217 protein-coding genes, 2 tRNA genes, 1 pseudogene and 1 riboswitch (1 of these 221 running past the window's edge) are annotated in these 221,048 nt (G+C 69.1%); of the genes and pseudogenes, 90 read left to right on the top strand and 130 right to left on the bottom strand.

The features are described 5' to 3' along the window. Positions 1–452 (top strand): annotated as a pseudogene (locus tag QTI33_RS18865) (hypothetical protein); the annotation flags it as partial. A 64-nt stretch (positions 453–516) separates the two neighbouring features. Here QTI33_RS18865 and QTI33_RS18860 read toward each other — a convergent pair. Further along, a complete protein-coding gene (locus QTI33_RS18860) occupies positions 517–717 on the bottom strand; it encodes a hypothetical protein (RefSeq protein ID WP_286507737.1) in 201 nt (66 codons plus the stop codon). A gap of 103 nt (positions 718–820) precedes the next feature. On the opposite strand from QTI33_RS18860, the gene QTI33_RS18855 reads away from it, so the two are divergent. Continuing rightward, positions 821–1,492 carry a nitroreductase gene (locus tag QTI33_RS18855; RefSeq protein WP_286507736.1) on the top strand — a complete coding sequence of 224 codons (672 nt, stop codon included), beginning with the start codon at positions 821–823 and terminating at the stop codon, positions 1,490–1,492. 4 nt (positions 1,493–1,496) lie between these two features. Here QTI33_RS18855 and QTI33_RS18850 read toward each other — a convergent pair whose 3' ends face one another. Next, a complete protein-coding gene (locus QTI33_RS18850) occupies positions 1,497–2,333 on the bottom strand; it encodes a crotonase/enoyl-CoA hydratase family protein (RefSeq protein ID WP_286507735.1) in 837 nt (278 codons plus the stop codon). An 81-nt stretch (positions 2,334–2,414) separates the two neighbouring features. On the opposite strand from QTI33_RS18850, the gene QTI33_RS18845 reads away from it, so the two are divergent. From QTI33_RS18845 to QTI33_RS18835, 3 genes are read left to right on the top strand one after another with little or no spacing between them, the layout of a single operon-like run. Next, on the top strand, positions 2,415–4,256 hold the full coding sequence (locus tag QTI33_RS18845) for a PhoX family protein (protein ID WP_286507734.1): 1,842 nt from the start codon (positions 2,415–2,417) through the stop codon (positions 4,254–4,256). 27 nt (positions 4,257–4,283) lie between these two features. Next, positions 4,284–4,682 carry a DUF488 domain-containing protein gene (locus QTI33_RS18840; protein WP_286507733.1) on the top strand — a complete coding sequence of 133 codons (399 nt, stop codon included), beginning with the start codon at positions 4,284–4,286 and terminating at the stop codon, positions 4,680–4,682. Between the two features lie 4 nt (positions 4,683–4,686). Continuing rightward, positions 4,687–5,283: a hypothetical protein gene (locus QTI33_RS18835; RefSeq protein WP_286507732.1), complete on the top strand. Its 597-nt coding sequence runs from the start codon at positions 4,687–4,689 to the stop codon at positions 5,281–5,283. Here the strand turns inward: QTI33_RS18835 and QTI33_RS18830 are convergent. The 3 genes from QTI33_RS18830 to QTI33_RS18820 form a co-directional block, all read right to left on the bottom strand. Then, on the bottom strand, positions 5,280–6,557 hold the full coding sequence (locus QTI33_RS18830; protein WP_286507731.1) for an EAL domain-containing response regulator: 1,278 nt from the start codon (positions 6,555–6,557) through the stop codon (positions 5,280–5,282). The genes QTI33_RS18835 and QTI33_RS18830 overlap by 4 nt on opposite strands. A 294-nt stretch (positions 6,558–6,851) precedes the next feature. Beyond that, on the bottom strand, positions 6,852–8,087 hold the full coding sequence (locus QTI33_RS18825) for an aromatic ring-hydroxylating dioxygenase subunit alpha (protein ID WP_286507730.1): 1,236 nt from the start codon (positions 8,085–8,087) through the stop codon (positions 6,852–6,854). Further along, complete coding sequence (locus QTI33_RS18820) at positions 8,084–9,109, bottom strand: Bug family tripartite tricarboxylate transporter substrate binding protein (protein WP_286507729.1); 1,026 nt, start codon at positions 9,107–9,109, stop codon at positions 8,084–8,086. The genes QTI33_RS18825 and QTI33_RS18820 overlap by 4 nt, the downstream gene beginning before the upstream one ends. An 83-nt stretch (positions 9,110–9,192) precedes the next feature. Between QTI33_RS18820 and QTI33_RS18815 the strand changes: the two genes are divergently transcribed. Beyond that, positions 9,193–10,125, top strand: coding sequence for a LysR family transcriptional regulator (locus QTI33_RS18815; protein WP_286507728.1), 933 nt, complete (start codon positions 9,193–9,195; stop codon positions 10,123–10,125). Between the two features lie 3 nt (positions 10,126–10,128). Beyond that, positions 10,129–11,157, top strand: a complete 1,029-nt coding sequence (locus tag QTI33_RS18810; RefSeq protein WP_286507727.1) for a DUF1835 domain-containing protein — start codon at positions 10,129–10,131, stop codon at positions 11,155–11,157. Positions 11,158–11,163: 6 nt separating this feature from the next. Here the strand turns inward: QTI33_RS18810 and QTI33_RS18805 are convergent, their stop codons facing one another. Next, positions 11,164–11,955 (bottom strand): IclR family transcriptional regulator, encoded by a 792-nt coding sequence (locus QTI33_RS18805; protein WP_286507726.1) that lies wholly within the window; start codon positions 11,953–11,955, stop codon positions 11,164–11,166. A 92-nt stretch (positions 11,956–12,047) separates the two neighbouring features. On the opposite strand from QTI33_RS18805, the gene QTI33_RS18800 reads away from it, so the two are divergent. Genes QTI33_RS18800 through QTI33_RS18780 form a run of 5 tightly spaced genes read left to right on the top strand, consistent with a single transcriptional unit; the run spans position 12,048 to position 17,127 of the window. Then, positions 12,048–12,902: an SDR family oxidoreductase gene (locus QTI33_RS18800; RefSeq protein WP_286507725.1), complete on the top strand. Its 855-nt coding sequence runs from the start codon at positions 12,048–12,050 to the stop codon at positions 12,900–12,902. Between the two features lie 34 nt (positions 12,903–12,936). Next, positions 12,937–14,268 carry a flavin-containing monooxygenase gene (locus QTI33_RS18795; RefSeq protein WP_286507724.1) on the top strand — a complete coding sequence of 444 codons (1,332 nt, stop codon included), beginning with the start codon at positions 12,937–12,939 and terminating at the stop codon, positions 14,266–14,268. Positions 14,269–14,279: 11 nt separating this feature from the next. Beyond that, positions 14,280–15,200, top strand: a complete 921-nt coding sequence (locus tag QTI33_RS18790) for a bile acid:sodium symporter family protein (RefSeq protein WP_286507723.1) — start codon at positions 14,280–14,282, stop codon at positions 15,198–15,200. Positions 15,201–15,205: 5 nt separating this feature from the next. Further along, on the top strand, positions 15,206–16,198 hold the full coding sequence (locus QTI33_RS18785) for an SDR family oxidoreductase (RefSeq protein WP_286507722.1): 993 nt from the start codon (positions 15,206–15,208) through the stop codon (positions 16,196–16,198). Continuing rightward, on the top strand, positions 16,195–17,127 hold the full coding sequence (locus QTI33_RS18780) for an EamA family transporter (protein ID WP_286507721.1): 933 nt from the start codon (positions 16,195–16,197) through the stop codon (positions 17,125–17,127). The genes QTI33_RS18785 and QTI33_RS18780 overlap by 4 nt, the downstream gene beginning before the upstream one ends. Here QTI33_RS18780 and QTI33_RS18775 read toward each other — a convergent pair. Beyond that, complete coding sequence (locus QTI33_RS18775) at positions 17,124–18,026, bottom strand: SDR family oxidoreductase (protein ID WP_286507720.1); 903 nt, start codon at positions 18,024–18,026, stop codon at positions 17,124–17,126. The genes QTI33_RS18780 and QTI33_RS18775 overlap by 4 nt on opposite strands. Positions 18,027–18,144: 118 nt before the next feature. Between QTI33_RS18775 and QTI33_RS18770 the strand changes: the two genes are divergently transcribed. Beyond that, positions 18,145–19,026 (top strand): CoA transferase, encoded by an 882-nt coding sequence (locus QTI33_RS18770; protein ID WP_286507719.1) that lies wholly within the window; start codon positions 18,145–18,147, stop codon positions 19,024–19,026. Here QTI33_RS18770 and QTI33_RS18765 read toward each other — a convergent pair. From QTI33_RS18765 to QTI33_RS18750, 4 genes are all read right to left on the bottom strand, one after another. After that, a complete protein-coding gene (locus QTI33_RS18765; RefSeq protein WP_286507718.1) occupies positions 19,010–19,273 on the bottom strand; it encodes a hypothetical protein in 264 nt (87 codons plus the stop codon). The genes QTI33_RS18770 and QTI33_RS18765 overlap by 17 nt on opposite strands. Then, positions 19,270–20,613 carry an NTP/NDP exchange transporter gene (locus QTI33_RS18760; protein ID WP_286507716.1) on the bottom strand — a complete coding sequence of 448 codons (1,344 nt, stop codon included), beginning with the start codon at positions 20,611–20,613 and terminating at the stop codon, positions 19,270–19,272. The genes QTI33_RS18765 and QTI33_RS18760 overlap by 4 nt, the downstream gene beginning before the upstream one ends. Continuing rightward, on the bottom strand, positions 20,610–21,353 hold the full coding sequence (locus QTI33_RS18755; protein WP_286507715.1) for an NADPH-dependent F420 reductase: 744 nt from the start codon (positions 21,351–21,353) through the stop codon (positions 20,610–20,612). Before QTI33_RS18755 ends, QTI33_RS18760 begins: the two co-directional genes overlap by 4 nt. An 80-nt stretch (positions 21,354–21,433) precedes the next feature. After that, positions 21,434–22,414 carry a Bug family tripartite tricarboxylate transporter substrate binding protein gene (locus QTI33_RS18750; protein WP_286507713.1) on the bottom strand — a complete coding sequence of 327 codons (981 nt, stop codon included), beginning with the start codon at positions 22,412–22,414 and terminating at the stop codon, positions 21,434–21,436. Between the two features lie 157 nt (positions 22,415–22,571). On the opposite strand from QTI33_RS18750, the gene QTI33_RS18745 reads away from it, so the two are divergent. From QTI33_RS18745 to QTI33_RS18735, 3 genes are all read left to right on the top strand, one after another. Next, complete coding sequence (locus QTI33_RS18745; protein WP_286507712.1) at positions 22,572–23,543, top strand: LysR family transcriptional regulator; 972 nt, start codon at positions 22,572–22,574, stop codon at positions 23,541–23,543. A gap of 89 nt (positions 23,544–23,632) precedes the next feature. After that, positions 23,633–24,127 (top strand): hypothetical protein, encoded by a 495-nt coding sequence (locus tag QTI33_RS18740; protein WP_286507711.1) that lies wholly within the window; start codon positions 23,633–23,635, stop codon positions 24,125–24,127. Positions 24,128–24,133: 6 nt separating this feature from the next. After that, the gene (locus QTI33_RS18735) at positions 24,134–25,486 is read left to right on the top strand and encodes a GAF domain-containing protein (RefSeq protein WP_286507710.1); all 1,353 of its coding nucleotides are present in this window, start codon (positions 24,134–24,136) and stop codon (positions 25,484–25,486) included. On the opposite strand, the gene QTI33_RS18730 is transcribed toward QTI33_RS18735, so the two are convergent. Together QTI33_RS18730 and QTI33_RS18725 are read right to left on the bottom strand one after the other, a co-directional pair. Further along, positions 25,483–26,196, bottom strand: coding sequence for a hemerythrin domain-containing protein (locus QTI33_RS18730; RefSeq protein WP_286507709.1), 714 nt, complete (start codon positions 26,194–26,196; stop codon positions 25,483–25,485). The two genes, QTI33_RS18735 and QTI33_RS18730, sit on opposite strands and share 4 nt — an antisense overlap. Positions 26,197–26,342: 146 nt before the next feature. After that, positions 26,343–28,454, bottom strand: a complete 2,112-nt coding sequence (locus QTI33_RS18725) for an esterase-like activity of phytase family protein (RefSeq protein ID WP_286507708.1) — start codon at positions 28,452–28,454, stop codon at positions 26,343–26,345. Between the two features lie 235 nt (positions 28,455–28,689). On the opposite strand from QTI33_RS18725, the gene QTI33_RS18720 reads away from it, so the two are divergent. Beyond that, positions 28,690–29,136 carry a universal stress protein gene (locus tag QTI33_RS18720; RefSeq protein WP_286507707.1) on the top strand — a complete coding sequence of 149 codons (447 nt, stop codon included), beginning with the start codon at positions 28,690–28,692 and terminating at the stop codon, positions 29,134–29,136. 6 nt (positions 29,137–29,142) lie between these two features. On the opposite strand, the gene QTI33_RS18715 is transcribed toward QTI33_RS18720, so the two are convergent. Further along, entirely contained in the window at positions 29,143–30,054 is a 912-nt protein-coding gene (locus tag QTI33_RS18715) for a hypothetical protein (RefSeq protein WP_286507706.1), read from the bottom strand. 34 nt (positions 30,055–30,088) lie between these two features. Then, entirely contained in the window at positions 30,089–32,437 is a 2,349-nt protein-coding gene (locus QTI33_RS18710; protein WP_286507705.1) for a YgiQ family radical SAM protein, read from the bottom strand. A 167-nt stretch (positions 32,438–32,604) separates the two neighbouring features. On the opposite strand from QTI33_RS18710, the gene QTI33_RS18705 reads away from it, so the two are divergent. Next, positions 32,605–33,576: a bifunctional helix-turn-helix transcriptional regulator/GNAT family N-acetyltransferase gene (locus QTI33_RS18705; protein ID WP_286507704.1), complete on the top strand. Its 972-nt coding sequence runs from the start codon at positions 32,605–32,607 to the stop codon at positions 33,574–33,576. Here the strand turns inward: QTI33_RS18705 and QTI33_RS18700 are convergent. From QTI33_RS18700 to QTI33_RS18645, 12 genes are all read right to left on the bottom strand, one after another. Further along, a complete protein-coding gene (locus QTI33_RS18700; protein ID WP_286507703.1) occupies positions 33,563–34,540 on the bottom strand; it encodes a Bug family tripartite tricarboxylate transporter substrate binding protein in 978 nt (325 codons plus the stop codon). The genes QTI33_RS18705 and QTI33_RS18700 overlap by 14 nt on opposite strands. A gap of 59 nt (positions 34,541–34,599) precedes the next feature. Continuing rightward, on the bottom strand, positions 34,600–35,595 hold the full coding sequence (locus QTI33_RS18695; RefSeq protein WP_286507702.1) for a D-2-hydroxyacid dehydrogenase: 996 nt from the start codon (positions 35,593–35,595) through the stop codon (positions 34,600–34,602). After that, complete coding sequence (locus tag QTI33_RS18690) at positions 35,592–36,536, bottom strand: Bug family tripartite tricarboxylate transporter substrate binding protein (RefSeq protein ID WP_286507756.1); 945 nt, start codon at positions 36,534–36,536, stop codon at positions 35,592–35,594. The genes QTI33_RS18695 and QTI33_RS18690 overlap by 4 nt, the downstream gene beginning before the upstream one ends. A 115-nt stretch (positions 36,537–36,651) precedes the next feature. Next, positions 36,652–37,440 carry a class II aldolase/adducin family protein gene (locus tag QTI33_RS18685; protein ID WP_286507701.1) on the bottom strand — a complete coding sequence of 263 codons (789 nt, stop codon included), beginning with the start codon at positions 37,438–37,440 and terminating at the stop codon, positions 36,652–36,654. Positions 37,441–37,472: 32 nt separating this feature from the next. Continuing rightward, the gene (gene tcuB, locus QTI33_RS18680; RefSeq protein ID WP_286507700.1) at positions 37,473–38,657 is read right to left on the bottom strand and encodes a tricarballylate utilization 4Fe-4S protein TcuB; all 1,185 of its coding nucleotides are present in this window, start codon (positions 38,655–38,657) and stop codon (positions 37,473–37,475) included. Beyond that, on the bottom strand, positions 38,644–40,050 hold the full coding sequence (gene tcuA / locus QTI33_RS18675) for an FAD-dependent tricarballylate dehydrogenase TcuA (RefSeq protein WP_286507699.1): 1,407 nt from the start codon (positions 40,048–40,050) through the stop codon (positions 38,644–38,646). Before tcuA ends, tcuB begins: the two co-directional genes overlap by 14 nt. A 78-nt stretch (positions 40,051–40,128) precedes the next feature. After that, complete coding sequence (locus QTI33_RS18670) at positions 40,129–41,055, bottom strand: LysR family transcriptional regulator (RefSeq protein ID WP_286507698.1); 927 nt, start codon at positions 41,053–41,055, stop codon at positions 40,129–40,131. Between the two features lie 7 nt (positions 41,056–41,062). Then, a complete protein-coding gene (locus QTI33_RS18665) occupies positions 41,063–41,869 on the bottom strand; it encodes a substrate-binding domain-containing protein (protein WP_286507697.1) in 807 nt (268 codons plus the stop codon). 112 nt (positions 41,870–41,981) lie between these two features. Then, positions 41,982–42,764 (bottom strand): 3-hydroxybutyrate dehydrogenase, encoded by a 783-nt coding sequence (locus QTI33_RS18660; protein ID WP_286507696.1) that lies wholly within the window; start codon positions 42,762–42,764, stop codon positions 41,982–41,984. Between the two features lie 99 nt (positions 42,765–42,863). Next, the gene (locus QTI33_RS18655; protein WP_286507695.1) at positions 42,864–44,072 is read right to left on the bottom strand and encodes a patatin-like phospholipase family protein; all 1,209 of its coding nucleotides are present in this window, start codon (positions 44,070–44,072) and stop codon (positions 42,864–42,866) included. 52 nt (positions 44,073–44,124) lie between these two features. Beyond that, positions 44,125–44,718: an ATP-dependent Clp protease proteolytic subunit gene (locus QTI33_RS18650; RefSeq protein ID WP_286507694.1), complete on the bottom strand. Its 594-nt coding sequence runs from the start codon at positions 44,716–44,718 to the stop codon at positions 44,125–44,127. A gap of 12 nt (positions 44,719–44,730) precedes the next feature. After that, on the bottom strand, positions 44,731–45,180 hold the full coding sequence (locus QTI33_RS18645; RefSeq protein ID WP_286507692.1) for a CHRD domain-containing protein: 450 nt from the start codon (positions 45,178–45,180) through the stop codon (positions 44,731–44,733). Between the two features lie 108 nt (positions 45,181–45,288). Between QTI33_RS18645 and QTI33_RS18640 the strand changes: the two genes are divergently transcribed. Beyond that, a complete protein-coding gene (locus QTI33_RS18640) occupies positions 45,289–45,834 on the top strand; it encodes a DUF924 family protein (RefSeq protein WP_286507691.1) in 546 nt (181 codons plus the stop codon). Positions 45,835–45,849: 15 nt separating this feature from the next. Here the strand turns inward: QTI33_RS18640 and QTI33_RS18635 are convergent, their stop codons facing one another. After that, a complete protein-coding gene (locus QTI33_RS18635; protein WP_286507690.1) occupies positions 45,850–46,782 on the bottom strand; it encodes a YihY/virulence factor BrkB family protein in 933 nt (310 codons plus the stop codon). Between the two features lie 84 nt (positions 46,783–46,866). Between QTI33_RS18635 and QTI33_RS18630 the strand changes: the two genes are divergently transcribed. The 5 genes from QTI33_RS18630 (at position 46,867) to QTI33_RS18610 (ending at position 49,823) form a co-directional block, all read left to right on the top strand. After that, a complete protein-coding gene (locus QTI33_RS18630; RefSeq protein ID WP_286507688.1) occupies positions 46,867–47,457 on the top strand; it encodes a chromate transporter in 591 nt (196 codons plus the stop codon). Next, the gene (locus tag QTI33_RS18625) at positions 47,454–48,053 is read left to right on the top strand and encodes a chromate transporter (protein ID WP_286507687.1); all 600 of its coding nucleotides are present in this window, start codon (positions 47,454–47,456) and stop codon (positions 48,051–48,053) included. Before QTI33_RS18630 ends, QTI33_RS18625 begins: the two co-directional genes overlap by 4 nt. A 24-nt stretch (positions 48,054–48,077) precedes the next feature. Next, positions 48,078–49,052, top strand: a complete 975-nt coding sequence (locus tag QTI33_RS18620) for an aldo/keto reductase (protein ID WP_286507686.1) — start codon at positions 48,078–48,080, stop codon at positions 49,050–49,052. Between the two features lie 92 nt (positions 49,053–49,144). After that, positions 49,145–49,315, top strand: a complete 171-nt coding sequence (locus QTI33_RS18615) for a hypothetical protein (protein ID WP_286507685.1) — start codon at positions 49,145–49,147, stop codon at positions 49,313–49,315. Positions 49,316–49,349: 34 nt separating this feature from the next. After that, complete coding sequence (locus QTI33_RS18610) at positions 49,350–49,823, top strand: DUF3237 domain-containing protein (RefSeq protein ID WP_286507683.1); 474 nt, start codon at positions 49,350–49,352, stop codon at positions 49,821–49,823. Here QTI33_RS18610 and rlmB read toward each other — a convergent pair. Genes rlmB through QTI33_RS18595 form a run of 3 tightly spaced genes read right to left on the bottom strand, consistent with a single transcriptional unit; the run spans position 49,820 to position 51,481 of the window. Next, complete coding sequence (gene rlmB, locus QTI33_RS18605; protein WP_286507682.1) at positions 49,820–50,566, bottom strand: 23S rRNA (guanosine(2251)-2'-O)-methyltransferase RlmB; 747 nt, start codon at positions 50,564–50,566, stop codon at positions 49,820–49,822. The two genes, QTI33_RS18610 and rlmB, sit on opposite strands and share 4 nt — an antisense overlap. Positions 50,567–50,573: 7 nt before the next feature. After that, a complete protein-coding gene (locus tag QTI33_RS18600; protein WP_286507681.1) occupies positions 50,574–50,756 on the bottom strand; it encodes a hypothetical protein in 183 nt (60 codons plus the stop codon). 14 nt (positions 50,757–50,770) lie between these two features. Next, positions 50,771–51,481 (bottom strand): ABC transporter ATP-binding protein, encoded by a 711-nt coding sequence (locus QTI33_RS18595; protein ID WP_286507680.1) that lies wholly within the window; start codon positions 51,479–51,481, stop codon positions 50,771–50,773. Between QTI33_RS18595 and QTI33_RS18590 the strand changes: the two genes are divergently transcribed. Continuing rightward, positions 51,480–52,148, top strand: coding sequence for an arylesterase (locus tag QTI33_RS18590; RefSeq protein ID WP_286507679.1), 669 nt, complete (start codon positions 51,480–51,482; stop codon positions 52,146–52,148). The two genes, QTI33_RS18595 and QTI33_RS18590, sit on opposite strands and share 2 nt — an antisense overlap. 95 nt (positions 52,149–52,243) lie before the next feature. On the opposite strand, the gene QTI33_RS18585 is transcribed toward QTI33_RS18590, so the two are convergent. Together QTI33_RS18585 and QTI33_RS18580 are read right to left on the bottom strand one after the other, a co-directional pair. Next, positions 52,244–52,447: a hypothetical protein gene (locus QTI33_RS18585; protein WP_286507677.1), complete on the bottom strand. Its 204-nt coding sequence runs from the start codon at positions 52,445–52,447 to the stop codon at positions 52,244–52,246. Between the two features lie 68 nt (positions 52,448–52,515). Next, positions 52,516–53,709: a PLP-dependent transferase gene (locus QTI33_RS18580; protein WP_286507676.1), complete on the bottom strand. Its 1,194-nt coding sequence runs from the start codon at positions 53,707–53,709 to the stop codon at positions 52,516–52,518. 6 nt (positions 53,710–53,715) lie between these two features. On the opposite strand from QTI33_RS18580, the gene QTI33_RS18575 reads away from it, so the two are divergent. Both QTI33_RS18575 and QTI33_RS18570 read left to right on the top strand, forming a co-directional pair. Next, complete coding sequence (locus QTI33_RS18575) at positions 53,716–54,660, top strand: helix-turn-helix domain-containing protein (protein WP_286507674.1); 945 nt, start codon at positions 53,716–53,718, stop codon at positions 54,658–54,660. Beyond that, the gene (locus tag QTI33_RS18570) at positions 54,647–55,084 is read left to right on the top strand and encodes a VOC family protein (protein WP_286507673.1); all 438 of its coding nucleotides are present in this window, start codon (positions 54,647–54,649) and stop codon (positions 55,082–55,084) included. The genes QTI33_RS18575 and QTI33_RS18570 overlap by 14 nt, the downstream gene beginning before the upstream one ends. A 10-nt stretch (positions 55,085–55,094) precedes the next feature. Here QTI33_RS18570 and QTI33_RS18565 read toward each other — a convergent pair whose 3' ends face one another. The 20 genes from QTI33_RS18565 to QTI33_RS18470 form a co-directional block, all read right to left on the bottom strand. Next, positions 55,095–55,619 (bottom strand): phosphoribosyltransferase, encoded by a 525-nt coding sequence (locus tag QTI33_RS18565; RefSeq protein WP_286507755.1) that lies wholly within the window; start codon positions 55,617–55,619, stop codon positions 55,095–55,097. A gap of 29 nt (positions 55,620–55,648) precedes the next feature. Then, positions 55,649–56,980 carry an adenylosuccinate synthase gene (locus QTI33_RS18560; RefSeq protein ID WP_286507672.1) on the bottom strand — a complete coding sequence of 444 codons (1,332 nt, stop codon included), beginning with the start codon at positions 56,978–56,980 and terminating at the stop codon, positions 55,649–55,651. A gap of 21 nt (positions 56,981–57,001) precedes the next feature. After that, entirely contained in the window at positions 57,002–58,165 is a 1,164-nt protein-coding gene (locus QTI33_RS18555) for an ATP phosphoribosyltransferase regulatory subunit (RefSeq protein WP_286507669.1), read from the bottom strand. A 131-nt stretch (positions 58,166–58,296) separates the two neighbouring features. Further along, positions 58,297–58,485 carry a DUF2065 domain-containing protein gene (locus QTI33_RS18550; RefSeq protein ID WP_286507667.1) on the bottom strand — a complete coding sequence of 63 codons (189 nt, stop codon included), beginning with the start codon at positions 58,483–58,485 and terminating at the stop codon, positions 58,297–58,299. Between the two features lie 15 nt (positions 58,486–58,500). Beyond that, positions 58,501–59,403, bottom strand: coding sequence for a protease modulator HflC (hflC, locus tag QTI33_RS18545; RefSeq protein ID WP_286507666.1), 903 nt, complete (start codon positions 59,401–59,403; stop codon positions 58,501–58,503). A 13-nt stretch (positions 59,404–59,416) separates the two neighbouring features. Then, positions 59,417–60,754: an FtsH protease activity modulator HflK gene (gene hflK / locus QTI33_RS18540; protein ID WP_286507665.1), complete on the bottom strand. Its 1,338-nt coding sequence runs from the start codon at positions 60,752–60,754 to the stop codon at positions 59,417–59,419. A gap of 79 nt (positions 60,755–60,833) precedes the next feature. Beyond that, positions 60,834–62,003, bottom strand: coding sequence for a GTPase HflX (gene hflX, locus QTI33_RS18535; RefSeq protein ID WP_286507663.1), 1,170 nt, complete (start codon positions 62,001–62,003; stop codon positions 60,834–60,836). A 53-nt stretch (positions 62,004–62,056) separates the two neighbouring features. Then, positions 62,057–62,302, bottom strand: a complete 246-nt coding sequence (gene hfq, locus QTI33_RS18530; protein WP_093123058.1) for an RNA chaperone Hfq — start codon at positions 62,300–62,302, stop codon at positions 62,057–62,059. A gap of 188 nt (positions 62,303–62,490) precedes the next feature. Continuing rightward, the gene (gene der, locus QTI33_RS18525) at positions 62,491–63,831 is read right to left on the bottom strand and encodes a ribosome biogenesis GTPase Der (RefSeq protein ID WP_286507662.1); all 1,341 of its coding nucleotides are present in this window, start codon (positions 63,829–63,831) and stop codon (positions 62,491–62,493) included. Between the two features lie 21 nt (positions 63,832–63,852). After that, entirely contained in the window at positions 63,853–65,001 is a 1,149-nt protein-coding gene (gene bamB, locus QTI33_RS18520; protein ID WP_286507661.1) for an outer membrane protein assembly factor BamB, read from the bottom strand. Continuing rightward, positions 64,998–65,693, bottom strand: coding sequence for a YfgM family protein (locus tag QTI33_RS18515; RefSeq protein ID WP_286507659.1), 696 nt, complete (start codon positions 65,691–65,693; stop codon positions 64,998–65,000). Before QTI33_RS18515 ends, bamB begins: the two co-directional genes overlap by 4 nt. Positions 65,694–65,699: 6 nt before the next feature. Continuing rightward, a complete protein-coding gene (gene hisS / locus QTI33_RS18510; protein ID WP_286507658.1) occupies positions 65,700–66,998 on the bottom strand; it encodes a histidine--tRNA ligase in 1,299 nt (432 codons plus the stop codon). 9 nt (positions 66,999–67,007) lie between these two features. Next, positions 67,008–68,300: a flavodoxin-dependent (E)-4-hydroxy-3-methylbut-2-enyl-diphosphate synthase gene (ispG, locus tag QTI33_RS18505; protein ID WP_286507656.1), complete on the bottom strand. Its 1,293-nt coding sequence runs from the start codon at positions 68,298–68,300 to the stop codon at positions 67,008–67,010. Positions 68,301–68,311: 11 nt separating this feature from the next. Beyond that, complete coding sequence (locus tag QTI33_RS18500; RefSeq protein WP_286507654.1) at positions 68,312–69,202, bottom strand: helix-turn-helix domain-containing protein; 891 nt, start codon at positions 69,200–69,202, stop codon at positions 68,312–68,314. After that, on the bottom strand, positions 69,195–70,025 hold the full coding sequence (pilW, locus tag QTI33_RS18495; protein ID WP_286507652.1) for a type IV pilus biogenesis/stability protein PilW: 831 nt from the start codon (positions 70,023–70,025) through the stop codon (positions 69,195–69,197). Before pilW ends, QTI33_RS18500 begins: the two co-directional genes overlap by 8 nt. Positions 70,026–70,029: 4 nt before the next feature. After that, complete coding sequence (gene rlmN, locus QTI33_RS18490) at positions 70,030–71,178, bottom strand: dual-specificity RNA methyltransferase RlmN (RefSeq protein ID WP_286507651.1); 1,149 nt, start codon at positions 71,176–71,178, stop codon at positions 70,030–70,032. A gap of 20 nt (positions 71,179–71,198) precedes the next feature. Beyond that, positions 71,199–71,624 carry a nucleoside-diphosphate kinase gene (gene ndk / locus QTI33_RS18485; RefSeq protein WP_286507649.1) on the bottom strand — a complete coding sequence of 142 codons (426 nt, stop codon included), beginning with the start codon at positions 71,622–71,624 and terminating at the stop codon, positions 71,199–71,201. 150 nt (positions 71,625–71,774) lie between these two features. Then, on the bottom strand, positions 71,775–73,475 hold the full coding sequence (locus QTI33_RS18480) for a pseudouridine synthase (RefSeq protein WP_286507648.1): 1,701 nt from the start codon (positions 73,473–73,475) through the stop codon (positions 71,775–71,777). Then, the gene (scpB, locus tag QTI33_RS18475; RefSeq protein ID WP_286507647.1) at positions 73,472–74,224 is read right to left on the bottom strand and encodes an SMC-Scp complex subunit ScpB; all 753 of its coding nucleotides are present in this window, start codon (positions 74,222–74,224) and stop codon (positions 73,472–73,474) included. Before scpB ends, QTI33_RS18480 begins: the two co-directional genes overlap by 4 nt. Before the next feature lie 129 nt (positions 74,225–74,353). Continuing rightward, entirely contained in the window at positions 74,354–75,379 is a 1,026-nt protein-coding gene (locus QTI33_RS18470; protein ID WP_444814857.1) for an RluA family pseudouridine synthase, read from the bottom strand. Between the two features lie 14 nt (positions 75,380–75,393). On the opposite strand from QTI33_RS18470, the gene QTI33_RS18465 reads away from it, so the two are divergent. Continuing rightward, complete coding sequence (locus tag QTI33_RS18465; RefSeq protein WP_286507646.1) at positions 75,394–76,203, top strand: outer membrane protein assembly factor BamD; 810 nt, start codon at positions 75,394–75,396, stop codon at positions 76,201–76,203. A 16-nt stretch (positions 76,204–76,219) separates the two neighbouring features. Here the strand turns inward: QTI33_RS18465 and yoaA are convergent, their stop codons facing one another. Both yoaA and QTI33_RS18455 read right to left on the bottom strand, forming a co-directional pair. Then, on the bottom strand, positions 76,220–78,241 hold the full coding sequence (gene yoaA, locus QTI33_RS18460; RefSeq protein ID WP_286507645.1) for a DNA repair helicase YoaA: 2,022 nt from the start codon (positions 78,239–78,241) through the stop codon (positions 76,220–76,222). After that, complete coding sequence (locus tag QTI33_RS18455; RefSeq protein WP_286368180.1) at positions 78,241–78,444, bottom strand: DUF465 domain-containing protein; 204 nt, start codon at positions 78,442–78,444, stop codon at positions 78,241–78,243. The genes yoaA and QTI33_RS18455 overlap by 1 nt, the downstream gene beginning before the upstream one ends. Before the next feature lie 124 nt (positions 78,445–78,568). On the opposite strand from QTI33_RS18455, the gene QTI33_RS18450 reads away from it, so the two are divergent. Then, positions 78,569–79,339, top strand: coding sequence for a PP2C family protein-serine/threonine phosphatase (locus QTI33_RS18450; protein WP_286507644.1), 771 nt, complete (start codon positions 78,569–78,571; stop codon positions 79,337–79,339). Here the strand turns inward: QTI33_RS18450 and QTI33_RS18445 are convergent. From QTI33_RS18445 to QTI33_RS18420, 6 genes are all read right to left on the bottom strand, one after another. Further along, positions 79,326–80,006: a hypothetical protein gene (locus tag QTI33_RS18445; RefSeq protein WP_286507642.1), complete on the bottom strand. Its 681-nt coding sequence runs from the start codon at positions 80,004–80,006 to the stop codon at positions 79,326–79,328. The two genes, QTI33_RS18450 and QTI33_RS18445, sit on opposite strands and share 14 nt — an antisense overlap. Continuing rightward, positions 80,003–81,103, bottom strand: a complete 1,101-nt coding sequence (gene zapE / locus QTI33_RS18440) for a cell division protein ZapE (RefSeq protein WP_286507640.1) — start codon at positions 81,101–81,103, stop codon at positions 80,003–80,005. The genes QTI33_RS18445 and zapE overlap by 4 nt, the downstream gene beginning before the upstream one ends. A 4-nt stretch (positions 81,104–81,107) precedes the next feature. Then, positions 81,108–82,538: a dihydrolipoyl dehydrogenase gene (gene lpdA / locus QTI33_RS18435; RefSeq protein ID WP_286507638.1), complete on the bottom strand. Its 1,431-nt coding sequence runs from the start codon at positions 82,536–82,538 to the stop codon at positions 81,108–81,110. 11 nt (positions 82,539–82,549) lie between these two features. Next, positions 82,550–83,830, bottom strand: a complete 1,281-nt coding sequence (odhB, locus tag QTI33_RS18430; RefSeq protein ID WP_286507636.1) for a 2-oxoglutarate dehydrogenase complex dihydrolipoyllysine-residue succinyltransferase — start codon at positions 83,828–83,830, stop codon at positions 82,550–82,552. Positions 83,831–83,893: 63 nt separating this feature from the next. Then, a complete protein-coding gene (locus QTI33_RS18425) occupies positions 83,894–86,776 on the bottom strand; it encodes a 2-oxoglutarate dehydrogenase E1 component (protein WP_286507635.1) in 2,883 nt (960 codons plus the stop codon). A 204-nt stretch (positions 86,777–86,980) separates the two neighbouring features. After that, positions 86,981–87,154, bottom strand: coding sequence for a hypothetical protein (locus QTI33_RS18420; protein WP_286507634.1), 174 nt, complete (start codon positions 87,152–87,154; stop codon positions 86,981–86,983). A 235-nt stretch (positions 87,155–87,389) separates the two neighbouring features. On the opposite strand from QTI33_RS18420, the gene QTI33_RS18415 reads away from it, so the two are divergent. The 5 genes from QTI33_RS18415 to QTI33_RS18395 all read left to right on the top strand — a co-directional run bounded on the left by QTI33_RS18415 (position 87,390) and on the right by QTI33_RS18395 (position 90,474). Next, entirely contained in the window at positions 87,390–87,548 is a 159-nt protein-coding gene (locus tag QTI33_RS18415) for a DUF3606 domain-containing protein (protein WP_286507633.1), read from the top strand. Between the two features lie 70 nt (positions 87,549–87,618). Beyond that, a complete protein-coding gene (gene ku / locus QTI33_RS18410) occupies positions 87,619–88,542 on the top strand; it encodes a non-homologous end joining protein Ku (RefSeq protein WP_286507630.1) in 924 nt (307 codons plus the stop codon). After that, positions 88,539–89,381: a tetratricopeptide repeat protein gene (locus tag QTI33_RS18405; protein ID WP_286507628.1), complete on the top strand. Its 843-nt coding sequence runs from the start codon at positions 88,539–88,541 to the stop codon at positions 89,379–89,381. Before ku ends, QTI33_RS18405 begins: the two co-directional genes overlap by 4 nt. Positions 89,382–89,424: 43 nt before the next feature. Beyond that, positions 89,425–89,985 carry a GAF domain-containing protein gene (locus tag QTI33_RS18400; RefSeq protein ID WP_286507627.1) on the top strand — a complete coding sequence of 187 codons (561 nt, stop codon included), beginning with the start codon at positions 89,425–89,427 and terminating at the stop codon, positions 89,983–89,985. Positions 89,986–90,054: 69 nt separating this feature from the next. Beyond that, the gene (locus tag QTI33_RS18395; RefSeq protein ID WP_286507626.1) at positions 90,055–90,474 is read left to right on the top strand and encodes a hypothetical protein; all 420 of its coding nucleotides are present in this window, start codon (positions 90,055–90,057) and stop codon (positions 90,472–90,474) included. 25 nt (positions 90,475–90,499) lie between these two features. Here QTI33_RS18395 and QTI33_RS18390 read toward each other — a convergent pair whose 3' ends face one another. Beyond that, positions 90,500–91,099, bottom strand: coding sequence for an isochorismatase family protein (locus QTI33_RS18390; protein ID WP_286507624.1), 600 nt, complete (start codon positions 91,097–91,099; stop codon positions 90,500–90,502). An 82-nt stretch (positions 91,100–91,181) separates the two neighbouring features. Further along, entirely contained in the window at positions 91,182–92,312 is a 1,131-nt protein-coding gene (locus tag QTI33_RS18385; protein WP_286507623.1) for a PQQ-dependent sugar dehydrogenase, read from the bottom strand. Positions 92,313–92,535: 223 nt separating this feature from the next. Between QTI33_RS18385 and QTI33_RS18380 the strand changes: the two genes are divergently transcribed. Further along, positions 92,536–93,096 carry a C40 family peptidase gene (locus tag QTI33_RS18380; protein ID WP_286507622.1) on the top strand — a complete coding sequence of 187 codons (561 nt, stop codon included), beginning with the start codon at positions 92,536–92,538 and terminating at the stop codon, positions 93,094–93,096. Between the two features lie 68 nt (positions 93,097–93,164). Here the strand turns inward: QTI33_RS18380 and lpdA (QTI33_RS18375) are convergent, their stop codons facing one another. From lpdA (QTI33_RS18375) to aceE, 4 genes are read right to left on the bottom strand one after another with little or no spacing between them, the layout of a single operon-like run. Next, the gene (gene lpdA / locus QTI33_RS18375) at positions 93,165–94,979 is read right to left on the bottom strand and encodes a dihydrolipoyl dehydrogenase (protein ID WP_286507620.1); all 1,815 of its coding nucleotides are present in this window, start codon (positions 94,977–94,979) and stop codon (positions 93,165–93,167) included. After that, positions 94,976–95,566, bottom strand: coding sequence for an Ntn hydrolase family protein (locus QTI33_RS18370; RefSeq protein WP_286507619.1), 591 nt, complete (start codon positions 95,564–95,566; stop codon positions 94,976–94,978). The genes lpdA (QTI33_RS18375) and QTI33_RS18370 overlap by 4 nt, the downstream gene beginning before the upstream one ends. After that, positions 95,563–97,224: a dihydrolipoyllysine-residue acetyltransferase gene (gene aceF / locus QTI33_RS18365; protein ID WP_286507618.1), complete on the bottom strand. Its 1,662-nt coding sequence runs from the start codon at positions 97,222–97,224 to the stop codon at positions 95,563–95,565. The genes QTI33_RS18370 and aceF overlap by 4 nt, the downstream gene beginning before the upstream one ends. Positions 97,225–97,261: 37 nt before the next feature. Beyond that, complete coding sequence (aceE, locus tag QTI33_RS18360) at positions 97,262–99,976, bottom strand: pyruvate dehydrogenase (acetyl-transferring), homodimeric type (RefSeq protein WP_286507616.1); 2,715 nt, start codon at positions 99,974–99,976, stop codon at positions 97,262–97,264. A gap of 203 nt (positions 99,977–100,179) precedes the next feature. Between aceE and QTI33_RS18355 the strand changes: the two genes are divergently transcribed. The 5 genes from QTI33_RS18355 to QTI33_RS18335 all read left to right on the top strand — a co-directional run bounded on the left by QTI33_RS18355 (position 100,180) and on the right by QTI33_RS18335 (position 107,032). Then, complete coding sequence (locus QTI33_RS18355) at positions 100,180–102,717, top strand: PAS domain-containing sensor histidine kinase (RefSeq protein ID WP_286507614.1); 2,538 nt, start codon at positions 100,180–100,182, stop codon at positions 102,715–102,717. Beyond that, entirely contained in the window at positions 102,714–103,346 is a 633-nt protein-coding gene (locus QTI33_RS18350; RefSeq protein ID WP_286507613.1) for a response regulator transcription factor, read from the top strand. The genes QTI33_RS18355 and QTI33_RS18350 overlap by 4 nt, the downstream gene beginning before the upstream one ends. A gap of 72 nt (positions 103,347–103,418) precedes the next feature. After that, a complete protein-coding gene (gene folD, locus QTI33_RS18345) occupies positions 103,419–104,282 on the top strand; it encodes a bifunctional methylenetetrahydrofolate dehydrogenase/methenyltetrahydrofolate cyclohydrolase FolD (RefSeq protein ID WP_286507612.1) in 864 nt (287 codons plus the stop codon). 34 nt (positions 104,283–104,316) lie between these two features. Further along, positions 104,317–106,365 (top strand): M3 family metallopeptidase, encoded by a 2,049-nt coding sequence (locus tag QTI33_RS18340; RefSeq protein WP_286507611.1) that lies wholly within the window; start codon positions 104,317–104,319, stop codon positions 106,363–106,365. A 34-nt stretch (positions 106,366–106,399) separates the two neighbouring features. Beyond that, a complete protein-coding gene (locus tag QTI33_RS18335) occupies positions 106,400–107,032 on the top strand; it encodes a glutaredoxin family protein (RefSeq protein WP_286507609.1) in 633 nt (210 codons plus the stop codon). A gap of 16 nt (positions 107,033–107,048) precedes the next feature. On the opposite strand, the gene rpiA is transcribed toward QTI33_RS18335, so the two are convergent. Further along, the gene (rpiA, locus tag QTI33_RS18330) at positions 107,049–107,750 is read right to left on the bottom strand and encodes a ribose-5-phosphate isomerase RpiA (RefSeq protein ID WP_286507607.1); all 702 of its coding nucleotides are present in this window, start codon (positions 107,748–107,750) and stop codon (positions 107,049–107,051) included. A 47-nt stretch (positions 107,751–107,797) separates the two neighbouring features. Here rpiA and QTI33_RS18325 point away from each other — a divergent pair, with 47 nt between their 5' ends. After that, a complete protein-coding gene (locus tag QTI33_RS18325; RefSeq protein ID WP_286507605.1) occupies positions 107,798–108,862 on the top strand; it encodes a quinone-dependent dihydroorotate dehydrogenase in 1,065 nt (354 codons plus the stop codon). A 4-nt stretch (positions 108,863–108,866) separates the two neighbouring features. Here the strand turns inward: QTI33_RS18325 and QTI33_RS18320 are convergent, their stop codons facing one another. From QTI33_RS18320 to uvrB, 13 genes are all read right to left on the bottom strand, one after another. After that, the gene (locus tag QTI33_RS18320; protein WP_286507603.1) at positions 108,867–109,550 is read right to left on the bottom strand and encodes a phage holin family protein; all 684 of its coding nucleotides are present in this window, start codon (positions 109,548–109,550) and stop codon (positions 108,867–108,869) included. A gap of 33 nt (positions 109,551–109,583) precedes the next feature. Continuing rightward, positions 109,584–109,892, bottom strand: coding sequence for a glycine zipper domain-containing protein (locus QTI33_RS18315; protein ID WP_286507601.1), 309 nt, complete (start codon positions 109,890–109,892; stop codon positions 109,584–109,586). A gap of 92 nt (positions 109,893–109,984) precedes the next feature. Then, complete coding sequence (locus QTI33_RS18310; RefSeq protein WP_286507599.1) at positions 109,985–111,082, bottom strand: NAD(P)/FAD-dependent oxidoreductase; 1,098 nt, start codon at positions 111,080–111,082, stop codon at positions 109,985–109,987. Between the two features lie 44 nt (positions 111,083–111,126). Beyond that, positions 111,127–111,201: transfer RNA gene (locus QTI33_RS18305), tRNA-Val, on the bottom strand. 77 nt (positions 111,202–111,278) lie between these two features. Beyond that, positions 111,279–111,998: a DNA polymerase III subunit epsilon gene (dnaQ, locus tag QTI33_RS18300; protein WP_286507597.1), complete on the bottom strand. Its 720-nt coding sequence runs from the start codon at positions 111,996–111,998 to the stop codon at positions 111,279–111,281. After that, positions 111,998–112,336 (bottom strand): ISC system 2Fe-2S type ferredoxin, encoded by a 339-nt coding sequence (gene fdx, locus QTI33_RS18295; protein ID WP_286507596.1) that lies wholly within the window; start codon positions 112,334–112,336, stop codon positions 111,998–112,000. Before fdx ends, dnaQ begins: the two co-directional genes overlap by 1 nt. 3 nt (positions 112,337–112,339) lie before the next feature. Next, a complete protein-coding gene (hscA, locus tag QTI33_RS18290; RefSeq protein WP_286507595.1) occupies positions 112,340–114,196 on the bottom strand; it encodes a Fe-S protein assembly chaperone HscA in 1,857 nt (618 codons plus the stop codon). Positions 114,197–114,209: 13 nt separating this feature from the next. After that, positions 114,210–114,719 (bottom strand): Fe-S protein assembly co-chaperone HscB, encoded by a 510-nt coding sequence (gene hscB, locus QTI33_RS18285; RefSeq protein ID WP_286507594.1) that lies wholly within the window; start codon positions 114,717–114,719, stop codon positions 114,210–114,212. A gap of 60 nt (positions 114,720–114,779) precedes the next feature. Next, the gene (gene iscA, locus QTI33_RS18280) at positions 114,780–115,103 is read right to left on the bottom strand and encodes an iron-sulfur cluster assembly protein IscA (protein WP_286507593.1); all 324 of its coding nucleotides are present in this window, start codon (positions 115,101–115,103) and stop codon (positions 114,780–114,782) included. Between the two features lies 1 nt (position 115,104). Further along, positions 115,105–115,518 (bottom strand): Fe-S cluster assembly scaffold IscU, encoded by a 414-nt coding sequence (gene iscU / locus QTI33_RS18275; RefSeq protein ID WP_286507592.1) that lies wholly within the window; start codon positions 115,516–115,518, stop codon positions 115,105–115,107. A 22-nt stretch (positions 115,519–115,540) separates the two neighbouring features. Next, complete coding sequence (locus QTI33_RS18270) at positions 115,541–116,761, bottom strand: IscS subfamily cysteine desulfurase (protein ID WP_286507591.1); 1,221 nt, start codon at positions 116,759–116,761, stop codon at positions 115,541–115,543. A 73-nt stretch (positions 116,762–116,834) separates the two neighbouring features. Then, the gene (gene iscR, locus QTI33_RS18265) at positions 116,835–117,371 is read right to left on the bottom strand and encodes a Fe-S cluster assembly transcriptional regulator IscR (RefSeq protein ID WP_158720462.1); all 537 of its coding nucleotides are present in this window, start codon (positions 117,369–117,371) and stop codon (positions 116,835–116,837) included. A 220-nt stretch (positions 117,372–117,591) separates the two neighbouring features. Further along, positions 117,592–119,700, bottom strand: a complete 2,109-nt coding sequence (uvrB, locus tag QTI33_RS18260) for an excinuclease ABC subunit UvrB (protein ID WP_286507590.1) — start codon at positions 119,698–119,700, stop codon at positions 117,592–117,594. Positions 119,701–119,806: 106 nt separating this feature from the next. Between uvrB and QTI33_RS18255 the strand changes: the two genes are divergently transcribed. The 4 genes from QTI33_RS18255 to QTI33_RS18240 all read left to right on the top strand — a co-directional run bounded on the left by QTI33_RS18255 (position 119,807) and on the right by QTI33_RS18240 (position 123,828). Beyond that, the gene (locus QTI33_RS18255) at positions 119,807–121,003 is read left to right on the top strand and encodes an amino acid aminotransferase (RefSeq protein WP_286507589.1); all 1,197 of its coding nucleotides are present in this window, start codon (positions 119,807–119,809) and stop codon (positions 121,001–121,003) included. Positions 121,004–121,143: 140 nt separating this feature from the next. Next, positions 121,144–122,568 (top strand): polyhydroxyalkanoate depolymerase, encoded by a 1,425-nt coding sequence (locus QTI33_RS18250; RefSeq protein WP_286507588.1) that lies wholly within the window; start codon positions 121,144–121,146, stop codon positions 122,566–122,568. A gap of 4 nt (positions 122,569–122,572) precedes the next feature. Further along, positions 122,573–123,199, top strand: coding sequence for an RnfABCDGE type electron transport complex subunit B (locus QTI33_RS18245; protein WP_286507587.1), 627 nt, complete (start codon positions 122,573–122,575; stop codon positions 123,197–123,199). After that, entirely contained in the window at positions 123,196–123,828 is a 633-nt protein-coding gene (locus tag QTI33_RS18240) for a LysE family translocator (protein WP_286507585.1), read from the top strand. Before QTI33_RS18245 ends, QTI33_RS18240 begins: the two co-directional genes overlap by 4 nt. A gap of 3 nt (positions 123,829–123,831) precedes the next feature. Here the strand turns inward: QTI33_RS18240 and QTI33_RS18235 are convergent, their stop codons facing one another. The 6 genes from QTI33_RS18235 to scpA are packed head-to-tail and all read right to left on the bottom strand — an operon-like array spanning position 123,832 to position 132,208. After that, a complete protein-coding gene (locus QTI33_RS18235) occupies positions 123,832–124,311 on the bottom strand; it encodes a VOC family protein (protein WP_286507583.1) in 480 nt (159 codons plus the stop codon). Further along, positions 124,308–125,339: a biotin synthase BioB gene (gene bioB / locus QTI33_RS18230; RefSeq protein WP_286507582.1), complete on the bottom strand. Its 1,032-nt coding sequence runs from the start codon at positions 125,337–125,339 to the stop codon at positions 124,308–124,310. The genes QTI33_RS18235 and bioB overlap by 4 nt, the downstream gene beginning before the upstream one ends. Next, positions 125,340–127,388 (bottom strand): acetyl-CoA carboxylase biotin carboxylase subunit, encoded by a 2,049-nt coding sequence (locus QTI33_RS18225; protein WP_286507581.1) that lies wholly within the window; start codon positions 127,386–127,388, stop codon positions 125,340–125,342. 17 nt (positions 127,389–127,405) lie between these two features. After that, entirely contained in the window at positions 127,406–128,938 is a 1,533-nt protein-coding gene (locus QTI33_RS18220; protein ID WP_286507580.1) for an acyl-CoA carboxylase subunit beta, read from the bottom strand. A gap of 46 nt (positions 128,939–128,984) precedes the next feature. Then, positions 128,985–130,046, bottom strand: a complete 1,062-nt coding sequence (gene meaB, locus QTI33_RS18215) for a methylmalonyl Co-A mutase-associated GTPase MeaB (protein WP_286507578.1) — start codon at positions 130,044–130,046, stop codon at positions 128,985–128,987. A 2-nt stretch (positions 130,047–130,048) separates the two neighbouring features. After that, the gene (scpA, locus tag QTI33_RS18210) at positions 130,049–132,208 is read right to left on the bottom strand and encodes a methylmalonyl-CoA mutase (RefSeq protein ID WP_286507576.1); all 2,160 of its coding nucleotides are present in this window, start codon (positions 132,206–132,208) and stop codon (positions 130,049–130,051) included. Between the two features lie 128 nt (positions 132,209–132,336). Here scpA and QTI33_RS18205 point away from each other — a divergent pair, with 128 nt between their 5' ends. Further along, positions 132,337–132,984: a GntR family transcriptional regulator gene (locus QTI33_RS18205; RefSeq protein ID WP_286507575.1), complete on the top strand. Its 648-nt coding sequence runs from the start codon at positions 132,337–132,339 to the stop codon at positions 132,982–132,984. A gap of 37 nt (positions 132,985–133,021) precedes the next feature. Here the strand turns inward: QTI33_RS18205 and dusA are convergent, their stop codons facing one another. Both dusA and QTI33_RS18195 read right to left on the bottom strand, forming a co-directional pair. Then, complete coding sequence (gene dusA, locus QTI33_RS18200; RefSeq protein WP_286507574.1) at positions 133,022–133,999, bottom strand: tRNA dihydrouridine(20/20a) synthase DusA; 978 nt, start codon at positions 133,997–133,999, stop codon at positions 133,022–133,024. A gap of 95 nt (positions 134,000–134,094) precedes the next feature. Beyond that, entirely contained in the window at positions 134,095–135,246 is a 1,152-nt protein-coding gene (locus QTI33_RS18195) for a T6SS phospholipase effector Tle1-like catalytic domain-containing protein (RefSeq protein WP_286507572.1), read from the bottom strand. Between the two features lie 165 nt (positions 135,247–135,411). Between QTI33_RS18195 and QTI33_RS18190 the strand changes: the two genes are divergently transcribed. The 10 genes from QTI33_RS18190 (at position 135,412) to xylB (ending at position 146,967) form a co-directional block, all read left to right on the top strand. Further along, on the top strand, positions 135,412–136,671 hold the full coding sequence (locus tag QTI33_RS18190; protein ID WP_286507570.1) for an MFS transporter: 1,260 nt from the start codon (positions 135,412–135,414) through the stop codon (positions 136,669–136,671). Between the two features lie 51 nt (positions 136,672–136,722). Continuing rightward, complete coding sequence (locus tag QTI33_RS18185; protein ID WP_286507753.1) at positions 136,723–137,886, top strand: MFS transporter; 1,164 nt, start codon at positions 136,723–136,725, stop codon at positions 137,884–137,886. Positions 137,887–138,051: 165 nt separating this feature from the next. Next, positions 138,052–139,359, top strand: a complete 1,308-nt coding sequence (locus tag QTI33_RS18180; protein WP_286507569.1) for an ABC transporter substrate-binding protein — start codon at positions 138,052–138,054, stop codon at positions 139,357–139,359. A gap of 21 nt (positions 139,360–139,380) precedes the next feature. After that, positions 139,381–140,334 carry a carbohydrate ABC transporter permease gene (locus QTI33_RS18175; RefSeq protein WP_444814856.1) on the top strand — a complete coding sequence of 318 codons (954 nt, stop codon included), beginning with the start codon at positions 139,381–139,383 and terminating at the stop codon, positions 140,332–140,334. Positions 140,335–140,347: 13 nt separating this feature from the next. Beyond that, the gene (locus QTI33_RS18170) at positions 140,348–141,169 is read left to right on the top strand and encodes a carbohydrate ABC transporter permease (protein WP_286507567.1); all 822 of its coding nucleotides are present in this window, start codon (positions 140,348–140,350) and stop codon (positions 141,167–141,169) included. A 23-nt stretch (positions 141,170–141,192) separates the two neighbouring features. After that, positions 141,193–142,224 carry an ABC transporter ATP-binding protein gene (locus QTI33_RS18165; RefSeq protein ID WP_286507566.1) on the top strand — a complete coding sequence of 344 codons (1,032 nt, stop codon included), beginning with the start codon at positions 141,193–141,195 and terminating at the stop codon, positions 142,222–142,224. Between the two features lie 13 nt (positions 142,225–142,237). Continuing rightward, positions 142,238–143,656: a D-arabinitol 4-dehydrogenase gene (dalD, locus tag QTI33_RS18160; protein WP_286507565.1), complete on the top strand. Its 1,419-nt coding sequence runs from the start codon at positions 142,238–142,240 to the stop codon at positions 143,654–143,656. Further along, the gene (locus QTI33_RS18155; RefSeq protein WP_286507564.1) at positions 143,653–144,441 is read left to right on the top strand and encodes an L-iditol 2-dehydrogenase; all 789 of its coding nucleotides are present in this window, start codon (positions 143,653–143,655) and stop codon (positions 144,439–144,441) included. The genes dalD and QTI33_RS18155 overlap by 4 nt, the downstream gene beginning before the upstream one ends. A 24-nt stretch (positions 144,442–144,465) precedes the next feature. Then, positions 144,466–145,407 carry an AraC family transcriptional regulator gene (locus QTI33_RS18150; RefSeq protein ID WP_286507563.1) on the top strand — a complete coding sequence of 314 codons (942 nt, stop codon included), beginning with the start codon at positions 144,466–144,468 and terminating at the stop codon, positions 145,405–145,407. A 93-nt stretch (positions 145,408–145,500) separates the two neighbouring features. Further along, a complete protein-coding gene (xylB, locus tag QTI33_RS18145; protein WP_286507561.1) occupies positions 145,501–146,967 on the top strand; it encodes a xylulokinase in 1,467 nt (488 codons plus the stop codon). 1 nt (position 146,968) lies between these two features. On the opposite strand, the gene QTI33_RS18140 is transcribed toward xylB, so the two are convergent. Continuing rightward, positions 146,969–147,541 carry a hypothetical protein gene (locus tag QTI33_RS18140; protein ID WP_286507560.1) on the bottom strand — a complete coding sequence of 191 codons (573 nt, stop codon included), beginning with the start codon at positions 147,539–147,541 and terminating at the stop codon, positions 146,969–146,971. A gap of 29 nt (positions 147,542–147,570) precedes the next feature. Further along, positions 147,571–147,789, bottom strand: coding sequence for a hypothetical protein (locus QTI33_RS18135; RefSeq protein WP_286507559.1), 219 nt, complete (start codon positions 147,787–147,789; stop codon positions 147,571–147,573). 234 nt (positions 147,790–148,023) lie between these two features. On the opposite strand from QTI33_RS18135, the gene QTI33_RS18130 reads away from it, so the two are divergent. Then, positions 148,024–148,428, top strand: coding sequence for a hypothetical protein (locus tag QTI33_RS18130; protein WP_286507558.1), 405 nt, complete (start codon positions 148,024–148,026; stop codon positions 148,426–148,428). Positions 148,429–148,444: 16 nt separating this feature from the next. Here the strand turns inward: QTI33_RS18130 and QTI33_RS18125 are convergent, their stop codons facing one another. From QTI33_RS18125 to phbB, 3 genes are all read right to left on the bottom strand, one after another. Beyond that, positions 148,445–150,130 carry a cation:proton antiporter domain-containing protein gene (locus QTI33_RS18125; protein WP_286507556.1) on the bottom strand — a complete coding sequence of 562 codons (1,686 nt, stop codon included), beginning with the start codon at positions 150,128–150,130 and terminating at the stop codon, positions 148,445–148,447. A 37-nt stretch (positions 150,131–150,167) separates the two neighbouring features. Further along, positions 150,168–151,517, bottom strand: coding sequence for a dicarboxylate/amino acid:cation symporter (locus QTI33_RS18120; protein ID WP_286507555.1), 1,350 nt, complete (start codon positions 151,515–151,517; stop codon positions 150,168–150,170). A gap of 94 nt (positions 151,518–151,611) precedes the next feature. Continuing rightward, complete coding sequence (gene phbB / locus QTI33_RS18115) at positions 151,612–152,349, bottom strand: acetoacetyl-CoA reductase (RefSeq protein ID WP_286367376.1); 738 nt, start codon at positions 152,347–152,349, stop codon at positions 151,612–151,614. Between the two features lie 132 nt (positions 152,350–152,481). Between phbB and QTI33_RS18110 the strand changes: the two genes are divergently transcribed. The 5 genes from QTI33_RS18110 to QTI33_RS18090 are packed head-to-tail and all read left to right on the top strand — an operon-like array spanning position 152,482 to position 157,418. Next, positions 152,482–153,498 carry an ABC transporter ATP-binding protein gene (locus tag QTI33_RS18110; RefSeq protein WP_286507554.1) on the top strand — a complete coding sequence of 339 codons (1,017 nt, stop codon included), beginning with the start codon at positions 152,482–152,484 and terminating at the stop codon, positions 153,496–153,498. Between the two features lie 26 nt (positions 153,499–153,524). Then, on the top strand, positions 153,525–154,820 hold the full coding sequence (locus QTI33_RS18105; protein ID WP_286507553.1) for an ABC transporter substrate-binding protein: 1,296 nt from the start codon (positions 153,525–153,527) through the stop codon (positions 154,818–154,820). Beyond that, on the top strand, positions 154,817–155,716 hold the full coding sequence (locus QTI33_RS18100; RefSeq protein WP_286507552.1) for a carbohydrate ABC transporter permease: 900 nt from the start codon (positions 154,817–154,819) through the stop codon (positions 155,714–155,716). Before QTI33_RS18105 ends, QTI33_RS18100 begins: the two co-directional genes overlap by 4 nt. Further along, positions 155,713–156,546, top strand: a complete 834-nt coding sequence (locus QTI33_RS18095; RefSeq protein WP_444814855.1) for a carbohydrate ABC transporter permease — start codon at positions 155,713–155,715, stop codon at positions 156,544–156,546. The genes QTI33_RS18100 and QTI33_RS18095 overlap by 4 nt, the downstream gene beginning before the upstream one ends. Further along, the gene (locus QTI33_RS18090) at positions 156,543–157,418 is read left to right on the top strand and encodes an endonuclease/exonuclease/phosphatase family protein (protein WP_286507551.1); all 876 of its coding nucleotides are present in this window, start codon (positions 156,543–156,545) and stop codon (positions 157,416–157,418) included. The genes QTI33_RS18095 and QTI33_RS18090 overlap by 4 nt, the downstream gene beginning before the upstream one ends. On the opposite strand, the gene QTI33_RS18085 is transcribed toward QTI33_RS18090, so the two are convergent. From QTI33_RS18085 to phaC, 4 genes are all read right to left on the bottom strand, one after another. Continuing rightward, positions 157,419–158,411: a tripartite tricarboxylate transporter substrate-binding protein gene (locus QTI33_RS18085; protein ID WP_286507549.1), complete on the bottom strand. Its 993-nt coding sequence runs from the start codon at positions 158,409–158,411 to the stop codon at positions 157,419–157,421. Positions 158,412–158,544: 133 nt separating this feature from the next. Beyond that, on the bottom strand, positions 158,545–159,222 hold the full coding sequence (locus tag QTI33_RS18080; RefSeq protein ID WP_286507548.1) for an RraA family protein: 678 nt from the start codon (positions 159,220–159,222) through the stop codon (positions 158,545–158,547). Positions 159,223–159,226: 4 nt separating this feature from the next. Further along, positions 159,227–160,405 (bottom strand): acetyl-CoA C-acetyltransferase, encoded by a 1,179-nt coding sequence (locus QTI33_RS18075; RefSeq protein ID WP_286507547.1) that lies wholly within the window; start codon positions 160,403–160,405, stop codon positions 159,227–159,229. A gap of 49 nt (positions 160,406–160,454) precedes the next feature. Beyond that, positions 160,455–162,185: a class I poly(R)-hydroxyalkanoic acid synthase gene (phaC, locus tag QTI33_RS18070; protein ID WP_286507546.1), complete on the bottom strand. Its 1,731-nt coding sequence runs from the start codon at positions 162,183–162,185 to the stop codon at positions 160,455–160,457. A 103-nt stretch (positions 162,186–162,288) separates the two neighbouring features. On the opposite strand from phaC, the gene QTI33_RS18065 reads away from it, so the two are divergent. Beyond that, a complete protein-coding gene (locus tag QTI33_RS18065) occupies positions 162,289–162,597 on the top strand; it encodes a hypothetical protein (protein WP_286507545.1) in 309 nt (102 codons plus the stop codon). Here QTI33_RS18065 and pgeF read toward each other — a convergent pair. Both pgeF and maiA read right to left on the bottom strand, forming a co-directional pair. Beyond that, a complete protein-coding gene (gene pgeF, locus QTI33_RS18060) occupies positions 162,529–163,278 on the bottom strand; it encodes a peptidoglycan editing factor PgeF (RefSeq protein WP_286507749.1) in 750 nt (249 codons plus the stop codon). The two genes, QTI33_RS18065 and pgeF, sit on opposite strands and share 69 nt — an antisense overlap. 2 nt (positions 163,279–163,280) lie before the next feature. Then, a complete protein-coding gene (gene maiA / locus QTI33_RS18055; protein ID WP_286507748.1) occupies positions 163,281–163,919 on the bottom strand; it encodes a maleylacetoacetate isomerase in 639 nt (212 codons plus the stop codon). A gap of 104 nt (positions 163,920–164,023) precedes the next feature. On the opposite strand from maiA, the gene QTI33_RS18050 reads away from it, so the two are divergent. From QTI33_RS18050 to QTI33_RS18025, 6 genes are all read left to right on the top strand, one after another. After that, positions 164,024–164,725: a fumarylacetoacetate hydrolase family protein gene (locus QTI33_RS18050; RefSeq protein ID WP_286507544.1), complete on the top strand. Its 702-nt coding sequence runs from the start codon at positions 164,024–164,026 to the stop codon at positions 164,723–164,725. 8 nt (positions 164,726–164,733) lie between these two features. Further along, positions 164,734–165,285 carry an NUDIX hydrolase gene (locus tag QTI33_RS18045; RefSeq protein ID WP_286507543.1) on the top strand — a complete coding sequence of 184 codons (552 nt, stop codon included), beginning with the start codon at positions 164,734–164,736 and terminating at the stop codon, positions 165,283–165,285. Further along, positions 165,282–165,767 (top strand): CreA family protein, encoded by a 486-nt coding sequence (locus QTI33_RS18040; protein WP_444814854.1) that lies wholly within the window; start codon positions 165,282–165,284, stop codon positions 165,765–165,767. Before QTI33_RS18045 ends, QTI33_RS18040 begins: the two co-directional genes overlap by 4 nt. 16 nt (positions 165,768–165,783) lie before the next feature. Beyond that, positions 165,784–167,568 carry an ABC transporter ATP-binding protein gene (locus tag QTI33_RS18035; RefSeq protein ID WP_286507541.1) on the top strand — a complete coding sequence of 595 codons (1,785 nt, stop codon included), beginning with the start codon at positions 165,784–165,786 and terminating at the stop codon, positions 167,566–167,568. Between the two features lie 59 nt (positions 167,569–167,627). Next, positions 167,628–168,176, top strand: a complete 549-nt coding sequence (locus QTI33_RS18030; protein ID WP_353506346.1) for a murein hydrolase activator EnvC family protein — start codon at positions 167,628–167,630, stop codon at positions 168,174–168,176. Positions 168,177–168,281: 105 nt separating this feature from the next. Continuing rightward, on the top strand, positions 168,282–168,563 hold the full coding sequence (locus QTI33_RS18025; protein WP_286507540.1) for a hypothetical protein: 282 nt from the start codon (positions 168,282–168,284) through the stop codon (positions 168,561–168,563). A gap of 9 nt (positions 168,564–168,572) precedes the next feature. Here the strand turns inward: QTI33_RS18025 and QTI33_RS18020 are convergent, their stop codons facing one another. The 7 genes from QTI33_RS18020 to QTI33_RS17990 form a co-directional block, all read right to left on the bottom strand. Then, complete coding sequence (locus tag QTI33_RS18020) at positions 168,573–168,911, bottom strand: hypothetical protein (RefSeq protein WP_286507539.1); 339 nt, start codon at positions 168,909–168,911, stop codon at positions 168,573–168,575. A gap of 109 nt (positions 168,912–169,020) precedes the next feature. Then, positions 169,021–171,984, bottom strand: a complete 2,964-nt coding sequence (locus QTI33_RS18015) for an FAD-dependent oxidoreductase (protein ID WP_286507538.1) — start codon at positions 171,982–171,984, stop codon at positions 169,021–169,023. A gap of 5 nt (positions 171,985–171,989) precedes the next feature. Continuing rightward, positions 171,990–172,910 (bottom strand): encapsulin, encoded by a 921-nt coding sequence (locus QTI33_RS18010; protein ID WP_286507537.1) that lies wholly within the window; start codon positions 172,908–172,910, stop codon positions 171,990–171,992. 40 nt (positions 172,911–172,950) lie between these two features. Further along, entirely contained in the window at positions 172,951–173,853 is a 903-nt protein-coding gene (locus tag QTI33_RS18005; RefSeq protein WP_286507536.1) for a DUF3237 domain-containing protein, read from the bottom strand. A 1-nt stretch (position 173,854) separates the two neighbouring features. Next, positions 173,855–177,007, bottom strand: coding sequence for an AAA family ATPase (locus QTI33_RS18000; RefSeq protein ID WP_286507535.1), 3,153 nt, complete (start codon positions 177,005–177,007; stop codon positions 173,855–173,857). A 431-nt stretch (positions 177,008–177,438) separates the two neighbouring features. Next, positions 177,439–178,728 (bottom strand): cupin-like domain-containing protein, encoded by a 1,290-nt coding sequence (locus tag QTI33_RS17995; protein ID WP_286507534.1) that lies wholly within the window; start codon positions 178,726–178,728, stop codon positions 177,439–177,441. Between the two features lie 126 nt (positions 178,729–178,854). Next, positions 178,855–179,277, bottom strand: a complete 423-nt coding sequence (locus QTI33_RS17990) for a universal stress protein (RefSeq protein WP_286507744.1) — start codon at positions 179,275–179,277, stop codon at positions 178,855–178,857. Between the two features lie 133 nt (positions 179,278–179,410). On the opposite strand from QTI33_RS17990, the gene QTI33_RS17985 reads away from it, so the two are divergent. Both QTI33_RS17985 and QTI33_RS17980 read left to right on the top strand, forming a co-directional pair. Further along, positions 179,411–179,917, top strand: coding sequence for a universal stress protein (locus QTI33_RS17985; protein WP_286507532.1), 507 nt, complete (start codon positions 179,411–179,413; stop codon positions 179,915–179,917). Between the two features lie 239 nt (positions 179,918–180,156). Continuing rightward, positions 180,157–180,729 carry a hemerythrin domain-containing protein gene (locus QTI33_RS17980; RefSeq protein WP_286507530.1) on the top strand — a complete coding sequence of 191 codons (573 nt, stop codon included), beginning with the start codon at positions 180,157–180,159 and terminating at the stop codon, positions 180,727–180,729. Positions 180,730–180,743: 14 nt separating this feature from the next. Here QTI33_RS17980 and QTI33_RS17975 read toward each other — a convergent pair. The 11 genes from QTI33_RS17975 to QTI33_RS17925 form a co-directional block, all read right to left on the bottom strand. Next, positions 180,744–180,820: transfer RNA gene (locus tag QTI33_RS17975), tRNA-Pro, on the bottom strand. Positions 180,821–180,846: 26 nt separating this feature from the next. Continuing rightward, the gene (locus QTI33_RS17970) at positions 180,847–181,320 is read right to left on the bottom strand and encodes a MerR family transcriptional regulator (protein ID WP_286507529.1); all 474 of its coding nucleotides are present in this window, start codon (positions 181,318–181,320) and stop codon (positions 180,847–180,849) included. A gap of 63 nt (positions 181,321–181,383) precedes the next feature. Beyond that, a complete protein-coding gene (locus tag QTI33_RS17965; RefSeq protein WP_286507527.1) occupies positions 181,384–181,755 on the bottom strand; it encodes an integration host factor subunit alpha in 372 nt (123 codons plus the stop codon). Next, positions 181,752–184,184 (bottom strand): phenylalanine--tRNA ligase subunit beta, encoded by a 2,433-nt coding sequence (gene pheT / locus QTI33_RS17960; RefSeq protein WP_286507526.1) that lies wholly within the window; start codon positions 184,182–184,184, stop codon positions 181,752–181,754. The genes QTI33_RS17965 and pheT overlap by 4 nt, the downstream gene beginning before the upstream one ends. A 20-nt stretch (positions 184,185–184,204) precedes the next feature. Continuing rightward, the gene (gene pheS / locus QTI33_RS17955) at positions 184,205–185,281 is read right to left on the bottom strand and encodes a phenylalanine--tRNA ligase subunit alpha (protein ID WP_286507525.1); all 1,077 of its coding nucleotides are present in this window, start codon (positions 185,279–185,281) and stop codon (positions 184,205–184,207) included. Between the two features lie 134 nt (positions 185,282–185,415). After that, positions 185,416–185,775 carry a 50S ribosomal protein L20 gene (gene rplT, locus QTI33_RS17950; RefSeq protein ID WP_012747009.1) on the bottom strand — a complete coding sequence of 120 codons (360 nt, stop codon included), beginning with the start codon at positions 185,773–185,775 and terminating at the stop codon, positions 185,416–185,418. A 24-nt stretch (positions 185,776–185,799) separates the two neighbouring features. Continuing rightward, positions 185,800–186,003, bottom strand: coding sequence for a 50S ribosomal protein L35 (gene rpmI, locus QTI33_RS17945; RefSeq protein WP_028253491.1), 204 nt, complete (start codon positions 186,001–186,003; stop codon positions 185,800–185,802). A 151-nt stretch (positions 186,004–186,154) separates the two neighbouring features. Continuing rightward, positions 186,155–186,778 (bottom strand): translation initiation factor IF-3, encoded by a 624-nt coding sequence (gene infC, locus QTI33_RS17940; protein WP_286507742.1) that lies wholly within the window; start codon positions 186,776–186,778, stop codon positions 186,155–186,157. Positions 186,779–186,876: 98 nt separating this feature from the next. Beyond that, positions 186,877–188,784, bottom strand: coding sequence for a threonine--tRNA ligase (thrS, locus tag QTI33_RS17935; RefSeq protein WP_286507524.1), 1,908 nt, complete (start codon positions 188,782–188,784; stop codon positions 186,877–186,879). 388 nt (positions 188,785–189,172) lie between these two features. Continuing rightward, on the bottom strand, positions 189,173–190,504 hold the full coding sequence (gene aceA / locus QTI33_RS17930; protein ID WP_286507522.1) for an isocitrate lyase: 1,332 nt from the start codon (positions 190,502–190,504) through the stop codon (positions 189,173–189,175). 249 nt (positions 190,505–190,753) lie between these two features. Next, positions 190,754–191,149 (bottom strand): gamma-glutamylcyclotransferase family protein, encoded by a 396-nt coding sequence (locus QTI33_RS17925; RefSeq protein WP_286507520.1) that lies wholly within the window; start codon positions 191,147–191,149, stop codon positions 190,754–190,756. 30 nt (positions 191,150–191,179) lie between these two features. On the opposite strand from QTI33_RS17925, the gene QTI33_RS17920 reads away from it, so the two are divergent. Beyond that, entirely contained in the window at positions 191,180–192,100 is a 921-nt protein-coding gene (locus QTI33_RS17920; protein WP_286507519.1) for a DMT family transporter, read from the top strand. 171 nt (positions 192,101–192,271) lie between these two features. Continuing rightward, entirely contained in the window at positions 192,272–192,679 is a 408-nt protein-coding gene (locus QTI33_RS17915) for an SWIB/MDM2 domain-containing protein (RefSeq protein WP_286507741.1), read from the top strand. Positions 192,680–193,011: 332 nt separating this feature from the next. On the opposite strand, the gene QTI33_RS17910 is transcribed toward QTI33_RS17915, so the two are convergent. After that, complete coding sequence (locus tag QTI33_RS17910; protein WP_286507518.1) at positions 193,012–194,736, bottom strand: thiamine pyrophosphate-binding protein; 1,725 nt, start codon at positions 194,734–194,736, stop codon at positions 193,012–193,014. A 106-nt stretch (positions 194,737–194,842) separates the two neighbouring features. Here QTI33_RS17910 and QTI33_RS17905 point away from each other — a divergent pair, with 106 nt between their 5' ends. From QTI33_RS17905 to QTI33_RS17865, 9 genes are all read left to right on the top strand, one after another. Beyond that, positions 194,843–195,490 carry a TetR/AcrR family transcriptional regulator gene (locus tag QTI33_RS17905; RefSeq protein WP_444814853.1) on the top strand — a complete coding sequence of 216 codons (648 nt, stop codon included), beginning with the start codon at positions 194,843–194,845 and terminating at the stop codon, positions 195,488–195,490. A 132-nt stretch (positions 195,491–195,622) separates the two neighbouring features. Beyond that, positions 195,623–196,396 (top strand): ABC transporter permease, encoded by a 774-nt coding sequence (locus tag QTI33_RS17900; protein ID WP_286507517.1) that lies wholly within the window; start codon positions 195,623–195,625, stop codon positions 196,394–196,396. Positions 196,397–196,431: 35 nt separating this feature from the next. Continuing rightward, positions 196,432–197,436 carry an ABC transporter substrate-binding protein gene (locus QTI33_RS17895; protein ID WP_286507516.1) on the top strand — a complete coding sequence of 335 codons (1,005 nt, stop codon included), beginning with the start codon at positions 196,432–196,434 and terminating at the stop codon, positions 197,434–197,436. A 10-nt stretch (positions 197,437–197,446) separates the two neighbouring features. Further along, a complete protein-coding gene (locus tag QTI33_RS17890) occupies positions 197,447–198,229 on the top strand; it encodes an ABC transporter ATP-binding protein (RefSeq protein ID WP_286507515.1) in 783 nt (260 codons plus the stop codon). 8 nt (positions 198,230–198,237) lie between these two features. Further along, positions 198,238–199,683 (top strand): enolase-like domain-containing protein, encoded by a 1,446-nt coding sequence (locus QTI33_RS17885; protein WP_286507514.1) that lies wholly within the window; start codon positions 198,238–198,240, stop codon positions 199,681–199,683. 35 nt (positions 199,684–199,718) lie between these two features. After that, positions 199,719–200,696 (top strand): tripartite tricarboxylate transporter substrate binding protein, encoded by a 978-nt coding sequence (locus QTI33_RS17880; RefSeq protein WP_286507513.1) that lies wholly within the window; start codon positions 199,719–199,721, stop codon positions 200,694–200,696. 22 nt (positions 200,697–200,718) lie between these two features. Then, complete coding sequence (locus tag QTI33_RS17875; RefSeq protein ID WP_286507512.1) at positions 200,719–201,882, top strand: Gfo/Idh/MocA family protein; 1,164 nt, start codon at positions 200,719–200,721, stop codon at positions 201,880–201,882. A gap of 13 nt (positions 201,883–201,895) precedes the next feature. After that, on the top strand, positions 201,896–203,083 hold the full coding sequence (locus tag QTI33_RS17870) for a dihydrodipicolinate synthase family protein (RefSeq protein ID WP_286507511.1): 1,188 nt from the start codon (positions 201,896–201,898) through the stop codon (positions 203,081–203,083). An 8-nt stretch (positions 203,084–203,091) separates the two neighbouring features. Further along, a complete protein-coding gene (locus tag QTI33_RS17865; RefSeq protein WP_286507510.1) occupies positions 203,092–203,970 on the top strand; it encodes a sugar phosphate isomerase/epimerase family protein in 879 nt (292 codons plus the stop codon). 6 nt (positions 203,971–203,976) lie between these two features. Here QTI33_RS17865 and QTI33_RS17860 read toward each other — a convergent pair whose 3' ends face one another. From QTI33_RS17860 to QTI33_RS17850, 3 genes are read right to left on the bottom strand one after another with little or no spacing between them, the layout of a single operon-like run. Continuing rightward, positions 203,977–204,537, bottom strand: coding sequence for a hypothetical protein (locus QTI33_RS17860; RefSeq protein WP_286507509.1), 561 nt, complete (start codon positions 204,535–204,537; stop codon positions 203,977–203,979). Beyond that, entirely contained in the window at positions 204,528–204,929 is a 402-nt protein-coding gene (locus QTI33_RS17855; protein WP_286507508.1) for a hypothetical protein, read from the bottom strand. Before QTI33_RS17855 ends, QTI33_RS17860 begins: the two co-directional genes overlap by 10 nt. 2 nt (positions 204,930–204,931) lie before the next feature. Then, entirely contained in the window at positions 204,932–205,582 is a 651-nt protein-coding gene (locus QTI33_RS17850) for an FMN-binding negative transcriptional regulator (protein ID WP_286507507.1), read from the bottom strand. Between the two features lie 235 nt (positions 205,583–205,817). Here QTI33_RS17850 and QTI33_RS17845 point away from each other — a divergent pair, with 235 nt between their 5' ends. From QTI33_RS17845 to QTI33_RS17835, 3 genes are all read left to right on the top strand, one after another. Next, positions 205,818–206,393, top strand: coding sequence for an NnrU family protein (locus QTI33_RS17845; RefSeq protein WP_286507506.1), 576 nt, complete (start codon positions 205,818–205,820; stop codon positions 206,391–206,393). Between the two features lies 1 nt (position 206,394). Next, positions 206,395–207,489 (top strand): DNA glycosylase AlkZ-like family protein, encoded by a 1,095-nt coding sequence (locus QTI33_RS17840; RefSeq protein ID WP_286507505.1) that lies wholly within the window; start codon positions 206,395–206,397, stop codon positions 207,487–207,489. Between the two features lie 106 nt (positions 207,490–207,595). Continuing rightward, positions 207,596–207,754, top strand: a riboswitch (FMN riboswitch). 86 nt (positions 207,755–207,840) lie between these two features. Continuing rightward, positions 207,841–208,353, top strand: coding sequence for a 6,7-dimethyl-8-ribityllumazine synthase (locus tag QTI33_RS17835; protein ID WP_286507504.1), 513 nt, complete (start codon positions 207,841–207,843; stop codon positions 208,351–208,353). Between the two features lies 1 nt (position 208,354). On the opposite strand, the gene QTI33_RS17830 is transcribed toward QTI33_RS17835, so the two are convergent. Continuing rightward, positions 208,355–209,602 carry an MFS transporter gene (locus QTI33_RS17830; RefSeq protein WP_286507503.1) on the bottom strand — a complete coding sequence of 416 codons (1,248 nt, stop codon included), beginning with the start codon at positions 209,600–209,602 and terminating at the stop codon, positions 208,355–208,357. An 89-nt stretch (positions 209,603–209,691) separates the two neighbouring features. Between QTI33_RS17830 and QTI33_RS17825 the strand changes: the two genes are divergently transcribed. Beyond that, positions 209,692–210,546, top strand: coding sequence for an AraC family transcriptional regulator (locus QTI33_RS17825; protein ID WP_286507502.1), 855 nt, complete (start codon positions 209,692–209,694; stop codon positions 210,544–210,546). A 9-nt stretch (positions 210,547–210,555) separates the two neighbouring features. Here the strand turns inward: QTI33_RS17825 and QTI33_RS17820 are convergent, their stop codons facing one another. Further along, positions 210,556–211,953, bottom strand: a complete 1,398-nt coding sequence (locus QTI33_RS17820) for a coniferyl aldehyde dehydrogenase (RefSeq protein WP_286507501.1) — start codon at positions 211,951–211,953, stop codon at positions 210,556–210,558. 70 nt (positions 211,954–212,023) lie between these two features. Between QTI33_RS17820 and QTI33_RS17815 the strand changes: the two genes are divergently transcribed. After that, on the top strand, positions 212,024–213,724 hold the full coding sequence (locus QTI33_RS17815) for a SulP family inorganic anion transporter (RefSeq protein WP_286507500.1): 1,701 nt from the start codon (positions 212,024–212,026) through the stop codon (positions 213,722–213,724). A 12-nt stretch (positions 213,725–213,736) separates the two neighbouring features. Here QTI33_RS17815 and QTI33_RS17810 read toward each other — a convergent pair whose 3' ends face one another. The 6 genes from QTI33_RS17810 to QTI33_RS17785 are packed head-to-tail and all read right to left on the bottom strand — an operon-like array spanning position 213,737 to position 219,266. Next, on the bottom strand, positions 213,737–213,958 hold the full coding sequence (locus QTI33_RS17810; RefSeq protein ID WP_286507499.1) for a zinc ribbon domain-containing protein: 222 nt from the start codon (positions 213,956–213,958) through the stop codon (positions 213,737–213,739). A 10-nt stretch (positions 213,959–213,968) separates the two neighbouring features. Next, positions 213,969–215,381 (bottom strand): dihydropyrimidinase, encoded by a 1,413-nt coding sequence (gene hydA, locus QTI33_RS17805; protein WP_286507498.1) that lies wholly within the window; start codon positions 215,379–215,381, stop codon positions 213,969–213,971. Between the two features lie 25 nt (positions 215,382–215,406). Then, positions 215,407–216,342 carry a dihydrodipicolinate synthase family protein gene (locus tag QTI33_RS17800; RefSeq protein WP_286507497.1) on the bottom strand — a complete coding sequence of 312 codons (936 nt, stop codon included), beginning with the start codon at positions 216,340–216,342 and terminating at the stop codon, positions 215,407–215,409. A gap of 11 nt (positions 216,343–216,353) precedes the next feature. Next, complete coding sequence (locus QTI33_RS17795) at positions 216,354–217,502, bottom strand: NAD(P)/FAD-dependent oxidoreductase (protein ID WP_286507496.1); 1,149 nt, start codon at positions 217,500–217,502, stop codon at positions 216,354–216,356. Continuing rightward, positions 217,499–218,947 carry an FAD/NAD(P)-dependent oxidoreductase gene (locus QTI33_RS17790; protein ID WP_286507495.1) on the bottom strand — a complete coding sequence of 483 codons (1,449 nt, stop codon included), beginning with the start codon at positions 218,945–218,947 and terminating at the stop codon, positions 217,499–217,501. Before QTI33_RS17790 ends, QTI33_RS17795 begins: the two co-directional genes overlap by 4 nt. Next, positions 218,940–219,266: a (2Fe-2S)-binding protein gene (locus QTI33_RS17785; RefSeq protein WP_286507494.1), complete on the bottom strand. Its 327-nt coding sequence runs from the start codon at positions 219,264–219,266 to the stop codon at positions 218,940–218,942. The genes QTI33_RS17790 and QTI33_RS17785 overlap by 8 nt, the downstream gene beginning before the upstream one ends. 204 nt (positions 219,267–219,470) lie before the next feature. Between QTI33_RS17785 and QTI33_RS17780 the strand changes: the two genes are divergently transcribed. Further along, the gene (locus QTI33_RS17780) at positions 219,471–220,304 is read left to right on the top strand and encodes a transporter substrate-binding domain-containing protein (RefSeq protein ID WP_286507493.1); all 834 of its coding nucleotides are present in this window, start codon (positions 219,471–219,473) and stop codon (positions 220,302–220,304) included. A gap of 75 nt (positions 220,305–220,379) precedes the next feature. Continuing rightward, positions 220,380–221,048 carry an amino acid ABC transporter permease gene (locus QTI33_RS17775; protein ID WP_286507492.1) on the top strand — a complete coding sequence of 223 codons (669 nt, stop codon included), beginning with the start codon at positions 220,380–220,382 and terminating at the stop codon, positions 221,046–221,048. Next, on the top strand, position 221,048 holds a 1-nt sliver of the coding sequence (locus QTI33_RS17770) for an amino acid ABC transporter permease (protein WP_286507491.1). Its footprint extends 689 nt past the window's final position; a 1-nt sliver of its 690-nt coding sequence is all that appears in the window; the start codon is cut by the window's right edge — 1 of its three bases falls inside, at position 221,048; its stop codon lies beyond the right edge, outside the window. Before QTI33_RS17775 ends, QTI33_RS17770 begins: the two co-directional genes overlap by 1 nt.

Genomic DNA, 221,048 nt, shown 5'->3' with positions numbered 1-221,048 from the left:
CGAACGCCCTGACGGAGGTGGGCACGGTCACGGGCATCGGCCGCAATCCGACCTCGATCGCCAACTCCAAGGGCGAGCCGAGCGGCAACACGCAGACCCAGGTGCTGGTGAGCTCGCGCACCGATCGCAAGGTCTCGTGGGTGCGCTTCGCGGCCAACGGCAACAGCGGCAGCATCGTGCGCACCTTGCAGGACACACGCCTGGCCGACCCGATCGCGATCGAGGACGCGGACAACTTCGCCACCATGGGCTACGTGGTGAGCGTGGCCGACCATGCCGGCAAGGCGCTGCGCAACTACCGCTACGGTCCGGTCATCTTCACGGACGGCAAGGCCTGCCCGACCGCCAGCAGCTGCCCGGTGACGCCCACCGGCAGCGTGGCGATCGAGTACGGCGGCGCCATGGCCTTCGAGGGCAAGCCCTTCCAGGTGAAGACCAGCAACGTGCCCTGATCGGCAGACTCTGGCCCTCGGCCAATGCCACGAACGGCCCGCTTCCAGCGGGCCGTTTTTTTTGCTAGCGCATCGGAAAGCGCCTGAGCATGGTGCGGCCGAGCGAGGTGATCTCGTTGACCAGCGCCGGCGGCTGCGCATAGCCGTCCAGCGTGCGCATCGGCTTGGGAATCGTCGCCTTGACATGCCCGGCCAAGCTGAGCACGCGCAAGGCGTCGATCTCGGCGCCTCCAGCAACGGCGACGGGCAGATCTTCGGCTGCCAAACGATGAAGTAGGTACATGGCCACGGCCACAGTATGCCGCCTGCGTCCTGACCGGCGGCTCGAGGCTGCTTAAACTCGCCCGACCCACTTCAAGCACAGCCCCATGCAGATCCAGGAAGCCGTCAGCAGCCGCCAGTCGATCCGGGCCTTCCTGCCGACCCCGGTCGACGGCGACGCCATCCGCCGGGTGCTGACCCTGGCCGCGCGCGCGGCCTCGGGCGGCAACCTCCAGCCCTGGCACATCGACGTGCTGGCGGGCGACGCGCTGGCGGCGCTGCGGGCCACCATGCGCGAGCGGCTGGCCGGGGGCGGCGAGCCCGAGCCGACCGACTACGACATCTACCCCGCGGCGCTGCGTGCGCCCTGGCGCGACCGGCGCTTCCAGGTCGGCGAGGCGATGTACGCGCGCCTGGGCATTTCGCGCGAGGACAAGGCGGCGCGCCGCCGCTGGTTCTCCCGCAACTTCGATTTCTTCGGCGCCCCGATGGCGCTGTTCTGCTCGGTCGATCGCAGCATGGGCCCGCCGCAATGGTCGGACCTGGGCATGTACCTGCAGACCGTGATGCTGCTGCTGCGCGGCGAGGGCCTCGACAGCTGCGCCCAGGAGTGCTGGGCGATCTACCCGGCCACCGTGGCCGCCGCGATCGAACTGCCGCCTGAGCGCATGCTGTTCTGCGGCATGGCGATCGGCCACCGCGATCCGGCCCATGCCGTCAACGCCCTGGTGAGCGACCGAGCGCCTACGGACGAATGGCTTCGCTTCCGGGGCGCCTGAGCCTTCAGCGCGCCACCTGAACGTCCGTGAAACGCGGCGCGCGCCGCTCGACATTGGCGCGCACGGCCTCGGTCTGGTTGGCGCTGCCGATCAAGGCCTTCTGCTCGAGCGACTCGGCCAGCAGCAGTTCGGCCGCGCCGGCTGCCATCGCGGCATTGAGCAGCCGCTTGCCGGCCCGGATCGCGTCGGGGCTTTTTTGCGCGATGCCGTGCGCCATCGCCAGCGCCTCGGCCAGCGGATCGGCCGCCAGACGGGTCGCGAAGCCGAGCGCCAGCGCCTCCTCGCCGGAGAAGATGCGCCCGGTGAAGGTCAGCTCGCGCACCACGTCGTCGCGCGCCAGTTCGCGCATCAGGACGATGCCGCCCATGTCGGGCACCAGCCCCCACTTGATCTCCATCACCGACATCTTCGTGTCCGGCGTCACCAGCCGCACGTCGGCACCGAGCGCCACCTGGAGGCCGCCGCCGAAGGCCACGCCATGCACCGCGGCGATGACCGGCACCGGCACCTGGCGCCAGACCATCGCCACCTGCTGGGCCGCATTGGCGATGCCGTGGGTGCGCGCCATGATGTCGGCGCTGGCAGCGCCTTCGCCGATCACCGACGACGCGGCGCCCTCCCCCATGCGCTCGAACGACTTCATGTCGAGGCCGGCGCAGAAGGCCTTGCCGCGGCCGGCCAGCACCACCGCCCGCACGCCCGGCGCGTCGCGCAGTTGCTCGCCGGCCTCGATCAGGGCGTCGAACATGGCCGGGTCGAGCGCATTCATCTTGTCGGCGCGCGCCATGTGCAGCTCGACCACGCCGTCGGCGTGGCGGATGGATTCGATGCGATCGTTCACGGTGTCTCCTGGTGGTCGTTGGCTGCGAGTATCGATGCTCGGCGATGATGGCACTGTCGCCCAGCCAACAGAAATCCTGCCTTGCCATTCGCCCGCCGCCAGTTCCTTCGATCCGCCGCCGCCGCCGCGGTCGTCACCCTGATCGGCGAGGCGCGCGCCCGGCCCGCCGGCGCCGACCGGCTCGGCTTCGGCGCGGTGCCCGCCACGCTGCGCGACGCCGTCACGGTGCCGGCCGGCTACGAGGCGCAGGTGCTCTATCCCTGGGGCAGTCCGACCGGCATCGCCGGCGCGATGCCGGCCTTCGCGCCGGACGCCTCGAACAGTGCCGCCGAGCAGGCGCAGCAGGCCGGCATGCATCACGACGGCATGCATTTCCTGCCGCTCGACGGCAGCCCCGATCGCGGCCTGCTGGTGATGAATCACGAGTACACCGACGAGCAATTGCTCCATCCGGACGGCGCCAGCCCCATGACCGCCGAGAAGGCGCGCAAGTCCTTGCATGCGATGGGCGTGTCGGTGATCGAGATCGCGCTGACACCGGCCGGCTGGCGCCAGGTGCTGCCCTCGCGTTTCGCCCGGCGCATCCATGGCCGCACGCCGATGCGCATCTCGGGCCCGGCGAGCGGCAGCCCCCTGATGCGCACCGCCGGCGACCCGACGGGCGAGCGGGTCGCCGGGACCTTCGCCAATTGCGCGATGGGTGTCACGCCCTGGGGCACCTACCTGACGTGCGAAGAGAATTTCCAGGTCTACTTCGGCGCCCCGAAGCTGTCGCCGACGCCCGCGCAGCGCCGCTACGGACTGGGCGCCGGCGCCTGGGTCGACTACTGGCGCGTCGAAGAGCGCTTCGACCTCGCCAAGCACCCGAACGAATCGAACCGCTTCGGCTGGGTGGTCGAGATCGACCCCTTCGATCCAGCCTCCACGCCGGTCAAGCGCACGGCGCTCGGCCGCAAGCACCAGGAAAGCGCGACCTGCACGCTGACCCGCGATGGCCGGCTCGCGGTCTACATGGGGGACGACTCGAACTTCGAGTACCTCTACAAGTTCGTCAGCCGGGACAAGGTCCGGCCCGGCCAGGACGCGGCGGCACGCGCCGCCAACCGCGACCTGCTCGACGAGGGCACGCTGCACGTGGCGCGTTTCGGGGCCGACGGCCGCGGGCAATGGCTGGCACTGCGGCACGGCCACGGCGGCGTCGACGCCGCCAGCGGTTTCGCCAGCCAGGCCGAGGTGCTGGTCCATGCGCGGCAGGCGGCCGATATCGTGGGCGCGACCCGGATGGACCGGCCCGAATGGATCGCGGTCGATCCGGCGAGCGGCGCCGTCCATGTCGCGCTGACCCACAACGGCCTGCGCGGGCAGCCGGGCATGCCACCGGTCGACGCCGCCAACCCGCGAGCCGGCAACCTCTTCGGCGGCATCCTGCGCTGGCGCGAGGACGGCGGCGACGCTGCCGCCAGCGGCTTCGCCTGGGACCACTTCGTGCTGGCCGGCGACCCCGCGCAGCCGGAGGCCGGCGCCCGCTATCCCGACGCCGAGGCCGATGCCTTCGGCTGCCCCGACGGCCTGCATTTCGACAGCGGCGGCCTGCTCTGGATCCAGACCGACATGAGCGGCAGCGCCATCGGCAAGGGACCGATGGCCGCCCTGGGCAACAACCAGATGCTCTGCGCCGATCCGGCCAGCGGCCGCATCAAGCGCTTCCTGGTCGGCCCGGCCGGCTGCGAGATCACCGGCTGCGTGCTGACCCCGGACTGCCGCAGCCTGTTCGTCAACATCCAGCACCCGGGCGAAACCCGCGCCGACGGCAGCGGCACGCCGAACAGCGCCTGGCCCGACGGCATCCTGCCCGGCAGCGCGCGGCCGCGCTCGGCCACCGTGGTCGTGCGACGGCGCGATGGCGGTATCGTCGGCACCTGACACAACGACAAGGAGAGGAACAGCACCATGGCCATTCGCATCGTTCGCCTCGGCAGCGACCGCGCACCCGGTGAGGGCCTGCGCGTCGGCACCGTGCGCCGGCCGCCGCGCGGTGTCCCCAAGGCCGAATTCGCGTCGCAGAACTGGTACGACGTCTGGTACCCGAACCTGGCGCCTTCGGTCGAGACGATGAAGCAGGCCCAGGCCGCCCAGGCCTCGGGCGTGCCCGCGCAGTGGGCCGCCTTCGGGCGCAAGTACAAGAGCGAGATGGCCGCGCCGGACGCCAGCCGCAGCCTGGACCTGCTGGCGGCGCTGTCGCACCGCACGGCGCTGTCGATCGGCTGCTACTGCGAGGACGAAGCGCGCTGCCATCGGTCCTTCCTGCGGGCGTTGCTGGTGGAACGCGGGGCGGATGTGGCGGATTGAGGGCGTGAAGAAGTCGAAAGAAGCCGACAAGGCAAGCCTCCACGCGACCCCGGCCTGGCGCACCGACCTCGCGATCACCGCGGCGCTGGCCGCCATTTTCCTGGCCTGCGTCGTCGTGTTTCGAATGCCCGACGACGACCGGATGCGGGTCTCGAACCCCCAGTCCATCCGCGACCTGAGCACCCACATCGGGCGGGTGGAGGGGCTGGCCGAGGACACGCTGGAGATCGTGCTGGACCAGCCCACGCCGACCTACGATGCCAGCGCCCTCACCGACCTGGCCAAGAGCGCGCTGGTGATTTCCCGCGGCTTGCAGATGTATTTTTCCGAAGAGCGAGGCACGACCATCCGCTTCGTGGCCAGGATGCCGGCGACGGGCATCGAGCGCTTCGTGACCAGCGAGCGCGTGCTGGCCGTGGAATTCTGGCGCAGCGACCTCATGGGCCTCGACTACGACGGCGAGTTCCAGTTCCAGGACCTGCTCAACATCTCGAAAGGCGTGGTCTACGACCAGGCCACGGACAGGCGCTACGTGGAAGCCTTCTGCGCCGACCCGATCGCCACGGCCGCGGCGGCGTTCTGCCAGCGCGAACGCCGCTAACCCGAGTTCGCGACCAGCGCCGGCCGCCGGGCCATCCACGCCGACAGCCATTCGACGACCTGTTCCGCAGGCATCGGACGGGCGATGAAATACCCCTGAGCCAGGTCGCAGCCCACCTCCTGGAGCAGCCGCCAGTCGTCCTGCGTCTCGACGCCTTCGGCCACCGACTGCATCCCGAGCCGCCTGGCCATCTCGATGCTTCCTTCCAGGATGGGGCGGATGACCGCGTTGGTGCGGGCGCCGCGCACGAAGCCGCGGTCGACCTTCAGCTCGGTGAACGGGATGTCGCGCAGCTGCGCCAGCGACGAGTGGCCGGTGCCGAAGTCGTCGATCGACAGCCCGAAGCGCTGCACGCGCAGCCGCACCAGATTTTCGAGCGGGGTGGTCGACGACTCGCCCAGCCGGCTCTCGGTGACCTCCAGGATCAGGTCCCTGGGCTGCATGCCCATCTCCTTGACGATCGCGCTCGTCCGGTTGGCGAAGTCGGGCGCGTCCAGGCTGGCCATCGACACGTTCACCGCCACCCGCGTGTCGAGGCCGGCGCCGCGCCAGCGGGCGATCTGCGCCAGGCCCTCGCGCAGGGCCCACTCGGTCATCGGGTCGATCAGCCCGCAGGCCTCGGCCAGAGCGATGAAGCGGTCCGGCATCACCAGGCCCTGCTCGGGGTGCTGCCAGCGGATCAGCGCCTCCAGGCTCGCCAGCGATCCGTTGCCGAGGTCCACCTTGGGCTGGTAGTGCAGCACCCATTCGCCCAGCCGGTGCGCCGTTCGCAGTTCCTCCTCGGTGAAGGGCGGCCGCACCTTCGGCGCGGGGCGCGAAGCGGCGCGGGAGGTCCAGTCATCGAGCAGCCCGCGCAGCCCCTCGCGGCTGGCCGGCTTCTCGAGCGCCCCGAGCAGGACCAGCTGCCCCCGGCCCAGCAGGCGCTGCACGGTCTGCAGCACGCGGGCCCCTTCGCCGCTCAGCAGGATCACGCCGCCGCCGAAGCCTTGCCGGTCGAGGATGCGGAGCAACTCGATGCCATCCATGCCGGGCATGTTCAAGTCGCAGATGAGCACATCCACCGCGGCCGGGTCGGGGCGCATCAGGGCCAGGGCGGCCTCGGCGCTGCGCGCGGTGCCGACCCGCCGGTACCCCATGCCGGACAGCAGGCGGGCCTGGGTGGCGAGCATCAGCGGATGGTCGTCGACCAGCAGGATGCCCGGCTGCCCGGCATCGAACTCGCCGGTGCCGAGTCGGCAAGGCAGGGCATCGCCGGGGGCGCAAGAATCAGTCATGACCGCCGAGGCTACTGCAAGCGCCCCCAAGCAAAAAGGCCTCGTACGAGGAAGTACGAGGCCTGAAGCCGCTGCCAGGACGGCAGCGGAGGAGACATGCGGCGGGGGTCAGTTCGATTCGTCGACCGCCTTCGACGTCCGGACGCCGTGAACAACCAGGGCACCGGCTGCGGCGAGAACGAACAGGAGAGTCAACATACAGGCATTCCAGGGGTCATGAGGCCTTGATTTTCGGGTAAACCCTAGGCCTTTGCCGCAGACCTCCTTCATAACCCCATTGCCATCAGGCGCTGCTCATTCGCGCAGCAGGAAGTTGCCGGCGTCGAAATGCACCGGCGCCGCGGCCGGGTCGAAGCTGACGCCGGCCGGGTCCAGGCCTTGCGCCAGGCCGTCGATCTGGCGCCGCAGCAGCCGCCGCAGCATGACGATGCCGCGGTCGGACGACGCCAGGTGCTCCTCGGAATGGGCGGTGATCGCGCCCTGGCTCACCTGCGCTTCGTAGTCGCCCGGGAAAGCGCGGTGCTCGGCCTCGTCGAGTTCCTCCCACAACCGGCCGTTGAGCCGCGAACGCACGCTCGCCAGCTCGCCAGGCCGCCTGACCCGGCCCGCCGTGTAGATGCGAAAGCTGTGGTCGTCGATCGGCAGCACCCAGCCGATCGATTCGACCCGGCCGTAGGCCGCGACGCGCGGGTTGGGCACCACGCGCAAGGTCGGCAGCATCGCGCCGGTGACGCGCCTGAAGGTGTTGCCGTCCTCCAGCTTGCGGATCGAGGTGATCAGCACGCCGGTGTCGGTGGACTCGAAGCTCACCTGGGGCATCAGGCCCATCTGCGCCACGAACTGCATGCCGCTGAAGCTGCCGTGCAGCACCGGCACGTGGAAGGGATCGGCCACGTTCTCGTAGTGCTGCAGCCAGTTGCACGGCACGATCTGCGGACCGCCGCCGCCGATGCTCTGGTCGTTGGCCTCGATGAACTCGCCCGCGTCGAGCTGCTCGAGGCACTCGTAGCGCGGCAGCACGGGCTTCTTCTCGGCCGGACCCAGGTAGGCCCAGACCATGCCGTAGAGCTCCTCGACCGGATACCAGGGCTGGCGGACCCGGCCCCGGCTGCGCGCGCCGTTGTCCGGCTCGCAGGGCTGGTCCACGCAATGGCCCTGCACATCGAACAGCCAGCCGTGGTAGCAGCAGCGGATCCCGCCCTCCTCGACCCGCCCGTAGTACAGCGAGGCGCCGCGGTGCGCGCAGCGCGGATGCACCAGGCCCGGACGGCCGGTCTGGTCGCGGAACAGGATCAGATCCTCGCCGAGCACGCGCACGCGCCGCGGCGTGTCGCCGGCATCGGCCGCCAGGCCGATCGGGTGCCAGTAGCGGCGCAGCAGCTCGCCCATCGGCGTGCCGGCGCCGACCTCGGTCAGCTCGCGCTTGTGGCTTGGCGGCTTGCGGCCGTAGGCGGTGCCGGTGTCGAAGGCGACGGGCTGCCATTCGCCGTCGGCCTGGGCGCCGGCGGCGGGGGATGCGTGGGTGTTCATTCGGGGGTCACTCCTGCGGCCTTGATCAGTGCCGCGACGCGTGGAAAGTCGGCCTTGTAGTTGGCAAGGAACTCGGCCGGCGTGTTGCCGAGCGCCTCGAAGCCGAAGGCCGCCAGGCGTTCCTGGACCTCGGGCATGCGGGTGATCTCCTGCAGCGCCGCGGCCCACTCGTCGACGATCGGCTGCGGCGTGCGCCCCGGGGCGTAGACGCCGATCCAGCTGTCGAGATCGAAGCCCTTGAAGCCCTGCTCGGTGAAAGTCGGCACCTCGGGCATCGAGCGGATCCGCCGCGATCCCGTGATGCCCAGCACCTTGATCTTGCCGGCCTGCGCCAGGCCGCGCGCGGTCGACGGATTGGCCCAGGCGATGTCCAGCGACTCGCCGAACATGTCGTTGTGCGCCGCGGCCTCGGCCTTGTACGGCACATGGACCAGGCCCAGGTTGTTCTCGCTGTTGAGCAGCTCGCCGAACAGGTGCGCCGTCGAGCCAGTGCCCCAGGTGCCGTAGGTGATGCCCTTGTGCGTCTTCGCATGGGCCACGAACTCCTTGAGGTTGGCGTAGGGCGCCGAGGCGCGAACGATCAGCATCGGGCCGCCGGTGGCGAGCTGGGACAGCGGCTGGAAGTCCTTCAGCGGGTCGTAGGGCAGCCTGGTCTGGAGGATGACGTTGTTGATGTGCGTGAGCGACAAGGTCATCAGCACCGTGTAGCCGTCGGGCGGCGCCTTGGCCACCGCATCGGCCGCGATGGTGCCGCTGGCCCCGGGCCTGGCGTCGACGATCACGGGCTGTCCCCAGCGCTGCTTGAGCTTCTCGGCGTAGACGCGGGCGATGACGTCGATCGGCCCGCCGCCGGAGCCGAAGGGAATGATCTTCATGGCGCGGCTCGGAAAGCCCTGGGCCTGCTGCGCCAGCGCCCGCGGCGCGACGCCCGCCAGGACCAGCGCTGCTAGAGTGGCTGTCGCCGCGCCGAGCACCCGGCGGCGGGACTCGGGCGCGCAAGCCCGCGGATCGGACGGATTCATCGTGTCTCCTTGTCGTTGTGTGTCGAGGGGCGACCCTACGTGCCGCCGGGGCGCCGCGCAATTCAAAGCTTTTGATATGAGATATGGCCACCCGTGATATCCGCAGCCTCGACGTCGGCATGCTCAGGACCTTCGATGCGCTGATGCGCGAGGGCAGCGTCTCGCGGGCCGCCAGGCGGCTGTTCCTGACCCAGCCGGCGGTGAGCGCGTCGCTCGGCCGGCTGCGCGACACCTTCGGCGACCCGCTGTTCACGCGGACCGCGCACGGCGTGCTGCCGACCTTGCGCGCCCGGCAGCTCGCGCCCCAGGTCGAGCGGCTGCTGGGCGACCTGTCCCAGCTGCTCGAACCGGAGGGCGCCTTCGATCCCGCGAGCTCGCAGCGCATCTTCCGCATCTTCGGCGGCGAGAACGCGAGCCACGTCATGCTGCCCCCGCTGGTCGACGAACTCGTGCGCATCGGGTCGGGCATTCGCGTGTTCTGGGAGACCAGTTCGTTCCTGACGGTGGCGGAGCGCCTGCACAAGGGCGAGTTCGACATCGCGCTGATTCCACGGCAGCAGCCGCCCGACGACTGCGAATCGGAGCCGGTCTACGACGACCATCATGTGTTCGTGGCGCGGATCGGCCATCCGGCGTTCGCGCACGGCGTGACGCTCGACAGCTTCTGTGCCGCGCCGCACGTCTTCCTGGGCTACGGAAGCTCGGCGCTCGACGATCAGATCGATGCGATCCTGCGCGGGCTGGCGCGCGAGCGCAGCACGCGCGTTGCCATGACGAGCCTGGCCCAGATCGCCGACCTGCTGGCCCAGAGCGACCACGTGGCCGTGATGCCGTACCGGGTGGCGCACCGCTTCGGCCATGTGCTGAAGATCATGCCGCTGCCGTTCGCCCTGCCCCCCTACCGGCTGCTGGCCTGCTGGAACAAGCGGGCCGACGCGGATGCGGGCGTCCAGTGGATCAAGGAACGGCTGCTGCGCTTCGGCCAGGCGGCGACGGCGCCGCCGCCCCTGCCCTGACACATGCAAAACGACCATCGCGCCTCGGCCTCCAGCGGCCGGATCGACCTCGAGAACGACGAGGCCGCCACGCAGCACTGGCGCTGCGGCAATGACATTGCCCACGCCCTGCAGCGGGCCGGCTTCCGGGGCGCGTTCCACATGTTCGCCGACCCTTTGTGCATGGGGCCGGTGCCGGACTTGCCGGCCCCTGCCTTCGTCGAGCTCCGCAGCGCGTTCGTGAGCGATGCCTTCGGCCTGCCGATCGACGAGGCCCGGCGCCGCATGCGGGCCGAATATGGCGCTCTGGCGCGCCTGCCGGCGGCGAAGCACGCCGTGCTCTGGTGCGATGCGGACGCCTACGACCAGCTGTTCCTGATCGCCGTGCTGGCCGGGCTGGAGACGCCGCCCGAGACGCTGGAGCTGATCGAGGTCGACCGGATGCCCGGTGTCGAACGCTTCATCGGGATCGGCCAGCTGGCGCCGGATCTGCTCGCCTCGCTCTGGCCGCGGCGCCGCCCGCTGGGGGCCGATGCGCTGGCACTGGCGCGCGCCGCCTGGAAGGCCTACCGCGCGCCCTCGCCGCAAACCTGGGCCGATATCGCGCACGCCGAAACGCCCCCGCTCCCGTTGCTCGCGCCCGCCTTGCGCCGGCAGTTGCAGGAGCTGCCGGCGCTGCGCGACGGGCTGTCGCTGAGCGAACGGCTGGTGCTGCAGATCGTCGGCGAGTTCGACCGGCCTGCGTTCGGCCAGGTGTTCGCCGATTCGCACGGCCGCCGCGAACCGCTGCCCTTCCTCGGCGACATGATGTTCCATGCGCTGGTGCGCCCCCTGATCGACGCGCCCGAGCCCTTGTTGCGCGAGTTCGATGTCGAACTGGACTGGCCCGAGCGGCCGCTCGAACTGACCGCCCTCGGCCGGCGGGTCCTGGCCGGGGAAGCCTACTGGCTCGACCACGCCCGCAGCGGCCGCTGGATCGGCGGCGTGCACGTCGAGCCGGGCCGTCCCCACTGGGCGCTCGACGAGCGGCTGCGGCCGGCCTGGCGCCAATAGCCGGCCTCAGCGCATCGCCCGCGCGATCCCCTGCGCCGCCGTGCGCAGCGTCTCCAGCTGCTGCAGCGCCGCCGACAGCGGCATGCGCACCGCCGGTGCCTGCAGCGCCACGGCGCAACGCACCGGGCCGTGCGGGTCGTCGCGCACCGGCACCGCGACGCACACCAGCCCGTCGATGAACTCTTCCGCGTCGACCGAATGGCCTTCGCGCCGGATCCGGTCGAGCTCGCCTTCGAGCGCCTCGCGCGAGCGCAGGGTATGGGCGGTGTAGCGCTGGTACTGGAGCCCGTCGAGCAGGCGCTCGCGCTGGGCCTTCGGCAGATGGGCCAGGAACAGCTTGCCGCTGGCCGAGCAGTGCAGCGGCACGCGCGAACCGGGCCCGAGCTCGAGCCGCAGCGGGAACGCGGTCTCGACGCGGTCGAGGTAGATCACCTCGGCGCCCGACAGCGCCGTCAGGTTGCAGGTCTCGCCCACGTCGGCCACCAGCTGGCGCAGCACCGCGTGCCGCACGCCGGTCGAACTGCTGCTGCGAAGCACGGTCTCGGCGAAGCGCATCAGGCGCGGCGTGATCGCATAGCGGCGGCCGTCGCCGCCGCGCGCCAGCAGGCCGCCGGCCTCCAACTGCTGCAGCATCCGGTGCACCGAGGGCTTGGGCTGGCCGCTCAGACGCACGACGTCGACCAGGGTCTGCGGCTCGGGCGCGGAGCACACCAGCTCCAGCAGCTGGAGCAGGCGAAGCCCGGGCGTGGCCGCCTGCTCGGCCTCGTCGGGCACGGGCGAAGAATCGGGAGAACTCATCTGAAATCTCGAAAACCGAGACTAATTAAAGAATAATTCCGAGATTTTGCAGCAAATTCGCTAAAGTACCCAGCAGTGACATTCTAAATCCAATGCATTTTCCCCTGGACAACCTGGTCATCACCGGCGCCTGCGGCGGCCTGGGCCGCGCCTTGGCGGCCGAGGCCCTGGGCCGTGGCGCCCGGGTCGCACTGGTCGGGCTCGACCGCGCGACGCTCGAGGCGCTGGCCGCCACGGCCCCGGGTCGCTGCGCGGTCTACACCCCCGACGTCAGCGACAGCGTCGCGATGCAGGCGGTGGCCGAGGACTGGACCCGCCGCTTCGGCGTCCCCGACGCCGTGATCGCCAACGCCGGCGTGGCCGGCGGCTTCGACACCGCGCAGGCCTCGGACCTGGCGGTGTTCCGCCGCATCCTCGAGATCAACCTGCTGGGCGTCGCCACCACCTTCCAGCCCTTCGTGGCGCCGATGCGCGCGCGCGGCCACGGCACGCTGGCCGGCATCGCCAGCCTGGCGGGCCGCCGCGGCCTGCCCGGCAACGGCGCCTATTGCGCCAGCAAGGGCGGGCTGATCCGCTACCTGGAGAGCCTGCGTGCCGAGCTGCGCGCGAGCGGCCTGCGGGTCTGCACCGTGAGCCCGGGCTACCTGCGCACCGCGCTGACGGCCGGCAACCGTTTCGCGATGCCGGGGCTGATGGCGCCCGAGGCCGCGGCCCGCGCGATCCTGCGCGCGCTCGGCCAAGGGCAGGCGCAGCTGGTGCTGCCGCGCCGCCTGGGCTGGCTCTCGAATGCGCTCGGCCTGCTGCCCGATGCATGGCACGATGCGCTGCTGCTGCGCCAGCCGCGCAAGCCGCGCGCCGGCGAGCCGGGCGCCACGCCGATTCCGGGCTTGCCCGCCAACGCAGCGCCGCGCGCGCCCGCATCCCCCACCGAACCCGGCGCGCGCTGAGCGCCTGTTTGCCATTTCGCCGGAGTCTTCTTTCGTGAGCCAACCTGTGTCCGCACCCGTGCCCTCGCACCAGCAAATCGCCCTGATCGGCGCCGGCCCCTCGGGGCTGGCGGGCGCCCGCAACCTGCAGAAGCTGGGCATTCCCTTCCAGGGCTTCGAGGCCTACGACGACGTCGGCGGGCTCTGGAACATCGGCAATCCGCGCAGCACGGTCTACCAGTCGGCCCACCTGATCTCGTCCAAGCGCACCACCGAGTTCGCCGAGTTCCCAATGGCCGACAGCGTGGCCGACTACCCGAGCCATACCGAACTGAGCCGCTACTTCAGCGACTTCGCGGACCATTTCGACCTGCGCCGCCACTTTCGCTTCGGCACCCGCGTGATCCGCGTCGAGCCGGTGACCGAGAGCGCCTCGACGCGCTGGCGCGTGAGCGTGGACGCCGGCGGCGGCCGCATCGAGAGCGCCGAGTACAAGGGCGTGATCATCGCCAACGGCACGCTGTCCGAACCGAGCATGCCGCGCTTCGAGGGCCGCTTCGACGGCGAGCTGCTGCACACCTCGGCCTACAAGCATGCGCGGCTGTTCGAGGGCAAGCGCGTGCTGGTGGTGGGCGCCGGCAACAGCGGCTGCGACATCGCGGTCGATGCGGTGCACTACGCGAAGAGCGTCGACCTCTCGGTGCGGCGCGGCTACTACTTCGTGCCCAAGTACATCTTCGGCAAGCCGGCCGACACGCTCGGCGGCAAGCGGCCGCTGCCGGCCTGGATCAAGCAGCGGCTCGACGCCAAGGTGCTCCAGTGGTTCACCGGCGACCCGGTGCGCTTCGGTTTCCCGAAGCCCGACTACCGCATGTACGAGTCGCACCCGGTGGTGAACTCGCTGGTGCTGCACCACATCGGCCACGGCGACATCGGCGTGCGCGCCGACATCGCCCGGCTCGACGGCCACACGGTGCACTTCAAGGACGGCAGCGCGCGCGACTACGACCTGATCCTGTGCGCCACCGGCTACAAGCTGCACTACCCCTTCATCGACCGCACCTGGCTCAACTGGCAGGGCATGGCGCCCAAGCTCTACCTCAACATCTTCGCGCCGGGCTTCGACAACCTGGCGGTGCTCGGCATGATCGAGGCCAGCGGCATCGGCTGGCAGGGCCGCTACGAGCAGGCCGAACTGGTGGCGCGCTACTTCAAGGCCCAGTCCGAAGGCCGGCCGCAGGCGGCCGCGATGAAGCAGGCCAAGGCCGGCCCGACGCCCGATCTCTCGGGCGGCTACAGCTACCTGAAGCTCGAGCGCATGGCCTACTACGTCAACAAGGATGCCTATCGCCGCGCCGTGCGTGAAGCCGCCGCGACCCTGGCCTGAGAAAGCCGAACATGCTGCCTGTCGACGAAGTCCGCCTCAACTTCAATCCGGCCTCGCTGATCGCGCTCAACGCGGTGCTCGGCTTCCTGATGTTCGGCATCGCGCTGGACACCCGCATCGCCGACTTCAAGCGCGTGGCACGGATGCCGGTGGCGATGGCGGTCGGCATCGCGGCCCAGTTCATCGTGCTGCCGGCGGTCACTTTCTGCCTCACGCTGCTGCTCAATCCGGCGCCCAGCATCGCGCTGGGCATGATCCTGGTGGCCTGCTGCCCGCCGGGCAACGTGTCGAACATCCTGACCCATCGCGCCGGCGGCAACGTGGCACTGTCGGTGTCGATGACCGCGATCTCGAACCTGATCTCGATCGTCGTGATGCCGCTCAACTTCGCCTTCTGGGGCGGGCTGCACCCGAGCGCGTCGGCGCTGCTCAAGACCATCGCGCTCGATCCGGCCGAGATGGTGCTGCACATCGTCGCCATCATCGGCGCGCCCTTCGTCATCGGCCTGGCCTGTTCGCACTGGCTGCCGCGGCTGACCGAGCGCATCAAGAAGCCGGCGCGCATCCTCAGCTTCGTCTGCCTGATCGGCTTCATCCTGGCAGCGATCGCCGGCAACTGGCGCTACTTCCTCGACTACGTGAGCCTGGTGCTGCTGGCGGTGGTGCTGCACGACGCGCTGGCCTTCGCCACCGGCTATGCCTGCGCCACGGCCACCGGGCTGGCGGAGTACGACCGCCGCGCGGTCAGCTTCGAAGTGGGCATCCGCAACGCGGGGCTCGGGCTGGTGCTGATCTTCAGTTTCTTCGGCGGCCTCGGCGGCATGGCGGTGGTCGCCGGCGTCTGGGGTTTCTGGGACATCGTCGCGGGCCTCGGGCTTGCCGCCTGGTGGGCGCGCCGCCCCCTGACTTCACCGGCCGCCCGTTCGGCCTGATTCCCATGGATGCAGTTCTGCCCATCGCGGCGCGGCGGGTGCTCGTCACCGGCGCCGACGGTTTTCTCGGCCGCACGGTGGTGGCCGCCCTCGCCGCCCTGCCCGACATCGACGGCGTGGTCGCCCTCGACGTGCGCGAGGTGCCGCCGATGCGGCGCGTGCCCGGCGTCACCTATGCCGTGCAGGACGTGCGCGGCGCCGAGCTCGGCGCCATGCTGAAGCAGCACGCGATCGACGCCGTGGTGCACCTGGCCTCGATCGTCACGCCCGGCCCGGGCAGCACGCGCGAGTTCGAGTATTCGGTCGACGTGCTCGGCACCCGCAACGTGCTCGAGCATTGCGTCGCCCAAGGCGTGCGCCACATCGTGGTGTCGTCCAGCGGCGCCGCCTACGGCTACCACGCCGACAACCCGGCCTGGATCGACGAGGACGACGCCCTGCGCGGCAACGCCGCCTTTGCCTACTCGGACCACAAGCGGCTGGTCGAGGAGATGCTGGCCGCCTGGCGCATCGACCATCCGGCGCTGCAGCAGACGGTGCTGCGCATCGGCACCATCCTGGGCACGCAAGTGCACAACCAGATCACGGCCCTGTTCGACAAGCCGCGCATCCTCGCGATCCGCGGCAGCGACAGCCCCTTCGTCTTCATCTGGGACGAGGACGTGACCGGCTGCGTGGTGCACGCGATCACCTCCGGGCGCACCGGCTGCTTCAACGTGGCGGGCGACGGCGCACTGACCCTGCCGCAGATCGCCGCGCTGCTGCGCAAGCCGCTGCTGTCTTTGCCGGCTTCCCTGCTCAAGCTCGCGCTGACCGTAGGCTCGCGGCTCGGCATCAGCCGCTACGGGCCCGAGCAGCTCGATTTCCTGCGCTACCGCCCGGTACTGTGCAACAAGCGGCTCAAGACCGAGTTCGGCTACGTGCCGAAGAAGACCAGCCTGGAGGCCTTCATGGCGTTCAAGGCCGCGCGCGCTGCGCGCAGCGCCACCGCACCATGAACGGCTCCCCGGCCCTCAGCCGCGGCGACCTCGCGCGCGCCCTGTGCGTGGTGCTGATCTGGGGCCTGAACTTCGTCGTCATGAAGCTCGGGCTGCAGGGCCTCGGCCCGATGCTGCTGGGGGCGCTGCGCTTCGCCGCCGCATCGCTGCCGCTGCTGCTGTTCGTGGCCCGGCCGGCGCTGCCCTGGCGCTATCTCGCGGCCTACGGGCTGGCGCAGGGCGTGGGCCAGTTCGGCCTGCTGTTCCTCGGCCTCCAGCTCGGCATGACCGCGGGCATGGCCTCGGTCGTGATGCAGACCCAGGCCTTCTTCACGCTGCTGCTGGCCGGCCCGCTGCTCGGCGAACGCGCCCGGCGCGACCAGTGGCTCGGCCTCGCGGTGGCGCTCGCGGGCCTGCTGGTGATCGCCACCGCGCATGGTGACGGCCCCGGTCAGATGACCCTGATCGGCTTCATCCTCACGCTGTCGGCCGCGTTCATGTGGGCCGCCTCCAACGTCGTGGTGCGCTTCGCGGTGCGGACGGTGCCGGGCTACGACCCCTTCGGCTTCATCGTCTGGAGCAGCCTGGTGCCGGTGCTGCCCTTCCTGCTGCTCGCGCTGACGATGGACGGCGCCGCGCAGGTGCTGCGCCAAGTCGGCGGGCTGGACCTGCGGGCGCTGCTGGCGGTGCTGTTCCTGGCCTGGTTCGCCACCTTGCTCGCCTACACGCTCTGGACCCGGCTGCTGCAGCGCCACCCAGCCGGCCGGGTGGTGCCGTTCTCGCTGCTGGTGCCGGTGGTCGGCCTGGCGGCCGCGGCGCTGGCTTTCGGCGAACGCCCGAGCCCGGCGCAATGGTTCGGTACCGCCGCGGTGCTGGCGGGGCTGGTGATCAACCAGGACATGGCGGGACGGCTGCGGGGCTGGTGGAAGCGCCGACTGACCAGCGTCTAGCGTTGCGCCTTGTCCTTCTGGTTCTGGGCCTCGATGCGTTCGCGCGCGGCCAGCCAGTCGGCATCGCTCCACTGCCGCAGTTCGTAGAAGTTGCCGCCGGTGGCCAGCGCGCTGCCGCCGTCCATCATGATGCTCTGCCCCGTGAGCCAGTCGCACTGGCCGCGTGCCATCAGGAAGGCCGCGAGGTTCTGCAGCTCGCTCATCATCCCGGTGCGCGCCATCGGGTTGAGGGCCTTGCTGCGGGCGCCGGGCTCCTCGCCGGGGTTGAGCCGCTTGCTCATGCCCTCGGTCGGGATCTCGCCCGGGCCGACCGCGTTGAGGCGGATGCCGTAGCGCGCCCACTCGACCGCCAGCGACTTGGTCATCACCTCGATGCCGGCCTTGCTCATCGCCGACGGCACCACGTAGGGGCTGCCGTTGTCGACCCAGGTCACGATGATGCTCATGACGCTGCGGTACGGATCGCCGGCCTTCCACTTGCCCTGCTTGGCCTCGGCCACCCAGCGCTTGCCCACGGCCTGCGTGACATAGAAGCTGCCGTGGAAGACGATGTTGGCGACCGCGTCGAAGGCGCGCGGCGACAGCGCTTCGGTCGGCGAGACGAAGTTGCCGGCCGCGTTGTTGACCAGCCCCGTCAGCCCGCCCGAATGCCAGAGGCTTTCGACCATCTCGTCGACCGCCTGTGCATTGCGGATGTCGACGCCGAAGGTGTCGATGCGGCGTTCCGGAAACCGGCCGCGCCACTGGGCCGCCGTCTCTTCGCAGACGCTTTGCCGACGGCCGCAGATCGCCACGTCGGCGCCCAGGGCAAGGAATCGCTCGGCCATCGAACGGCCGAGGCCGGTGCCGCCGCCGGTCACGAGGATGCGCTGGCCGGCCATGAGATCGTTCTGGAACATGTGGGTCTCCTTTGTCTTGCGGTGGATCGGGCGGGTACAAGGCGCATCGTAGAGCGCCTGCGCCGAGCCGGTAAGCTCTGTGGCGCTGCCACTTTTCTTTTCCCAAGGACGCCTGCCGATGCCGACCCCTGCCCCCGCCGAAGCCCCCTTCATGCCGCTGGCCGGCGTGCGCATCCTGAGCCTGGCGCTCAACCTGCCGGGGCCCGCCGCCCTGATGCGCTGCCGCGCCATGGGCGCCGCCTGCCTCAAGTTCGAGCCGCCGGCGGGCGACCCGATGGGCCACTACAACCGCCCCGCCTATGCCGCGCTGCACGAAGGCGTGACGGTGGAAGTGGTCGACCTGAAGGCCGACACGGGGCGCGACAGGCTGCACGAGGCGCTGGACGCCACCGACGTGCTGCTGACCTCGTTCCGGCCCTCGGCGCTGGCCAAGCTGGGGCTCGACTGGGCGGCGCTGCAGGCCCGCCACCCGCGGCTGTCGCAGGTCGCGATCGTCGGCGCGCCCGGCGAGCGCGCCGAGGAGCCCGGCCACGACCTCACCTACCTGGCGGAAAGCGGTCTGGTCACCGGCACCGCGCTGCCGCCGACGCTGTTCGCCGACATGGGCGGTGCCTTGCTGGCCAGCGAGGCGGTGCTGCAGGCGGCCTTGCGCACCGGCGCCTCGCACACCGCCGGGATCTACCGCGAAGTGGCGCTGAACGCCGCCGCCGACTGGCTGGCGCTGCCACGCACCTGGGGGCTGACGCAGCCGCAGGGCGCGGTCGGCGGCGCCCACGCGGGGTACCGGGTCTATCCGTGCGCCGACGGCCGGGCGGCGGTCGCGGCGCTGGAACCGCACTTCGCCTTCAGGCTGTGCGAAGCTGCGGGGCTGCCGACGGGCGACATGCTGTCGCCGGCGATCCACGAGGCGCTGGCCCGGTGGTTCGCCGGCCGCAGCCGCGCCGAACTCGACGCCATCGCCCGCGCGCGCGACCTGCCGCTGCTCACGCTGGCCGGCTGATCCGCGTCACCTGGATCCAGCCCGCCGGGCAGGCCTGGATGGTCGGGAAGTAGCCGATCGGGTTCTGGCAGTACCAGAGCACCGGCACGGCGACGCGCCCGAGCCCGAGCCCGGGCACCGTGCGCAACGCACGATTCAAGCCGCCGGGGCTGCCGCCCTGGACGCCGTTGCCGTTGAAGGCCAGGCTCGTCGTCGAGCCGCCCGCCAGCGCGGCCGTCATCGCGAGGGCCGATGCGAATCTCTTCATGGAGCACCTCCGCCGGAAGTCGGTGTTGGACTTCGGCCGGCGACAGGGAGTTCAGGCGCCCGGGCCACGGACAAGGATGCGCGGCGCTCCTGCGTGCGTCCCAGCGTCGCTGACAGGACCACCCAGGCGAGCGCCACCGGGAGCGCGCACAGCGCGATGGCGCCGATCTTGAGTCCGATCACGTGCAGCATGTCGTAGACCCAGCCGTAGAGCGCATCGGAGCCGCGGTAGATCACGACGTCGATGAGGTTCTTCGCCTTGTATTTCTCCTCGCGCCCGACCACCGTGAAGAACACCTGGCGCGCCGGGTTGGCAATGGCGAAGTTCATCCACCGCTGCACCACCTGGAACACCAGCACCACCGCCAGGGTCGGCGCCATCGCCAGGCCGATGAAGCCGACCACGTAGACCGCCGGCAGCGCCGCCGCCGCCATGCCGGTGCCGAAACGCTGGAGCAGGCGGCCGGTGGCGAACAGCTGCGTCGCCAGCGTCAGCAGCCCCACGGCCAGGTCGATGCTGGCGAAGATCCGGGTCTGCGCGCCCGCTCCCTGCACCGCCGCGGCCACCACGTTGGCCTGCATGAAGTAGAGCATCGTGGCGCCGAAGGACAGCAGGCTGACCCAGGCGCCGACCCCCAGCAGGTAGGGCGAGCGCAGCAGGCCCGACAGTCCGGCGAAGGCGCCGCCGCCCACCCGGCCCTCGAGGCCGCGCCGGTGGCCGGCGGCGTTCGCGCCCGCGCTGCGCTCGAGCCGATGGGCGCAGAACACCGCCGCTTCGAGGAAGACGATGGCGGCGATCAGCAGGTTGTGCGGCCCGAGCGGCACCGACAGCGCGATCGTGATCACCGGCCCCAGCAGCGCGCCCGCCGTGCCGCCGGCACCGATGAAGCCGAACAGCCGCTTGCCCTGCTCGCTGGTGAAGAGATCGGCCATGAACGACCAGAACACCGCGACCGCGAACAGGTTGAAGACGCTGACCCAGACGAAGAACACCCGCGCCACGACCACCGGCGCGATGCCGAGCGCCAGCAGCACCCAGAACAGCGCGAGATTGACGACGAAGAAGTGGTAGACGACCGGGATGAACCGGGCCCGCGGCAGCCGCGCCACCAGCGCGCCGAAGAGCGGCTGCGCGGCCAGCAGCGTCACGAAGGTCGCGGTGAACAACCACGGCAGCGCCCGCGTCCCGCCGGCGATGCCCATCTGGTCGCGCAGGGGCCGCAGCACGTAGTAGCCCGCCAGCAGCGCGAAGAAATAGCCGAAGGACCACCACGCCGCCGCCAGTTCCTGCGGCGTCGCCGGCACGGCCCGCCGCAGCCAGCGCCGCAACGCCGCCGTCATGGCGCCAGCGACAGCTTCTGCCTGAGTTCCGTTGCGCTCACCGCCTGCCCGTAGCCCGGACCGCCGCGCTGGAAGCGCCGGGCGTCGGCCAGCTTGCCGACCACCACCGGGTCGAAGCCGGCATCGCCGACCAGCTTCGCGGCGACCCGGACGGCCTCGGGATCGTCGCCGGCGATCGGGATCGCCAGCCGCGGCGCGGCCCGGTTGGCTTCCCGCGCGAAGATCGTGTAGGACATCGTGTTGAACGCCCGCACCAGCCGGGCGCCGGAAAGGTATTTCTGCGAGACCACGCCGATGCCCTCCTGCTCGACCTCGTCGGCCACGCTGCCGTCGCGCGAGGCCACCGCGTTGCAGGCATCGAGCAGGACCTTGCCCTTGAGGGCGGCTCCGTGGTCCTGGCCGATCTGGGGCAGTGCGCCATAGGGCACCGCGATGAAGAGCGCATCGCCGAAGGCGATCGCCTGGGCGACGGTGCCGGCGCTGGCGAGTGGCCCGAGGCTGGCCACCAGGTCCTTGAGCTCTTCCGGATGGCGCGACGACAGCATCACCGGATGGCCGGCCTTGACCCACAGTCCGCCGATGGTGCCGCCGATGCGGCCGGCGCCGATGATGCCGATGCGCATGCGGGCCGCCGGCTGCGCGCGCGCGTCCTGCGGGCGCAGCGCCGCGAGCACCAGCCAGCTGCCGCCCGCGGCGAGCAGGCCGCGCCGGGCACGATCGAAGGGATGATGTTGCGGCATCGAAACCTCCAGCAGTTCCGGGCCATCATCCGCCGCCCGGCACGGCCGCGCAAGCCGCCCGGGCGCCCGCCCAGGCCGGCTCAGAGCTTGATGCCGGCCGCCTTGACCGTCGGGCCGAGCACCCCCACCTGCTCCTTCACGAGGGCTTCGAAGCGCGCCGTGCTCTCGGGCTTGGCGACGATGCCCAGCTCGATCAGCTTCTTCTGGACCTCGGGCATCACCAGCACCTCGTTGCAGGCGTCGTGCAGGCGCACCACCATCTCGGGCGGCAGCTTCGCCGGGCCGCTGAGGCCGAAGAAGTTCTCCAGCACCAGCTTCGGCTGGCCGACCTCGACGATGGTCGGCACTTCGGGCATCAGCGGCGAGCGCGCGCCGCCGGTCACGGCCAGCGGCACCAGCTGGCCGCTCTTGAAGAAGGGCACGTAGGCGGTGATGACGTCGATGCCGACCGGGATCACATTGGCCAGCAGGTCGGTGGTCATCGGCGCGCCGCCGCGGTAGGGCACGTGCACGAGGTTGGCGCCGGTGATCTTGCGGATCAGCTCGCCGTGGATGTGGCCGATCGATCCCGGGCCGCCGGAGCCGAAGTCCAGCCGGCCGTCCTTGCGGGCCCGCGCCTCCAATTCGGCGAAGCTGCCGATGCCCGAGGGCTTGCTGGCCATGATTACCAGCGGGGCGGAGCCCAGCGAGGCGATGTGGGTGAACGCGCCAACCGGGTCGTAGGGCTGCTTCTCGAGCGTGAACGGGCCGAGCGCGAGCGGGGTCGAGTTCGACAGCATCAGGGTGTAGCCGTCGGGCGCCGCGGCGGCCACCTGGGCGCCGCCGATGGTGCCGCCGGCGCCGGGCTTGTTGTCGACCACCACTGCCTGGCCGAGCTTCTTGGCCAGCTGCTCGGCCAGCACGCGCGCCAGGATGTCGCTCGACCCGCCGGGCGGGAAGGTGACGATGATCTTGACCGGCTTGTCGGGCCACTGGGCCCAGGCCGGCAGCGTCAGCGAGGCGGCGCCGGCGGCCAGCAGTTGGAGGGCGCCGCGGCGCGTGGTGGAGGTCGGGAGGGTCATGCGATGGTGCAGCAAAAGTGATGCCCGACTGTAGGAACGCCGGCATGGCACGCCAATCGCTAGGCAGCAATCAGCGGCATAGCAAAGTGCCGCCCCGGAGCCCGCCGGCGACTGACGCTGGTGCCCCGGGGCACCAAAGCTGTGCAGGAGACACGCCATGTCACGCGCCAACGACCCTTTCGACACCTACCTGCTGCGCGTCTTCAGCATCCTGATGAACGAGCGCAGCGTCTCGCGCGCGGCGACGCGCCTGAACCAGTCGCAGCCCGCGGTCAGCACCGCGCTGAAACGGCTGCGCGAGATCTTCGACGACCCGCTCCTGATCAAGGACAAGCAGCGCATGGTGCCGACCGAGCGCGCCCTGCAGCTCGAGGCCTCGGTCCGCGTGGTGCTCGGCGAGATCGACGCCCTGCTCTCGCCCGGCGACGTGTTCGACCCGGCCACCACCCGCCAGACCTTCCGCATCGGCACGCCCGACTACCTGGCGCCGCCGCTGATGGCGGCCGTGGTGCAGTACCTGCGCACCACCGCGCCCGGGGCGCGGATGCTGCTGCAGCCGCTCGGGCCCGACTACGACTACGACAGCGCCCTGGCCGACGGCGAGATCGACGTCGTGATCGGCAACTGGCCGCAGCCGCCCGAGCACCTGCGCACCACCTTGCTGCTGGAGGACGAGATCGTCTGCCTGGTCGACCGCGACCACCCCGGCGCCAGCGGCATGCGCGCCACCGACTACCTGCAGGGCTCGCACGTGGTGCCGCTGCTCTACAGCGGGCTGCAGCGCGGCGTGGTCGAAACCCACCTGGCGGCCCAGCGGCTGACGCGCACGCCGACCGTCACGGTGCCCTTCTTCTCGATGGCGCCGCACCTGCTGCCCGGCACCGACCTGATCTTCACCACCAGCCGGCATTTCGCGTTGCACTTCGCCGCCATGCTGCCGCTGGCCGTGGTGCCGGCACCGATCGACTTCCCGCCGATGCGCTTCTACCAGCTCTGGCACGGGCGCAACCAGCATGCGCCGGGCCACATCTGGTTCCGCTCGCTGCTGTCGGCCGTGATGCGCACAGCCGGCGCCACCCGCCACCTGCGCGTGAGCCCGCCGCCTTCGGAAGTCCGCCTCGCCGCCTGAGTCGGCCGCTTGGCGTAGGCCGTCCGGAAAACGGACGGCGGCGGGACATTGAATCAAAATGCCCGCTTTAGACCCAAGGCCCGGTCCCCATGTCAGCCCTGCCCCCCCCGCTGCTGAGCCCCGAGCACATCGCGATGATCGACAAGGGCGTCTCGACCATCGTCGCCTCGCGCAACGCCGCCCATCGGCCGAGCCTGATGCGAGCGGTCGGTGCCGCCATCGCGCCCGACGGCAGCGAGCTCACGGTCTATCTCGCGCGCAGCCGGTCGCGCCAGTTGCTGCAGGACGTCGCGGCGACCGGCCAGGTGGCGGTGGTCTTCAGCGAACCGATGAGCCATCGCACCGTCCAGGTCAAGGCGCGCGAAGTCGAGCTGCGCAGCGCCGTCGACGCCGATGCGCCCGTGCTGCAGCGCTACCTGCGCTCGATGGAGCACGAGATCGGCAACGTCGGCCTGAGTGCCGCCTTCGTGCAGGCGATGCTGGCCTGCCGGCTGGACGACGTGGTGGCGATCCACTTGCGGCCGAGCGAAGCCTTCGACCAGACGCCCGGCCCCAAGGCCGGCAGCGCGCTGCCGGCGGCCTGAACCCTCATGAACGCACGCCAGCCGTCGCCGTCGCTGCACGCGATCCGGGCCTGCTTCGAGGGCGCCATCCCGGCGGTGATGGCGACCTGCTCGGAAGACGGCACGCCCAACGTCGCCTACATCTCGCAGGTCTATTACGTCGACGAGCGGCACGTGGCGCTGTCCTTCCAGTTCTTCAACAAGACGCGCAAGAACATCCTGGCCAATCCCTACGCGACGGTGCTGGTGCTGGAGCCGGCGGTCGCCGCCATGTACCGCATCGAGCTGCGCTACCTGCGCACCGAGACCGAAGGGCCGCGCTTCGAAGGCATGAAGGCGCAGTTGGCCGGCATCGCCTCGCACAGCGGCATGGCGGCTGTGTTCCGGCTGCTCGGCGCCGACATCTACGAGGTCGAAGCGGTCGAGGCCGTTGAAGGCGAAAGGCTCGCGCCGCCGCCGCCGCACCATGGCCTGCTGGCCGGCGTGCGCCGCTCGGCCGAACGGCTGGCCGCCTGCTGCGCCACCGACGAACTGCTGCAGGGCGTGCTGGCCGTGCTCAACGACCAGCTCGACATCCGCCACGCGATGGTGCTGCTGCGCGACGGCGCGACCGAGCGCCTCTACACCGTGGCCAGCTGCGGCTACGCCATCTCGGGCGTCGGCTCCGAGATCGAGATCGGCCATGGCGTGATCGGCGTCGCCGCGCGCGAGCGCACGCCGGTGCGCATCAGCCACATGACGAACGCGGCGAGCTACAGCCACGCGGTGCGCAGCAGCATGCGCGAGATCGAGCCCGGCCTGGTGCTCGACACCGAGATCCCGTTTCCGGGCCTGGCCGAGCCGCGCAGCCAGCTGGCCGTGCCGATCGTCTCCAGCGGCCGCCTGCTGGGCGCGCTGTTCGTCGAGAGTCCGATCGACATGCGCTTCGGCTTCGAGGACGAGGACGCGCTGGTCGCCATCGCCGGCCACCTCGGCGCCGCGCTGGAGCTGCTGCGCATCGGCGACGAGGCCGCGGCGGCGGCCGAGGCTCCCGCCAGCGCGCCACCGCCCTCCGGGGCGCCGATCGCGGTGCGCCACTACCTCGCCAACAGCAGCATCTTCATCGGCGACAGCTACCTCATCAAGGGCGTCGCCGGCGCCATCCTCGGCAAGCTGCTGCGCGAGCACACGCAGCAGGGCCGCAGCGAATTCAGCAACCGCGAACTGCGGCTCGACCCTGCGCTGCGCCTGCCCGACCTGTCGGACAACCTGGAGGCGCGGCTGGTGCTGCTGCAGCGCCGGCTGCAGGAGAACAGCCCGCACATCCGGATCGAGAAGACCGGCCGCGGGCGCTTCCTGCTGCGGGTCGCGCGGCCGGTTGCGCTGCAGGAGATCGCCTAGGCCGCCAGGCCCAGGCTCAGGCCGAGCTTGGCCCATTCGCGCTCGCCCAGGTGCGGGCGCACCACCTCCAGCGCGGCCGCGAAGGCCGGCGCCGGCGCATGGGCGCGCATGTCGCCCAGCATCGCGGCGCGCTCGATGGGGTTCATGAAGGGCACCATCCAGCGCAGCACGTACATCATCTCGTCGGGCGGGATCGACGCCACCAGCGCGTCGTGGATCTCGATCAGCTCGGCATCGGTGTAGCGCGCCCACAGCACCGCGTTGTGCGCCGTCTCCTCGACGTGCATGTGCTCGAAGTTGTGGGCGATGAACAGCGACAGCGCGCGGTACAGCGCCAGCGCGGCGGCCGGACAGCCCCCCGCCTCGCATTGCAGCAGCGCCGTGGTCTGCTGCGCCAGCGCGACGATGGCCCGCAGGTGCTCCTCGTGCTCGTGCGCGATCTGGCCGCTGGCCCCGGGTGCCCTCGCCTCCAGGGCCGGGTGGATGAAGTCGTTCTCGTGCTTCAGGTGCGAGCGGCAGAAGTCGAGCAGCTCGAGCACGCGCTGCGTCACCTGCGCGCGCTCGAGCGCATCCTCGCTGTCCATCCGGCCGACGGCCAGCAGGGTGTCGGCCATCAGCGCGCGCAGCGCCTTGTGGATGCCGGCATACATGTCGACGCGGGGCGCGGTGGCCTCCGCGACATGGCGCAGTTCGCGCGGATCGATGTTCATGGGGTCCTTCTTTCCGGGTTCAGCGGCCGGCGCACCGTGCGCCCGCCTGCTGGAAAGAAGTCTAGAAATCGAAGCCCGCACGCGCCGCTAAGAATTGCTTAAGCAATCCCTCACGGAACCTTAAATTTCGCGTGCAGGCACCCGCCTCAGGAAGCGGGCAGCGTCAGCGCGGTCAGTGGCCGGTCGAAGCGCAGCAGCCACAGGCGCGTCGGCCGCTCGGTGTCGCTGCCGCGCGTGAGACGCGCGCCCACCACACCCGCCGGGCAGCCGCTCACGATCGCACCGGCGGCGTCGACGGTGCAGTCCTCGATGCTGCCGGCCACCCGCTGCCCATTGGCATCGAGCAGCGTGGTGGCGAGGCCGAAGTCGTTGTCGTTGACCAGCGCCAGCGTTCGATCGTCCACCAGCGTCAGGCCTTCGGCCTTCTCGGCCATCCAGCCGAGCGCGTTGAGGTCGAGCAGTTCGGTCTTCTTCAGCGTCACCACCCCCGACCAGTCGGCGCCGTTCGACACCGCCTGCGTGATGCTGCTGATCTCGAGGTTGTGGTCCAGCGCCGCGATGTCGGTGGCATCGGCGGGGATCTCCACCAGCATCAGCTTGTTGAACACCTTGGCGTCGCTCTTGCGCGCGCCTTGCTCGATCACGATGAAGCGGCCGTTGCCCAGGCTCACGACGTCGCCGAGCTTGGCGTTGCCGGTGCGGTCCTTGTCGTACTGGCTGCCGTCGATCGGGTAGGCATAGAGCTTCGAACGCTCGGTGCCCGGATCGAACTCGAGCCAGCGCGTGAACTTGGCGATGTGCCGCACGTCGGTGTTGCTGCCGCCGGGCGGCTTGGCCTTGATCGACTTGCCGGCGCCGTCGCGCGGATCGATCGGACTCTGCAGGAAGCCATGCAGCCGGCCGCTGGCGACGTCGAGCGTCAGCCCTTCCATGCCGCGGTTCGGGCGCCGCTGCGCCAGCACCGCCGGCAGGTCGGTCGCACCGGCACCCGGCGCGTACTTCTTCTCGATCAGGCCGGTGTCGATGTTGATGCGGACGATGAAAGGGCCGTACTCGTCGCTGCTCCACAGCACCTGGCGGGCCCTGTCGAGCACCAGGGTCTCGGGGTCGAGGCCGTTGGCGTCGAAGTTGGCCTTGGCCGCATCGAAGACATAGGCGTCGGTCAGCGGCGTCTCGCCGGTCGCGCCGACGCCCGATTGCGGCGGCAGGCCGCTGGCCTTGCGGGTCGCGTCCAGCTTGAGGGCGACGCTGTTCTGCAGCCGGGCACCCGTCTTGCCGATCGTGACCAGGCCGAAGCTCGGCGCGAACGAGGGTGCCGGGAACACCTTGCTGATGTTGGTGCCGGCGCCGCCGGGCACCGGCGCGGTCGGGCCGTCGCCGTTGGGGCCGCGATCGGTGATCGCATAGAACTCCAGCGCGCCGTCGGCGGCCGTGCCCTTGAAGGCCAGGCCGGAGCCGTAGGCCGGCAGGAAGCCGTTCGGGAAGTCGGCACGGATCTTGTCGTTGGACCCCTCGTAGGGCACGTTGAACTTGGCGTCGGCCTGCAGCTGATGGCGGGTGACGCTGACCGCGATGCTGCCCAGCGCGTTGCTCTGGGTCGCGGTCTCCACCACCGGCGCGCCGAGCTGCGAGGCCAGCGTGTTTTCGAAGTGCTCGCGGGCCAGGGCGCGCCGTCCGGCGTCGGACACCCGCGTCACATAGGGCGCGGGCAGTGCGGCCAGCAGCTGGCTGAGGGCGGCGTCGAAGCTTGCGGCCGGTGCCGAGAAATCGGCCGCGCCGGACTTCAACGCGGCCTTCAGGGCGTCCGTGATGCGGATGCCATTGCTCGGGTCGCCGTCCTCGTCGAAGCTCTGCAGCGCCACCAGGCGATTGACCACCGCGTCGGCCCTCAGGCCGTCGGCCGTGGCCTGCTGGCCGGCGAGCGTCAGCGGCGTGATCGCGGTGCCGCAGGGGGCGCTGCCGATGGCCAGCGCGCCGAGGCTGAAGCTCACGGTCTCGCCCGCCTTGCAGGCGAACTCGCCCTTGGCGGAGGTCACGGCCTTGGCGGCCGTGCCCGCCACGTAGTCCAGGCCTTCGACCGCGGCGTCGAGGAAGACGCCGGCCACGCTCTGGCCCGCCGCCACGGTGCCGCCGCTGCCCGTGCTGCCGCCCGTGCCGCCGGTGCTCGCGCCCCCCGCCGGCAGCGCGAAGCCGCCGCCGCTCCCACCGCCGCATGCGGCCACCACCAGGCCGGCGCCCACCGCCGCCAGCCACGTCATCCTCGATCGCTCGTTCATTGTTGGTTGTTCCTGCAGAGTGAAGCCCGCGCGACGCGCGCGAGCCCCCGGCATTAGCGCGGATGTTTGTGACGGCGGCGTGAATGCCCGGACGGCACCAATGGCGAGCGACGAGTGCTAGGCGGGCCCGCCTAGAACATGGGCCGCGCCTTGTAACCACGCCATGGCCGAACTAATCTGAAACCGGGGGCGGCCCCCGCCCGCCCGGGAGCGAGCCATGTACGAACGCATCCTCGTCGCCACCGACGGCTCGGAGTTGTCGGAGCAGGCCGTGACCGCCGCCATCGAACTCGCCTTGCTCACGCAGTCCGAACTGTTTGCCGTCAAGGTTTCCCACCACCATGCCTCCAGCTACTTCGAGGGCTCGCTGCTGCTCAGCCAGATGGAGGTCTCGCGCCTGCGCGACGAGGCCGACGTCGAGTCCCAGCGGGTGGTCGATGCGGTCAAGGGCAAGGCCGACTCCCGGGGCGTGAAGCGCACCACCGGCATCGTCATGCGCGCCGAAGGGGTGTCGGAGGCGATCATCGAAGCGGCCCGGGTCCACCACTGCGACCTGATCGTGATGGCCTCGCACGGCCGGCGCGGCATCAAGCGCCTGCTGATGGGCAGCGAGACGCTGCACGTGCTGACGCACTCGCACACGCCGGTGCTGGTGCTGCGCTGAGGCTCCTCAGCGCGCCGGGGGACCGTCGCGCTGGCGGTCTTCGCGCTTGGCGGCCAGGTAGGTCGCCAGGTCGATCTCGTGCAACTGCGCCGGGTAGCGCTCGACCGCCTCGAACCAGCGGACCTGCCGCTTCTCGGCGCGCTCGGCCGCCGGCATCGACAGGCCATCGAGGTAGGCCTCCAGCGCCAGGAAGTAGCGCATCGCGTTGCGCTCCACCAGGCCGCGCAGGCCGCGGATGTAGTCGGGATCGCCATTCGGCTTCTTGCCGGCCACGGTGAAGCCGACCTTCTCGCTGCCGAAGGTCGCGAGGTAGGCCATGGTGGCGAGCCGGGCCACCATGTTGTGGTCATAGGAATAGGCGAAGTGCAGGAAGGACTGGTGCTCGCCGAGCGGGATGCCCTCGACCATCACCCGATAGCCGCTGGTGCCCATCGGCCCCGAATCGGCCGTCAGGTCGATGAGCAGGTAGTCGCGCGCGGCCTGTGCGGTGCGGCGCACGAAGCTCAACTCGAAGGCCTGGTCGATCGGCTTGTCGTAGCGCGGCACCACGCTCAACGTGAGCGTCTCGCCACCGGCCCCCGGCGCCACCCGGCAGCGACGGTTGTTGACATGCAGCAGCAGCATCTCGCACCACTGCGCCGATTGATCGAGCGCACGCCGCACGTCTTCGAGCGAATGGTTGACCACCGCGTAGACATCCCCCTGGAGCCCGCCGTCGGTCTCTTGCGAATCCAGCACGATGGGCCGCTTCAGGGGGCTGTGGGCCAGGGCTTCGCCCAGCTTGTGGTGCCGTTCGCGCAGGGCGCTCGCCGAGCCGGCCTCGAGCGGCGCCGCCTGGGCACCGAAGGCCATGAGCCAGAGCATCAGCCCGAAGCCGACGCGAAACCACGAAGACGAAGCAGCCGGCGGTGTGTTCATGCCGACACGATACCGCGACCGCGGCCGCGGCGGTTCAGCGGCCCTTGCGGATCGGCTTGGCCGCGGCGGGCCGGGTGCGCGCGGCCCCGGTGTCGCGCGGCGGCAGGCCGGTGTGCTGGGTCAGGATGCGGCCCTTGACCGGGGCCGCGGGCTTGGCCGCGACCGCCGTCGAGTTCTTGCGCCGGGCGCTCTGGTAGCTGCCGTCGGTCAGCGGCTGCCAGGTCGGGATCAGGTGATGCTTGCCGTTGCCGATCAGGTCGGCGCGGCCCATCGATTTCAATGCTTCGCGCAGCAGCGGCCAGTTGTTGGCGTCGTGGTAGCGCAGGAAGGCCTTGTGCAGGCGGCGGCGCTTGTCGCCGCGCACGATGTCCACTGTCTCGCTCTCGCGCGTGATCTTGCGCAGCGGGTTCCTGTTGGTGTGGTACATCGTGGTCGCGGTGGCCATCGGCGACGGATAGAAGGTCTGCACCTGGTCGGCGCGAAAGCCGTTCTTCTTGAGCCAGATCGCGAGGTTCATCATGTCCTCGTCGCTGGTGCCCGGATGGGCGGCAATGAAGTACGGGATCAGGTACTGCTTCTTGCCCGCCTCGGCCGAGTACTTCTCGAACATCTGCTTGAACTTGTCGTAGCTGCCGATGCCGGGCTTCATCATCTTGGTGAGCGGGCCCTGCTCGGTGTGCTCGGGCGCGATCTTGAGATAGCCGCCGACGTGGTGCTGCACCAGTTCCTTGACGTACTCGGGCGACTGCACCGCCAGGTCGTAGCGCAGGCCGGAGCCGATCAGGATCTTCTTGATGCCCTTGAGCGCGCGCGCCCGGCGGTAGATCTTGATCAGCGGATCGTGGTTGGTGTTGAGGTTCGGGCAGATGCCCGGGTAGACGCAGCTGGGCTTGCGGCAGGCCGACTCGATCTCGGGCGACTTGCAGCCGATGCGGTACATGTTGGCGGTCGGCCCGCCGAGGTCGGAGATGGTGCCGGTGAAGCCCTTCACGCTGTCGCGGATGGCCTCGACCTCCTTGATGATCGAATCTTCGGAGCGGCTCTGGATGATGCGGCCCTCGTGCTCGGTGATCGAGCAGAAGGTGCAGCCGCCGAAGCAGCCGCGCATGATGTTGACGCTGAAGCGGATCATCTCCCAGGCCGGGATCTTGGTCGCGCCGTCGTGGCTGCCCTGTTCGTCGGCGTAGCGCGGATGCGGGCTGCGCGCATACGGCAGGTCGAACACGTGGTCCATCTCGGCCGTGGTGAGCGGGATCGGCGGCGGGTTGATCCAGACGTCGCGCGCGGTCGTGCCTTCGCCGTGCGCCTGCACCAGCGCCCGCGCGTTGCCGGGATTGGTCTCGAGGTGCAGCACCCGGTTGGCGTGGGCATAGAGCACCGGGTCGGCGCGCACCTGCTCGTAGGCGGGCAGCCGGATCACCGAGCGGTCGCGCGGCGGCACCTTGATGCGCTCGCGGCTTTGCAGGGCCGGATTGGGAACGAACTTGAGCGGCTTGATCGCCAGGTTGACCGATCCGGCGGATTCGGCGGCGGCGGCGACCGCCTGCGCCTCGTCTTCCTTGGCGCAGGTCGCGCCGTTGGCCTTGGCCTGCTCGGACACCATCAGGTACGGGTTGACGTGCGCCTCGACGCGGCCGGGCTCGTCGACGCTGGTCGAGTTGATCTCGAACCAGCTCTCGGGCGTCTCCCTGCGCACGAAGGCGGTGCCCCGCACGTCGGTGATCTGGTGCACCGGCTCGCGCGCCGCGAGCCGATGCGCGATCTCGACGATCGCGCGCTCGGCATTGCCGTACAGCAGCAGGTCGCACTTGGCATCGACCACGATCGAGCGGCGCACCTTGTCCTGCCAGTAGTCGTAGTGCGCGATGCGCCGCAGCGAGCCTTCGATGCCGCCGAGCACGATCGGCACGTCGCTCCAGGCTTCCTTGCAGCGCTGCGAATAGACGATGGCGGCCCGGTCGGGCCGCCGGCCGCCGATGTCGCCGGGCGTGTAGGCGTCGTCGCTGCGCACCTTGCGGTCGGCCGTGTAGCGGTTGATCATCGAATCCATGTTGCCGGCCGTGACGCCGAAGAACAGGTTCGGGCGGCCCAGCACCTTGAACGGGTCGGCGCTCTGCCAGTCGGGCTGCGCGATGATGCCGACCCGGAAGCCCTGCGCCTCCAGCATGCGGCCGATCACGGCCATGCCGAAGCTGGGATGGTCGACGTAGGCGTCGCCCGTGACCACGATGACGTCGCAGCTGTCCCAGCCGAGGGCGTCCATCTCGGCGCGTGTGGTCGGCAGGAACTTCGCCGTGCCGAAACGGGCCGCCCAGTACTTGCGGTAGCTGGTCAGCGGCTTGGCGGCACGCGCGAAAAAGGAGACGTCGACTGGGGCGTTCATCGGGAAATGCGGCGAAGGGATTGCCGCGCAGGCCTGCGGGCCGGGTGGGCCCGTGGTGGGCAACCCGAGATTTTAGGGTTTTCCTTTGGTTCTGTCGCCCTAAAGGGCAAAGGCGGCCCTGGGCAAGGCCTTGCAATTGATTGCTTTTGTCAATCAATTGACTGACAATGGCAACCATGTCAGTCACCCTCCCCGCGCCGGAGGACGCCCAGGTCAAGGCGATCCGCGGCTTCAACCGCTTCTACACCCGCCAGATCGGCGTCCTCGACCCCTACCTCGACAGCGAGATGTCCCTGACCGACGTCCGCGTGCTCTACGAACTGGCGCACCGGGCGGAGCCGGTCGCCAGCGAGATCGGCCGCGACCTGCACCTCGACGGCGGCTACCTGAGCCGGATCCTGCGCCGCTTCGAATCGCAGGGCTGGCTGCAGCGCCAGCCCCACCCGCGCGACGCGCGGCAAAGCCTGCTGGCCCTGACCGAAGCCGGCCACGCGGCTTTCGCGCCGCTGCAGCAGAAGTCGCGCGACGAGGCCCGCGCCCTGCTCGCCCCGCTGCCCCTCGCCGAACGGCGCCAGTTGATCGATGCGATGGGCACGCTGCAGGCGCTGCTCGATCCGGCTGCGCGGCCACGGGCCCGGCACCAGGCCGCCGTGCTGCGCGATCCGGCGCCAGGCGACATCGGCTGGGTGGTGCAGCAGCACGGCGAGATCTACGCCCGCGAGTACGGCTGGAACAGCGAGTTCGAGGCGCTGGTGGCCGACATCGCGGCCCAGTTCCTGCGCAAGTTCCAGCCCGCCTGGGAGCGCTGCTGGATCGCCGAGCTCGATGGCGAGCGCGTCGGCGCCGTCTTCGTGGTGCGCAAGTCGGCGACCACGGCGCAGCTGCGCATGCTGATCCTGAGCCCGAAGGCGCGCGGACTCGGGCTGGGCGCCCGCCTGACCGACGAATGCATCGCCTTCGCCCGCGCCAAAGGCTACAAGAAGATGGTGCTGTGGACCAACAGCTGCCTCGCGGCGGCGCGCGGCATCTACGCCGCCCGCGGGTTCAGGCTGGTCAAGTCGGAACCCTACGAAGGATTCGGGCAGCCACTGGTCGGAGAGAACTGGGAGCTCAAGCTTTCGGCCCTCAATCTGCCGTGATCTTGCGCTCGCGCACGATCCCGCCCCACTTGGCGTCTTCCTTCTTCATGAAGGCCGTCAGTTCGGCCCGCGTGGTCGGCTGCGGCGTCAGGCCGTGCTTGTCCAGCGACTCCTTGACGCCCGGATCGTTCAGCACCTTCACGATCTCCAGGTTCCAGCGGTCGAGCACGGGCGCCGGCGTCTTGCCCGGAGCCACGAAGGCGTACCAGTTCAAGGCCTCGAAGCCCGGGTAGCCCGACTCGGCCACGGTGGGGATGTTCGGCATGGAGGCCGGCCGGGTCGACCCGGTGGTGGCGAGCGGGATCAGGTTGCCGGCCTCGATCTGCGGCAGTGCGGTCGGCGGCGCCGAGAAGTACGAGGCGACGCGCTCGCCCAGCAAGTCCTGCAGCGCCGGCGCGCCGCCCTTGTACGGCACGTGGACCATGTCGATGCCCGCGCGCTGGTTGAACAGCTCGCCCACCAGATGCGAGGCCGAGCCGGCGCCGGTGGAGGCGAAATCGATGCTGCCGGGCTTCTTCCTCGCCAGCGCCACGAACTCGGCCAGCGTCTTCACGCCCACGCCCTTGTTCACCACCAGCACGTTCGGAAAATTGACGCCCCCCGAGATGGCGGCCAGGTCCTTGAACGGGTCGTAGCGGACTTTCATCACATGCGGCGCGATGGTCAGCGGGCCGATCGAGCCGAACAGCAGCATCGAACCGTCGGCCGGCCCGGCCGCCACCAGTTGGTGGGCGATGTTGCCGCCGGCACCCGCCTTGTTGTCGACCACGACTTTCTGGCCAATGTTGTCGCCCAGCTTCTTGGCGATCAGGCGCGCGGCCGCGTCGGCCGCGCCGCCCGGGGCGAACCCCACCACCAGGGTCACGGGCTTGTTCGGCGGAAAGTCCTGCGCCTGGCCCGCCACGGCCGATAGCAAGGTGGAAGCGGCCAGCGCGGCAGCGCGCAGCCAATGGCGATCGTTCATGGGGGAACCCTCTTTCTCGTTCTTTGGTTTGGAATGGGAGGTCGTCGGCCGGCGCGCGGTCACGCGACCAGGTTGCGCAGCGCTTCCCCGGCCAGCCAGCGCCGCAGGTTGTCGATGAAGAGTTCGGTCACGCGCGCCTCGTTGCCGTCCGAGAAGCCCGCGCTGTGGGGCGTGGCGATCACGTTGTCCAGCTGCCACAGCGGCGAGTCCGGCGGCAGCGGTTCGCGGGCGAAGACATCGAGGAACGCGCCGCCGAGCCGGCCTTCGTCGAGCGCCTCGACCAGCGCGGGCTCGTCGACGAGTTCGCCCCGCGCCACATTGACCAGGTGCGCGCCATGCGGCAGCGACGCGAGCGCGCGGGCATCGATCAGGCCGCGCGTCCGATCCGTGAGCGGACAGGCAAGCACCAGCCAGTCGGCGCGCGCAAGCGCACGGTGGATCTCCTCGAAAGCCCGTGTCTCGATGTCCGCAGCCGCGGCATCGGAACGGCTGCGGACCACGATGAGGCGCAGGCCCAGCAAGCGCAGCACGGCGGCGATGTGACGCCCGATCGGCCCCCAACCGACGATCACCGCGGTCTGCCCGGCCAGATCGCGCGGCAGGCCGGTGCCGATCAGCGGCGCCCAGCTGCGGTCGCGCTGGGCCCGCATGAGTTGGGGAAAGCGCCGGGCCAGCGCCAGCAATCCGGCCAGCGCGGTCTGCGCCACGACGGCCGCATTGGCACCCGACGAGGTGCTGATGGCCACGCCACGGGCACGCAGTTCGAGGTAGACGGATCGATCGGCGCCTGCCGAGTGCACGTGCACCCAGCGCAGGCTGTGCGCCCCGCGCATCGCGTCGTAGAACGCCTGGGTCTCGGGCAGGACGGCATGCTTGGTAGAGAGGCCCGTGACGTCGCGCGACACGAAGGCGATGTCGGCATCGACCCCGGCCTGCGGTGCGACGAAAGCGTGCCCGCGCGACACCGCCGCCGCGGCGATGGCGGAGCCCGCCCCTTGCCGCGCGGCATCCGACAACAGGATGCGCAGCGGCGCCGCTGCGTGGGCGTGGCTCATTCCGGGGTGGCGCCGGACTCGCGCACGATGAGCTTCCACTTCTCGTATTCACGCTGGGTGAACTGTCCGAATTGGGCTGGCGTGCCGCCCACGGGATCGGCCCCTTCGCGAATCATCTGGTCCTCCAGCGAGGGCAGGATGTCGTTGACCGATTTGTTGACCAGTGCAATGACCGATTCCGGCGTGCCCTTGGGCGCGAAGAATCCGAACCACGATCCTGCCGCGAAACCGGTGAAGCCCTTCTCGGCCACCGTCGGAACGCCCGGCAGCGAACGCGAGGGCTTCTCGCTCGAGACGGCCAGCGCCCGCAACTTGCCGGCGCGGATGTGCGGGATCACCGACGGGATGGTGGCGAACATGAACTGAAGGCGCCCCGAGAGCAGGTCGTTCAGCGCGTTCGCGCCCTTGTACGGAACGTGCGTCGTTTCGGTGCCGATGCGTTTGCTCAGCATGTAGCTCGACAGGTGCGAGGACGTGCCGGTGCCCGTGGAGCCGTAGTTGAGCTGGCCGGGATGGGCCTTGGCGTAGGCGACGAACTCCTCGAAGGTGCTGGCCGGAACCGACGGATGGACCACCAGGACGTTCGGCACGTCGGCAATCTGGACGATCGGCACCAGGTCTTTCAGCGGGTCGTAGGGCAGGTTCTTGTAGAGGGTCTGGTTGACCGCGATCGGGCCCACCGAGTTGACGATCAGGGTGTAGCCGTCCGGCGCCGATCGCACCACCGCCTCGGTGCCGATGTTGCCGCCGGCGCCGGGCTTGTTGTCGATCACGAAGGGCTGCTTGAGCTGCTCGCCCAGCTTCTGCGCCATCGAGCGGGCCAGCAGGTCGGTGGTGCCACCCGCGGAGAAGGCAATGACGACCCGCACCGGCTTGACGGGATACGCCTGTGCGCGCGCGGGCGCGACGATCGCCGACGAAGCCACTGCGATCAGGGCCATGACCGCGGCGCGCCGCCCAGGGCGCCACGCGGCGCGGATCGACGGAGGTGCAATGGCGGTGGGAAAGAGGCTGCTCATGTGTTTGTCTCTCAACTTTCTGGGTGTGAAGGGCGAATCAGTCGCGGTAGCTCGGGTCCATCCGGTCCAGCTTGCGCAACAGGGCCGGCCACTCCATGACGCCGTAAGGTCGGCGTGTGCCGGGTTGGTAGTTCTTCCATGTCGCTTCGAGCACCGCCGGCGACACCGGACGCAGCGGGCTGTTGCAGGCCATCGCGGCCAGCTGCGAACGACAGGCCAGTTCCAGCCGATGCATCCAATTGAAGGCTTCGCCCACCGTGTTGCCGACCGTGAGCGCACCATGGTTGCGCAGGATCAGCGCTTCCGCCTGGCCGAGGTCGGCGACCAGCGACGCCTGTTCGGCGGTGTCGAGCACCACACCCTCGTATTCGTGATAGCCGATCTTGAGAAAGCGCATGGCGGTCTGCGTGAGGGGCAGCAGCCCGCAGTCGAGCGAAGACACGGCCATCGACGCCCAGCTGTGGGTGTGGATCACGCAGGCGACTTCCGGCCGTGCCGCATGCACCGCGCTGTGAATCACATAGCCGGCCTTGTTGACGCCGTAGCCCAGATCACCGAATGCCGGCGTCGAAAGCACGTTGCCGTCGTGGTCGACCTTGACCAGGCTGGAGGCAGTGATCTCCTCGTACATCATCCCGTAGGCATTGATGAGGAAGGCGCCGTCCTCTCCCGGCACGCGCGCCGAGATGTGGTTGGCGATCATGTCGGCCATGCCGTAGAACTCGATCAGCCGGTAGCAGGCCGCCAGGTCGACACGGGCTTGCCATTCGGCGGGCGAGCACTGGTCTTTCAGCGAGGGGATGGCGAGGGCGCCGGACGTCGTCATGCGGTTCTCCTGGGATGGTTGGGGGTCGGGGGTCAATCGGCACCGAGGCCGATCGGATTCGGCCGCCGCTTCTCGACCGCATGGCGCAGCAGCGCCGCGGTGCGGAAGATGCCGTGCGCGAACTTGCCGTAGGGCAGCGTGGCGAACAGCGCCATCACCGCGCCCAGATGCAGGCACAGCAGCAGCGCCAGGGCCGGCGTACCGCGCCCGAGCCACAGCGCCAGTCCGCTCGCGCTGGTGAGGAACAGCAAGGCGATGAAGCCCAGGTCCATCGGCTTCTGCGCCGCATCGCCCTGCAGCGGATGGCGCCGGCGGTTGAGCCGCCAGAGCCCCGCCGTGCCGACCATCAGGCTGACGCCACCGACCAAGCCGAGCAGCTTGGGCAGGCTCGGCAGGTCGTAGGGCGCATGCCAGCCGAACAGGTAGTGGTAGAGCGTCGCGACGCTGGTGGCGGCGAAGCACAGCAGGAAGCCGTAGAAGGTGAAGTGATGGAAGCGCCGGCGCGACAGCGTGTAGGCATCGTCCGCGTCGTGGCAGCCTTCGCCGTGGCCGCCGTCGAGGTACTTCAGGCGCAGCACGGCGTGGGTGGCTTCGGCCGCGGCCGGCGCGTTCAACGGCGCGCCGCTGGTGGCCGGCGTCAGCTCGCGCCAGAAGCGCGTGACGCCCTTGCCCAGTGCGAACACCACGAACAGGAACACCGGCGCGAACAGGCCGACCAGCAGGTTGTGCGGGAAGAGGCGGTAGAAGTTGCCCTCCAGCCGGCCGCCCCACAGCGTGCCGTTGAGCGCCACCGCCAGCATCAGGAACAGCGCCAGCCCCGCCGCGAGCGCCGCCGACAGCGTCAAGCCGTTGCGCTGGTACAGCCGCCCCAAAGCCGGCGGCCACGCATAGTCGACATAGGTTTGCCCGCGCACCTCGGCCATCGCGCGCGGCACGTTGACCGCGAACGCGTGCGGCGGCGCGTACTGGCAGGCATGCAGGCAGGCGCCGCAGTTGTGGCACAGGTTGGCGAGGTAGTGGATGTCGGCCTGGCCGAACTCGAGCCGGCGCGTCATCGCCGGAAACACGGCACAGAAGCCCTCGCAATAGCGGCAGGCATTGCAGATCTGCATCTGGCGGCCGACCTCGGCCTCGGGCGCGCTCAGGATCGGTATCACCCGCGGTCCGCCGCCGGCGAGGGCCACGGCCTCCCGGGCCAGCGCATCAAGCGGCTGCATGGATCGTTTCCTTCATGGCGGCCAGGGCCGCCTGGGTGCCGGCGATGCGGCCGAACGCGGTGCCGATCGCCATCCCCACGCCGGCGGTGTAGCCCTGGCCGAGGACATTGCCGGCCATCATCTCGCCGGCGACGAACAGGTTCGGGCTCGGCCGGCCGCCGAAGTGCACGGCGGCCTGGTCGTTCACCCTCAGCCCCAGGTAGGTGAAGGTGACGCCGGGCCGCAGCGCATAGCCGTAAAAGGGCGGCGCGTCGATCGGACGCGCCCAGTGGGTCTTGGCCGGCGCCAGGCCTTCGGTGCGGCAGTCGTCGAGCGTGGTGTGGTCGAAGCTGCCGACCCGGCAGGCCGCGTTGTAGGCGGCGATGGTGTCGACGAAGGGTGCTTCCGGCAGGCCCAGCTGGCGCGCCAGCTCGGGCAGGCTGTCGGCCACCGTGCCCGGGAACACCGGCGGCATGAAGCGGCCGATCGCCTTGCGGTCGATGATCGACCAGCCGATCTGGCCCGGCTGCTGCGCCACCAGCCGGCCCCAGATCGCATAGCGCTTGGGCCAGAAGTCCTCGCCCTCGTCGTAGAAGCGCTGCGCATCGCGGTTGACGACGACGCCGAGCGACACGCAGTCGATGCGGGTGCAGATGCCGCCGTCGTAGAGCGGTGCCCGGGCATCGATCGCCACCATGTGGGCCTGCGTCGGATCGCCGGTGGCGTCGGCACCGGCGTCGATCATGGCCTTGAGCAGCACGCCCTCGTTGAAGCGGGTGCCGCGGATCAGGAAGTTCTCGGCCGGCCGCTCGCCGCGCGCGTTCACGCCCCAGGCCTCGATGAGCCACTCGCGGTTGGACTCGAAGCCGCCCGCCGCCAGCACGCAGCTGCGCGCCGCGATGCGCTCGCCGCCGGCCGTGCGGGCGGCCACGAAGCGATCGCCGTCGAGTTCGACCGAGACGATCGGCGTGTCGTAGCGAACCTGCACCCCCAGCCGCTCGACGCTGCGGAAGTAGGCATTGACGAGCGCCTTGCCGCCGCCCATGAAGAAGGCGTTGGTGCGTGCCACGTGGAGCGCGCCGGACAGCGGCGGCTGGAAGTGCACGCCATGCCGCCGCATCCAGTCGCGGCAGGACGCGGAAGCGCGGATCGCGATGCGGGCCAGATGCTCGTCGGTCTGGCCGCCGGTCACCTTGAGCAGGTCCTGCCAGTACTCTTCCTCGGGATAGGCCTCGACCAGCACGTCCTGCGGCGCGTCGTGCATGCAGCGCAGGTTGCGCGTGTGCTGGGAGTTGCCGCCGCGCCATTCGCGCGGCGAGGCCTCGACCAGCAGCACGCTGGCGCCGGCCTCGCGCGCCATCAGCGCGGCGCACAGCGCGGCATTGCCGCCGCCGACGACCAGGACATCGATCATTTCAGTTGTCTCCTCGTGAGGAGCTCGACTCTAGGCAGCCATGGCGCCGCGCGACAGTGCGCGCGGCGCAAGGGGTCTTCAGTTTTCGTGAAGGGTGGCGCCGGCCCAGCGCCCTTCGCGCACCAGCCCGCGCGCGACGTCGGCCAGCACCACGCGAGCGGCCAGCGCGGCGGGCGAGAGTTCGTCGTCCGACAGGCTCGCCAGCAGGTTGCGGCGGCCGACCTGCGCATCGGCGATGCGCACCTGCGCGAGGCGCTCGTCGGCCAGCCGCGCGGTCGCCGCACCCGGCTGGATGGTGGCGCCCTCCCCGGCCCGCACCGCGTCCATCAGCATCGCCAGGCCGTCGATCTCGGCCACCACCCGCGGCGCCACCCGCGCCCGCGCGAAGGCCGCCTCCAGCGTGGCGCGCAGCCCGTGCGAGGCGCTCGGCATGATCAGCGGCAGTTCGCCCAGGCGCGCCAGGCGCACCTGGCGTCCGGTCGGCAGGCCGGGCAGGTCGACGCGGCCGATGACGAACAGCTTTTCGTCGAGCAGCGGCAGCACGCTCCAGCGCCGCGCCACGTCGGTCTGGAACAGCACGGCCAGGTCGAGCTGGCGCGCATTGAGCATCGCCCCGAGGTGCCCCGACAGCGACTCCACCAGGTGCAGCCGGACCTCCGGATAGCGCTCCCGCATGGCCTGCATCAAGGGCACGCCGAGCACCGAGGCGGTGGTCGGCGGCAGCCCGATGCTGACGTGGCCCGACAGCCGCGCCTGCTGCGCGGCCCGCACCGCTTCATCGGCATGCCGCAGCGTGAGCTGCGCCTGCTGCAGGAAGGCCAGCCCGGCGTCGGTCGGCGTCACGCCGGTCGAGCTGCGCTGCAGCAGGCGGGTCGACAGCTCGCTCTCGAGCCGGCTGATCTGCTGGCTCAGGGCCGAAGTCGCGAGGTCGAGTTCGAGCGCGGCGCGCCCCATGCTGCGCAACTCGCAGATCTTGACGAAATAACGCAGCTGCCTCAGCTCCATGACGGCATCAGCGGGCGGTCAGCGGCTCGAGGCCGGTCTTGGCGATGGTCGGCGCGGCGGCCGGCGAATTCAGGTAGCGGATCAGCTCGCGCGCCGCATCGGGCTGCTTCGACGCGGTCGCAACGCCGGCCGAGAACACCGTCACGCGCTGCACTTCCGCCGGCAGCGGACCGACATAGTCGATGCCTTCGATCGGCAGCAACTCGCTCACCTGCTGAAGCCCGAGCGCCGCCTCGCCGCGCGCGACCACGGTGCCGACGCGTTCGCTCAGGATGCGCTTGCTCTTGGGCTTGACCTGGGCCTCGATGCCCAGGTTCTTCAGCAGTTCGGTCTCGTAGTAGGTGCCGCTGGCGCTGGCCGAATAGGCGATCGAGGGGGCGGCGATCAAGGTGCGCTTCAGCGCCTCCACCGAACCGATGTCGGGCTTGGGCGCGCCCTTCTTGACGGCGAAGCCGATGCTGGAGCGCACCAGGTCGACCTCGCTGCCGGGCATCACCTGGCCCTGCGCGACCAGCGCATCGAGCGCCGGCCGCGCCAGGATCACGACGTCGGCCGGCTCCCCGCGCGCCAGCCGGCTCGGGATCGAGTCGTCGGCATTGCCCATCGACGCACCGTAGGCCGTCTTCACGGCGCGGCCGCTCGCCTTCTCGAAGCCGGGGCGCAAGTCGTTGTAGGCCGCGGTGAAGCCGCCGGAGGTCATCACGTGGATGTCGCTCGCCGCGGGCCGGGTGCCGACGGCACCGCAGCCCGCCAGCACCAGTGCAGCGGCGATGAGGGCCGTGCGCCGGCCGAGGTGGTGAAGAGATGTCGTCATGGAGCCAGGGTCTCCGTGTCGGGCGAAGCGCCGGAGGCGCTCCTCGCCACATCCTAGGCCCCCAAGCTGTCAGCCAGCCGGCACGCGACTCAGGGTAAGTACGGTGCCACGCTCACTGCATGAACCAGCCGTGGCTCACCACCAGCGACTGGCCGGTCAGCGCATTGGTCGGGAAGGCGGCGAACATCAGCGCCACGCGCGCGACGTCGTCGGTGGTGGTGAACTCGCCGTCCACCGTCTCCTTGAGCATCACGTTCTTGATCACCTGCTCCTCGGTGATGCCGAGCGTCTTCGCCTGCTCGGGGATCTGCTTCTCGACCAGCGGGGTGCGCACGAAGCCCGGGCAGATCACGTTGGCGCGCACGTTGTGCTTGGCGCCTTCCTTGGCCACGGTCTTGGCCAGCCCGATCAGGCCGTGCTTGGCGGTCACGTAGGGCGCCTTCAGCAGCGAGGCTTCCTTCGAATGCACCGAGCCCATGTAGATCACGCTGCCGCCGCGGCCCTGGGCGTACATGTGCTTGAGGCAGGCCTTGGTGGTCAGGAAGGCGCCGTCGAGGTGGATCGCCAGCATCTTCTTCCAGTCCGCGAAGCTGAACTCCTCGACCGGATGCACGATCTGGATGCCGGCGTTGCTGATCAGGATGTCGATGCCGCCGAAGGCCTTGGCCGCCTCTTCGACCGCCGCGTCGACCTGCGCCTCGCTGGTGACGTCGACGCCGACCCCGATGGCCTCGGCGCCGCCCGCCTTGAGTTCCGCGGCGGTGGCGTCCGCCGCCTGCTTGTTGAGGTCGGCGATCACGATCTTCGCGCCTTCCTGCGCGAAGACCAGCGCGATCTCCTTGCCGATACCGCTGGCCGAGCCGGTGATGAAAGCGACCTTGTCCTTGAGCTGCATGGGATTTCCTTGAAGTGATGAGGTTGAGGGATCTGCGTGCAATCTGCGTGCCCGTGGCGCAGAGCCTGCGCGGCCAGGCTTAAGGCAGCCTGATCGCGTTCAGCGCGCCGCCGGCACCTGCGGCAGCGCCATCGGATGGCGCACCCGGCGGGCGTTCGGCTCGGTCAGGTCGAAGGTGGTGACGCCATTCGGCAGCGAGGCGCTCTCCAGCCATTCGGGATGGTCCAGCGTGTTGCGGATGTCGCGCAGGCCGGCGTCCCAGTGCTCGTCGACCGAGGCGCGCGAGAACTCGTAGTCCTTGGAATCGAGTTCGTAGGGCTTGTCGCGGTAGATCAGGTGCACGATCTCGATCGGCTCGTGGTTCAGCTGGCCGCAGACGGCCTGGACGCTGGGGTCCTTCTGCAGCGCCGCGGGCAGCTTGCCGATCAGGTCGGCGATGGCCTGCTGCAGGTTCATGTTGGAAGCCAGGGCATCGGTGTTCATCCGCGTGCGGCTCGAATAGGTGATGTCCTTCTGGCGCTCCATGGTCTCGGCCAGGGTGCGCGGCATCGCGCCGCGGGCGCTGAAGAGGTCGACCTGCAGCACGATCAGGGTCTTGTTGCGCGGGTGCATGTCCAGCACGTACTGCAGCGGGGTGTTGGAGACGATGCCGCCGTCCCAGTAGTCCTCGCCGTCGATGTGCACCGGCGCGAAGCCGGGCGGCAGCGCGCCGCTGGCCATGATGTGCTCGGGGCCGATGCGCTGCACCGTGTTGTCGAAGTACAGCGAGTTGCCGGTGCGCACGTTGACGGCGCCGACGCTGAAGCGGGTCTCGCAGTGGTTGATGCGGTCGAAGTCGACCAGCCGCTCGAGTGTCGACTTGAGCGGCGAGGTGTCGTAGTAGCTCAAGAGCGGCGCCGAGCCGCCCATCAGCAGCGCGGGCGTGCGGCGCGGCTCGAAGAAGCCCGGCACGCCGAACATCGCGACCGCGGCGGCGCTCCACTGGTTGAGTGCCGCCCGGTCGCCGCCCCACCAGGCCGGCAGGCGCTGGGTCGGCCCCGACGACACCAGGTCCCAGAACTCGCGCAGCCGCTCCACCCGGCGCTCGGGCGGGTTGCCGGCGATCAGCGCCGCGTTGACCGCACCGATCGAGACGCCGGCCACCCAGTCGAGCGTCTTGTGCTTCTCGAACACGCCCGCATAGACGCCGGCCTGGTAGGCGCCCAGCGCGCCGCCGCCCTGCAGCACCAGTGCCTTGCGGGCGGTCGTGACATCGACCCGGGGGCGAGCGGAAGGCGTGGCGGCGCGAGGCTTCTTGATGGCGGTCATGGCGCCATTTGACACCATGCGCCAGCACTCGCCGCGTCGCGACGATGGACGACTAAGCGCGCAACTCGGTCTTGCGCTCCACGATGCGCGACACCAGCCCGTAGGCCACCGCCTCCTGGGCCGACAGCCAGCGATCGCGCTCGATGTCGACCAGCACCTCCTCCAGCGGCTTGCCGGTTTCGCGCGCGATCTCGTGGGCGATGCGCTCGCGTGCCTTGACGATCTCCTGCGCCTGGATGGCGATGTCGGTGGCCTGCCCGCCGGCGCCGCCGCTCGGCTGGTGGATCAGGAAGCGGGTGTTGGGCAGGCAGACGCGGCGCTCGCGCGGCGCCGCCAGGAACAGGTGCGTGGCGGCGCTGCCCACCCAGCCGGTGCCGATCATGTACACCGGCGCGCCGATGAAGCGGACGATGTCGTGGATCGCGTCGCCCGATTCCAGGTGGCCGCCGGGCGAGCTCACCAGGATGTCGATCGGCGCCTGGCTGTCGGCGTCGAGCGCGATCAGCCGGCGCGTGACGTCGGCGGCCACCGCATCACTGATGGCACCGAAGATCAGCAGCGTGCGCGACTTGAACGCCTTCTCTTCCAGGTAGGCGCTGCGCAGCTCGGGCGCGGCCGCAGGCTTGGTGTCGTCGTCCGTTTCCATGGGGGCTGCAGCTTACATCTTCGGCAGCATCTGGCCGCGGATCTCGCCACCCGGGTTGGCCGCGGTGTGGATATTGGCATACCACTTGCCGGCCATCAGATCGGCCGCCTGGGCCGCCGTCAAGGTGGCCTGGCCTTCGATCGGGCTGGCCGGCGATGCGAAGGGCAGCGCGACGGCGGCGTTCGCCCCCGCGGTGGCCGGCCCATGGAAATGGGCCGCGGTCGCGGGGCCGCTCAGGCCCTCGTAGGTGATCTTGTACTTGAGCACGTTGGTGTCCTTGTTGAGCCAGGCCTCGGCCATGCCGCTGCCGCGCGTCATGTTGGGCGGCACCTCGCTGGCCGCGTTCATGGCGCCGCTGAAGCTGGCGGTGCTGGACTTCGACATCATGCCGCAGCCGGCCAGGGCCGCGGTCGTGACGCCCGCGACCAGCGCCAGGCGCAAGAGTTGTCCGTATCGGGTCATGGCTGATCTCCATCTGGTTGTGACCCACCCAGCTTAGGCAGCACCGGGCCCGTGCGCTGTCGGCCACCGCCCCGACTTTGGCCTCTCCCGGATGGCATCATCCCGCCCATGACCGACCTTCCCTCCCCCGGCGCCGTCGCGGCCTTCTGGCGCGCGGCCGGCCCGCAGCGCTGGTTCGCGAAGAACGACGCCTTCGATGCCGATTTCAAGACCCGCTTCGAGGCCGCGCACCACCTGGCCGCCACCGGCGAACTCGACCACTGGGCGGCCGACGCCGAAGGCGCATTGGCGCTGCTGGTGCTGCTGGACCAGCTGCCGCGCAACGCCTGGCGCGGCAGCGGCCACATGTTCGCGACCGACGGCAAGGCGCTGGCGATCGCGCGGGCGGCGCTCGCGGCCGGCTTCGACCAGCAGGTCGAACCGGCGCTGCGGGCGTTTTTCTACCTGCCCTTCATGCACTCCGAGGCCTTGGCCGACCAGGAACGCTCGGTCGCGCTGAACCGCGCGCTCGACGCCAACACGCAGCGCTTCGCCGTGCTGCACCGCGACATCGTCGCGCGCTTCGGCCGCTTTCCTCATCGCAACCGGGCGCTGGGGCGCCAGAGCTCGCCCGAAGAGCAGCAGTTCCTGGACGAAGGCGGCTTCTCGGGCTGACCGCGCCGCAGGGGTCTAGCCGTCGGCGGACTCGCGCACCGCCGGCCGCGCCGCCTCTTCGGGCCGCATCGGCGAACGCCCGGGCGCCGGCCGGGGCACCCCCTTCAGCGAGCCGTGGGTGTGGGCATAGACCCAGGTGAACTCGACGCCCAGCAGGAAGATCTGGGCCGAGTAGTAGACCCACACCAGCACCACCACCAGCGAGCCGGCGGCGCCGTAGCCCGAGGCGACGCCGGTGGTGCCGATGTACAGGCCGATCAGGTACTTGCCGACCGTGAACAGCACCGCCGTCACTGCGGCCCCCACCCAGACGTCGCGCCACTGCACGCTGACCCGCGGCATGACCTTGTAGATCATCGCGAAGCCGACCGTCACGATCACGAAGCCGAAGGCCGAATTGACGTGCTGGGCCAGCGTGGCCCAGCCACCGAACAGCGGCGCCCACCATTCGCCCAGCGCCGCCAGCGCCGCATTGACCACCAGCGACACGATCAGCAGGAAGCCGATGCCCATGATCATGCTGAAGGAGAGCAGCCGCGTGCGCAGCAGCGACAGTACCCCGCCGCCCTCGTCCCGCACCGGCGCCCGCCAGATGCGGTCGAACGCGTCCTGCAGTTCACCGAAGACCGTGGTGGCGCCGACGACCACCAGGCCGAGGCCAGCCACGGTGGCGACCACGCCCTGGGTCGGCTTGTTGAGGGCTTCGAGCATCGACTGCACCGCCCGCGCGCCGTCGGCGCCCATCAGCCCCGAGAGCTGAACGAAGATCTCCCCGCGGGCCGCCTCCCGGCCGAACACCAGGCCGACCACGGAGATGACGATGAGGATCAGCGGCGCGACCGAGAACACCGTGTAGTAAGCCAGCGCGGCGCCCATGCTGGGGGCGTAGTCGGCCCGCCACGAGGCGACCGAATCCTTGCAGAGCTGGAAGAGCGAGCGTGCGTTCATGGGCGGGAGTTTGGCAGCAACTTGGGGCGCGGCACGTGGGACAGTGCGCCTCGGCGGCGGCACGGCCCACGATAATCGCCCCACATGGATCCGGCCTCTACACCTGCGCCAGCGGCGTCCGACCGCCCGCGCCCCCAATCCCCGCGCGACCTGTTCGTTTCCTGCACCTGGCTGGCCCTGCAGGGCTTCGGCGGCGTGCTGGCGATCGTCCAGCGCGAGATGGTCGAAAAGAAGCGCTGGCTCACCCCCGAGGAGTTCCTCGAGGACTGGGCCGTCGCCCAGGTGCTGCCGGGCCCCAACGTGATCAACCTGGCGCTGATGATCGGCGACCGCCACTTCGGCCTGCGCGGCGCGATCGCGGCGGTGGCCGGCATGCTGACGGTGCCGCTGGCCGTGATCCTGGCGCTGGCGGTGCTCTATGCCCACTACGCCGGCAACCCCCAGGTCGCGGGCGCGCTGCGCGGCATGGGCGCGGTCGCCGGCGGCCTGATCGCCGCCACAGGCATCAAGCTGATCCCCCAGTTGCGCCGGCACCCGCTCGGCTTCGCCGCCTGCCTGGTGCTGGTCGCCGTGGTCTTCGCCGCGATCGCCTTCGCCCGCATCCCGCTCGGCTGGGTGCTGCTGGTGGTCGGCGGCGCGGCCTGCACCTGGACCTGGCGAAAGATCGCGCCATGACCATCGTCATGCACTGGCAGGACTGGCTCGCGCTCTTCGCCCAGTACCTGATGCTCTCGCTGCTGTCGATCAGCGGCGCCATCACCACGGTGCCCGACATGCACCGCTTCCTGGTCAGCGACCACCGCTGGCTCACCGACGCCCAGTTCAGCTCCTCGGTCGCCATCGCCCAGGCCGCCCCGGGCCCCAACGTGCTGTTCGTGGCGCTGATGGGCTGGAACGTCGGGCTCAACGCCGGCGGCGGCATCGAAGCCGGCCCGCAGGCCTGGCTGCTGGGCCTGCTGGGCCTCGCGATCACCATGGTCGGCATCATGCTGCCGAGCACCACCCTGACCTACTTCGCCACCCGCTGGGGCCACCGCAACCGCAGCCGGCGCGGCGTGCGCGCCTTCAAGCAGGGCATGGCGCCGATCGTCATCGGCCTGCTGGTGGCCACCGGCTGGGTGCTGGCGGGCGGAAACCATGCTGGCAACGCGCCCGCCTGGCACCTGTGGCTGCTGACCGGCGCGGCCGCGTTTATCGTCTGGCGCACCCGCATCCACCTGCTGTGGCTGCTGGGCGCCGGGGCCCTGCTGGGCGCCCTGGGTTTCGTCTGACCTCCCTTTCAAGGTTTTTTCTTCATGCAACTCCGACCCCTCGGCCGCTCGGGCCTCCAGGTTTCGCCGCTGGCCTTCGGCGGCAACGTGTTCGGCTGGACCGTCGACGAAGCGCTGTCGTTCCGGCTGCTCGACGCCTGGCTCGACGCCGGCTTCAACTTCATCGACACCGCCGACGTCTATTCCAGCTGGGTGCCCGGCCACAGCGGCGGCGAGTCCGAGACGATCATCGGCAAGTGGCTGCGCCAGACCGGCAAGCGCAACCGCGTGGTGCTCGCGACCAAGCTCGGCAAGCCGATGGGCGAAGGCAAGAAGGGCCTGTCGCCGGCCTACATCCACGACGCCGTCGATGCCTCGCTGCGGCGCCTCCAGACCGATCACATCGACCTCTACCAATCGCACGACGACAACCCGGACACGCCGCTGGCCGACACCGCGCAAGCCTTCGCGGCGCTGATCAAGGCCGGCAAGGTGCGCGCGATCGGGGCCTCGAACTTCAGCGCCCCGCGGCTGGCCGAGGCGCTGGACGTGGCCGAGCAGCTGGGCCTGCCGCGCTACGAGAGCCTGCAGCCGCTGTACAACCTCTGCGACCGGGCGGTGTTCGAGGATGCGCTCGAGCCCCTGTGCCTCGCGCGCGGCGTCGGCGTGATCAATTTCTATGCGCTCGCCGCCGGCTTCCTGACCGGCAAGTACCGCAGCCCGGCGGACGCGGCCAAAAGCGCACGCGGCGGCAGCACCATCAAGAAGTACCTGAACCCGCGCGGACTGCGCATCCTCGACGCGCTCGACGCCGCCGCCAAGCACCATGGCGCGACCCCGGGCCAGGTGGCGATCGCCTGGCAGATCGCACGGCCGGCGGTCACGGCGCCGATCGCCAGCGCGAGTTCGCTGAAGCAGCTGGAGGAGCTGGTCGCGGCGGCCACGCTGCAGCTGGCGCCCGAGACGATCGCGGCGCTGGACGCGGCGAGCGCCGAGCCCGCCGCCACGGCCGGACGGTAGGCTCGTTCCGACACGGATTGGCGGCCGCGGCCGCCGCCGGCGGATGCGCGCGAAGGCAGACTGGGTCGATTCCCAGACCCGGAGCAACAACCATGTCCTTCGCCCTCTACATGTTCGGCTTCCTGATCTTCCTGGCCGGCGTCGGCTGGGCCGCCTCGGTGGCCGGCGTGCCGACGCTCTACATCGGCATCGGCGCCCTGATCCTGCTGGGGATCGGCATCTTCAGCGGCGTCGGCCGCACGCGCGGCAAGGACCCTTCCTGACCCTGGCGGCCGCCAGCCGCGCTACGCTCGCGGGATGAATCCCAACGACCCCCTCGCCCCGCCCACGCTCGCCCATTTCGCCGATCTCCGGGTGGAGGTCGGGCGGCCCGAAGTCCTGAGCCGCGGCCCGCGCGGCATGCGCCGGCTGGTGCCGATCACCGGCGGCGAAGCCCGCGGCGACGGCTGGACCGCCCGGGTGCTTCCGGGCGGCACCGATTTCCAGTGGATCGTCAGCGACACCCTGTCCGAACTCGATGCCCGCTACGGCCTCGAGACCGATGCCGGCGACCTGATCTACGTCCAGAACCATGCGGTTCGCGCGGCGCCGGCCGAGGTCATGGCCCGGCTGCTGCGCGGCGAGCCGGTCGACCCGGCGCAGGTCTATTTCCGCTGCCAGCCGCGCTTCGAGACCGCTTCGAAGGCGCTGGGCTGGATCAGCGAGCGCGTCTTCGTCGGCGTCGGGGTGCGGCATCCGGCCGAGGTGGTGATGCGCTTCTTCAGTCTTTAGCCCAGCCGCTGGCGCATCGCCTCGTACAGGCAGACACCGCTCGCCACCGACACGTTGAGGCTTTCGACGGCGCCCGCCATCGGGATGCTGATCAGCTCGTCGCAGGTCTTGCGCGTGAGCTGCCGCATGCCCTCGCCTTCGGCGCCGAGCACCAGCGCCAGCGGCCGCCGCAGGTCGCTCTGGTAGAGCGTGCCGGGCGCATCGTCGCTGGTGCCGACGCACCAGATGTTGCGCTCCTTGAGTTCGCCCAGGGTGCGCGCCAGGTTGGTCACCATGAAGTACGGCACCGTCTCGGCCGCGCCGCTCGCCACCTTGGCCACGGTGGCGTTGATGCCGGCGGCGTGGTCCTTCGGCGCGATCACCGCATGGGCCCCGGCGCCGTCGGCGACGCGCAGGCAGGCGCCCAGGTTGTGCGGGTCGGTGACGCCGTCGAGCACCAGCAGCAGCGGCACCGTGCCCGCGGCTTCCAGGCCCTCCAGCAGTTCGTCGAGCGAATGGGTCTGGGCGACCGGCTCGACCCGCGCCGCCACGCCCTGGTGGCCGTGGCTGCCGCTCAGCTTCGACAGGCGCAGGCCATCGGCCTCGACCAGCCGCACGCCGGCCTCCTGGGCCCGGGCGACGAACTGCCGCATGCGCGCATCGCGCCGGCTGGCATCGAACAGCACCTCGATCACCGATCGGGGCGCGGTCTTGATGCGCACGCCCACGGCATGGAAGCCGAAAATCACTTTGGGGGAAGACATGCGGGGATTATCGAGCCCCGGCGAGATAGAGCAGCAGGCACAGCAGCAACAGTCCGGCGGCGACCGCCGCCCAGCGGCCCCATCGGGACGGCTTGCGGGCCAGGGGCTCGGCCTGCGGCCCGCTGCGAGGCGCCAGCCCGCCGAAGGCGGTGTCGTCTTCCTCGTCGCTGTCTTTCGAAGGTCTGGGCATGGCTCTCCCGCAGTTCAGTTCCCTCCCTCGTCGAGCGCCACGCGCCCCGCCTCGATCGTGATTTTGCGCTCGCACTGGGCCGCGATGCCACGGTCGTGCGTGACCAGCACGAGGGTGGTGCCCAGCTCGCGGTTGAGGTCGAACATCAGCCGCATCACCTGCTCGCCGGTGGCGAAGTCGAGGCTGCCGGTGGGCTCGTCGGCCAGCAGCAGCGCCGGCTGGACCACGAAGGCCCGCGCCAGCGCCACCCGCTGCTGCTCGCCGCCCGACAGCACCTTGGGATAGTGCCCCAGGCGCTGGCCGAGGCCGACGCGGCCGAGCATCTCGGTGGCCGCCTTGCGGGCATCCTTGCGATCGGCCAGTTCAAGCGGCAACATCACGTTCTCGAGCGCGCTCAGGTTGCCGAGCAGCTGGAAACTCTGGAACACGAAGCCGACCTTCTGCGCCCGCAGGGCCGCACGCTCGTCCTCGTCGATCGCGAACAAGTCCTCGCCCCCGAGCTGCACGGTGCCGCGGGTGGGCGTGTCGAGGCCGGCGACGATCGACAGCAGCGTGCTCTTGCCGGAGCCCGAGGCGCCGACAATCGCAGCGGTCTCCCTGGCGCCCAGGGTGAAGTCGATGTCCTGCAGAATGTCCAGCGTTCCGGTGGAGTCGGTCACGGACTTGAAGACATGCTGGACGGCGACGATGGCGTCGGCTCGGCCATCGGATCGGATTGAGGACATGGAAAGGTTTCGCGTGGTGAATCGACGTCACTTTATCTTGAGCGCCGCGCTGGTCGCGAATGCAGGGTCATGGCCGGCCGCCGGCGCGCAGGCGGCAGCGGGCAAACCGCCTCTGATCCTGGTGGTCGGCGACTCGCTGTCGGCCGAGTACGGCCTCAAGCGCGGCGAAGGCTGGGTGCCGCTGCTCGACAGGCGGCTGGCCGAACAGAAGATCGCGGCTACGGTCGTCAACGCCAGCATCAGCGGCGACACCAGCGCCGGGGGCCGGGCCCGGCTGCCCAACCTGCTGTCGCAGCACCAGCCGACGCACGTGGTGCTCGAACTCGGCGCCAACGACGCCCTGCGCGGCCTGCCGCTGGCCGGCACCGAGGACAACCTGCTGCAGATGACCAAGGCCGCACAGGCCGCGGGCGCCCAGGTGCTGCTGGTCGGCATCCAGGTGCCGCCGAACTACGGCAGCGACTACACGCGCCGCTTCGAGGCCATCTTCGCCAAGGTGGCGGCGGCGACCAAGGCGCCCGTGGTTCCCTTCCTGCTGAAAGGCATCGCCGACGGGCCCGATGCGGCGGTGCTGTTCCAGGCCGACCGCATCCACCCGACCGCCGCCGCCCAGCCGCGCATGCTCGACAACGTCTGGCCGGTCTTGCGCAAGATGCTGCCGAAATAGCCGGCCGGCGGCCGGTTTCGGATCAGGCAAGCAAAAAGCCGCCGCGGCGCTGGGCCGCGGCGGCTTTTTCATTCGGGCGGGAGGTCCGGAACGGCTCAGCCGTTCTTGGTCGGCAGTTCGGGCACCGTCGGCGGATCGCGTTCCAGCGATGCGACATCGGTCTCCGGATCGCCGGGCGCCAGGCCGTCGCTGCTGGGCATGAGCTTGCGGTTGGCCTTTTCCCTCAGCTTGTCTTCCTTCTTTTTCTTCTTTGCCAGTTCTTTCTGGCGCTTTTCATAGCCGTAATTTGGTGTTGCCACTGCTTCTCCTTCACGAGACAGTCACGGTGACTGCACATGGCTTGACTGTACGCGATATCGCGGCGCTCTCAGAGTGCCGCCAGCGCCTGTTCCAGGTCGGCGCGCAGGTCGTCCACGTCTTCCAGACCGACCGAGAAGCGCACCAGCGTGCCCTTGTGGGGCCAGCGGGCGACCGCGGCGTCGCGCATCAGGCCGATGTCGTAGGGCACCACCAGGCTGATCGGCCCGCCCCACGAGTAGCCGAGCCGGAACAAGGCCAGGCTGTCGCAGAAGCGGTCGACCTGCTCGGTGCCGTAGCGGGCATCGAAGACCACCGAGAACAGGCCCGCCGCCAGGTCGCTCGCGCCGCACAGCCGCAGCCAGTGCGCATGGCCCGGCGAGCCCTCGAGCGCCGGATGCAGCACCTGCGCGATCTCGGGCCGGCCTTCGAGCCAGCGGGCGAGTTCGCGCGCGCTGCGGTCATGCGCCTCATAGCGCAGCGCCAGGCTCGGCAGCGAGCGCAGCACGGTCTCGACATCGCCCACGCCGATGCCGAAGCCCAGGCGCATGTGGCTCAGCTTGAGCGCGCGGTGCAGCCGCTCGTCGCGCGTGACCACGCTGCCCATCAGCACGTCGCCGCCCCCGCTCGGGTACTTGGTGAGCGCATGGACCGAGATGTCGACCCCCTGCCCCGTGCCGTTGAAATCGAAGGGCGCGAAGGCCAGGCCGGCGCCCCAGGTGTTGTCGAGCGCGGTGATCACGCCCCGGTCGCGGCAGGCACCGACCAGCGCGGGCAGGTCCGGAAACTCCATCGTGACCGAGCCGGCCGCCTCCACCCAGACCAGCTTGGTGCGTTCCGACAGCTTGGCCGCCAGGTCGGCGGGATTCATGGCGTCGTAGAGCCGGTGGCTGATGCCGAAATTGGCCAGCTCGCCATTCGCCAGCGCCTTGTTCGGGCCGTAGGCATTGTCCGGGATCAGCACCTCGTCGCCGGCCTTCAGGAGCGCGAACGAGACCAGCGAGATCGCCGCCAGCCCGCTGGGCACCAGCAGGCACTCGCTGCCGCCTTCGAGCGTGGCGAGCCGCTCCTCGAGCGTGAAGGTGGTCGGCGTGCCATGCAGGCCGTAGGTGTACCCGACCTTGGTCCGCCAGTCGCGCGCGCGCATCGCGGCGACGTCGGCGAAGAACACGGTCGACGCCTTGTAGACGCCCGGCTGGGGCGCCGCGAAATGGGCCGGGGGGCTGTAGGGATGGTGGATCAGGTCGGTGATGGGCTTGCGCATGCCTCCATGCTAGTCGACCGGATCGTGCGCACAATGGCCGGCATGCTGCTCACGCGCATTCCGCCGCCCTCGCTGCGCCTCGTGGTCCGCTCGATGTGGGCCAGCGAGCCCGGCCCCGCGGGCGCGCTCGCCCAGCTGGCGCCTCGGCGCGAACACGTGCTGCCGACTGGCGACATGCACCTGGTGTTCCGGCTGTCGGGCAGTCCGCTGCGGCTGTTTGCGGGCGCCGGCGACGGCACCGGCTGGACGATGGGCCATGCCATCGTGGGCGGCGCCCGTTCGGCCTTCTATGCCCGGGAGGTCGGGGGGCCGACCGCTTCGGTGGGCGCGCAGCTGTGCCCCGGCGCAGCCTGGGCACTGTTCGGCGTGCCCGCCTCGTCGCTGGCCGAACGGCACACGCCGCTCGACGCCCTCTGGGGCGCGGCCGCCGCCGAGGCGCTCGACCTGCTGCACGGCCTGCGCACGGCGCCGGCCCGGCTGGCCGCGTTCGAGGCCCTGCTCGTCCGGCGCCTGGCGCAACGCCCGCTGGCCCTGCACCCGGCGGTCGCCCAGGGCCTGCGCGGCGTGGCCGACGGCGTCCCGGTGGGCGAACTGGTGCGCGCCAGCGGCTACAGCCACCGGCATTTCGCGGCCCTCTTCAAGGAGGCCGCCGGGCTGGCGCCCAAGCGCCTGCAGCGCGTGCTGCGCTTCCAGCGCCTGCTGGCGACCGCACCCGGGAGCGTGCCCTGGGCCGAACTCGCCCTTGCGCTGGGCTACAGCGACCAGTCCCACTTCATCCGGGAGTTCGGCGACATCGCCGGCATGAGCCCCGAGGCCTATCGCCGGGCGGCGCCAAGCGCGCCGAACCACGTCCCCATCGACAGGTCAACTTCGTCCAAGACGTGGGGCACGGGCGGGATCAGAATCGCCCCCACACCGCTTCATCGAGGACCCCCGAATGACCGTCCATGAACTGTTCCCTTACCTCTGCGTGAAGGACACGGCCGCCGCCATCGCCTTCTACGGCGAGGTCTTCGGCGCCAGCGAGAAGTTCCGCCTGACCGAGCCCGGCGGCCGCATCGGCCATGCCGAACTGGATTTCGGCAGCACCACCGTGATGCTGTGCGACGAATTCCCGGAGTACGGCATCCGCAGCGCCACCACCCTGGGTGCCACGCCGGTCACGCTGCACCTGCACGTGGACGACGCGGATGCGCTGGTCGCGCGCGCCCTGAAGGCGGGCGCGACACTGGAAATGCCGCTGGAAGATCATTTCTACGGCGAACGCTCGGGCACCTTCCGCTGCCCGTTCGGCCACCGCTGGAACGTCGGGCACGCCATCGAAGCCGTGGCGCCCGAAGAAATGCAGCGGCGCTACACCGAAGAACTCAAGTGAGGCCGTGGCCTCAGACCGACCACTTCTCCAGCAGCTTCTCGACGCCGAGCGAGTCGTAGCCCTCGAAGGGCTGGTGGATCCAGGGATTGGTCTGCAGGAACTCGACCGAGTAGTCGGGCGTGAAGGTCGACAGCGCCTTGGTCCAGAGCACCGCGCTGCGCAGCTCGGTGATCGGCTTGTAGTTGCTCTTGAGCTGCTCCACCACGGCATGCAGCGTGTGGCCCGAATCCGCGAGGTCGTCCACCAGCAGCACCTTGCCGGCGATCTCGCCCTTGGGCGTGGTGATGAAGCGGGCGATGTCCAGGTGGCCCTGCACCGTGCCGGCATCGGCGCGGTAGGAGCTGGTCGACATGATCGCCAGCGGCTTGTCGAAGATCCGCGACAGCACGTCGCCGGGCCGCAGGCCCCCGCGCGCCAGGCACAGGATGGTGTCGAACTGCCAGCCCGACTGGTGCACCTTGATCGCGAGCTTCTCGATCAGGTTGTGGTACTCGTCGTAGCTCACGTAGAGGTGCTTGCCGTCTTCGGTCAACATGGTCATGGTGTTCCTGCGGGTGGTTGCGTTCAGTCGGCCAGGTAGGGATGGCGCATCATGATCGTGTGGTCGCGGTCGGGGCTGGTCGACACCATGTGGATCGGCACGCCCGTGACCTGCTCGATGCGCTGCAGGTAGAGCCGCGCATTGACCGGCAGCTTGTCGTACTGGGTGACGCCCACGGTGCTGTCGCTCCAGCCCTCGAGCGTCTCGTAGACCGGCGTGCAGCGCTCGATCTCGTCGGCGCCCATCGGCAGGATGTCGGTGTATTCGCCGTCGAGTTCGTAGCCGGTGCACAGCTTCAGTTCCTCCAAGCCGTCGAGCACGTCGAGCTTGGTGATGCACAGGCCGGAGAGGCCGTTGACCTGGGCCGAGCGCTTCAGCAGCGCGGCATCGAACCAGCCGCAGCGGCGGCTGCGCCCGGTGGTCACGCCCTTCTCGGCGCCGACGTTGCTCAGGTGCCAGCCGACGGTGCCGGGCTTCTCCCAGTCGAGCTCGGTCGGGAACGGGCCGCCGCCGACGCGCGTGCAGTAGGCCTTGGTGATGCCGAGCACGTAGTGCAGCATGCCGGGACCGACGCCCGAGCCGGCGGCCGCGTTGCCGGCCACGCAGTTGCTCGAGGTGACATACGGATAGGTGCCGTGGTCGACGTCGAGCAGCGTGCCTTGCGCGCCCTCGAACAGCAGGTTGGCGCCGGCGCGATGGGCGTCGTTGAGCTCGCGCGAGACGTCGGCCATCATCGGCTTGAGCAGCTCGGCGTGGCGCATCGCCTCGTCGTAGACCGTGTCGAAGTCGATCGCCGGCGCGCTCAGCACCTGGGTCAGCACGTGGTTGTGCAGGTCGAGCAGCACGCGCAGCTTGGTGGCGAAGCGCTCGGGGTGCTTCAGGTCCTGCACCCGCAGCGCGCGGCGCGCGATCTTGTCCTCGTAGGCCGGGCCGATGCCGCGGCCGGTGGTGCCGATCTTCTCGATGCCGCCCTTCTCGCGGTAGGCCTCGCGGGCGATGTCGAGCGCCGCATGGAACGGCAGGATCAGCGGGCACGCCTCGCTGACGCGCAGCCGCGAACGCACTTCGACCCCGGCCTTTTCGAGGCCTTCGATCTCCTCGAACAGCTTGGCCGCCGACACGACCACGCCGTTGCCGATGTAGCACTTGACGCCGGGCCGCATGATGCCGCTCGGGATCAGGTGCAGCGCCGTCTTGACGCCGTTGATGACCAGCGTGTGGCCGGCATTGTGGCCGCCCTGGAAGCGCACCACGCCCTGCGCGCTTTCGGTCAGCCAGTCGACCAGTTTGCCCTTGCCCTCGTCGCCCCATTGGGTGCCGACGACGACCACGTTTCGTCCGGTGGTAACGCTCATGATGTCTCGCTTCTCAAGATTTCAGATGGCTTGCACGCGCCATTGGCCGTCCTGCTGGACAAGCTCGCGGTCGCAATGGAATTCGTCCATTTCGCTGTCGTGGCCCGGCATCACGCAGACCACGGTCTCGCCCTCGCCGCGCAGCGCGGCGATGGCCTTGTTGAGGGCCTCGGCGTCGCTCCAGGGCGCGCGGATCGCGGCCCGCAGCGGCCGCGCCGGCAGCACTGCGACCAGCTCGCGCAGGTCGAGGCTGAAGCCGACCGCCGGACGGTTGCGGCCGAACACGGCCCCCACCTCGTCGTAGCGGCCGCCCCGCACCAGCGAATCGCTGGCGCCGTCGGTGTAGATGCCGAAGCGCATGCCGCTGTAGTAGGCATAGCCGCGCAGGTCGGCCAGGTCGAAGCTCACGCGCGCGCCTTCGAGGCGGGCGGCGAGCTGCTTCAGGTCGGCGAGCGCGGCGCGAATGCCGGGGGCGTCGGGCAGCACGCGGGCCGCTTCGTCGAGCACCGCGGCATCGCCATAGAGCTGGACCAGGGCCAGCAGGCCGTCGCGCGCTGGCGCGGGGAAGCCGGCCGTGAGCTCGCGCAGCGTGCTCGCGTCCTTGGCCGCCAGCGCCGCATGCACGCGCGCGATGGCGGCGGCATCGACCGGCACGCCGGCGAACAGGGCGCGCACGATGCGGGCATCGGCCAGGTCGACGATCACCGGCGCCTGGGCGCGACCGGTGACGCCGGCCGCCCGCAGGCAGTCGAGCGCCAGGCGCAGGATCTCGGTGTCGGCCTCGAGCCCGGCGTGGCCGTAGATCTCGGCGCCGAACTGCAGCGGCTCGCGCGTGGCATGGGGGCGGTCGGGCCGGGTGTGGACCACCGGGCCGCAGTAGCACAGCCGCGCCACGCCGGCCCGGTTCAGCAGGTGGGCGTCGATGCGGGCCACCTGCGGCGTGGTGTCGGCGCGCAGGCCCATGCTGCGGCCCGACAGCTGGTCGACCAGCTTGAAGGTCTGCAGGTCGAGCGCCTCGCCGGTACCGGACAGGAGGGATTCGAGATGCTCCAGCAGTGGCGGCATCACCAGCTCGTAGCCATAGCCACGGGCGGTATCGAGCAGCTGGCGTCGAAGTTCTTCGATGTGGCGCGCCTCGGAAGGCAGCACATCGGCAATGTGATCCGGAAGGACCCAGGCGGACATGGAGATCGGGGGCCGTGGTTAAACCGGGATTCTACCGGGAGCGCGAGAGGCCGGCGCCAGGCCGCCCCAAGGCGGCCTGGGCCCCTCGGGGGGCAGCGCCCCACGCGCAGCGGGGAAGCGTGGGGGCGACATCACCCCAGGAGCCAGAGCAGGAAGAGTCCCAGAAGAATGCTGCACAGGCCGAAGAAGCGCAGTTGCCCGTCGCGCAACTGCATCAGCTGGCTGAAGCCGCGCCGCCAGCTGCCGGGCGACAGGAACGGCAGCAGGCCCTCGATCACAAGGACCAGGGCCAGCGCGCTCCAGAAGGTGTCGCTGTCCACGCGGCGCAGCCGTCGTCAGCGACGCGGGGCGTTGCTGGTCGAGCCCGAGCCCTGCATGGCGCGGAAGAACTCCGACGAGGGGTCGAGCACCATCACGTCGCTCTTCTTGTTGAAGCTCTGCTTGTAGGCGTCCAGGCTGCGGTAGAACTGCGCGAACTGCGGATCGCGGCCGAAGGCCTCGGCGTAGATGCCGGCGGCGCGGCCGTCGCCCTCGCCCTTGATCTTCTGGGCGTCGCGGTAGGCGTTGGCGACGATCACCTCGCGCTGGCGGTCGGCGTCGGCGCGGATCTTCTCGCCCTCGGCGAAGCCGGTGGAGCGCAGTTCGTTGGCGACCCGCTTGCGCTCGGCCTCCATGCGGCGGTAGACCGACTCGGTGATGGCCTCGACATAGTCGACCCGGGTGATGCGGACGTCGACGATGTCCACGCCCCACGGCTTGTTGGCGCCCTTCACGACCGCCAGCACCTCGCGCTGGACGTCGGCCATCAGCGCATCGCGGCGGGTCGAGATCAGGTCGCGCACGGTGCGCTTGTTGATGTTTTCCTGGAAGGCGTTGCGCACCACCCGGTTGAGCTGCACCGCGCCGGCGTTCTCGTCGAGGCCGACGTTGCGGATGTACTCCGACGGGTTCGTAATGCGCCAGCGCACGTACCAGTCGATCACCACGCGCTGCTTCTCGGCCGTGAGCATGGGCTCGGGGTCGAGGCTGGACAAGGTCAGCAGCCGCTTGTCGATGTACGACACGTTCTGGAACGGCGGCGGCAGCTTGAAGTTGAGGCCGGGCTCGGTGATCACTTCCTTGATCTGGCCGAGCGCGTAGACCACGCCGAACTGGCGCTGGTCGACCACGAAGAGCGTGGAACTCAGCAGCGCGAGCGCCACCAGGACCGACGAGACGATGAATCCGATTCTGTTCATAGCTTTCTGGTCCTCAGCGCACGTCGCGGTCGCGTGAACGGCCGTCGCGGGCCCGGGCATCGCCGGCGGACGGGGCGACCGGAATCACCGAGGATTGCGGCGCGGCGGTGCCGGCGACGTTGGGGCTCGCGGCATCCGACGGCGTGCCGGCGGCATTGGCCGCGGTCTGCTGCATCAGCTTGTCGAGCGGCAGGTAGAGCAGGTTGGAGTTCTGCTTGGAGTCGACCAGGATCTTGCTGGTGCTGCTGTAGATCTGCTGCATGGCGTCGAGGTACATGCGGTCGCGCGTCACCTGCGGCGCCTTCTGGTATTCGGACAGCACCGAGCTGAAGCGCTGGGCATCGCCCTGCGCCTGGGCGACGATCCGCGCCTTGTAGGCTTCGGACTCTTCCTTCAGGCGCGAGCCGGTACCGGTGGCGCGGGGCACCACGTCGTTGGCGTAGGCCTGGGCCTCGTTCTTGGCGCGCTCGCGCTCCTGGCCGGCCTTGAGCACGTCGTCGAAGGACGCCTGCACCTGCTCGGGCGGGCGCACGCCGCCCTGCTGCAGGTTGATCGCCACGACCTCGACGCCGAGGTTGTACCGGTCGAGGATGGTCTGCATCAGGTTGCGCACCCGCGGCGCGATCTGGTCGCGCTCGTCGGCCAGCGCGGCGTCCATGCGCATCTTGCCGACCACTTCGCGCACCGCGGTCTCGGCCACCTGCACCACCGTGTCGGCGGGCGCCTTGCTCTCGAACAGGAAGGCGCGGGCGTCGTTCAGGCGGTACTGCACCGCGAACTTGATCTCGACGATGTTCTCGTCCTCGGTCAGCATGGCCGACTCGCGCAGGCCGGTCGAGCGCACGATGGTGTCGCGGCCGACGTCGACCGAGCGGATCTGCGAAGTGACGACGATCTCGTGGCGCTGGATCGGGTACGGCAGCCGCCAGTTGAAGCCGGCGCCCACGGTCGCCTTGTAGCGGCCGAACTGGGTGATCACGGCCTGCTGGCCTTCGTTGACGATGAAGAAGCCGGTGCCGAGCCAGATCAGGACCGCGACCACCGCGATCAGGCCGAGGCCGAAGCCCGCGTTCTTCATGTCGGGCCGCATGCCGCCGCCGTTGCCGCCCGGCGGCCGGTTGTCGCCGCCGCGCCCGCCGCCGAACAGGCCGCCGAGCTTGCGGTTGAAGTCGCGCCAGAGTTCGTCGAGGTCGGGCGGCCCCTGGTTCGGGCCCTGGCCCCGCGGCCGGTTGTTGTTGTTGCCGGGAGGCGGCGACGGCGGCTCGCCTTCGGGCCGGTTGGCCGTCGGACGATCGCCGTTGGACGAGGCGTCGTCACCCCGGCCCCAGCGGCCGTCGTTCAGATTGAACATGGCCGGGAACCGTCTCCACACTGGCTTTGAATTCATTCGAGTCTGTTCTTTGGTCAGTGAAGTGGGATTGTGCACAATCTCAATCGGTGGCCTCGTGCAATTCGGCCCCGCCCTCTAGGGGCATGTCGTCGGGGACCGAATGCGATCGCTGCGCCAGTTCGGCCCGCAGCGCCGGCAGCCCCTCCCCGGTATGGGCGCTCAGGAAGATGCGGGTCACCAGCAGGCCGTCGACTTCGATCTCGTCCTCGAGATGCAGGGGCTGCTGCGCGCTTTCAAGGGCGTCCAGCTTGTTGAACACCAGGAGCTGCGGCACGACGTCGGCATCGATCTCCTTGAGCACCGCCTGGACCTCGGCCATCTGCTCGGGGTGGTGCGGGTTCGAGGCGTCCACCACGTGCAGCAGCAGGTCGGCATCGACGGCCTCCTGCAGCGTCGCCTTGAAGGCGTCGATCAGCCCGTGCGGCAGGTCGCGGATGAATCCCACGGTGTCGGAGATCGAGACCTTGCGGCGGGCGTCGCCGAGGTAGAGCTGCCGGGTGGTGGTGTCGAGCGTGGCGAACAGCTGGTCGGCCGCATAGGCGCGGGCCTTGACCAGCGCATTGAAGAGCGAGGACTTGCCGGCGTTGGTGTAGCCCACCAGCGAGATGTTGAAGGTGTCGCGCCGCTCGCGCTGCCGGCGCTGGGTGCCGCGCTGGCGCTGCACCTTGGCCAGGCGCTCGCGGGTGCGCTTGATCGACTCGCTGATCATCCGGCGGTCGAGTTCGATCTGCTTTTCGCCCGGGCCGCCGCGCACGCCGGCACCGCCGGTCTGGCGCTCCAGGTGGGACCAGCGGCGCACCAGCCGCGTGCTCAGGTATTGCAGGCGCGCGAGTTCGACCTGCAGCTTGCCTTCGTGCGAACGGGCACGCTGGGCAAAGATCTCGAGGATCAGGAAGGTGCGGTCGTAGACGGCGATGCCGAGCTGGCGTTCGAGGTTGCGCTGCTGCGCCGGGCTCAGCGACTGGTCGAAGACCACCTCGCTGGCGCGATGCAGTTCGGCCAGTTCGCGGATTTCGTCGGCCTTGCCGCTGCCGACGAACAGCGCGGCATCGGGGGCCTTGCGCTTGCACGCGAGGCGAGCGACCGGCTGCAGGCCTGCGGTCTGCGCGAGCAGGCCGAGTTCCTCGAGTTCGCCGTCGAAATGGGGCAGCCCGAAATCCACGCCGACCAAAACGACGGCGCCTTCTATCCGGGGAATCAGTTCAGACAAGCGGATTCAGATATGAAAAAGCGCGGCGGACGAACCGCCGCGCCTCGCGCCGATCAGGCGGCGGTGTCGTCGTTCTCGGCAGCCGAGAAGTTGACGGCCCGACCCGGCACGATGGTGGAGATGGCGTGCTTGTAGACCATCTGGGTCACCGTATTGCGAAGCAACACGACGTACTGGTCGAACGACTCGATCTGGCCTTGCAGCTTGATGCCGTTGACCAGGTAAATCGAAACCGGCACGTGCTCGCGACGCAAGGTGTTCAGGAAGGGGTCTTGAAGAAGCTGCCCTTTATTGCTCACGATATTCTCCGTGTTCAAGAGTTGTTGTTGGAGCGGTCACCTTAACACAGCGATTCCGCGCCGCAGCATATAAGCCCCAATGGCCTTCCAAAAATAACGGCACCGAAAGGCGGAACTTCCGCGCTCGACGCCTCTCATCGGTGCCCAATGGCGGCCAAGTCGCCCGCCAACGGTGGCCGGCGGCAGGCTCAATCGTCCTTGTCGGCGTAGGGATTGCTGGAGGTCTTGAGCTGGATTCGCAGCGGCGTGCCGACCAGGTCGAATTCCTTGCGGAAACGCCCTTCCAGAAAGCGCTTGTACGCCTCCGTGACGTGCTCCAGCGAATTGCCATGGATGATGATGATCGGCGGGTTCATGCCGCCCTGGTGCGCATAGCGCATCTTCGGGCGGAACATGCCCGAGCGCTTCGGCGCCTGGAACTGCACCGCCTCGAGCAGCAGCCGCGTCAGGACCGGCGTCGACATCTTGCGGGTGGCCGACTTGTGGGCCTGCACGATCGACTGCCACACCGGCCCCAGGCCCTGGCGCTTGATGGCCGAGATGAAGTGCAGCGAGGCGAACTTGAGGAACGGCAGCCGGGTCTCGATCTGGCGCTGGATCTGCTCGCGCTGGTAGCTGTCGACCGCGTCCCACTTGTTGATCGCGATCACCACCGCCCGGCCGCTCTCGAGGATGTAGCCGGCAATGTGGGCGTCCTGGTCGGTCACGCCCTGGGTGGCGTCGAGCAGCAGCAGCACCACGTTGGCCGATTCGATCGCCTGCAGCGTCTTGACCACCGAGAATTTCTCGATCGCCTCGAAGACCTTGCCCTTGCGGCGCAGTCCGGCGGTATCGATCAGCTCGAAGCGCTGGCCGTTGCGCTCGAAGGGCACCGAGATCGCATCGCGCGTCGTGCCCGGGAGGTCGAAGGCGACCAGGCGCTCCTCGCCCAGCCAGGTGTTGATCAGGGTCGACTTGCCGACGTTCGGGCGGCCCGCGACGGCCAGCTTGATCGGCTTGTTGGGGTCTTCCTCGCCCTCTTCCTCGGGCTCGGGCAGCGCCAGCGGTTCGAGCGCGAGTTCGACCAGGTCGCGGATGCCCTGGCCATGGGCCGCCGAGATGCCATGCACCTCGCCGAAGCCGAGTTCGTAGAAATCGACCAGCTTGGTGCCGTCGTGCATGCCCTCGGCCTTGTTGGCCACCAGCACGCAGGGCTTGCCCAGCCGGCGCAGTTCGTTGGCGATGTCGTGGTCCTGGGCCGACAGCCCTTCCCGCGCGTCGACCACGAAGATCACGACGTCGGCCTCCGCCACCGCCTGGCGGGTCTGCTTGGCCATCTCCTTGAAGATGCCGCTGCCGGCATCGGGCTCGAAGCCGCCGGTGTCGATGACGATGAACTCGTGCTTGCCCAGGCGGCCGTTGCCGTAGTGGCGGTCGCGCGTGAGGCCCGCGAAGTCGGCGACGATGGCGTCGCGCGTCTGCGTCAGGCGGTTGAAGAGGGTCGACTTCCCGACGTTGGGACGCCCGACCAGTGCGATGACCGGCTTCATGGAAGGCGTCCTTTCACTTGATTATTCGGGCCGATAGCCGAACACGCCGCCATTGCGGGTGACGACCACGACCGTGTTGCCGGCCAGGACCGGTGTCGCTGCGATGGCCGAGCCATCCGGATTGAGCCGGTTGAGCGGCTTGCCGTCGTCGCGCGACAGCACATGCACCAGGCCGGTGGTGTCGCCGACGATCACCGAGCGTCCGACCGCGAGCGGCGCCGTCAGGATGCGGTACTTGAGCAGGTCGGCCTGCTGCCAGGCCCGCTCGCCGTCGCTGCGGCGCCAGGCTACCACGGCGCCGCTGTCCTCGGCACCGAAGATGTAGCGGTCGTCGCCGCCGACGCCGTCGGCACCGACGGCCGGCTTGGTCCACAGCAAGGCGCCGCGCGCCGTGTCGACGCAGCCGACGCTGGCGAAATAGGCCCGCGCGCAGACCACGTCGCCCTGCCGGCTCACGGCGCCGGTCAGGTCGACCAGGCGCTCGACGTCGTTGGTGCCGCGCGGCGCGGCGATCGGCGACTCCCAGCGCGACGAGCCGTTGGCCGGATTGATGCCCACCAGCCGGCCGCCGACGCCGGCGATCAGGGTGTCGCCCACCGCCAGCAGCACGCCGGGCTTCTTCAGCACCAGGTTCTCGGCGGTGCGCTGCTGCGACCAGAGGCGGCGGCCGCTCTGGCCGTCCCAGGCGCTGGTCGTGCGGTCCGCGGCCTGCACGAAGATGCGGCGGCCGGCCACCAGCGGCGGCGTGTAGGCCTGGGCCGTGAGGCGCTCCTTCCAGAGCACCTTGCCGGCTTCCAGGGCCACCAGTTCGCTGTTGGCCGTGACCACCGCCACCAGGCGGCCGTCGCTGCCGACCCCGGCCGCCAGCGGCGCGCCGACGCTCGCGCGCCAGACCTCGGTGCCGGCGCGGGCGTCGATCACCACCACGGTGCCGTCGGCGCCGGCGACCGCGATCTGGTCGCCGTTGACCACCGTCGCCAGCGGGAACTCGACCTTCGGGATCTTGAGGGTCCAGGCCTGCTTGATGCCCATCAGCGCCACACTGGGCGGCAGTTCGGCGGGCTTCGGCCGTGCCGTGCCGGAACAGGCTGCCAGCGTTGCGATCAATGCGCAGGCCGCCCCGATGCGCAAGGCGGCGGGTGCCCAGGTCAGGTAACGCTTCGAATTCATGGTGTGGTCTTGGCTGGGGATGCGGCGCCGGCGGCCGCCGGAGCCAGGCTCTTCGGGTCGACGCCGACGGCGTTGAGCTTGATCTCGACCAGGCGGCGATAGTCGGCGCCCGGTTCGAAGGCGGCCAGGGCCTTGAGGTACTCGGCCTTGGCCTCCTCGCGCTTGCCCTGGGTGAGGTAGATGTCGCCCTTGCGATCGGCGGCCAGCGCTTCGAATTCCTTCGGCACCTCGCCGGCGAGCGCCTTCAGGGCCTCGTCGTACTGCTTGGCTTCGAGCAGCTCGCCCGCCAGTCGCAGCTTGGCGACCGCCTGGTAGCCCGGATCGACCGCGTGCTCCGAGACCCAGGCCAGCGCCGCCCGCGACGCCTCGGCATTGCCCTTGTCGTGGAGCGCCCGCGCCGCCAGCAGGCCGGCCTGCTGGGCGTAGGCGGTGCCCGCGAACTTGTCCTTCATGTCGGACAGCGCGCGTTCGATGCGGGCGGCGTCGCCGGCCTGCGCGCTGCGCTCGATCTCGTCATAGAGGGCGGACGCCTGGGCCGCCTTGTTGCGCTGGAAGTACTGCCAGCCGTTCCAGGCCACGAAGGCGCCGGCCGCGAGCAGCACGACCCAGGTGATCAGGGTGCCGTAGGTGTTCCAGAAATGCTTGAGCTGGTCGAGCTGTTCCTGTTCTTCGAGGTCGAGATGGGTGGCCATGCGCTGTCAGTTGTTGGGAGCCGAGGATTGTAGGGTGGCGGCCCAGGCCGCCAGGTCGGCCAGCGCCCGGGTGGTCTGGGCACCGCTGCCGTCGCGCAGCGACTTGACCGTGACCTCGCCGCGGGCGAGCTCGTCGGCGCCGAAGACCAGCGCATGCGCCGCGCCGCTGGCGTCGGCCTTCTTGAACTGCGACTTGAAGCTGCCGAGGCCGTCGGCCGTGGCCGCGTGCATCTGGGCCCGCAGGCCGGCATCGCGCAGCTGCTGCAGGGTGCGCAGCGCCACCGGCATGGCGGCGGCGTCGGGCACGACCGCGTAGACGTCGGGGACCGGCAGCGGGATCGGCGTGCCCTGCTCCTTCACCAGCTCGAGCACGCGTTCGACGCCCAGTGCCCAGCCGACCGCCGGCGCCGCCTTGCCGCCAATCTGCACGATCAGGTCGTCGTAGCGGCCGCCGGCGCAGACGGTGCCCTGTGCGCCGAGGCGGTCGGTCACGAACTCGAACACGCTGAGGTTGTAGTAGTCGAGCCCGCGCACCAGGCGCGGATTGATGGTGTAGCCGATGCCGTTGGCGTCGAGGATCGCGCGCAGGCCGTCGAAGTGCGCGAGCGAGGCCTCGCCCAGGAAGTCCATGAGCCGGGGCGCCGACTCCACGACTTCCTTCATGGCCGGGTTCTTGGTGTCGAGGATGCGCAGCGGATTGCTGTGCAGGCGGCGCTTGCCGTCTTCGTCGAGCTTGTCGGCGTGCTGCTCGAAATGGGCGATCAGCTGCGTGCGATGCAGCGCCCGCTCGGCCGGCTGCCCCAGGCTGTTGAGCTCGAGCCGGACGTCGGTGAGGCCCAGGGCCTTCCAGAGCGCGCTGGCCAGCAGGATCAGCTCGGCGTCGACGTCCGGACCGGCGAAGCCCAGGGCCTCGGCACCGATCTGGTGGAACTGCCGGTAGCGCCCGCGCTGCGGCCGCTCGTGGCGGAACATCGGACCCATGTACCAGAGCCGCTTGCCGCCGTCGTACAGCAGCGAATGTTCGGTCACGGCACGCACCACGCTGGCGGTGTTCTCGGGCCGCAGGGTCAGGGCCTCGCCGTTGAGCTTGTCCTCGAACGAGTACATCTCCTTCTCGACGATGTCGGTGACCTCGCCGATGCCGCGCACGAACAAGGCCGTCTGCTCGAGGATCGGCGTGCGGATGTTGCGGTACGCATAGCGGCCCATCAGGTCCCGCACGATGGCTTCGAGCCATTCCCAGCGCGCCGAATCGGGCGGCAATATGTCGTTCATGCCTTTGACGGCACTGATTTTTTCAGCCATGGAGGGGGTTCAGACGATGTCGGCAGCCACTGCGCTGCCGAAGCGTTTTTGAATGTAGGTTTCGACCAGCTGGTGGAACTCGGTGGCGATGTTGTCGCCGCGCAAGGTGAGCGCCTTCTCGCCGTCGATGAAGACCGGCGCCGCCGGCGCCTCGCCGGTGCCGGGCAGGCTGATGCCGATGTCGGCGTGCTTGCTCTCGCCCGGGCCGTTGACGATGCAGCCCATGACGGCCACCTTCAGGGTCTCGACGCCCGGGTACTTGTTGCGCCAGACCGGCATCTGCATGCGCAGGTAGTCGTCGATCTGCTTGGCGAGTTCCTGGAAGGTGGTGCTGGTCGTGCGTCCGCATCCCGGGCAGGCCGTGACGCTGGGCACGAACACCCGCAGGCCCAGCGCCTGCAGGATCTCGTTGGCGATCAGCACCTCTTGCGTGCGCGATTCGCCGGGCTGGGGGGTCAGCGAGACACGGATCGTGTCGCCGATGCCCTCCTGCAGCAGGATCGACAGCGCGGTGGCCGAAGCCACCGTGCCCTTGGTGCCCATGCCGGCTTCGGTCAGGCCCAGGTGCAGCGTGTAGTCGCAGCGCCGGGCGAGCTCGCGGTAGACCGAGATCAGGTCCTGCACGCCGCTCACCTTGCAGCTCAGGATGATCTGGCTGCCGTCCATGCCCATCGACTCGGCGAGCTTGGCGGAATCGATGGCCGAGGTGACCAGCGCCTCGTACATGACCGACTTGGCGTCCCAGGGTTCGGGGCGCGCGTTGTTGACGTCCATCAGGCTGGCCAGCAGCTCCTGGTCGAGGCTGCCCCAGTTGACGCCGATGCGCACCGGCTTGTTCCAGCGCATCGCGGCATCGATCATCTGGCCGAACTGCCGGTCCTTCTTGTCGCCCTTGCCCACGTTGCCCGGGTTGATGCGGTACTTGCTGAGCGCCTCGGCGCAGGCCGGATAGTCGGTCAGCAGGCGGTGGCCGTTGTAGTGGAAGTCGCCGATCAGCGGCACGTCGATGCCCATGCGGTCGAGCTGCTCGCGGATGTAGGGCACCTGCGCGGCGGCCTCGGGCGTGTTGACCGTGATGCGGACCATCTCGGAGCCGGCGATCGCCAGCTCCTTGACCTGGATCGCGGTGCCGATGGCGTCGACCGTGTCGGTGTTGGTCATCGACTGCACGCGCACCGGCGCATCGCCGCCGACGGTCACGGTGCGCGGCCCCCAGACCACGCGGGCCTGGCGCGAGCGGCGCGGCCGGGGCGCGGCGGGTTCGATCGGCAGGCAGCCGAGGGGGTTCTGGGCATCGGTCATGGCGGGCTCGATCAGGGTTTGACTTCGAAGCGTGCCACGCCGCCGGAACGCGCGAGCGGCGTGAGGTCAAAGGCCTTGCCGCGCACGCGCACGTCGACCGCCGAGGCCCGGCCGATCACGACCGACAGCGGGAGGGCGCCGGTCAGGCCGACGGTTTCACCGGGCTTGACCGTGCGGCGGATCAATTGCTTGCCGCCCGCCTCGGTCACGGTGATCCACGATTCCTCGCGGGCGACGAAGACGATCAGGTCGTTGCTTGCGGCCGCGGCCGGCGGCTCGGCGGCCGCCTGCGCTTCGACCGGCGCGGTGTCGGCGGGCGGCGGCAGCACCGGGGGCGCACTCGGCGCCGTCGGCTCCACGGCCGCCGCTGCCGGCGCGCCGCCGGCGGCCGTCGTGTCGCTGTGCGAACCCAGGCCCGAGAACACCGCACCGACCCGGTCGAAGGCCGACTGCGGCAGCCAGAACAATACGGCGGCGCCGACCAGCAGCAGCACGACCACGATCAGCAGCGCCCGCGACGGCAGGCCGCTGGCACCGGAGCCCGATCGCGGCGCCGCCGATTTCAGGCTCCTGCTGATGGTGCGGTCGGCATCCGCCAATCCGGGCCGCTGGGCACCGGGCAGCTTCGCCAGCACCGGCTGCGGATCGATCCGCAGCGCCCGGCAGACGCTGGCCGCCAGCGCGCGCGCGAACACGGCGTCGGGCAGGGCCTCGATGTCGTCGGCCTCGAGCGCGGCCAGCTTCTGCGGCGACACCTTGAGCGCCGCGGCGACCATGTCGATGTGCAGGCCGTGCGCCTCGCGCGCCTCGCGCAGCATGTCGCCGGCCGACATGTTCGTGCTGTCGCCACCGACCAGGGGCACCGCGGCCGAAGCCCCGAATTCACTCGCTCGCTCAATCATTGAAATTTCCGCGCTCGTACGCGATCGCCTCCCGCGACTGGGGGAAGCGCCGTTGCAATTGGTCCGCCAAGCGCGCGACCGCTTCGCGGTTGCCGAGTTGACGTTCGATCTTGATGCCGAGCCACAGCGACTCGGCGCTGGCCGACGGGCTGTTGTTGACGCGGCGGATGTAGAACTGGGCCCGCTGCCAGTCGTTGCGCTGGGCCAGGATCGAGGCCAGGTTGTAGCCGATCACCGGATTGCCGGCATCGATCTCGTAGGCCTGCATCAGGCTGCGCTCGGCTTCCGGCTTCTGTCCGGCCTTGAGCTGGCAGACGCCCTGGGTCATCAGCGTCTTGGCGCGGTCGGTGTAGCTGGCGATGGCGAGCGCAGCCGAGAACTGCTGCTGCGCGTCGGCAAAGCGGTTCTGCTGGCACAGCAGCCAGCCGTAGTTGTGCAGCACGTTGGGCTCGCGCGGATCGAGCGCGATGGCGCGGCGGAAGCTGTCTTCGGCCTGGGCCGGGTCGTCGAGCCGCATGTAGACCAGGCCGCGCAGGTTGTAGGCATCCGGGAAGCTCGGATCCGCCGCCAGGGCCTGCTTGATCTCGTCGAGCGCCACCGTGGTCTGCCCGGCCTGGAAGTAGCCGACGGCCAGCTCGGTGCGCAGCTTGGCGCGCTTGCGGCCATTGGTCTCGTCGGAGTCGGTCACGATGGCCGCGTCCCTGCCGGGGGAAGTCTGCAGCACGCCATTCCTGGTGTTGACGCAGCCTGCCAGCAGCCAGGCTGCAGCGACGCCACAGGACACCTGCAGCAGCGTGCGTGCATTCGGAAACGCCTTGCTCATCGGATCATTGCTCCTCGGCAGTGGGGGTGGCGGCCTGGCGGGAGGCCGGGTGCAGGATCACGGTGCGCCGCTGCGCCATCCGTTCGGCCGCATGGGTGCGGTCTTTCACGTCGCCGGCGAGCTGCCCGCAGGCGGCATCGATGTCGTCGCCGCGCGTCTTGCGCACCGTGGTCACGATGCCCGCCTCGCTCAGCACCTTGGCGAAGGCCAGGACCCGGGGCTGCGGCGAGCGCAGCAGGCCCGAGGCCGGGAAGGGATTGAAGGGAATCAGGTTGAACTTGCAGGACACGCCGGACGAACGCACGAGCTCCAGCAGCTGGCGCGCATGCTCGGGCTGGTCGTTGACGCCGTCGAGCATGCAGTATTCGAAAGTGATGAAGTCGCGCGGGGCATGCGCGAGGTAGCGCTTGCAGGCCTCGATCAGTTCGGCGATCGGGTATTTGCGGTTCAGCGGCACGAGGTCGTCGCGCAGCGCGTCGTTGGGCGCATGCAGCGACACCGCGAGCGCCACCGGGCAGTCGCCGCCGAGCCGGTCGATCATCGGCACCACGCCCGAGGTCGAGACCGTCACGCGGCGCCGCGACAGGCCATAGGCGTTGTCGTCGAGCATCGTGCGCAGCGCCGGCACCAGCGCCGCATAGTTCTGCAGCGGCTCGCCCATGCCCATCATCACGACGTTGGAGATGACGCGCTCGGCGCGGCCCAGGTGCTTGCGCAGGAAGTGCTCGGCGAACCACAGCTGGGCCGTGATCTCGCCGGTGGTCAGGTTGCGGCTGAAGCCCTGGTGCCCGGTCGAGCAGAAGCGGCAGCCGACGGCGCAGCCGGCCTGCGACGACACGCACAGCGTGCCGCGATCGTCCTCGGGAATGAACACGGCCTCGACCGCGTTGCCATCGCCGACGTCGAACAGCCACTTGATGGTGCCGTCGGCGGATTCGTGCTGCGTGATGACGGGCAGCGCCTCGACCCGCGCGGTGGTCGCGAGCTTCTCGCGCAGCGACTTGGCCAGGTCGGTCATCAGCGCGAAATCGCTGGCGCCCCGCTGGTGGACCCAGCGGAACAGCTGCGTCGCGCGGAAACGCTTTTCCCCCAGCCGTTCGCAGAACGCGGCCAATCCCTCCAGATCGAAGTCGAGCAGGTTGGCCGTGGTCATTGCGTCAGGCGGGCTCGCCCTCAGCGGGCGTAGACGTTGAGGCCGGCGAAGAAGAAGGCGATCTCGACCTGGGCCGTTTCGGGCGCGTCGGAACCGTGCACCGCGTTGGCATCGATGCTGTCGGCGAAGTCGGCGCGGATGGTGCCGGGGGCGGCCTTCTTGGGGTCGGTGGCGCCCATCAGGTCGCGGTTCTTGGCGATCGCGTTCTCGCCTTCGAGCGCCTGCACGAACACCGGGCCGGAAATCATGAACTCGACCAGGTCCTTGAAGAAGGGACGCTCCTTGTGGACCGCGTAGAACTGCTCGGCTTCGCTGCGCGACAGGTGGATCAGCTTGGCTGCCACGATCTTGAGGCCGGCGGCCTCGAAGCGGGAGACGATCTTGCCGATGACGTTCTTGGCGACGGCGTCGGGCTTGATGATGGAGAGGGTGCGTTCGATGGCCATGGAAGTGCTTTCTTGAGAGCTTGAATCTGAATGAGTTCCGTCACGGCCGCAACATGCGGGTTGCAAGCCTTGACAAAGCCTCTGATTTTAACCGGCGCGGGAGCATTCCCTCGCCGCAGGCGAGCGAAAGGCCGCGCCGGCTTGCCGAATTCAGCGGCCGCGGCGTCGACCGCCACCACCGCCGCCGAAGTTTCCGCCGCCGCCACCGCCGCCGCCGGGTCCACCCCGACGCGGGCCCTGGCGCTGCTCCTTGCGCTGGCGCGAGAAGCTGTCGGTGCCGATGTAGCCGAGCGAGGTCTTCATCGGATCAGGCTGGTTGGCGCCTCCGGGGGCGCGGTCGTCGCCCTGGCGGTTGCGACCCTGCGGACCGGGGCCGGGCCCCTGCCCTGGCGGCCGGTCGCCACGGTTGCCGCGGCGCCCCTGGGGCGGGCCCTTGCCGCCGCCGCGGTCCGGGCGCGCGCCCGGGCCGTGGGCCAGCGGATTCGGGATCGACTCGCGGGCCTCGCCCTGCGCGCCGCCGTTGCGGTTGCCCCGGCGCTTGCGATTGCGGTTGCGCCCGCCGTTGTCCTGGCCCGGCCCCTGGCCCTTGGGCCCGGCGCCTTGCCGCGGGGCCCGCTCGCCGCCACCGCCGGCGGCCTGGAACAGGGCCTGGATGTCGCGCTCGTCGAGCTCCATCCAGGCGCCGCGCTTGAGCCCGCGCGGCAGCACCATGGCGCCGTAGCGGATGCGGATCAGCCGGCTGACGGCGTGGCCGACCGACTCGAACAGGCGCCGCACCTCGCGGTTGCGGCCCTCGGAGATGGTCACGCGGTACCAGCAGTTGGAGCCTTCGCCGCCGCCCTCCTCGATGGTGCCGAACTGGGCCATGCCGTCGTCCAGCCGCACGCCTTCGAGCAGGCGCTTCTTCTCCTCGGCACTGAGGGCGCCGAGCACCCGCACGGCGTATTCGCGCTCCAGGCCGAAGCGCGGATGCATCAGCTGGTTGGCCAGTTCGCCCGAGCTGGTGAACAGCAGCAGGCCTTCGGTGTTCAGGTCGAGCCGGCCGACCGACTGCCACTTGCCCTGCTGCAGGCGCGGCAGCTTGCGGAACACGGTCGGGCGATTCTGCGGATCGTCGTGCGTGACGACCTCGCCGACCGGCTTGTGATAGGCGATGACGCGCGCCGGCGGCGGCGCGATCCGGTAGCGGATCGGCTTGCCGTTGATCTTGACCTGGTCGCCGTACTGGATGCGCTGGCCGATATGGGCCGGCTCGTTGTTGACCGAGATCCGGCCCTGGAGGATCAGCTGCTCCATTTCGAGCCGCGAACCCAGGCCGGCCTGCGCCAGCACCTTGTGGAGCTTGGGCGAATCGGCCTCGGGCAGCAGCACGCGCTTGAGCGGCGGCACCTCGGGGCTTTCCTCGTCGGCGTCGAACTGGCCGGAGATCACGTCGGCGAAGCGGATCGGCTCGGGCGGCGGCGCGTTGCGCTGCTCGCGCTCGGCGGCGCGGCGGGCGCGGTCGAGGTCGTCTTCTTCCTCGTCCGGCTCTTCCTCGTCTTCCTCTTCGTCCGCTTCGTCCTGGGCAGCAGCGGCGATGCTCGGTGCGGGCGTCGGCGCAGGCGGCGGCACCTCTTCGGCGACGGGCTCCGGCGCCGCGATCGCCTCGGCCGGTGCGGCCGCTTCGACCGCGCCCGCGTCGGCAGCGGGAGCCTCGACCGGCTGCGCGACGGCCGCCTTGGGCTTGCGGGGGCGGCGCTTGCGCGGCGCGGCTTCGCCTTCGGCGGCCGCTACGGGCGTCTCGACCGCGGGCACGTCGGAAGCGGCGTCGGCCGGCAGCGCGGCTGCATCATCAGGATCAATGGGGCTCATGGTCGGGTTCCGGAAGGGGCGGCGGTGGTGTCGGCCTCGTCGGGCGCCGCTTCGGCGTCGACGGGCGAGGGAATGGGGGGTTCGGCCGGCTCGGGGGCCGCCGCGGCGACGGCTTCGGCCTCGATGTCGACCTCGGCCAGGAGCAGCGTTTCCGCCGGCAGGTCCTCGATCGGCAGCGCCGGCTGGTCGTCGCCGCCGGCTGCCTGGCCGAGCGCGTCGATCAGCGCGCCCTGCTGGGCCGGCGTCTCGATCAGCGGCAACTGGTCCAGCGAGGCCAGGCCCAGGTCGTCGAGGAACTGGCGCGTGGTCGCATAGAGCGCGGGCCGGCCGACGGTTTCGCGATGGCCGATCACCTCGACCCAGTTGCGGTCCTCGAGCTGCTTCAGGATCAGCGAGTTGATCGTGACGCCCCGGATGTCCTCCATGTCGCCCCGCGTGACCGGTTGCCGGTAGGCAATGATGGCCAGCGTCTCGAGCACCGCCCGGGTGTAGCGCGGCGGCTTCTCGGGGTGCAGCCGATCGAGGTGGTCGCGCAGTTCGGGCCGGCTCTGGAAGCGCCAGCCGCTGCCCACGCTCACGAGCTCCAGGCCGCGCTGCGACCAGTCTTCCTGCAGTTCAAGCAACAGCGACTTGATCGTGTCGGCGCCCAGTTCGTCGTCGAACAGCACGCGCAGTTCGCGCACCGGCAACGGCTGGGTCGAACAGATCAAGGCGGTTTCGAGAATGCGCTTGGCATCCGCCGTATTCATGGTTCGCGTTATCCAGGAAAAGGCGTCTCGAGGACGCTAGTTCAGAAGGATGGAAGGAGGCGCTGCCGGCACGCGGCGAAAAGCAACGCAAAGCCGGCAATCAGGCGGCCGGCGCGGCCCTCGGGACCGTCAGGCGCGATTGTAATCCAGCCCCCACTCGGAGAAACCCTGAAGCAGGTCCGGCGGCGGCGGCGAGCGAAACGCCATCGGCGCGCGCGTGACCGGATGCGCGAATTCGAGCCTGAAGGCATGCAGCGCCTGCCGCGTCAGGCCGGCCGCGGGCGCACCGCCGTAGAGCGCGTCGCCCACCAGCGGATGACCGATCGACGCCATGTGGACCCGGATCTGGTGGGTGCGGCCGGTTTCGAGCGTGCAGCGCACCGCGCAGCCCTGCTCGTTGCCGTCGAGCAGTTCGACCAGCGTGCGGGCCGTCTTGCCCGAGTGGCGCTCGAGATCGACCACGGCCATGCGCAGCCGGTTGCGCGGATCGCGCCCGATCGGGGCGTCGACATGGCGCGCGCGGGCCCCCTGCCAGCTGCGGTGGGCGAGCGCCAGGTACTGGCGCTTGACGTCGCGCGCCGCGATCGACGCCACCAGCGCGTCCATCGCCTGGCGGCTGCGCGCCACCACCATGAGGCCGCTGGTGTCGCGGTCGAGCCGGTGCACGATGCCGGCGCGCGGCAGCAGCGCCGCCCGGGGATCGAGCGCCAGCAGGCCGTTGAGCAGCGTGCCGCTCCAGTGGCCCGGCGCCGGATGGACCACCAGGCCGACCGGCTTGTCGACGATGCGCAGGTGATCGTCCTCGTACAGCACGGCCAGGTCCATGGGCTCGGCCTTGAAGGCCTGGCTCTGCGGCGTCGGCCGCAGCTCGATCTGCCCGGCCTCGCCGGCATGGACGGTCGCCGAGGTCTTGGTCAGCACCCGGCCCTGAAGCTCGACCATGCCGGCCTCGATCAGCTGCTGCAGGTAGCTGCGGGAGAACTCCGGCACCAGCGCCGCGAGCGCGCGGTCGAGGCGCAGGCCATGCTCGGCGGCGCCGATCACGAAGGCGCGCACTTCGCTGGCGGCGGAGAGCTCCACGCCCTCGTCGTGGTCGCCCGCCTCCGGGGCGTCCGCCAGGGGGTCGGTCGATATAATCGAGGGCAACTGTTTCACGAAAGCCTTATCTGATGTTTCGCGCCAAATTATCGGTCGTCCCCGGCTGGCTGGCCCTGTGCGCCGCAGCGTGGCTGGTGGCCGGCTGCTCGACGACCGAAGCCGACAAGACCGCGAACTGGAGCCCCAACCGGATCTACTCCGAAGCCAAGGATGAATCGAGCTCCGGCGCCTACGACAAGGCCGTTCCGCTGTTCGAGAAGCTCGAAGGCCGCGCCGCCGGCACGCCGCTCGCGCAGCAGGCCCAGCTCGACAAGGCCTACGCCCAATGGAAGTCCGGCGACAAGGTGCCGGCGATCGCCACCCTCGACCGCTTCATGAAGCTGCACCCGGCCAGCCCGGCGATCGACTACGCGCTCTACCTCAAGGGCGTGATCAACTTCAACGACGACCTCGGGCTGTTCTCGTGGATGACCCGCCAGGACCTGTCCGAGCGCGACCAGAAGGCGGCCAAGGAATCCTTCGAGTCGTTCAAGGAGCTGATCACCCGCTTCCCCGAGTCGCGCTACACGCCCGACGCGCGGCAGCGCATGAACTACATCGTCAATTCGCTGGCGCAGTACGAAGTGCACGTGGCGCGCTACTACTACACCCGCGGCGCCTACCTGGCGGCGATCAACCGCGCCCAGCTGGCGCTGGCCGACTACCGCGAGGTGCCGGCGCTCGAAGAGGCCCTGTACATCATGTACCTGTCCTACGACAAGCTCGGCATGAACGACCTGCGCGACGACGCCCAGCGCGTCCTGACCAAGAACTACCCGCAGAGCGAATACCTCTCGCGCGGCTTCCGGTCCAAGGACGATCCCTGGTGGAAGCTCTGGTAGGCCGGCTACCTGCTCGTCATTTCCTGAGCGCGGCGAGCTCGGCGTCGAGTTCGGCCTCGCCCTCGATTCTGCGCATCGGCGGCAGCGCGGCCAGCAGGCGCTTGCCGTAGCCCATCGCGACCAGGCGGGTGTCGCAGATCACCAGCACGCCCTGGTCGGATTCGCGCCGTATCAGGCGCCCGGCGCCCTGCTTGAGCGACACCGCGGCCTCCGGCAACGAATACTCCCCGAAGGCGCTGCGACCCTGTGATTCGAGCCGCTGCGAGCGCGCCTCGACCAGCGGGTCGTTGGGCGGCGGGAACGGCAGCTTGTCGATCACCACCAGCTGCAGCGCATCGCCCGGCGCATCGAAGCCCTCCCAGAACGAGGCCGACGCGACCAGCACGCAGCCCGCGCGCCCCTCGCTGGCCCCTTCGCGGAAGCGGTCCATCAGCACCCGCTTGGGTAGCTCGCCCTGCACCAGCACCTCGGGCCGCTGCCCGGCCTCGAGGCGCTCGAACTGCGCCTTCATCGCGTCGCCGATGGTGCGCAGCGCGCGCAGTGTGGTCGTGAGAACCAGCGTGCGTCCGCCCAGGGCCGCGGCGCCGCGTGCCGCCAGCAGCGCCACCTGCTGGCTGTGGGCCGGATCGTTCGGTTTCGGAAAGGCACGCGGCACGAACAGCGCAGCCTGGCTGGCATAGTCGAAGGGACTCTGGACCCGGAGCACCTCGGCGTCCTCCAGGCCGCAGGGTTCGGTGAACCAGCGCAGCCTCGGGTCGTCGCCCAGGGTCGCCGAGGTGAACACCCAGGCCCGCCCTTGGGCGTCGTCGTCGTCCTCGGCCTCGTCGGCGTCGGCCGCACGGGTCTTGAGCACGCGGGACCGCACCGCCTCGGCGATGTCGAGCGGCGATTCGACCAGCCGCAGCTGCGTACCGACGTCGACCCAGCGCACCGATCCGGGCGCGCAGTCCTCGGCGAAGCGCTCGGCGCGCTGCGCGAGCTGCTGCGCCCGATCGTGCAGCCGGACGAAATCGGGCGCCAGCTCGCTGACCGTGTCCAGGCCCCGCGCCGCGTCGGCGAAGGCCTGCTGCAAGGCGCCCAGCGCCTCCTGCCAGGCCGGCGCGGAAATGCCTTCCGGCGCAGCGCCGGCCCAGCGCAGCTTGGCGCCGGGCCACTGCTTGCCGACCGCCAGCCGCAGGTCGCGGGCGCCGCGCTCGACCGCCGCCACCAGTTGCTGCCAGTCGACCAGGCCGCGCGCCTGCTGCAGCCCGGCGGCCAGCATGTCGCGGGCGAAATCGAGCGCCTGCCCGGTGCCGAGCTGGACGCCGAGGAACTGCACGCCGGTTTCGTTGAGCTGGTGTGCCTCGTCGAACACCACCACGCGCACGCTGGGCAGCAGTTCGGCCATGCCCGATTCACGCACCGCCAGATCGGCGAAGAACAGATGGTGGTTGATGACCACCACGTCGGCCGCCATCGCCTCGCGCCGCGCCAGGTTGACATGGCAGGGCTTGAACTGCGGACACTGCGCACCGAGGCAGTTGTCGCGCGTCGAGGTGACCAGCGGGATCAGCGGCGAGCGCTCGTCGAGCCCCGGCAGCTCCGCCAGGTCCCCGGTGCGGGTGGCCTTGGACCACTGCTCGATCTTGGCCAGCGTGCGCAGCGAGCCGCGCTCCGGCAGCGAGGCGTCGTGGCGCGCGAGGTCGAGCCGGTGCAGGCAGAGGTAGCTGGCCCGGCCCTTGAGCAGCGCGGTGCGCACCGGCAGGCCCAGCGCCGTGACCAGCCGCGGCAGATCGCGGCCGAAGAGCTGGTCCTGCAGCGTCTTGGTGGCGGTCGACAGCAGCACCCGCTCGCCGCTCAGCAGCGCCGGCACCAGGTATGAAAAGGTCTTGCCGACGCCGGTGCCGGCCTCGACCACCAGCACGCCGCCGTGCTCGATGGTGCGCGCCACGGCCAGCGCCATCTGGGTCTGGCCTTCGCGCTCCCGGAACTGGTCGGCGGCATGCGAGAGCACCCCGCCCTGCGCGAAGACCTCGCGCACTTCTTGTTCGAGCGGCATCAGGCGGGCTCTTGGGGGTCGAGCAGGTCGACCAGGCGCGCGATCTGGTCGCGCAGGGCCAGGCGCCTCTTCTTCAGGCGCCGCAGCAGCAGCTCGTCCTGCGGCACGACGTCGCCCAGCCGGTCGATGGTGGCATCGAGGTCGGCATGCTCGATCCGCAGCTCGATCAGCTGGCGGGAAAATGAGTGAAGATTGGAGTCCAAGGGCGCGCAGTCAAAAAAGCGAAGCCGCGACGGTCCGGCCGGCGCGTGGGTTCGCTCGATAATACGTCTTCGTCCCGTTCGCACCCTCACAACAAGAACCGCGCCATCGGCGCAGCAGCGCCACATGACCCGAGGCTTTCGACTCGCCGCCGCCACCGGCCTCCACAAGGGGGACCGCCCCTACCAGCAGGACCAGGTCCTGGTCGACACCCACCCCCGCGTGCCGGGCTGCGTGCTCGCGGTCGTGGCCGACGGCATGGGCGGGCGCAGCGGCGGGCGCAAGGCCTCCGACCAGGTGCTGCTGACCGCGCGCCAGCTGTTCTCCCGCTACAAGCCCGGGCGCGACGAACCGGTCGGCATGCTGCGCCAGCTGCTCGAGGACGCCCACACCGTGATCAAGCTCACGGCCGTGTCCAGCGAGCAGGAGCCGCACAGCACGCTGGCGGCCTTCCTCATGAACCCGGAGGGCGACTGCGCCTGGATCCACGCCGGCGACTCCCGCATCTACCACTTCCACGACGGCCGGCTGGTCAAGCGCACCAAGGACCACTCCTACGTGCAGGTGCTGGTGGACCGCGGCGAGATCGACGAGGACGAGGCCAGCGTCCATCCCCAGAGCAACATCCTGCTCGGCTGCCTCGGCATGAAGTCGACCCCGCCCCCGGTCGACGTCCACCTGATCCCGCGCCTGAAGACCGGCGACGTGCTGATGGCCTGCAGCGACGGGCTGTGGCACTACTTCAGCCCGATCGAGATGGGCGAACTGCTGGCCGAGAAGCCGCCGCGCGAAGCCGTCGAGCTGCTGGTCGCCGAGGCCCGCCGGCGTGCCCGCGGCGGCGGCGACAACATCTCGATCGTCGTCGTGAAGCTCGAAGACCTGCCTAAGGACGAGTAGGCGTCGCGGCCGGGGCGGCCGAGGTCCCCGGATCGGGCAAGGGGGCCGAACGCGGCTTGGTCTTGTCGGCGTTTCGCTTCTGGTTGTCCGCGCGGTGCTGCTCGGCCTTCTGCATCTTGTCGTCGTAGGCCTGGCGCGCGGCCGGCGCTTCGGCGCGGCGGCGCGCCGCCTTCGCCTGCTCCTCGGCATGGGCACGCTGCTTGTCGTCGAACTGGCGCTGCTTCTCGGCCGCCTCGATGGCCGCCTGGGTGCGGCCGGCCGCATGGTCGGCGGCGCGCTGCTCGCGATCCTGCTGCGACTTCAGCGACTGCTCGCGCTTCGCATCGTCTTCCTTGGCGCGCGCGGCGCTGCCCTTTTCGTCGAGCTTGTCGAGGGCCGCCGCGCCACGGCGCTTGCGCTCCAGGTCGTTGATCTCCGCTTCCTGGCGCTTGACGTCGTCGGTGGCCAGGCGGCGGCGCTGCCGGCTTTCCTGCAGGCAGCCCTCGACCGCGAACTTCTTGTAGCAGGCGGCCCGGTCGGCGTCGTAGCGGGCACTGATCGCCGTGCGCTCCCCGGCCAGGCGGGCGCGCTCGGCGTCGAGGTCGGCGCCGCCGGCGGTGGCGCTGGACTGCGCCCACAGCGGCGCCGCGGCAAGACCCAACAGCAAGGCAAGGACGATGTTCTTCATGTGAGGCGGGTGTCGACGGTGCGCCGCTCCAGTGCCAGGAACTCCGTCGACTGCATCTCGTTGAGCCGCGACACCGTGCGGGGAAATTCATGGGCCAGAGGCCCTTCGGTATACAACGCCTCGGGCGGGACCTCGGCGGACATGATCAGTTTCACGCGCCGATCGTAGAACACGTCGACCAGCCATGTGAAACGACGTGCTTCAGAGGCCATCCGCACCGGCATGTACGGCACGTCGGACAGCAGCACCGTGTGGAACTGGGTCGCGATCTCGAGGTAGTCGTTCTGCGAGCGCGGACCGCCGCACAGCGTCTTGAAGTCGAACCAGACCACGCCCCCCGCCTTGCGCCGGGCATGGATCTCGCGCGACTCGATGTGCAGCACCGGGTTCTCGTCGGCGCTCTCGGCCAGCCGCTCGAAGGCCTTGCGCATCTCCTTGTCGGCCGCGGCGCCGTTGGGCGTCAGGTAGAGCCGCACCTGCTCCAGCGTGCGGCGCCGGTAGTCGGTGCCGTTGTCGACGCTGAGCACCTCCAGCCGCTGGTTGAGCAGCGCGATCGCGGGCAGGATCCGGTCGCGGTGCAGGCCGCCCGGGTACAGGTCGTCCGGCTTGAAGTTGGAGGTGGTGACGAAGCCCACGCCGTTCTCGAACAACGCCGCCAGCAGCCGGTGCAGGATCATCGCATCGGTGATGTCGGCGACATGGAACTCGTCGAAGCAGATCAGCTTGTAGCGCTTGGAAATCCGCAGGCCCAGCTCGTCCAGCGGGTTGACCGTGCCCTGCAGCTCGGCCAGCTCGCGGTGCACCTCGCGCATGAACTCGTGGAAGTGCAGCCGCGTCTTGCGCCTGAGCGGGACCGCGTTGTAGAAGCAATCCATCAGAAAGCTCTTGCCGCGCCCGACGCCGCCGTACATGTAGACCCCGCGCGGGATCTCCGGCCGGTTGATCAGCTTCTTGAAGGCGTTCGAGCGCTGCGCCTTGTACTCGCCCCATTCGCGCGCGCAGCGGTCGAGGGCTTCCACGGCGCGCAGCTGCGCGGGGTCGCTTTGGTAACCCCGCGCCGCCAGCTCCGCGTCGTACGCCTGCCTGACGGTAGTCACGACCTCAGAAGTTCAGCGTGCGCTTGTCGACGGCAAGGGCCGCTTCCTTCGTCGCCTCGGACAGCGACGGGTGGGCGTGGCAGATGCGCGCGATGTCTTCGGCGCTGGCCTTGAACTCCATCGCCACCACGGCTTCGGAGATCAGCTCGCTCACCATCGGGCCGACCATGTGGACGCCCAGGATCTCGTCGGTGGCGGCATCGGCCAGGAACTTGACCATGCCGGTGGTGTCGCCCAGCGCACGGGCCCGACCGTTCGCGAGGAACGGGAAGGTGCCGGCCTTGTAGGCCCGGCCGCTGGCCTTGAGCTGCTGCTCGGTCTGGCCGACCCAGGCAATCTCGGGCGAGGTGTAGATCACCCACGGGATCGTGTTGAAGTTGACGTGGCCATGCTGGCCGGCGATCCGCTCGGCCACCGCCACGCCCTCTTCCTCGGCCTTGTGCGCCAGCATCGGGCCGCGCACCACGTCGCCGATGGCCCACACGCCGGGCAGGCTGGTGCGGCACTCTTCGTCGACCTCGATGGCGCCGCGCTCGTCGAGCTTCAGGCCCACCGCCTCGGCGTCGAGGCCGATGGTGTTGGGCACGCGGCCGATCGAGACGATCAGCTTGTCGACCTCGAGCGACTGCGCGCCGCCCTTGGCGTCGGTGTAGGCGATGCTGACGCCCTTCTTGCCCGACTTGACCTCGCCGACCTTGACGCCGAGCTCGATCTTGAGGTTCTGCTTGGTGAAGGCCTTGAGCGCTTCCTTGGCGATCTGCTCGTCGACCGCGCCGAGGAAGGTCGGCAGCGCTTCGAGCACCGTGACTTCGGCGCCGAGGCGGCGCCAGACCGAACCCATCTCGAGACCGATCACGCCGGAGCCGATCAGCGCCAGCTTCTTCGGCACCGCGCCGATGCGCAGCGCGCCGTCGTTCGAGAGGATGTTCTCCTCGTCGAACGGTGCACCCGGCAGCGGACGGGCATTGGAACCCGTCGCAATGATGATCTGCTTGCCCGTGATGCTCTCTTCGGCAGCGCCCGAGACCTTGATCTCGTAGCCGGCGTCGCTCGCCTTCACGAACGATCCGCGGCCATGGAAGAACGCGACCTTGTTCTTCTTGAACAGGTAGACGATGCCGTCGTTGTTCTGCTTCACGACGGTGTCCTTGCGCGACAGCATCTTCGCCACGTCGAGGCCCAGGCCTTCGACCTTGATGCCGTGGTCGGCGAAGCTGTGGCCGGCGTGCTCGTAGTGCTCCGACGACTGCAGCAGCGCCTTCGAGGGGATGCAGCCGATGTTGGTGCAGGTGCCGCCGAGGGCCGGACCGCCCTTGGCGTTCTTCCACTCGTCGATGCAGGCCACATTGAAGCCCAGTTGGGCCGCGCGGATCGCGGCCACGTAGCCGCCGGGGCCGCCGCCGATGACGACGACGTCGAATTGCTTGTCAGACATCCAATTGCTCCTTAGATGTCGAACAGGAGACGCGACGGATCTTCGAGCGCTTCCTTCATGGCGACCAGGCCCAGCACGGCTTCGCGGCCGTCGATGATGCGGTGGTCGTAGCTCATCGCGAGGTAGTTCATCGGGCGAACGACGACCTGGCCGTTCTCGACCACCGCGCGATCCTTGGTCGCATGCACGCCCAGGATGGCCGACTGCGGCGGGTTGATGATCGGGGTCGACAGCATCGAGCCGAAGGTGCCGCCATTCGAGATCGAGAACGTGCCGCCGGTCATCTCTTCGATGCCCAGCTTGCCGTCCTTGGCCTTCTGGCCGAACTCGGCGATCTTCTTCTCGATGTCGGCAAAGCTCATCTGGTCGGCGTTGCGCAGGATCGGCACCACCAGGCCGCGCGGCGATCCGACCGCGATGCCGATGTCGAAGTAGCCGTGGTAGACGATGTCGTTGCCGTCGACCGAGGCGTTGATCACCGGGTACTTCTTGAGCGCATGCACCGCGGCCTTCACGAAGAAGCTCATGAAGCCGATCTTGACGCCGTGTTCCTTGGTGAACGCGTCCTGGAACTTCTTGCGCATCTCCATGACCGGGGCCATGTTGACTTCATTGAAGGTGGTCAGGATGGCGTTGCTCGACTGCGATTGCAGCAGGCGCTCGGCAATGCGCGCGCGCAGGCGGCTCATCGGCACGCGTTCTTCCGGACGGTCGCCCAGGTCGGGCGCGCGGGTCGGCGCGGCGACCTGCGGCAGCGCCGCCTTGGGCGCGCCGGTCGGCACGGGCACGGGTGCCGCCACCTTCGCGCTGGTGCCGGCCGCCACGGCGCCGAGCACGTCGCCCTTGGTGACGCGGCCATCGCGGCCGGTGCCGGCGACGTCGCCGACGCCCAGCTTGTTGTCCGCCAGCAGCTTGGCGGCCGCCGGCATCGCGACGTCGGACTTCGAGCCGCCGGTGGCAGCGGCTGCGGCGGCGGCGGCAGCCGGTGCGGCGGCTGCGGCCGGCGCGGCCGCCGGTGCGGCAGCGGCAGGCGCGGCGGCGCCGGCCTTGCCTTCGGTGTCGATCCGGGCGATCAACTGTTCGGCCACCACGGTGGCGCCGTCGCCCTGGACGATCTCGGCCAGCACGCCCGCCGCGGGGGCCGGCACTTCGAGCACGACCTTGTCGGTCTCGATCTCGATCAGGATTTCATCGATGGCGACGGCATCGCCGGCCTTCTTCTTCCACTGCAGCATGGTGGCTTCGGCCACGGACTCGGACAACTGGGGAACCTTGACTTCTACGATGGACATTTCTATGTGCTCGCTTCGTGTTTCTTTGGAATGGGGTCGGAGCGCCCTCGGCGCTCCTTTTTCTTACTTGGTCAGCACGAAGCCTTTGAGCTTGCCGAACGCGCCGTCGACCAGCGCCTTCTGCTGTTCCTGGTGCAGGTGCGAGTAGCCGACCGCCGGCGATGCCGAGGCGGCACGGCCGGAGTAGCCGAGCTTCTGGCCTTCCTGCATGTTCTCGTGGATGTAGTGCTGCACGAAGAACCAGGCGCCCTGGTTCTGCGGCTCGTCCTGCGACCAGACCACGTCCACCAGGTTCGGGTACTTCTTCAGCTCGGTGGCGAAGGCCTTGTGCGGGAACGGATAGAGCTGCTCGACGCGGATGATCGCCACGTCGTCGGCGCCCTTCTCCTCGCGCTTCTTGGCCAGGTCGTAGTAGACCTTGCCCGAGCAGGCGATCACGCGCTTGACCTTCTCGGCCTTCAGGTCCTTGCTGTCGGGAATGACGGTCTGGAAGGCGCCCTTGGTGAACTCGGACAGCGGCGAGGTCGCGTCCTTGTTCCGCAGCAGCGACTTCGGCGTCATGATGATCAGCGGCTTGCGCAGGTTGCGCACCATCTGGCGGCGCAGCACGTGGAAGATCTGGCTCGCCGTGGTCGGCTGCACCACCTGCATGTTGGTGTCGGCCGCCAGCTGCATGAAGCGCTCGAGGCGCGCCGAGCTGTGCTCCGGGCCCTGGCCTTCGTAGCCGTGCGGCAGCATCAGCGTGATGCCGTTGACGCGGCCCCACTTGACCTCGCCCGAGGCGATGAACTGGTCGATCACGACCTGCGCGCCGTTGACGAAGTCGCCGAACTGCGCTTCCCAGATCACCAGCGTGTTGGGGTCGTTCGAAGCGTAGCCGTACTCGAAGGCCAGCACCGCCTCTTCCGACAGGATCGAGTCGATGACGACGAACGGCGCCTGGTTGTCGGCCACGTTCTGCAGCGGCACGTAGGTGCCTTCATCGAACTTCTCGCGGTTCTGGTCGTGCAGCACGGCATGGCGGTGCGTGAAAGTGCCGCGCCCGCTGTCCTCGCCCGAGAGGCGCACCGGGTAGCCGCTCGCCACCAGCGAGGCGAAGGCCATGTGCTCGCCCATGCCCCAGTCGACGTTGACGTCGCCGCGACCCATCGCGGCGCGGTCGTCGAGCACCTTCTTGACCAGCGGATGCACCGTGAAGCCTTCGGGTGCCTTCGTGATGCGCTCGGCCAGCCGCTTCCATTCGGCGGTCGGGATCGCGGTGTCGCCGGCGTCGGTCCACTTCTTGTTGAGGAAGGGGCTCCAGTCGACCGCGTACTTGCTCTTGAAGTTGGTCAGCACCGGGTCGGAGGTGTTCTTGCCGGCGTCGAAGGCGGCGCGCTGGGCCTTGACCATGTCGTCGCCGAGCGTGGCGCCCAGGCCCTGGGCCGCCAGCTTGTCGGCGTACAGCTTGCGCGTGCCGGGATGCTGCGCGATCTTCTTGTACATCAGCGGCTGGGTCAGCGCCGGCGTGTCCTGCTCGTTGTGGCCGAGCTTGCGGAAGCAGATGATGTCGACCACCACGTCCTTCTGGAATTCCATGCGGAACTCGAGGGCGAGCTGGGTGGCCAGCACCACGGCTTCGGGGTCGTCGCCGTTCACGTGCAGCACCGGCGCCTCGATCATCTTGACGATGTCGGTGCAATACAGCGTCGAGCGGCTGTCGCGCGGGTCGCTGGTGGTGAAGCCGATCTGGTTGTTGATCACGATGTGGACCGTGCCGCCCGTGGAGTAGCCGCGGGTTTCGGCCAGCGCCAGCGTTTCCATCACCACGCCCTGGCCTGCGAAGGCGGCGTCGCCGTGCACGATCACCGGCAGCACCTGCTTGCCGAGCGGGTCGGCGCGGCGGTCCATGCGCGCGCGCACCGAACCTTCGACCACCGGGTTCACGATCTCGAGGTGCGAGGGGTTGAAAGCCAGGCTCAGGTGGACCGGGCCGCCGCCCGTGGTCACGTCGGAGCTGAAGCCCTGGTGGTACTTGACGTCGCCGCTGGGCAGGTCTTCGGGGGCCGTGTGGTCGAACTCGGCGAACAGGTCGGCCGGCAGCTTGCCGAGCGAATTGACCAGCACGTTGAGGCGGCCGCGGTGGGCCATGCCGATCACGATCTCCTGCACGCCCTTGATGCCGGCCTGGTTGATCAGCTCGTCCATCGCGACGATGAAGCTCTCGCCGCCTTCGAGCGAGAAGCGCTTCTGGCCGACGTACTTGGTGTGCAGGAAGCGCTCGAGGCCTTCGGCGGCCGTGAGCCGCTCCAGCACGCGCTTCTTCTGCTCGGCGCCCAGCTGCGGGTTGGTGCGGGCGCTTTCGAGCTTCTGCTGCCACCAGCGCTTCTGGCCCTGGTCGGTCATGTACATGTACTCGGCGCCGATGGTGCCGCAGTAGGTCTCGCGCAGTGCGTTCAGCAGGTCGCGCAGCGACATCGTCTCCTTGCCGAAGAAGGTGTTGCTGGTGTTGAAGACCGTTTCGAGGTCGGCATCGGCGAAGCCGTAGAACGAAGGCTCGAGCTCGGGAATGGCGGGACGCTCGGTGCGCTTGAGCGGGTCGAGGTCGGCCCAGCGGGCGCCGACGTTGCGGTAGGCGGCGATCAGCTGCTGGACCGCGGTGCGCTTGCGGCCGAGCTCCGAGTCGGCGCCGCTGGCCACCACCACCTTGGTGGTGCCCTGCTTGGCACGCTCGGCGAAGGCGTTGACCACCGGCAGGTGGGGCACGTCCTTGGCATTGCTGCCGTCGGTGGCGGGCACGTTCTGGAGCGCGTCGAAGTACGAGCGCCAGTTGTCGGGCACGCTGCCGGGATTGGAGAGGTAGTTTTCGTACATCTCTTCGACATAGGGCGCATTGCCGCCGAAGAGGTAGGTGTTGCCTTGGTAGGCGCTGTAGACGGAAGAACCCGTCGACGAGGAATCGCTCATATTCCGCTGACCTTCGCTTCCCTGGAGGAAGCACTAGCTGGTTAAGAAACCTTCCGCGACACGGCTGGACCGATTGGCGGATGCGACTGTGGCTGGGGAAGGGCCTGAGTACTCTCGCATTGTGCCACGTCAAGGATTTGACGGCACGATGACACTTTCTCAAGCCCCCTGCGAGCGGCCCGGACGGCCGGCCCCGCCGGGCGCTCAGCGAATCGTGGACAGGCGCGCGAACGCCGTGCCATGACCCGTCGCCGTCGAGCATTCCTTCGCCCGCCGCGCGCTCCGCTCGTCCGGGCGCGCCCGGTGGCGGCGCAGCAGCCAGGCGGCCGCCACCACCGTGGTGCCGGCGCCAATGCAAAGCCAGTGAACGAATTCCATCATCGACCCCTTCGTTGTGAGATGACGCGAGTCTGCATGCTTCGGCCACGCTGCGGCAGGCGCCATCGAACAGGCGCCGTGAACTTGCGCACGTTTGTCGGCGGTCTGATTTCACGCTCGCGCGCAGAAACTTGCGGACATCGGCGTCGTCCTGCACGCGAACGCAGCCTTTTCCGCCACGCCAGGGCTGCGCCGTCGGCCACGATGGCTGCCTGCCGAAAAGGAGAACAGCGCCATGTCCGACGAAGTCCACGACCCCATCGATGTCACCCAGACGCACGAGATCCAGTACTGGTGCGACCGGCTCGGCGTCAGCGAACAGGCCCTGCGCCAGGCGGTGGCGGACGTCGGCCCCCGGGCCGAGCAGGTCGCGGTGCATCTGGGCAAGCAATGACTGTTCGAAGCCGCTGGAAAGTGGCATCCTGCGCACCCTGGGTGCACGTCGCACCGTTCTTGGAGGTCGCATGGCAGCTCGCTCGATCGCTTCACTCTCCCTGGGTTTCGGCCTGGTCTCGATCCCGGTCAAGCTGTATTCCGCAACCGAGAGCAGCAGCGCGGTCAGGTTCAATCTGCTGACCCGGGACGGCTCCCGCGTGAAGCAGCAGTACGTGTCCGAGAAGGACCCGGGCACCGTCGTGGCGCGCACCGAGATGGTCAAGGGCTACGAATTCGAGAAGGATCGCTACGTGCTGTTCACGCCCGATGAACTCAAGGCGGTCGAGGAAAGCGCGAGCCATGCGATCGACATCGTGAGCTTCATCCCGGAGCAGGCGGTCGACCCGATCTACTACGACAAGGCCTACTACCTCGCCCCCGACAAGCGCGGCGCCAAGTCCTATTCGCTGCTGCGCGCCGCCATGCAGGAAAGCGGCCGCTGCGCCCTCGCGAAATGGGCCTGGAAGGGCAAGCAGTACGTGGTCCAGGTGCGCGCCGCCGAAGACGGGCTGGTGCTGCAGCAATTGCTCTACGCCGACGAGGTCCGCTCGCTGAAGGAGCTCGACATCGAGCAGGTCCAGCCCTCGGACGCGGAAGTGAAGCTCGCGCTCCAGTTGATCGACCAGATCGCCGAGGACAGCTACGACCCGACGCAGTACGTCGACGAAGAGAAACAGCGCATCCTGGCCGCCATCGACGCCAAGATCACCGGCAAGCAGGTGGTCGCGGCCGAGGCGCGCGATGCCGAAGCGGGCGGCCAGATCATCGACCTCACCGAGATGCTGCGCGCCAGCCTGGCGCGCGGCGGCACGACCGGCCAGCGCGCCGCGCGGGCGCCCGCCGACAAGGTCACGCCGCTGGCCTCGAAGGAGCGCAAGGGCGTGAAACGGGCCAGCGCCAAGGCGCCCGAGGTCGCCGCCCCGGCCCCGGCGCGCGCGCGATCGAGAAAGTGAACCCGTCGCCGCCACCGGCGACCCATACCCTGCGCGGCATCCAGGAGATGCTGGGTTTGTCGCGCAGCGCGGTCGCCAGACTCATCGCCCACGGCTTCGTCAGCCCGTCGCGCGGACCGCGCAACGAATACCGCTTTTCGTTTCGCGACGTCGTCCTGCTGCGCACGGCCCACAAGCTGCAACTGGCCGACATCCCGACGCGCAAGATCGTGCGCGCGCTGCAGCGGCTCAAGGGCACGCTGCCGGCGGAGCTGCCGCTGAGCGGGCTGCGGATCACCGCCGTCGGCAGTGAGGTCGCCGTGCACGAGAGGGGCAGCCGATGGGCGGCGGAATCGGGCCAACTGCTGATGGATTTCGATGTCGCGGCGATGCGCGGCACGGTGGCTTTCGTCGAGCGCGGCCCGGCCGAGGCGCCGGCCCTGATCCAGTCGTCGCCCGAGGCCCTGTTCGCGCAGGCCGAGGCTCTCGAGGCCAGCGACCCGGCAGCGGCGGAGCGCGGCTACCGGCGGCTGCTCGACAGCGCGCCGACGCATGCCGACGGCTACCTGAACCTCGGCGCCCTGCTCTGCGAATCGGGCCGCTGCGCGGAAGCCGTGGCGCTCTACGACACGGCGCTCGCCCGGTGCCGCGAAGACGCCCTGCTGCATTTCAACCGCGCGGTGGCGCTGGAAGACCTGGAGCGCTACCGCGAGGCACTGCTGGCCTACGACCGCTGCCTCACCCTCGACCCCGGCATAGGCGACGCCCACTTCAACGCCGCGCGCCTGCACGATCACCTGGGCGACCCGAAGAAGGCCATCCGCCACTTCAGCGCCTATCGACGCCTCCAGGACAAATGAACGACGTCGACCTTTTCCTGTCTGGCGTCAGAATCGGCATTCCATGAAAACGATTCCCGAAACCAGCCCGGAAGCGCCGGACGACTGGGCGACGCGGCTGGCCGCCGTGACGGCCGACGCCGACCTGCGCGACAGCGTGCTGATCGAGGTCTCGATCGGCAGCCTGCTGCGCGTGGTGCGCGAGCAGCTCAAGCTGGAGGTGGTCTTCATCGGCGAATTCATCGATGGCGCCCGCGTGTTCCGCCACATCGCCTCGAGGACCGAGGACGCCGTCATCAAGCCGGGGGAAGGCCACGCCCTCGACGAAACCATCTGCCAGCGGATCGTCGACGGCCGGATGCCCTGCTTGACGCCGGATGTTGCCAGTGTCCGTTCGGACTACGGACTTCCCCTCTACTACGAGGCGCTCGGCGCCCATATCGGCGTACCGGTGCGGCTGTCGGACGGCACGCTGTACGGCATGCTGTGCGGCTTCAGCTTCGCGGCCTGCCCCCATCTGGACGAGCGCGACGTCCGGCGCCTGGAGATGGCCGCCCACGCCACGGCCCGGCTGATCGCCCAGGCCGAGGGGCGGGACGTCGCGCCGCTCGTCATGGCCCACTAGAAGCGCGTCGCGGGCCATCCCCCATATGGCGGATTCACTTCCGCACGCGCCTCGTCCAGACTGGGGCCAGTGACTCCCCATCGCTCCGCCGCCATCGTCTCGGTGCGCCGCAAGTCGGCACTGCTGGCGGCCATCTCCCTGCTGCTGGCCGCCATGGCGCTGCAAGGCTATGCCGCGGGCTACCCGCTGGGCATGTCGCTGCTGGCGGCGTCCACCGTGCAGGCCGGCATCTGCCTCACGATGTTCAGCAGCCGGCTGCTGAAGGCGGTGCTGGCGGCCAACTTCCTGCTGTTCTTGTCTCACGCCCTGGTCATCAGCCATTTCCTGACCCCCGACGGCGGGCCGGCCATGTCCCAGCTCGGCGACTTCGCCTCGGCCGTGCTCGGCAGCGCCTCGCTGGTGTTCACGCCGGTCGAAACCATGGCGCTGATCGTCCGCGAAGCCTATCTGAAGCGGCTGCGGCGGCCCCGCCGCGGCGCCCCGCCCTGAAGCGCCCGCGGCGAGGCTTCGACCCTCAGCGAATCAGGGCCTGGAGATCCCTGAAGCGCGGATGCTCGGCCGTGCGCAGCCATTCGAAGCCGACCATCTCGGTGGTCACCAGTTCGGCCCCCGCGCCGGCCAGCCGGTCGAAGGCCGCGTCGCGGTTGCGCTCGGTGCGCGAGCTGCAGGCGTCGGTCACGACCCAGACCTCGAACTCGTCCTCGAGCAGGTCGAGCGCCGTCTGCAGCAGGCACACGTGGGCCTCGCAGCCGGCGATCACGATCGTGTTGCGCTCCTCGGCCGCCGCGGGCTTCTGCAGGTGCTTCGGCAGGCTGCGGGCGTTGCCTTGGGGCGCCTTCGCGGGCACCCGCAGCCATTCGCCCAGGCCCTCTTCGGCGCCGCTGAAGTGCATCTTGGCCAGCGTGCGCTGGCACAGCGCGCGGATCTCGGGCAGGTTCTCGCCCAGCTTGGACGGATTCTGCTCGGTGCCCCAGATCGGGACCTCCACCAGCCGGGCCATCTCGCCCAGCCGGACCGCGTTCTTCGCAACGGCCTCGGCCTCGAAGATGGCCGGCATCAGGCGCGCCTGGTAGTCGACCAGGACCAGTTGGGATTGGGAAGCATCGAGCAGCATGGGAGTCTTTCGCGAATACGGTGTGATGCTCGACCGTACCACCGATGGACGCGGCCTTTGCGGCCTGCGGGTGGTCCGGCGCTCAGTCGGGCCGCAGCCTGATCAGCTTGCCGTTCGACTCGTCGGTCAGGATGTAGAGCAGGCCGTCGGGCCCCTGCTTGACGTCGCGGATGCGCGCCCTGCCGCCTTCGAGCAGTTTCTCCTCGGCCGCGACCTTGCCGTCCCGGAGGACGATCCGGTCCAGGTAGCCGAACTTGAGCGAGCCCACGAAGAGGTTGCCCTTCCAGGCGGGGCCATAGCGGTCGCTGGTCAGGAAGGCCATGCCCGACGGGGCGATCGACGGCACCCAGTAGTGCAGAGGCTGCTCCATGCCTTCCTTGCGCGTGATGCCGTCGCCAATCTTGCCGCCGCCGTAGTTCTCGCCGTAGGTGATCACCGGCCAGCCGTGGTTGCGGCCGGCCTGCGGGACGTTGATCTCGTCGCCGCCCTGCGGCCCGTGCTCGTGCATCCACAGCCTGCCATCGGGCCCCAGCGTGGCGCCCTGGCCGTTGCGGTGGCCATAACTCCAGATCTCGGGCAGCGCGCCCGCCTGGCCGACGAAGGGATTGTCCCTGGGCACCGCGCCGTCCTTGCCGATGCGCACGATCTTGCCCAAGTGGTTGTCGAGCTTCTGCGCGTCTTCCTTGCGGCTGAAGCGATCGCCCAGGGTGAGGAACAGCGTCCCGTCCCCGGCGTCGACGATGCGGCAGCCGAAATGGTTGCGGCTCGCCACCTTGGGCCGCTGGCCGAAGATCACGGTGACATCCTCGAGGCGGCTGCCGTCGGCCGACAGCCGGGCGCGCGCCAGCGCCGTGCCGTTGGCCGGGCCGCCCGCCTCCGGTTCGGAAAAACAGAAGTACAGCGTCCGGTTGCGGGCGAAGGCGGAATCGGCCAGCACGTCGAGCAGGCCGCCCTGCCCGCCCGCAGCGATCGGCGGCAGCCCGGCCAGCGGCGCGCCGAGCTGGCCGTCGGCCGCCACCACCCGCAGGCGACCGGGTCGCTCGGTCACCAGAAAGCGCCCATCCGGAAGAAAGGCGACGCCCCAGGGGTTCTCGAGGCCGGCCGTGACGACCTCCGGCCGCGGCGCGGCCTGTGCGACGCCGATGCTTGCCAGGAACGCGAAGAGGAAACGCGCGAGGCCCGGGCGGACCCGCGGGTGCGACCACGATTTCATGTATTTCCTTGCCGCCGGCGGATTTCCGGACCGGTGCCATTTCAACCCGAATTGCAAATCTTTTGCATTACATCCCGCAAAGAACTTATGGCCCATAACGGTGACTTTTACATTTGGGTATGTGAGAAATGGAAAAATTCCTTTGTCGGACAACTGTTTACGTGCAGAATCCCGAATCCGCATGAAATTGACACCCTCAGGTGTCGTCCATATCCTACGCGCCATGCGACTTTTTCTCCTCACCGCCAGCCTGCTGCTCGCCCTCCACGCACACGCCGCGCCGCAGCTGGACCCGACCGACGACCCGCACACGGGCGCCCTGGTCGTCGAGAAGACCCTGATGGGGCAATTCCACCAGGTTCGCCAGACGGTCGCCGACCGCACCTCCGACCTCGTGGTGACCGCCATCGGCTTCCTCGGCGTGCCCTACCGCCGCGGCGGCAACACGGCCGAGACCGGTTTCGACTGCAGCGGCTTCGTCCGCGCCATGTACACGCAGACCGTCGGCCACCTGCTGCCGCGCCGCGCCGAAGAACAGGCCGCCGCCACCCAGAAGATCGACCGCAGCGAACTCAAGCCCGGCGACCTGGTGTTCTTCAACACCATGCGCCGCGCCTTCAGCCATGTCGGCATCTATGTCGGCGAGGGCAAGTTCATCCATTCCCCCAAGCCCGGCGCGCAGGTGCGGGTCGAAGACATGAGCGGCAGCTACTGGCAGCGCCGTTTCAGCGGCGCTCGCCGGGTCGCCGCGGCGCAGGACGAGGTCAAGGCCTCGGGCGACTGACGCCGCCCTGCTCCGGACGAAAAAAATCCCGCGCCAGGCGGGATTTTTTCATGGGGCAACCCGGCGTTTCAGCGCTTCACCGGCGGCAGGTCGGTGCAGTGGCCATGGACTGCCTCCGCCGCCAGCCCGATGCTTTCGCCCAGCGTCGGATGGGGATGGATGGTCTTGCCGATGTCGTAGGCGTCCGCCCCCATCTCGATCGCCAGCGCGATCTCGCCGATCATGTCGCCGGCGTGCGTGCCGACGATGCCGCCGCCGACGATGCGGTGCGACTCGGCATCGAACAGCAGCTTGGTGAAGCCCTCGTCGCGGCCGTTGGCGATCGCCCGGCCCGACGCCGTCCAGGGAAACAGGCCCTTCTCGATCTTCACGCCCTCGGCCTTGGCCTGGTCTTCGGTCAGCCCGACCCAGGCCACCTCGGGGTCGGTGTAGGCCACGCTCGGAATCACGCGGGCGTTGAACGCCGCGCTCGCCAGCTCCTTGTCGCCCTTCTGCTCGCCGGCAATCACTTCGGCCGCCACGTGCGCCTCGTGCACCGCCTTGTGCTCCAGCATCGGCTGGCCGACGATGTCGCCGACCGCGAAGATGTGGGGCACGTTGGTCCGCATCTGGATGTCGACCGGGATGAAGCCGCGGTCGCTGACCGCGACGCCGGCCTTCTCGGCGCCGATCTTCTTGCCGTTGGGGCTGCGGCCCACGGCCTGCAGCACCAGGTCGTACAGCTGCGGCTCCTTGGGCGCCTGCTCGCCCTCGAAGGTGACGCGGATGCCGTCCTTGGTGGCTTCGGCGCCCACGGTCTTGGTCTTCAGCATGATGTTGTCGAAGCGCGGCGCGTTGAGCTTCTGCCAGACCTTGACCAGGTCGCGGTCGGCGCCCTGCATCAGGCCGTCGAGCATCTCGACGACGTCGAGCCGCGCGCCCAGCGTCGAATAGACCGAGCCCATCTCGAGGCCGATGATGCCGCCGCCGAGGATCAGCATGCGCTTCGGTTCGATGCCGAGTTCGAGCGCGCCGGTGGAGTCGACCACGCGCGGGTCCTTCGGCATGAAGGGCAGGTGCACGGCCTGCGAACCGGCCGCGATCACGCAGTGGCGGAACTTGACCGTCTGCGCCTTGCCGGTGGTGGCCTGGCCGTCGCCGCTGGTTTCCTGCACCTTGACATGGAAGGGGTCGATGAACTCGCCGATGCCGCGCACGGTCGTGACCTTGCGCATCTTGGCCATCGCCGCCAGGCCGCCGGTGAGCTTGCCCACCACCTTGTTCTTGCGCCCGAGCAGCTTGGCGCGGTCGATCTTCGGTTCGCCGTAGCTGACGCCGAGGTCGGCGAAGTGCTTGACCTCGTCGATCACCGCCGCCACGTGCAGCAGCGCCTTCGACGGGATGCAGCCGACATTGAGGCAGACGCCGCCGAGCGTCGCGTAGCGCTCGACCAGGATCACCTTGAGGCCGAGGTCGGCGGCGCGGAAGGCGGCCGAATAGCCGCCGGGGCCGGCGCCGAGCACCAGCAGGTCGCAGTCGAAGTCGACCGCGCCGGCGTAGCTCGACGCCGCGGCCGGTGCCGAGGTCGCCGCGGCCGGGGCCGGCTTGGGTGCCGATGCGGCGGCGGCCGGCGCGGGGGCCGCCGCCGGTGCCGCGGCGGCGCCTTCGACCGCATCGAGCGTCAGCACCACCGAGCCTTCCTTGACCTTGTCGCCGACCTTCACGGCCACCGACTTGACCACGCCGGCCGCGGACGACGGGATCTCCATCGAGGCCTTGTCCGATTCCACCGTGATCAGCGACTGCTCGGCCTTCACCGTGTCACCGGCCTTCACCAGCACCTCGATCACCGCGACTTCGTCGAAATCGCCGATGTCCGGCACCTTGACTTGTACTTCGCTCATTTGGACACCTTCAGTTTGAGTGTAAGAACGTCGACCGGTCCGGCCGAGTTTCGATCGAATTCGCAGGCCGCGGCAACGCCGGCCTCGGCGACGTCGCGCGCCGAGCGCGCCTTGTCGTAGACCGCGTGCATGGCGCCGAGTGCGAAGCTGCGTCCCGAGCCGATGCTCCAGAACTGCTTGAACTCGAACACCTCGCGGTAGCTGTAGATGCCGTAGATGCCGCTGGCATTGGCCAGCAGCATCGTGAACTGGCTCGACTCGTAGGGCTCGTGCTCGTCTTCCTTGGTCTGCAGGAAGAACGAGTCCTTCAGCACCGGATGCAGCAGCGTGAAGGTGCGGAAGATCTCGTCCTTGCTGCCGAAGCGCAGCGCCTCGGGCGCCTGCGCCGCCAGCGCATGCTGGAGCACCAGGAAGTGCGCCGCCGCGCCGGCCACCGCGAAGATGCTCTGCCCGCCCGCATCGTTCACCATGAACAGCTTCTGGTTGGCTTCGGCGCGGTGCGACAGGCGCGTGTCGCCGAAGGTCACGAGCGAATCCGCCGCCATCACGACCTGGCCGCCCTTGCGGACGGCCACCACCGTCGTCATAGGAGAACGCGTCTGAAGTCCGCGAGCACCTGGCCCAGGTAGGCGTTGAATCGCGCCGCCGCAGCGCCGTCGATCACGCGGTGGTCATAGGACAGCGACAGCGGCAGCGTCAGCCGCGGCACGAACTGCTTGCCGTCCCACACCGGCTTCATCTGGCCCTTCGACAGGCCCAGGATCGCAACTTCGGGGGCGTTGATGATCGGCGTGAAATGCGTGCCGCCGATGCCGCCCAGCGAGCTGATCGAGATGCAGCCGCCCTGCATGTCGGCCGAGCCGAGCTTGCCGTCGCGCGCCTTCTTGGCCAGATCGCCCATTTCCTGGCTGATCTGCAGCACGCCCTTCTTGTCGGCGTCCTTGAGCACCGGCACCACCAGCCCGTTCGGCGTGTCCGCCGCGAAGCCGATGTTGTAGTACTGCTTGTAGACCAGCTGATCGCCGTCCAGGCTGGTGTTGAAGTCGGGGAACTTCTTCAGCGCCGAGACCATGGCCTTGATCACGAAGGCCAGCATCGTCACCTTGACGCCCGACTTCTCGTTCTCCTTGTTGGTCGCGACCCGGAAGGCCTCGAGCTCGGTGATGTCGGCCTCGTCGTTGTTGGTGACGTGCGGGATCATCACCCAGTTGCGGTGCAGGTTGGCGCCGCTGAGCTTCTTGATGCGCGACAGGTCCTTGCGCTCCACGGTGCCAAACTTGGTGAAGTCGACCTTGGGCCAGGGGATCAGGCCGAGCGCCTCGCCGCCACCGCCGCCCGCGGGCGCCTTGGCGCCGGCGGCCTTGGTGCTGGCCGCGCCGCTCATCACGGCCCGGGTGAAGCTCTGGACGTCTTCCTGGGTGATGCGGCCCTTGGGACCGCTGCCCTTGACCTCCTCCAGCGGCACGCCGAGTTCGCGCGCGAACTTGCGCACCGAGGGCGAGGCATGCGGCATCTTGCCGCTGGGTGCGACCGTCGGGTCGTGCGCCGGCGGGGCGGCGGCCGGTGCCGACGCCGCAGGGGCCGGTGCCGACGCGCTGGCCGGTGCCGCTGCCGCAGCGGCCTGGGCCGGCGCCGGCGCGGCAGCCGCCGGCGCGGCGGTGCCGGACGTGCCTTCGATCACCGCGATCAAGTCGCCGATGTTGACCGTGTCGCCGACCTTGACCTTGAGTTCCTTGAGCACGCCCGCCGCCGACGAAGGGATCTCCATCGAGGCCTTGTCGGACTCGACCGTGATCAGCGACTGCTCGGCCTTGATGGTGTCGCCGGGCTTGACCAGCACCTCGATCACCGCGACGTCCTTGAAGTCGCCGATGTCGGGCACCTTGATGTCGATCGGGCCGGCCGCCGCTGCCGGTGCAGGGGCGGCGGCCGCAGGCGCCGGTGCCGCCGCCGCGGCAGGCGCGGGAGCCGCTGCCGCGGGCGCTGAGGCCGCCGGCGCAGCCGCGCCTTCGCCTTCGAGCACCAGCACCACCGAGCCTTCCTTGACCTTGCTGCCGACCTCGACCTTGAGTTCCTTCACCACGCCGGCCTGGCTCGACGGGATCTCCATCGAGGCCTTGTCCGACTCCACCGTGATGAGGGACTGCTCGGCCTTGACCGAGTCGCCGACCTTCACCAGCACCTCGATCACCGCGACCTCGTCGAAGTCGCCGATGTCCGGCACCTTGATTTCCACTGTTGCCATGTCGTGTCTCCCGCCCTACGGGCGCCGTTGATTGGTGTTATGCGTAGAGCGGGTTGATCTTCTCGGCGTTGATGCCGTACTTCTTGATGGCATCTGCCACCTTTTGCGCCGGCACCGCGCCGTCTTCGGCCAGCGCCTTCAGTGCCGCCACCACGATGAAGTGGCGGTTGACCTCGAAGTGCTCGCGCAGCTTGTTGCGGAAGTCGCTGCGGCCGAAGCCGTCGGTGCCGAGCACCTTGTAGTTGCGGCCCTTCGGGACGAAGGGGCGGATCTGCTCGGCATAGGCCTTCATGTAGTCGGTCGAGGCCACCACCGGGCCGGTGCTCGCCGACAGCTGCTGCTCGACGAAGGACACGCGCGGCGTCTCGGTCGGGTGCAGCAGGTTCCAGCGGTCGGCTTCCTGGCCGTCGCGGGTCAGCTCGTTGAAGCTCGGGCAGCTCCAGACCGCGGCCGACACGCCCCAGTCCTTCTCGAGCAGCTCCTGGGCCGCGAAGCTCTCGCGCAGGATCGTGCCGCTGCCCAGCAGCTGGACCGAAGGCGACTTGGCCTTGAGCGCCGGCGCCTGCTTGCACAGGTACATGCCCTTGATGATCTGCTCCTCGGTGCCGGGCTGCAGGCCGGGCATCGGGTAGTTCTCGTTCAGCAGCGTGATGTAGTAGTAGACGTTGTCCTGCTTCTCGACCATGCGCTTCAGGCCATGGTGGAGGATCACGCCGACTTCATGCGCGAAGGTCGGGTCGTAGCTGACGCAGTTGGGGATCGTGTTGGCCAGGATGTGGCTGTGGCCGTCCTCGTGCTGCAGGCCTTCGCCGTTCAGCGTGGTGCGCCCCGACGTGCCGCCGAGCAGGAAGCCGCGCGCCTGCATGTCGCCGGCCGCCCAGGCCAGGTCGCCGATGCGCTGGAAGCCGAACATCGAGTAGTAGACGTAGAACGGCACCATGATCCGGTTGTTGGTGCTGTACGACGTGGCCGCGGCGATCCAGCTCGACATGCCGCCGGCCTCGTTGATGCCCTCCTGCAGGATCTGGCCGGCCTTGTCCTCGCGGTAGTACATGACCTGGTCCTTGTCGACCGGCGTGTACTGCTGCCCCGCGGGGTTGTAGATGCCGATCTGGCGGAACAGGCCTTCCATGCCGAAGGTGCGGGCCTCGTCGACCAGGATCGGCACCACGCGCGGGCCCAGCGCCTGGTCGCGCAGCAGCTGCGTCAGGAAGCGCACGTAGGCCTGCGTGGTCGAGATCTCGCGCCCTTCGGCGGTCGGCTCGAGCACCGCCTTGAAGGTGTCGAGCGCCGGCACCGTGAAGCTCTCTTCGGCCTTCACGCGGCGGTGCGGCAGGTAGCCGCCCAGCGCCTTGCGGCGCTCGTGCAGGTACTTCATCTCGGGCGTGTCGTCGGCCGGCTTGTAGAACGGCAGGTCGGCCAGCTGGCTGTCGGGAATCGGAATGTTGAAGCGGTCGCGGAAGGCCTTGATGTCCTCGTCCCCCAGCTTCTTGGTCTGGTGGACGGTGTTCTTGCCTTCGCCGATCTTGCCCATGCCGAAGCCCTTGACGGTCTTGATCAGCAGCACGGTCGGCTGGCCCTGGTGCTTGACGGCGGCGTCGAAGGCCGCATAGACCTTTTGCGAATCATGGCCGCCGCGGCGCAGGTTCCAGATGTCGTCGTCGCTCAGCTTGGCGACCATTTCCAGGGTGCGTGGATCGCGGCCGAAGAAATTCTTGCGCACGTAGGCGCCGTCGTTGGCCTTGAACGACTGGTAGTCGCCGTCGTTGGTGTCCATCATGAGCTTGCGCAGCGCACCTTCCTTGTCGCGCGCGAGCAGCGGATCCCAGCCGCTGCCCCAGATCAGCTTGATGACATTCCAGCCGGAGCCGCGGAACTCCCCTTCGAGCTCCTGGATGATCTTGCCGTTGCCGCGCACCGGGCCGTCCAGCCGCTGCAGGTTGCAGTTGATGACGAAGACCAGGTTGTCGAGCTTCTCGCGCGCCGCCAGGCCGATGGCGCCCAGCGATTCGACTTCGTCCATCTCGCCGTCGCCGCAGAAGACCCAGACCTTGCGGTTCTCGGTGTTGGCGATCCCGCGCGCATGCAGGTACTTGAGAAAGCGCGCCTGGTAGATCGCCATCAGCGGGCCCAGGCCCATCGACACCGTCGGGAATTGCCAGAACTCGGGCATCAGCTTGGGATGCGGGTAGCTCGACAGGCCCTTGCCGTCGACTTCCTGGCGGAAGTTCAGCAGTTGCTCTTCGGTCAGCCGGCCTTCGAGGTAGGCGCGGGCATAGATGCCGGGCGACACGTGGCCCTGGATGTAGAGGCAGTCGCCGCCGTGGTTCTCGCTCTCGGCGTGCCAGAAATGGTTGAAGCCGGCGCCGAACATGCTGGCCAGCGAGGCGAAGGAGCCGATGTGGCCGCCGAGGTCGCCGCCTTCGGCCGGGTGGTGGCGGTTGGCCTTGACCACCATCGCCATGGCGTTCCAGCGCATGTAGGAGCGCAGGCGCTCTTCGATCTCGGCATTGCCCGGCGAACGCTCTTCCTGGTCGGCCTCGATGGTGTTGACATAGGCGGTGTTGGCCGAGAACGGTTTGTCGATGCTGTTCTGGCGCGCGTGCTCGAGCAGCTGCTCGAGGAGGAAGTGCGCGCGATCGGGCCCCTCGCTCTCGATCACGGCGGACAGGGCGTCCATCCATTCACGCGTTTCCTGCGCGTCCAGGTCGTTCGCAGCCGAGCCGAAATGGTTCTCGGGATTTGCCGACATGCTTGTCTCCTTGTGAGGGGTTGTGGGCGTAATTTAGTGCCGTATCCAGCAGTGCGCGGGAGTTTCGCACAGAATTATTGGAATTTCAAATTGTGCCTATTGATTTCTTATTATGAAATTCATCGCACGAGGCATCCGCAACCGAGTCCCCGGCACTAGCGGTGCGGCCTCCCTCGGCGCGGGGCATCACCTAAACTTGGACGATGCCCCTTTCCTCTCCGATCGCCGTCGCGCGCAATGCCGCGTCGCCGCTGTCCTGGCTGCGCCGCTGGTGGCGCCGCCAGACGCCGGTGCTGCAGGACGCGGTCGCGATGCTCGCGCCGCTGGCCGCGGTGCTGCTGTTCCTCGCGGCCATCGTCTCGGCCTTCTGGTACCTGCGGGCCGAGGAGGTGGAGCGGGTCCAGGAATCGGTCAAGCGCGACGTCGAATACGCCCAGCAGCGGGTGCGGCTGCGGTTGCTCGAACGGCAGGAGCAGTTGATGCGGCTGGCCCGCGACGCCTCCAACCGCGAGATCGACGCGGCCGAGTTCACCAGCCGGGCGGAGTCGCTGGTGAGCCAGTTCCCGGAACTGCAGTCGGTCAGCTGGATCGACGACCGCCGGCGCTTCAAGGCCAACTACGCGGCGCCGAGCGTCCACCCGGCGCTGCAGCATGCGGTCGGCGAGGTGCTGCGCCCGGGCGACATCGAAAGCAACTATGCACTGGCGCGCGAGCTGCGCCAGCCGGTGTTCTCGCAGCCGCTGGCCGGCGGCGACCCGCCGCCGATGCTGGGGCTGTACATCCCGCTGTTTGACCAGGGGCTGTTCGCCGGCATGCTGATGGGCGAGTTCTCGATCGACGGCCTCTTGCGCTACGGCATGCCCTCCGAGGTCTCGGCCCGCTATGCCGTGTCGCTGCTCGACGCCAAGGGCGGGCTGATCGCCGGCAACACGGTCGCCAGCCCGCGCGGCGCCGGCACCCGGCTGCTGCCCTGGACGGTGCGCACCAACGAATACGAAGTCCCGGTCTCCCCGGTCGGCAACGCGCTGCTGCTGCGGGCGCAGGCCTACCGGACGTCGCAGGGCGTGGTCGGCAACGGCCTGTTCTGGCTGGTCGGCGCGCTCAGCGTGCTCACCAGCTGGATGCTGATCGGTACCTGGCGCCACACCCGTCGGCGGCTGCAGGCCCAGCAGGCGCTGGTGGCCGAGACCAACTTCCGCCGCGCCATGGAGAACTCCATGCTGACCGGCATGCGGGTGCTCGACCTCGAAGGCCGCATCACCTACGTCAACGCCGCCTTCTGCGCCATGACCGGCTGGAGCGAGAACGAACTGGTCGGCCAGACGCCGCCCTTCCCCTACTGGCTGGAGTCCGACCGCGAGGTCATGAACGAGCGGCTGGAGGAAGAGCTGCACGGCCGCGCCCTGCCCGGCGGCTTCCAGGTCCGGGTCAAGCGCCGCAATGGCAGCGTCTTCAACGCCCGGCTCTACGTCTCGCCGCTGATCGACGCCCGCGGCCACCAGACCGGCTGGATGACCTCGATGACCGACATCACCGAGCCGACCCGGATCCGCGAGCAGCTGTCGGCCTCGTACGAGCGCTTCACGACGGTGCTGGAGGCGCTGGACGCCTCGGTGTCGGTGGCGCCGCTCGGCAGCGAGGAGCTGCTGTTCGCCAACAAGCTCTACCGGCTCTGGTTCGGCTCCAACACGGTCGGCCACCTGGGCATGGTGGCGCAGGCCGGCGTGCCGGCCACGCAGGCGCGCGACGAGGAGATGGACGACGTCGACTCCTTCGCCGGCCTGCCGATCGACCAGCTGACCACCGCCCAGCCGGCCAACAACGAGATCTTCGTGCCCGAACTGGGCAAGTGGCTGGAAGTGCGCTCGCGCTACCTGACCTGGGTCGACGGCCGGCTGGCGCAGCTGGTGATCGCCACCGACATCACGCCGCGGCGCGACGCCGAGGACCTGGCGGCGGCGCAGGCCGACCGCGCCCATGCCGCCAGCCGCCTGATCACCATGGGCGAGATGGCCTCCAGCGTGGCCCACGAACTCAACCAGCCGCTGACTGCGATCACCAACTACTGCAACGGCATGGTGTCGCGCATCAAGGGCCAGCAGATCGATTCGGAGGCCCTGCTGTCGGCGCTCGAGAAAACCTCCAAGCAGGCCCAGCGCGCCGGCCAGATCATCCAGCGCATCCGCTCCTTCGTGAAACGCAGCGAGCCCAACCGCACCCCGGCCGAGGTCTCGACCATGGTCAGCGAGGCGGTCGAGCTGGCCGGCATCGAGTTGCGCCGGCGCAACGTGCGGCTCAACCACTACGTGGCGGCCCGGCTGCCGATCCTGCGGGTCGACCCGATCCTGATCGAGCAGGTGATGGTCAACCTGCTGAAGAACGCCGCCGAGTCGATCGACCTGGCCAACCGGCCGCTGGCGCGCCGCAGCGTCGAGCTGCGAGTGCTGCCCAAGAACATCGACGGCCAGCCGGCGGTCGAGTTCTCGGTCCAGGACACCGGCATGGGCCTGGCGCCCGAAGTCATGGACCGGCTCTACGAGGCCTTTTTCTCGACCAAGCCGGAAGGCATGGGGATCGGCCTCAACCTTTGCCGCACCATCGTCGAGTCGCACCGCGGCCGGATGCAGGCAGAGAACATCTACAATGGGCCGGATGTGGTCGGATGCCGTTTTTCCTTCTGGTTACCGGTGTTGGACGCTATCGATTCCGTAGCAAGCAACGAGGCGAAAGTACCTGCATGAGTTTGATTCCGAAGAAGGGCACTGTCTATGTCGTCGACGACGACGAAGCGGTTCGTGATTCGTTGCAATGGCTGCTCGAGGGCAAGGACTACCGCGTCCGCTGCTTCGACTCGGCCGAGTCCTTCCTGTCGCGCTACGACCCGCGCGAAGTGGCCTGCCTGATCGTCGACATCCGCATGGGCGGCATGTCGGGCATCGAGCTTCAAGACCGCCTGATCGAGCGCCGCTCGCCGCTGCCGATCGTGGTCATCACCGGCCACGGCGACGTGCCGATGGCGGTCGACTCGATGAAGAAGGGCGCGATGGACTTCATCCAGAAGCCCTTCAACGACGAGGCCCTGGTGGCCCTGGTCGAGCGCATGCTCGACCATGCCCGCGGCGCCTTCGCGCAGCACCAGCAGTCGGCCAGCCGCGACGCGCTGCTGTCCAAGCTGACCGGCCGCGAAGCCCAGGTGCTCGAGCGCATCGTCGCCGGACGCCTCAACAAGCAGATCGCCGACGACCTCGGCATCAGCATCAAGACGGTGGAGGCGCACCGCGCCAACATCATGGAAAAGCTCAACGCCAACACCGTGGCCGACCTGCTCAAGATCGCCCTGGGACAGGCGGCCACGCCCGCCAAGGCCTAGCGACCTCCCGCCACCGATTGCAACTCCACGCCTGCGCAAGCGGGCGTTTCCATTTCTGAAGTTCGAAAAACGATGACAGCCCAACTGATTGACGGCAACGCGCTCTCCAAGACGCTGCGCGCCGAGGTCGCCACCCGCGCCGCGGCGCTCAAGGCCCGCGGCGTGGTGCCCGGCCTGGCGGTGGTGCTGGTCGGCGAGAACCCGGCCAGCCAGGTCTACGTTCGCAACAAGGTCAAGGCCTGCGAGGACAGCGGCCTGCACTCGGTGCTCGAGAAGTACCCGGCCGAGCTCTCCGAAGCCGACCTGCTGGCCCGCGTCGAGGCCCTCAACAACGACCCGGCCATCCACGGCATCCTGGTCCAGCTCCCCCTGCCGGCCCAAATCGACGCCCAGAAGGTGATCGAGGCGATCGCGCCGGCCAAGGACGTCGACGGCTTCCACGTCGCCAGCGCCGGGGCCTTGATGACCGGCTCGCCGGGCTTCTGGCCCTGCACCCCCTACGGCTGCATGAAGATGCTCGAGTCGATCGGCTACGAATTGCGCGGCAAGCACGCGGTGGTCATCGGCCGCAGCAACATCGTCGGCAAGCCGATGGCCCTGATGCTGCTGGCCCAAAGCGCCACCGTCACCATCTGCCACAGCGCGACCGCCGACCTGGGCGCCATGACCCGCCAGGCCGACGTCGTGGTGGCCGCGGTCGGCAAGCGCAACGTGCTCACGGCCGACATGGTCAAGCCCGGCGCCGTCGTCATCGATGTCGGCATGAACCGCAACGACGAAGGCAAGCTCTGCGGCGACGTCGACTTCGCCGGCGTGCGCGAGGTGGCCGGCTGGATCACGCCGGTGCCCGGCGGCGTCGGCCCGATGACCATCACGATGCTGCTGGTGAACACCATCGAGGCGGCCGAACGCACGGCCGCCGCCAGCGCCACTTGAACTCGCGCCCCCCGTCCGCCATCTGAACAAGACCATGACCAATCCGCTCCTCGACTTCAACGACCTCCCGCTGTTCGACCAGATCAAGCCGGAACATGTCGCACCGGCGGTCGACGCCCTGCTCGCCGGCGCCGAGTCGGCCCTGCAGGCGGTGACCGAGCCCGCCTTTCCGGCCGAGTGGACGGCCATCGCGAAGGTGCTGGACGTGGCCTCGGAGCGATTCAGCCGCGCCTGGGGCGCGGTCGGCCACCTCAACGCCGTGGCCGACACCCCCGAACTGCGGGCCGCCTACAACGAGGCCATGCCGCGCGTCACCGCCTTCTGGACCCGTCTGGGCTCGGACGAACGCCTGTACGCCAAGTACAAGGCCATCGACCCCGCGACCTTGAACCCCGAGCAGCGCCAGGCGCACCGCAACGCGATCCGCAATTTCGTGCTGGGCGGCGCCGAACTGCAGGGCGCGGCCAAGGCCCGCTTCGCCGAGATCCAGGAGCGCCAGGCCGAGTTGAGCCAGAAGTTCAGCGAGAACGCGCTCGACGCCACCGATGCCTTCGCCTGGTATGCCGTGCTCGAAGACCTCGACGGCGTGCCTGAAGATGTCGTCAGTGCCGCCCGCGCCGCCGCCGAGGCCGAAGGCAAGGACGGCTACAAGCTCACGCTCAAGATGCCCTGCTACCTGCCGGTGATGCAGTTCGCCCGCAGCAGCGCGCTGCGCGAGCGGCTCTACCGCGCCTACGTCACGCGGGCCAGCGAATTCGGCGACCCGGCCTTCGACAACACGGCGCTGATCCGCGAGATCCTCGCGCTGCGCCAGGAAGAAGCCAGGCTGCTCGGCTACCCCAACTTCGGCGAACTCTCGATCGTGCCGAAGATGGCCGAGTCGGCCGACCAGGTGATCAAGTTCCTGCGCGACCTCGCCGCCAAGGCCAGGCCCTATGGCGAGCGCGACCTGGCCGACCTGCGCGCCTTCGCCGCCGAGCACCTGGGCCTCGCCGACCCGCAGCCCTGGGACTGGACCTACGTCGGCGAGAAGCTCAAGGAAGCGCGCTACGCCTTCAGCGAGCAGGAGGTCAAGCAGTACTTCACCGCGCCCAAGGTGATGGCGGGCCTGTTCAAGATCGTCGAGACCCTGTTCGAGGTGTCGATCCAGCGCGACCAGGCGCCGGTCTGGCACCCGAGCGTGGAGTTCTACCGCATCGAGCGCGCCGGCCAGAAGGTCGGCCAGTTCTACCTCGACCCCTCGGCCCGCGCCGCCAAGCGCGGCGGTGCCTGGATGGACGACGTCCGCGCGCGCTGGCTGCGGCCCGACACCGGCACGCTGCAGACGCCGGTCGCACAGCTGGTCTGCAACTTCGCCGAGGGCGTCGACGGCAAGCCGCCGCTGCTCACGCACGACGACGTGACCACCCTCTTCCACGAGTTCGGCCACGGCCTGCACCACATGCTGACCCGCATCGACGAGCGCGACGTCTCCGGCATCAGCGGCGTCGAATGGGACGCGGTCGAACTGCCGAGCCAGTTCATGGAGAACTTCTGCTGGGAATGGGACGTGCTCGCGCACATGACCTCGCATGTCGACACCGGCGCACCGCTGCCGCGCCCCCTGTTCGACAAGATGACCGCGGCTAAGAACTTCCAGAGCGGCCTGCAGACCCTGCGCCAGATCGAGTTCTCGCTCTTCGACATGCTGCTCCACACCCGCTACGACGCCGCCACCGCCCAGCCGGGCGACGTGATGGCGCTGCTGGCCGAGGTGCGCAAGGAAGTCGCGGTGATGCCGTCGCCCGAATTCAGCCGCACGCCGAACACCTTCAGCCACATCTTCTCGGGCGGCTACGCGGCCGGCTACTACAGCTACAAGTGGGCCGAAGTCCTGAGTGCGGATGCCTACGCCGCCTTCGAGGAGACCGCCGGCGCCAACGGCGAGCCGAGCGTCGAAACCGGGCGCAAGTACCGCGAAGCGATCCTCGAAGCCGGCGGCAGCCGCAGCGCGATGGAGTCCTTCAAGGCTTTCCGGGGCCGCGAACCCCAGCTCGATGCGCTGTTGCGACACCAGGGCATGGCCGAGGCACAGCCAGCCTGACATACTTCGTTACATTGGAATTCGGAAAGCACCAATGAAACTCCAGACTGCCTTCGCGGGCCTCGCCCTGTTCCTGGTCGCCGGCGCCGCGCTGGCGCAGCCGGTCTACCGCAACGTCGACAAGAACGGCAAGGTCACCTTCTCAGACCAGCCGCCGAGCGCCAGCGCGCCAGCGGCGCCGGCCCGGGCGGGCAACAGCGTGGCGAACGCGGGCGGCGGCCTGCCCTACGAGCTGCGGCAGGTGGTCCAGCGCTACCCGGTCACCCTCTACGCCAGCGAGGACTGCGGCCCTTGCGCCGCCGGCCGCTCGCTGCTGGTCACGCGCGGCGTGCCGTTCGACGAACGCACGGTCAAGTCCAACGAGGACGTGGCGGCGCTCCAGCGCCTGAGCGGCCAGAGCTCGCTGCCGCTGCTGACGATCGGATCGCAACAGCTCAAGGGCTTCGGCGACGCCGAGTGGTCGCAGTACCTAGATGCGGCCGGCTATCCCAAGAGCTCGCAACTGCCGGCCGGCTGGCGCAACGGCCCGGCCCAGCCGCTGGTGGCGCAGCAGCCCGCGGCAGCACCCGTCCCGGCCGCCGCCGCACCGGCACCGGCGCCGGCGGCCGACGTGCCCGCGGCGGCCAACGGGCCGACGCCGAGCAACCCGGCCGGGATCCGGTTCTAGCGGCCTTCGGCCTCCCTCAGCCGAAAGTCATCGTGCGCACGCCCGAAGACGTCGCCAGCAGGCAGACGCTGGCGCGCTGGTGGGCAAACACGCCGACCTCGACCACGCCGGGCCACCGGTTCACCTCGTTCTCGAAGCCGAGCGGATCGGTGATCCGCAGGCCGGTCACGTCGACGATGTGCTGGCCGTTGTCGGTGACCAGCGGGGTGCCGTCCTTCTCGCGCACCTGCGCCAGGCCGCCCAGGCGCGAGAACTGCCGCATGATGCGCCGGGCCGCCATCGGGACGACCTCGACCGGCAGCGGGAAGGCGCCCAGCGTGTTCACCAGCTTGGAGGCATCGGCGATGCAGACGAAGCGCTTCGACTGCGCCGCCACGATCTTCTCGCGCGTGAGCGCGGCGCCGCCGCCCTTGATCATGTAGCCGCGGCCATCGATTTCGTCGGCGCCGTCGATGTAGACCGCCAGTTCGTCGACGGCGTTGCTGTCGAACACCTCGATGCCCAGCGCCCGCAGCCGCTCGGTCGAGGCCACCGAACTCGACACCGCGCCCCGGATCTGGTCCTTGATGCCGGCCAGCGCCTCGATGAACTTGTTCACGGTCGAACCGGTGCCGACGCCGATGATCTCGCCCTTGGGCACGTAGTCCAACGCGGCACGGCCGACCAGTGCCTTGAGTTCGTCCTGCGTCAGGACGGGAGCGGGGGCGGAGGAGGTCATCGGGGAGAATCCTGGGCTGATTGAAGTCTGAAGCCGAGAATTATCCGATGCTCCTGCCCTTGCCCTCCTCTCTTTACGGGCTTGCCCGCCCCTTCCTGTTCGGCTTCGACGCCGAACGGGCCCACGAACTGACCCTGGACGTGCTGGCGCGGACCCAGAACACGCCGCTGGCCTGTGCCTACGCGGCACCGCGCGTGGCGGACCGGATCACCCTGGCGGGGCTGTCGTTCCCGAACCGGGTCGGCCTGGCGGCCGGCCTCGACAAGAACGCCCGCTGCATCGACGCCTTCGGCGCCATGGGCTTCGGCTTCGTCGAAGTCGGAACGGTCACGCCCAAGCCGCAACCGGGCAACGCCAAGCCGCGGATCTTTCGCCTGCCCCAGCGCGACGCGCTGATCAACCGGCTCGGCTTCAACAACGACGGCCTCGAAACCTTCATCGCCAACGTGCAGCGGGCCCGCTTCCGGCGCGACAGCTCGAAGCCGCCGATGCTGCTGGGCCTCAACATCGGCAAGAACGCGGCCACCCCGATCGAGCGCGCGGTCGACGACTATCTGGTCTGCCTCGACGGCGTCTATCCGCACGCCGACTATGTCGCGATCAACATCTCGAGTCCCAACACCGCCAACCTGCGTTCCTTGCAAAGCGACGAGGCGCTCGATGGCCTGCTCGGTGCCGTGGCCGACAAGCGCGAGGCGCTGGCGGCGCGCCAGGGCAAGCGGGTGCCGCTGTTCGTCAAGATCGCGCCCGACCTCGACCAGGCGCAGGTCGAAGTGATCGCCGCGACGCTGCTGCGCCACCGGATGGACGGCGTGATCGCCACCAACACCACGCTGGCGCGCGACGCTGTCGCCGGCCTGCCCCATGCCGAGGAAGCCGGCGGCCTCTCGGGCGCCCCCGTGCGGGAGGCGAGCAACCGCGTGATCGGCCAATTGCGCGCGACGCTCGGGCGGGAATTCCCGATCATCGGCGTGGGCGGCGTGATCAGCGCGGGCGACGCCCAGGCCAAGATCGAGGCCGGCGCCGACCTCGTGCAGATCTACACCGGCCTGATCTACCGCGGCCCGGCGCTGGTGCGCGAAGCTGCCCGGGCCCTGCGCGCGAAGGCCTGAAGCTTCAGCCGCGCATCCGCCAGATCACCGGGGCGATCACCGTCGCCCAGCGGACCAGGCGACGCGGGCCCAGCACGGCGATCACGGTGGCGGTCGCGACCCCGGTGGCGATCGGATGTTCGCGCGCGATGCGCAGGGCCGTGGCCGAGAGGGTTTCGGGCGGCTCCGGCGCTTCACCGACGCCGCTGGCGGCCGCCTCGAGCGTGGCGATGCGCGCGCGCTGGCGCTCGATGCGGGCCAGCAGCTGCTCGCTGGTGAGCACGGGCGTATGCGGGTCGTCTTCGTCGTCCTCGGCGCCGAAGCGCTGATGGATCCAGTCCAGATCGCGTTCGAAGGTGAGGCGCGCCGAATCGAAGGCCGAGGACTTGCGCAGCGTGCCCATGAGCAGCAGCACGGCCGCGATCCAGAGGCCGCCCCACACCAGCGCCAGCACCCAGGCCACCGTGGCGCGATAGGGCGTGTCCCAGAAATGCACCACGATCGCCACCGACAGCAGCGCGATGACGACGGTGGTCAGCCCGGCGACCGCGACCCCGAGGCCGAGCATCAGGCGCAGGCGCTGCTTCTCTTCGTCCCAGGCCAGCCGCAGCAGCTGGGCGCGATCCCCGGCGGCCAGTGCCCCTTCACCGGCCAGGATGCGCAGGCGCCGCAGGCGGGACTTGAAGCCGAACAGGGCGCTGAGGCTCATCGTGCGAGCTCCGCCGCGCCCCCGGGGCGTTGGTCAGCGGCGCCCAAGCAGCAGGCCCACCAGCACGCCCACGGCCAGCGCAGCGCCGGCGATCTGCCACGGTTCGTCATGCGCGTAGGCATTGGCCGTATTGGCGGCTTCGCGGGCCTTCTGGGCGGCGATCCGGCTTTTCTCGGCCGCCAGCTCACGCGCGATCGCCAGCTTGCTGTCGATGCGCTGGCGCAGTGCCTTGATGTGCGGCACGGCGTCGAGGTCCTTGCTGGCAAGCACGCCGCGCACGTCGCTGGCGATGTCTTCGGCCACGGCGTTGGCCGCGGCTTCGAGGTTGGTGGAAGCAGTCATCGAAAAAGGTCCTCCTCAGTCACGCCGGCACCGCGCCGGCGACACCGCGCCGACAAACGGCACGCCGTTCCATGGTACATGCCCGCGCGGCTCTACGACAGCAGATCCCCGACGAAGCGGCCGATCGCCAGGCTGCTGGTGAGCCCCGGCGACTCGATCCCGAACAGGTTGACCAGCCCGGGCACGCCGTGCGCCGCGGGGCCCTGGATCATGAAGTCGGCCGCGGCGTCGCCCGGGCCGGAGATCTTGGGCCGGATGCCGGCATAGCCCGCCAGCAGCGCGCCGTCCGGCAGCGCCGGCCAGTACTTGCGAACCTCGGCATAGAAGCCCTCGCCGCGCGCCGGGTCCACCACCAGGTCGTCGGGCGAGGCCACCCACTGCACGTCCGGGCCGAACTTGGCTTGGCCGCCCAGGTCGAGGGTCAGGTGCACGCCCAGCCCCGCGGCCTCGGGCACCGGATAGATCAGGCGGCTGAACGGCGCCCGGCCGGCCAGCGTGAAATAGCTCCCCTTGGCGAACCAGGCCCCCGGCACCGCCGCCGCGGGCAGGCCGTCGAACTGCCGCGCCAGCAGCGGCGCGGCCAGACCGGCCGCGTTGACCACGCTGTTGCAGCGCAGGGCCGTGCCGTCGGCGGACTTCAGCACGATGCCGGCGCTGCCGCATTCGGCGCCGACGACGCCGGACTTCAGCGCCAGCACGCCGCCGGCATGCTCGAGGTCGCCCTGCAGGCTCAGCATCAGCGCGTGGCTGTCGACGATGCCGGTGCTGGGCGAATGAAGGGCCGCCAGGCATTCGAGCGCCGGCTCCATCGCCCTGGCCTGCGTGCGCGACAGCCGCACCAGGTCGTCGACGCCGTTGGCGCGCGCCTTGGCGGCGATCGCCTCGAGCTGCCCGACCTGCGCCTCGCTGGTGGCGACGATCAGCTTGCCGCAGCGCCGGTGCGGCAGCCCGCGTTCCTCGGCGTACGCGTACAGACGCTGCTTGCCCTCGACGCACAGCTGCGCCTTCAGGGAACCCTCAGGGTAGTAGATGCCGGCGTGGACGACCTCGCTGTTGCGCGAACTGGTGCCGGTGCCGATCGCGCCCTCGGATTCGAGCACGATGACCTCGCGTCCCCGCAGGGCCAGCGCGCGCGCCACGGCCAGACCCACCACGCCGGCGCCGATGACGGCGCAATCGAATTCGTCCATACGCCAAGCTTAGCGTGCGGAATCTCGACGACGAAGAAAGTGATTGGTGGGCGGTGGAGGCTTCGAACCTCCGACCCCAGCAGTGTGAATGCTGTGCTCTACCCCTGAGCTAACCGCCCCCGGCACACGGTGTCAGAGTGAATCTGGCCGCGTACCTTTTGGATGTTTTTCGCACCGTGCGATGCGAAGCCTGCGATTATGCCACAGCTTTTTCGGCCGCCTGGCGAAAAAGCGTTCGGCCGTTGCTGGACTTGTCGAGTTGCACCAGGACTTCCTCGTGGGCGGCGAGTTCGTGCTCGGTCGCGACCAGCACCGGCAGCTCGAAGGCGCTCAGGTCGATCGACACCACCGTTCCGTGCGCGGGCTCGTTCGACGCGATGTCGATCAGCAGCGCATCCTGTCCGCGCGTGAGGTTGATGTAGACATCGGCCAGCAGCTGGGCGTCGAGCTTGGCGCCGTGGAAGGTGCGGTTCGACCGGTCGACCCCGAAGCGGTCGCACAGTGCATCGAGCGAGTTGCGCTTGCCCGGATAGACCGCCTTGGCCATGGCCAGCGTGTCGGTCACCTCGCCGACGAAGCTGGCGAGCGGCGGCAGGCCGGCGAGCTCGAGCTCCTTGTTGAGGAAGCCGACGTCGAAGGCCGCGTTGTGGATGATCAGCTCGGCATCGCGCAGGTAGTCGACGACGTCCTGCGCCAGGGTCGCGAACTTCGGCTTGTCGCGCAGGAAGTCGGTGGTCAGCCCGTGCACCTTGAGCGCGTCCTCGTGGCTCTCGCGCTCGGGGTTGAAATAGATGTGCAGGTCGTTGCCGGTCAGCTTGCGATTGAACAGCTCCACGCATCCCAGCTCGATGACGCGGTCGCCGTTCTCGGCCGACAGGCCGGTGGTTTCGGTGTCTAGAACGATGAGCCTGGACATCAGTGGTTTTCTTTGGCGTGGTTGATCGAGTACTTCGGAATCTCGACCGTCAGGTCGGTCTGGGCGAGTATCGCCTGGCAGCTCAGGCGCGATTGCGGCTCCAGGCCCCAGGCGCGGTCGAGCAGGTCTTCCTCGCCCTCTTCCGCCTCGTTCAGCGACTCGATGCCCTGGCGGACGATCACGTGGCAGGTGGTGCAGGCACAGCTCATCTCGCAGGCATGCTCGATGTGGATGTCGTTCTCCAGCATGGCCTCGCAGATCGAGGTGCCAGCCGGCGCCGTGATCTCGGCGCCTTGCGGGCAGTACTCGGAATGGGGAAGGATCTTGATCGTGGGCATGTTCTAGAGAGATTCGATCTGTCGGCCGGCGAGCGCACGCGCGATGCCGGCATTCATTCGCGCCGCCGCGAAGGCTTCGGTGCCGTCCGCCAGCGCCTTGGTGGCGGCTTCGACCACCGCGGCATCCTCGGCCGAGCGCGCGCTGCGCAGTGCGGCCATCAGCTGTTCGATGACGGCGTGCTCCTCGGCGGACAGCAGCGAGGCGTCGGCGTCCAGCGCGCTCTGCGTCGCCATCAGCATGCGGTCGGCATCGACGCGCGCCTCGACCAGCGCGCGGGCCTGCATGTCCTGCTGCGCCGTCGCGAAGCTGTCCTGCAGCATGGCCGCGATCTGCTCGTCGGACAGCCCGTACGAGGGCTTGACCGCCACGCTCGCCTCCACGCCGCTGCCCTGCTCCTTCGCGCTCACGCTCAGGAGGCCGTCGGCATCGACGGTGAAGGTGACGCGGATGCGCGCCGCGCCGGCGGCCATCGGCGGGATCCCGCGCAGCTCGAAGCGCGCCAGGCTGCGGCAGTCGGCGACCAGGTCGCGCTCACCCTGCACCACGTGCAGCGCCAGCGCGGTCTGGCCGTCCTTGTAGGTCGTGAAGTCCTGCGCCATCGCGGTCGGGATGGTCTGGTTGCGCGGCACGATCCGCTCGACCAGCCCACCCATGGTCTCGATGCCGAGCGACAACGGAATCACGTCGAGCAGCAGCAGGTCGTCGGCGCCGCCGTTGCCGGCCAGCTGGTTGGCCTGGATCGCGGCGCCGAGGGCCACGACCTGGTCCGGGTCGAGGTTGGTCAGCGGCTCGCGGCCGAGGCAATCGGCCACCGCACGGCGAACCTGCGGCATGCGCGTGGCGCCGCCGACCAGCACGATGCCCTGCAGCTCGCCCGGCGCCAGCCGCGCATCGCGCAGCACGCGCCGCACGGCCGTGATGGTGCGCGCGGTCAAGGCGGCGGTGGCGGCTTCGAACTGCTCGCGCGAGACGTCGAGGCGGATGTCGCCCGCCGCCAGCTGGGCGATGAAAGGCGCCGACGGGGCCTCCGAGAGGGCCTCCTTGGCGGCCCGGGCGGCCACCAGCAGGGCCGCTCGATCGGCGTCGCTGCGCGCCTCGAGCCTGCACTGCGACAGCACGAAACCGACCAGCGCATGGTCGTAGTCGTCGCCGCCCAGCGCCGAATCGCCGCCGGTCGCGATGACCTCGAACACGCCCTGCGTGAGCCGCAGGATCGAGATGTCGAAGGTGCCGCCGCCGAGGTCGTAGACCGCGTAGACGCCTTCGCTGGCATTGTCCAGCCCGTAGGCGATCGCCGCCGCGGTCGGCTCGCTGATCAGCCGCAGCACGTGCAGGCCGGCGAGCTGCGCCGCATCCTTGGTGGCCTGGCGCTGGCCTTCGTCGAAGTAGGCCGGCACGGTGATCACGACGCCATGGAGGTCGTCGTCGAAGGTGTCCTCGGCCCGGTAGCGCAGGGTCGCCAGGATCTCGGCGCTGACTTCGGTCGGCGACTTCTCGCCGGCCGCCGTCTGGACCTTGACCATGCCGCCGTCGCCCGCCAGGTGGTAGGCCATCGCCTCCCGGTTGGCGATGTCCGCCAGCCCGCGGCCCATCAGCCGCTTGACCGAGGTGATGACGTTGGACGGATCGCTCGCCCGCGCAGCCAGCGCGTCGAAGCCGATCTGCCGGCGCTGGGCGTCGAGGTAGCGCACGGCGGAGGGCAGCAGCACGCGGCCTTCGGCGTCGGGCAGGCATTCGGCGACGCCGTTGCGCACCGCCGCGACGAGCGAATGGGTGGTGCCGAGGTCGATGCCGACCGCGATGCGGCGCTGGTGCGGATCGGGCGCCTGGCCCGGTTCTGAAATCTGGAGCAATGCCATCGCGCTATTTTCTCTATTGGTCGACCTTGGCCTCGATGTCCTCGGCAAAGCGCTCGATGAACATGAGGGCTCTCACCTGCCGGGCCGCTTCGGCGTAGTCGCCCTTCTCGTCGATCAGCCAGTCGAGCGAAGACAGCGCGCGCGCGCGGGCCGCCTCGACCTCGGCGCGCAGCTGCTCGAACGCGTCCGGGTCCTGGGCGTCGTCGAGCTCCTCGCGCCACGCCATCTGCTGCATCAGGAAGGCCGCCGGCATCGCCGTGTTGGTCTCGGCCTGGATCGGCGAGCCGTTCAGCTGGCACAGGTAGGTGGCCCGCTTGATCGGGTTCTTGAGCCGCTGGTAGGCCTCGTTGATGCGCACCGACCACTGCATCGCCAGCCGCTGCGCCGCGCCGCCCTGCGCCGCGAAGCGGTCGGGATGGGCCTCGCGCTGCAGTTCCTTCCAGCGCGCGTCGAGCGCGCCGCGGTCCTGCGCGAAGGTCGCCGGCACGGCGAAAAGCACGAAATCGGTGTCGTTGAGGTTCATGACGTTAAAAAGCCGCCGGCACAATGGTGTGGGCGGCTCGGGTGCATCGCACGCAGGGGCTCAGATGCGAAAACTCTCGCCGCAGCCGCAACGGTCGCGTTCGTTCGGGTTGTTGAACTTGAAGCCTTCGTTGAGGCCTTCGCGCACGAAGTCGAGCTGCGTGCCGTCGATATAGGCCAGGCTCTTCGGGTCGACCAGCACCTTGATGCCATGGTCCTCGAACACCACGTCTTCGGGCGCGAACTCGTCCACGTACTCGAGCTTGTAGGCCAGGCCCGAGCAGCCGGTGGTCTTGACGCCCAGCCGCACGCCCACGCCCTTGCCCCGTTTGCCGAGGTAGCGGGAGACGTGGCGCGCGGCCGATTCGGTCAGGGTCACGGCCATGTCAGTGAACGGATTCGGCCGCCGCGGCCGTGGCGCCGTGTTTGGCCTTGTAGTCGCTGACGGCGGCCTTGATCGCGTCTTCGGCCAGGATCGAGCAGTGGATCTTGACCGGCGGCAGCGCCAGTTCCTCGGCGATCTGCGCATTCTTGAGCGCCGCCGCTTCGTCGAGCGTCTTGCCCTTGACCCATTCGGTCACGAGCGAGGACGAGGCGATCGCCGAGCCGCAGCCGTAGGTCTTGAAGCGCGCGTCTTCGATCACCCCGGTTTCGGGGTTGACCTTGATCTGCAGCTTCATGACGTCGCCGCAGGCCGGCGCGCCGACCATGCCGGTACCGACCGAGTCGTCGCCCTTTTCGAAGGAGCCGACGTTGCGGGGATTTTCGTAGTGGTCGATGACCTTGGATGAATAAGCCATGGTGGGGTACCTCTTTGAATTTTCAGTGAGCCGACCACTGGATCGTGCTGATGTCGATGCCGTCCTTGAACATCTCCCACAGCGGGCTGAGTTCGCGCAGCTTGGCGACGTTGTGCTTGATGGTCGAGATCGCGTAGTCGATTTCTTCTTCGGTCGTGAAACGGCCGATGGTCATGCGCAGGCTGCTGTGGGCCAGTTCGTCGCTGCGGCCCAGCGCGCGCAGCACGTAGCTCGGCTCCAGGCTGGCCGAGGTGCAGGCCGAGCCGCTGGACACCGCCAGGCCCTTGATGCCCATGATCAGCGACTCGCCTTCGACGTAGTTGAAGCTGATGTTCAGGTTGTGCGGCACCCGGTGTTCGAGGTTGCCGTTGATGAAGACCTGCTCGACGTCCTTCAGGCCGTCGAGCAGTCGCTTCTGCAGCGCGGTGGCCTTGGCGATGTCGTCCTTCATTTCGAGCTTGGCCAGGCGGAAGGCCTCGCCCATGCCGACGATCTGGTGCGTCGGCAGGGTGCCCGAGCGCATGCCGCGCTCATGGCCGCCGCCGTGCATCTGGGCCTCGAGCCGCACGCGCGGCTTGCGCCGCACGTACAGCGCGCCGATGCCCTTGGGGCCGTAGGTCTTGTGCGAAGCCAGGCTCATGAGGTCGATCGGCAGCGTCTTGACGTCGATCTCGACCTTGCCCGTGGCCTGCGCCGCGTCGACGTGGAAGATCACGCCCTTCTCGCGGCAGATGTTGCCCAACGCGACCACGTCCTGGATCACGCCGATCTCGTTGTTGACGAACATCACGCTCGCCAGGATGGTGTCGGGACGGATCGCGGCCTTGAACGCCTCGAGGTCGAGCAGGCCGTCTTCCTGGACGTCCAGGTAGGTCACTTCGAAGCCCTGGCGCTCGAGTTCGCGCATGGTGTCGAGCACCGCCTTGTGCTCGGTCTTGACCGTGATGAGGTGCTTGCCCTTGCCCTTGTAGAAATGCGCCGCGCCCTTCAGGGCGAGGTTGTTCGACTCGGTGGCGCCGGATGTCCAGACGATCTCGCGCGGATCGGCGCCGATCAGGTCGGCCACCTCGACACGGGCCTTCTCGACGGCCTCCTCGGCCTCCCAGCCCCATGCGTGGCTGCGTGACGCCGGGTTGCCGAAATGCTCGCGCAACCAGGGAATCATCGCGTCGACGACGCGCGGGTCCACCGGCGTGGTGGCGCCGTAGTCGAGGTAGATGGGGAAATGGGGGGTGACGTCCATGGCTGGCTCAGGCTGGCGTGGGGTTGATCTTTGTGTGTGATGTTCAACCGAGGCGCCCGAAGGCGCCGCCGGATCAGGATTTGGCGAAGGCGTTGCCCAGTGCGAACACCGAGTTCGGCGCATTGACGCGGATCGGCTTGACCACCGGCTGGGCCGAGATCGCCCGCTTGACGGCCGGCTTGTTCTCGATCTGCACGCCCTTGGCGATCTGGTCGTCGACCAGCTTCTGCAAGGTGACGGAGTCGAGGAACTCGACCATGCGCTGGTTCAGCGAAGCCCACAGCTCGTGCGTCATGCAGCGTCCGGCCTCGCCGAGGCAGTTTTCCTTGCCGCCGCACTGGGTGGCGTCGATCGGCTCGTCGACCGAGACGATGATGTCGGCCACCGTGATGTCGGCTGCCTTGCGGCCGAGCGAATAGCCGCCGCCCGGGCCGCGGGTGGACTCGACCAGCTCATGGCGGCGCAGCTTGCCGAACAACTGCTCCAGATAGGACAGCGAAATCTGCTGCCGTTGGCTGATCGCGGCCAACGTGACCGGACCGGTGTTCTGGCGCAGTGCCAGATCGATCATGGCCGTAACCGCAAAGCGGCCTTTGGTAGTGAGACGCATCGCAAGCTCCTTGAGTGCTTACCGTGGAAAGGACACCGAACCCCCTGGGCTGCGGTGACGTCGTCTCCGCCCTGCACGACCCGGGTCCCGATCGGTGAACCGAAAGGTTGGAGTCGCCCTTCATCGCGAAGTTCTTTTGTTCTTGAGTATTTCGCTCAAGTATACCAGAAGCCCCTCGGCTTTGCTGGGGTAAACCCGATTGCGCCGGCTGCGAAGCCGCTCAGAGCGGGATGTTGTCGTGCCCGGAGGCCCCGAAAGCCTGCTCGCGCAGTTCGGCCAGCTGGTCGCGCACCCGGGCAGCCTTCTCGAATTCGAGGTTCCGGGCATGCTCCAGCATGAGCTTCTCGAGCCGCTTGATCTCGCGCGCCACGTCCTTTTCGGACATGTCCTCGACCTTGGCGCGCTCCAGCTCGCGCTTGGCCGCCTCCTTGCCCGATTTCTCGCTGTAGACGCCGTCGATCAGGTCGCGCACCTGCTTCACGATGCTGCGCGGCGTGATGCCGTGGGCCTCGTTGTGGGCGATCTGGCGGGCCCGGCGCCGCTCGGTCTCGTCGATCGCCTTCTTCATCGAATCCGTCATCCGGTCGGCGTAGAGGATCGCCTTGCCGTTCAGGTTGCGGGCGGCGCGGCCGATGGTCTGGATCAGCGAGCGCTCGGCGCGCAGGAAGCCTTCCTTGTCGGCGTCGAGGATCGCCACCAGCGAGACCTCGGGGATGTCCAGGCCTTCGCGCAGCAGGTTGATGCCGACCAGCACATCGAAGCTGCCCAGGCGCAGGTCGCGCAGGATCTCGACCCGCTCGACCGTGTCGATGTCGCTGTGCAGGTAGCGCACCTTGACACCGTTGTCGCTCAGGTAGTCGGTGAGCTGCTCGGCCATCCGCTTGGTCAGGGTGGTGATCAGGACCCGCTCGCCCTTGTCCACGCGCAGGCGGATCTCGCCGAGCACGTCGTCGACCTGGTGAGTGGCGGGCCGGACCTCGACCTCGGGATCGATCAGGCCGGTGGGGCGCACCAGCTGCTCCACGACGTTGCCGGCGTTGTCCTTCTCGTACTGCGCCGGGGTGGCCGAGACGAAGATGCACTGGCGCATCCGGGTCTCGAACTCCTCGAACTTGAGCGGCCGGTTGTCCAGCGCCGACGGCAGCCGGAAGCCGTACTCGACCAGCGTGGTCTTGCGCGCCCGGTCGCCGCTGTACATGCCGTTGAGCTGGCCGATCATCTGGTGGCTCTCGTCGAGGAACATCAGGGCATCCTTCGGCAGGTAGTCGGTCAGCGTGGCCGGCGGCTGGCCCGGGGCCGCGCCCGAGAGATGCCGCGTGTAGTTCTCGATGCCCTTGCAGTGGCCGATCTCGGCCAGCATCTCGAGGTCGAAGCGGGTGCGCTGCTCGATGCGCTGCGCCTCCACCAGCTTGCCTTCGCCGACGAAGAACTTGAGCCGCTCGTCGAGTTCGAGCTTGATGGTCTCGACCGCGCTGAGCACCTTGTCGCGCGGCGTCACGTAGTGGCTCGACGGGTAGACCGTGAAGCGCGGAATCTTCTGCCGGATGCGGCCCGTGAGCGGGTCGAACAGCTGCAGCGACTCGATTTCGTCGTCGAACAGCTCGATGCGGATCGCCAGCTCGCTGTGCTCGGCCGGGAAGACGTCGATGGTGTCGCCGCGCACGCGGAAGGTGCCGCGCGAGAAGTCCTGCTCGTTGCGCGTGTACTGCATGCGGATCAGCCGCCCGATCACGTCGCGTTGGCCGATCTTGTCGCCCTGGCGCATGATGAAGCGCATCTGCGTGTAATCCTCGGGCGTGCCGATGCCGTAGATCGCGCTCACGGTGGCGACGATGACCGTGTCGCGCCGCTCCAGCACGCTCTTGGTGGCCGACAGCCGCATCTGCTCGATGTGCTCGTTGATCGAGCTGTCCTTCTCGATGAACAGGTCGCGCTGCGGCACGTAGGCCTCGGGCTGGTAGTAGTCGTAGTAGCTGACGAAGTACTCGACCGCGTTCTTCGGGAAGAACTCGCGAAATTCGCTGTAGAGCTGCGCCGCCAGGGTCTTGTTGGGCGCGAAGACGATCGCCGGCCGGCCCAGCCGGGCGATCACGTTGGCCATGGTGAAGGTCTTGCCGGATCCGGTCACGCCCAGCAGGGTCTGGAACACCTCGCCGTCCTGGACCCCCTCGACCAGGCCCGCGATGGCCTTGGGCTGGTCGCCGGCCGGCGGATAGGGCTGGAAAAGCTCGAACGGCGACCCGGGAAACGTGACGAATTCGCCCTGCCGGTGCGGCCCCACCGGGTCGGCGTGTTGCGGTTCGGGAATGACTTCTGAGGTTTCTGGCATGGGGTGGTCGGCTGAAGCTGGTGCCGCGGCCGGTAAAATTCAAGCTGACCGGGCAGCGTAACGCAGGACCCGGCTTCACGTGAACCGCTCATCCAAAGGACTTTCCATGTCAATGTTCACCGCCGTCGAAATGGCGCCTCGCGACCCGATCCTGGGCCTCAACGAGCAATATGCAGCCGACGGCAATCCGAAAAAGGTCAACCTCGGCGTGGGCGTGTACTACGACGACAACGGCAAGCTGCCACTGCTGAAATGCGTGCAGGCCGCGGAAGAAGACATGATGAAGGCGCCCAGCGCCCGCGGCTACCTGCCGATCGACGGCATCGCCGCCTATGACAACGCGGTCAAAAGCCTGGTCTTCGGCCCCGCGAGCGAACCGGTCCAATCCGGCCGCGTTGCCACCATCCAGGCCATCGGCGGTACCGGCGGCCTGAAGGTCGGCGCCGACTTCCTGAAGAAACTGTCGCCCGACGCCAAGGTCCTGATCAGCGACCCGAGCTGGGAAAACCACCGCGCGCTGTTCACCAACGCCGGCTTCACGGTCGAGAGCTACCCCTACTACGACGCCGCCAAGCGTGGCATCAACTTCGAAGGCATGCTGGCGGCGCTGAAGGCGGCGCCGGCCGGCACCATCGTCGTGCTGCACGCCTGCTGCCACAATCCGACCGGCTACGACATCACGGCAGCCCAGTGGGACCAGGTCATCGCCGCGGTCAAGGCCGGCGGGCTGACCCCCTTCCTCGACATGGCCTACCAGGGCTTCGGCCACGGCATCCAGGAAGACGGCGCGGTGATCGGCAAGTTCGTCGCAGCCGGCCTGACCTTCTTCGTCTCGACCTCCTTCTCGAAGAGCTTCAGCCTGTACGGCGAGCGCGTCGGCGCCCTGTCGGTGCTGTGCGAGAACAAGGAAGAGGCCGCCCGCGTGCTGTCGCAGCTCAAGATCGCCATCCGCACCAACTACAGCAACCCGCCGATCCACGGCGGCGCGGTGGTGGCGGCCGTCCTCAACGACCCGGCACGGCGCGCCGTCTGGGAAGAAGAACTGGCCGAAATGCGGGTCCGGATCAAGGCCATGCGCCAGAAGCTGGTCGACGGCCTGAAGGCCGCGGGCGTGAAGCAGGACATGAGCTTCATCACCTCGCAGATCGGCATGTTCAGCTATTCGGGCCTGACCAAGGACCAGATGGTGCGCCTGCGCGAGGAGTTCGGCGTCTACGGCACCGACACCGGCCGGATGTGCGTGGCGGCGCTCAACAGCAAGAACATCGACCACGTCTGCCAGAGCATCGCCAAGGTGCTCTGACGGCTTTCGGGCCGTTGGCGGGGCGCTTACGGCGCCGCCGCGTGAAGATGTCACGACCGGCGCCCCCAAGTGGGGCGCCCCCTCTATTTTGGAGGGGAAGCTGCTGATATATTGCATTGCAACAACTCTCAGAATCCCCGATGCTCTACCAACTCTACGAAGCGCAGCGCTCCCTCATGGAGCCGTTCGCCGACTTCGCACAGGCCGCTTCCAAACTCTACGGCCAAGGCACGGCATTCGGACAGGCGCCGCTGGCGCAGCGCATCGCGGCCGGCTACGACCTCCTGTACCGCCTGGGCAAGGACTACGAGAAGCCGGAATTCGGCATCAAGACCGTCAAGGTCGACGGCCACGAGGTGGTGATCCATGAAAGCGTCGAGCTCGAGAAGCCGTTCTGCAAGCTGCGCCGCTTCAAGCGCTTCACCGACCAGCCGGAAACCCTGAAGACCCTCAAGAGCCAGCCGGTGGTGCTGGTGGTGGCGCCGCTGTCGGGCCACTATGCAACCTTGCTGCGCGACACGGTGCGCGCCCTGCTGCAAGGCCACAAGGTCTACATCACCGACTGGACCAATGCCCGGCTGGTGCCGCTGTCCGAAGGCAAGTTCCATCTCGACGACTACATCAACTACGTCGAGGACTTCATCCGCTACCTGCAGACCGAATACGGCAACTGCCACGTGATCAGCGTTTGCCAGCCGACGGTGCCCGTGTTGGCGGCGGTGTCGCTGATGGCCAGCCGCGGCGAGCAGATCCCGCTGTCGATGACCATGATGGGCGGACCGATCGACGCCCGCAAGTCGCCCACCGCGGTCAACAACCTGGCGATGAACAAGAGCTTCGAGTGGTTCGAGAACAACGTGATCTACCGGGTGCCCGACGGCTTCCCGGGTGAGGGACGGCGCGTCTACCCGGGCTTCCTGCAGCACACCGGCTTCGTCGCGATGAACCCGGAAAACCATGCCAGCAGCCACTACGACTACTTCAAGAACCTGATCAAGGGCGATGACGCGAGCGCCGAGGCGCACCGCAAGTTCTACGACGAATACAACGCCGTGCTCGACATGGACGCCGACTACTACCTGGACACCATCCGAACCGTGTTCCAGCAGTTCGACCTGGTGAACGGCACCTGGCAGGTGACCAACCCCCAGGGCGAACGCGAACTGGTGCGGCCGCAGGACATCCGCGGCATCGGCCTGCTGACGATCGAAGGCGAGCTCGACGACATCTCGGGCTCCGGCCAGACGCGCGCGGCGCACGAACTCTGCACCGGCGTCGTCGCCAGCGAGCAGCACCACTACGAGGTCAAGGGCGCCGGCCACTATGGCATCTTCAGCGGCCGCCGCTGGCGTGAACTGGTCTACCCCGAAGTCCAGGCCTTCATTGCCCAGCACGACAAGCCGCAAAAGCGCGCGGGGCCGCCGGTGCTGGCTGCCGAGGACATGGTCCGGGCGCCGACAGCGGCAAGGAAGGCGACGCGTGCCGTCGCGCCCGCCACCGCCGCCGCCCGCAAGAAGGCTCCCGCCACACGGACGACCAAGCCGGCGGCGCGCAAACCCGCCTGAGGCCGTGAACCCGCGCGCTGCCGCCCTGCTGGACGCCCTGCCGCAGACGCAGTGCACCCGTTGCGGCTACCCTGACTGCGCCGGCTACGCCGAGGCCATGGCGGCCGGAGAGGCCGACATCAACCAATGCCCGCCCGGAGGCGCCGAGGGCGTGCAGCGGCTGTCCGGGCTGACGGGCCGGCCCGCCCGGGCCCTCGACCCGCAGTTCGGCATCGAGCTGCCACGCAGCCTGGCGGTGATCGACGAGGCCTGGTGCATCGGCTGCACCCTGTGCCTCGATGCCTGCCCGACCGACGCCATCGTCGGCATCCACAAGCGCATGCACACCGTGATCGACGCCCATTGCACCGGCTGCGAGCTGTGCATCCCCGCCTGCCCGGTCGACTGCATCTCGCTGGAGACGGTGACGCCGGGCCGCACCGGATGGCAGGCCTGGTCGCAGGCGCAGGCCGACCACGCACGCGCGCGCTACGCCTTGCATGCCGTCCGGCAGGCCCCGGGCGGGGCTGCGGTCGTGCCGCCGAGCGAGGCGCCGGCGGCGGCGCCCGAGGCGGTCGACCGCAAGCGCGCCATCATCGAAGCGGCGCTGGCACGGGCCCGTGCCGCCGCCAAGGAGCGCCACCAACCATGAGCCTCGACACCCTCCTGCTCTACGCACTGGCCTCGCTCGCGCTCGCGATCACGCCGGGACCGACCATGCTGCTCGCGCTCTCCAACGGCATCTCGGGCGGCATGCGAGCGGCGGCCTGGGGCATCGCCGGGGCGTCGCTGGGCAGCTCCATCGTGATCGCCACGGTGGCGCTCGGCCTCGGCTCGCTGCTGGCGGCGTCCGAATGGCTCTTCAATGCGATTCGCGTCGCCGGCGTGCTGTATCTGGTCTGGCTCGGCGTCAAGCTCTGGCGCACGCCGCCGGCCGACGTCGGCGCGGCGCTGGCCGGCGCGGGGGAGCCGCTGCGCGGCCGGCTGGCGCTGCTGCGCAGCCTGGCGGTGGCGCTGTCGAATCCGAAGTCGCTGCTGTTCTTCGCCGCCTTCCTGCCGCAGTTCGTCGACATCGCCCATCCGCAGGGGCCCCAGTACCTGGTGCTGGGCGTCGTCTTCGTCTGCATCGACACGCTGGTGATGCTGAGCTATGCCACCGCCGGCACCCAGGCCGTGCGCTGGCTCTCGCAGCGCAGCCTGCGCGCGCTCAACCGCGGCTGCGCGGTGGGGATGTGGCTGCTGGCCGCCACGCTCGCCATCTGGCGCCGCCCCGGCGCCTGAGGCTCAGCCCGCGGCCGCCAGCGCCGCGAAGGCGTGGATCACCTCGGCCGGCGCCTGCACCAGCTCGATCAGGACGCCCTCGCCCGCGATCGGGAATTCGTCGTTGCTCTTCGGATGCAGGAAGCAGATGTCGAAGCCGGCCGCGCCCTTGCGGATGCCGCCGGGCGCGAAGCGAACGCCCTGCGCCGTGAGCCATTCGACGGCCTTGGGCAGGTCGTCGATCCACAGCCCCACGTGATTCAGCGGCGTGGCGTGGACCGCCGGCTTCTTCTCGGGGTCGAGCGGCTGCATCAGGTCGACTTCGACCTTGAAGGGGCCGCTGCCGATCGCGCAGATGTCCTCGTCGACGTTCTCGCGCTCGCTCTTGAAAGTGCCGGTGACCTCCAGGCCCAGCATGTCGACCCACAGCTTCTGCAGCCGGGTCTTGTCCGGTCCGCCGATGGCGACCTGCTGGATGCCCAGCACCTTGAATGGACGCGTCATGCGCATGCTCCTTGTTCGGTGGTCGAACGGGCCTTGAGCCCCAGCCTGGCCAGCAGCTGGACGTCGGCCTCGACATCGGGGTTGCCCGTGACCAGCAGCTTGTCGCCGTAGAAGATCGAATTGGCGCCGGCCAGGAAGCACAGCGCCTGCACCGCGTCGCCGAGCTGCTGGCGGCCCGCGGACAGGCGCACGCGTGCCTTCGGCATCGTGATGCGGGCGACGGCGATCATGCGGACGAAGTCCAGCGGATCGATCGGCTCCGAATCGGCCAGCGGCGTGCCGGGCACGCGCACCAGGCTGTTGATCGGCACCGACTCCGGGTACGGATCGAGGTTGGCGAGCTGGGCGATCAGCCCCGCCCGGTGCACCGGTTCCTCGCCCATGCCGACGATGCCGCCGCAGCAGACGCTGATGCCGGCGGCGCGCACGTGGGCCAGCGTATCGAGCCGGTCCTGGTAGCTGCGGGTGTCGACGATGTCGGTGTAGTACTCGGGCGCGGTGTCGAGGTTATGGTTGTAGTAGTCGAGCCCGGCCGCCTTGAGCTGCAGCGCATGCTGCGGCTCCAGCATGCCGAGCGTGGCGCAGGTCTGCAGGCCCAGGCCCTTGACGGCCTCGACCAGCACCGCGATCTTCTCGACGTCGCGGTCCTTCGGCGCGCGCCAGGCGGCACCCATGCAGAAGCGCGTGGCGCCGGCATCCCTGGCGGCCTGGGCGGCGCGCAGGACCTCGTCGACCTCCATCAGCTTCTGCGCCTTGACGCCGGTGTCGAACTCGGCCGACTGCGGGCAATAGCCGCAGTTCTCGGGACAGCCGCCGGTCTTCACCGACAGCAGCGTGGCGAGTTCGATGTCGCCCTCGGGAAAATGCGCGCGGTGCACCGTCTGGGCCTGGAACAGCAGCTCGTTGAAGGGCTTGTCGAGCAGGGCCTGAACGGCCTCCACCGACCATGGCCCGGCCGGCGCGGGAGGCGGCGGCGCAGGCCGATGCAGCATGACGGCCTTGGCCGTCGACAGGTCGTTGGCCCCCATCTATGCGAACTCCATGATGATCTGGTCGACCGCCAGCGATTCGCCCCTGGCCGCCGCGATGTGGCCGACCACGCCGTCCTGCGTCGCGAACAGCACGTTCTCCATCTTCATCGCCTCGATGACGGCGAGCTTCTCGCCGGCCTGCACCTGCTGGCCCGGCTGCACCGAGACCTCGACCAGCAGGCCCGGCATCGGCGACATCAGGAACTTGCTCAGGTCCGGCGGCGCCTTGTAGGGCATCAGCGACAGCAGCTGCGCGCCGAGCGGCGACAGCACCATCGTCTCGATCTGCGTGCCGTTGTGCGACACCCGCAGCGCCAGCGGATTCTTGCCCGCGCCGCGCTCGACCTGCGCGGTGAAGGCACGGCCGTTGACCAGGCCCTCGACCCGGATGCTCCCGAGCGGTGCGCGGCTGTCGATCTGGTAGCTGTTGCTGCCGACGGCCACCACGCTGGAGCCGGTCTGGCCGTGGAAGTCGGTGACCGACACCGACTTGTGGACATGCTGGCCCCGCTCGTCGAGCACGACCGCGACGAACTGTTCGCCGACCTTGACGCCATGCCCTTCGAGCTGGCCGCTGATGCCCGACGCCCGCGCCCGGTAGCGGCGATGCACGAAGGCCGCCAGCGCGACCAGGAAATCGGGATCGTCATGCGGCACGTCCTCGGCATGGAAGCCCTTGCCGTAGTGCTCGGCGATGAAGCCGGTGTTGAAGTCGCCGCTGACGAACTTCGGGTGCGCCAGCAGCGCCGCCTGGAACGGGATGTTGCTGCTGATGCCGCGGATCACGAAGCCGTTGAGCGCCTCGCGCATCAGCGCGATGGCGTGCGCGCGGTCGCGGCCATGGACGATCAGCTTGGCGATCATCGAGTCGTAGAACATCGGGATCTCGCCGCCGTCGTAGACGCCGGTGTCGACCCGCACGCCGTACAGGTGCTCGGTGTCGGCGGAGAACATGGTCTCCTTCGGCGGCTGGAAGCGCACCAGCCGGCCGGTCGACGGCAGGAAGTTGCGGAACGGGTCCTCGGCGTTGATGCGGCATTCGATGGCCCAGCCTTCGCGCTTGACGTCCTGCTGCGCCAGCGGCAGCGGCTCGCCGGCAGCGACGCGGATCATCAGCTCGACCAGGTCCAGGCCGGTGATCGCCTCGGTCACCGGGTGCTCGACCTGCAGCCGGGTGTTCATCTCCAGGAAGTAGAAGCTCTGGTCCTTGCCGACCACGAATTCGACCGTACCCGCGCTCTGGTAGTCGACGGCCTTGGCCAGCGCCACCGCCTGCTCGCCCATGGCGCGGCGCGTGGCATCGCTGATAAAGGGCGACGGCGCCTCCTCGATGACCTTCTGGTGGCGGCGCTGGATCGAGCATTCGCGCTCGTTGAGATAGATCACGTGGCCGTGCGCGTCGCCCAGCACCTGGATCTCGATGTGGCGCGGCTCCTCGACGAACTTCTCGATGAAGACGCGGTCGTCGCCGAAGCTGTTGCGGGCCTCGTTGCGGCAGGAGGTGAAGCCCTCGAAGGCCTCCTTGTCGTTGAAGGCCACGCGCAGGCCTTTGCCGCCGCCGCCGGCCGAGGCCTTGATCATCACCGGATAGCCGATGTCCTTGGCGATCTCGACCGCGCGCTCGGCGCTCTCGATGGCGTCGTTCCAGCCCGGGATGGTGTTGACCTTGGCTTCGTTGGCCAGCTTCTTCGAAGCGATCTTGTCGCCCATCGCGGCGATCGAATGGTGCTTCGGGCCGATGAAGACGATGCCCTCTTCCTCGACCTTGCGGGCGAAGGCCTCGTTCTCGGACAGGAAGCCGTAGCCGGGGTGCACGGCCTCGGCGCCGGTCTTCTTGCAGGCCGCGATGATGCGATCGGCCTGCAGGTAGCTGTCGCGGCTGGCCGAGCCGCCGATGTGCACCGCCTCGTCGGCCAGCTCGACGTGGCGGGCGTCCTTGTCGGCATCGGAATAGACGGCCACCGTGAGGATGCCCATCTTCTTCGCGGTCTTGATGACGCGGCAAGCAATCTCGCCACGATTCGCAATCAGGATCTTTTTGAACATGTTCTTGTACTCCGGTCTCAGAGCGGAATGTTGCCGTGCTTGCGCCACGGGTTCTCGAGCTTCTTCTCGCGCAGCATCACCAGGCTGCGGCAGATCCGCTTGCGGGTCTCGCTCGGCAGGATCACGTCGTCGATGTAGCCGCGCGTGCTCGCCACGTAGGGATTCGCGAATCGGGCCTTGTACTCGGCCTCGCGCGCGGCGAGCTTCTCGGGATCGTTCTTGTCCTCGCGGAAGATGATCTCGACCGCGCCCTTGGCCCCCATCACCGCGATCTCGGCGCGCGGCCAGGCCAGGTTCACGTCGCCGCGCAGGTGCTTCGAGGCCATCACGTCGTAGGCGCCGCCGTAGGCCTTGCGCGTGATGACCGTGATCTTCGGCACCGTGCACTCGGCATAGGCGTAGAGCAGCTTGGCGCCGTGCTTGATGATGCCGCCGAACTCCTGGCTGGTGCCGGGCATGAAGCCGGGCACGTCGACGAAGGTCACGACCGGGATGTTGAAGGCATCGCAGAAGCGCACGAAGCGCGCCGCCTTGATCGACGACTTGATGTCCAGGCAACCGGCCAGCACCAGCGGCTGGTTGGCGACGATGCCGATGCTCTGCCCTTCCATGCGGGCGAAGCCGATCACGATGTTCTTCGCATAGTCGGGCTGCAGCTCGAAGAAGTCGCCGTCGTCGACCACCTTGGCGATCAGCTCCTTCATGTCGTAGGGCTTGTTCGGGTTGTCGGGCACCAGCGTGTCGAGCGACAGGTCGGCGCGGTCGGCCGGGTCGCCGCTCGGGCGCACCGGCGGCTTCTCGCGGTTGTTGAGCGGCAGGTAGTTGTAGAGCCGGCGCAGCATCATCAGCGCCTCGACGTCGTTCTCGAACGCCATGTCGGCGACACCGCTCTTGGTGGTGTGGGTCGAGGCGCCGCCGAGCTCCTCGGCGGTGACGTCCTCGTGGGTCACGGTCTTCACCACCTCGGGGCCGGTGACGAACATGTAGCTGCTGTCCTTCACCATGAAGATGAAGTCGGTCATGGCCGGCGAGTAGACGGCGCCGCCGGCGCAGGGGCCCATGATCATGCTGATCTGCGGCACCACGCCCGAGGCCATCACGTTGCGCTGGAAGACCTCGGCATAGCCGCCGAGCGAGGCCACGCCCTCCTGGATGCGGGCGCCGCCCGAATCGTTGAGGCCGATCACCGGCGCGCCGACCTTCATGGCCTGGTCCATCACCTTGCAGATCTTCTCGGCGTGGGCTTCGCTGAGGGCGCCGCCGAAGACCGTGAAGTCCTGGCTGAAGACGAACACCAGTCGGCCGTTGATCATGCCGTAGCCGGTGACCACGCCATCGCCCGGAATCTTGTTGTCGGCCATGCCGAAGTCGCTCGAGCGGTGCTCGACGAACATGTCCCACTCTTCGAAGGTGTTGTCGTCGAGCAGCAGCGCGATGCGCTCGCGCGCCGTCAGCTTGCCCTTGGCATGCTGGGCGTCGATGCGCTTCTGGCCACCGCCGAGGCGCGCCTGGGCGCGGCGTTTTTCGAGTTGTTCGAGGATTTCTTTCATGACGTTCCGTCGTAGGAGTTGATCTTTTGAAAGCCGCAGCCAGAGGCTACGCCTGTCCGGCCTGGGCCGCGAGCAATTGGCGCGCAGCGGTCGAGGGCGGCAACTTGCCGGCTGCCACCTGGGCGACCGCATGGGGAAGCATCTCGCGCACTTGCGGATGCTGGCGGAAGGCCTGCTTGAGGCCGGCGTCGATGCGCTCCCACATCCAGGCGAGCGCCTGCTTCTCGCGCCGGCTGGCGAAGCGCCCGTTGGCCGCCTGCAGCGACTTGAACTGCAGAACGGCGGCCCAGAAGGCGTCGACGCCGGTGCCCAGCAAGGCACTGAGCTGGATCACCCGGGGCAGCCAGAAGCGCACTTCGGCCTCGGGCGAGCCGGGCGTCGCGTGGGCGGCGTGCATGGCCTGCGCATGGGCCGGATTGCCGTGGTGGCCGAACAGGCGCAGCGCCGAGGTGATCTGGGCCTGGGCGCGGGTGGCCGCATCCTTGTCGATATCGGCCTTGTTGATCACCACCAGGTCGGCCAGTTCCATCACGCCCTTCTTGATCGCCTGCAGGTCGTCGCCGGCGTTGGGCAGCTGCAGCAGCACGAACATGTCGGTCATGCCCGAGACCGCGGTCTCGCTCTGCCCCACGCCGACGGTCTCGACGATCACGATGTCGTAGCCGGCCGCTTCGCAGACCAGCATCGCCTCGCGCGTCTTCTCGGCCACGCCGCCCAGGGTGCCGCTCGACGGGCTGGGCCGGATGTAGGCGCGCTCGTGCACCGACAGATGCTCCATGCGGGTCTTGTCGCCCAGGATCGAGCCACCCGAGACGGTGGACGAAGGATCGATGGTGAGCACGGCCACGCGGTGGCCCTCTCCGATCAGGAACAGCCCGAGAGTCTCGATGAAGGTCGACTTGCCGACGCCCGGCACGCCCGAGATGCCGAGCCGGAACGATTTCCCGGTGTGCGGCAGCAGGGCCGTGAGCAGTTCGTCGGCCTGCGCGCGATGGTCGGCGCGGGTCGATTCGAGCAGCGTGATGGTCTTGGCGATCGCGCGGCGCTGCGGCGGGCCGTCACCGGCCAGCAGGGCGTCCACCGTGACCGGTGACTTGGCGGCCCGCATCGTCAGGCTGCAACCGCGGCGCGAATCTGCTCGAGCACGTCCTTCGCGCTCGCCGGGATCGGCGTGCCGGGGCCGTAGATGCCCTTGACGCCGGCCTCGTAGAGGAAGTCGTAGTCCTGGCGCGGAATCACGCCGCCGACGAAGACGATGATGTCGTCGGCGCCCTGCTTCTTGAGCTCCGCGATGATCGCCGGCACGAGGGTCTTGTGGCCGGCGGCGAGCGTGCTGACGCCCACCGCGTGAACGTCGTTCTCGATCGCCTGGCGGGCGCATTCCTCGGGCGTCTGGAACAGCGGGCCCATGTCGACGTCGAAGCCGAGGTCGGCAAAGGCGGTGGCGACGACCTTGGCGCCGCGGTCGTGGCCGTCCTGGCCGAGCTTGGAGATCATCACGCGCGGGCGCCGGCCCTGCGCCTCGGCGAAAGCCGCGATCTCGTGCTGCAGCGCCTCCCAGCCTTCGGCCGAGTCGTAGGCGGCGGCATAGACGCCGGTGACCTTCTGGGTGTCGGCGCGGTGGCGGCCGTAGACCTTCTCGAGCGCGTCGCTGATCTCGCCGACGGTGGCGCGCAGGCGCACCGCGTTGATGCTCAGTTCGAGCAGGTTGCCCTCGCCGCTTTCCGCCGCAGCGGTGAGTGCGTCCAGCGCGGCTTGCACGGCGGCACTGTCGCGCTGCTCGCGGATGGCCTTGAGCTTGGCGATCTGGCCGTCGCGCACCTTGACGTTGTCGATCTGCAGGATGTCGTGCGTGTCTTCGGTCTTGAGCTTGTACTTGTTGACGCCGACGATGACGTCGCGCCCCGAATCGATGCGCGCCTGCTTGTCGGCCGCCGCGGCCTCGATCTTGAGCTTGGCCCAGCCGCTGTCGACGGCCCTGGTCATGCCGCCCATGGCCTCGACCTCCTCGATGATGGCCCAGGCCGCATCGGCCATGTCCTGCGTCAGCTTCTCCATCATGTAGCTGCCGGCCCAGGGGTCGATCACGCTGGTGATGTGGGTCTCTTCCTGGATGATGAGCTGGGTGTTGCGCGCGATGCGCGAGCTGAACTCGGTCGGCAGCGCGATCGCCTCGTCGAGCGCGTTGGTGTGCAGGCTCTGGGTGCCGCCGAACACCGCGGCCATGGCCTCGATGGTGGTGCGCACCACGTTGTTGTAGGGGTCCTGCTCGGTCAGCGACCAGCCCGAGGTCTGGCAGTGCGTGCGCAGCATCAGGCTCTTGGGGTTCTTGGGCTCGAACGCCTTCATGATCCGGCACCACAAGAGGCGCGCCGCGCGCATCTTGGCGACCTCGAGATAGAAGTTCATGCCGATGGCCCAGAAGAAGCTCAGCCGCCCGGCGAAGCCGTCGACGTCCAGGCCCTTGGCCAGCGCGGTCTTCACGTATTCCTTGCCGTCGGCCAGGGTGAAGGCCAGTTCCAGCGCCTGGTTGGCGCCGGCCTCCTGCATGTGGTAGCCGCTGATCGAGATCGAGTTGAACTTCGGCATCTTCTGCGCCGTGTACTCGATGATGTCGCCGATGATCCGCATGCTCGGCGCCGGCGGAAAGATGTAGGTGTTGCGGACCATGAACTCCTTGAGGATGTCGTTCTGGATGGTTCCGCTCAGCTGGTCCTGCGAGACGCCCTGCTCTTCCGCCGCGACCACGTAGCCCGCCAGCACCGGCAGCACGGCACCGTTCATGGTCATCGAGACGCTGACCTTGTCGAGCGGTATCTGGTCGAACAGGATCTTCATGTCCTCCACCGAGTCGATCGCCACGCCGGCCTTGCCGACGTCGCCCGTCACCCGCGGATGGTCGCTGTCGTAGCCGCGGTGGGTCGCGAGGTCGAAGGCGACCGACACGCCCTGCCCGCCCGCCGCCAGGGCCTTGCGGTAGAAGGCATTCGATTCCTCGGCGGTCGAGAAGCCGGCGTACTGGCGGATGGTCCACGGGCGCACCGCGTACATGGTGGCCTGGGGGCCGCGCAGGTAGGGCTCGAAGCCGGGCAAGGTGTCGGTGTACTTCAGGCCCTGGAGATCGGCCGCGGTGTAGAGCGGCTTGACCGTGATGCCGTCCGGCGTGACCCAGTTGAGCGCTTCGAGGTTGCCGCCGGGGGCGGACTTGGCGGCCGCCTTGGTCCAGGCGTCGAGGGTCGCAGGCGAGAAGGTGTAGTCGGTTTTGCTCATGGGCGCCGCTTAGGAGGTCATGCAAAAGGTTCGGGGACGAGTGTCTGCGCAGTCGCAGCACAACGCCAGCGAGTGTACCTTATTCATAATTATTAATTCAACCTGCCGGATTGCGGTACATTTCAGCCATGTCCGCCGTCACCCTCACCCCGCGCGCCCTCTATGAAGAGGTGGCCGAGCTGCTGCGCCAGCGCATCTTCAGCCGCGAGCTCGAACCCGGGAGCTGGATCGACGAACTCCGGCTGGCCGAGGAATACGGCATCAGCAGGACGCCGCTGCGCGAGGCGCTGAAGGTGCTGGCCGCCGAGGGACTGGTGACGATGAAGGTGCGGCGCGGCGCCTACGTCACCGAGGTGTCCGAGAAAGACCTGGCGGACGTCTACCACCTGCTGAGCCTGCTCGAGAGCGATGCGGCCGGCGTCGTGGCCGGCCACGCCAGCGAGGCCGAACTGGCCGAACTCGAGCGGCTGCACGCCGAACTGGAGGCGGCCGCCAAGCCCGGGCACGTCGACCGCGAGAATTTCTTTGCCCTCAACGAGCGCTTCCACATGCGGCTGCTGGCGATCGCCAACAACCGCTGGCGCGACCAGATGGTGGCCGACCTGCGCAAGGTGATGAAGCTGAACCGCCACAACTCGCTGCTGAAGGCGGGACGCATCGACGAATCGCTGAACGAGCACCGGGCGATCATGGCGGCGATCAAGGCGCGCGACCCGGGTGCGGCGATGGCCCGCACGCAGGAACACTTCCGCAACGGATTGCAGGCGGCGAACTGAATTCGTCGAACGCGGCCGGGCTGCGCCGGCCGGAGGGTCACAAGGTGGCGGCGACCGGTTCGTGCGCGAGGTCCATCACCTCATGCGGCGGCAGCGTCTTCAGCTTGTGGTCGCTCCACACCTGGCGCCAGCGGCGGGCGCCCGCCAGGCCGTTGCGCAGGCCGAGCATATGGCGCGCGATGTTGGACCAGGGCGTGCCGTGCTCGGCAGCCTCGCGGGCCATGTAGTCGCACATCTGCAGCTCGACCGCTTCGCGCGTCAAAGTCGACGGCGGCTCGCCGTAGAACGCCGCGTCCCACTCGGACAGGCTCCAGGGGTTGTGATAGGCCTCGCGGCCGATCATCACGCCGTCGAGCAGGCGCAGGTGGGCCTGCATCTGCGCCGTGTCGCTGAAGCCGCCGTTGATCGAGAAGGCGAGCGCCGGGAAGTCGTGCTTGAGCCGGTGCACCAGCTCGTAGCGCAGCGGCGGCACCTCGCGGTTCTGCTTCGGCGACAGGCCCTTGAGCCAGGCGTTGCGGGCGTGGACGATGAAGGTGCGGCAGCCGGCCTCGCTGACCTGGCCGACGAAGTCGCGCACGAACTCGTAGCTCTCGATCTTGTCGATGCCGATGCGGTGCTTGACCGTGACCGGGACGTCGACCACGTCGACCATCGCCTTCACGCAGTCGGCGACCAGCTGCGGCTCGTTCATGAGGCAGGCCCCGAAGGCGCCGCGCTGCACGCGCTCGCTCGGGCAGCCGCAGTTGATGTTGATCTCGTCGTAGCCCCAGTCCTCGCCCAGCTTCGCGCAGTGGGCGAGATCGGCGGGCTCGCTGCCGCCGAGCTGCAGCGCCACCGGATGCTCCTCGGCGTTGAAGCGCAGGTGGCGCGGCACGTCGCCGTGGATCAGCGCGCCGGTGGTCACCATCTCGGTGTAGAGCAAGGCGCGGCGAGTCAGCAGGCGATGGAAATAGCGGCAGTGGCGGTCGGTCCAGTCCATCATCGGTGCGACGGACAGGATCTTCGGAGCAGTCAAGGAGCGGTCCTGGATTCGAAATGAAGCTGGGCCCCGCGAGGGGCGAGCGTCCCGGATTCTGCCACCCCGCGGCCCGCCGCCGCCGCGGCGCAAGGCTAAGCCTGCAGCGATCCCTGGGCCAATCGCCGATTCTTCAGCAACGCCGCCAGTCCCTGGGGCGCGTAGTCCACGACCCGGTCGAGGTACAGCTGCACGCTGGGATGGAACAGCGCATCCGCCGGCACCGTGCGCGGCCCGTGCGGCAGCAAATGGAAAGGCGGATCCTTGTACGGCGTGTGGACCGGCCCGAAGTCCCCCGGGGGGCTCGCCTGGTACTGCGGCGAGATCGCCACGCCGCAGCCCTTGAAGTGGTCGATCATCCAGCCGAGCGCAAAACCCGACAGGTCCTGGGTCGGGTAGCCGCCGCCCACATCCGAGTGCGCGCCGCAGAACCAGCGCTGGTGGACGCCGTCCCTGGCGTCCCACAGGGTCGGTTCGAAATCGCCGCGCTGCTCGTCGATGGCGATGGCATGGAAGCCGCTGCGCACCTTCGGCGACAGCGCCCGGTCGGCGAACTCGAAGACGTCGATCTTCTTCGCGTCGGCCGGGTCGTACAGCGGCACGCCCAGCGAGCCGACCGTGTCCCAGACGCCGATGGCCTCGATGCCGACGCCCTGCACCAGCTGCGCCGGGTCGATGCGGCGCGACTTGAATTCCTCCAGGTAGCCCAGCAGCGTGCTCGCCTTGCCCGCCCGCCGCCGGTACTCGGCCCAGACGTGGATGCCGAGGCCATAGGCCCGGGCGGCATCGTAGCGGCCGTCGTCCGCACGCAGCGCCTGCGGCGGCAGCAGGCCCATCGCGACGATCATGCCGCCCAGGGCGCGCACCGTGTAGGCACCGCGGCTGAAGCCGGCCAGGTAGATGCGGTCGCCCGGCTGGTAGTTGCGCGACACGAAGGTGTAGCCGCGCACGATGCGCTCGATGAAGCCCTCGCCGAAGACGCCGCCCAGGATCTTGCGGATCGCATTGCCCGAATCGCCCACGCCGTGCAGGTACTTGGCCACCTGGGTGGCGCCGCCATCGGGGCCGAGCGCGATCTTTTCCTGCTCGTCCTGCTTGCGCAGCGAGTCGGGCGTGACCGTGCCGGCGAGGGCCGCGAACAGCCGCAGCACGTTGGTGGCGTCGGCCTGCAGCTCGTCGCCGTCGCCCTGGCCGTGGCCCAGGCCCTTCCAGGTGCCATCGGCACAAAAAACGATGTTCTTCGCCATGCTGCGTCCTTTCTGGAGATGCCCGGCGAGCAGTCTGGTCCGCCGCGGGGGCGGAATCCATGCGCCATTCGCTCTATGCCGCGCGCCCGAAGGGCCCGCTGCAGGCCTGCGCCGGAAATGCTAAGGTGCGGGACCAGGGTTAACCCTTCACTTTCCTCCTCCCCCGTGCCATCTTCCCCAGCGCCCGGCCCCGCCGGGCGGCCGGCTCCCGCCGTGCCTGCCGCACTCTCGCCCGGCCTCACGCTGCTGTTCGCGGTGGCCTGCGGGCTGTGCGTCGCCAACATCTACTTCGCCCAGCCGCTGATCGGCCCGATCGCGGCCACGCTGCAGATGCACGCTGGCCTGGCCGGGCTGATCATGACGCTGACCCAGCTCGGCTACGGCGCCGGGCTGCTGTTGCTGGTGCCGCTGGCCGACGTGGTGGAAAACCGCCGGCTGATCCTGGCCGCGATGGCTGGCGCGGTCGCCGGCCTGGTCGGGATCGCGCTGTCGAACTCGGCCGCCACCTTCCTGGCGGCCTCCTTCCTTGTCGGCACCTGCGCCGTCGCGGCCCAGGTGCTGGTGCCGCTGGCCTCGCACCTGGTGGCCGACGCGACGCGGGGCAAGGTGGTCGGCAACATCATGGCCGGGCTGCTGGCCGGGATCATGCTGGCCCGCCCGTTCTCCAGCCTGGTGGCCTCGGCCTTCGGCTGGCGGGCGGTGTTCGCGGTCTCGGCGCTGCTGATGGCCGTGCTGGCGGGGGTGCTCTGGCGGGCCCTGCCCCGGCGCCAGCCCCATGGCTCGATCGGCTACGCGCGCACCCTCGCGTCGCTGCCGGGCATCGTCCGGCGAACACCCCTGCTGCGCCGGCGCGCGCTCTACCAGGGCCTTCTCTTCTCGGGGTTCCAGGCTTTCTGGACCGCTGTGCCGCTGGCGCTGGCGCATGAGTTCGGCCTCGGCCAGGGCGGGATCGCGTTGTTTGCGCTGGCCGGCGCCGCCGGGGCCCTGGTCGCCCCCTGGGCCGGCCGGCTGGCCGACCGGGGGCGCACGCAGCCGGCCACCGGCGCGGCCATCGGCGTCGCGCTGCTCTCGTTCGGCGTCGCCGCGGTCGGCTTCCGCTTTCATTCGCTGGCGGCGCTGGTGGCGGCCGCGGTGCTGCTCGACGGCGCGGTCCAGCTGTGCAACGTGCTGAGCCTGCGCAGCCTCTACATGCTGGCGCCGGAACTGCGCGGCCGGCTCAACGGGCTGTTCCTGACCTCGATCTTCCTCTGCGCCGCGGTGGCTTCGGCGCTGGCGGCGGCGCTCTATACCTTCCACGGATGGGGCGCCCTGTGCACGCTGGGCGCCGGCTTCGGGCTGGCCGGCCTGTTGTATTACGGCACCGAGTTCAGGCGCAATGCCCTTTCACCGCCACGCGCCGCAGCGCTTCCGGATAATACGGGTTAACCCTAGATTCCCCTGATGACTGCTTCTTCCTCGCAGCGCGCCGCGTCGCGCATGCCCGTGGCCCTGCTCGCCCTCGCCGCCGCGGCCTTCGCCATCGGCACCAGCGAGTTCGTGGTGATGGGCCTGCTGCCCGACATGGCCCTGGACCTCGGCGTCACGCTGTCTCAGGCCGGCCTGCTGGTGACCGGCTACGCGATGGGCGTGGTGGTGGGCGCCCCGGTGTTCGCGGTGGCGACGGCGCGGCTGCCGCGCAAGGCCACGCTGGTGGCGCTGGCCTGCCTCTTCGTGCTGGGCAACCTGCTGTGCGCGCTGGCACCGGACTACGGGCTGCTGATGGCCGCCCGCGTCATCACCGCCCTGGCCCATGGCACCTTCTTCGGCATCGGCTCGGTGGTTGCCGCGGGGCTGGTGCCGCCCCACCGCCGGTCGCAGGCGATCGCGCTGATGTTCACCGGCCTCACGCTGGCCAACGTGCTCGGCGTGCCGATGGGCCGGATCATCGGCGAGCACTTCGGCTGGCGGATGACCTTCGCCGCGATCGTGGTGATCGCGCTCGGCGCCGTCGCCGCGCTGGTCGCCCTGCTGCCGCGCCAGATCGAGATGCAGCGGGGCAACATCCTGCGCGAGTTCAGCGTGCTGGCCGACCGCCGCGTGCTGCTCGCCCTGGCCACCAGCGCGCTGACCTCGGCCAGCCTGTTCTGCGTCTTCACCTTCATCGCGCCGCTGCTGACGCAGGTCAGCGGCTTCTCGAACGCGGCGGTGGCGCCGATCCTGCTGCTGCTGGGCGTCGGGCTGACCATCGGCAGCACCGTCGGCGGCCGCCTCGGCGACCGGCGGCTGGTGCCGTCGATGCTGCTGGTGCTGGGGCTCAATGCGATGGTGCTGGGGCTGCTGCATTTCGCGCTGCCGCTGAAGGCACCGACGGTGCTGCTGATGCTGCTGTGGACCACGCTCTCGTTCGCACTGGTGCCCTTGCTGCAGACACTCATCGTGCAGCATGCGAGCGCGGCGCCGAACCTGGCCTCGACCCTGAACCAGGGCGCGTTCAACCTCGGCAACGCGGCCGGCGCCTGGATCGGCAGCGGCATGCTGGCCGCGGGCGCCCCGCTGGCCGGACTGCCCTGGGCCGGCGCGGCCATCACGCTCGGCGGCCTGGCCCTGGCGGCCTGGAGCAGCCGGCTGGGCGACCGCGAACCCACGCTGCAGACCGCCTGAGCCCGCCGAGGGCTCTGCACATCCCTGGTTGCGGGATTAGGGATGACACCGAGGTGATCGGTGCATCCAAGTATCGATAGCGGCAAGGCAAGTACCAAACCCGGAAATTCGCGTCTCCACAATCGGCGCACGGCGACCCGCGTCGTCGATCACAAGGAGACATTCATGAAGCGTTTTCTGAAGGCGGGCCTGGCGCTCGCAATGGCCGCTGCGGGATGGACCCATGCCGCCACCGAACTCGTGATCGCGACCGTGAACAACGGCCACATGATCGAGATGCAGAAGCTCGGCAAGTTCTTCGAGCAGGCAAACCCCGACATCAAGCTCAAGTGGGTCACCTTGGAAGAAGGCACCTTGCGCCAGCGCGTGACGACCGACATCGCCACCAAGGGCGGCCAGTTCGACGTCATGACCATCGGCATGTACGAGACGCCGATCTGGGCCAAAAAGGGCTGGCTCAACCCGATCGCGACCGACGCCGCGTACGACGTCGACGACCTGCTGCCGGCGATGCGCAACGGCCTGTCGGCCGACGGCAAGCTCTACGCCGCGCCCTTCTATGGCGAAAGCTCGATGCTGATGTACCGCAAGGACCTGGCGGACAAGGTCGGCTTCAAGATGCCCGAGCAGCCGACCTGGGTCCAGGTGAAGGAGCTGGCGGGCAAGATCCACGATCCGAAGGGGGGCGTCTACGGCATCTGCCTGCGCGGCAAGCCGGGCTGGGGCGACAACATGGCGCTGCTGACGACCATGGTCAACACCAACGGCGGCCAGTGGTTCGACACCAGCTGGAAGCCGCAGATCGACTCCAAGCCCTGGCATGACGCGATCAGCTTCTACGTCGACCTGATGAAGGCCTACGGCCCGCCCGGCGCCTCGGCCAACAGCTTCAACGAGAACCTGGCGCTGTTCAACGAGGGCAAGTGCGGCATGTGGGTCGATGCCACCATCGCGGCCTCGTTCGTGAGTGACCCGAAGCAGTCGAAGGTCGCCGACAAGGTCGCTTTCGCACAGGCGCCGGTGGCGGTGACGCCGAAGGGCGCGAACTGGCTCTGGGCCTGGGCGCTGGCCATTCCGGCCGGCTCGCAGAAGGTCGACGCGGCGCAGACCTTCATCAAGTGGGCGACCTCGAAGGACTACATCAAGCTGGTCGCGAAGGAAGAAGGCTGGGGGTCGGTGCCGACCGGCACGCGCAAGTCGACCTATGCCACGCCGGAGTTCATGAAGGCCGCGCGCTTCGCCGAGGCCGAGAAGAAGGCGATCGACACCGCCAACCCGAACGACAGCACGCTGCCCAAGTCGCCCTACGTCGGCGTGCAGTACGCGGCCATCCCGGAGTTCCAGGCCATCGGCGTGGCCGTGGGCCAGCAGATGAGCGCGGCGCTCGCGGGCAAGGTGACGGTCGACCAGGCCTTGAAGACCTCGCAGACCACCGCCGAGCGCGAGATGAAGAAGGCCGGGTACTACAAGTAGCCCCACGCCGGACATTTCGCCGTGTCGCATCTCCCCACTCCCGTCCCGGAGACACCGCCAGCGGACCCGCAAGGCTGGCTGCGCGGCGGCGCCCGGTCGGGTCGAAAGGACCCCGCCGCGGGCCGCCTGCTTCCCCGCGCGCTGATGGCGCCGGCGGTGGCGGTGCTGGTCCTCTGGATGCTGGCGCCGCTGTTGATGTCGATCTACTTCTCGTTCGTCAACTACAACCTCATGCAGCCCGGCGAGCGCACGTTCAACGGGATCGAGAACTTCCACTACTTCGTCACCGACCCGGACTTCTGGCCCGCCGTGTGGAACACGCTGGTGCTGATCGGCAGCGTGATCGTCATCACGGTGGTGCTGGGCGTCGCACTCGCATTGCTGGTGAACGAGCCGTTCCCGGGGCGCGGCATCGTGCGGGTGCTGCTGATCTCGCCCTTCTTCGTGATGCCCACGGTGAACGCGCTGCTGTGGAAGCACATGATGATGAACCCGATCTACGGCGTGCTGGCCGACCTCTGGCGCGCCTTCGGCGCGGAGCCGGTGGACTGGCTCACCGACCTGCCGCTGTTCTCCGTGATCATCATGGTCGCGTGGCAGTGGCTGCCCTTCGCCTGCCTGATCTTCATCACCTCGCTGCAATCGCTCGACCGCGAGCAGATGGAAGCCGCGCGCATGGACGGCGCCACGGCCGTCCAGCGCTTCGGCTACCTTACGCTGCCGCATCTGGGCCGGCCGATGGCTGTGGTGATCATGATCGAGATGATCTTCCTGCTCTCCGTGTTCGCCGAGATCGCGATCACGACCGCCGGCGGCCCCGGCAACGAGAGCACGAACCTCACCTACATGATCTTCAAGCAGTCGCTGATGAACTTCGACGTCGGCGTGGCATCGGCGGGCGCGCTGTTCGCGGTGGTGCTGGCCAACATCGTGGCGGCCTTCCTGATCCGCATCATCGGCAAGAACCTCGACTGAAGGGACGCACGCCATGGACGAAAGCCGCCTCTCCCTCCTCCTGCGCGCCGTCGGTGCGTGGATCGTCACCCTGCTGCTGTTCTTTCCGCTCGGCTGGCTGGTGCTGACCTCGTTCAAGACCGAGCTGCAGGCGATCCACGTGCCGCCGCTCTTCCTGTTCGAGCCCACGCTGGACAACTTCACCGAGGTGCAGCGCCGCAGCGACTATCTGCTGTTCGCGAAGAACTCGCTGATCACGAGCATCGGCTCGACCATCATCGGCCTCGCGATCGCCGCGCCGGCCGCCTACTCGATGGCCTTCTTCCGCACCAGGCGCACGCGCGACATCCTGATGTGGATGCTCTCCACCAAGATGATGCCGGCGGTCGGCGCGCTGGTGCCGATCTACGTGATCGCGCAGACCGCCGGCCTGCTCGACACGCGCACCGCGCTGACCATCGTCTTCACGCTGTCGAACCTGCCGATCATGGTGTGGATGCTCTACACGAGCTACAAGGACATCCCGCCCGAGATCCTCGAAGCCGCGCGCATGGACGGCGCCAACCTGTGGACCGAGTTCCGCCACGTGGTGCTGCCGCTGTCGATCGGCGGGCTGGCCTCCACCGGCCTGCTGTGCCTGATCCTGAGCTGGAACGAGGCCTTCTGGGCGCTCAACCTCAGCTCCGCGAAGGCCGGCACGCTGGCGACCATGATCGCTTCCTACTCGAGCCCCGAAGGCCTCTTCTGGGCCAAGCTGTCGGCCGCCTCGGTGATGGCGATCGCGCCGATCGTGGTGTTCGGATGGTTCAGCCAGAAGCAACTGGTGCAGGGCCTCACCTTCGGCGCAGTCAAGTAACGAACTCCAGAGAGGACATGCACATGGCCTACCTCCAACTCGACAACATCCAGAAGAGCTTCGGCGACACGCACGTGATCAAGGGCGTGAACCTGGAGATCGACAAGGGCGAGTTCATCGTCTTCGTCGGCCCCTCGGGCTGCGGCAAGTCGACCCTGCTGCGGCTGATCGCGGGACTCGAATCGATCACCAGCGGCCGGCTCGCGCTCGATGGCAAGGACATCACGCACACGCCCTCGGGCAAGCGCGACCTGGCGATGGTGTTCCAGAGCTATGCGCTCTATCCGCACATGAGCGTGTTCGACAACATGTCCTTCGCGCTCAAGCTCGCAAAGGTGTCGAAGGACGTGATCAAGACCAAGGTGGACTACGCGGCGAAGACGCTCAACCTCACGCAGTACCTGGGCCGCACGCCCAAGGAACTGTCGGGCGGCCAGCGCCAGCGCGTCGCGATCGGCCGCGCGATCGTGCGGGCGCCGAAGGTGTTCCTGTTCGACGAGCCGCTGTCCAACCTCGACGCCGCGCTGCGCGGCAATACGCGGGTGGAGATCCACAAGCTGCACCGTGCGCTCGGCGCCACCAGCATCTACGTCACGCACGACCAGGTCGAGGCGATGACGCTGGCCGACCGCGTGGTGGTGCTGCGCGACGGGCTGATCGAGCAGGTGGGCACGCCGATGGAACTCTACGACCGGCCCGCCAACCAGTTCGTGGCCCAGTTCATCGGCATGCCGTCGATGAACATGGTCGAGGCCAAGGCGATCCCCAGCTTCTCGGCCCAGACCGGCGGCCGGCTGCCGTCCGATGGCTTTCTCGGCGTGCGCCCGGAGGCGCTGCGCGTGCACCAGGGTCAAGGCCTTGGCGCACCCGCGCGCGTCGAGTTGATCGAGGCCCTGGGCGCCGACACGCTGATCCACATCGACGTCGGCGGCGTGCCCCTGGTGGCGCGCCAGAACGAGCGCACCGAGCTGCAGGCCGGCGACGCGGTGAGCGTCGAGCTGGACCCTGCCGTGCTTCATTTCTTCAACCGCGAAGGCCGCACGGTCGCGGCCTGAACTCGCTCGCGCCATGAACTCCCCTGCCCCTTCCGAATTCGTGGTGCTCCACCTCGGGCTCGGCTCCTTCCACCGGGCCCACCAGGCGGCGTACCTGCAGGCGCTGATCGATGCCGGCGACGCGCGCTGGTCGATCAGCGGCGCCAACCTGCGGCCCGACATGGCCGAGGTCGAATCCGCCCTGCGCGCTCAGGGCGGGCGCTACACGCTGGAGACGGTGTCGCCGGCCGGCGCCTGCCGCTACCAGCGCATCGAGGCGATCCGCGAGGTGCTGCCCTACGACCCGGGCCTGGCGGCGGTGATCGCGCGCGGCGCCGATGCCCGCACCCGCATCGTCTCGTTCACCGTGACCGAGGCCGGCTACTACCTCGACCCGCAGGATCGGCTCGACGTCGCGGCGCCCGATCTCGCGAACGACCTGGCCCGGGCGCGCCAGGGGCTCGCCGGCAGCACCATCTACGGCGCGGTCTGCGCCATCCTGCGCGCGCGCCGGGCGGTCGACGGCGGGCCGGTGACGCTGCTGAACTGCGACAACCTGCGCCACAACGGCGAGCGCTTCCAGCGCGGCTTGGGCGCGTTCATCGAGGCCGCCGGCGAGACCGAGCTGCTGGCCTGGGTTCACGCCCACACCAGCACCCCGAACGCGATGGTCGACCGCATCACGCCGCGCCCGCCGCCCGAGCTGCGCCAGCGGGTGCGCGCCGCCACCGGCTGGGACGACGCCGCGCCGGTCACCGGCGAGAGCTTCATCCAGTGGGTGATCGAGGACCGCTTCATCCACGGCCGGCCCGAGTGGGACAAGGTCGGCGTGCAGCTGGTCGATTCGGTTTCGCCCTATGAGGAGGCGAAGATCCGGATCCTCAACGCCAGCCACAGCTGCATCGCCTGGGCCGGCACCCTGGCCGGGCTCGACTACATCCATGAAGGCACGCGGGACGCGACGATCCGGCGCATGGCTTTCGACTACGTCACCGACGACGTGATCCCCTGCCTCGACCGCCCGGGGCAGCCGAGTCCGGTCGACCTGCCGGCCTACCGCGACGTGGTGCTCGAGCGCTTCGGCAATCCGGCGATCCGCGACACCAACCAGCGGGTGGCGATGGACGGCTTCTCGAAGATCCCGGGCTTCATCGCGCCGACCGTGCGCGAGCGGCTGTCGCGCGGCGAAAGCATCGCCAGCGTCGCGCTGCTGCCAGCCCTCTTCCTTGCCTTCCTGCAGCGCTGGCACCAGGGCACGCTGCCCTACGCCTACCAGGACCAGGGCATGGACGAGGCGCTCGCCCATGCGATCTGCGCGGCCGCCGATCCGGTGGCGGCGCTGGGCGCCGAGCGCGGCCTGTGGGGCGACGCCGCCGGCGACGCCCGGCTGCTCGACGCGCTGCGCGACGCCAGCCAGCGGGTGCAGCGCTTCATCGCCGGAGCGCGCCCATGACCGGCCGGCTGGCGCAGCGCCATGTGCTGATCACCGGTGCCGGCGGCGGGATCGGCCTTGCGATCGCCGAGGCCTGCCTCGCCGAAGGCGCGCGCTGCACGCTCGCCGACCGCGCCGACATCGCGCCGGAAGGCGTGGCGCAGTTGCGGCGCAGGCATCCCGACGCGGCCGCCTACGTGCCGGCGGATGTCAGCGACAGCGCCTCGGTGGGCGGCATGCTCTACGCCGCGCGGGCGGCGCACGGCGACATCCACACCCTGGTCAACAACGCGGCGCTGTTCGACATGGCGCCGCTGCTCGAGAGCGACGCGGCCTCCTTCGACCGCCTGTTCGCGGTCAACGTCAAGGGCATGTTCTTCGTGATGCAGCGGGTGCTGCAGCACATGCTGGATGCCGGCGTCGCCGGCGGCTCGGTCATCAACATGGCCTCGCAGGCCGGCCGCCGCGGCGAGGCGCTGGTGGCGCACTACTGCGCGACCAAGGCGGCCGTCATCAGCTACACGCAGAGCGCCGCGCTGGCGATGGCGCCGCACGGCATCCGGGTCAACGCCATCGCGCCGGGCGTGGTCGACACGCCGATGTGGAACCAGGTCGACGCCCTCTTCGCGCAGCACCAGGGCCTGCGGCCGGGCGAGAAGAAGCAGCAGGTCGGGCGCGAGGTGCCGCTCGGGCGGATGGGAACGCCGGCCGACATCGCCGGCGTCGCGGTGTTCCTGGCCAGCGACGAGGCGCGCTACATCACGGCGCAGACGCTCAATGTCGACGGTGGTAACGTCATGAGCTGAAGGTTCAGGGGAAAGGACCACGCCATGACATCGCCGCGCCAACGCCATCTGCCCCGCGATCGCAAGCCCGAACTCGAGCGCGACATCACGCGTTCGCCCTCGCTGGGCTACGAGGCGCCCGAAGACGCCGGCCTGGTGCGCTGCCTGGCCCATGGCTTCCCGAGCCCGCTGGTGCGCTGGCACTTCCACGAAGAGTACGAGCTGCACCTGATCACCGAGACCTCGGGCCGGGCCTTCGTCGGCGACTGGATCGGGCCCTTCCACCCCGGCCACCTGGTGCTGTGCGGGCCGCGCCTGCCGCACAACTGGATCTCGCTGGACATCCCCGAGGGCGGCGCCACCGGGCGCGACCGGGTGATCCAGTTCCGCCACGATCCGATCGAGCGCGCGGCGGCCGAGATCCCCGAGCTGCGCGAAGCGCTGCAGCTGCTCGGGCGGGCCCGCCACGGCATCGAGTTCTTCGGCTTCGAGGCGCGCGCGCTGGCGCACTGGGACGCGATCAAGGCCGCCCGCGGCCTGCACCGGCTGGCGCTGTTCCTGGACTACCTGTGCGAACTGGCGCGCTGCAGCGACTACCGGCTGCTGTCCAACGTGCAGATGCAGGGCGTCGAAGGCGACACCGAGGTCGACCAGGTCAACGCCATCGTCAACCGCATCACCTCGAACCTGGCGGAGCCGGTGGCGATGGCGGACATCGCGGGCGAGCTCGGCATGAGCGAGAGCCGCTTCAGCCGCTTCTTCAAGCGCTCGACCGGCAACAGCTTCACCGATTTCGTCAATCGGGTGCGCATCAACAGCGCCTGCCACCTGCTGATGCAGACCGACCACTACGTGACCGACATCTGCTACCAGGTCGGCTTCAACAACGTCGCCAACTTCAACCGCCGCTTCCTCGAGATCAAGGGCATGACGCCGACCGAGTTCCGCCGCCAGAGCGACAGCCGCTTCGGCAGCCTGGCGTCATGATCCCCCACGCTCCTCACTTCGTGTGTCGCTGCCCCCCGAGGGGGCCGCAGGCCGCCTTGGGGCGGCCCGGCGCCGGCCTGTGAGCAGCATTCCATGTATCTCGGATTGGATCTCGGGACCACGGAGCTGAAGGCGCTGCTGCTGGACCGCGAACACCGGATCGTCGCCCTGGCGCGCGCCCCGCTGACGGTCAGCCGGCCGGCGCCGACCTGGTCCGAGCAGGACCCCGCGCAGTGGTGGGCGGCGCTCGAGGCGGCAATGGCTTCGCTGCGCCAGACCCATGACGGCGCGCTGGCCGCGGTGCGCGCCATCGGCCTGTCCGGCCAGATGCACGGCGCGGTCGCGCTCGATGCCGACGGCCAGGTGCTGCGCCCGGCCATCCTCTGGAACGATGGCCGCAGCGCCGCCCAGTGCGCGGAGCTGGCCGCCCGGGTCCCGCGCCTGGCCGCCATCGCCGGCAACCTCGCGATGCCGGGCTTCACCGCGCCCAAGCTGCTCTGGATGCGGGCCCACGAGCCGGCGCTGTTCGCGCGCACCGCCTGCGTGCTGCTGCCGAAGGACTGGCTGCGCTTCATGCTGAGCGGCGCGCGGGCGAGCGACATGTCGGACGCCTCGGGCACGCTGTGGCTCGACGTCGGCGCGCGCGACTGGTCGGACGGCCTGCTGGCCACCTGCGGGCTGACCCGCCAGCAGATGCCCGAACTGGTCGAGGGCAGCGCCGTGGCAGGCCATCTCGCGGCCGCACCGGCGGCGCGCTGGGGCCTGCCGGCCGGCATCCCGATCGCCGGCGGCGCCGGCGACAACGCGGCCAGCGCCGTCGGCATGGGCCTGGTCGGCGCCGGCCAGGGCTTCGTCTCCCTCGGCACCTCGGGCGTGATCTTCGTCAGCGGCGAGCGCTTCGCGCCCGACCCGGCCCGCGCCGTGCACGCGTTCTGCCATGCGCTGCCCGGCCGCTGGCACCAGATGTCGGTGATGCTGTCGGCCACCAGCGCGGTGGATTGGGCGGCGCGCTGCTTCGGGCTCGGCAACGCCCCCGCGCTGCTGGCCGCCGCCGCCAGCCTCGACGCCGATGACCGCCACGGCGCGCCCCTGTTCCTGCCCTACCTGTCGGGCGAGCGTTCGCCGCACAACGACCCCGGGGCCCAGGGCGTGCTGTTCGGGCTGACGCATGCGCACGGGCCGGCGCAGATCGCCTATGCGGTGGTCGAGGGCGTGAGCTTCGGACTGCGCGACGGACTGGACACCCTCGCCCGGGCCGCCGGCGAGCTGGTGCTGGTCGGCGGCGGTGCGCGCAGCGCCTGGTGGGCCCAGCTGCTGGCCGACGTGCTCGACCTTCCGCTGGCGCTGTGCGAGGGCAGCGAAGCCGGGGCTGCCGTGGGCGCTGCGCGGCTCGCATGGCTGGCCGATGGCGGCGCCGAGGCCGAGGTCTGCCGGCGGCCCGAGACGCGCCAGCGTTTCGAACCGGCCCGTGGGCCAAAGGACGCGCTCGCTGTCCGGCTGGAACGCTTCCGGGCGCTCTATGCGGCGCTGCGCCCGTCGTTTCGCGACCGCGCTGGCTAGCTCACAAGCCGCCGATGGGCCCGAACGAGGTCCGCAACCCGGCGTAGTCCGTCGGCCCGCTGCTTTCCGGCGGATGACCGGTGGCCGTCAGCCAGGCCGCGATGCTCGGCAGCCGGCGGTCGAAATAGAGCTGCAGCGGCGGCCAGTTGCCGGTGGCGGTATGGGGCTCGGTGATCTCCAGCGCCTCGACGGCGATGCTGCGCAGGCTGGTCACCATGGCCAGCGAGCGCCCGTCCAGCAGTTGCAGCGTGACCTCCCGCCCCTGGGCCAGGATCTCCTCGAGGACGCGCCGGTGCACCGCGTAGTCGGCCCAGCTGCGCTTCACGCAGGCATCGTTGAGCTCGCGGAACACCCAGTGCATGTTGTTGGCGAACATGACCGCCACCTGCGCGGCCTGGCGAAAGCCCTGCCGGGCGCCCTGGACCTGCAGCCGCGCCGCCCAGGCGATCGCCAGCAGCACGCCCGCGGTCTGCACCCAGGCCGCCCACTCGGCCGAGGTCGAGGGCCGGTAGAACCACGCCACGACCGCCAGGCCCACGCCGCCGGCGGCCATCGCCGCGCCAAGTTTCTGCATGGTCGTTCCAGATTTGGGGGCCGCTTCGCTCAGGAGCGCGGCCCCTCCTTGCCGAACATCTTCCGGACCGCCGCGATGCCGGCCACCAGGGCATTGGCATAGGTCGAATGCGGGTCCATCGCCGCCTCGATCGGCAGATAGGGAAGAGCTTCATCCATCACGTAGTCGGTAGCTTCCAGCAATACCCAATAGAACTCGCCCTCTTCGAGTTCTTGCACGGTCAGCGCGATATTCCGCAATTGGGACATGGAGTTAGGAGGGCTTTCGGATCGGACGAATCGATCCTATTCAGGGCCGTCGACAACGCCTAGTCACAATTTCACGAATCGTTGCAAATGTGACTACTAGTAATTAAAAACGCAAGCACTCTGTGCGCCAAATGCGTATTTGTATGCGGATTGCAACTTGAGCCAGGGGCTTCGCCTACACCCATCCCCCCGCAGGCGGCCTAAGCTGAAGCGTCCAACCCGCGAGGAGGAGACATGAAGCACTTCACCCTGGACCCCCACATGACCGCGTCCGTGGGCGGCGCCTTTTATCCGACCGGCCATACCTTCGTGATGTTTCCGGATGCGGCAGACGCGAGCGTCGTGGGCCACCGGCTGCTCGACAACGGCTTCAGCGGCGACGAGATCTACCTGATTCCGCCCCATGTGGTGCTGGCGCAGATCACGCCCACCGTGCGCGAGGCCGACAGCCCGCTGCCTTCGGCCGGCACCGACGCCGCCACGGTCCGCGCCTACACCAAGCTGGCGCGCGAGGGGCACACGGCGCTGCTGGTCAAGACCCGCGACGAGGCCGCCGCGAACCGCCTGATGGAGCATGTGCGCACGGTGACCTTTTCGATCGCCCAGCGCTACCGGATGCTGGTGATCGAGGATCTCTGAAGGCGGCGCGGCCCGGTCAGGCGCCCGCTGCACGCAGCAGCACGGTGCGGGCCATGGCCTGCGCCAGCTCCTGTTCGCCCAGGCAGACCGTGACCGCGTCCTGCTGCGTCAGCAGGCGCGCCTCGTCCTCGTTATGGCTGCGGATCACGGTCTCGATCGACGGATTCAGGGTGCGCGCGGCCTCGATCATCTGGCGTACGTTGATGGCGTCCGCGGTGGCGATCACCAGCACCCGGGCGCGTGCGATGTGGGCCTGGATCAGCACCGCCGGATCGGCCGCGTCGCCCCACACGGCGGCCATCCCTTCGCCGCGCAGCTGCTCGACGATGGCGCGGTTCTGCTCCGCCACCACGAAGGGAATGTCGTTGGCCGCCAACGCCGCCGCGATGCGCCGACCGACCCGGCCGTAGCCGACCAGCACCACCTGGCGCGAGAGGTACCTGGCCTCGGTGTGCATCGGCAGCTCGGCCAGCGGATCGTCGCGCGACGCCAGCCCGCGGGCGAAGGACGAATGGGCGTGCAGCCATTGCTGCACCGGCCCGATCAGGCTGAACCAGAGCGGATTGCTGGCGATCGAGATCAGCGCCCCGGCCAGCAGCAGGCTCTGACCCTCGGGCGGCAGCAGCCCGAGCGATCCGCCGAGCGCCGCGAGGATGAACGAGAACTCGCCGATCTGCGCCAGGCTGGCGCTGACCGTGAGCGCGGTGCCGAGCGGGTAGCGCAGCAGCAGCACCAGCGCACAGGCCGCGACCGACTTGCCGACCACGATCACCAGCACCACCGCCAGCACCTGCAGCGGCCGCTCGATCAGCACCGCCGGGTCGAACAGCATGCCGACCGAAACGAAGAACAGCACCGCGAAGGCATCGCGCAGCGGCAGCGACTCCTGTGCAGCGCGGTGGCTGAACTCGGACTCCCGCATCACCACGCCGGCGAAGAAGGCGCCCAGCGCAAACGAGACGCCGAACAGGGCCGCCGAGGCGAAGGCGATGCTGACCGCGGCCGCCACCACGCAGAGCGTGAACAGCTCGCGCGAGTTGGTGCGCGCCACCTGCCACAGGATCCACGGGAACACCCGCCGGCCGACCACCAGCATCAGCAGCACGAAACCGCCGACCTGCAGCAGCGTCAGGCCCAGCGTCTGCCAGATCGGCGGGCCGGTTGAAGCGGCGCCGCCCAGCGCCTGCGCGAGCGGCGGCAGCAGCACCAGCACCAGCACCATCGCCAGGTCTTCCACCACCAGCCAGCCGACCGCGATCCGGCCGGTGAAGGTCTCCAGGATGCCCAGGCTTTCGAGGGCGCGCAGCAGCACCACCGTGCTGGCCACCGAGAGCGCCAGCCCGAACACCAGTGCGCCACCCGGGCTCCAGCCCCACCAGCTGGCCAGGGCGACGCCGAACAGCGTCGCCACCGCCATCTGGACCAGTGCGCCGGGCAGCGCGACCTTGCGCACCGCCAGCAGGTCGTCGAGCGAGAAATGCAGGCCGACGCCGAACATCAGCAGCATCACGCCGATCTCGGCCAACTGGGCGGCGATGCCGGCATCGGCGACGAAGCCCGGCGTGAACGGCCCGATGATCACGCCCGCCAGCAGGTAGCCGACCAGCGCCGGCAGCCGCAGCCGCGTCGCCAGGAAGCCGAGCACCAGCGCCAGGCCGAGGCCGGCGGCGATGGTGTTGATCAGTGAAACGCTGTGGGGCATCGTCTTGCATTCTGCAAGAACGAGGCCGCCGCCGGACTCAGGTGGCCATCTTTTCCGTACGGGCGTTGATCAGCTCCTCGGGCTCCTGGGCTTCGACCCAGGTCTCGTTGTCGAGCCCGGCCTTGAGCCGCTCCATGTCGAGCTCGTCGGTCCACTTGGCGACCACCAGGGTGGCGACGCCGTTGCCGATCAGGTTCGTGAGCGCCCGGGCCTCGGACATGAAGCGGTCGATGCCGAGGATCAGCGCCAGGCCGGCCACCGGCACGTGGCCCACCGCCGACAGGGTCGCCGCCAGCACGATGAAGCCGCTGCCCGTCACGCCGGCCGCGCCCTTCGACGTCAGCAGCAGCACGCCGAGCAGCGTGACCTGCTGCATCAGGGTCATCGGCGTGTTGGTGGCCTGGGCGATGAAAACGGCCGCCATCGTCAGATAGATCGAGGTGCCGTCGAGGTTGAACGAATAGCCGGTCGGGATCACCAGGCCGACGACGGTCTTCTTGGCGCCGAGGTTCTCCATCTTCTCCATCATCCGCGGCAGCACGGATTCGGACGACGAGGTGCCCAGCACGATCAGCAGTTCTTCCTTGATGTACTTGATGAACTTCCAGATGCTGAACCCATGCAGCCGAGCGATCGTGCCGAGCACCACGAAGATGAACAGCAGGCAGGTCAGGTAGAAGGTGCCCATCAGCTTGCCGAGCGAGAACAGCGAGCCGATGCCGTACTTGCCGATCGTGAAGGCCATCGCGCCGAAGGCGCCGATCGGCGCCAGCTTCATGATGTAGTTGACGATCACGAACAGCACGTGCGAGCCCTTCTCGATGATGTCGAAGATCAGCGTGCCGCGGCCGCCGAACCGGTGCAGCGCGAAGCCGAACAGCACCGCGATCAGCAGCACCTGAAGGATCTCGCCCTTGGCGAAGGCATCGACCAGCGTGCTGGGGATGACGTGCAGCAGGAAGTCGACCGTGCCCTCCATCTTGCCCGGCCCCGTATAGGCGGCCAGCGCCCGCGTGTCGAGCGAGGCCGGGTCGATGTTCATGCCGGCGCCGGGCCTGAACACGTTGACCAGCACCAGCCCGACCACCAGCGCGATGCTGCTGACGATCTCGAAATAGAGCAGCGCCAGCCCGCCGGTCTTGCCGACCTTCTTCATGTCCTCCATGCCCGCGATGCCGACCACCACGGTGCAGAAGATGATCGGCGCGATCATCATCTTGATCAGCTTGATGAAGCCGTCGCCGAGCGGCTTCATGGTCTCGCCGACCGAGGGATAGAAGTGCCCGAGCAGCACGCCGATGACCACGGCCGTGATCACCTGGACGTAGAGCGACCGGTACAAGGGCAGCTTCGCCGCCGGAGCGGCCGGCATTGCGGTGGGGGTCATGCGGGATCTCCTGGTGTGATGTGTTGTGAGCGGAGGCGCAAATGAAAAAACCCGCCGTGGCGGGTTTCTTCGTGGCTTGTTCCAGGGTGGCGCCTCAGTGCATGTGGAGCCCACCATTGACCGAGAAGTCGGCCCCGGTGGAATAACCGCCCTCGTCGGTCGCCAGCCAGGCGATGATCGAGGCGATCTCGCTCGGCTCGCCCAGGCGCTTGACCGGGATGGTGCCGACGATCTTGTCGAGCACTTCCTGGCGGATCGCCTTCACCATGTCGGTGCCGATGTAGCCCGGGCTGACCGTGTTGACGGTCACGCCCTTGGCGGCGAGCTCCTGTGCCAGCGCCATCGTGAAGCCGTGCATGCCGGCCTTGGCGGCCGAGTAGTTGGTCTGGCCGGCCTGGCCCTTGGCGCCGTTGACCGAGCTGATGTTGATGATCCGGCCCCAGCCCTTCTCGACCATGTCCCCCACCACCTGCTTGGTGACGTTGAACATGCTGTTGAGGTTGGTCTCGATCACCGAGCTCCAGTCTTCCGGCGTCATCTTGAGGAACATCCGGTCGCGCGTGATGCCCGCGTTGTTGACCAGGACGTCGATGCTGCCGTGCTCGGCCTTGGCCTTGGTGAAGGCCTCGACGGTGGACTGCCAGTCCCCGACATTGCCGACCGAGGCATGGAACTCGTAGCCCTCGGCCTTCTGCTCCGCCAGCCACTTGGCGTGGTCGCGGGTGGGGCCGCAACCGGCGATGACGGTGAACCCGTCCTTGGCCAGGCGCTGGCAAATGGCCGTTCCGATGCCCCCCATGCCCCCGGTGACGTATGCGACTTTTTTGCTCATGAAGTTTCCTTGGTATTTGCGAGCCTGAACAGGCGCTGATCACTTTATCGAAGTTTTCGGCGCACGCCCGATGAGGAAAACACTGACCCCTCAATGCAACCGGGTGTCACAAGCCGTCCATATACTGAGTCGATGTCCTCCATCGAGCTGATCGACATCGCCAAGTCCTGGGGCGACGCCACCGCCTTGCAGTCTGTCAACCTGCAGATCCAGGCCGGCTCCTTCTGCGTGCTGCTCGGCCCCTCGGGCTGCGGCAAGTCGACCACGCTGCGGATCCTGGCCGGGCTGGAGACCGCCACCGAAGGCCGGGTGGTCATCGATGGCCGCGACGTCACCGCCCTGCCGCCGGCCCAGCGCGGGATCGCGATGGTGTTCCAGAACTACGCCCTCTTCCCGCACCTGAGCGTGGCCGAGAACATCGCCTTCGGCTTGTCGGTGCGCAAGACACCGGCGGCCGAAAGCGCACGCCGGCTGCGCGAGGTCGCCGCCCTGCTCGGCCTCGAGGCCCTGCTCGATCGCAAGCCCTCGCAGCTCTCGGGCGGCCAGCAGCAGCGGGTGGCGCTGGGCCGGGCGCTGGTGGCGCAGGCCAAGGTCTGTCTCATGGATGAACCGCTGTCCAACCTGGACGCGCAACTGCGCCAGGACATGCGCCGCGAACTGCGCGACCTGCAGCGCCAGCTGGGCCTGACGGTGGTCTATGTCACGCACGACCAGACCGAGGCGATGAGCATGGCCGACCAGGTGGTGTTGCTGAACCGCGGCCGCATCGAGCAGGCCGGCCTGCCGCGCACGCTCTACGCCCGCCCCGCCACCACCTTCGCGGCCCGCTTCATCGGCACCCCGGCCATGAACCTGGTGGCGCTGGAAGGCGGCTGCATCGCCGGCAGCGCGGTCGCCACCGGCCATGACGCCGCCCTGCTGGGTGTTCGGCCCGAAGCCATCGCGCTCGCGCCGCGCGGCATCCCCGCCATGGTGCAGGGCCTCGAATACCTGGGCGCCGACCTGGTGCTGCGCTGCGCGGTCGGCAGCCAGGTGCTGCTGGTGCGCACGGCCGGCGGCTGCGACGCCGCGCCGGGCGACCGGGTCGGGCTGCACTGGGCACCCGGAGACAGCCACGGCTTCGATGCCGCCGGCCACCGCATCGATTGATTTCACTCCCGAGGAAGAAGACGACCATGAAACGCAAGACTTTCGTCCGGGGCCTGGCCCTGCCCCTGCTGGCCGCCAGCGGCCTGTTCACCGCCGGGGTCCACGCCCAGGCACCGGTGGAACTCCAGTTCTACTACCCGGTGGCCGTCGGCGGCCCGATCGCCAAGACCATCGACGGCTTCGCGGCCGGCTTCATGAAGGAGAACCCGGGCGTCAAGGTCTCGCCGATCTACGCCGGCACCTACCAGGAAACCATCGTCAAGGCCCTGACCGCGCACAAGTCGGGCACGCCGCCGGTCACCTCGGTGCTGCTGTCGACCGACATGTTCACCCTGATCGACGAGGAGGCGATCGTGCCCTTCGACGACTTCGTGAAGACGGCCGAGGACAAGGCCTGGCTGGGCGGCTTCTACAAGGCCTTCATGATGAACAGCCAGACCGGCGGCAAGACCTGGGGCATTCCGTTCCAGCGTTCGACCGTGGTCATGTACTGGAACAAGGAGCTGTTCAAGGAAGCCGGCCTCGATCCCGAGAAGCCGCCGACGAACTGGGCGGAGCTCAAGGCGGCCGCCACCAAGCTGACAAGAAAGGACGCCAGCGGAAAGGTCACGCAATGGGGGGTGCAGATCCCGTCGAGCGGCTTCCCCTACTGGCTGTTCCAGACCCTGACGACGCCGAACGACGCGATCCTCGCCAGCGAGGCCGGCACCGCCGTGAAGTTCGACGATCCCAAGGTGATCGAGGCCCTGCAGTACTGGGTCGACCTCGGCAAGGCCGGCATCCACCCGCCCGGCGTCGTCGAGTGGGGCACCACGCCCAAGGACTTCTTCGAGAAGAAGGCGGCGATCATCTACACCACCACCGGCAACCTGACCAACATCAAGGCCAACGCCAAGTTCGACTTCGGCGTCGGCATGATCCCGGGCAACAAGCGCCGCGGCTCGCCCACCGGCGGCGGCAACTTCTACATCTTCAAGAAGTCGACGCCGGCGCAGCAGGATGCCGCCTTCAAGTTCGTCAAGTGGATCACCCAGCCCGAGCGCGCCGCGCAATGGAGCATGGACACGGGCTACGTCGCGGTGTCGCCGGCTGCCTACGAGACCGACACGCTGCGCAAGTACGGCCGCGACTTCCCCGCCGCGCTGGTGGCGCGCGACCAGTTGCCGGTGTCGGTGGCCGAGTTCTCCACCCATGACAACCAGCGCGTGACCAAGGCGCTCAACGACGGGCTGCAGGCCGCGCTGACCGGCAGCAAGACGCCGGCGCAGGCCATGCAGGACGCGCAGCGCGAGGCCGACCGGATCCTGCGCGCGTCCAAGTGAGGCACGGCACCACCGCCGGCAGCAGCGCCGCCCGCGAGGCGGTGCACGCCTGGCTGCTGCTGTTGCCGGCGCTGGTGCTGCTGGTCGCGTTCACGCACTGGCCGGCCATCTCGACGCTGGTCGACAGCTTCTACTCGACGCCCAAGGGCAGCCGACCCGGCGTCTGGGTCGGACTCGAGAACTACCAGGTCATGGTCGGCGACCCGGTGTTCTGGAAGGCGGTGCGCAACAACCTGTGGTTCGCGGGCGCGACCATTCCGCTGTCGATCGCGCTGGCGCTGGTGATGGCGCTGTGGGTCAACGAGCGCATCGCAGGCCGCGCCTTCCTGCGCATGGCCTACTTCACGCCGACCGTGCTGCCGATGATCGCGGTCGCCAACATCTGGCTGTTCTTCTACACGCCGCAGTACGGCCTGCTGGAGCAGATCACGGGTGCGCTCGGCCTGCCCTCGCACAACTGGCTCGGCAGCCCGTCGACGGCGCTCGGCGCCGTGACGCTGGTGGCGATCTGGAAGGAAGCGGGCTTCTTCATGATCTTCTACCTGGCCGCGTTGCAGACCCTCAATCCGAGCCTGCGCGAGGCGGCGGCGATCGAAGGCGCCTCGCGCTGGTACTTCTTCCGCCGGGTGCAGTGGCCGCTCCTGATGCCGACCACGGTGTTCGTGCTGGTCAATGCCTTCATCAACGCCTTCCGGATGGTCGACCACCTGTTCGTGCTGACCCGCGGCGGGCCCGACAACGCCTCGATCCTGCTGCTCTACCACCTGTACGAGGTCGGCTTCAGCTTCTGGGACACGGCCTACGCCTCGGCGATCACGGTGGTGCTGGTGGTGGTGCTGGCGGGCATCGCGCTGTTCCAGTTCTTCGTGCTCGACCGCAAGGTGCACTACAAGTGAGCGCGCCGACCCAACGCCTGGCCTACAACGAGCCGACACTGCTCGACACCCTGGCCGCCTGGCTGCTCGCGCTGCTGTGGATCCTGCCGCTGGCCTATGCGGTCTGGACCGCCTTCCACCCGGCCGAATTCTCGACCCGCTTCGCGCTCGCGGCGCCGCTCACGCTGGACAACTTCCGCCGTGCCTGGGAGGCCGCGCCGTTCGCGCGCTACTTCCTCAACACCACGCTGCTGGTGGCGATGGTGCTGGCGGTGCAGCTGGTGCTGGGCACGCTCGCGGCCTACGCCTTCGCGCGCTACCGGTTCAAGGGCCGCGGCATCGCCTTCGCCCTGGTGCTGGTGCAGCTGATGATCATGCCGGACATCCTGCTGGTCGAGAACTACAAGACCATGGCCCGGCTCGGCCTGGTCGACACGCTGCTGGCCATCGGCCTGCCCTACTTCGCCTCGGCCTTCGCGATCTTCCTGTTGCGCCAGACCTTCATGGGCATCCCGAAGGAGCTCGACGAGGCCGCGCGGGTCGAGGGCGCCAGCGCGCTGCAGACGCTGTGGCGCATCTACGTGCCGCTCGCCCGGCCGGTCTACACGGCCTTCGCGCTGGTGTCGGTGAGCTTCCACTGGAATAATTTCCTCTGGCCGCTCATCATTACCAACAGCGTCAACGCGCGGCCGCTGACCGTCGGCCTGCAGGTGTTTTCCTCGGTCGACCAGGGCGTCGACTGGTCGGTCATCACGGCCGCCACCTTGATGACCTCGGCGCCGCTGCTGATCGCCTTCCTGCTTTTCCAGCGGCAGTTCGTGCAGAGCTTCATGAGGGCCGGCATCAAATGAAACTCGTCACCTGGAACACCCAATGGTGCCGCGGCCTCGACGGCGTCGTGAGCCCGCGGCGCATCGTCGACGGCGCCCGCGCCATGGCCGACTTCGACGTACTGTGCCTGCAGGAGATCGCCTGCGGCTTCGACGGCATGCCGGGCCAGCCCGGCGACCAGCCGGCCGAACTGCAGGCACTGCTGCCAGGCTTCCGGCTGTTCTTCGGCGCCGCCGTCGACGAGTTCGATGCCGACGGCCGGCCGATGCGCTTCGGCAACCTGATCGCCACCCGGCTGCCGGTGTCGCGGGTCCAGCATCACCCCCTGCCCTGGCCGGCCGATCCGAGCGTGAGCAGCATGCCGCGCATGTGCACCGTGGTCACGCTGGCCAGCCCCGAATTGGGATCGCTGCGCGTGATGACCACCCACCTGGAGTACTACTCGCCGAGCCAGCGCCTGGCCCAGGCCCGCGCTTTGCGCGCCCTGCATCTGGAGGCTTGCGAGCAGGCCGCGGCCCCGCCGATCGACCCGCGCGAAGTCTCGCCCTTCCAGGCCAAGGCGCACACGCCGCAGGCGATCCTGTGCGGCGACTTCAACATGGCGGCGAGCGACCCGGCCTACGACGAGATCGTGCAGGCCTTCGTCGACCCGGCGCTGCCGGCCGGGGGCACGCCCGCGAGGCGGCTGCAGGACGCCTGGCCGCTGGCCCACCCCGAGCGGCCGCACGACGCCACCTTCCGCCTGTTCGACCGCACCTACGGCCCCGACCCGGTCGCCTGCGACTTCGTCTTCGTGAGCGATTCGCTGGCGCCGCGGGTGCGAAAGGTCGAGGTCGACCTGCAGACGCAGGCCTCGGACCATCAACCGGTCATGATCGAACTCGGGGACTGATCACTCCCCCTGGATGCCCGCGGCCCGGATCACCTTGCCCCACTTGGCGACCTCGGCCGTCAGGTGCGTGCGCAGCGCCTCGGGCGTGACCTTGTCCATCGGCACGATCTCCGAGCTCAGGTCGGCCAGGCGCTGCTTGACCACCGGGTCCTGCAGCGCCACGCGCAACGCGGCGTTGATCTTGTCGACCACCGCCGGCGGCGTGCCCTTCGGCGCATAGACGCCGTGCCAGACCCGCACGTCGAAGCCCTTCAGGCCCTGCTCGTCGAGCGTCGGGATGTTCGGCAGGCTCGACAGGCGCTGCGGCGTGGTCACGCCGAACACCTTGACCCGGTTGCCCTCCTTGATCACCGGCGCGGTCTGCGTGGTCTGGTCGCACAGCAGGTCGACCTGGCCGCCCATCAGGTCGTTGAGCGCCGGACCGGCGCCCTTGTAGGGCACGGTGGTCAGCGCGACCCCGATCTGGCTCGTGAACAGCAGGCCGCAGAGCTGCGACACCGCACCGACGCCGGCATTGGCCAGCGACACCTTGTCCTTGTGGGTCTTGACGTAGGCCAGCAGCTCCTGGAAGTTGTTGGCCGGAAAGTCCTTGCGCGACAGCAGCGTCATCGGCACGTCGAGCACCTGCCCGACGTACTCGAAGTCCTTCAGCGGGTCGTACGGCAGCTTCTTGTAGAGCGCCGGCGCGGTCGCCATGCCCATGTGGTGGATCAGGATGGTGTAGCCGTTCGGTGCTGCCCGCGCCACCCGCGCGGGTGCAATGGTGCCCCCGGCGCCGACCGTGTTCTCGACGATGACCGTCTGGCCCAGCGACTTGCCCATCGGGAGCGCGAGCATGCGCGCGACCACGTCGGTGGGGCCGCCGGCCGAATACGGCACCACCAGCGTGACGGGCTTGTCGGGCCAGGCCGCCTGGGCGGCGGCCGGTGCCTGGAGGGTGGCCAGGGCAGCGCCCAGGGTGACGCCGATCAGCGCCTTCAGCTTCGAATCCATGTTGTCTCCCGAGTAGAGCGGGCATGGTCGGCGCTGCGCGGCAAACGCGCAATCGGCGAATTCGGAAGGCGGGCTTCGGTTTTCGAGAACCCCGTGCAGGAATGCGCAGATCGCACCCTGCCGGGCGACTCACTCACATCACGCCGAAGGTCGCCAGCGCCTCGCAGGCGCTCATGCCGCCGCGGATCGCGTCGGCCACCTTGTTCTCGGTGCGCACCTTGTCCAGGGCCTTGGCCACCGCCTCGCCCTCGACCGCGCGCGGGATCACCAGCACGCCCTCGCGGTCGCCGAACAGCAGGTCGCCGGGCGCGATGCGCACGCCCTCGATCTCGATCGTGCAGCGGTAGTCGATGACCTGGCCGCGCACGCCCTGGTCCTGCGCATAGGTACCGCGGCAGAAGACATCGAAGCCGAGCCGCTCGATTTCTCCGGCGTCGCGCACGTAGCCGTCGAGGATCGCGCCCGCCGCCTTCAGGTGGCGGGCCCGGGTCGACATCAGGCCGCCCCACAGCGCATAGCGCAGCGAGGCACCGGTGGCGATGTAGATCTCGCCGGGCTGGAGGTCGTCGAGCGCCTCCAGCATCAGGCCGAAAGGCTTGCCCGACAGAGGACCGGCCGAGCGCGTGCCGTCGTTGATGACGTCGGCCTCGAGCACCGGCATGGCACGGCCGACGATGCGCATCGATTTCTCGAGCGGCGCGATGCCGGCCGGCAGGAACTGGTGCTGGTACCCCATGGTGTCCAGCACGTCGCCCACCGCGGCGACGAACAGTTCGTCGCGGATCTGGCGAAAGAGCTGTGCGTCGCTCAAGAGATCAGCGCTCGATGGTGAGCGCCACGCCCATGCCGCCGCCGATGCACAGCGAGGCGATGCCCTTCTTGGCGTTCTGCCGCTGCATCTCGTGCAGCAGCGTGACCAGGATGCGGCAGCCCGACGCGCCGATCGGGTGGCCGATGGCGATCGCGCCGCCGTTCACGTTGACCTTGTTGACGTCCCAGCCCATCTCGCGGTTCACCGCGCAGGCCTGGGCCGCGAAGGCCTCGTTGATCTCGAGCACGTCGAGGTCCTGCGGCTTCCAGCCGGCGCGCTGCAGCGCCTTCTGCGACGCCGGCACGGGGCCCATGCCCATGAAGGCCGGGTCGAGCCCGGTGCTGGCGTAGCTGGCGATCCGCCCGAGCGGCTTCAGGCCCAGCGCGGCCGCCTTCTTGGCGGTCATGACCATCACGGCGGCGGCGCCGTCGTTCAGGCCCGAGGCATTGCCGGCGGTCACGCCGCCGGCCTTGTCGAAGGCGGGGCGCAGGGCGGCCAGCACTTCGGCGGTGCTCTTGCGGTTGATGAACTCGTCCTTGTCGAAGACGACCGGGTCGCCCTTCTTCTGCGGGATGTTGACGGCAACGATCTCGTCCTTGAACTTGCCGGCGTCCTGCGCGGCCGCGGCCTTGGTCTGGCTGCCGAGCGCGAGTTCGTCCTGCGCGGCCCGGCTGATGTCGTACTTCTTGGCCACGTTCTCGGCCGTGATGCCCATGTGGTACTGGTTGTAGACGTCCCACAGGCCGTCGATGATCATCGAGTCGACCAGCTTCCAGTCGCCCATGCGCTGGCCGTTGCGCGAGTTCGGCAGCACGTGCGGCGCCATGCTCATGCTCTCCTGGCCGCCAGCGATCACGATTTCGCTGTCGCCCGTGGCCACGGCCTGCGCCGCCAGCATCACGGCCTTGAGGCCCGAGCCGCAGACCGCGTTGATGGTCAGCGCCGGCGTCTCCTTGGCGATGCCGCTCTTCAGCAGCGCCTGGCGCGCCGGATTCTGGCCGCTGCCCGCGGTCAGCACCTGGCCCATGATGACTTCGCCGATCTGGTCGTTGCCGACGTTCGCGCGCGCCAGCAACTCCTTGATCACGATGGCACCGAGTTCGGTGGCCGGGATGCTGCCCAGCGATCCGCCGAACTTGCCCACGGCGGTACGTGCGGCTGAAACGATGACGATGTCTTCCATGATGTGCTCTCCGGTGCGTGGATTGATGTGACAGAAAAAACGTGAGTGGTCAGGCCTTGGCCTTGACATAGCGGCCCGGCGCCGGCTCACTCGCCTTGTAGGCGCTGCCTTTGCCATAAGCCTTGGGGGCAGCGATCTGCTTGCCCGCGTGGGTCTTCAGCCAGTCGGACCAGTCGGTCCACCAGCTGCCGGGATGCTCGGTCGCGCCGGCCAGCCATTCGGCCTGGGTGGCCGGCAGCTTGCCGTCGGCGCGGATCCAGTGGCTGCGCTTTTTCTTCGCCGGCGGATTGATCACGCCGGCGATGTGGCCCGAGGCGCCCATCACGAAGCGCTTCTTGCCGCTCAGCACCTGCGTCGAGGCATAGGCGCCGCCGATCGGCACGATGTGGTCCTCGCGCGAGCCGTAGATGTAGACCGGCGCCTCGATGGCCCCGAGGTCGACCGGCTCGCCGGCCACCGTCAGCGCGCCCGGCACCGCGAGCTTGTTCTCGTGGTAGGTGTTGCGCAGGTACCAGCAGTACATCGGGCCCGGCAGGTTGGTGGCGTCGCTGTTCCAGTAGAGCAGGTCGAAGGGCGGCGGCGTCTCGCCCTTCAGGTAGTTGCCCACCACGTAGTTCCAGACCAGGTCGTTGGGCCGCAGGAAGCTGAAGGTGGAGGCCAGCTCGCCGCCCTGCAGCAGCCCGCCCTGCCCCATCTGCATCTCGCGGAACTGGACGAAGTTCTCGTCGATGAAGATGTCGAGCACCCCGGTGTCGGTGAAGTTGAGCAAGGTGGTCAGCAGGGTGACCGAGGCTGCCGGCTGCTCGCCGCGCGCCGCCAGCACGGCCAGCGCGGTGCTCAGGATGGTGCCGCCGACGCAGAAGCCGAGGGTGTCGATCTGGCCGCCCTGCTTGTCCTGGCCGGTGATCTCCTGCGTGACGTGGATCGCCTTGATGGCGGCATCCTCGATGTACTGGTCCCAGGTGTACTGCGCCATCGACGCATCGGGGTTGCGCCAGCTCACGACGAAGACGCGGTGCCCCTGCTCGACCGCATAGCGGATCAGCGAATTCTCCGGCTGCAGGTCGAGGATGTAGAACTTGTTGATGCACGGCGGCACCAGCAGCAGCGGCCGCTCGTAGACCTTCGCGGTCAGCGGCTTGTATTCGAGCAGCTGGAACAGGTCGTTTTCGAACACCACGGCGCCTTCGGTGGTGCCGACGTTGCGGCCGACCTCGAAGGCGCTTTCGTCGGTCATGCTGACGTGGCCCTGCTGCAGGTCGTGAATCAGGTTCTGGATGCCCTTGGCGATGCTCTCGCCCTGGGTCTCGAGCGCCTTCTTCTGGGCCTCGGCGTTGAAGGCCAGGTAGTTGCTGGGCGCCGAAGCCGCCATCCATTGCTCGACCGCGAAGCGCAGCCGCGAGCGGGTCTTGGCGTCGGCTTCGACCGCTTCCGCCATGCCCATCAGGGTGCGGGCGTTCAGCAGGTAGATCGCAGCCGAGAAGGACGAGACCGGATTGCTGCCCCAGGCGGAGCCCGCAAAGCGCTTGTCGACGCCGGCCTGGGCCGCGAAGCCGTTGTGCCAGAGCGCGCTGGCTTCGGTGACGTATTGCTCCTGCAGCTGGCGCAGCTTCTCGCCCGAGAACGACAACTGGGGCATCTGGCTCCAGGGGGCGCCGGCCGAGGCCGTTCCCTGGGCGCCGAGCGACTGGAAGGATTCGAGGGCTTTCTCCCATCCCTGCGTGAGCGCCTGCTGGAAGGGCGCGAAAGTCTCGGCCCCGGGGGCTTGTGCGTGTTTCATGATGTCTCCTGCTGCCTCGCCTCGTGCATTCGGGTTTTGAGTATGCTGTATTCGCCAGGGCCCCACCAGCGCGGCCCGCCATACCTGCCTGAAAACATCATCTATGCACCTCGTCGTGATCGCCTGGCTTTATGTGGCCCTGATGATGGCCGTGGCGGAAGCCACCAACACCACCGGCACCGTGCTCGGCGCGATCGTTACCTTTGTACTCTACGGCCTTTTGCCGGTGGCACTGGTGGTTTACCTGATGGCCACGCCGGCCCGGCGAAGGGCGCTCAAGGCCCGCGAGGCCGCCGAGCGCGAGGCGGCCGTACGAGCGCACGCGCAGGCCGCCCGGGGCGATTCAGGGGCGCCAGATGCAGGCCGCGAAGCGGCCGCTGGCGCGGTCGCGCCGGTGCGAGAAAAAACGTAACGGGTTGTGCACCGTGCACCAGGCTTCGCTGCCATCGTTGCCATGAAGCCGCGTGACGCCGGCCGCCTGCAGCCGCTGGCGCGCCAGGCCGGCCAGATCGGCCATCCATTTGCCGGGGCTGCCCGCGGGGCGAAAGCAACGGCTGGCCGCGGGTGAGGCGGCGACGAAGGCCGCGCGCACTTCATCGCCAACCTCGAAGGCGTCCGGGCCGATGCAGGGCCCGAGCCAGGCCATCAGCGCCGGCGCGCCGCCCTCGCCCCCGAAGGCGGCGACCGTGCGTTCGAGCACGCCCGCGGCCAGCCCGCGCCAGCCCGCATGCGCGGCCGCCACGCGGCGGCCTGCCGCATCGGTGAAGAGCACCGGCAGGCAGTCGGCGACCATGATCGTGCAGGCGACACCGCGTTCGGCGGTGCTGCAGGCGTCGGCGGCGGCGCCGTCGGCCGTGCGGCTGTCGAGTTCCACGATCTCGGTGCCGTGCACCTGTTGCAGGAACACCGGGTGCGCGCCCAGCGCCGCTTCGAGCCGGGCCCGGTTGGTCCGCACGCTGGCCGGATCGTCGCCCACATGGCCGCCCAGGTTGAGGCTCCGGCAGGCTCCCGCCGAGACGCCGCCATCGCGCGTGGTGCAGAGCGCCCGCACGCCGGCGGGCAGCGGCCAGTCGGGCACCAGCCAGTCCGGCATGCTCACGCTTCGGCGTCGGGACAGCGCGAAGGCTGGGCCCGCTGGAAGGCGTCGAGCTGCATGCAGGCCTCGAAGGCCGCCATGGTGCGCGGCAGGCCGCTGAAGTCGCAGTCGAAGCGCTGGCCATTGAAGACCTGCGGCACCAGGCAGCAGTCGGCCATGGTGGGGGTGTTGCCGAAGCAATAGGTGCTCGCCGGATGCTGGGCCAGCTGGCGCTCGAAGGCCAGCATGCCTTCGCGCACCCAGTGGCGGTACCAGCCGTTCTTGGCGTCGTCGTCGAGCTTGAGCTCGCGCACCAGGTACTTGAGCACGCGCAGGTTGTTGAGCGGATGGATCTCGCAGGCGATCGACTCCGACAGCGCCCGCACGCGGGCCCGGCCGACCGGATCGTGCGGCAGCAGCGGCGGCTCGGGCTGGATCTCGTCCAGGTATTCGATGATCGCCATCGACTGCGTGAAGCGCTCGCCGTCGTCCTCGAGCAGCGGCACCAGCATGTCGGGCGAGATCGCCGCGAAAGGGCCGGTCTTGTGCTCGCCGCGCGCGATGTGCACCGGGATGTACTCGTAGTCGAGGCCCTTCAGGTTCAGCGCGATGCGCACGCGGAAGGACGCGGAGGAGCGGAAATAGTTGTGCAGCTTCATCATCCGGCAAGCATAGCCGTGCCGCCTGCCCCCGGCCACGTCGCGGACAAGCGGCGGCGCCCTCTGGCACACTTCCCGTTTCGCTGAAAAAGGACGCCTTTCCCATGACTGCCGAGTTTGTTTTCACCCCCCATCCGGTCGTGTCGATCCCGGTGGTCGGCCAGGCCGCGCGTTTTCCGGTCCACCGCATCTACTGCGTCGGCCGCAACTACGAAGAGCACGCCAAGGAAATGGGTTTCACCGGACGCGAGCCGCCCTTCTTCTTCATGAAGCCGGCCGATGCCGTGGTGGTGGTCGACGCCGGCGCGACCGGCCGCATGGACTACCCCACGCTGACCAAGAACCTGCACCACGAGATCGAACTGGTCGCGGCCATCGGCACCGGCGGCCGGAACATCGCCGCCGCCGACGCGATGAAGCACATCTACGGCTATGCCGTCGGCCTGGACATGACGCGCCGCGACCTGCAGAACGACATGAAGAAGCAGGGCCGGCCCTGGGACATCGGCAAGAGCTTCGAGCAGAGCGCGCCGATCGGCCCGATCGTGCCGGCGGCCCAGGCCGGGGACATCGAGCACGCCGGGATCTCGGTGCAGGTCGGCGGCACCGACCGCCAGCGCAGCAACGTCGGCAAGCTGATCTGGAACCTGGCCGAGACCATCGAACACCTGTCGGCGGCCTGGGAACTGCAGCCCGGCGACCTGATCTTCACGGGCACGCCCGAGGGCGTGGCGGCGGTGGTCGCCGGCGACACGCTGGTCGGCGAGATCACCGGCCTGCCGTCGCTGACGGTCCAGATCGTCTAGTCACGCCCATGATCCTGCGCGTCCCCATCAAGCACTGCAAGAACTGCGGCACCGCCGTGGTCTACCGCCTGCCGGACGACGGCGACACCAAGGAGCGCGCGGTCTGCCCGGCCTGCAACACGGTCCACTACGAGAACCCGCTCAACGTGGTCGGCACGATCCCGGTCCTGGGCCAGCGGGTGCTGCTGTGCAAGCGCAACATCGAGCCGCGCTGGGGCAAGTGGACCCTGCCGGCCGGCTTCATGGAACTCGGCGAGACCACCGAACAGGGAGCGGCGCGCGAGACCGACGAAGAGGCCGGCGCCGAGTACGAGATGGAGGGCCTGTTCGCCGTGATGAGCGTGGTGCGGGTCGGCCAGGTCCACCTGTTCTATCGGGCGCGGCTGCTGAGCGATCGCTTCGATCCGGGCCACGAGACCATCGAGGCCCGGCTCTTCACCGAAGAAGAGATCCCGTGGGAGGAGATCGCCTTTCGCACCGTGCGCGAGGCGCTGCAGCGCTACTTCGACGACCGTCGCCGGGGCAGCTTCGATCGCGTCCACACGGTGACCATCGAATGACGGCGCGCCGCAGTTGGACGCCGGCGCTGCTGCTCGGCCTGGCGATGACGGCGGCCGCGCGCGCCCCGGCCGAGCCTGTGGGCGAGGTCGACACCGCCTTCAAGCTCATCGGCCCCGATCACAAGATCGTGGTCGAGGCCTACGACGACCCGAAGGTCAGCGGCGTGACCTGCTACGTCTCGCGCGCCAAGACCGGCGGCGTCTCCGGCGCGCTGGGCCTGGCCGAGGACAAGTCCGAGGCCTCGATCGCCTGCCGCCAGGTGGGGCCGGTGAGCGTCACGCAGCCGCTGCCCAAGCGCGAGGAGGTCTACAGCGAGCGGCTGTCGCTCCTCTTCAAGCGGCTGCGCGTGGTGCGGCTGGTCGACCCCAAGCGCAACACGCTGGTCTACCTGACCTATTCCGACCTGCTGGTCGACGGCTCGCCGAAGAACAGCGTCACCGCGGTGGCGATCGATCGGGCCACGCCGATCCCGATGAAGTAGCGCGAGGCGCCGGCGGATGAGCGACAACGCCCCAGGCAACGCCATTCGCGCCCTCTACGGTGCGCTCTGGCGCTACGCCGAAGGCGCCCGGCCGCAACTGCTGGCCGCGACCGCACTGCTAACCGGCTCGCAGCTGCTGCGGCTCACCATGCCCTGGCTGGCGGCCCAGGCCATCAACGCGCTGCAGACCGGCGACTTCGCCGGCTCCGGCCGCTGGATCGGGGCGCTGACGGCGGTCTACGTCGCCTCGTGGCTGGTGCACGGGCCGGGCCGGATCCTCGAGCGCAACGTCGGCCTGCAGGTGCGCGAACGGCTGGCCGACATGCTCTACGCCCGGATCGCCGCCGCCCCGCTGGCCTGGCAGGACGGCCACCATTCGGGCGAGATGCAGCACCGCGTGCACCAGGCCAGCAAGGCGCTGTCGGACTTCGCGCAGAACCAGTTCGTCTATCTCACCAACATCGTCAACTTCATCGGGCCGCTGGTGGCGCTGACCCTGCTGTCGCGCGCCAGCGGCGCGATCGCCATCACCGGCTACGTGGTGATCGCCATCCTGGTGCTGCGTTTCGACCGGGCGCTGATGCGGCTGGCCCGGGCCGAGAACGACGCCGACCGCCGCTACGTGGCCGCCCTGCTCGACTTCCTCGGCAACGCCTCGACCGTGATCGGTTTGCGCCTGTCGGCCGCATCGCGCCTGCTGCTGGGGCGGCGCATGGCCGCGATCTCGGTGCCGCTCAAGCGCACCGTGGTGCTCAACGAAGGCAAGTGGTTCGCGGTCGACATCCTCGGCCTGGCGCTGACCTGGGGCCTGGTGGTGGTCTACGTCTGGCAGTCGCGGGCGCCGGGCCAGGCGGTGCTGCTGGGCGGGGTGTTCATGATCTACCAGTACGCCCAGCAGGCCGCGGGCGTGGTCTCCTCGATGGCCGCCAACTTCCAGTCCTTCGCCCGCATGCACACCGACTACACCAGCGCCGCGCCGATCTGGCAGGCGCCCGCGCGGGTGCCGGACCTGGCCGAGGAGGCCATTGACCGCGATGCCGCCTGGCGCACGATCGCGATCGAGCACCTGGTCTGGCGCTACGACCCGCGCGGCACGCCGGCGGCCATGGCAGAGCCGGCGCGCAGCGGGCTGCACGACGTCTCGCTGGCCCTCGGCCGCGGCCAGCGCATCGCGCTGGTCGGCCCGAGCGGCGGCGGCAAGAGCACGCTGCTGCGCGTGCTGGCCGGCCTCTATGCGCCGCAGCAGGGCAGGCTGGCGATCGACGGCCAGCCGCAGCCATGGCCGCGGCTGCGCACCCTGGCGACGCTGATCCCGCAGGAGACCGAGGTGTTCGAGGCCAGCGTGCGCGAGAACCTCGGCTTCGGCCAGCCGGCGAGCGACGACGACCTGCACGCGGCGATGCATGCCAGCACCTTCGACGAGGTGCTGCAGGCCACGCACGGCGACCTCGACACGCCGCTGTCGGAGCGCGGCTTCAACCTGTCAGGCGGCCAGCGCCAGCGCCTGTGCCTCGCGCGCGGCGTGCTGGCGGCCCGGGGCAGTTCCCTGCTGCTGCTCGACGAGCCGACCAGTGCGCTCGACGCAGCCACCGAGGCCCGGGTGCTCGAACGCATCGCGGCCGCATTTCCCGACGCCTGCCTGGTCGCGTCGATCCACCGCCTGAGCCTGCTGGAGCGCTTCGACACGGTGGTGCTCATGGAGGCCGGCCAGGTGGTCGACGCCGGCCCGCGCGAGGCGGTGCTGGCGCGCCAGCCGCTGCTGCAACGCATGGTCGCACCTGCTCCGGCCGCCGCATGCTAAAACCGCGGTCCGGTCACGCGCCGGGGAACCCTTCGCTGCGATCACGTTCCATCCAAGCCATGCACATCCAGAATCCACTCTCCCGCGCCGCCGCCCTCGCGGCGGGCGCCGTCGCGATCGCCGCCTTGACGGCCTGTACGACGACCCCGCCGCAGAGCACCAGCCCGCCCTTCTACCCCTTGCCGCCCTCGGGCCAGGCGGTGCCCCCCGCGGCGACGCCGCCGGCGCCGAAGCCGCAGGCGATCTTCATCCGCCCGGCGCCGGGGCGCACCCTGTCCGGCTTCGACGGCAGCCGCAACAAGGGCATCGATATCGCGGGCAACCTGGGCGACCCGGTGCTCGCCGCGGCCGACGGCCGGGTGGTGTACGTGGGTGGCGAACTGCGGGGCTACGGCAACATGGTCATCGTCCAGCACAACGACACCTTCCTGACCGCCTACGCCAACGCCAAGACCATCCTGGTCAAGGAGAAGGACGTGGTGCGCCAGGGCCAGAAGATCGCCGAGATCGGCAACAGCGACGCCGACCGCGTGAAGCTGCACTTCGAGATCCGCAAGCAGGGCGTGGCGGTGGATCCCGAGCCCTACCTGAACGGCACCTTGCGCTGAGCTGTTGCCGTTGTAGGCGTCCTCCGTCGTCGCAAGGCGATGTTCGCCGGGACTTCCTTTCGCTGCGCTGGCGTCCAATACGCAGCAAACGACAAGGAGCCCCCGATGAACTGCGAAGCGATCCATTGCCCCGACGTGGGCACCGTCAGGTTCGCGATCTACCCTGATGGTTTTGACGGACCTCGCATCATCGCCCACATCTCGGAACGCGCCCTTCGCGAGTGCTTCGGCGCCCATCCGGACGAACCCGGCCTGATCTCCGCCTGCCAGGCGAACTTCGGCCTCATCGAGGCCAAGGCACTGGCCCGCTACGCCGCCCGGCCCGGGGCTGCGGTGCTGCTTGCACCGGCCGACTTCGGCGCCGTCGACGCGCTCGCCGAAGTCTGAGCCTGGCGCTCAGTGCGGGACGCCGCCGGTGATGCCGGCCATGCCGGTCGACTGGCCGATCGCCTCGGTGCCGGTGTTGTGCGAGGCGGCCACGGCCTCACGGTAGACCGCTTCGCGCGACACGCCCTGCGAATTCACCATCGGCGCGGCGGTCGACTGGCCGATGGCCTCGGTGCCCGATGCATGCGACGCCGCGATCGCGTCGGCGTCGACCTCCGGCCTGGCGGCCGAGTTCATCTGCAGCGGGTGGTAGTCCGATCCATCCGATTGGGCGTTGGCGCTGAGCGCACCGAGCGAGGCCATGGCGCCGAAGACGCCCACGGCGAGACCCTTGATCAAAGCATGCATGCAAATCTCCTTCAGGCCCTGCCCCGTGCACGCCGACGCGGCGCCACGGAGGGCTTGCACGCACTCTAGGCGCCAAGAATGAGCCGGGAATGAGCGCCGCGCCGACGCCTTAGGAATCCCGCTGCACCAGGTAGCCCACGCTGGCCCGCAGCCAGTCCAGGTCCGGACCGGGAGGCACGCCGGCGAAGGCCGACAGGTCGAACTCCTTGGCCGCCGCCTCCGCCAGCGCGAGCGCCGATTGCCGCGCCCATTCGATGCTCCCGGTGCCCGCCACGATGTCGTGCATGCGGAACACCTCGCGCGGCAGCCGGCGCTCGCGCGGACGCGACAGGAAGTTGCTCATCCAGTCGCGCTCGGCCCGGCCGGCGTGGGCCAGCGCATGGGTCAGCACCAGGGTGCGCTTGCCCTCCCACAGGTCGCCATCGATCTCCTTGCCGTAGCGCGCTTCGTCGCCGCTCAGGTTGAGCACGTCGTCCGTGATCTGGAAGGCCAGGCCCAGCAGGTAGCCGAAGCGGTCGAAGCGGCCGAGGTTCGGATCCTCGGGGTCGGCCACCAGCGCGCCGATGCGCAATGGATGGATGAAGCTGTACCAGGCCGTCTTCTTCAAGGCCAGCCGCAGGTAGTCGTCGGTGCCGACCGAGAGGTCGTTGTCGCGCACCCAGCCCAGTTCCATCGCCTGGCCTTCGAGCGTCTCCATCAGCATGTGGTCGATCTCGTCGAGGATGCGCAGCGCGCCGGCCGGCCCGAGGAATTCCCCGCTGCGGCGCACCAGCCGCATGGCCAGCGCATTCATCGCGTCGCCGGTGTTCACGGCCAGCGGGATGCCGGCGCGCCGGTGCATGGTGGGCACGCCGCGCCGGAACTCGCTGCCGTCCTCGATGTCGTCGTGGACCAGGAAGGCGTTGTGCAGCATCTCGATGCCGGCCGCGGCGGGCAGCGCGTGCTCGGCCTGACCGCCCAGGGCGCGCGTCGTCGCCAGGCACAGGGCCGGCCGCAAGCCCTTGCCCGAACGCGACATGAAGTCCTTCACCAGCGCATACAGGTGGGTCTGCGGCTCCCAGTCGGGCACGCCGGACTCCAGCGTCTGGGTGACCATGCCGCGGTACCACGCCATGCGCTCGACGAAGCCGCCCGGCCCGGTGACGCCGCCGATGCCGGGCACGCGGTCGGTGACCCGCAGCACGTTGTCGAGCGGCGTCGGCACGTAGGCCGAACCATGGCGCACCGCGGGATCGGAACCGAGCCCGGTGCCGGCACCGTCGATCGCCTGGTCCATCGCATCGAGCGCATCGGCCACCGGCGTCACGTAGGGGCTGATCGCCGCCATCAGCGGGCGCACCTGGTCGAGCAGCGGCGACGCCGCGCGCAGGGCCTGCAGCGCCACCTGGGTCAGCGAGGCATCCCACGGCTGGCCGGCCCGGTGGCGCGCCGCGTCGTGCAGGCGCCAGGGCGTCAGCACTTCGACTTCCTGCAGCGGCCAGACCTCGCAGCGCGGGCCGGCGAACGCCGCGGCGTCGAGCAGTGCGTTGACCGCCCGCCGCGCCGCCTCGTTGGCCCCTTCCATCGTCGCCAGGTCGGTGTGCGTTCGCACGTAGTCGGACGCCAGGAACAGGTTCGGCAAGGCGGTCGCCGCCTCGGGCCGCAGCGCCCAGGTGTTGACCAGGTTCACCAGCAGCGGCTCGGCGTTGGCGAGGAAGCCGGGACGGGTGGGATCGGGGGCGGTGTCGGAATCGAGAAACCAGGAATGCAGGTCCTCGTCGCGCAGGATCTCCCGCGTGGCGTTGAGCGAGCGCTTGAGCTGCCGCCAGGTCTCGCGGGCCACCTCGTCGCGCGAGCACTGCATCGCCGGCCGTCCGTCCGGGCCGGGCGCGGTCCAGTCGGAGACATCGACCGAGATGATGTCCTTGACGTCGCCGCAGGCCAGCATGGTCGGCACCACGCTGCGCCAGAACGGAAACTGCGAAATGCTGGTCAAGGCCCACTCGGAGTCGATGTGGATCACGTGGCCGTGCACCTCGGGCACGTCGCGGTACAGGTAGTACTGCACGCCGTTCATCCATTCGACGTTGGGCGCCAGCGTGCGCAGGTTGGCCAGCGACGGGTCGGCGGCCAGCAGGTCGTCGTTCACCAGCACCGCCATGCGCTCGAGCGGCACGGCGGCGATGTAGTGATCGCCTTGCACGACGGTGCGCACACCCTGCTCCGTCACCACGATGCCGCTCACCTTGCCGCCGGCGCACAGGATCTGCTCGACCTCGGCATTGAAGTGGTACTGCACGCCGCGCGCCTGCAGCCAGCTCAGCCAGGGATCGATCCAGATCAGGTTGGTCGGGCCGTCCAGCACCCGGTCGGTCGAGCCGCCGGTCGGGTTGACGATGGTCAGCATCAGCTGCGCGAAGATGTCGCCGATGGTGCGGGCGCTGGCCCGCCGCGCCTTGGCCGCCACCAGCGAGCGCGTGATGCCGTCGCCGAGGAATTTCTGGTAGGCCGCCGAGCGCCCGTCGGCGCCGATGAAATCCCACCAGCTGATGCTCTCGTACTCGTCGAGCCGGCGCTGCTCGCACGAGGTCAGGATCTGCCAGATCCGGGAGCCGAAGAAGGCCAGGTCGTCGGGCGTGAGACCCGTCACGGGACCGAAGGCGAGCAGGATGTCGCGCAGCACGGTGCCGGCATCGCCGGGCGTCTGCGGAAAGTTCGCCGGCACCTCGAAGGCCGGCTGGTCGTACTGCGTGAAGCCGACCCGCGTCGTCGCCACCAGATGGTCCGCCACCGGCCGGCCGTCGAAGGACGGGATGCGGCGCATGGTGTCGACCACGTGCTTGTAGAAGCCCGGGAAGAAGCGAAAGCCATGCTCGCCCGGCAGCTGGTGTTCGATGGCGGCGACGCCGCGGTCGGCCAGTTCGTGGCCGGCGCCGCCGTCCTCGTTGTCGCTCACCGGGATGCTGCGCGCCTTGCCGCCCGCGATGTCGCGGCGCTCGAGCACGACCACCTCGAAGCCGCGCTCGATCAGCTCATGGGCGGCGCTCATGCCCGCCACGCCACCGCCGAGGATGACGACCCTTTGCGGTTTCATCTGCGCTATGTGCCCGAACCGGCCCCCGTCTCACCGACCTTGCCGGGTCCGAAATCCTTGCTGCCCTTGACGCGGATCACCTTGACCGCCTTGGCCTCCTTGATGCGCAGCAGGATCTTCTCGTAGACCCGGAAGACGAACTGCGGCTCGTCCGTGACCTGCAGGAAGTTGAGCGACACGTCGGTGGCGACCACCAGCTCGACCGGCTCCGCGCCCAGCGCCACCACCACCCCGGTCTCCGGCGGCAGCGTCGACGTGCGCACCAGCGGTCCGCCGCCGAGAAACGGAATGATCCGGTCCTGCGGCAGCACCAGCGACCCTGGATCGGGCGTCTGGACCTCGGTGAAGAAGTCGTGGCCGAAGGCGACCGCGAAGGGCCCGAAATGGCCATCCCCCTCGAGCTCGCCGATGCAGGCCGACACGGCGGTCACCAGCCGGTTCTCCTCGGTCTTCGGGCCGACAAGATAGGCCTCTGTCGGCGGACGGGCCTGCAGCAGCCCGTCGGTCTCCTGGCCGCCGAGCACCTGGGCTACCGGCGAAGCCTTCGGCGGCAGCTTGCCCGCGCCGGCCAGGCCGCCGAACACGATGGTGTCCTCGAGCCGCGCCAGGATGTTGGCCGCGCGCCGGAACAGCTGCAGCGCGCTGTCCATGTCCGGGTCCGCCATCTGCGCACCGCGCAGGAACACGCGGACCTGCAGCGTCGGCAGCTGGACCGTGGTCTTGTCCTCGATCTGCAGCTTGGCAGCACCGGCCTCGCCGTAGCTGATGGTGTCGGCCGTGACATAGTCGGTGTTCCCCGGCAACGGCCCCACCAGCGGCAGGAAACCCGCCGCGACCCGGGCCCGTGCCGCCTCCTCCTGGATCACCTTGCGCACGCGCGCCCATTGCTCGTCGGTCCATGGAACCTGCTGGTTGTTGTCCGCCATCTCAACTCCTTGTGTGTTTGCCCTCGAGAACCCGTTCCACTCAGCAGGCGCCGCCGGCGCCTTCGGGTGCGCGCGGCAGCCCCGAGGACGGCAGCGGCTGCCCGACCCGAATCGCGTAAAGATCGAACCGGACCAGCAGATCGGCCATCGTCACCCGGCCGACCGCGATGCACTGCAGCCGGTTCAGCCACAGCCAGTCGGGGTGCGAGGTGACGAACTGCGGCGCCAGCACCAGCGGCGGCAGCGGGTCGTAGTCGTTGCGCAGCGCGCGCTCGTAGCCGTCCGGCCCGAGGTCGAAGATGCCGTAGTAGCGCGACAGCAGCAGCGCGCCGTCGTCGGTCTCGTAGGTGATGCGCACGTCGGCGACGCCCACGCCGTCGCGGCGCACCAGCATCCAGTCGCCGCCCTCGCCGCGGATCCGGGCGTTGATCTTCGGCCCGTGGATCTCGCCCGAGGCGATGTAGAAGGTGATGTGCAGCCCATCGGGCGCCGGACCGAAGGACTCCGGCGGCTTCGCCAGCTGGACGGTGAAGGCGCCTAGGAAGTCCGTGCCCCAGTCGTAGCGGGGAACGGTGCCCGGCGCCTGCACCGGCGCTGGCAGCGCGTCACCGCCAGGGGCAGCGGCCGGCACGCCGCGCACGCTGCGGACCGGGAGTTCGGCCACCAGCTGTCCGGCCCGATAGAGGATCGGCGCGTAGTCCACCCGCTCCCCGGCTGCGCAGGGCGGCAGCTGGGCCCGGAAGCACTGGGCGCCGGCGTCGGCATGGCGGCCATCGGGCCAGGCGCGCACCGAGGGCCGCTGCACCCCGTTCACGCGCCGCTCGACGACCAGCCGATGGCTCGGATGGGCGGGCGAGACCTGCCACCAGACATCGAGCGGCGTGCCGGCCTCCACCTCCGGGCGCAAGGCGTCGAACGCCACCGGGGCCGAGGCCGGCTTCATCCTAGCGCCCACCGCCTTCGAGCAGCGCGCGGGCGGCGCGCAACTCGGGTTGATCGAAGCTGTCGCTGAATCGCTCGTAGCAGCGCCGGACGAGCGCCATGCCCTCGGCCGCGCGGCCGGTGCGCGCGAGCAGCGCCTGGCGCGACATCGCGGCGCGCAGTTCGAGCGACAGGGCCTGCTGGGCCCGCGCCGTCGCCAGGGCCTGCTCGAAGGCCGCCTCCGCCTGCGCCAGCGCGCCGGCCTGCAGGTGGATCTCGCCCATCAGCCGGAAGACGTCCGGCAGCAGCACGCCGACGTGGCCACGCCGGGCCGTCTCGGCCGTGGCGGCGAGCATCTCGAGCGCCTCCTCGTCGCGGCCGGCCGCGCGCAGGCCTTCGGCGTGGATCACGGCCACCGTCGGCCCCATCAGGTCGGAGCGCGTGGCCCGGAACAGCGCCACGCCCTCGAACAGTTCCCTCAGGCCGTCGCTGCGGTCGCCCAGCCGCAGGCGGGCCCAGCCGCTGCTCATGACGCCGACGGCATACCAGAGCTCCCACCCTTCCGCGCGGGCGAAGCTCTTGACCTCCGAGGCATGGCCGAGCATGCGCTGCGGGTCGTGGTGGAAAGTCAGCATGTAGCAGGCGACGCCGAGCGCATTGCTCAATGCCGACGGGTGGTCCAGGTCGCGCGCCATCGCGATCATGTGGTCGAGTTCCGCCAGCCCCTGGTCCTGGTGGCCCATCATCCACAGGCTGCTGGCCAGCCCGGCAACCATGTTGACGGTGGAGCTGATCTGGAAGGTGTTGGTGAGCGTGCGCTCCTGCTCCAGCGCGTAGAGCGCGATGCCGGCCTGCGCATGCGCGATGCACTCGGCCCATTCGCCGCGGTAGTAGTGCGTGTAGGCGACCGCATGGCGGCCGGTCACCTCCAGCATCGGGACGCCGCTGGCCAGCGCCATCGACAGCGCCTCGTTCGCCGTGTCGAGCGCCCGGTCGAGCTGGCCGCCGACGAAGAGATTCGTCCACAGCCCCCAGATCGGCTCATAGAGCCGGTCGGGCCGCTCCAGCAGATGGCTCAGGCTGCGGGCCCGCTCGCACGCCAGCGCCACCGTGGGCGAGGCCCAGCCGTAGAGCGTCATCAGCGTCGGTGCGATCGCGATCTGGAGCTCCAGCTCCTTGGTCAGCACCTCGTCCGAGGTCGGCAACTTGGCCAGGCCTTCGAGGGCCCGCGTGAAATGTCCGTGGGCCTCGGGAACGGCCATGCGGGTCAGGGCCCGCTGCCCGGCGGCGAACCAGTGGTCGCTGCTTTCCGCGTGATGGCCGGCACCCGACAAGTGGCGCGCGACGATCTCCGGCCGCAGCGCCACCTCGCCGCCGAAATCGGACAGCAGCACCCGCGCGATCCGTTCGTGGAAGCGCTGGCGCGTCGAGCGCAGCAGCGACTCGTAGGCGGCCATCTGGACCAGCGCGTGCTTGAAGACGAAGGTGGTGGGCGCGGCGGTGGACACCTGCCAGGCCAGGCCGGCGGACAGGATGCGCTGGAGATCGTCCGCCAGGTCCTTGTCGCTGCGCTCGCTGACCGCGCGCAGCTGGGCATAGGTGAACTCGCGCCCGATCGTGGCCGCGAGCTGCGCGGTGCCGCGCGCTTCGCCGAGCCGGTCGATGCGCGCCATCAGCGAGGCGTCGACGCTGGCCGGGATCAGGTCCGAGGGCAGCGCGCCCGTGAGCGCCCACGAATACTCGTTCTCCTGCAGCACGCCGGCCTCGATCACCGCCCGCGCCACCTCCTCGATGAACAGCGGCACGCCGTCGCAGCGCTGGGTGATCTCGCGGATCACGTCGCCCGGCACCGGCTTGCCGTGGGCGACATGGCGAACGACCGCCTCGACCTCGGCATGGTCGAGGCGCGAGACATCGACCAGGGGCGTGGCCTCGTCGTCCGGCCATGCCGCCTCGAACTCGGGCCGGGCCGTGAACAGGCCGAGCAGCGGCAGCCGGCGCGCGCGCGACACCAGCAGTTCGAGCACTTCGAGCGTTGACGGATCGGCCCAATGCAGATCCTCCGCCACCAGGATGGTCGGGTGGCGCGATGCGATGGCCTCGATGACGGCGACCAGCGTCTCGATCGTTCGGACGCGGCGGCGCGTGGGCGACAGCTCCAGGGCCGGATAGCGCTCGGCCACCGGGATCGACAGCAGCGCCGCCAGCAGCGGAGCCGCATCGGCGGCCCTGATGCCCAGCGCCGCCAGTTGCTGGTCGATGCGGCTGAGCCGTTCCTCCGGCTCGGTGGCGCCCGCCAGGCCCAGCACGCGTTCGAGCAGCTCGATGACCGGCAGGAACGCGCTGTTCTTCGCGAACTGGGTGCAGCGCACGGCGAGCACCGTGGTGTCCGCGCTCGCCACCTGGCCCCTGAACTCGGCGACCAGCCGCGATTTTCCGATGCCCGGCTCGCCGCGCACGGTGACGAAGCGCGCCGCACCGGATCTGGCCGCCGTCCAGTGCGCCGCCAGCAGCGCATGCTCGTGCCCGCGGCCGACGTAGAGGGTCAGCAGGTCGACCCGCTCCAGCCCCGGGACGACGCCGCCGGCGCGAGTGACGCGCCAGAGGCGGACCGCCGAAGCCACGCCCTTGAGCTCGAACTCGCCCCGCGGCTCGCCCTGGAAATGCTCGTGGGCGATGCGCCAGGTGGCTTCGGTGACCCACAGGGTGTCGGGCTCCGCGAGCGCCTGCACCCGCGATGCGATGTTGGGCGCATCGCCCATCGCGATGTTCTCGCGCCGGGCGCCGGTTCCGACCGGGCTGACCACGACCCGCCCGGTGTCGGCGCCGACCCGGATCCGCAGCCTGGCGCCCGACGGCCGCGCCGAGGCCTGGTTCAGCTGTTCGGTGCCCTGGAGGATTTCGAGGCCGCAGCTGACGGCCCGCCGGGCATCGTCCTCGTGCGCCCGCGGGAAGCCGAAATAGATCTGGACGCCATCGCCCAGGAACTGGGAGATATAGCCGTCGTACCGTTCGGCCGTCTCCTGGCAGACCCGCTGGAAGTCGCCCAGCATTTCATGCAGGTCTTCGGGGTCGAGCGTCTGCGACAGCGCGGTCGACCCGACGACGTCGCAAGTGAGCACCGTGATCTGCCGCCGCTCGCCATCGGCGCGCTGGACGGCGAAGTCCAGCAGCACCCCGCAGCCGCCGCAAAAGCGCGCAATCTCCGAATTGGCGAAAGCGCACGAGGGGCAAATCAACATTCACCCCCCGGCAACAGGTCGGCCCGCTGTCGTTGCTGCCAGGCTTGCGCCTCCTGTTCGAGAAGCGCATACGCCCGCGCGACGAGGTCGCCCGGATCGGTGCAAAAGGCATTGGGAGCAGCCACGGCGGCACTGGACCGATCCCGCAGTCCGCGAGGCGCCGCGCAGGCAGATTCATGCACGACAGGCGAACGAGAGAACGGCGTGCCGCCCTGGTAGTCCCTCCCTGGTTGTCGCAGGAGGTGCATAAATAGACTTTACCGAAGATTACTGACTGATACTAGTTTTGGTCAGTAAATAGAATTCAAAACCAAGGCCGTGCGTGGCGCGGCGGCATCGGTTGGCCGCTTCCCGCTTCGCCCTTGTTACCAGTTCCGGATGTCCGGGTTCTGGTAGCTGAAGTCGTTCGGCAGGTCGAGGTTGGAGTAGGAGAACGACAGGCTGATGTCCATCGACAGCACCTGGTGCCACCAGGCGAGCGGCAGGAACATCGTCTCGCCGGGCTCCACGACGACGTCCAGAACCTGGACCTCGCCGAAGAGCGGATAGCGGGCGAGGTCCGGGTTCTCGACGTCGACCGGGCTGAAGACGCCGTTGTAGTTGTAGAGCTTCGGCGTCTCCAGGGGCGAGACCAGGCGCCAGCGCTTGCGGCCGACCACCTGCGTGTGGAACAGCATGAGGGTGTCGTGATGCAGGGGCGTGGTGGTGCCGGCCGGCCCGAACCAGAACGACGAGCGGTGGCCGAGCTGCGAGCGGTCGCAGGCGGGCGGCAGCCGGCCGATGTCGTCCAAGAGCGGCGCGAACCCGGGACTGCGCAAGGCCTCGTTGTTGGCCGTCAGGTAGTAGTCGTTGGTCGGCCCGCCCGCGAGCACCCGGTCGACGAAGGGCCCCAGCTGCACGATCCGGCGATGTTCCAGCTTGTTCTCCTCGTAGTTCGGATCGGCGTTGCGGCCGTCCTGGATCTCGACGTCCAGATGGCCGAAGCGGCGCTTGAGGTCTTCGGGCGACCAGCGCTTCATGGCGCCCCAGTCCTTGGTGACGTCGGTCAGGACCACCGGACGGCAACCCCGCACGTAGCGCTCGACGAACTCGTCGCGCGACGGTGACTTGCGCTTCTCGACCACGCCATAGCGCGGCGCCGATGCCCACAGCTTCTGCAGGTTGGCCACCACCGTTTCGAGCTTGCGCTCGACCTTCTGCATCCGGCGGGCGGCGCGAAAGGCCGGGTCGCTCTCCATCCGGGCGATGGCCGCCTTCGCTTGCGCCGCGTCGATGCCGGCCGCCGTCATCGTCGAGAGCATCGAGTCGGGCGTGCATTCGCGCAGGCGGTTTTCGGCGATCCACTGAAGCCAGTCGTCGCTGACCGGCGCCTGCGCGCCGAGCTCGCGCGGCCGCGGCGCCGGCGGCAGCTCGGGGAGTTCGAGCCCGGCCTGCGATCGCCGCAGGATCTGCAGGGTCTCGGCGAAGACGGCATCCACGAAGGGCTTGTTGGGCGTGCCCGCGGGGATGCCCTTGTGGTCGTCGACGGCGCCCTCGATGACCTTGTCGATGAAGCCGCGGTTGCGCCGCTCGGCTTCCTGCAGCAGGGAATGAAGCAGGTAGGCCATGGCGCCCACCTGGGCGTTCTGGGTCCATTCAGCCGGGTCTGCGCTCATGCTCGCTCCGAAGATGATGGGTCGCTGGGGGTGGCCCCGACTGTCGCCCTTCAGCCCCGCCAGTGTCAAACCCCCGGAACGGCCTGCGCCCGGCTGCCCGCGGCGATGAACATGAACCCTTCCATGTCAGCGCACCAGCAGCACCGGCACCGTGCACTTCGCCAGCACCTTGGTGGCGACGGAGCCCAGCACCAGATTCTTCAGTGCCCCCACCCCGTGCGATCCCATGACCAGGAGATCGAAACGGCCCGATTCGGCATGGGCCGCGATCTCGTCCGCCGGATGGCCCACCTTGTGGACGAGCTCCGCCTCGATCCCCTGTTCGGCCAGTTGCGCCCGGACGGAATCGAGAACCACACGGGCATCGTCGTCGTAGTAGGCGCGCACGATCTCCGGCCCGGCGAACGCCGCCGCCCGGTGCGGCACCGGAAGGACGATGTGCAGCACCGTGAACGCATGCCCGGCCACCCATGAATCCTTGTGCGCTCCGAGGTAGGAAATCATTCGCTTCGTGTAGTCGCTGCCGTCGACGGCAAGAAGAACTTTCATGGCACCCTCCGGGGGAAGTCTGGATTCGCCAATGGTCGTCGCCCGGGCGCAGGCTTGTTTGCGCCAGATCAAGGCTCGGTGCTGCGGCGTCGGGATACTGAAGCCCTCACCACTGCATTCGGAAGGGGCTGACATGTACCAACGAATTCTGGTTCCCGTGGATGGCAGTCCGACGTCGGCGCGCGGGCTGGACGAGGCCATCCGCATCGCCAAGCTCACGCAAGGGCAGTTGCGGCTGCTCCACGTGATCGATGAACTGTCGTTCGCCCTGGCCATGGATGCCTATGCGGGCTTCGCCGGCGACTGGCTCGACACCCTGCGCGTCCAGGGCCGGACCCTCCTCGAAGGATGCAAGGCCACGGCGCAGGCCGCGGGCGTCGAAGCCGATGTCGCCTTGCGCGACACCTTTTCGGGATCGGTGCACGAACAGGTCACGGCCGAAGCCGCCGCCTGGCCCGCCGACCTGATCGTGCTCGGCACCCATGGGCGGCGCGGGGTCGGCCGGGTGGTGATGGGCAGCAGCGCCGAGAACATCCTGCGCTACGCCAGCGTGCCGGTCCTGCTGGTGCGCGCGTTGGCCGATTCGAAGGCGAAGTCCGAATCCCCGGCCGGGTTGGCCCGCCAGATCGAGAAAGCCTAGCACCTTGGCCGGATCGGCCGGCCAGCGGTGTGAAGCGGTTCCAGTCGACCGTCACCGGTCTTCCTTCGCGCGATACCGGCGATAGCGTGCGCGAGGCATCCGGGCACCGCCCCGCCGCCTCTTGATCTGCCTCGATGCGCCGCTCGGGACTTTGCAACTGCCTTGATCCAGATCGAAGAACCCGGCCGCCGATCGGCGTAGCCTGGCATCAGGGTCTGGGCAGGCCCTGGAGACAAATCATGACCAGTCAGATCGCGCAATGGCATGCCGAGCATGCCAACTTCTCCGTGCTTCTGGGCATTCTGGAGGAACAGGTCGCCAGCTTCCACGACGGCGGCAATCCGGACTACCACCTGATGCTCGACATCGTCTCCTACCTGCGAGAGTTCGGCGATTGCTTTCATCACCCGCGCGAAGACGCGGCCTTCACCTTGCTCGCGGCCCGCGATCCGCAGATGCGGCTGCCGATCAACCGGCTGCTCCAGGAGCACCGCGTGATTGCGGTGGCCGGAGAAGAACTGGTCGCCCACCTCAACGGCGTCATCAGCGATGCCTACGTCCTGCGCGCGACGGTGGAAGCGACGGCGGCGCTCTACCTTGCCTACTACCGGCACCACATTGCCACCGAGGAAAGACAAGTCCTCCCGCGTGCGCGGCTCCTGCTGAATGAACAGGACTGGGATGTCGTGGCCCGGGCGGCACCCGCGTGCCCGGATCCCTTGTTCGGGAACTCGCCAAGCGGAACCTACCTGCGGCTGAGCCGTGCGATCAGCGCCCAAAAGCACAAGGGGTCAGCCCCTTGCGAGAGCTAACCCCTTGATCGTATTGGTCGGTGTGAAAGGATTCGAACCTTCGACCCCTTGCACCCCATGCAAGTGCGCTACCAGGCTGCGCCACACACCGAAGCTCTCGATTATAGCCGCGCGAAATCAGTGACTCGTACCGAGCAGCTCACGAATTTCATTCAGTTCGCGCCGCAAGTAGAGCAATTGCGACAGATCGATGGCCCGCCCGGGCGCTTCGGCGCCCTCGGGCGGCGGCTCGATGCCGTCCTGCACGGCGGCATCGAACTCCTCCTGGTCGATCTCGATCGCCTCCATGCCCTCGAGCGGAACCTCGCCGGCGCGGCGCCGGTCGCGCTCGGTCTGGACCAGTTCCTGCAGCTTGTTGCGCGCGCCGCTGATGGTGAAGCCCTGGTCGTAGAGCAGGTCGCGGATGCGGCGGATCATGAGCACCTCGTGGTGCTGGTAGTAGCGCCGGTTGCCGCGCCGCTTCATCGGGCGAAGCTGCGTGAACTCCTGCTCCCAATAGCGCAGCACGTGCGGCTTGACGCCGCACAACTCGCCCACCTCACCGATCGTGAAGTAGCGTTTGACGGGGATCGGCGGGAGTGTTTTCTCCATTGAAATCAAGACAGTGCGAGCGAAACCTCATAGGTTACTCCACCGGCGCGCGGAGCACCAACGTTATTCGGCGCCCACGCTCCATTCGACCTCTTGCGGCGCCGCGGCGTCGATGCTTCCGTGGATTTGTTCCTTCAGCTTGGCGCTGGCGTGGAAGGTCGCCACGCGCCGCTCGCCGATCGGTATGGCCTCGCCGGTGCGCGGATTGCGCCCCGGCCGCGGCGCCTTGACGCGGATCTGGAAATTGCCGAAGCCCGAGATCTTGACGTCGGTGCCTTCGATCAGGCTGCCGGCGATCAGGTCGAAGAAGGCTTCCACCATGTCCTTGGACTCGCGCTTGTTCAGGCCGATCTGCTCGAACAGCAGGTCGGCCAGGTGCGCCTTGGTGAGCGCCGGCGTTTCAAGGGCTTCGAGCGTGAAATCCATGGCGTTCATACCCGCAGTCGGGCGCCGAGCCGGGCGCCGAGTTGATCGATGATCTTGCGCACCGCCGCTTCGACCTGTTCGTCGGTCAGCGCGCTGTCGCTGTTGAAGCCGAGCCGCACGGCCATGCTCTTCTCGCCCGCCGCCAGGCCGCCGCCCGCCACCGCGCCGTCGCGGCCGACCGTCGGGCGGTAAATGTCGAACAGCGCCAGATCGCGCAGCAGGCTGGCGTCCGAGGCGGCCCGGATCGCACCCATCAGCGCGTCGTGCGTGACCGCCTCGGCCACCACCAGCGCAAGGTCGCGCTCCACCGGCTGCTGCTTGGGCACCGGCTGCGCCACCGGCACCGGGCGCGCGCTCACCGCATCGAGCGCCAGCTCGAACAGGATCGGCGCCTGGGCGAAGTCCCACTTCTGGCGCCAGCGCGGATGCAGTTCGCCGACGACGCCGATCTCGCGGCCGTCGAGCAGCACGCGCGCCGCCCGCCCCGGATGCAGCGCCGGGTGTTCGGTCGGCTCGAAGGTCGGCACGCGGGGCGCCAGCAAGGCCTCGACGTCGCCCTTGATGTCGAAGAAGTCGACCCGTCCGGCCTTGCCTTCCCAGCGGCCCTCGGCCGCATCGCCCCAGGCCAGGCCGGCCAGCCGCATCGGCTGGTGGACGCCCTTGACGGTGCTGTCAGTGGTGACGACCGAAGCGTCGCGCAGGAACACGCGGCCGAGCTCGAACACCCGCACCTGCGTCGCCTTGCGGTCGAGGTTGAACTTCAGCACCTGCAGCAGCGAGCCGAGCAGCGACGAACGCATGACGCTCATCTGGCTGGCGATCGGGTTCAGCAGCTTGATCGGGTCGGCGTTGCCGGCCAGGTCCTGCTCCCAATGCGCTTCGACGAAGCTGAAGTTGATGGTCTCCTGGTAGCCCAGCGCGGCCACCCGATGGCGCAGCGAGAAGCGGCTGCGTTCGGCCTCCGGCGGGACGCGCGCGGTGATCGGGGCCAGCGGCGGCGTGGTCGGCAGGTTCTGGTAGCCGACCAGGCGGGCCACTTCCTCGATCAGGTCTTCCTCGATCAGCAGGTCGAAGCGATGCGGCGGCGGCGTGACCACCAGCGTGCCCTCGCCCTCCACCACCGGCAGCGCGAGCCGGCGCAAAGCATCGGCGCACTGGGCCTGCGTGAGCGGCATGCCGATCACGCGCGCCGCGCGCGCCACGCGCAGGGTCACGGGCCGGGCCTCGGGCAGGCGCAGGGTCTGGTCGTCCATCGCGCCGGCCACGCCGCCGCAGATCTCGGTCACCAGCTGCGTGATGCGCTCGATGATCTCGACGGTGCGGCTCGGGTCCACGCCGCGCTCGAAGCGATGCCCCGCATCGGTCGAGAAATTGAAGCGGCGCGAGCGGCCCTGGATGCTCTCGGGCCACCAGAAGGCGGCCTCGATGTAGATATTGCGGGTGTCGTCCGAGACCGCGGTGGCGTCGCCGCCCATGATGCCGGCCAGCGACTCGACCTCGCGCTCGTCGGCGATCACGCCGACCTTCTCGTCGACGGTGACGGTGTTGCCGTTGAGCAGCTTGAGCTGTTCGCCCGGCCGGCCCCAGCGCACCGTGAGCCCGCCATGGATCTTGTCGAGGTCGAAGATGTGGCTCGGCTGGCCGTACTCGAACATCACGTAGTTCGAGATGTCGACCAGCGGCGTCACGCTGCGCTGGCCGCAGCGCGCCAGCCGCTCGACCATCCAGGCCGGCGTCGCGACCTTCGTGTCGACCCCGCGCACGATGCGCCCGGAGAAGCGTCCGCACAGCTCGGGCGCTTCGACCCGGACCGCCAGCTTGTCGGTGGAGCCGACCGCCGACGGCGCGATCGCGGGCTTCTTCAGCGGCGCACCGGTCAGCGCCGCGAGTTCGCGCGCGATGCCGTAGACGCTCAGGCCATGCGCCAGGTTCGGCGTCAGCTTGAGGGTCAGCAGCGCATCGTCGAGCTTCAGCACCTCGCGAATGTCGGCGCCGATCGGCGCATCGGCGGCCAGTTCGAGCAGGCCGCCATGGTCGTCGCTGAGCTGGAGCTCGCGCGCCGAGCACAGCATGCCCTGGCTCTCGACGCCGCGCAGCTTGCCGAGCTTGATCAGGAAGGGCTTGCCGTCCTCGCCGGGCGGCAGTTCGGCGCCGACCAGCGCCAGCGGCACCTTGATGCCGACGCGCGCATTCGGCGCGCCGCAGACGATGTTGAGCAAGGCGCCCTGCCCGGCATCGACCTGGCACACGCGCAGGCGATCGGCGTTCGGGTGCTGGACGGCTTCCTTGATCTCGCCGACCACGATCTTGCTGAACGGCGGCGCCACCGGCCGCCGCTCCTCGACCTCGAAACCGCCCATCGTGAGCGTCTCGGCCAGGGCTTCGCTGCTGAGCTGCGGGTCGCAGAATTCGCGCAGCCAGGACTCGGGGAATTGCATCTCGTCGTACTCGTCGTTGTTTACTGGAATTGGCTCAGGAAGCGCAGGTCGCCGTCGAAGAACAGGCGCAGGTCGTTGACCCCGTAGCGCAGCATGGTGAGCCGGTCCGGCCCCATGCCGAAGGCGAAGCCGATGTAGCGCTCGGGGTCCAGCCCCATGTTGCGCACCACGTTCGGATGCACCTGGCCCGAACCCGCGACCTCCAGCCAGCGGCCGGCCAGCGGGCCGCTCTGGAACTGGATGTCGATCTCGGCGCTCGGCTCGGTGAAGGGAAAGAAGCTCGGACGGAAGCGCAGCACCAGGTCGTCGCTCTCGAAGAAGGTGCGGCAGAAATCGGTGAACACGACCTTCAGGTCCTTGAAGCTCACGTTCTCGCCCAGCCACAGGCCTTCGCACTGGTGGAACATCGGCGAGTGGGTGGCGTCGCTGTCGACCCGGTAGGTGCGGCCCGGCGCGATCACGCGGATCTCGGGCGCCTTGACCGTGCCGGTGGTGTCGGCGGCGGCGGCCTCGAACTGCGCCGCGTACTTCTTGACGTGCTGGTTCGCGTAGCGCACCTGCATCGGGCTGGTGTGCGGACGCAGGTTGTAGGGGATGCCGTCCTCGCCATCGATGTCGACGTAGAAGGTGTCCTGCATCGAGCGTGCCGGATGGTTCGGCGGGTTGTTGAGCGAGGTGAAGCTGTGCCAGTCGCTCTCGACCTCGGGGCCGTCGGCGACGTCGAAGCCCATGCTCGAGAAGATCGCCTCGATGCGCTCCAGCGTGCGGCTCACCGGGTGCAGCCCGCCGCCCACGCGGCGGCGGCCGGGCAGGCTGACGTCGAGCGCCTCGGCCCGCAGCTGCACCGCGAGCTCGTCATCGGCCAGCTGCTGGCGGCGCGCGGTCAGCGCGGCCTCGATGGCCTGCTTGGCGACGTTGATGGCTGCGCCGCGCGACTTCTTCTCGTCGACGCTGAGTGCGGCCATGCCCTTCATCAGCTCGGTGATGCGGCCGGCCTTGCCGAGAAACAGCGCCTTCGCGTTCTCGAGTTCGGCCGGGGCCTTCGCTTCGGCGAAGGCGGCGCGGGCGGTGTCGACCAGGGAGTCCAGCTCGTTCATGGAGAAATTCTTCGAGATCAAAAAAGAAATGCGAGGGCCGCCGCAGGATGAAAAAAGGGCTGGAGCCCTTTCAAGCGCCAGCCCTTCACGTGGGCGCAGATCGCCATCCGGAGACGGCGCTCTGCTGTGCAGGATCAAGCAGCCAGCTTGGCCTTGACCTGCTCCACGATGCCGGCAAAAGCGGCCTTGTCGTGCACGGCGATATCGGCCAGCATCTTGCGGTCGATCTCGATGCCCGCCTTGCGGATGCCGTTGGCGAACTGGCTGTAGGTCAGGCCCAGTTCACGCGAGGCGGCGTTGATACGCGCGATCCACAGTTGACGGAACACGCGCTTCTTGGTGCGGCGGTCACGGTAGGCATATTGGCCTGCCTTCATCACCGCCTGCTTGGCGATGCGGAAGACATTGCCGCGGCGACCGCGGAAACCCTTGGCGAGTGCGAGAACCTTCTTGTGGCGGGCGCGAGCCGTTACACCACGTTTGACGCGAGGCATGTGTGTACTCCTTGTTCGTCTGGATTAAATGCCGCTACCGGGCAACATGGCGGCCATCGAAACCATGTTGGTCTCGTGAACTGCCGTGGCACCGCGCAGGTGGCGCTTGTTCTTGGTGGTCTTCTTGGTCAGGATGTGACGCTTGAAGGCTTGACCGCGCTTGACGGTGCCACCGGGACGAACGCGGAAACGTTTTTTCGCGCTGCTCTTGGTCTTCATTTTGGGCATGTGAATGCTCCTTTAGTTTGTGCTCGTGAGGCGCCGCGGAAAATCCACGGGCTTGTTGGCCCCGAGACACTTCTTCATCCCGCCGCCGCCGTCACCCGAAGGCGAAGGCCACAGCGAAATCCTTGCAACAACTTGCCGGCTCGCGCCGGACTCAGGCTGCCGCGGGCGCCGCCGTCGGCGCTGCCGCTGCATCGGCGGCCGGCTTGGCCGCCCCGCCCGCCTTCTTGCGGCCCGGCGCGATCATCATGATCATCTGCCGGCCTTCGAGCTTCGGGAACTGCTCGACGACGATCAGGTCGGCGAGCTCGTCGCGAATGCGCTGCAACAGCGCCAGGCCGAGCTCCTGGTGGGTGATTTCACGACCGCGGAACCGCAGCGTGATCTTGCACTTGTCACCATCCTCAAGAAAGCGCCGGATGTTGCGCATCTTGATGTTGTAGTCACCATCGTCGGTACCGGGCCGGAACTTGATTTCCTTGACCTCGATGACCTTCTGCTTCGACTTCGCCTCGGCCGCCTTCTTCTGCTCGTGGTACTTGAACTTGCCGTACTCGATCAGCCGACAGACGGGCGGGTTGGCTGCCGCGACGACTTCGACCAGGTCGACGTCTTGTTCACCAGCCAGGCGCAGGGCCTCGGCAAGACTCACTACACCCAATGGCTCGTTCTCGGGCCCGATCAGGCGGACTTCCGGGGCCATGATTTCCCGGTTCAGGCGGTGTTGGCGTTCCTCGCGGTGGCGGCGGTCGCGGAATGCAGTAGCGATGGTCAGAATCCTTCAAACAATATGCTACAAAAAATGTAGCGATTGCCTTCAAAGTCCGCGCCCACAAGCCCCCTGATCACAAAATCAGCCCTTGAACTCGTTCAAATTCAAAGCTTGTGTTGGATGTCGTGGGCGATCTTTTGGGAGAACGCTTCCACCGACATGGCACCGAGGTCAAGATTGCCCCGGGCGCGCACTGCGACGGCACCTGCTTCCTTTTCCTTGTCGCCGACGACGAGGATGTAAGGCAGCTTTTGCAACGAATGCTTCCGTATTTTATACGTAATCTTCTCGTTGTGCAGATCCAGCGCCACCCTAAGCCCTTGATTCTGCAGCGTTTTGGCAACTTCCCCAGCGTAATCGGCCTGGTTTTCGCTGATATTGAGCACCGCGACCTGCACCGGAGCGAGCCAGGCGGGCAGCGCGCCGGCATGGTGTTCGATCAGCATGCCGATGAAGCGCTCCAGGCTGCCGACGATCGCGCGGTGCAGCATCACCGGGTGGGCGCGGCCGCTGGATTCCGTGACGTACTCGGCGCCCAGGCGCTCGGCCATGTTGAAGTCGACCTGCATCGTGCCGCACTGCCAGTGGCGGCCGATCGCGTCGCGCAGCGTGTACTCGATCTTGGGGCCGTAGAACGCGCCCTCTCCCGGCGAAATGACGAATTCCACGCCCGAGCGGCGCAGCGCCTCCATCAGCGCATTCTCGGCCTTGTCCCACAGTTCGTCGGAGCCGATGCGGTTGTCGGGCCGCGTCGCGACCTTGTAGAGGATGTCCGTGAAGCCGAAATCGGCATACACCTTGAGCAACTGCGCCGTGTAGGCCACGCATTCCTCGAGGATCTGGTCTTCCGTGCAGAACACGTGGCCGTCGTCCTGCGTGAAGCCGCGCACGCGCATGATGCCGTGCAGGCCGCCGGACGGCTCGTTGCGGTGGCACTGGCCGAACTCGCCGTAGCGCAGCGGCAGGTCGCGGTAGCTGCGCAGGTCCGACTTGAAGATCAGCACGTGGCCCGGGCAGTTCATCGGCTTCAGGGCGTAGTCGCGCTTCTCGGACTCCGTCGTGAACATGTTCTCGCGGTAGTTCTGCCAGTGGCCCGTCTTCTCCCACAGGCTCTTGTCGAGGATCTGCGGGCCCTTGACCTCCTGGTAGCCCGTCTCGCGGTAGATCCGGCGCATGTACTGCTCGACCTGCTGCCAGATCGACCAGCCCTTCGGGTGCCAGAAGACCAGGCCCGGCGCGGCCTCGTCGATGTGGAACAGGTCGAGTTCCTTGCCGAGCCGGCGGTGGTCGCGCTTCTCGGCCTCCTCGATCCGCTTGATGTAGTCGTCCAGCTGCTTCTTGTCGGCCCAGGCCGTGCCGTAGATGCGCTGCAACTGCTCGTTCTTGGCGTCGCCGCGCCAGTAGGCGCCGGCCAGCTTCGTGAGCTTGAAGACCTTCAGGAAGCGCGTGTTCGGCACGTGCGGGCCGCGGCACATGTCGACGTATTCCTGGTGGTAGTAGAGGCCCATCGCCTGCTCGTCGGGCATGTCCTCGACCAGGCGCAGCTTGTAGTCCTCGCCGCGGGACTTGAAGACGTCGATCACCTCGTCGCGCGGCGTCATCTTCTTCACCACGTCGTAGTCCTGCGCGATCAGTTCGCGCATCCGCTTCTCGATCGCCTCCATGTCCTCGGGCGTGAACGGGCGCTCGTACGAGATGTCGTAGTAGAAGCCTTCGTCGATCACCGGGCCGATCACCATCTTGGCCGTCGGATAGAGCTGCTTCACCGCGTGGCCGACCAGGTGGGCCGTCGAGTGGCGGATGATTTCCAGGCCCTCGTCGTCCTTGGGCGTGATGATCTGCAGCTTCGCCGAGTGGTCGATGATGTCGCTGGCATCGACCAGCCGGCCGTCGACCTTGCCGGCGACCGTCATCTTGGCCAGCCCGGGGCCGATCGATTTGGCAACGTCGGCCACCGAAACCGGGCCGGGAAACTCGCGCTGCGAGTTGTCGGGAAGCGTGATCTGGATCATGGAAAAACCTTCGTCGAGAAACAAAAAAGCGCGGTCCTGGGACCGCGCTTGGCTCTGGTTCATGGGCTGGAGCAATTTCCAGCGTGCGCGGCCTACCGGCCTTTTCCTTCGGGGAAAAGACCGCTCGTTGCTTGCGGTGTAGTTCGCGGTGTCATAACCAGGGTGCCTTTCTCGCTCTTGTTGGGTGCTGAGATGGAGCCGCAGATTCTATCCGCAGCGCCGTCAGCGCGCCGCGTCGGCGTTTTTCAGGCCCGGGACCTCGATCGGCTTCCCGCCCTTCGGGCCCCTCCCTTGTTTCGCTGCGCGGAGCACGCCATCGGCTTGCGCCGTCACGAAAAAGCCCCGCGTGATCGCTCACGCGGGGCTGTCACTCAGCGACCGTCAGGCCTCAGTGGAATTGTTCTTCCTCGGTCGAACCGGTCAGCGCCTTGACGCTGGACGAGCCGCCCTGGATGACGGTGGTCACGTCGTCGAAGTAGCCGGCGCCGACTTCCTGCTGGTGCGACACGAAGGTGTAGCCCTTGTCGCGCGCCGCGAATTCGGGTTCCTGCACCATGTTCACGTAGTGCTTCATGCCTTCGCCGTTGGCATAGGCGTGGGCGAACTGGAAGGTGTTGTACCAGTTGATGTGGATGCCGGCCAGCGTGATGAACTGGAACTTGTAGCCCAGCGCCGAGAGGTCTTCCTGGAACGAGGCGATCTGCTTGTCGTCGAGGTTCTTCTTCCAGTTGAAAGACGGCGAGCAGTTGTACGAGAGCAGCTTGCCCGGGCAGGCGGCGTGCACGGCCTGCGCGAATTCGCGCGCGAAGCCGATGTCCGGCACGCCGGTTTCGCACCACACCAGGTCGGCATAGGGCGCGTAGGCGACGCCGCGGCTGATCGACTGCTCGAGGCCGTTCTTGACGCGATAGAAGCCTTCCTGCGTGCGCTCACCGGTCAGGAAGGGCTTGTCGTTGGCGTCATGGTCGGAGGTGATCAGGTTGGCCGCTTCGGCATCGGTGCGGGCCAGCACGATGGTCGACACGCCCATCACGTCGGCCGCGAAGCGCGCGGAGATCAGCTTCTCGCAGGCCTCGTGCGTCGGCACCAGCACCTTGCCACCCATGTGGCCGCACTTCTTCACCGCAGCGAGTTGGTCTTCGAAGTGCACGCCCGCGGCGCCCGCGGCGATCATGTTCTTCATCAGTTCGAAGGCGTTGAGCACGCCGCCGAAGCCGGCTTCGGCATCGGCCACGATCGGCAGGAAGTAGTCGATGAATTCCTGGTCGCCCGGGTTCACGCCACGGCCCCACTGGATCTCGTCGGCGCGCTTGAAGGTGTTGTTGATGCGGCGGACCATGGTCGGCACCGAGTCGTAGGCGTAGAGCGACTGGTCCGGGTACATGGTTTCGGAGGTGTTGCCGTCGGCGGCGACCTGCCAGCCCGACAGGTACACGGCCTCGAGGCCGGCCTTGGCCTGCTGCATCGCCTGGCCGGCGCTGATCGCGCCGAAGGCATTGACGTAGCCCTTCTTGGCGTCGCCGTTGATCTTCTCCCACAGCTTCTCGGCACCGCGGCGCGCCAGCGTGTGCTCGATCGGCAGCGAGCCGCGCAGGCGCACCACGTCGGCGGCGCTGTAGCCGCGCTTGACGCCCTTCCAGCGCGGATTGGTCGCCCAATCCTTTTCGAGGGCGGCAATCTGCTGTTCGCGGCTCAGTTGTTCTGTGAGGGTCTGGGGCATGGTCACTCCGAGGGTTGATTGAGAGGTGGGCGCTGTCGCGTCTTGGGCTTTACTGTAAGCCAGTGCCGGACTCTTATGTCTTATAGAAGACATATTTTTGCACCAACAAAATCAACGACTTACGGCTGTTTTTCTCAATGCAAAATTAATTTTCTCGTATCGAGAAAAAATATTGCAGCGCAGCACCTGACGTTTTCACAATGCGAAGCGAGTTTTTCGCGCATGAAAGCCTCGTGCGCACAGGTGCATTCAGCCGCGCCGGAACCAGTCGCCGCTGGCGATCGGCGCCCGTCCGGCGATGCGCTCGGGCTGGATCTCGTAGACCAGGCAGGCCAGCGGCGCTCCGGCCACCAGCAGCTGCACTTCGCGCTTGATGTACTCGCCACCGTCGTCGGGCCCGACCTCTTCGAGCACATCCAGCTGCGCTTCCAGTGCCGGCGTGATGCGGTAGATCTCGCCCTGCACCCTGCCCTCGCCGCCCAGCACCGCGCCCGGATAGGCACCCAGGTCGTAGAGCGTGCCGGCGATCGCGCCGTCGGCGATGCGCAGCGGCGCGGGCGAGAAGCGTGCGATGTCGTTGCTGCCGCCTGCGCGCAGGGTGCCGTAGACGAAGACATGGCGGGGTGCTGGGAGGGAATCAGGCATCATCGAATCATCCTCGGAACGATTGCCCGATTGAACACCGCATCCCACGCCCCCGGCCGGTTGGTGGCCTATGGCTGCCTCGCCCTGAGCATGTCGCTGGTCGGCAGCTACGTCGCCCTCTCCAAGCCGTTGGTTGCCGCCTTCCCCGTTCTGCTGCTGGCCTGGCTGCGCTTCGGCATCGCGGCGCTGGCAATGCCGCACTGGCTTCGGCGGCCGCCCGGCGAGGCACCGATGAGCGGCCGCACCCGCGGGCTGGTCTTCCTCGAATCCTTCCTCGGCAACTTCCTGTTCTCGATCTGCATGCTGTTCGGCGTGAGCCTGACGAGTGCCGTGTCGGCCGGCGTGATCATGGCGTCGATCCCGGCGGTGGTGGCGATCGGCAGCCGCGTCTTCCTGCGCGAGAGCATCACGACCCGCGTCGCGCTGGCGATCGCCTGCGCCGCGTTCGGCATCGGCCTGCTGGCGCTGGCGCCGGCGGGCGCGCATGGCGGGCCCGCGGCCGGCGCCTCCATGCCCTGGCTGGGCAACCTGCTGGTGTTCTGCGCGGTGGTCTGCGAGGCCGCCTATGCGGTGATCGGCAAGTCGCTGACCGGACGGCTCGGACCCAAGCGCATCTCCTCGCTGATCAACCTCTGGGGCTTCGTGCTGTCGACGCCCTTCGGCATCTGGTTCGCGCTGCGCTTCGACTTCGGCGCGGTGTCGATGGGCCTCTGGAGCCTGCTGTTCGTCTATGCACTGGCCGCCAGCATCTGGACCGTGTGGCTCTGGATGACCGGCCTGAAGAGCGTCCCGGCCTCGCAGGCGGGCGTGTTCACGGTGATGCTGCCGGTGAGCGCCGCGCTGGTCGGCGTGCTGGTGCTCGGCGAGCGCCTGAGCACCGTGCAGGGGGTGGCCTTCGGGCTCGCGCTGCTCGGCGTCGTGCTCGCGACATGGCCCTCGCGCCGCAGTTGAAGCCGCTCCGAGGAGAACGGCGTCGCTTCTCCCTCTGAAAAAACAACAACTCCCAATGAAAAAGTCTCTTTTTCCCTTGGAAACGCGTTTCTTCTCCTTTAGCATCCGCAATGCCGATGGAGACACTGCTTTTCATTGGTGAAAGTGTCCAACCAAAAAAGGAATTCAACCATGGCAACTGCAAAGAAGGCTCCGGCCAAGAAAGCTCCCGCGAAGAAGGCCGCTCCGGCCAAGAAGGCGGCTGCACCGGCGAAGAAGGCAGCACCCGCCAAGAAGGCTGCTCCTGCAAAGAAGGCTGCTCCTGCGAAGAAGGCGGCTCCCGCCAAGAAGCGCACCCCCAACGCTGCGTTCATGAAGGCACTGACCCCCAGCGCGGCCCTCGCCGCCGTGGTCGGCTCGACGCCTCTGCCGCGCACCGCCGTGGTGAGCAAGCTGTGGGACTACATCAAGAAGAACAACCTTCAGGACAAGGCCAACAAGCGCAACATCAACGCCGACGCCAAGCTGAAGGAAATCTTCGGCAAGCCGCAAGTGTCGATGTTCGAACTGGCTTCGCTGATCGGCAAGCACGTCAAGTGAGCCCGCAGGCGCCGCGCGCGCCTGCCTCGAAAAAGCCGGCAGCCGCCGGCTTTTTTTTCGCCCCTAGGGCGTGTTCACCCTAATTTCCAGGGTCGCGAAGGCGTGCCAAGGCGGGCCAATCAAGGCGCACGACGCCGCACGTGCGTTGGCACGTGCAAGGCGTGCAACGCGGAGTGGCACGCCTTGGCATGCCTTCCCTTCGGGTTGCCCGGCCAAGGGGCCGTCTGCGGCGTTGCCCGCGCTTGCAAGGCGAAAGCCTTGCTGCGCACGGGCGCCTTGCATCCAGCCCCTTGGCCGTGCAACGCGATCCCTGGAAATAGGGTGAACACGCCCTAGCCTGCAGCCTGCGCCTGAGCCGAGCGGGTGATGGTGCTCAGCGTGCCACGGGTGGTGATCACCTCGGGGTCGAGCGGGATCTCGATCAGTGTCCCGGTATCGGCCGCCAGCGCGCGCAGCAGCGCCGCCTCGAACTGCGCCGTCGCGGTCACGCGCTCGGCCGCATAGCCATAGGCCCGCGCCAGGGCGCAGAAGTCGGGGTTGCGCAGCGCGGTGCCGCTGACCTTGGTCGGGTACTCGCGCTCCTGGTGCATGCGGATGGTGCCGAACATGCCGTTGTTGAGCAGCACGATGATGCTCTTGCCGCCGTGCTGCGCCGCCGTGGCCAGCTCCTGGCCGTTCATGAGGAAGTCGCCGTCGCCCGCGATCGTGAAGGCGACGCGGCCGGTCGCGATGCTGGCCGCGATGCCCGCCGGCACGCCGTAGCCCATCGCGCCGCTGGTGGGCGCCAGCTGCGTCTTGTGGCCCTTGGCCAGGCCGTGGTAGCGGAAGTAGCGATGCACCCAGCTGGCGAAGTTGCCCGCGCCGTTGGTGATCGCGGCATCCGCCGGCAGGTGCTTCTGCAGCAGCTGCACCACCGCCACCATGTCGACCTCGCCGCGCGGCGCCTCGGACGGCAGGCCGGCCAGCGGCTGCGGTTCGAGGTTGGCGAGGTAGTCGGCCTGGGCGGCCGCGGTCCAGGCCTCCCAGGGCAGCTCCGGCGGCGCGCTCAGCACCTCGAGGCTGCGCGCGGCCGAGGCCATGCCGGCATTGATCGCCAGGTCGGCCTGGTAGACGCGGTTGAGCTCTTCCGCGCTGGCATGGATGTGCACCAGCGTCTGTTTCGCCTTTGGCGCTTCGAGCAGCGTGTAGCCGCCGGTGGTCATCTCGCCCAGGCGCGGGCCGATCGCGAGGATCAGGTCGCTCTGGCGCACGCGCTCGGCCAGCTTCGGATTGATCGCGATGCCGACATCGCCCGCGTACTGCGGATGGTGGTTGTCGAAGGTGTCCTGGAAGCGGAAGGCGTTCGCCACCGGCAGCTTCCAGTTCTCGGCGAAGCGCTGCAGCGCCTGCGCCGCCTGGGGCGTCCAGCCGCCGCCGCCCGCGATCACCAGCGGACGCTCGGCCTTGAGCAGCAGCTCGCGCAGGGTGCGCAGCGCACCCGGGTCGCTCCAGGCGGCCACCGGCTCGACCCGCTGGAGAGGCCGCGCGGCCGTCATGCGGCGCAGCATGTCCTCCGGCAGCACCAGCACCACCGGGCCGGGGCGGCCGTTCATCGCGGTGGCGAAGGCGCGCGCCACGTACTCGGGGATCCGGTCGGCGTCGTCGATGCGCTCCACCCGCTTGGCGAAGCCCTTGGTGCTGGGGCCGAAGAAGCTCGCGTAGTCGACCTCCTGGAAGGCCTCGCGATCGCGGAAGTCGCTGCCGACGTCGCCGACGAAGAGCACCATCGGGGTCGAATCCTGGAAGGCGTTGTGGACGCCGATCGAGGCATTGGTGGCGCCCGGACCGCGCGTCACGAAGCACACGCCGGGCCGGTTGGAGAGCTTGCCGTGCGCCTCGGCCATGAAGGCCGCGCCGCCCTCCTGCCGGTTGACGATGAAGCGGATGCGATCGCCGTAGGCATGAAAGCCGTCGAGCACCGCCAGGAAGCTCTCGCCGGGAACGCCGAAGGCCAGTTCGACGCCTTGCTCGACCAGGCACTCGACAATCAGGTGGCCGGCAGGTTGGGATGGACTCATGGACGGGCGCCTCTTTCTCTCTGATGGGATGCAACGGGGATGTGCCGGATTATCCGTTCGCCCCGTGCCCGCTTGCCTTAATTCCCCAATTGGTTAAATTCGCCCCATGAAAGCTCCCACCCCGGCCGCCGCCGAACCGCGCTCGCGCGATGCCGACCGCTCGCAGCTCGCAATCCTCGAGGCCGCCCGCGACGAGTTTTCCCAGCGCGGCCTGGCCGGCGCCCGCATGGACAGCATCGCCGAGCGCGCCGGCCTCAACAAGCGCTTGATCTACTACTACTTCGGCAGCAAGGACGACCTCTTCCTGGCGGTGCTCGAAGGCACCTACGCCGACATCCGCGAGGCCGAGCAGCGGCTGCACCTGGACGAGGTCGAGCCGGTCGAGGCGGTCCGGCGGCTGGTCTCGTTCACCTGGCACTACTACCTCGAGCATCCCGAGTTCATCACGCTGCTCAACAGCGAGAACCTGCACCGGGCCGCGCACCTCAAGCGCTCCGAACGGATCCAGGACATGAATTCCCCGCTGGTCGCCCTGCTCGACGGCGTGCTCGAGCGCGGCCGGCGCGACAACCTGTTCCGGGCCGGCGTCGACCCGGTGCAGCTCTACATCTCGATCGCGTCGCTGTGCTACTTCTACCTGTCGAACAACGACACCCTGTCGGCCGTGTTCGGACGCGACCTGAGGGCCCCGAAGGCGATGGCGCAGCGCCTGTCGCACATGACCGACCTGGTGCTCGGCTACGTGCTGCGCTGATACGGGTATCTCCTAGTGGCTCGCCGGTTGACGAGCCGACGAGGGCGTTCCTAGAATTGCTAATTCACTTTTTGGTGAATTGAGTTGCGCGGCGCCGCCGTTCGATTCCAGGCCAAACCACCTCCTTCGTCGATGCTCCGCAATCTCCTGCTCGCACCTGCGCTCCGGCCCTTCCTGCTCATCCTGATGCTGCTAGTGCTGTGGGATCTCGCGATCCGCGTCTTCGGCATCCCGGCCTACCTGGTGCCGCCGCCGCTGGAGGTGGTCAAGATGCTCGGCGCCGAATGGCCGCGCCTGCTGGCCGAGAGCTGGAAGACCACGCTCGCCACGCTGGGCGGCTTCGCGCTCACCATCGTCATCGGCATTCCGATCGCGATGGTGATCGCCTATTCGCGCCTGGTGGAGTCGTATGTCTATCCGCTGCTGGTGTTCTCGCAGAGCATTCCCAAGGTGGCGATCGCACCGCTGTTCGTGGTGTGGTTCGGCTTCGGCATCTTCCCGAAGGTGATCTCGGCCTTCCTGCTGGGCTTCTTCCCGGTCGTGGTGTCGACCGTGATGGGTTTCAAGTCGGTCGAGCCCGACATGCTGGACCTGGCCCGCTCGATGGGCGCGAGCCGGCTGCAGACCTTCTTCAAGATCAGCCTGCCGCAGGCCCTGCCCGCGATCTTCAGCGGGCTCAAGGTCTCGGTCACGCTGGCGGTGGTGGGTGCCGTGGTCGGCGAGTTCGTCGGCTCCAACTCGGGCATCGGCTACGTGCTGCAGGTGGCCAACGGCAACTTCGACCTGCCGCTGATGTTCGCCGCGCTGGTGGTGCTGTCGAGCATCGGCGTGATCCTGTTCGTCGCCGTCGACGGAGTCGAGCGGCTGATGATCCCGTGGCACGCCTCGCAGCGCCACGTGCAGTGAGTTCCGTCGCTTTCAACATTCCACAGGAGACAAGCATGAAGATGATGACTTCGCTGATCGCCGGCGCCGCAGCCGCCCTGGTGCTCGCCGTGACACCCGCGCAGGCGCAGAACAAGCCGCAGGACAAGGTCACGCTGATGCTCAACTGGTACCTCTACAGCGAGCATGCGCCCTTCTTCCTGGGCAGGGAGCGCGGCTACTACGCCGAGGAAGGCATCGACCTCGAAATCCAGGAGGGCCGCGGCTCGGCCGTCACCGCCCAGGCGGTGGCCGCCCGCTCGGCGACCTTCGGCTACATCGACGTCACGACCATGATCAAAGCCGCCGCCAAGGGCGCGCCGCTGAAGTCGACCGGCGTGCTGTTCCAGGTCAGCCCGATGTCGGTGATGGGCTTCAGCGAGAAGGGCATCAAGGCGCCGAAGGACATCGTCGGCAAGACCGTGGCGGTGACGCCGGGCGACTCGATGTCGCAGATGTGGCCGCTGTTCCTCAAGGTCAACAACATCCAGCCCGACCAGATCAAGATCGTCTCGGGCGACGCCCAGACCAAGCTCAATGCCGTGACCACCGGCCAGGCCGACCTGCTGCTGGGCTACGTGATGGACCAGGCGATCAAGCTGCAGGACGCCACCGGCAAGCCGGTGACGCCGATCCGCTTCGCCGATTCGGGCGTCAACCAGATCAGCTCCGGGATCATCGCCAACAAGAACCTGCTGACCGAGAACCCCGACCTGGTGAAGCGCTTCATGCGGGCCTCCACGCGGGCGGCCGAAGCGGCCGAGAAAGACCCGGCCGCGGCGGTCGACGCGATGCTCAAGTCCAACCCCAAGGCCGGCGTGCGCGACACCCTGATCGTCGGCATGAAGCAGAGCGTGGCCCTCTATCACACCAAGGACACGGCCAACCAGCGGCCGTTCCGGGTGGCGATGAAGAACGTCAACGACTCGCTCGACCTGCTGGTGCAGTACGGCGGCATGGACGCGGCCACCCGCGGCAAGCCCGAAGACTACGTCACGCTCGACTACCTGCCGACCAACTGACCTGCTTCCCATGGCCCTGGACACACTCATCGAAGCGCGCGGCGTCGCCAAGACCTACCGGAGCAAGGACGGCCCGGTCGAGTCGCTCAAGCCGCTCGACTTCTCGATCCGCGAAGGCGAGTTCGTCTCGGTGGTGGGGCCTTCGGGCTGCGGCAAGAGCACGCTGCTGAAGATGGTGGCCGGGCTGCTGCCGATCAGCGCCGGCATGCTGACCCTGGCCGGCAAGCCCATCACAGGGCCGCAGAAGGACGTCGGCATCGTGTTCCAGAGCGCCGTGCTGCTGGCCTGGCGCAGCATCGAGGACAACATCCTGCTGCAGGCCGAGATCCGCCGCCTGCCCAAGGCCGCGGCGCGCGAGCGCGCCCGCGCGCTGATGCAGATGGCGGGCCTCGCCGGCTTCGAGAACAAGTACCCGTGGCAGCTCTCGGGCGGCATGCAGCAGCGGGCCTCGATCTGCCGCGCGCTGCTGCACGATCCCTCGGTGCTGCTGATGGACGAGCCCTTCGGCGCGCTCGACGCCATGACGCGCGAGAAGATGAACCTCGAGCTGCAGCGCATCTGGTCGGCCTCGAAGAAGACGGTGCTGCTGATCACCCACAGCATCCCCGAGGCGATCTTCCTGTCGGACCGGGTGATCGTGATGAGCGAGCGGCCAGGCTCGATCGCCGCCATCTACGACATCGACCTCCCGCGGCCCCGGCCGCTCGACGTCATGGGCACCGAACGCTTCGCTGCCTACGCCCGGACCCTGCGCGCGCATTTCTTCGCGCAGGGCCAGCTCGACGCTCACTGACAGCTGCCGTGACCGCTTCCGCCTCGCCCAGCGCACCGTCCGTGCGCATCCTCGCCATCGACTTCGGCGTGCGCGCGATGACCTTGCGCCTGCCCTTCAAGTTCGGCGCCGTCACGCTCACCCGCTGCCCGCAGGTGTTCGTGCGCGCCACCGTGGATTGCGGCGTGCAAGGCACGGCCCAGGGCTGGGCCGCCGAGCTGATGGTGCCGCGCTGGTTCGACAAGCGGCCCGGACTGAGCCAGGCCGACAACTTGCGCCATCTCCAGCTGGCGCTGGAAGCCGCCGCCGCGGCCTACACCCGCGGCGCGCCGGCGCCGGCCTTCGCCCTGTTCGCCCGGCACTACGAGGCGCTCACGAGCCAGGGCGAAGCCGCGGGGCTCACCGCCCTGTCCACGGGCTTCGGCCAGGCGGTGCTCGATCGCGCCGTGCTCGATGCGCTGTGCCGCGCGATGAAAGTGCCGGTGCAGGTCGCGTTCCAGCGCAACCTGGTCGGCATCGGCGACACGCCGCTGGCCGACGACCTGCGCGGCTGGAACTGGAACGGATGGCTGGCGCGGCTGGCGCCGGCCGACCATCTCGAGGCCCGCCACACGATCGGCATGCTGGACGCGCTGGAAGGCGACACCAAGGATGCGGCCGGGCTGCCGGTCAGCCTGCCCGCGGTGGTGCGCCGCTACGGCCACCGCTATTTCAAGATCAAGCTGGGCGGCGACCCCGTCGCCGACCTGGCGCGGCTCGATGCCGTGCTGGGCGCGCTCGACGCCGCAGCGCCCGGCCATCGCTTCAGCCTCGACGGCAACGAGCAGTACGCCGACATGGCGGCACTGCAGGCGCTGTGCGCCGGCCTGCGCACGCTGCCACGCCTGGCCGCGCGGCCCGACGCGCTGCTCTACATCGAGCAGCCGCTGCCACGCGAAGCCAGCATGGCACACGCGCTCGCAGGGCTCGGCGCCCCGGCAGCGCTGCTGCTCGACGAGGCCGACGGCACGCTCGACGCCTTTCCGGTCGGCCGCAGGCACGGTTGGCGCGGCGTCTCGAGCAAGGGCTGCAAGGGCCTCTACAAGGCGGTGCTCAATCGCGCCCGCTGCGACCAGTGGAACCTGACGGCTCGCTACGGCGGCGACCGCTGCTTCATGTCGGCCGAGGACCTGACCTGCCAGGCCGGCCTGGCCGTGCAGCAGGACCTGGCGCTGGCAGCGCTGCTGGGCCTCGGGCACTGCGAGCGCAACGGCCACCACTATGTCGACGGTTTTGGCGGCGCGCCGGCCGCCGAGCAACAGGCCTTCGCCGCGGCCCATGGCGACCTCTACGAGAGCGCCGGCGGACCGCCGCGGCTCGCGATCCGCGATGGCCGGGTCGCGATCGGGTCGCTGGCGCAACCCGGTTTCGCGCATGGCGCCGACCCCGACTTCGACAGCCTGCAACCCCTCTCGCAAGCGCCTGCCCTCGTGTAGCCGCTCGCTTCATTCCCCGCCACAAGGAGACTTTCATGCCATTCACCCGACGCGCCGGCCTCGCAGCCTGCCTCGCCCTCGGCGCCGCCTTCGCCGCCACGGCCGCCGAAACGGCCTACCCAACCAAGCCGATCCGCGTGATCGTGCCGTTCGCGGCCGGCAGCACCACCGACATCATCGCCCGCGCCATCGCCGACAAGATGGGCGCCAGCATGGGCCAGACCCTGGTGATCGACAACCGCGGCGGTGCCAGCGGCACCATCGGCCAGCAGGCCGTGGCCACGGCCGCGCCGGACGGCTACACGATCATGATCCACTCGTCGTCGCACACGGTGAGCCCGTCGACCTTCGCCAAGCTGCCCTTCGACACGGTGGCGGATTTTGCCGGCGTGACGCCGATCTCGACCCTGCCGAACGCGCTGGTGATCTCGCCGTCGAAGAACATCAAGACACTGAAGGAACTGGTCGCCGCCGCCAAGGCCAAGCCGGGCACGATCAACTTCGCCTCCGCCGGCCAGGGCAGCGCCACCCACCTGAACGCCGAGAAGTTCAAGCTGGCCGCCAAGATAGACGCCACCAACATCCCGTTCAAGGGCTCCGCCGACGCCGTGACCGAGGTGCTGTCGGGCCGGGTCGACTACTACTTCTCGCCGATCGCGCCGGTTATCGGCCAGATCAAGGAAGGCCACCTGCTGGCACTGGCGGTCGGCTCGCCCAAGCGCGCCGCCGCCCTGCCCGATGTGCCGACCACGGCCGAAGCCGGCGTGCCCGGCAGCGAGTTCAATTTCTGGATCGGCATGATGGCGCCGGCCAAGACGCCGCGCGACATCGTCAATCGCCTGCACGACGAAGTCGCGAAGGCGCTCGCCAGCCCCGAGGTCAAGGAGCGCTTCCTGAAGCTCGGTGCCGACGCCTGGACCCTCAAGCCCGAGCAGTTCGACGCCTATATCAAGGACGAGATCGCCAGCAACGCGACCCTGGTCAAGGCCGCCGGCCTTTCACCCACCCCCTAAGCCAACTCAGCGGAGAACCCCCATGGCACAACAACGACTCGGAATCATCATGCACGGCGTCACCGGACGCATGGGCATGAACCAGCACCTGATCCGCTCCATCGTCGCGATCCGCGCCCAGGGCGGCGTGACGCTCTCGAACGGCGACAAGGTCATGCCCGACCCGATCCTGATCGGCCGCAACGCCGAGAAGATCGAGGCCCTGGCCAAGGCCCACGGCATCGCGCGCTGGGGCACCGATCTCGACGCCGCGCTCGAGAACAAGGACGACACCATCTTCTTCGACGCCGGCACGACGCAGATGCGCCCGACCCTGCTGGCCAAGGCGATCCGCGCCGGCAAGCATGTCTACTGCGAGAAGCCAATCGCGACCAACCTCAACGAGGCGGTCGAGATCGCGCGGCTGGCCGAAGGCTCGGGCCTGAAGCACGGCGCAGTGCAGGACAAGCTGTTCCTGCCCGGCCTGCGCAAGCTCGACATGCTGCGGCGTGCCGGCTTCTTCGGCCGCATGCTGTCGGTGCGGCTGGAGTTCGGCTACTGGGTCTTCGAAGGCGACCTGCAGCCGATCCAGCGGCCGTCGTGGAACTACCGCAAGGAAGACGGCGGCGGCATGATCCTCGACATGATGTGCCACTGGCGCTACGTGCTGGACAACCTGTTCGGCGAGGTGCAGTCGGTGTCGTGCCTCGGCGCCACCCACATCCCGAAGCGCTGGGACGAAGACGGCAAGCCCTACGAGGCGACGGCCGACGATGCCGCCTACGCCACCTGCGAGCTCAAGGGCCACAACGGCGAGCCGGTGATCGCCCAGATCAACATGAGCTGGGTCACGCGCGTGCGCCGCGACGACCTCGTGACCTTCCATGTCGACGGCACCGACGGCTCGGCCGTGGCCGGCCTGTCGTCCTGCCGCGCGCAGTCGCGCGTCGCCACGCCGCGGCCGGTCTGGAACCCGGACGAGAAGCAGACCATGAACTTCTTCGACCAGTGGCAGGAGATCCCGGACTCGCAGGTCTACGACAACGGCTTCAAGATCCAGTGGGAACACTTCATCCGCCACGTGGTCGAGAACGCACCCTACAAGTGGACCCTGCCCGAAGGCGCCAAGGGCGTGCAGCTGGTCGAGACCGCGCTCGAAAGCTGGAAGGACCGCCGCTGGGTCGACGTGCCGGCGCTGAAGATCTGACGAGGCCATCGCCATGACCCTCTCGCTCACCCTCCCCGTGGCCGGCGGCGCGCTGGCGCCGTACGCGCTGCGCGGCAGCACGCCCGCCCGGCCGCCGGCCGGCGTCCGCTTCAACCGCATCGCCTATTCGGCGGCGCACGTGGTGGCCGACCCGCTGGCCGCCGTCGACCCCTGGCTGCAAAGCGCGGTCGACTGGGACGCCACCATCGGCTATCGCCGCCACCTGTGGTCGCTCGGCCTGGGCGTGGCCGAGGCCATGGACACCGCGCAGCGCGGCATGGGCCTGGACTGGCCGACCTCGCTCGAGCTGATCCGGCGCTCGCTCGATGCGGCCAGGGACGTGCCCGGCGCCTTGGTCGCGTCCGGCTGCGGCACCGACCACCTCGACCTCGATGCGGTGAAGAGCGTCGACGACGTGATCCGCGCCTATGAAGAACAGATGGCGGCGATCGAGGCGCTCGGCGGCAAGCTGATCGTGATGGCCAGCCGGGCGCTGGCCCGGGTCGCCAAGAGCCCGGCCGACTACGAGCGGGTGTACGACCGCATCCTGCGCCAGGCCAAGCAGCCGGTGGTGCTGCACTGGCTGGGCGACATGTTCGATCCGGCGCTGGCGGGCTACTGGGGCACGAAGGACGTCGATGCCGCCATGGCCACCGCGCTCGGCATCATCGCGGCCCATCCGGACAAGGTCGACGGCATCAAGATCTCGCTGCTCGACAAGGACAAGGAGATCGCGATGCGCCGGCGGCTGCCACCGGGTGTTCGCATGTACACCGGCGACGACTTCAACTACGCCGAGCTGATCGCCGGCGACGGCCACGGCAGCGAGCAGACCCACGGCCAGAGCGACGCGCTGCTGGGCATCTTCGACGCCATCGCGCCGGCCGCGAGCGCGGCACTGGGCGAGCTGGCCCAAGGCAACGTCGAGAAGTTCCACGCCATCCTCGGCCCCACGGTGCCGCTGTCGCGCCACATCTTCGCGGCGCCGACGCGCTTCTACAAGACCGGCGTGGTCTTCATGGCCTGGCTCAACGGCCACCAGAGCCACTTCACGATGGTCGGCGGCCAGCAGAGCACGCGCTCGCTGCAGCATTTCGCTGAGTTGTTCCGGCTCGCCGATGCGGCCAACCTGCTGGAGCAGCCCGAGCTGGCGGTGCGGCGCATGAAGACGCTGCTGGCCCTGCACGGCGTCGAGGCGTGAGGCCGGCGATGCGCGACTTCTCGCAGAACCACGACTGGCTGTCGATCAACACCGCGACGATCCGCAAGCAGCGCGGCGCCGAGGTGCCGCTGGACCGGATCATCGACCAGTGCGCCGCGCACGGCATCCGCGCGATCAGCCCCTGGCGCGACCAGGTCGCCGGCGTCGGGCTGGACAAGGTCGCCAGGCAGCTGAAGGCCCACGGCATCGGGCTCTCGGGCTACTGCCGCGGCGGCTTCTTCCCGGCGCCCGATGCGGCCGGCCTGCGGGCCGCGCTCGACGACAACCGGCGTGCGATCGATGAAGCGAAGACGCTCGACGCTCCCTGCCTGGTGCTGGTGGTCGGCGCCCTCCCCGGCGCGCTCGACGGCAAGGCCGCCTACAAGGACATCGGCCGCGCGCGCGGCGAGGTGCGCGACGGCATCGCGGCGTCGCTGGACTACGCGCGCCAGGTCGGCATGCCGCTCGCGATCGAGCCGCTGCACCCGATGCAGGCCGCCGACCGGGCCTGCATCAACACGCTGGAGCAGGCGCTCGACCTGTGCGACGAACTCGACGCCGGGCGCTCGGGCATGCTGGGCGTCGCGCTCGACATCTATCACGTCTGGTGGGACCCGAAGCTCGAACAGCAGATCGCACGCGCCGGCAAGCAGCGCTTGCTGGCCTACCACGTGTGCGACTGGCTGACCCCGACGCGCGACCTGCTGTCGGACCGCGGGATGATGGGCGACGGCGTGGTCGAGTTGAAAAAGATCCGCGGCTGGGTCGAGGCCGCGGGCTTCGAGGGCTTCAGCGAGGTCGAGATCTTCTCGGTGCTGGACTGGTGGCAGCGCGACGGCGAAGAGACGCTGGCCACATGCATCGAGCGGCATCGCAGCGCGGTGTGAGCGCCTTCATCGATGGTGCGCCCGCAGGGCGGCATCATCGATCCGCAGCAGCAGGCGGCGCCGGATCCATCCGCTGACCGGACGAATCAGCCACCAGTACGGCGTGAAGCGACGCCGTGCACTGGCGTCGACGCAATGCACGCGGGTCTCGGTCGTCAGTCGCGTGCGTCCGTCGGGCAGCGCCTCGGTGCTGAAATTCAGCACCAGCTTGGCCAGCCCGGGTTCGGAGAAGCCGGCGAACTGCTGCCTCGGGTGGGCCAGCGCGACGAGGCCATAGTCACGCTGCCAGAAGCGCCCCACCAGCCCGAAGGCGAGTTCGCGGTCGGCGTCGCGGCCCAGGATCATGAAGTCCTCGATGCCGAAGCCGCGGCGCCCGGCCAGGCCGCTGCGGGCGCCGAGCAGCCGGTCCGGCGCCTCGCGCAGGCGGATGAAGAACCGCGCCAAAGGGTCTTCGGCCACGCCCGGGAGAAGCACGGCGTTCAGCAGCGCCTTGGGCGTCGCGCGGGTGATCAACGCGTGGCGCTCGCGGAACTGAAAAGCCGGCAGGAAGTCATCGATCAGCGGCATCTCCATGCCTTCCTTGCCTGCAGCAACGCCGCTAGCATCAGGGCCAGGCCACTCGCGGCCTCGGCTGCGATGGTGGCGTTGGCCGCGAGCGAGTGCGCCGAACACAGCGCCAGCGTGTAGTGCGCCAGGCCGTCCAGGCCCATGGCGCCGTACGCAGCGATCAGGACCCATCCCAAGACTCGAGGGCCCTGCCAGGCGAGGAGCAGCCCGCCCACGCCGAGGCTGGTGATCGCCAGCCATGCGAGGTACACATGCGCCCGCGTGAGCCCCTGCGGCAGGTTGGGATAGAAGGCGATGAACTCGGCGTTGTGGGTGAAATGCGCCAGGCTGGCGACGCCGTAGAGCGCGGCGAGCACCCACAGGTGCGTCGGCAGCGGTGGTCGCGCGGGCATGGTCAGCCGCCCTCGGACCGGCCAATGGCGTTGCGCACCAGCGACGCCATCGCCAGTGCGTTGTCGCCGCCTTCGGCCGTCAGGCCTTCCACTGTGCCCCACCGGTCTCGCAGTTCCTCGTCCTGACTTGCCTTGCGCTTGCCGACGAGATCGTCGATCGGAATCTCGATGCCGACGACGGCGCGCAGAAGCTTGTCGATGAAATCGCTCGGTGCGTCCGCCATCGTCCACGGCGTGGGCTGTGCCGCCTCGTTGTCGGCCGTGAGCCGCGCCAGCAGATCGCGCAACCAACCCTCGTCGTGGATGGCCCGTGCGACACCATGGACGTGGGCGACCTCGTAGTTCCAGGTCGGGACAACCTTTCCGTGCTCGCGCTTGCCCGGATACCAGGCCGGCGTGATATAGGCCTGAGGTCCCTGGAACATGACGATCGATGCCCGGGCAGCGGGGAGTTTCCGCCACACCGGGTTCGCGCGCGAGACATGGCCCAGCAGCGTCCCGAGCCTGCCGCGCGACCGGTCCAGAAGAAACGGCACATGGTTGGCGACCAGTCCGTCGTCGCCCGGCATGACCCAGGCGCCCAGCGGATGGGCCTCGATCAAGTCGTGGGCGACAGGGGCGCCGGGGAGTTCGTGGTGCTTGGAGATGTACATGGGGCGATTCATTCGGCGGACGCGATGCGGCCGACGTAGAACTGTCTACAGGCGTCGAAAAGATGCGCAGCCAGATGGTAGACGCGTCGCCCCGATGCGAAGCCTCGGAAACGTCCGAATCGGCCATCGCACGCCGAGTCGCGTGCCCGGCCTTTGACGGCGCTCGCCATCCTTGGCCTGGACAAAGGGTAAAAGACACGCCATCGTCTTCCCGCCGCCATCCGGAGTCTTCGCCATGTCCCTGCTCGTCCTCGGCCTCATCCTGTTCCTCGGCATCCACTCCGTGTCGATCGTCGCGCCCGCCTGGCGCGATGCCCAGGTGGCACGACGTGGCGAGCGGGCCTGGAAGGGCATGTACGCCTTGGCCTCGCTGGCCGGCCTGCTGCTGCTCATCCATGGCTACGGCCTGGCCCGCCTGGCCCCGGTGGTGCTCTATACACCGCCGACCGGGTTGCGGCATCTCGCGCTGCTGCTGATGCTGCCGGTGTTTCCATTGCTGTTCGCCGCCTACCTGCCCGGGCGCATTCAGCGCGCGGCCCGGCACCCCATGCTGCTGGCCGTCAAGCTCTGGGCCACCGCGCACCTGCTGGCCAATGGCAACCTGGCCGACGTGCTCCTTTTCGGCGCCTTTCTCGCATGGGCGGTGGCCGACCGCATTTCGGTCAAGCGCCGCGCAGTGCCGCGCAGCGTGCCCGGTGCACCGCCAAGCCCCGTGAACGACATCGTCGTGGTGGTCGGCGGCTTGGGCGTGTATGCCGCCTTCCTGTTCAAGGTCCACGGATGGCTCACCGGCATCCCGCTGCTCGGCTGACATGCCCATCGACCCCAGTCTCGACCACCTGCGCTGCTACGCGGTGGCGCGCACCCTCTTCACGCCCACCACGCTGCCGGCCGCGATCCGGCGCCTGGGCTTCGTGCAGGCCGACCCGATCCGCGCCCCCGCGCGGGCGCAGGACCTGACCTTGCGCCATCGCGTCAGGGACTATCGCGCCGGCGACCTCGAAGGGCGCTACGCGCGGCTCGCGGTCGAGGAGGACTGCCTGGTGAACTACGGCTTCCTGCCGCGCGAGCACCTGGCGCTGATGCACCCGCGCGAGGCCGCCCGCCCCTGGGACGCCGAGACCCGGCGCAAGGCGGCCGAAGTGCTGGCCTTCGTGCGCGAGCGCGGGCCGGTGCATCCGCGCGCGGTCGAGCTGCAATTCGCGCACGGCCGCATGAAGAACTACTGGGGCGGCTCCAGCAATGCCAGCACGCACCTGCTCGACGACATGCACTACCGCGGCCTGCTGCGGGTCCAGCGGCGCGACAGCGGCACCCGCATCTACGAGGCGGTGACGCACCCGCCCGCCGACGACAGCCCGGCCGGCCGCGCCCAGCGCGCCGCCGCGCTGATCGACCTGATCGTGCGCAAGTACGCGCCGCTGCCGGCCGCGAGCCTCACCTACCTGGTGCGCCTGCTCGGCTACGGCGCACCGCATCTGTCGGCCCAGACGCAAGCTGCGCTGGCGCTGGCGCGCGAGCGGCTCGCCAGCTGCCGCATCGACGGCACGACCTGGTACTGGCCGGCTGACGAGAACCCGCGCTCGCAGCGCCACGCGACCGACGACGGACTGCGCCTGCTCGCACCCTTCGATCCGGTGGTCTGGGACCGCCGCCGCTTCGCGCTGCTGTGGGGCTGGACGTACAAGTTCGAGGCCTACACGCCGGCCGAGAAGCGGCAGTTCGGCTACTACGCCCTGCCGATGCTGTGGCGGGACCAGGTGGTCGGCTGGGCCAACGTCCCGGCCCGCGACGGCCGGCTGCAACCGACCTTCGGCTACGCCGCAGACAGGCCGCAGGGCGCCGCGTTCCGTGCCGCGCTCGACGACGAGCTGCAGCGCCTGGCGCAATTCCTGGCCGTCCGCTGAAGCGGCGCGGCGCGGCCCTGCGTCGCCATGGGGATTTGGCTCGTGGGCGACAGCGAAAGGCGGCCGAGTTGCCTAGAATCCGGGCTGCCTCGACACCCGTCGAGGCAAGCGTTCTCAGGGCGGGGTGAAATTCCCCACCGGCGGTGATGGCAGCCCAGGCTGCACGAGCCCGCGAGCGCCTGCGGCGACGCCAGTCGCCGCAGGGTCAGCAGACCCGGTGCGATCCCGGGGCCGACGGTCACAGTCCGGATGAAAGAGAGCGCGACCCCGTGGCCGGGTCGGCGCGTTCGCGTGCCGGTCCTCCCGCGGGTTCGTGCGCCCTGATTCAGGCCATCCTTGCAAAGGCAAACCATGAGTCAGATCAACGACCTTCCCCTCTCCGCCATTCCTGCCGCCGATGCACCGCGCGGCCAGCGCATCGCCTTCGTGCAGGCGCAGTGGCATTCGGACATCGTCCACCAGGCGCGCGACGCCTTCCTGGCCGAGATGAAGCGCCTCGGCGTGCCGGTCGACACCATCGACGTCTTCGACGTCCCCGGCGCCTTCGAGATCCCGCTGCACGCCAAGCGCCTGGCCGGCTCGGGCCGCTATGCCGCGATCGTCGGCTGCGCGCTGGTGGTGGATGGCGGCATCTACCGCCACGACTTCGTGGCCGCCACGGTCGTCGATTCGCTGATGAAGGTGCAGCTCGAGACCGGCGTGCCGGTGCTGTCGGCGGTGCTGACGCCGCACCACTTCCACGAGCACGTGGAGCACCGCAAGTACTTCCACCGGCATTTCGCGATCAAGGGCACCGAGGCGGCCGAGGCCTGCGTCAAGACCATCGAAGGCCTGCGCCGGGTCGACGCGCTGATCGCCGCCTGAGTCAGGCCGAGGCCGGCACCAGCGCCTCGCGCCGCACGCGGCGGACATTGAAGGCGCTGGCGATCAGCACGCCCTGCACCACCGCCAGCCCGACGATCACGCTGGCGTACTGGCCGTGGTCCATGAGCCGGCCGAAGATCAGCGGCGCCACCGCCTGGCCGATGTCGAGCCCGGCGTAGACCACGCCGTAGACGCGGCCCGTGGCATTGGCCGGGGTCGAGCGCTTGACCAGCAGGTCGCGCGACGGCCCGGCGATGCCCGAGGCGAAGCCCATGGCGCCGAACATCACCGGCACCAGCACCGGCGCGAAGTCGGCCAGGGCCAGCACCAGCGCGAGGCCCGCCGCCACGCCGAAGCCGCCGCCGACGATGCGCTCGCAGCGCGTCGGGTCCGAGGCCAGGAAGCCGCCCACCACCATGCCGGCTGCGCTGGCGACCATGTAGATCGTCAGGCACATCGCGATCAACGTCACCGGCACGTCGTGCAGCCGCCCGGCCGCGGACGGCGCGAAGGTCTGCACCACGCTCAGCGCCATGGCATAGAAGAAGAAGAAACCGAAGCACATCCAGACCGCCGGGATCTTCAGGAAGGCGAACTCGCCGCCCGCAGCCGCCGGGCCGGCCGTGCCGGTCGCGTGCTGCACCGCCTTGACGTCGAGCGACAGCACGCGGCGGTGGAGCCACAGCACCAGCAGCACCACCACCGCCACGCCGCCGCCCGCCGCCAGCGCGACGCGCCAGCCGAAGGCCATCGCCAGCGGCACCATCATGGCCGGCGCCAGCGCCCAGCCCAGGCTGCCCGTGATGCCGTGCACGCTGTAGGCATGGCCCAGGCGGGTCGGCGCCACCTTGCGGTTGAACAGGGTGTAGTCAACCGGGTGGAACACGCCGTTGCCGACCCCGGCCACGATCGCCGCGCCGAGCAGCATCCAGTAGCTCTGCGCCAGGGCGTAGCCGAAAGCCGCCAGCCCCAGCAGGCCCAGCCCGACGAACAGCACCGGCCGCGGGCCGAGCTTGTCGACGATGAAGCCCGAAGCGGCCTGCACCACGCAGGAGACGACGAAGAAGGCGGTCAGCACCGCGCCGAGCTCGGTGTAGCTGACGTTGAAGGCGTCCTTCAGCCACGGGAACAGCGGCGCCAGCAGCAGCTGGCTGAAGTGGCTGACGGCATGCGCCAGGCCGACCAGACCGATCAGCTTGACGTCGGAACCCACGGTGGGCGCGGCAGGGGAATGGGAGGCGGAAGACATGGATTGCTACAAGAAACTGGCTCGGGGGTCGATCCTAAGCCGGGTCGGAGCGGCAGAATGGCGATACAGAGACAAGATTTGTCGAATTCATGCCGCCCCTCGCCGTCCCTTCCGCGACCGAACGCGCCCCCGGCTCCGCGCCGGCCAACAGCGTCGGGCCGCTCACGCCGCATCTCTATGCACCCGATGCGTTGCGTCCGTTGCGGGCCAAGGAGCATTTCCTCAATGCCGACACGCAGGTCGAGCTGCACCAGCATCCCTGGCCGCAGCTGACCTTCTCGACCCGGGGCGTGATCCGCCTGAGCACCGAGGACGGCAGCTACATCGTGCCGCCCTCGCGCGCCCTCTGGGTGCCGGCCGACATGCCGCACAGCATCTCGCTGATCGAGGATGCCGAGCTGCGCACGGTCTACCTCCACAGCTGGCTCGGCCCGGCCTGGGAACGCTGCGAGGTGCTCGAGATCAGCCCGCTGCTGCGCGCGCTGATGCTGGCGCTGGACACCACGCCCGACGGCCTGCCGCCGGCCGATCCGCACGCCGCCCAGCGCGAGCGCTGGATCGCGCCGCTGCTGGTCGACGAACTCGAGCGCGCCACCCAGATCCGCATCGACGTGCCCTTGCCCATCGACAAGCGCCTGCGGCAGTTGTGCGAGGCGCTGCTTCGCAATCCGGCCAACCGGGCCACGCTGGCCGAGCGGGCGCAGCAGATCGGCGCCAGCGAACGCACCGTGGCGCGGCTGTTTCGCGACCAGCTCGGCATGAGCTGGCAGCAGTGGCGCCAGCAGGCGGTGCTGGCCCATGCGCTGCCGCTGCTGGCGCGCGGCATGGCGGTGAGCCTGGTGGCCTCGGCCAGCGGCTACGCCACCGACAGCGCCTTCTGCGCGATGTTCAAGGCCGCCACCGGGCAGTCGCCGACCGCCTTCCAGCACAAGAAGCGCGGCTGACGCCCGGCCTCATCCGAGCAGCCGCAGCAGCTTCATCATGCGGCGGAACTTGTCGCCATAAGGCGGGTAGATCATGGCGCCGGCCGACCAGCGCGACTGCACCAGCACCGCCTTCTGCTGGGTGAAGCGCAAGAAGCCGTCCTCGCCGTGGTAAGACCCCCAGCCGCTCTCGCCAACGCCGCCGAACGGCAGGTGGTCGTGCACGATGTGCATCAGCGTGTCGTTGACCGTCACACCGCCGCTCACGGTGCGCGCCAGCACGCGGTCGCGGGCGGCCGTGTCGGTGCCGAACCAGTAGAGCGCCAGGGGCCGCGGACGGGCGTTGATGTAGCGGATCGCCTCGTCGCTGTCGTCGCAGGGCAGCACGGGCAGGATGGGGCCGAAGATCTCCTCCCGAAGCAGCCGCGACCCGGCGTCCGGACCGATCACCAGCGCCGGCGCCAGCTGGCGCGAGCCGGGTGCCGCGGCGACGGCGGCCTGCTCGATGCGGGCGCCGCTGTCCTTCGCCTCCTGGAGCAGCGCGCGCAAGCGCGCCAGATGGCCTTCGCCCAGGATCGATGCGTAGTCGGGATTGCCGTCGAAGCGCGGAAACAGCCGCGCCACCGCGCGCTGCCAGGCGGCCGCGAAGGCGTCCTCGCGGCCGCGCGGCAGCAGCACGTAGTCCGGCGCGATGCAGGTCTGGCCGGCGTTGAGCAGCTTGCCGTGCGCGATGCGCAGCGCCGCCTCGTCGAGGTCGGCCGAGGCATCGACGATGCAGGGCGACTTGCCGCCCAGCTCGAGCGTGGTCGGCGTCAGGTTGGCCGCCGCGGCCTGCGCCACCTTGCGGCCGACCGCGGTCGAGCCGGTGAAGAACAGGTGGTCGAAGGGCAAGGCCGCGAACTGCGCCGCGACGCCGGCATCGCCCTGCACCACCGTGAATTCCTCCGGCGCATAGGCCTTCGCCACCAGGTCGGCCAGCAGGGCCGAGGTGCGCGGCGTCAGTTCGCTGGGCTTGAGCATCACGCGGTTGCCCGCAGCCAGCGCGGTCGCCGCCGGGCCGAGCGAAAGCTGCAGGGGATAGTTCCAGGGCGAGATCACGCCGACCACGCCCAGCGGCTGGCGCTGGATCCAGGCCCGGGCGGGCTGGAGCTGCAGCGGCGTGGGCACGCGCACCGGCCGGCTCCAGGCTTCGAGGCGCCGCACCAGTTGGCCGAGCAGGTTGCGCAGCACCAGCAGGTCGGCCACCTCGGTGAGCGCCGCGGAACGGACGCCGAAGTCGGCCTCGACCGCGGCCGTGATCGCGCCCCCGTGCTGGTCGAGCAGGCGCTGCACCCGCCGCACACGGTCGCGCCGCTCGGCGACCGGCAGGTCGCCGACTTCGCGGCTGGCCCGGTGCTGGGCGTCGAAAAGAGATCGCAGTTCGGTCATGCGGCGAATCTACCTTGACGCTTTCGTATCATCGGCGAGTGCATTCCCCAACAACCCGCGGACACCGCGCATGGCCCTGACCCGCGACCAGCTCGAGCGCTGGTTCCCTTTCCTGACCTGGCCACGCCCCGACCGGGCCCTGCTCGTCAACGAGGCCGCGGCCGGCGTCACCGTTGCGCTGATGGTCATCCCGCAGGGCGTGGCGTACGCGGCGCTGGCGGGCATGCCGCTGGTGACCGGCGTCTACGCCGCGCTGCTGCCGGCGCTGATCGCGCTGCTGTTCAGCTCGTCGGCCCGGCTCTCGGTCGGCCCCACGGCGCTGACCAGCCTGCTGGTCGGCGCCTCGCTGGCGCCGCTGGCGATTCCGGGCAGCACCGAATGGGTGGCCTACGCGGTCTGGCTCACGCTGCTGTCGGGACTGATGCAGATCACGCTGGGCGCGGCCCGCTTCGGCTGGCTGCTGCGGATGGTCAATTCGCCGGTGCTGATGGGCTTCACGCAGGGCGCGGCGGTGCTGATCACGCTGTCGCAGCTGCCGGCCCTGCTGGGCTACACCGGCCGCTCGGTGGCCCAGCTGATGCACGGTCCGCTGCCCGACCTGGTCGCGATCGCCTTCGGGCTCGGCGGCATGGCGATGCTGTGGCTCGGCAAGCGGGTGGCGCCCAAGTTCCCGACCACCATGGCGCTGGTCGCGGCCGCCGCGGCGATCAGCGCCGCGGTCGGCTATGCGCTGAACGGCGGCGCGGTGATCGGCAAGCTGCCCGCGGGCCTGCCGCACTTCTACTGGCCCGGTGGCCTGTCGGTCAACGAGCTCGGCAACCTGCTGCTGCCGGCCTTCCTGATCACGCTGGTGAGCTTTCTCGAAACCGCATCGAGCGCCAAGGTCGACAACGCCCGCGCCGGCAAGCTCTGGAACGAGAACCAGGACCTGATCGGCCAGGGGCTGGGCAAGATCGCATCGGGCCTGACCGGGTCGTTCCCGACCAGCTCCTCGTTCTCGCGCTCGGCGATCACGCTGTACGCCGGCGCCAAGACCCAGTGGGCGACGCTGTTCAGCGTCGCGGTGGTGGCGGCCGCGCTGCTGTGGGCCATGCCGCTGCTCTACCACGTGCCGCAGGCGGTGCTGGCCGCGATCGTGGCCACCGCCACCATCGGCCTGCTGCGGCCTTCGGCCTTCGTGGCGCTGTGGCGGATTTCGCGCATCGAGGCGGCGATCGCGCTCGGTACCTTCGTGCTGACCATCGCCACCGCGCCGTCGATCTACTGGGGCGTGCTGGGCGGCCTGCTGGCGGCGCTGGCGCACTACATGTACCGCCACCTGCACCCGCGCATCATCGAGGTCGGCCTGCACCCGGACGGCAGCCTGCGCGACCGCCACCTGTGGCACCTGCCGCCACTGGCGCCCGACCTGTACGCGCTGCGCATGGACGCCGAACTCGACTTCGCATCGGCCAGCACGCTGGAGCGCGCCATCACGGTGGCGCTGGCCCAGCGGCGCGGGCTGACCGACGTCTGCCTGTTCGCCTACCCGATCAACCGGATCGACATCACCGGAGCCGAGGTGTTCGGCAGCATCCGCCGGCTGCTGGAGTCGCAGGGCGTTCGGCTGCACATCTCGGGCCTGAAGCTGCCGGCGCAGCAGGTGCTCGAACGCGCCGGGCTGCTGGCGCCGGGGCCGCTGCTGTTCAGCTACCGCACGGATGGGGAGGCGCTGGCGGCGCTGAGCCGCGCGCCGGCGCCGCAGCCTGCGGTCGAGATCCCTGCCAGTTGAGTTCCGGGTCGGCTACGGGCAGCAAGGGCAGGCGCCGCCGTGGGCCAGCCGCCGGTAGCCCGCATCCTCGGCCGGTGCGGCGCGACGGCGCGTTGGCCCCGAAGCGGGAACCGTGAGCGCACGCCGTGACTGTGCCCCGCATGCCGGGCACGGCGCCGGCTGGTCGAACTGGGCCAGGGCCCGCCGCGCGACAAAAGGGCCGCAGCGCTCGCAGGCAAAGTCGTAACTGGGCATGGCCGCCAGGCTACCAGCCGCCCGATTCGCCGCGCGCCACGTAGCGGCCGCTGCCGGTCTTGCCGAGCCATCGGTCGCCGTCGACGATCAGTTCGCCGCGCAGCAGCACCTTGTCGACCCGCCCCGTGACGCCCTTGCCCTCGAACAGCGTGAAGTCGCAATTGCCGTGCTGCGTCGTGGCCGAGATGACGTGCTGCGCATCCGGGTCGAAGAGCACCAGGTCGGCATCGCTGCCCACCGCGATGGTGCCCTTCTGCGGAAACAGGCCGAACAGCTTGGCGGGCGCCGTGGAAGTCAGCTCGACGAAGCGGTTGAGCGAGATGCGGCCGGCGCGCACGCCACCATCGTAGAGGGTGGCCATGCGCGTCTCGACGCCCGGCACGCCGTTGGGAATCTTCGAGAAATCGTTGCGCCCGTAGGGCTTCTGGTTGACGCGCCCCAGGTGCCCTTCCTTCATGCAGAACGGGCAATGGTCGGTCGACACCAGCTGCAGGTCGTCGGTGCGCAGCGCGGTCCACAGCGCCTGCTGCGACTCTTTCGATCGCAGCGGCGGGCTCATCACGTAGCGCGCCAGGTCGAAGTCCTCGCTGTCGTAGGCGCTGTCGTCGAAGAACAGGTAGTGCGGGCAGGTCTCGGCAAACACCGGCACGCCCATGTCGCGGGCCTCGATCACGTGCTTGAGGGCTTCCTTGGCGGAGAGGTGGACGAAGTACACGGGCGCATCCGCGAGCTCGGCCAGCTTGATGCCGCGGTGCGTGGCCTCGCCTTCCATGATCGCCGGCCGCGTCAGCGCGTGGTACTTGGGCGCCGTGTGGCCCTGCGCCAGCGCCTCCTGGATGAGGAGCTCGATGATGGTGCCGTTCTCGGCATGCAGCGCGATCATGCCGCCATGCTGGCCCACCATCCGCATGGCCTGGAAGATGGCCGCGTCGTCGACCATCACCGACCCCGGATAGGCCATGAACATCTTGAAGCTCGACACGCCCTCGTGCCGTATCGCATGCTGCATGTCGACCAGCGTCTGCTCGTCGACGCCGGTCACGATGACGTGGAAGCCGTAGTCGATGCAGGCGCCGTCGGCCCCCTTGGCGCGGGCCCGCTCGATGGCCTCGAGCACGCTCACCTCCTTGCGCTGGAAGGCGAAGTCGACGATCGTGGTCGTGCCGCCGAACGCCGCCGAGCGCGTGCCCGACTCGAAGCTGTCGCAGGTGGTCGAGTCGCCGAAGGTGTTGTCCATGTGCGTGTGGCAGTCCACGCCACCGGGCAGCACCAGCATGCCGGCGGCATCGATGACCTCGACGTCGGCGCCGACGTCCAGCGCGCGGCCGATGGTGACGATGCGGCCGTCGTCGATCAGCAGGTCGGCCTTGTAGTCGTCGACGGCCGTGACGATGCGGCCGTTGCGGATCAGTTTTCGGGTCATGGGCAAGCTCCTGGTCGGGTGAGGTTCATGCGTGCACGCCGGCCTCGGCCAGCGCGGCTTCCAATGCAGCGACTTCCGCGCGCGGCAGCGGGCCGATCGGCGGGCGCATGGCATCGCTCGGAAATCGGCCGAGCAGCTTGAGGCAGGTCTTGAGCCGCGCCGTCGCGTAGCCGCCGGGCGCCGTCCCGTAGATCGCCTTGGCGAGCGGATAGATGCGGTCGTTGAGGCGGCGCGCCTCGGCGAGGTCGCCGCCCTGGATCGCGCGGTCGAGGTCGATCACCAGCTCGGGCACGACCGCGGCCAGGCTCACCAGGCTGCCCTCGCTGCCGATCGCGAAGCAGGTCAGCAGGTGCTCGTCCCCCGAAGCCATCATCGCGACCTGCGGCGCGACGCGCTTCACCAACCTGCGGTTGGCTTCGTAGGCGGCAGCCTCCCAGCTGCCTTCCTTGATGCCGACCACGTTCGGCAGCTGCGCCAGCTCGGCCAGCACCTCGGGGCGATAGGCCATCGTGCCGGCATTGACGCCGGCCTGGTAGAGCATCAGCGGCATCTGCGCGTTGGCGTTGGCGATCGTGTGGTGCGTCACGGCCATGCGCGAATCCTGTGACAGCGCCCACGAGAACGGCGGAAACACCAGCACCGCATCGGCGCCGGCGGCCTTGGCGTCGTCGACATGGCGCTGCGCCTCGACGCTGTCCTCGGCGTTGATGCCGCAGACCAGCAGCGAGCGCTGGCCGCACACGTCGAACGCGATCTCGGTCACCCGGCGCTTTTCGTCGCGCGACAGCGAGAAGTTCTCCCCGGCATGGCCGTTGATCAGCAGGCCCTTCATGCCGGGCACGAAGGCATTGGCCTCCAGGTGCCGCGCCAGCGTGGCCTCGTCGATGCGGCCGTCGTCGAGCAGCGGGCACAGGGTGGCGGCATAGATGCCTTGGAAAGCGTCGGGTTGTCGAGGAATCATGGGAAGTGATGTCAAGCGCCGGGCATCGGCATGCCCAGCAGGCGGGCGGGGTCGAAAAGGGGCAGTTCGGGCTGCTGGCCGAGGATGTGCTGGGCCATGATCCGGCCCATGAACGGGCCGCTGGTGTAGCCCGAATGCGCGCTGCCGACCACGTAGGCCCGCGGCACGCCTGGAACGTCGCCGATGATCGGCATCGCATCGGCGGTTTCGGCCTCCAGGCCGAGCCAGATGCGCGCGATGCGCGCCTCGGCGAGCGCCGGCACCGCGTAGGCGGCCAGCCGCATGTTGCCGACCAGGTTCTGCGGCCGTGCTTCGAGGCCGCCGCGCTCGCGGTCGCCCTCGCCTTGCCAGCCGCCGCCGATCAGCACCGTGCCGTTGGCGAACTGCTTCAGCGACAGCAAGCCGTTGGCGACGCTCAGCACGGTGCGCATGACGGGCCGGATGCGCTCGGTGACGATCAGCTGGTTGATCAGCACCTTGATCGGGATCTGCACGCCCAGCCAGGCCAGCATGTTCTCGATCCACACGCCGCCGGCGAGAACGATGCGCGCCGCCCTCAACGGCGCCCGGCCGCCGTGGGCGCCGAAACGCAGCACGTGGCCGCCATCGCCGGCATCGATCGCCTCGACGGCCGCGTTCTCGATCACGTCGACGCCGGCCCTGGCGAGCGCATGGCGGAAAGCGCGGCCCGTGAGGTAGGCGCTGGCGAATCCGTCGATCTCGCAGTAGCCGGCCTTCAGCAGGCTCGGATGCACGCCGGGCTCGATCTCTCGCGCCCGCGCCGGCGTGATGACCTCGATCGGCGCGCCATATTCGCGGCGTGCCCTGGCGCGCAGTTCGACCAGTTCGCACTCGGCCTCGGTGAAGGCCAGCGTGAGGCCCGGCACGTGGGTCGCGAGCACGCCCATGCCGAGCCATTGCTCGGCGTCCATCCACATCTGCCAGGCACGCATCGCGTAGGGCACCAGCGCGGCACGGGTCATGTGCAGGGTGAGCGTGCCGGCATTGACGCCGGAGGCTTCGCGGCACAAGGGCCCGCGGTCGACCACCGCGACCCGCATGCCGCCCTGCGCGAGATGCAGCGCGGTCGAGCAGCCCATGACGCCGCCGCCGATCACGACCGCGTCGTAGGCCGAGGACGAGAGCGAAGTCTGGCTCATAGCGGCGCCGCCTTCGGAATCGGGATATCGGCGTAGGTATAGTCGCCCGCCACCTCCGCCAGCGAGACCGGCCGCAGCGGGGCCCGGCCGGTGAAGCAGCCGGCGGCTTCGCGGCCGCCGACATGGGCGGCCAGCAGAGCCCCGGCAATGTCGCCGCAGGTGCGGCCCTGGCAGGGACCCATGCCGCAGCGGGTCCAGGCCTTGAGCTGATTCAAGTCGCGGGCGCCATCGCGCGCCGCGGCGTCGATCTCGGCACGGGTCACGTCCTCGCAGCGGCAAACGACGGTGTCGGGCGCGATGCCCGCGACCGCACCCGCGCGCAGGGCCATCAGGCCCGCCATCGCATGCCCGAAGCGAGCCGGCCTGCGCCATTGGGCCAGCAGGCGATCGCGCGAGCGCACATGGTCGCCGGCCGCCAGCCGGCCCAGGTCGTAGGCACAGGCCGCGGCCGCCAGCTCACCGTGAGCGCCCGCGGCTGCGGCGCCGGCGATGCCGGCCCCGTCGCCGGCCACATACAGCCCGGGCACCGAGGTGCGGCCCTCGGCGTCGGTCTCGGCGATCCAGCCGCCCCGCGCCGCCTTGTAGCGATGGCGGGCGCGCAGCAGGCGGGTGATGTCGGTGCCGGGCACCAGGCCGTGCCCGACGGCCACGGCATCGGCCTCGAACACCGACGCCTCGGCGCCGGGGGTGGGCGTGCCACTGGCATCGACCGGTTGCGCGCGAATCCGGAACGCATCGCCGATCGCCTCGACCGATGCGATGCCGTGTCGATAGCGCAGCGGCACACCGGCCCTGCGCAGTGCCGCCTGCCATCGGGTGCCCTGCCAGAGCAGGTCGGGACGGGCCGCCAGCGACGGCAGGGTGCGCAGCCAGTCGCCGCGGCTGGCCAGGTCCAGCACCGCGGCCACTTCGCCGCCGGCCTTGAGGATGCCGGTCGCGACGGCCAGCAGCAACGGGCCGCTGCCGGCGACCAGCGTGCGGCGCCCGGGCAGCATGTTCTGCGACTTGAGCAGGACGGTAGCCGCCGCCAGGCCGATGACCCCGGGCAGGGTCCAGCCCGGAAAAGGAACGACGCGCTCGGTCGTGCCGGTCGCGACCAGCAAGGCGCGCGGCTGCCAGCTGCGCACGCCATCGGGACCGATCAGGTCGGTGCGAAGGCTGCTGCCCACGTTCCAGACCTTGTGGCCGAAAAGGCAGCGCACGCCGGCGCCACGCAGTTCAGCGCGCAGGGCATCGCCCTGGACGGCCTCGGTGGACGGTCGAACGCCGGCCGCCCGCGCGAAGCCCGCAGGCAGCGGACGCCACACCTGCCCGCCCGCATCGGGGTTCTCGTCGACCAGCAGCACGTCGAGGCCGCAGGCCTGCGCGCGCAGCGCCGCGCGCGCGCCGGCCGGGCCGGCCCCGATCACCAGCAGGTCGATCGCACCGGGCTGCGCCTCAGCCAAGGCGCTGCTCCCGGAAATCGAGGGTTTCGATCTCCAGGCCCGGCGTCACCGGCACCTGGCAGGCGGGCAGCTTGCGGCTGCCGACCCACACCAGGCACTCCTGGCACGAGCCCATGAGGCAGAACATGCCGCGCGGCGCGCCGTCGCGCGGACTGCGCCGCAGTTCGCGCCGCCCGGCCGCGAACAGCGCCGCGGCCACGCTCTCGCCTTCGAAGGCCTCGACGCTGCAGCCGTCGGCGAGGAAGCGCAGCGCAGGGCCGCGCCGCACCGACTGGTCGGTGCGCAGCGTCGGCACTGCTGAAGATGGACTTGGGATCATGGAAGAAGGAAGTCTGGGGAGCCTTCGAACAGGGAGCACACGCTCGAACTGGACCGCTCCAGGTTTATTGTATACATTTCATATATAGACGTTATATTTTTTGCCGACAAACTGTAAACTGGCACTCGTCTTGCGTTCGCCGTCCCCGCACTCGGGCCGCATCGGCAGCCCGGTTCCATCATCAACCTCTAGGAGTTCTTCTCGATGAAGCAAACAAGGAACGCCATCCGCCGCACCCTGCTGGTGGCCGGTTCGCTCGCACTGGGCTCGACGCTGCTGGGCCTCCCGGCCGCGGCGACCGCGCGCACGCTCGATGAAATCGTGGCCAGCAAGAAGATCGTGATCGGCGTCAATCCGACCCTGCCTCCGCTCGGCATCTTCAACGACAAGAACGAGATCGACGGCTTCGATGTCGACATCGCCCGCAAGCTCGGCGAACTGCTCGGCGTCAAGACCGAGCTGGTGCAGGTCGGCTCGCCCGACCGCATCCCCTTCGTGAGCAGCGGCAAGATCGATGCCGTGCTCGGCGCCATGACCATCACGGCCGAGCGCCAGAAGGTGATCGACTTCACCGTGCCGCTGCACACCGAGGTGCTGGGCGTGCTCACCACCAAGGCCAAGCCCTACAAGGACTGGATGGAGCTCAACGACCCGGCGGTGAAGCTGGTCGAGGTGCGCGGCGCCACGCCCGTGAAGTTGGTCCAGGAGAAGCTGCCCAAGGCCCAGCTGCTGCTGCTCGACAACTACCCCGACGCGGTGCGCGCCATCGCCCAGGGACGGGCCGACGCGATGATCGACGTGATGGACTTCATGACCGAACACACCGCCAAGCACAAGGTCGACTGGCGCATCGTCGACGCGCCGATCGAGGTCTACTTCTGCGCCATCGGCGTGCAGAAGGGCAACGACGCGCTGCGCGAGAAGCTCAACGGCGCCATCAAGGACATGCACAAGAGCGGCTTCGTGGACGAACGCTGGAAGAAGTGGTTCGGCGGCCCCATGCTGCACGACCCGCGCACCGCACCGAGCTACAAGTAAGGTCGCGGCCGACGGTCCGGCGCCACCGCCAGCCAGCCTGCCGGTGGCGCCGATCATTCAAGACCTCGACACCTCATGCAATTCGACTTCACACCGGTTCTCGAACGACTGCCCTACCTGGTCGGCGGCGCCTGGCTGAGCCTGCAGATCGCCTTCCTGGCGTTCGCCCTGGGCATGCTGCTCGGCCTGGCCGGCGCCTCGGTGCGCGCCTACGGCCCGCGCTGGGCGCGCCGCCTCGTCGGCGCCTATGTGGTGTTCTTCACCAACACGCCGCAGCTGATCCAGATCTTCTTCATTTTCTTCGCGCTGCCCGACGCCGGCATCGTGCTGTCGCCCTACCAGGCGGTGCTGATCGGCATGACGCTCAATGCCGGTGCATACCTCACCGAGATCCAGCGCGCGGGCTTCGAATCGGTGCGCCGGCCGGAACTCGAGGCGGCCGAGACGCTGGGTTTCTCGCGCATCCAGACCATTCGCTACGTGATCCTGCCGCACATCGTGCGCGTGCTGTTCCCGCCGCTCTCCAACCAGTACATCCTGATGACGCTCGGGACGTCGATGGCGGCCGTGTTCGGCGTCGAGGAGCTCACCGGGCGGGCCTACAACATCAACTCGGAGACCTTCCGCTCGATCGAGGTGTTCTCGGTTGCGGCGGTGCTCTACATCGTGATCACGCTGATCGCCACCCTGTCGCTGGCTTTCGTCGGGAAGCGCTTCTTCCGCGCCAAGATGAGGTGGTTCTGA

This window comes from Variovorax davisae, from assembly GCF_030316845.1.
In the GTDB taxonomy this organism is placed as follows: Bacteria; Pseudomonadota; Gammaproteobacteria; order Burkholderiales; family Burkholderiaceae_C; genus Variovorax; species Variovorax davisae.
The sequence above is the reverse complement of the archived record's forward strand: the minus strand, read 5'-3'. Positions and strand labels throughout refer to the sequence as shown.

Excerpts from the sequence above, each read along its gene's own strand:
- QTI33_RS17830 (WP_286507503.1), bottom strand. The coding sequence starts at position 209,602 with ATGTCTTCCGCCTCCCATTCCCCTGCCGCGCCCACCGTGGGTTCCGAC.
- QTI33_RS18010 (WP_286507537.1), bottom strand. The coding sequence starts at position 172,910 with ATGGCGGACAACAACCAGCAGGTTCCATGGACCGACGAGCAATGGGCG.
- folD (WP_286507612.1), top strand. The coding sequence starts at position 103,419 with ATGACAGCCCAACTGATTGACGGCAACGCGCTCTCCAAGACGCTGCGC.
- yoaA (WP_286507645.1), bottom strand. The coding sequence starts at position 78,241 with ATGCCGCTCGAACAAGAAGTGCGCGAGGTCTTCGCGCAGGGCGGGGTG.
- rpiA (WP_286507607.1), bottom strand. The coding sequence starts at position 107,750 with ATGACCTCCTCCGCCCCCGCTCCCGTCCTGACGCAGGACGAACTCAAG.
- QTI33_RS18785 (WP_286507722.1), top strand. The coding sequence starts at position 15,206 with ATGGATGCAGTTCTGCCCATCGCGGCGCGGCGGGTGCTCGTCACCGGC.
- ku (WP_286507630.1), top strand. The coding sequence starts at position 87,619 with ATGGCAGCTCGCTCGATCGCTTCACTCTCCCTGGGTTTCGGCCTGGTC.
- QTI33_RS17875 (WP_286507512.1), top strand. The coding sequence starts at position 200,719 with ATGGCACAACAACGACTCGGAATCATCATGCACGGCGTCACCGGACGC.
- QTI33_RS18450 (WP_286507644.1), top strand. The coding sequence starts at position 78,569 with ATGACCCGAGGCTTTCGACTCGCCGCCGCCACCGGCCTCCACAAGGGG.
- QTI33_RS18090 (WP_286507551.1), top strand. The coding sequence starts at position 156,543 with ATGAAACTCGTCACCTGGAACACCCAATGGTGCCGCGGCCTCGACGGC.
- QTI33_RS18645 (WP_286507692.1), bottom strand. The coding sequence starts at position 45,180 with ATGACCCGATACGGACAACTCTTGCGCCTGGCGCTGGTCGCGGGCGTC.
- QTI33_RS18390 (WP_286507624.1), bottom strand. The coding sequence starts at position 91,099 with ATGCTGCTCGATGCTTCCCAATCCCAACTGGTCCTGGTCGACTACCAG.
- QTI33_RS18370 (WP_286507619.1), bottom strand. The coding sequence starts at position 95,566 with ATGACGACGGTGGTGGCCGTCCGCAAGGGCGGCCAGGTCGTGATGGCG.
- QTI33_RS18225 (WP_286507581.1), bottom strand. The coding sequence starts at position 127,388 with ATGTTCAAAAAGATCCTGATTGCGAATCGTGGCGAGATTGCTTGCCGC.
- QTI33_RS17980 (WP_286507530.1), top strand. The coding sequence starts at position 180,157 with ATGACCAGTCAGATCGCGCAATGGCATGCCGAGCATGCCAACTTCTCC.
- QTI33_RS17870 (WP_286507511.1), top strand. The coding sequence starts at position 201,896 with ATGACCCTCTCGCTCACCCTCCCCGTGGCCGGCGGCGCGCTGGCGCCG.
- QTI33_RS18420 (WP_286507634.1), bottom strand. The coding sequence starts at position 87,154 with ATGGAATTCGTTCACTGGCTTTGCATTGGCGCCGGCACCACGGTGGTG.
- QTI33_RS17825 (WP_286507502.1), top strand. The coding sequence starts at position 209,692 with ATGCCGCCCCTCGCCGTCCCTTCCGCGACCGAACGCGCCCCCGGCTCC.
- QTI33_RS18340 (WP_286507611.1), top strand. The coding sequence starts at position 104,317 with ATGACCAATCCGCTCCTCGACTTCAACGACCTCCCGCTGTTCGACCAG.
- rlmN (WP_286507651.1), bottom strand. The coding sequence starts at position 71,178 with ATGACCACGGCCAACCTGCTCGACTTCGATCTGGAGGGATTGGCCGCG.
- QTI33_RS17990 (WP_286507744.1), bottom strand. The coding sequence starts at position 179,277 with ATGAAAGTTCTTCTTGCCGTCGACGGCAGCGACTACACGAAGCGAATG.
- QTI33_RS18665 (WP_286507697.1), bottom strand. The coding sequence starts at position 41,869 with ATGACGACATCTCTTCACCACCTCGGCCGGCGCACGGCCCTCATCGCC.
- QTI33_RS18560 (WP_286507672.1), bottom strand. The coding sequence starts at position 56,980 with ATGAGCGTTACCACCGGACGAAACGTGGTCGTCGTCGGCACCCAATGG.
- tcuB (WP_286507700.1), bottom strand. The coding sequence starts at position 38,657 with ATGCAGCCGCTTGATGCGCTGGCCCGGGAGGCCGTGGCCCTCGCCGGC.
- QTI33_RS18235 (WP_286507583.1), bottom strand. The coding sequence starts at position 124,311 with ATGACGCGTCCATTCAAGGTGCTGGGCATCCAGCAGGTCGCCATCGGC.
- QTI33_RS17865 (WP_286507510.1), top strand. The coding sequence starts at position 203,092 with ATGCGCGACTTCTCGCAGAACCACGACTGGCTGTCGATCAACACCGCG.
- hisS (WP_286507658.1), bottom strand. The coding sequence starts at position 66,998 with ATGGCTGAAAAAATCAGTGCCGTCAAAGGCATGAACGACATATTGCCG.
- QTI33_RS17845 (WP_286507506.1), top strand. The coding sequence starts at position 205,818 with ATGTCCCTGCTCGTCCTCGGCCTCATCCTGTTCCTCGGCATCCACTCC.
- QTI33_RS18085 (WP_286507549.1), bottom strand. The coding sequence starts at position 158,411 with ATGGATTCGAAGCTGAAGGCGCTGATCGGCGTCACCCTGGGCGCTGCC.
- maiA (WP_286507748.1), bottom strand. The coding sequence starts at position 163,919 with ATGAAGCTGCACAACTATTTCCGCTCCTCCGCGTCCTTCCGCGTGCGC.
- QTI33_RS18685 (WP_286507701.1), bottom strand. The coding sequence starts at position 37,440 with ATGACGACGTCCGGCGCCCTCGCCATCCCCTCGCTGAAAGACCAGTGC.
- QTI33_RS17905 (WP_444814853.1), top strand. The coding sequence starts at position 194,843 with ATGAAAGCTCCCACCCCGGCCGCCGCCGAACCGCGCTCGCGCGATGCC.
- QTI33_RS17925 (WP_286507520.1), bottom strand. The coding sequence starts at position 191,149 with ATGCCTGATTCCCTCCCAGCACCCCGCCATGTCTTCGTCTACGGCACC.
- QTI33_RS18025 (WP_286507540.1), top strand. The coding sequence starts at position 168,282 with ATGAACTGCGAAGCGATCCATTGCCCCGACGTGGGCACCGTCAGGTTC.
- QTI33_RS17900 (WP_286507517.1), top strand. The coding sequence starts at position 195,623 with ATGCTCCGCAATCTCCTGCTCGCACCTGCGCTCCGGCCCTTCCTGCTC.
- QTI33_RS18135 (WP_286507559.1), bottom strand. The coding sequence starts at position 147,789 with ATGTCCCAATTGCGGAATATCGCGCTGACCGTGCAAGAACTCGAAGAG.
- QTI33_RS18805 (WP_286507726.1), bottom strand. The coding sequence starts at position 11,955 with ATGAGTTCTCCCGATTCTTCGCCCGTGCCCGACGAGGCCGAGCAGGCG.
- QTI33_RS18855 (WP_286507736.1), top strand. The coding sequence starts at position 821 with ATGCAGATCCAGGAAGCCGTCAGCAGCCGCCAGTCGATCCGGGCCTTC.
- QTI33_RS18165 (WP_286507566.1), top strand. The coding sequence starts at position 141,193 with ATGGCCTACCTCCAACTCGACAACATCCAGAAGAGCTTCGGCGACACG.
- QTI33_RS18040 (WP_444814854.1), top strand. The coding sequence starts at position 165,282 with ATGACGGCGCGCCGCAGTTGGACGCCGGCGCTGCTGCTCGGCCTGGCG.
- QTI33_RS17820 (WP_286507501.1), bottom strand. The coding sequence starts at position 211,953 with ATGACCGAACTGCGATCTCTTTTCGACGCCCAGCACCGGGCCAGCCGC.
- QTI33_RS17970 (WP_286507529.1), bottom strand. The coding sequence starts at position 181,320 with ATGGAGAAAACACTCCCGCCGATCCCCGTCAAACGCTACTTCACGATC.
- lpdA (WP_286507638.1), bottom strand. The coding sequence starts at position 82,538 with ATGTCTGACAAGCAATTCGACGTCGTCGTCATCGGCGGCGGCCCCGGC.
- ispG (WP_286507656.1), bottom strand. The coding sequence starts at position 68,300 with ATGACCGATGCCCAGAACCCCCTCGGCTGCCTGCCGATCGAACCCGCC.
- QTI33_RS18415 (WP_286507633.1), top strand. The coding sequence starts at position 87,390 with ATGTCCGACGAAGTCCACGACCCCATCGATGTCACCCAGACGCACGAG.
- QTI33_RS18270 (WP_286507591.1), bottom strand. The coding sequence starts at position 116,761 with ATGGACGTCACCCCCCATTTCCCCATCTACCTCGACTACGGCGCCACC.
- QTI33_RS18720 (WP_286507707.1), top strand. The coding sequence starts at position 28,690 with ATGTACGAACGCATCCTCGTCGCCACCGACGGCTCGGAGTTGTCGGAG.
- QTI33_RS18310 (WP_286507599.1), bottom strand. The coding sequence starts at position 111,082 with ATGGACGAATTCGATTGCGCCGTCATCGGCGCCGGCGTGGTGGGTCTG.
- QTI33_RS18670 (WP_286507698.1), bottom strand. The coding sequence starts at position 41,055 with ATGGAGCTGAGGCAGCTGCGTTATTTCGTCAAGATCTGCGAGTTGCGC.
- hflK (WP_286507665.1), bottom strand. The coding sequence starts at position 60,754 with ATGTTCAATCTGAACGACGGCCGCTGGGGCCGGGGTGACGACGCCTCG.
- QTI33_RS18220 (WP_286507580.1), bottom strand. The coding sequence starts at position 128,938 with ATGAAAGAAATCCTCGAACAACTCGAAAAACGCCGCGCCCAGGCGCGC.
- QTI33_RS18005 (WP_286507536.1), bottom strand. The coding sequence starts at position 173,853 with ATGAAGCCGGCCTCGGCCCCGGTGGCGTTCGACGCCTTGCGCCCGGAG.
- QTI33_RS18350 (WP_286507613.1), top strand. The coding sequence starts at position 102,714 with ATGAGTTTGATTCCGAAGAAGGGCACTGTCTATGTCGTCGACGACGAC.
- QTI33_RS18740 (WP_286507711.1), top strand. The coding sequence starts at position 23,633 with ATGTCAGCCCTGCCCCCCCCGCTGCTGAGCCCCGAGCACATCGCGATG.
- QTI33_RS18825 (WP_286507730.1), bottom strand. The coding sequence starts at position 8,087 with ATGAACACCCACGCATCCCCCGCCGCCGGCGCCCAGGCCGACGGCGAA.
- bamB (WP_286507661.1), bottom strand. The coding sequence starts at position 65,001 with ATGAATTCGAAGCGTTACCTGACCTGGGCACCCGCCGCCTTGCGCATC.
- QTI33_RS18650 (WP_286507694.1), bottom strand. The coding sequence starts at position 44,718 with ATGGAAACGGACGACGACACCAAGCCTGCGGCCGCGCCCGAGCTGCGC.
- scpB (WP_286507647.1), bottom strand. The coding sequence starts at position 74,224 with ATGAATACGGCGGATGCCAAGCGCATTCTCGAAACCGCCTTGATCTGT.
- aceE (WP_286507616.1), bottom strand. The coding sequence starts at position 99,976 with ATGTCGGCAAATCCCGAGAACCATTTCGGCTCGGCTGCGAACGACCTG.
- QTI33_RS18590 (WP_286507679.1), top strand. The coding sequence starts at position 51,480 with ATGGAAAGGTTTCGCGTGGTGAATCGACGTCACTTTATCTTGAGCGCC.
- QTI33_RS18205 (WP_286507575.1), top strand. The coding sequence starts at position 132,337 with ATGTCCGCCGTCACCCTCACCCCGCGCGCCCTCTATGAAGAGGTGGCC.
- QTI33_RS18515 (WP_286507659.1), bottom strand. The coding sequence starts at position 65,693 with ATGGCCACCCATCTCGACCTCGAAGAACAGGAACAGCTCGACCAGCTC.
- QTI33_RS18075 (WP_286507547.1), bottom strand. The coding sequence starts at position 160,405 with ATGGAAGACATCGTCATCGTTTCAGCCGCACGTACCGCCGTGGGCAAG.
- QTI33_RS18240 (WP_286507585.1), top strand. The coding sequence starts at position 123,196 with ATGAGCCTCGACACCCTCCTGCTCTACGCACTGGCCTCGCTCGCGCTC.
- QTI33_RS18315 (WP_286507601.1), bottom strand. The coding sequence starts at position 109,892 with ATGACTGCTTCCACCAACCTCGAAGCCGCGGCCAACGCCGTGGCCGAA.
- QTI33_RS18735 (WP_286507710.1), top strand. The coding sequence starts at position 24,134 with ATGAACGCACGCCAGCCGTCGCCGTCGCTGCACGCGATCCGGGCCTGC.
- iscR (WP_158720462.1), bottom strand. The coding sequence starts at position 117,371 with ATGCGTCTCACTACCAAAGGCCGCTTTGCGGTTACGGCCATGATCGAT.
- rplT (WP_012747009.1), bottom strand. The coding sequence starts at position 185,775 with ATGCCTCGCGTCAAACGTGGTGTAACGGCTCGCGCCCGCCACAAGAAG.
- QTI33_RS18170 (WP_286507567.1), top strand. The coding sequence starts at position 140,348 with ATGGACGAAAGCCGCCTCTCCCTCCTCCTGCGCGCCGTCGGTGCGTGG.
- QTI33_RS17785 (WP_286507494.1), bottom strand. The coding sequence starts at position 219,266 with ATGATCCCAAGTCCATCTTCAGCAGTGCCGACGCTGCGCACCGACCAG.
- QTI33_RS18155 (WP_286507564.1), top strand. The coding sequence starts at position 143,653 with ATGACCGGCCGGCTGGCGCAGCGCCATGTGCTGATCACCGGTGCCGGC.
- QTI33_RS18750 (WP_286507713.1), bottom strand. The coding sequence starts at position 22,414 with ATGACCCTCCCGACCTCCACCACGCGCCGCGGCGCCCTCCAACTGCTG.
- QTI33_RS17890 (WP_286507515.1), top strand. The coding sequence starts at position 197,447 with ATGGCCCTGGACACACTCATCGAAGCGCGCGGCGTCGCCAAGACCTAC.
- QTI33_RS18140 (WP_286507560.1), bottom strand. The coding sequence starts at position 147,541 with ATGCAGAAACTTGGCGCGGCGATGGCCGCCGGCGGCGTGGGCCTGGCG.
- QTI33_RS18020 (WP_286507539.1), bottom strand. The coding sequence starts at position 168,911 with ATGCATGCTTTGATCAAGGGTCTCGCCGTGGGCGTCTTCGGCGCCATG.
- pgeF (WP_286507749.1), bottom strand. The coding sequence starts at position 163,278 with ATGCCGGACTGGCTGGTGCCCGACTGGCCGCTGCCCGCCGGCGTGCGG.
- QTI33_RS17880 (WP_286507513.1), top strand. The coding sequence starts at position 199,719 with ATGCCATTCACCCGACGCGCCGGCCTCGCAGCCTGCCTCGCCCTCGGC.
- QTI33_RS18755 (WP_286507715.1), bottom strand. The coding sequence starts at position 21,353 with ATGCCGCAACATCATCCCTTCGATCGTGCCCGGCGCGGCCTGCTCGCC.
- uvrB (WP_286507590.1), bottom strand. The coding sequence starts at position 119,700 with ATGCCAGAAACCTCAGAAGTCATTCCCGAACCGCAACACGCCGACCCG.
- QTI33_RS18425 (WP_286507635.1), bottom strand. The coding sequence starts at position 86,776 with ATGAGCGATTCCTCGTCGACGGGTTCTTCCGTCTACAGCGCCTACCAA.
- QTI33_RS18250 (WP_286507588.1), top strand. The coding sequence starts at position 121,144 with ATGCTCTACCAACTCTACGAAGCGCAGCGCTCCCTCATGGAGCCGTTC.
- QTI33_RS17915 (WP_286507741.1), top strand. The coding sequence starts at position 192,272 with ATGGCAACTGCAAAGAAGGCTCCGGCCAAGAAAGCTCCCGCGAAGAAG.
- QTI33_RS18600 (WP_286507681.1), bottom strand. The coding sequence starts at position 50,756 with ATGCCCAGACCTTCGAAAGACAGCGACGAGGAAGACGACACCGCCTTC.
- QTI33_RS18355 (WP_286507614.1), top strand. The coding sequence starts at position 100,180 with ATGCCCCTTTCCTCTCCGATCGCCGTCGCGCGCAATGCCGCGTCGCCG.
- QTI33_RS18690 (WP_286507756.1), bottom strand. The coding sequence starts at position 36,536 with ATGGCCCTGATCGCAGTGGCTTCGTCGGCGATCGTCGCGCCCGCGCGC.
- QTI33_RS18840 (WP_286507733.1), top strand. The coding sequence starts at position 4,284 with ATGGCCATTCGCATCGTTCGCCTCGGCAGCGACCGCGCACCCGGTGAG.
- QTI33_RS18065 (WP_286507545.1), top strand. The coding sequence starts at position 162,289 with ATGCACCTCGTCGTGATCGCCTGGCTTTATGTGGCCCTGATGATGGCC.
- hydA (WP_286507498.1), bottom strand. The coding sequence starts at position 215,381 with ATGACCCGAAAACTGATCCGCAACGGCCGCATCGTCACGGCCGTCGAC.
- QTI33_RS18195 (WP_286507572.1), bottom strand. The coding sequence starts at position 135,246 with ATGGCGAAGAACATCGTTTTTTGTGCCGATGGCACCTGGAAGGGCCTG.
- QTI33_RS18400 (WP_286507627.1), top strand. The coding sequence starts at position 89,425 with ATGAAAACGATTCCCGAAACCAGCCCGGAAGCGCCGGACGACTGGGCG.
- QTI33_RS18125 (WP_286507556.1), bottom strand. The coding sequence starts at position 150,130 with ATGCCCCACAGCGTTTCACTGATCAACACCATCGCCGCCGGCCTCGGC.
- QTI33_RS18385 (WP_286507623.1), bottom strand. The coding sequence starts at position 92,312 with ATGAAATCGTGGTCGCACCCGCGGGTCCGCCCGGGCCTCGCGCGTTTC.
- QTI33_RS17860 (WP_286507509.1), bottom strand. The coding sequence starts at position 204,537 with ATGCCGCTGATCGATGACTTCCTGCCGGCTTTTCAGTTCCGCGAGCGC.
- QTI33_RS18705 (WP_286507704.1), top strand. The coding sequence starts at position 32,605 with ATGGCAACCATGTCAGTCACCCTCCCCGCGCCGGAGGACGCCCAGGTC.
- QTI33_RS18480 (WP_286507648.1), bottom strand. The coding sequence starts at position 73,475 with ATGAGCCCCATTGATCCTGATGATGCAGCCGCGCTGCCGGCCGACGCC.
- phaC (WP_286507546.1), bottom strand. The coding sequence starts at position 162,185 with ATGAAACACGCACAAGCCCCCGGGGCCGAGACTTTCGCGCCCTTCCAG.
- QTI33_RS18630 (WP_286507688.1), top strand. The coding sequence starts at position 46,867 with ATGGATCCGGCCTCTACACCTGCGCCAGCGGCGTCCGACCGCCCGCGC.
- QTI33_RS18015 (WP_286507538.1), bottom strand. The coding sequence starts at position 171,984 with ATGAAACCGCAAAGGGTCGTCATCCTCGGCGGTGGCGTGGCGGGCATG.
- QTI33_RS18765 (WP_286507718.1), bottom strand. The coding sequence starts at position 19,273 with ATGAAGAGATTCGCATCGGCCCTCGCGATGACGGCCGCGCTGGCGGGC.
- QTI33_RS17985 (WP_286507532.1), top strand. The coding sequence starts at position 179,411 with ATGTACCAACGAATTCTGGTTCCCGTGGATGGCAGTCCGACGTCGGCG.
- QTI33_RS18445 (WP_286507642.1), bottom strand. The coding sequence starts at position 80,006 with ATGAAGAACATCGTCCTTGCCTTGCTGTTGGGTCTTGCCGCGGCGCCG.
- QTI33_RS18730 (WP_286507709.1), bottom strand. The coding sequence starts at position 26,196 with ATGAACATCGATCCGCGCGAACTGCGCCATGTCGCGGAGGCCACCGCG.
- QTI33_RS18760 (WP_286507716.1), bottom strand. The coding sequence starts at position 20,613 with ATGACGGCGGCGTTGCGGCGCTGGCTGCGGCGGGCCGTGCCGGCGACG.
- QTI33_RS18810 (WP_286507727.1), top strand. The coding sequence starts at position 10,129 with ATGCAAAACGACCATCGCGCCTCGGCCTCCAGCGGCCGGATCGACCTC.
- QTI33_RS18770 (WP_286507719.1), top strand. The coding sequence starts at position 18,145 with ATGCCGACCCCTGCCCCCGCCGAAGCCCCCTTCATGCCGCTGGCCGGC.
- QTI33_RS18185 (WP_286507753.1), top strand. The coding sequence starts at position 136,723 with ATGCCCGTGGCCCTGCTCGCCCTCGCCGCCGCGGCCTTCGCCATCGGC.
- tcuA (WP_286507699.1), bottom strand. The coding sequence starts at position 40,050 with ATGATCGATGTCCTGGTCGTCGGCGGCGGCAATGCCGCGCTGTGCGCC.
- QTI33_RS17815 (WP_286507500.1), top strand. The coding sequence starts at position 212,024 with ATGGCCCTGACCCGCGACCAGCTCGAGCGCTGGTTCCCTTTCCTGACC.
- QTI33_RS18640 (WP_286507691.1), top strand. The coding sequence starts at position 45,289 with ATGACCGACCTTCCCTCCCCCGGCGCCGTCGCGGCCTTCTGGCGCGCG.
- ndk (WP_286507649.1), bottom strand. The coding sequence starts at position 71,624 with ATGGCCATCGAACGCACCCTCTCCATCATCAAGCCCGACGCCGTCGCC.
- hflC (WP_286507666.1), bottom strand. The coding sequence starts at position 59,403 with ATGAACAGAATCGGATTCATCGTCTCGTCGGTCCTGGTGGCGCTCGCG.
- pilW (WP_286507652.1), bottom strand. The coding sequence starts at position 70,025 with ATGAGCAAGGCGTTTCCGAATGCACGCACGCTGCTGCAGGTGTCCTGT.
- QTI33_RS18380 (WP_286507622.1), top strand. The coding sequence starts at position 92,536 with ATGCGACTTTTTCTCCTCACCGCCAGCCTGCTGCTCGCCCTCCACGCA.
- dalD (WP_286507565.1), top strand. The coding sequence starts at position 142,238 with ATGAACTCCCCTGCCCCTTCCGAATTCGTGGTGCTCCACCTCGGGCTC.
- QTI33_RS18320 (WP_286507603.1), bottom strand. The coding sequence starts at position 109,550 with ATGAGCCTCAGCGCCCTGTTCGGCTTCAAGTCCCGCCTGCGGCGCCTG.
- thrS (WP_286507524.1), bottom strand. The coding sequence starts at position 188,784 with ATGATCCAGATCACGCTTCCCGACAACTCGCAGCGCGAGTTTCCCGGC.
- bioB (WP_286507582.1), bottom strand. The coding sequence starts at position 125,339 with ATGGGGGCCAACGACCTGTCGACGGCCAAGGCCGTCATGCTGCATCGG.
- QTI33_RS18815 (WP_286507728.1), top strand. The coding sequence starts at position 9,193 with ATGGCCACCCGTGATATCCGCAGCCTCGACGTCGGCATGCTCAGGACC.
- QTI33_RS18130 (WP_286507558.1), top strand. The coding sequence starts at position 148,024 with ATGAAGCACTTCACCCTGGACCCCCACATGACCGCGTCCGTGGGCGGC.
- QTI33_RS18575 (WP_286507674.1), top strand. The coding sequence starts at position 53,716 with ATGCTAGTCGACCGGATCGTGCGCACAATGGCCGGCATGCTGCTCACG.
- QTI33_RS18580 (WP_286507676.1), bottom strand. The coding sequence starts at position 53,709 with ATGCGCAAGCCCATCACCGACCTGATCCACCATCCCTACAGCCCCCCG.
- QTI33_RS18660 (WP_286507696.1), bottom strand. The coding sequence starts at position 42,764 with ATGCAGCTCAAGGACAAGGTCGCTTTCATCACCGGCTCGGCCAGCGGT.
- QTI33_RS18565 (WP_286507755.1), bottom strand. The coding sequence starts at position 55,619 with ATGTTGACCGAAGACGGCAAGCACCTCTACGTGAGCTACGACGAGTAC.
- QTI33_RS17795 (WP_286507496.1), bottom strand. The coding sequence starts at position 217,502 with ATGAGCCAGACTTCGCTCTCGTCCTCGGCCTACGACGCGGTCGTGATC.
- lpdA (WP_286507620.1), bottom strand. The coding sequence starts at position 94,979 with ATGAGCGAAGTACAAGTCAAGGTGCCGGACATCGGCGATTTCGACGAA.
- QTI33_RS18745 (WP_286507712.1), top strand. The coding sequence starts at position 22,572 with ATGTCACGCGCCAACGACCCTTTCGACACCTACCTGCTGCGCGTCTTC.
- QTI33_RS18710 (WP_286507705.1), bottom strand. The coding sequence starts at position 32,437 with ATGAACGCCCCAGTCGACGTCTCCTTTTTCGCGCGTGCCGCCAAGCCG.
- QTI33_RS18725 (WP_286507708.1), bottom strand. The coding sequence starts at position 28,454 with ATGACGTGGCTGGCGGCGGTGGGCGCCGGCCTGGTGGTGGCCGCATGC.
- iscU (WP_286507592.1), bottom strand. The coding sequence starts at position 115,518 with ATGGCTTATTCATCCAAGGTCATCGACCACTACGAAAATCCCCGCAAC.
- QTI33_RS18030 (WP_353506346.1), top strand. The coding sequence starts at position 167,628 with ATGCACATCCAGAATCCACTCTCCCGCGCCGCCGCCCTCGCGGCGGGC.
- fdx (WP_286507596.1), bottom strand. The coding sequence starts at position 112,336 with ATGCCCACGATCAAGATCCTTCCCCATTCCGAGTACTGCCCGCAAGGC.
- QTI33_RS17840 (WP_286507505.1), top strand. The coding sequence starts at position 206,395 with ATGCCCATCGACCCCAGTCTCGACCACCTGCGCTGCTACGCGGTGGCG.
- QTI33_RS17895 (WP_286507516.1), top strand. The coding sequence starts at position 196,432 with ATGAAGATGATGACTTCGCTGATCGCCGGCGCCGCAGCCGCCCTGGTG.
- QTI33_RS18655 (WP_286507695.1), bottom strand. The coding sequence starts at position 44,072 with ATGACCGCCATCAAGAAGCCTCGCGCCGCCACGCCTTCCGCTCGCCCC.
- hscA (WP_286507595.1), bottom strand. The coding sequence starts at position 114,196 with ATGGCATTGCTCCAGATTTCAGAACCGGGCCAGGCGCCCGATCCGCAC.
- QTI33_RS17855 (WP_286507508.1), bottom strand. The coding sequence starts at position 204,929 with ATGCCCGCGCGACCACCGCTGCCGACGCACCTGTGGGTGCTCGCCGCG.
- QTI33_RS17800 (WP_286507497.1), bottom strand. The coding sequence starts at position 216,342 with ATGATTCCTCGACAACCCGACGCTTTCCAAGGCATCTATGCCGCCACC.
- QTI33_RS17780 (WP_286507493.1), top strand. The coding sequence starts at position 219,471 with ATGAAGCAAACAAGGAACGCCATCCGCCGCACCCTGCTGGTGGCCGGT.
- aceF (WP_286507618.1), bottom strand. The coding sequence starts at position 97,224 with ATGGCAACAGTGGAAATCAAGGTGCCGGACATCGGCGACTTCGACGAG.
- QTI33_RS17910 (WP_286507518.1), bottom strand. The coding sequence starts at position 194,736 with ATGAGTCCATCCCAACCTGCCGGCCACCTGATTGTCGAGTGCCTGGTC.
- iscA (WP_286507593.1), bottom strand. The coding sequence starts at position 115,103 with ATGGCCGTGACCCTGACCGAATCGGCCGCGCGCCACGTCTCCCGCTAC.
- dnaQ (WP_286507597.1), bottom strand. The coding sequence starts at position 111,998 with ATGTCCAGGCTCATCGTTCTAGACACCGAAACCACCGGCCTGTCGGCC.
- QTI33_RS18500 (WP_286507654.1), bottom strand. The coding sequence starts at position 69,202 with ATGATTGAGCGAGCGAGTGAATTCGGGGCTTCGGCCGCGGTGCCCCTG.
- QTI33_RS18255 (WP_286507589.1), top strand. The coding sequence starts at position 119,807 with ATGTCAATGTTCACCGCCGTCGAAATGGCGCCTCGCGACCCGATCCTG.
- QTI33_RS18120 (WP_286507555.1), bottom strand. The coding sequence starts at position 151,517 with ATGACCCCCACCGCAATGCCGGCCGCTCCGGCGGCGAAGCTGCCCTTG.
- pheT (WP_286507526.1), bottom strand. The coding sequence starts at position 184,184 with ATGCAATTCCCCGAGTCCTGGCTGCGCGAATTCTGCGACCCGCAGCTC.
- QTI33_RS18775 (WP_286507720.1), bottom strand. The coding sequence starts at position 18,026 with ATGTTCCAGAACGATCTCATGGCCGGCCAGCGCATCCTCGTGACCGGC.
- xylB (WP_286507561.1), top strand. The coding sequence starts at position 145,501 with ATGTATCTCGGATTGGATCTCGGGACCACGGAGCTGAAGGCGCTGCTG.
- QTI33_RS18035 (WP_286507541.1), top strand. The coding sequence starts at position 165,784 with ATGAGCGACAACGCCCCAGGCAACGCCATTCGCGCCCTCTACGGTGCG.
- QTI33_RS18325 (WP_286507605.1), top strand. The coding sequence starts at position 107,798 with ATGCTCCTGCCCTTGCCCTCCTCTCTTTACGGGCTTGCCCGCCCCTTC.
- der (WP_286507662.1), bottom strand. The coding sequence starts at position 63,831 with ATGAAGCCGGTCATCGCACTGGTCGGGCGTCCCAACGTCGGGAAGTCG.
- QTI33_RS18110 (WP_286507554.1), top strand. The coding sequence starts at position 152,482 with ATGTCCTCCATCGAGCTGATCGACATCGCCAAGTCCTGGGGCGACGCC.
- QTI33_RS18050 (WP_286507544.1), top strand. The coding sequence starts at position 164,024 with ATGACTGCCGAGTTTGTTTTCACCCCCCATCCGGTCGTGTCGATCCCG.
- QTI33_RS18830 (WP_286507731.1), bottom strand. The coding sequence starts at position 6,557 with ATGACTGATTCTTGCGCCCCCGGCGATGCCCTGCCTTGCCGACTCGGC.
- hscB (WP_286507594.1), bottom strand. The coding sequence starts at position 114,719 with ATGAACCTCAACGACACCGATTTCGTGCTTTTCGCCGTGCCGGCGACC.
- QTI33_RS18150 (WP_286507563.1), top strand. The coding sequence starts at position 144,466 with ATGACATCGCCGCGCCAACGCCATCTGCCCCGCGATCGCAAGCCCGAA.
- QTI33_RS18595 (WP_286507680.1), bottom strand. The coding sequence starts at position 51,481 with ATGTCCTCAATCCGATCCGATGGCCGAGCCGACGCCATCGTCGCCGTC.
- QTI33_RS18800 (WP_286507725.1), top strand. The coding sequence starts at position 12,048 with ATGCATTTTCCCCTGGACAACCTGGTCATCACCGGCGCCTGCGGCGGC.
- QTI33_RS18465 (WP_286507646.1), top strand. The coding sequence starts at position 75,394 with ATGTTTCGCGCCAAATTATCGGTCGTCCCCGGCTGGCTGGCCCTGTGC.
- aceA (WP_286507522.1), bottom strand. The coding sequence starts at position 190,504 with ATGCCCCAGACCCTCACAGAACAACTGAGCCGCGAACAGCAGATTGCC.
- QTI33_RS17850 (WP_286507507.1), bottom strand. The coding sequence starts at position 205,582 with ATGTACATCTCCAAGCACCACGAACTCCCCGGCGCCCCTGTCGCCCAC.
- QTI33_RS18700 (WP_286507703.1), bottom strand. The coding sequence starts at position 34,540 with ATGAACGATCGCCATTGGCTGCGCGCTGCCGCGCTGGCCGCTTCCACC.
- rlmB (WP_286507682.1), bottom strand. The coding sequence starts at position 50,566 with ATGTCTTCCCCCAAAGTGATTTTCGGCTTCCATGCCGTGGGCGTGCGC.
- QTI33_RS18635 (WP_286507690.1), bottom strand. The coding sequence starts at position 46,782 with ATGAACGCACGCTCGCTCTTCCAGCTCTGCAAGGATTCGGTCGCCTCG.
- QTI33_RS18780 (WP_286507721.1), top strand. The coding sequence starts at position 16,195 with ATGAACGGCTCCCCGGCCCTCAGCCGCGGCGACCTCGCGCGCGCCCTG.
- QTI33_RS18790 (WP_286507723.1), top strand. The coding sequence starts at position 14,280 with ATGCTGCCTGTCGACGAAGTCCGCCTCAACTTCAATCCGGCCTCGCTG.
- odhB (WP_286507636.1), bottom strand. The coding sequence starts at position 83,830 with ATGTCCATCGTAGAAGTCAAGGTTCCCCAGTTGTCCGAGTCCGTGGCC.
- QTI33_RS18180 (WP_286507569.1), top strand. The coding sequence starts at position 138,052 with ATGAAGCGTTTTCTGAAGGCGGGCCTGGCGCTCGCAATGGCCGCTGCG.
- QTI33_RS17835 (WP_286507504.1), top strand. The coding sequence starts at position 207,841 with ATGAGTCAGATCAACGACCTTCCCCTCTCCGCCATTCCTGCCGCCGAT.
- QTI33_RS18045 (WP_286507543.1), top strand. The coding sequence starts at position 164,734 with ATGATCCTGCGCGTCCCCATCAAGCACTGCAAGAACTGCGGCACCGCC.
- QTI33_RS17810 (WP_286507499.1), bottom strand. The coding sequence starts at position 213,958 with ATGCCCAGTTACGACTTTGCCTGCGAGCGCTGCGGCCCTTTTGTCGCG.
- phbB (WP_286367376.1), bottom strand. The coding sequence starts at position 152,349 with ATGAGCAAAAAAGTCGCATACGTCACCGGGGGCATGGGGGGCATCGGA.
- QTI33_RS18820 (WP_286507729.1), bottom strand. The coding sequence starts at position 9,109 with ATGAATCCGTCCGATCCGCGGGCTTGCGCGCCCGAGTCCCGCCGCCGG.
- QTI33_RS17995 (WP_286507534.1), bottom strand. The coding sequence starts at position 178,728 with ATGAGCGCAGACCCGGCTGAATGGACCCAGAACGCCCAGGTGGGCGCC.
- rpmI (WP_028253491.1), bottom strand. The coding sequence starts at position 186,003 with ATGCCCAAAATGAAGACCAAGAGCAGCGCGAAAAAACGTTTCCGCGTT.
- QTI33_RS18610 (WP_286507683.1), top strand. The coding sequence starts at position 49,350 with ATGAATCCCAACGACCCCCTCGCCCCGCCCACGCTCGCCCATTTCGCC.
- QTI33_RS18570 (WP_286507673.1), top strand. The coding sequence starts at position 54,647 with ATGACCGTCCATGAACTGTTCCCTTACCTCTGCGTGAAGGACACGGCC.
- QTI33_RS18615 (WP_286507685.1), top strand. The coding sequence starts at position 49,145 with ATGTCCTTCGCCCTCTACATGTTCGGCTTCCTGATCTTCCTGGCCGGC.
- QTI33_RS18555 (WP_286507669.1), bottom strand. The coding sequence starts at position 58,165 with ATGTCCGCCTGGGTCCTTCCGGATCACATTGCCGATGTGCTGCCTTCC.
- scpA (WP_286507576.1), bottom strand. The coding sequence starts at position 132,208 with ATGAGCAAAACCGACTACACCTTCTCGCCTGCGACCCTCGACGCCTGG.
- pheS (WP_286507525.1), bottom strand. The coding sequence starts at position 185,281 with ATGAACGAGCTGGACTCCCTGGTCGACACCGCCCGCGCCGCCTTCGCC.
- QTI33_RS18715 (WP_286507706.1), bottom strand. The coding sequence starts at position 30,054 with ATGAACACACCGCCGGCTGCTTCGTCTTCGTGGTTTCGCGTCGGCTTC.
- QTI33_RS18335 (WP_286507609.1), top strand. The coding sequence starts at position 106,400 with ATGAAACTCCAGACTGCCTTCGCGGGCCTCGCCCTGTTCCTGGTCGCC.
- QTI33_RS17775 (WP_286507492.1), top strand. The coding sequence starts at position 220,380 with ATGCAATTCGACTTCACACCGGTTCTCGAACGACTGCCCTACCTGGTC.
- QTI33_RS18625 (WP_286507687.1), top strand. The coding sequence starts at position 47,454 with ATGACCATCGTCATGCACTGGCAGGACTGGCTCGCGCTCTTCGCCCAG.
- QTI33_RS18695 (WP_286507702.1), bottom strand. The coding sequence starts at position 35,595 with ATGAGCCACGCCCACGCAGCGGCGCCGCTGCGCATCCTGTTGTCGGAT.
- QTI33_RS18620 (WP_286507686.1), top strand. The coding sequence starts at position 48,078 with ATGCAACTCCGACCCCTCGGCCGCTCGGGCCTCCAGGTTTCGCCGCTG.
- meaB (WP_286507578.1), bottom strand. The coding sequence starts at position 130,046 with ATGCGGGCCGCCAAGTCACCGGTCACGGTGGACGCCCTGCTGGCCGGT.
- QTI33_RS18105 (WP_286507553.1), top strand. The coding sequence starts at position 153,525 with ATGAAACGCAAGACTTTCGTCCGGGGCCTGGCCCTGCCCCTGCTGGCC.
- QTI33_RS17965 (WP_286507527.1), bottom strand. The coding sequence starts at position 181,755 with ATGAACGCCATGGATTTCACGCTCGAAGCCCTTGAAACGCCGGCGCTC.